The sequence below is a fragment of the Flavobacterium sp. 140616W15 genome (assembly GCF_003668995.1).
Taxonomy (GTDB): Bacteria; Bacteroidota; Bacteroidia; order Flavobacteriales; family Flavobacteriaceae; genus Flavobacterium.
Genome location: NZ_CP033068.1, coordinates 692,059 through 922,744, shown reverse-complemented (window position 1 = coordinate 922,744; position 230,686 = coordinate 692,059). Strand labels below are relative to the sequence as shown.

Here is a 230,686-nt window from a genome sequence, read left to right as displayed (position 1 = left end):
ACATCTTCAAAACTATCTTCGATTACAAAATTTCCTTTTCGGCATCGGCAATGATTTCGTTTAATACATCCACTAACGAATTGGTTTCATCTGCAGTTAAAAGCCCTATTTGACCCAACATTTTTGCATGTGCTATTGACCCCAATGCATCGTATTTAGCCAGAACCAAATCAAGCTCTCTATCATTCCCAACAGTAAATTGTTCGATTTGTTTATCAGTTGGTATTCCTTTTTCCCAAAGTTTCATAACTTAGATTTTTAGACTATTAGATTCTTAGACACTTAGACTATTTGATTTTTAGATCTTTTTAGTTTATGTTTTCTAATTTACAACTAATGCCATTGTTTGTACTGGTTGTGTTTCTAGCCCCGATAGCAGTGAAAATCCTTTTTCTGGCTTCTTTAGTCAGGAAAAGATTGAAACGAATAGCGGGAAAGAGCTCCTAATTATCCTTCGACTCCACTCTGGATGACAAAAAATAACAAGAAGATAATATTATAATTTAAAGAAATCAGTTAGTATTTTAATATACAATTCGATTCCTTCTTCAATTTCATTGATAAAAATAAATTCGTCTGCCGAGTGTGAACGCAATGTTTCTCCGGGTCCTAACTTTAATGACTGGCAGCTTAAAACGGATTGATCCGAAAGCGTTGGCGAACCATAAGTTGTTCTTCCTAAAGCAATTCCTGCTTGAACCAAAGCATGTGCTACTGGTATTGAGGATGCATTAAGATGCATAGAACGCGGTGTTACTTCAGCTTTTATATTGGCTTTTACCACTTCTAAAATCTCGGTATTTGAATAACAATCATTTACACGAATATCGACTACCAAATCACATTCTGATGGCACTACGTTATGCTGTTTTCCTGCATTTATTTGAGTTACAGTCATTTTTACTGGCCCTAAAACATCAGATATTTTATCGTATTTATAGTTTCTAAACCATTCCATTACCGGAATAGCATTATATAATGAATTATCTTCATTTTGATGTGCTGCATGGCTTGCTGTACCTTTTACCTTAACATCTAGCACTAATAATCCTTTTTCGGCTACAGCCAATTGCATCAATGTAGGCTCCCCTACAATTGCGCAATCCAACTCTGGTAAATGTTGTAAAACACTATTTAATCCATTTTTCCCACTGCTCTCTTCTTCTGCAGAAGCTACGATTACCAAATTATACGATAACTTTTCGTTGTTATAAAAATGTACAAACGTTGCCAATAGCGAAACCAAACAACCTCCTGCATCATTACTTCCTAATCCAAATAATTTGCCGTCTTTTACAATAGCTTTAAAAGGATCATTAGTATATGCTTGGTTTGGTTTTACTGTATCGTGATGTGAATTAAGTAAAAGAGTTGGTTTCTTTTCATCAAAATACTTGTTGAAAGCCCACACATTATTGTTTTCTCTCTTAAAAGGAATTCCGTTTTGATTGAACCAATTTTCGATTAAAAGTGCCGTTTGATCTTCCTCACTTGAAAAAGAAGGGGTTTCGATTAAACTTTTCAATAATGCTATTGCTTCTTGCTGGAGCGTTTCTATATTTTTCATTTTTAAATAGGTACTGAGGTACTAAGATTCTGTATTTCTAAGATTGCAAAAATCATGGTTTCTTAGAAACTTAGCAACTTTTTTCTTTTATAATTTAATCGTTGTGTGCAATATATTAGAATTTTGCAACATGCTATGGTGTCCAATTTTTATTGTTTGAACTCCTTTAGACAAGCTGTTAAAACAATTATCTAGCTTAGGAATCATCCCGGAATGAATCACCTTTTCGGCTTTTAACTGTGCATATAAAGCTTCGTTTATTTCTGTGATTACCGATGAATCATCTTCTGAATCTGACAAAACACCTTGTTTTTCAAAACAATATGTAAGTGTAACTTCAAAGACTTCAGATAAAGCAATCGCTAATTCACTTGCAATCGTGTCAGCATTTGTGTTTAGCAATTGTCCCTTTTTATCATGTGTAATTGCACAAAAAACTGGTACAATTTCATTTTCTAGTAATGTAGCTAGTAATTTTGTATTAACTTGCTTTACATCACCCACAAAACCATAATCGATTGTTGGATGATTTCTTTTTGTTGATTGGATTAAATTTCCATCAGCTCCCGAAAATCCAATTGCATTATTATTTTTAGACTGTAATTGCGCTACAATATTTTTATTAATCTGACCTGCGTAAATCATCACCACAACATCTAGCATTGCAGCATCTGTTATACGACGGCCATCAATCATTTGCGGAACCAAACCAATACTTTCTGCCATTTTAGTAGCCGATTTTCCTCCTCCATGAACTAATACTTTATGACCTTCTATTTTAGAAAAATCGGTTAAAAACTGTTCTAATTCTGATGGATTATCAATTATGTTCCCGCCTATTTTTATTACTGTAACTTTTTTCATGAGGTTCAAAGGTTCAAAGGAACAAAGAAACAAAGCTTAGATTCAGTTTGTAAAATCGCTGAACCTTTCCAACTTTGTGCCTTTGCACCTATAAAATTATAATTTCTTTAGAATCTTCTGCAACACTAATTGTGCTGAATATGTTCTGTTATTCGCTTGCTCGATTACGATTGAATTTTCGCCATCCAAAACTTCGTCACTCACAATTACATTACGACGAACTGGAAGACAATGCATAAATTTTCCGTTGTTTGTTAAAGCCATTTTTTCGGCAGTAACTGTCCACGTTGGATCTAAATTTGTTACTTTACCATAGTCATTAAAGTTACTCCAGTTTTTCACATATACAAAATCAGCATTTTCGAATGCTTTATCTTGATCATATTCAATTTTGCAGTCTTTTGTTATTTCTGGACTTAATTCATATCCTTCTGGATGCGTAATTACAAAGTCCATATTCTTTTGCATTTGCATCATTTCTACAAATGAATTTGCAACTGCCTGAGGTAAAGCCTTAGGATGTGGCGCCCAAGAAAGGACTACTTTTGGTCTATGTTTGGTTTTATACTCTTCCATTGTAATTGCATCTGCCAAAGATTGCATTGGATGACGAACTGCACTTTCCATATTTACAATAGGCACTGTTGCGTGTTTTATAAATCCTGAAATAACAGTTTCAGCATAATCCTTTTCTTTACTTTCTAAACCTGCAAAGGCACGAATCGCAATTATATCACAATACTGCGAAACTACTTCTGCAGCTTCTTTTATATGCTCTGAAGCACCAGAATTCATAATTGCTCCATCTTCAAACTCTAATGTCCAGCCTTCATTAGTAAAATTCATTACCATGACATTCATCCCTAAGTTTAAAGCTGCTTTTTGAGTACTCAAACGCGTTCTTAAACTCGGATTAAAAAATAACATCCCTAAGGTTTTGTTCTTCCCTAGGTGTTGATTTTTTAGTGGCTTTTTCTTGATTTTTAACGCCCCTTTAACCCATTTTGATAATGAGTTGATATCTTGAATTGAAATATAGTTCATAATATATTGTTTAATTGTTATTTGTTTAACTGTTTAACCGAATAGTCGATTAACCGAATCAACATTTTTAAGAATAGTATCTGTTTTTATTTGTGTCTTTACATTAGTAAATCCGCACTATCCGTGTTCTTCTTTTGACAATCATCATAATTTGAATTAAAAATATAGTTTATGTTTTCTTTTTATTCTCATTTCTAAAAACCTTTATCATCCGTGTTCTTATTCAATAATCATTATTCGAATTAACGATTAACCAAATCAACATCTTTACACAATCTTGGTAAAAGGAATTTCATTTTTTAATGCTTTTAAAATAAAATTATCATCTAATCCATTTACAATCCAGGTTTCAATATTTGCTGCTTTGGCAATTGCTGCGGCTTCAATTTTTGATTGCATTCCTCCTGTTCCGTGTGACGACTTAGATTCTCCAATTTCTTTTTCTAAAAGCTGTAGATCATTCACTAAAGCTATCGTTTCTGGTACTTCATTATGGATAGATGCTTTCGTATAAATTCCGCTTGTATTCGTAGCAATTATCAAAATATCTACATTTAATAAAACAGCCGTTAATGCAGCTAGTTTATCGTTATCTCCAAACTGAATTTCATCGGTTGCTACAGTATCATTTTCATTAATAATAGGAATGTAATTGTTCTCTACTAAAACATTTATTGTATTTACAATATTGATTTTGGATTGTTCTTTTTCAAAATCAGAATAGGACAACAAACATTGTGAGGTCAACAAACCTAAATCGCTAAAGTTCTCATGGAAAATCCGCATTAAATGAGGCTGACCAATCGATGCTAAAGCTTGTTTTACAATAATTTCCTTCCCTTTGCTCTCTAGTTTCACAAATTGTTTCGCTGCGGCAATAGCTCCAGAACTTACAATCACAAATTCGTACCTATCATTTAAAGCAGCAATTTGCATTCCAATATCCTCAATCTTTCCTCTCGAAATATGATTGGTTTCTTTGGTTAACGTATTACTTCCAATTTTTAATAAAATCCTTTTTTAGTCATTTTTTTTAAGTGGCTAAGGTTCTGAGTTTTTATATTGTAAATTTTCTTTTAACTGTATATTTTTTTAACCGCAATCCCGATAACTATTGGGAGTGCAAGATTTTTATTTTCTAAACCTTTATAAACGCTAAGTTCACAAAGCTATATCTATAACTAAATTTTAAAATCAAAAATCGTTAATCATCAATCTAAAATTCTAAGATAGCCTAACAATCTAAGAAGTCTAAATTACCTAATTTGCCCTTCTCCATAAATATACCACTTATTGGTAACTAGATGTTGCAATCCGATTGGTCCCCGTTGGTGCAGTTTATCTGTACTAATAGCTAATTCTCCACCTAAACCAAGTTGTCCTCCATCAGTAAATCGAGTTGATGTATTATGATAAACCGCTGCAGCATCAATCGAGTCCATAAATTCCTGGGCAACAGCTTTATTTCTTGTAATAATTGCAGCTGAATGCCCTCCACAATATTTATTAATTTTTGCAATAGCCTCCTCTTCTGAAGCGATTGCCCCTAATACAATTTTATAATCCAAAAATTCTTCATACCAAATATCTTCATTTTTCAAAACGCTTGTATTTGTAAAAGGTTCTAATATTTTATCTACAATGATCTCTACTTTTGATTCATCTAGCTCCTCTATTAGAATAGCCAAAAACCCTTCAAAATTTGGCAATCCAGAATCTATTAAAACCTTGTCTATTGCATTACAAGCTGAGATTTTAGATGTTTTTGCATTCAAAATTACTTTCAATGCAATGTCTGTATCTGCTTCTTTATGAACGTAAACAAAATTATTGCCACGGCCACTTACAATTACTGGACAAGTTGCATGCGCTTTTACAAATTCAATTAACTTCTCTCCACCACGTGGCACAATTAAATCTACTTTTTGTGTTGGTTTTTCTAAAAAAGCCTGTGTTTCTTGTCTATTAAAATTTAAATACTCAACCCACTCTGTCGAAACATTATTCTCTGTTAAAGCTTGATGCCATAAACTTACAATCTTTAGATTAGATTTTAATGCTTCTTTTCCTCCCTTAAGTAAAATTTTATTTCCTGATTTAAAGGCAATTCCACCAGCTTCAATTGTAACATCGGGTCTTGATTCATAAATAATTAATATCGTACCAAAAGCTGCCGTTTTATTACTGACTTTAATCCCATTTTCATGTATAAAATGAAACCTTTCTACACCAACAGGATCCTCCTGAGATGCTAACTGATTCAATGACAAAATCATTTCATCAATCTTCTTATTATCGACTTTTAAACGTTCTTCCATCGCTAAATCTGTGCCATTGTAAGCGGCTAGATCAGCTTGATTCGTCAGAATTATTTGGTTTCTTTCTTCTTCGACAAGCTTTGCCATCGAGAGTAGGACCAAATTTCGCTTTTCAATTGATAATTGGTGGTTCATAATTTTTATAGTTGGTTGTTTGGTAGTTGTTGTATGTAGTTAGCAATGAAAAACTAATGCCCTAATTCGGCTAAACTTTCTTTCAATGCAACAATAAATACATCTATATCTGATTTTTTTACTGTTAATGAAGGTAAAATTCTTAATAGATTTTTGTTGTTGGCGCTTCCTGTAAAAATATGTTTCTCTACAATTAATTTTTTACGAAGTGCTCCAATTTCAAAATCAAATTCTACACCAAGCATCAATCCTCTTCCTTTTACTTTTATAATTTGAGGTACTTGCTTGATTTGCTCAAAAAAGTAAGCAGAAACTTCATTTACATTATCCTGTAATTTTAATTTTTCCATTACATCCAAAACTGCAATTCCTGCTGCACAAGATAAATGACTTCCTCCAAAAGTAGTTCCTAACAATCCGAAACTAGCTTCAAATTCTGGAGAAATTAAAATCGCTCCAACCGGAAAACCATTCCCCATTCCTTTTGCCACCGAAATAATGTCGGCTTTGATATTATGATGTTGGTATGCAAAAAACTTTCCGCTTCTTCCATAACCTGATTGTACTTCATCTAAAATTAAAACTACACCATGTTTTTTACAAGCTTTTTCTAAAGCCTGAAAAAATTCAGTTGTCCCCTCATCCAAGCCACCTACTCCTTGAATTCCTTCAATAATTACACTCGAAACATCTCCTTTTTCAAGTTCTGCTTCTACTAATTCGATATTATTAAGAGGCAAGAAAGTAACTACTTGCTGTGCATTTATTGGAGCTACGATTTTTTTGTTATCTGTAACTGCAACTGCTGCTGAAGTTCTTCCATGGAAAGAATTATCAAAAGCAACTACTCTTGATTTTCCGTTATGAAAAGAAGCTAGTTTCAATGCATTTTCATTTGCTTCTGCTCCTGAACTACATAAAAACAATTCATAATCTTCTAATCCTGAAAGTTTCCCTAATTTCTCCGCTAATTCTACTTGTAAAGGATTCTGAATTGCATTAGAATAAAAACCTAAATTATCTAATTGATTTTTAAGTTTCGATACATAATCTGGCTGTGTATGACCAATAGAAATTACTCCATGACCACCATATAAATCTAAATACTCTACTCCGTTATCATCTGTAATTGTGCAATCTATTGCTTTTACAGGAGTTATGTCATAAAGTGGGTATACGTTAAATAAATTCATGTCTTCTTTTTGTTTATTTTGCTTCAGGTTTAAAGTTTCAAGTTATGTTTAGAACGTGAAACTTCAAACTCGAAACTAGTTTAAGTTTCAGTATTGGTATTTCAAGTTATGTACTGAACGCAGAACTTGAATCCTGAAACAAATTTTTCTAAAATCCGCTTGGTTTCAAATGTAAACCTGTCGTTTCTGGTAATCCAAACATTAAATTCATGTTTTGAATTGCTTGCCCAGAAGCTCCTTTGGTTAAGTTATCGATTATTGAAGTAATCAATATCCGGTTTCCTTTTTTAGTTAAACTAATAATACATTTGTTTGTTTGTACAACCTGTTTCATATTGATATTGGTTGTAGTTACTGTTACAAACGGTTCATTTTTATAAAAATCTTCATATTTTGCTACGATTTCATCTAAGCTCTCCTCTGCAGTAGTATATAATGTTGCAAAAATTCCTCTTGCAAAATCTCCTCTATTTGGAATAAAAAGTAACTCATTTGAATAAGTTGCCTGCAGTTGGTTTACACTTTGATTTATCTCTCCTAAATGCTGATGATCAAATGCTTTATAATGCGACATATTATTTGATCTCCAACTAAAATGTGTAGTTTCTGAAGGACTTACGCCTGCTCCAGTGCTTCCTGTTGTAGCGTTAATATGTATGTCATTTTCTAAAAGCTGATTTTTTGCCAAGGGCAACAATGCTAATTGAATTGCCGTAGCAAAACAACCTGGATTGGCAATATAATTTGCTTTTTTAATAGCCGTTTTATTCAATTCTGGTAATCCATAAACAAATTGTTTTCCATCAAAAATTGAATCTTTAGTCAATCTAAAATCATTTCCTAAATCAATAATTTTAGTATGACCTGCAAATTTATTTTCTTGTAAAAATGAAATAGACTTTCCATGACCTAAACATAAGAACAATACATTTACATCTGGGTTAATTGCATCGGTAAAATCCATTTCAATATCTCCTAATAAATCGTGATGTGCTACAGATAATGGCTTACCTGCATTAGTGGTACTGTACACAAAATCAATATTTACATTAGGGTGATACATTAATATTCTTATCAATTCCCCAGCTGTATAGCCTGAACCGCCTATTATTCCAACATTAATCATAGTCTAAGTGATTTACGGATGAAAATATATTTTGAGCATTTCCTAAAATCTTAATAAATCCTTTGGCATCATCAGATGTCCAAGCGTTGTTCATTTCTCCGTATTGACCAAATCCTGTATTCATTAAATCATTATCTGATTCAATTCCGTCAAGCGAAAAGTGATATGGTTTTAATGAAACAATTACAGTTCCATTTACAGTTTTTTGAGTATCCTCAAGGAAAGCTTCAATATTACGCATTACAGGATCCAAAAACTGACCTTCATGGAATAACATTCCGTACCAGTTTCCTAACTGTTCTTTCCAATATTGCTGCCATTTACCTAATGTATGTTTCTCTAATAAATGGTGTGCTTTTATAATTATTAATGGTGCTGCTGCTTCAAAACCTACTCTTCCTTTAATACCGATAATCGTATCTCCTACGTGAATATCTCTACCAATTGCATACGCATTAGCTAGTTTTTCTAAGATAACAATATTTTTTGTTGGTGTATTTTTAATGTTATTCACACCTACTAATTCTCCTTTTTCAAATTGTAAAGTTACCTTCTCTTCACCATCTTTTTCTAATTGCGATGGATATGCTTCACTTGGTAAAGCCTGATTAGAAGTTAAAGTTTCTTTTCCTCCTACACTCGTTCCCCAAAGTCCTTTATTGATCGAATATTGTGCTTTTTCCCAAGAATAATGAACTCCATTTTTTTGCAAATAGTCAACTTCTTCTTGTCTTGACAATTTTAAATCTCTAATTGGAGTAATGATTTCAATTTCGGGAGCGATAGTTTGAAAAATTAAATCAAATCTAATTTGATCATTTCCCGCTCCTGTACTTCCATGTGCAATTGCCTCTGCTCCAACTTTTTTAGCATATTTTATTGCTTCAATAGCTTGAAAAACACGTTCTGCACTTACAGATAATGGATAGGTATTATTTTTTAGTACATTTCCATAAATCAAATATTTTATAGCTTTATCATAGTATTTATCTACGATTGTAAGATTTGCATGTTGAGCACTTCCTAATTCGTAAGCTCTTTCTTCAATAGCATTTAGTTCTTCTTCATCGAAACCTCCTGTATTAATAAGTACAGTGTGGACTTCATATCCTTTTTCATTTTTTAAATATTTAAGGCAGTACGAAGTATCTAATCCTCCGCTATAAGCTAATACAACTTTTTCATAATTTTATTTTTTAAGAAAAGGGCTTGTTTAATTGATTTTAATCTATTGAGTACTTTTACGTTAAATGGATGTTTTGGCGGATCTTTTTGTTTTTCTTTTGGATCGTACAACATTCCTGTGCATAAGCACATTTTATTTTCTTTACTTTTTAATATTTCATAATTTGTACAAGTTTTACAACCTGCCCAAAAGCTTGGATCACTTGTAAGTTCTGAAAAGGGAACTGGCTTATATCCCAAATCTGAATTGATTTTCATAACAGCCAAACCAGTTGTTATACCAAATATTTTGGCATCAGGGTATTTTTCTAATGAGTAGTCAAAAACTTTTGATTTGATTTTTTTGGCTAAACCTAAATTTCTATAATCAGGATGTACTATTAATCCAGAATGAGCCACAAACTTGCCATGTTGCCAGCTTTCGATATAACAAAACCCTGCAAATTTACCATCAGCCAATGCGATCAATGCGTCTCTGTTCTCCATTTTTTTCTGAATGTACTCTGGAGTTCTTTTAGCAATTCCGGTACCTCTCAATAAGGCAGACGACTCTATGGTATCGCAAATTTCTTGCGCATATTTATAATGTTCTTCTTGTGTTACAACAATAGAGATCTTCATTTCAATAGTTGAAGTTAGGGTTAAAAAATAAAACATGATTTTTTTTCTGAAACCCAAGAGTTGCTTCAGCAAAGCTAAATAAAATATACGTAAAACCCTTAATATCAAAAAGATGATACTGAGAAATTTTTAAATAAAATGTACTTCTAGGATGTGTTTGTCCAAAGGACAACTTAGGTAATTTCAAGACAAAAAAATGAATATAAATAAATACAACGAAAAACTCTTTTGAATACTATATAGATAGTATCCGTACTTCGGGAGAAGTAGCAACTGAGTTTGTCCGTGACAAAGAAGTTATATGTAAACTTATTTTATTCATCGATGCAAATTTACATCTTTTTTTTAATTACAACACGTTAATCAAAAATTGTAACATTTTTTTAATAAAATGTTGTTTCTGCAGATTTATCGCATCATAACAGCTAATTTCTGAGTGAAAATTAAATTTTTAATAAAAAAATCGACTATTTGAGTCTAACTCAAACAGCCGATTTCATTAATTAAAACCTCATAAAGGTCTATAAAAAAGCTTATAAGCTCTATTTCATAATTAAATTTTTATTTACTCTTTTGTAAATTCCATTACTTGTGAGTTCTCTAAAATTGTCATTTTCAATCCTGTTTTACTAAATGCAAATTTTAATCCAGCTCGTTTTGATTCAAAAGTATCAACTGCATCAGCAACAGGCTGAAGTGAAAATTTAGGATAGTTTGGCAACTCTACTGTTAAAGCTCCATTTTTTTCTGTGAATATAATTTTTAGAGGTGAGATTTTACTAGAATATGTACCTAGATAAGAATCTAAAACAACATCTTTTTCAATTTTACCACTTCCGGCTGTCCATACATTATTACTTACATTGCTATCTGGAAAAACATGATCAGGATCAATTGAAACACTTTCAATTTCTTCTGTAGAATCAAATTTAAAAGACCATTCTACATTTCTCTGCCAGATTTCAACTGGTAATTTTACTCTAGAAACTTTACCACTTTTAGTTTTTACATCTATTATAACAGGCATTGCCATTTTTTCAAAGTTCTCAATAGTGATAATAATTCCATTTTTAGGATCATTTTTCACATATTTGATAGCGTTAATACCTTGATCAAAACGCCAGTTATTTACAAACCAACTTCTCCAGAACCAACTTAAATCTTCTCCAGCAACATTTTCCATTGTTCTGAAGAAGTCATCTGGTGTTGGATGTTTGTAAGCCCAACGCTCAATATAGGTACGGAATGCGATATCGAAACGCTCTTTTCCTAATACTTGTTCTCTTAAAATTACCAAAGCAGAACTTGGTTTATAGTAGCACAACAATCCAATGTTTGCTTCCTTCATATTATCTGGAGAACTCATAACAGTTTCTAGCTTTGGACTAGTAAACATCTCAGCCATTTTATGCATATCTCTTGGCGCTTCTTTGTACTCCCCTTTATTAAATTCAGCAGTACTTAATGAGTTGATAAAAGTATTGAATCCTTCATCCATCCACCCAAATAATCTTTCATTTGAACCTACAATCATTGGAAACCAAATATGTCCAAATTCGTGATCTGTAACTCCCCATAAATCTTCTCCTTTAGACTCCCAACTACAAAATACAATACCAGGATATTCCATTCCTCCTTCATTACCTGCTACGTTTGTTGCAACTGGATAAGGATATTCAAACCATTTATTAGAATAATTTTCGATTGCTCCTTTAGTATATTCTGTAGAACGACCCCAAGCAGCATCTCCTGCGCTTTCTACTGGATAAGCTGAAAGAGCTAATGACTTTTTACCACTAGGTAAATTAATCTTTGCACCATCTAAAATAAATGCTGCCGAAGATGCCCAAGAAACATCACGTGCATTTTTCATTTGATAATGCCATGTTTTTTCTCCATTTACTGGAGCAGCTACAGCAGATGCAACCTCTTCAGCAGAGCGAATCATAACAGTCTTATCACTTTGAGCGGCTTCTTTTAAACGTTTTTGTTGTTCGGCAGTATAAACCTCAGAAGCATTTACTAATTCACCTGAAGAAACTACAAAATGATTAGCAGGAACAGTTAATTTCAAGTCAAAATCACCATATTCCAAATAAAACTCTGATGCTCCTAAATATGGATGTGTGTTCCAGCCTCTTACATCATCATACACACACATACGTGGATACCACTGTGCTATAGTAAAAATTTTCCCATTTTTAGTTTCAAGAACTCCTGTTCTATCTGATCCTTCATTTGGAGCTATGTACGAGAACTCAATTTTAATTTTAACACTACTTCCTTTTGCTGCTAATTCTTCTGGAAGAAAAATCTGCATTCTTGTATCAGTAACAATATATTTTGCATCAGTTTCAACTGATTTTTTCTTATTAAAAACAGTTACTTTTACTGATTTAATTTTATTTCCACCATCAAAAACCTGACCTTGGGCTCCGTTACGACTTCCTGTTAAAGGTACTACAGCATTTCCTCGTGAATCTTCCTTAAATAAGTTTTGATCTAAATTAAGCCAAACAAAAGACATCTTATCTGGACTATTGTTGGTATAAGTGATTTCATCTGTACCAATAATTTCATTCGTAACTCCATTTAATCTTGCAGTAATCTTATAATCTGCCCTATTTTGCCAATATTCAGCACCCGGCTGGCCACTTGCTGAACGGGTTGTGGTTCCGTTTTTTGAATAGAACAATGGAGAGAATGCCTCATAATAATCGTATTTAGAAATAGGATTAGTATTTGCAGAAGGAACTTGTTGTGCCCATGTGGCCGAAATTCCAAACAATAAAGCCATAGACAATATGGCTCTCAAAGAGAGTTTTTTCATTTTTGTTGGTGTTTATCTAGCAAATTAATGAAAAAAAAGGTATTTATGAATTAAATCTAAATAGATTAATACTATTTAAACTAAATTTTATTAGAAAATATTTCACCCGCTTTTTTGTCTATAAATTAATTTTATAAATATATTTACAATACCTAATTTTTTAATCTCACAAAACCTAAATTTTGATTACAGTTATTTCAAATTCTAAACTTACTGCTTCAATTAAACATGCTGGAGCCGAATTATTTTCATTAAAAAACATACAAAACAAAGAATATATTTGGGAAGGAAATCCCGCTTTTTGGGGCAAACACTCTCCTATATTGTTTCCAATCGTAGGTACATTAAAAAACAACACCTACACTATTAACAACATTTCATATCACTTACCACGACATGGCTTCGCTAGAGATATGGAGTTTAGTCTTGTTTCAAAAACTGATGAAAGCGCAGTATTTTCTATTCAATCAAATGATGAAACACTAAAAATATATCCTTTTAAATTTGAGCTCCAAATAATTTACACCTTAATAGATTCACAACTGGATATCCAATATAAAGTGATCAATAAAACCAATTCTAAAATGCCTTTTTCTATTGGAGCTCATCCTGCTATAGCACTACCAGAAAATTTCAAAGATTATGCTTTAGAATTTGAAAAAAAAGAAATTCTAGAATATTCTTTACTTGAAAATGATTTGATTTCTAATAAAACCAAACAATTAGAAACAAAAGAAGGTCAAATTCATTTAGATTATTCACTATTTGAAAATGATGCATTAATATTTAAGTCATTAGAATCTAACTCACTCGCCATATCAGAAAACAATACACCATATGTAAAAGTTGATTTTTCAGATTTTCCTAGTTTAGGTATTTGGACAAAAGAAAATGCTCCTTTTATTTGTATTGAGCCTTGGTTTGGCTATTCAGATACTCCCGAGAATTCAGGAAATCTTTTCGAAAAAGAAGGAATCTTGACTTTAGAAGCAAATCAAACGTTTAATTCGAAATTTAGTATCGAAATTTTATAACTCAATCTTATTACATACCCTATGTTAAATTTTAATTTTTCTCCATTTCCTGTACTCGAAACTGAACGCTTACTCCTTAAAAGAATAACGAATGAGGATACTAGCGAAATCATAGCACTACGTTCTAATCCAGAAACTATGAAATACATTCCAAGACCACTCATAACAACTAATGAGCAAGCATTGGAACATATATCTCAACTTAACAGCATTATAGAAACAAATGAAGGAATCAATTGGGGAATTACTTTAAAAGACAGTCCTAAAATAATTGGATTTATTGGTTATTTTAGAGTTCAACCCGGAAACTTTCGTGCAGAAATAGGCTATATGTTATTACCTGAATTTCACGGAAAAGGAATTATTCCTGAGGCTGCAAAAAAAGTAATCGATTATGGATTTAATGAAATGAAACTACACTCTATCGAAGCTGTTATTGATCCTGATAATTTAGCTTCAGAAAGAGTTTTACAAAAAATGGACTTTGTAAAGGAAGGTCATTTTAAAGAATCGGAATATTATGAAGGACGTTTCTTAGACAATGTAATTTATTCATTATTGAACAAATAAAGCATTTAAATTATTAAAAGCAGTGAAGTATATAAAAGAATATAAAGTACAAACTACTCGCACAATTCAATAGTTTAATACTAAAGAGCAATACAACATTATTACAAGAGAAGCGTTTAAAATTTATATATTTCTGAATAACTTACAGAATTCCAATGTATTCTTGTTAAATTTTAAATTTACAACAATACAACATAATGCATTGCGTTATATTTGCACACTAAACTAGCAATCAAAACTAACTTATTGCTAGTAATTACTAGACTTTATGAAAAAATTATTTGCCTTAACCGTTCTTTTATTCACAATTCAATCTCATAGCCAAACTTACATAAAAGCAAATGCTATTACGGCTTTAGTAGCAATTCCTAATGTTGCTGTAGAAACAAGTATTAGCGAAAAACTCACTCTTAATGTTGACTTAATGGCCTCTTTTTGGGAATCATTTGACGGAAAAAGCCCGATGAAGTTTGTCACTTTTACTCCTGAAGTTCGCTACCATTTTAATGAGAAATACAATGGTTTGTATTTTGGTGGTCATATAGGAGGAGATATATATAAAATCCAAAAATGGAATTACTGGGATACAAACAAATATGAAGACGGACATGGATATAGGCTTGGCGCCACACTTGGGTATCAAAAGAAATTAAATGATAAATTTATGCTCGATTTTTTATTAGTGGAGGATGGCATCAAGGTTTTTATAAAGGCTTTTACAATGATGGGACACCAGGTCGTTATGAAAAAGCTCCTCATTTTAACAAAAGTGGTGAATGGCTTCCTTATGGAGGTGGCGTAATGATTTCATATAAATTAAATTAATCTATACTGGAAATTTAGGAATTGATTTAATATATAAATCCTCTACTTTTTTCCTAGCCCAATCTGTTTTTCTTAAGAAAGTTAAACTAGATTTTATACTAGGATTTGAAGTAAAACATTTAATCGGTATTAATTCACCTAAAGTATCAAACCCATAGTAACCAACTAATTTTTCGAGTATTGCTTGAAGTGTTATTCCGTGTAAAGGATTTTTATCTTGATTTTGCATTTTATATTTTTTTTTTAATAATAACAAAAAGACCGTACTACAAAAAGTACGGTCTTTCTTTTTTACAAAATTACTAAATTGAAATTAAAATAATCCTTCTATAATTTAGAATATGAATTTAAATCCAACAGCAAGTGGTGTTGTTAAGTTTGCACCACCAACAGCATAAGCTGAATCAACATTTGCCATATGCGCTAATCCAAAATTAGTTACAGTCGTTTTAGAACCATCTTTTGGATCTAAAGTTGTAGATGTGAAATTCGCTAAATTATAAGAAAACTCAACTGAGAAGTATTTTGTTACGAAGTAATCAAATCCACCTGATAGAGTTAAACCAAATTGATTTATTTTCAAATCGCTTTCTTTATCTTTCCCTGTAATAATTGGCGCTGCCAATTGACCGAAGAAATACAAAGAAGATCCCCCAATATTCCAATATTTTCTTGCTAATGGTTGAATAACTATCAAATCTGTTTTTGCAGCAGTGCCTGCATCAGACTCAGATTTCATATTAATGTATCCAAGCCCTGCTCCAACAGCTACAGATGGCGTGATAAAAGTACCTACAATCGGAATTACTGATAAATTTGTATGTTTTACATCATCAGTTTTAGTTTGTTGGTAGCCAAATTGTGATGTTACAAACCATGCTCCTTTTAAGCCTTGATCTACTTCTTGAGCCTTTACAGTTAACCCCATTAAAACAATACTAGCTAATGTTAAAATCTTTTTCATGTCTTTAAGTTTTTATTTTAAATTATTTAACAAACTTAGGCGTAAGTTTTTTCCTGAAAAATGATTAAAATCATAGTTTAAAAATTATCTTTAATTATCTTTGATTTCACTAAAGTTTTTCTTTTTTATTTTACATTTGTACCCTATGTTAAAAACAGTCAATATACTCAACAAAAGAGCCCGCTTCGATTACGAAATAATAGATACCTACACTGCTGGAATTGTTTTAACCGGAACTGAAATCAAATCAATACGCCTTGGTAAAGCAAACATTACCGAAAGCTTTTGCGAATTTAGTGGTGATGAACTTTTTGCTATTAATACCTATATTGAAGAATATACCTTTGGAAATCAATTCAATCATAAATCAAGAAGTGAGCGAAAATTACTTTTGAACAAAAAGAATTGAAAAACCTTCAAAAAAGTGTACAAGCAAAAGGATTAACAATTATTCCTTTAAAGCTGTTTACCAATGAAAAAGGACTCGCTAAATTACAAATAGGACTTTGTAAAGGGAAGAAAAACTACGATAAACGTGAATCTCTAAAAGAACAAGATACTAAGCGTGATCTTGATCGAATTAAAAAAGCGTTTTAATTTAGACTCTTTTTTAAAATAAAAATTCCAGAGTAATATCTCGATATTTATACTTATTTTTACTACAATAAACTCTAAATTTCTAGCTATGAAAAGAATATTTGTTTTATTAACTGTGATCTTACTATATGGATGTGGTACTAATTCTTCTATCATTACTAGTTGGAGAGATCCGCAAATAACAATTAGTTCAGAAAATTTCAAAAAAGTATTAGTTGTAGCTTTAATAAAAAATGAAGGGACACGAAGAGTTATTGAAAACAGAATTGCTGCAAGTAACCCTATTTTTCATGCTTCTTATCCGTTTTTGAATCAAATTAGTAATGGCCTTACAGATGACCAAAAACTAAAAATACTAAACGATGAAAATTTTGACGGTGTAGTTACTATGCGATTAGTAAGCAAAGAAAAACAAACCGAATATGTTCCTGGAATAGATAATAGCATCTATTACGGAGGCTATAATGGTTTATTATATGGAGGCCCGTTTGGTGGCTGGTACGGAATGTATGCAAACGATTTTTACACTCCAGGTTATTACGTAGAAAACACTTATTATATAGTAGAAACCAATGTTTTTTCTTTGAAAGAAAAAAATTAATCTGGACTGGCACAACAAAATCCTCTGATGTTACTGATATTGGCACAACAATAGATGATATCATGAGAACTATAATATACGAAATGAAGAAAGACGGAACGTTACCAAAGAAATAGCACTTATCACAAAAAAAATCACAAATAGCATTGAATTCATTTTTAATGCTATTTTTTTACCAATAAAATAATGACTAAATTTGTCTTGACAATTAAAACCATGCTTCTGAAATGAAAACGATACTTAAAAATGCCCGAGAACAAAAAGGTTTTAAAACTCGAGAAGTAGCACAATTACTTGAAATTGATCAAGCCTTAATCAGTAAATTTGAAAGTGGCACCCGAAAACCTACAAGAGAACAAATTGTAAAACTTGCTTCATTGCTCGAAATTGATTTTGAGAATCTATTAATACTTTGGTTAAAAGAAAAAATAATACATGAAATCGGACATGAAGAAATGGCACTTAAAGCATTACATCTCGCCGAAATCGAAATTCAAAACATTAAAAAGAGAGATACTTCGATTATCTTGTCAACATTGCAAAACGTTCTAAATGAAATTGAAGTCTTAAAAACAAAAATACAATCATTCCAACAATTTGATTTACATCGAATTTCTAAAATTTTAGAGCTCGAATATACATACGAAAGCAATAGAATTAATAACAACTCATTGACGTTACAAGAGACTAAAGCAGTAATTAATGAAGGATTAACAATTGGAGGCAAAACCATGCAGGAGCATTTAGAAGCGGTAAACCATCATGAAACTATTTCTTACATTAAAGATTTAACTCAAAAAAACAGTGCTGTCAATGAAAAAGAATTACTGAGTATTCACAATCAGATTTTAAGAGGAATAAAACCTGCTCATGCAGGAAAATATAAAAATGACGCATTGATTATTCGCGAAATTAGCTCTTTTTTCAGTTGGTATGAAACCAATAAAAACACACTTCACCCTATATTATTAGCTTGTGAAGCACATTTAAAGATCATAACAATTAGCCCTTTTGAGAGCGGGAATATTCAAATAGCTCTTTTATTAATGAACTGGATATTAATTCAAAACGGTTATGTTTTTGCAACTATTCAAGGTGATGACGAGCATAAGAATAAATATCTTTCGATTTTAGCAGAAAGTCAGAATCAAAATGACAAATCAATTTTTATAAATTATATCGCTCAAGTAGAAAAGGAAAATTTACAGCGTGCAATTGAATTAGTTACTCAATAAAAAAGCCCATCGAAATGGGCTTTTACTAATTTTTATCTTCTAATAAAGGAACGAATCTAAATTCTCCAAACTCATGTTTTTCAAATTGCGTTTCGTTTTTACGAATTAACAACGTCATAACCTGGACATCTTCTCCTAGCGGGATAACTAATCTTCCTCCTATCTTTAATTGTGCCATTAACGGCTGAGGAATAAATGGCGCTCCAGCAGTCACAATAATACTATCAAATGGCGCATAACCAGGTAATCCCTTATAACCATCTCCAAAAGAAAGATGCTTAGGTCGAATCCCTAATTTAGGAAACAAGATAGATGTTGTTTTAAATAACTCATTTTGTCTTTCAATACTATATACTTTAGCTCCCAACATATATAATACTGCGGTTTGATACCCAGACCCAGTACCAATTTCTAATACTTTATGGTCTTTTTTAACTTCTAACAGTTGCGATTGAAACGCAACAGTGTAAGGTTGAGAAATAGTTTGCCCAGCACCAATCGGGAAAGCTTTGTCCTGATAAGCATAATCTTCAAAGCTAGAGTTCAAAAAAAGATGTCTTGGAATTTTTTTAATCGCTTCCAAAACAGCCTTATCGGTAATTCCCTTTTGTTGCAAAGTGCTTACTAATTGATTCCGAAGTCCTTGATGTTTGGCAGTGTCTTTCAATGTTTGTTCTTTTTATTTTAGCAAAAATAAGAAAGTAAATAGGAATTCAAATATTGATTCTTAAATATTAAATTACTAAAACTTTAAAGCATTCACTTTCACTTTCAACAAATAAATTATATTTTTGTTAAAAATACATTCTCATGTTAAAAGTAGGAGTTTTAGGTGCTGGTCACTTAGGTAAAATACATTTACGTTTATTACAACAATCTGATAAATATGAATTAGTTGGTTTTTATGACCAAAATCAAGAAAACGCCGAGAAAATTTCTAAAGAATTCGGTTATAAAAATTTCAATACAATTGCAAAGCTAATTCATGCTGTTGATGTAATTGATATTGTAACTCCAACATTATCACACTACAAATGTGCTAAAGTTGCCATAAAATCAGGAAAACATATTTTTATCGAAAAACCAATTTCGAATACTGTTGAAGAAGCCGAAGAAATAATTGCTTTGGCAAAAGAATATAACGTAAAAGGTCAAGTTGGTCATGTTGAACGCTTTAACCCAGCATTCATAGCAACAAAAGACATGATTGAAAATCCGATGTTTATAGAAACACATCGTTTAGCCGAATTTAATCCTCGTGGTACTGACGTTCCTGTAGTTTTAGATTTGATGATTCATGATATTGATGCTATTTTAAGTGTAGTAAAATCAAAAGTAAAAAGTATCAATGCAAGTGGAGTTTCAGTAATTAGTGATACTCCAGACATTGCTAATGCTAGAATTGAATTTGAAAATGGTTGTGTTGCAAACTTAACAGCAAGCAGAATTTCGATGAAAAACATGCGTAAAACGCGTTTTTTCCAAAGGGATGCCTATATTTCAGTTGACTTTTTAGAAAAAAAATGTGAAGTTGTTCGTATGAAAGATGCACCCGAAATACCAGGTGATTTTGATATGATTCTGCAAAATGCAGAAGGAGTAAAAAAGCAAATCTATTTTACAAATCCAGATGTGGAGCAAAACAATGCAATTTTAGATGAGTTAGAATCTTTCGCAAATGCAATAAACACTGATACTGATCCAGTTGTAACTCTAGAACAAGCAACAGATGCATTAAAAGTGGCTTACCAAATTATTGATTGTTTCGATAAATAAAAATAACCTCAAAAAAGTTAGCCATAAATTCATGAATTAATTCGTGAATTTATGGCTAAAATTATAAAATATAGTACTTAAATAATATGAAAACAATAGCTGTAATCGGTGCTGGAACAATGGGTAACGGAATTGCTCATACATTTGCTCAAAGTGGTTTTGTAGTAAAACTAATTGATGTTTCTGAAAAATCTTTAGATAAAGGAATGGCAACCATTGCCGCTAACTTAGACAGAATGCTTGCAAAAGGAAGTATTACTGCAGAAGAAAAAGCCAAAACAATAACAAATATTATTACCTATACCGATATTAAAGATGGCGTTGTAGGTGTAGATTTAGTTGTAGAAGCCGCTACCGAGAACATTGATTTAAAGTTGAATATTTTCAAACAATTAAACGAAGCTTGTTCCCATAACACAATTCTAGCAACAAATACTTCTTCTATCTCTATAACACAAATCGGAGCTGTTGTAGCACATCCTGAACGTGTTATTGGGATGCACTTTATGAATCCAGTGCCAATCATGAAATTAGTAGAAATTATTCGCGGATACAACACCAGCGATGAAGTTACTAAAATCATCATGGACTTATCCGTAAAATTGGGTAAAACCCCTGTTGAAGTAAACGATTATCCAGGTTTTGTAGCAAACAGAATTTTAATGCCTATGCTAAATGAAGCTATCGAAACATTATACAACAAAGTAGCTGGTGTTTACGAAATAGATACGGTAATGAAACTAGGAATGGGACACCCAATGGGACCATTACAACTAGCAGATTTTATTGGACTTGATGTATGTTTAGCTATTTTAAATGTAATGTACGACGGTTTTAAAAATCCAAAATATGCACCATGTCCACTATTAGTAAATATGGTACGTGCTGGAAAATTAGGAGTGAAATCTGGCGAAGGATTCTATGATTATAGTGAAAGTAAAAAAGCGGAGAAAATCTCAAAGCAATTTATCATTTCATAAAAAAGAAAAACATGTCAATAGCATCAAATTTAACTACCATAAAAGCTTCCCTACCAGAACATGTAACATTAGTTGCGGTTTCTAAAACCAAACCCGTTACTGATTTAATGGAAGCCTATGAAGCTGGTCAGCGTATTTTTGGAGAAAACAAAATCCAGGAAATGACAGACAAATGGGAAGAAATGCCAAAAGACATTCAATGGCACATGATTGGTCACGTACAAACAAATAAAGTAAAATTTATGGCACCGTTTGTAAGTTTGATTCATGGAGTCGATAGTTTAAAACTACTACAGGAAATCAATAAACAAGCATTAAAAAACAACCGTGTTATTGATTGTCTGCTTCAAATACATATTGCCGAAGAAGAAACAAAATTTGGTCTTGACGAAAAAGAACTTGCATCACTCCTAGCCTCTGCTGATTTTGATAATTTAAAAAACATTCAAATTTTGGGTTTAATGGGAATGGCAACTTTTACCGAGAATCAAAACCAAATAAAGAAAGAATTCACCCATTTAAAATCAATCTTCGACTCTTTGCAAGCTACAGAAACTGTAAACTGTAAATTAAATACTGTTTCTATGGGAATGTCAGGAGACTACCAACTTGCAATAGAATGTGGCAGTACCATGGTTCGCATTGGAAGTAGTATATTTGGAGGAAGATAAATATAATTTTAAATTATAGATTAAAAATTTTAGGTTACTAAACAAAAAATGCACTGATTACTAAAAACTGACACTGAGAACTAAATTTGTATGCAATACTAGACATAGAAACAACTGGAGGACAGTTTAATGAAGAAGGAATTACCGAAATTGCTATCTATAGATTTGATGGCCATGAAGTAGTTGATCAATTTATTAGTTTGGTTAATCCTGAAATTCCAATTCAGCCGTTTGTTGTAAAACTTACTGGTATCAACAATGCTATGTTACGTTCAGCACCAAAATTTTTTGAAGTTGCCAAACGAATTATTGAAATCACCTCTGATTGTGTTATTGTAGCACACAATGCCTCTTTTGATTATAGAATCTTACGCACCGAATTTAGACGTTTAGGCTACGATTTTGAAGCTAAAACCCTTTGTACAGTCGAACTTGCCAAAAAATTAATTCCAGAACAACCTTCTTATAGCTTAGGCAAACTAGTTCGAGCACTTGGAATCCCAATGGCCGACAGACATCGTGCCAATGGTGACGCAATGGCAACTGTTAAGTTGTTTAAAATGCTTTTAGAAAAAGATACAGAAAAAACAATCATAAAGGATTTTATAAAACTTGAAATCGAAAAAGGTATTGCTCCAAAATTACTGGACATAATAGCGCAAGCACCAACAAAAACAGGTGTATATTACATACATAACCAAAATGGAACCATTATTTATATTGGTAAAAGTCGAAATATAAAAAAACGTATTAATCAGCATTTTACAGGAACTAATATCAAAAGCAAGAAAATTCAAGCTGAGGTATTCACGGTTACTTATGATGAAACAGGAAGTGAACTGATTGCACTTTTAAAAGAAAGTGATGAAATAAAAATCAACAAACCAAAATACAATCGCTCTAAGAAAAAAACAGCATTCCCACTATCTATATATATTGAAAAAGACAAAAATGGGTATCTAAACTTAAAACTTCAGAAAACTGACGGAAGAAAAAAAGAAATTACATCTTACGGAAGCCTACAAGAAGGAAAAAATGCTTTGTTTTTTTTTACTGATAAATACAAACTATGTCAAAAGCTTACTGGTTTATATGCTACTAAAAAAGAATGCTTTCAATATAAAATAAAGGAATGTGATGGAGCTTGTATCGGAGAAATTTCTCCTGAGGAGTATAACACAAGAGTTCAAAACTTTATTACAGATTACAGCTTCGAAAATAAAAATATGATTTTAATAGACCGTGGACGAACGATAAACGAACGTAGCGCCATATTGATAGAAGATGGTGTTTACAAAGGCTATGCATTTTACGATTTAAACTACCAGATTACCAACATCGAAATTCTCAAAAACATACTTATACCAATGCAAAACAATCGTGATGCTAAAAGTATAATTCAAAATTATATGAGAAAAAACAAATCATTGAAAGTAATTCATTTTTAATAATAGTAACATTCAGTATCTTCGTAGATATGAAAAGAATTAAATCAAAATACGAGCTTTTCAGACAAAAAACCCAAATCATCCTATATGGTACAAATACCTTTTTAGGACGTATGTTCGATTTGGTACTTTTGGGACTTATTTTATTGAGCGTACTTTTAGTAATGCTAGATACAGTAGAAGGTATCAATCATAAATACCACACACAGCTACTTATTTGCGAATGGGTAATAACATCATTTTTTACCATCGAATTTATCTTACGTATCATTTCGATACAGAAACCTGTAAGATATATATTTAGTTTTTACGGAATCATTGATTTAATGGCAATACTACCTATGTATTTGTCAATATTTTTCCCAGCCACAAATGTTTTAACCATTGTAAGAGTCTTACGTTTCTTCCGATTGTTCAAGATTTTGCATATTCCACAAATATCACAACAATCGATACAACTTCGTGAAGCAATGGAAGCTAGCAAAGAGAAAATCCTAGTTTTTATTTACTTTGTTATTATTAGTGCTGTAATTATTGGCTCATTAATGTATGTCGTCGAGGGTAAAGAAAGTGGTTTTACAAGTATCCCTGTTGGTATCTATTGGGCTATTGTAACCCTAACTACCGTAGGTTACGGCGATATTTCACCAGCATCACCATTAGGACAATTTTTAGCTTCATTGGTAATGATAATGGGATATGGAATCATTGCTGTCCCTACCGGAATTGTAACAGCCGAGTTTGCAAAAAGTAGCCTTAAAAGTAATGCTGTTAGTAGCAAAAAAACATGCACAAATTGCAACTCACAAGTTCATTTTGACAATGCAAAATACTGCTACGAATGTGGCAAAACATTAGCAGATAAATAATTTAAAAAGCCATTCCAGCTATACATTACAACTCCTCCTTATATTCGTAATTTTTTTAAGGTATAATAAGGAGCTTCATAAAGTCGCTCTTATATACCAAAAAAAATAAACAAATCTAAGTCTGGGGTTTACATTCCTATCTGGGCTAAAAAATATGAAATACTTAATCACAATAGTAGGACCAACAGCAATAGGCAAAACTGCCTTGAGTATCACATTGGCACAACATTTCAAGTGCGAAATAATCTCTTGCGATAGCCGTCAGTTTTTTAAAGAAATGACAATTGGTACAGCTGTACCTAATCCTAACGAATTACAAGCTGCTAAACACCATTTTATACAGAACATCTCTATTTTTGATAATTATACTGTAGGTGATTACGAAAAAGAAGCACTAAACAAGTTAGAAGAATTGTTTAAACATAATGATTATGCAATTCTCATAGGGGGTTCGGGTTTATATGTTGATGCAGTTTTAAAAGGATTCGATGAGTTTCCCGAAATAGATACTACAATACGAGAAAAAATAGCACAGGAATACGAACAAAAAGGAATTACGTATTTACAGGAGCAATTAAAAAAATTAGACAGTAGTTACTACAATAAACTTACTATCGAAAACCCGCAGACATTACAAAATCCACAACGAATGATGCGCTTTGTAGAAGTTTGTTTAGGCACCGAAAAGCCATATTCTTCATTTCTAAACCAAAAAAAGAATAATCGAAACTTCACCCCTATCCTTATAGGCTTAGAAACAGACAGAGCCGTAATTTACGATAGAATAAACCAACGTGTTGATATAATGCTAAACAACGGTTTACTTGAAGAAGCACAGCGTCTTCATCCTAATAAAGCGTTAAATGCCTTGCAAACGGTCGGATATCGAGAATTATTTAGTTATTTTGATGGCGAATTCACCTTGCCATTTGCAATCGAAGAAATCAAGAAAAACACACGCCGTTTTTCAAAACGTCAACTAACTTGGTTTAAGCGAAACGAAAATACAAAATGGTTTGATTATCTAACACCAAAAAGTGAGATAATAAACTTTATCGATAAAAATATAAAATAATTTACAATGCCCATATCACCAAATTTCACTTCTGTTTTAAGCAAAGACTGGGAGATCAATTTTACACAATGCACGCCAAGTGGCTATTTAAAATATACCGATATGTGTAATCTTTTGCAACTCACTGCAGCTGCCCATTCAGAAGTTGGAGGAATTAGCTTTACAGATATGCAGGAATTTGATCAAGCTTGGGTTTTAAGCCGAATGCGTGTAGAAATTACAGCTTTACCTAAGTGGCAAGATGTAGTAACTGTAAAAACATGGATTAACAGTTTAGAAAATTCTCGCTCAGTTCGTGCATTAGAAATGTATTTAAATGGTGAAAAAATAATTGGAAGTGAAACATTCTGGGCTGTTTTTAACACTAAAGCGCGACGTCCTGAAGGCTTGGCTTTACCATATGAACATTTCGAATTATTTCCAGATAAAAGGGCAACTACTGATGGTTTCTCTAAAATAAGTATCAATCCTGATAAAGAATCTGTTTTTGAAAAAACTGTTTATTTATCTGATTTAGACATTGTGAACCATGTAAATAATGTAAAATATCTTGAATGGTGCTTAGACCACGTAGACTCAAACAAAATATTGAATCAAGAAATAGATAGTTTCGAAATGAATTTCATGAAAGAACTATCCTTGAATGACAATGTTGTAATTCATGAAAGCGAAACTGATGCTAATAGCACTTTTAGCATTACTAAAGAAGATAAAACATGTTTTGCATTACAGCTTAATTGGAATAAATAGCAATCCTTTAAAAACAAATTATAAACTTATTGCTATCTAAGCCGATCAACTTCTTTGCTATTACACTGTCATTCCATTGAACAAGAAATTACAATATAATAGAAAAAAAGTCTGTAATTGACCTGAATCCAAAAACAAGTACCTAACCGTTTATTTAAACCTGTTAGGTACTTGTTGTTTTTTTATGACACCCCTTGTAACATAAAGTAGAATTAGTTACAAAAAAAAAAGCTCCGATTTCTCGAAGCTTCCTATTTATGCATTTTCTTTATTTTTAACAACTAGTCTAAAACCTTCACCGTGTATGTTAAGAATTTCAACATTTTCGTCTGGTTTAAGATACTTTCTAAGTTTGGCGATATATACGTCCATACTTCTTGAAGTAAAGTAATTATCATCTCTCCAGATTTTTGTTAAAGCCAATTCTCTTGGCATTAAGTCATTTTCGTGAAGGATTAACATTTTCAATAATTCGTTTTCTTTTGGAGATAACTTTATTGGCTCTTCATTTTCAAAAGTTAAAAATCTAAGTTTTGAATTTAAATGAAATTTACCAATGTTAAACTCAAATTGAACTTGCTCTGCTTTTGTATCAGAAGATTTTCTTTGAATAATTGCCTTAATTTTCATAAGCAATACTTCTGAATCAAACGGCTTGTTTAAATAATCATCTGCACCTGCTTTATACCCTTTTAACACATCCTCTTTCATTGATTTTGCAGTTAAAAAGATAATAGGCACTTCGCTATTTTTCTCTCTGATTTCTTTTGCTAATGTATATCCGTCCTTATATGGCATCATGACATCAAGAATACACAAATCGTATACGTCTTTCTTGAATTTCTCGAAGCCTTCCATACCATTTTTTGCTAATGTAACTTCAAAGTCATTTAACATTAAATAGTCTTTAAGAACTGCACCAAAATTAAGGTCATCTTCTACTAAAAGAATTCTTTTATTGATATTTTCCATATTTTAATTTATTAGTGGTATTTTAATTATGAAGGTACTACCTTTCCCTTTTTCACTTTCAACGTAGACTTGACCGTTATGATCCTCTACGATTCTCTTTACATAAGATAAGCCCAACCCATGACCTTTAACATTATGTAAATCTCCTGTATGTTCTCTGTAAAATTTCTCAAAAACTCTTTTCTGAGCCACTTTACTCATTCCTAAACCATTGTCTTTTACTTTTATAAGAATCATATCTTTAATGTTCTCTGTAAAAATTTCTATTTTAGGAATACCTGGTGAATACTTTATAGCATTCTCCAATATATTAACCAAGACATTAGTAAAATGTACTTCATTAATTAATGCTGTTGTTCTAGCAGCATTATAATGATTTGTAACTGTTCCACCTCTATCTTCAAGAATCAAACTTACGTGCTCTATTGCATCATCGATAATCCCATGGATTTCGGTTGGTTCTTTATTTATGTCTAATTCTCTTTTCTCTAATTTAGAGATTCGTAATACATTCTCAACTTGAGCATGCATTCTTTTATTCTCGTCACGTATCATTTGAAGGTACCTAAACACCTTCTCTTTATCTTCTATTATTTTAGGATTTTTTATGGCATCCAAAGCCAAATTTATTGTCGCAATTGGAGTTTTAAACTCATGTGTCATATTATTTATAAAATCTGTCTTGATTTCGGATATATGTTTCTGACGAATCAACTGATTTAAAGCACTTGTATATGCAATTATAATAATTAGCGTAAATATGATTGACAATATTGTTATACTTACCAATTCTGACAGTAAAAACTTCTTTTTATGAGGAAATGTTACTGATAATTCATACTTATTATTCCCTTCATTGTCTGCAAAAATTGGTATTGAATAAGTCGATTCCTTATCATATTTAAATCCATCCGATTTAATTTTGGTTGCAATACCGCTACTATAAATTCCAAACTCGAATTTCGTTTTTACACCATATTCTTCTAATTCCTTTTTTAAGAGTTTTTGCAACTTCTCTTTACTAATTCTTTCATTAATAGGCATTGCCGAAGCAATATCTTTAAAGAATATTTCAAATTGTGCATTATCTAAAATATCAAGATTTCCAGATTTTTCAATCTTTACATCTGGAATTATACTTTGTTGTAACGACGAATTATCTATATTGTTATTATTATAAATTTCGGTTGTACGCTTAGAATTAAAATTCTTAAATCTTTCGTTATTAAATTTCTTATCAAAGAACGATCCATTGATATTATAATCTTCTGATATAATACTATTTGAATATACAATCGTTTTATTCGTTCTAGGATTTTTCTGAACGTAATAAAATTCTAATAAATCATTTTTTTGTGGAACTTTACCCGTACTATCTTTATAATGATTGTATTTATCATAAAAACTATACGCTTCTTGTTGTTGTAGTTTATCGGCTACGTTCCCAATAACTTGCTTAACATGAAACTTAAACTGCTCATCATTATTTTTAAATGAAGAAGTAAACCAATACACTTGAACAAGAATTATCCCAATTAAGGACAAACTCATTAACAAAACAAGAATTCTAAAAAACATTTTATTCATCGAAACAAAATTAATATTTTAACAATATACTAAATAATACATTAACCAAATATTAACATTTAAGAGTGATTTTGTTTAATATTTAAAATTTTAAGAATTTTAACAACTTCCTGCTTTGCACTTTTAAGATTCAAATTATGAATAACGTAATTACTATTCGCTAAACGTTGCTCATCGTTCCATTGCATATCCATTCGTTTTAAAACATGTTCGCGAGTAGTTTTATCGCGATTCATTACTCTCTCAATTCTGGTTTCCTGAGGGGCAGTAACCGTAATTATAATATCACATTCTTTATAACGACCACTCTCAAATAAAATTGCAGCTTCGTATATTATATAGGGGTCATTTTTATGTTTTAGCAACCAATTCTCAAAATCTTTTTTTACAGCAGGATGAACAATCGCATTAAGCAATGCTAATTTATCTGCATTATTAAAAACAATATCTGCTAATTTGGCTCTATTTAATGTATTATCCTCAAAAACTTCAGTCCCAAATACCGCTTTTATAGCTTCAATTATTTCATTAGACTGCATTACTTTTTTGGCCTCATCATCGGCAATATAGACAGGGATCCCCATTGCTGCAAAAAAGCCTGCTATGGTTGTTTTACCACTTCCAATACCTCCTGTTAAGCCTATTATTTTTGTCATACTAAATCTTAAAAAATAATCCTGGGAATGCTTCTTGAGGTTTTTTCTTCAAAATAATTATCTTAACAAACGATTCTAAAAAACCAATTCCGTATCCATAAAACTGTTTCCAAACCGCAATAACAGACAAAAACCCAATTTTCAAATTCTTATTTTGAATCGATGCCACAATAAAAATCATAAAAAAGTAAATAAAATACAATTGCAGAAAGATGTCAATATTAAAAATTAGCAATATAACTGCAAAAATAAGCCCCAAAATAAAAAATGTTGGGAAGAAAAATGTAAGTTTATTATACTGCGGATACCAACTGTTAAGTATTGGTCTTGCTTTTCCAAATTTATTAACCTGAATCGAAAATTTATCCCAATCGATTCTTCGTTTATGATACACATATGCTTTAGAAAAAAGCCTCGTTTCGAAACCTAAATTCCATAAGCGTATAGACAAATCTGGATCTTCTCCTGGGTGAATGTTTCCAAATCCTTTTGATGCTTCAAATCCTTTACGAGATAACCCCATATTAAAGCTTCGTGGCTGAAACTTTCCTATTTTCTCTGACCCTCCTCTTATTCCTCCTGTAGTTAGAAATGATGTCATAGCAAAATTAATTGCCTTTTGAATATCCGAAAAGCTATCTAAGGCTTTGTCTGGACCTCCAAAACAATCTACATAATCCTCTTTTAAAGCTTTATCAACTTCTACCAAATAATTTGATGGAATTATACAATCTGAGTCAAAAATAATAAAATAATCACCCAACGCTTTTCGCATTCCAAAGTTCCTAGAGTCACCAGGACCAGAATTCTCTTTAAAGTAATAAGATATATTTAATTTTTCTTGATATTTTCGAACTATGTCATCACATGGTAATGTTGAACCGTCTTCTACAAGCACGACTTCAAAAGGCTCTTTATATTCAGATAACAGTAAGCTTTCTAATAGCTCATCAACTTCGTCAGGACGATTATACACAGGTATAATTAAAGAAAACACCATAATTAGGTATGCGGTATTAAGGTAGTATTTGTTTTAACTGTAAAATTTTAACAAAGATAAGTTATATCCATAAAAAAACCATCAACTTTGGGTTGATGGTTTTAAATAATTATATCTTTTTTGCTGGTTTAAGCTATACTTTCTATTCCAACTACTTCATTTGTGTCTGCCTTGTAATCTACTCCTTCAAATTCGAATCCGAATAAGTTTAAGAAATCGTTTCTATATCCAGCCAAATCACCAATTGCTGGCAATGTTTCTGTAGTTGCTTCCAACCATAATTTAGCTACTTTTTCTTGAACATCCTCACGCATTTCCCAATCATCTATACGGATTCTTCCTTTTTCATCTGTAGGAATTGGTTTTCCTGTATATAATCTATCTTGGAATAAACGCTGAATCTGTTCAATACACCCTTCATGAATACCTTCAGCTTTCATAATTTTATACAATAATGAAATATATAACGGAATAACCGGAATAGCTGAACTCGCTTGTGTAACTAGTGCTTTATTAACTGAAACATATGCTTTTCCGCCTAGATCTTTCAAACTATCTGTAATAGCAAATGCTGTAGCTTCTAAATCGTCTTTAGCACGACCAATTGTTCCTTTACGGTAAACTGCTTCTGTTAAAGATGGCCCTATATACGAATAAGCAACTGTTGTAGCCCCAGGAGCCAATAAGTTTTCTTTTTTCAATGCATCCATCCACATTGACCAATCTTCACCACCCATTACCGCAATAGTATTGGCAATTTCTTCTTCTGTACATGGCTCAATAGAAACTTCTGTTACATTTCCTGTATGAAAATCAACTGTTTTATTAGTAAACGTACTTCCAATTGGTTTCAAAACTGAACGATGCAATACTCCTGTTACAGGGTGCAAACGAACTGGAGAAGCTAAACTATAAATTACTAAATCAATCTGACCTAAATCAGCTTTAATTAAATCTATTGTTTGCTGTTTAATTTCATTAGAAAAAGCATCACCATTGATACTTTTAGCATACAAACCAGCTTTATGAGCTTCACTTTCAAAAGCTGCTGAATTATACCATCCTGGAGAAGCTGTTTTTCCTTCAACTGGTGGTTTTTCAAAAAATACTCCAATTGTAGCTGCATTAGATCCAAATGCACTTGTAATTCTAGAAGCCAATCCAAAACCTGTTGAAGCTCCAATTACTAATACTTTTTTAGCTCCTTCAATCGGCCCTTTAGATTTTATGTATTCTATTTGATTTTTTACATTTTGCTCGCATCCTTTTGGGTGAGATGTCAAACAAATAAATCCTCTCATTCTTGGTTCTATAATCATAATTTTGGAACTGTTTTTTATTTTTATTTTATATAAATGATAGCAGTTAACTACCTATTTCATTTCGTAAGACGGAATAATTTAATTCACAAATATAACTCATTTTTTTAGTTGAGCAAGGCTTTAGCATGATTTAAAGCCGAATCAGAAACCACTGACCCTGACAACATTTGAGCAATTTCTACAATACGTTCTTCCTGAGATAAAAGCTTCAATTCTGACTGTGTATCATCATCAATTGTGGACTTAAATACTTTAAAATGAGAATCTCCTTTAGCCGCGATCTGTGGTAAATGCGTTATTGCAAAAATTTGCATCTGCTTACTCATCTCTTTCATAATCTCTCCCATTCTAATAGCAATTTCTCCTGAAACTCCCGTATCAATTTCATCAAATATTAAAGTCGGTAGTTTTGAATATTGTGCTAAAATCGCTTTTACAGCAAGCATAATACGTGACATTTCACCTCCAGAAGCAACTTTTTTAAGTATTCCAAAATCTGTTCCTTTGTTTGCAGAGAATAAAAACTGAAGTTCATCTTTTCCATTTTGAAAATAAGTTTCTCCATAATTAATATCAATTTTAAAACGAACATTTGGCATTCCTAATGTTTCTAATATTGCAATTAGCTTATCTGACAATAATGGAACTGCAGTTATTCTATTTTCATGAATTTTATTAGCAAAAACATCTAATTCTGCTGTTTTTTGATCAATAGAAGTAGTCAGTTTTGCTATTTCTTCTTCAATATTCCCCAATTCAAGAACTGAATTTTCAAGTTTAGTCTGAATCTCAATTAAATCATCAACTGTAGCAACTTGATGCTTTTTTTGTAAATTATAAATAACCTGCAATTTCTGACTAATGAAATCTAGCCTTGCTGGATCATTTAATAATTTTTCTGATGCCTTTTGCAACTCATTCGATACATCATCAAATTCAATCGCCAAACTTGTCAATCGTTCAAACAATGTTTGATATCCTGGTGAGAAAGTAACAATTTTATGCAAAGATGCTTTAATCTCATTTAGATTTTGAATCACTCCAAATTGTTCTTCATTAGCTATAGCTAATGACCTATCTATCGATTCCTTGATAATCTCAACATTGTTAAGTTTTTCAAATTCTTCTTCTAATTCTTCTTGTTCCCCAGATTTTAATTGTGCCACAACCAATTCATTCAAAAGAAACGTATTATATTCCTGTTCTTTAGCTGATTCGTTTTGTTTTTTAAGAAGTGAATTCAGTTTTGTTTTATCCGATTTATACTTCTTTAAAACATTCTGATATTCACAAATAACACCAAGATTGTCTGCAATCGCATCAATAATTTGAAACTGAACACTTTCTTCCGACAACTCCTGAGTTTGTTGTTGCGAGTGAATATCTATTAAATACAAACTCAACTCTTGCAACTCCTGAAGATTTACTGGACTATCATTTATAAAAGCACGCGATTTACCTGAAGGCAAAATTTCTCGTCTTATTATAGTATCATCTTCATAATCTAAGTCATTAGCCTCAAAAAAAGCCTGAAGATTGTATTTCGAAATCTTAAAATGCGCTTCAATAATACATTTTTCTTCTTTATTTTTCAATGAAGTCAAATCAGCTCTTTTACCTAAAACTAAGCCTAACGCACCCAATATTATAGACTTTCCTGCTCCTGTTTCACCAGTAATTATAGAAAATCCTTTTGAAAAATCAATAGTTAATTTTTCAATTAGTGCATAATTTTTTATTGACAATGAAGTAATCATATCTCTTTTTTGTAATATTAAGTTTTGGAAATAAGCAATCTATACTTGAATGCTTAATATTTAATCTGTCCCCATTTAGTAGAGTTCATAGGCGAAACTCTGTTTAAATTCTCCACTAAATCTGTTATAGAAACACTAGGTCCTCCTGAAAATATAGATACAATCTCATCTGATTTAGCATCAAAAAATACTCTTGTTAAAAAAGCATTTGGCTTTATTGCATTTAATTTCCCTAAAAGCATTAACGAAGCTTTAATTTTTTCTTTAGCCGCTTTTAAATCTTGATTCATCACATCTAAACCTACATGATATCCATAAACACATTGTCTTAAATCACTGTATGTTGGCGCAAGCATATCATTAATCAAGAAATAACGATTTTGTACTCCATCTGCTTGACTCCATCCTTTAAAACCACCTTGTTGAGCAACATTTGCTATATTTTGAGCTGTTTCAAAAAATGGGGTCCCTAAGGCTGGCATAAAAGTATCTGCATCCATTCCTAAGATCATATAACTATAAAATGTCATTATAGATACTAGATTCGACTCAAAAACATTTGGATTGTACAATAAATTTTCAAATTCGGTATATCTAAAACTCAAATCTTTATCGTTAAAATTTAAAACTGGAGATGAGTAAGTCGAATTATAAATTAATCTCGAAGACTGTATTTGTATGGTGCCTGAAAACTGATCTGAAGTATTAGACGTAATAGTTAAATACATCGAACAGTTAATTTTTTCATTTTGTTTTAGTGAACTCCCTGTCCAATCAGTATTATTAACAAATTCACTCAACGCTGTCTGTAACGTTTTAAAAACTTGTTGATTTGCATTTGGAAGCATTTGTGAATTTACTGTTACAGTACAATTTAACTGTTGTGCCTGTATAAGACCAAAAGATAAAAACAACAAAAAGGTAAGTATTTTATTCATAAAAATGCTTTATCACTTTATTTAAAATATCAGTTGCAACTGCTTCTTTAGACTTTAATTCCATTGGTTCAATAGTAAAAAGCCTATCAATAAAGGTTACTTTATTAGTCTGCCCACCAAAACCAGCTCCTTTATCCTGTAAAGAATTTAGAACTATCAAATCTAAGTTTTTTTTCTGAATTTTCAGCTTTGCATTATCAATTTCATTTTCAGTCTCTAAAGCAAAACCAATTAAAAACTGTTTTTTCTTTATTTCACCCAACGAAAACAAGATGTCTTTTGTTTTCTCTAGCTCAATCGTGAAATTTTCTGGAGCTTTTTTTATTTTTTGAGACGCTACTGTTTTAGGCCTGTAATCTGCAACCGCGGCTGCTGCAATTGCCACATCAACATCTGAATAATACACATGACATGCATCATACATTTCTTGTGCCGATGTTACCGAAACTACTTTTACAGATGCGTTTGTTACTTTACAATTTGTAGGTCCAGCAACAAGTATTACCGAAGCTCCTAAGTTTGCAGCCTCTGAGGCAATATCAAATCCCATTTTACCAGAAGAATGATTCCCTATAAAACGAACAGGATCTATTGCTTCATAAGTAGGACCAGCTGTAATTAAAAACTTTTTACCCTTAAGTGGTAATTTACTTTCTAAATCAGCTTCTAAAAACGCAACGATATTTTCTGGTTCTGCCATACGACCTTCACCTGTCAACCCACTGGCTAACTCCCCACTCTCAGCAGGAATAATAGTATTACCAAACTGCTTTAACAACGAAAAACTCGATAAAGTAGAAGGATGTATATACATATCCAAATCCATTGCTGGTGCAAAGTAAACTGGACACTTAGCCGATAAATAAGTTGCAATCAATAGATTATCACAAGTACCATTTACCATTTTGGACATTGTATTTGCGGTAGCCGGAGCAATTACCATCAAATCGGCCCAAAGACCTAATTCGACATGATTGTTCCATTTTTCATTCTCATCTTCTTGATTAAAAAAAGTTGAATGTACAGGATTTTTTGACAAGGTCGATAACGTAAGTGGCGTTACAAAATCCTTAGAAGCAGGTGTCATGATTACTTGAATCTCGGCACCTGCTTTTATAAAGAGTCGTACTAATGATGCTGTTTTATAGGCTGCAATTCCACCAGAGACTCCTAGTAAAATTTTCTTACCGTTTAAAACTGACATGGTACTATATTATTTATTTGAATTTCTGTGGTATGTTTTACCGTCTAACCATTCTTGAACTGCTAAAGCGTGTGGCTTAGGCAATTTTTCGTAAAACTTAGAAACCTCAATTTGTTCTTTGTTTTCAAAAACCTCTTCAAGACTATCATTATACGTAGCAAATTCTTCTAACTTTTCAGTCAATTCCTTTTTAATTTCAGAATTAATTTGATTAGCTCTTTTTGCCATAATAGTTATCGCTTCATACACATTACCTGTAGGCTCTTCAATAGTAGTTTTATTGTAGGTAATTGTATTTACTGGAGCATTCGTCTTTTTTAAATCCATGACTTTATTTTATTTAGTAAAATTTTGTAACTCTTTCTCAACTCTCTCATTCATCTCGTCAGCTTTCACCTTGTAATGAGTATCACTTTTGTATTTCATTAAATTCATATAAGCAGTTTTAGCTACTTTTAAACGGTCTTCCATTTTTGCAGAAACACTATTTACTGCCAACTGATATGCAGAATCGAATTTATAATACAATGCATCTTCTTTGAATTCTGTTCCTGGATAATCTCCAATAAAGTTATCAAATGCTACTATTGCCGATTTAAAATCTGAAATAGTATTATATCCTTTTGCATTTTCATATGCTTTTTTCTCCAATTTATTAGTTAGCACCTTAAGACTTGCATTTGCCTCTGCTAAATATTCTGAATTTGGATAATTATCTATAAAAGCTTGTAATTTATCTATTGCTTTATTAGTATCTGTTTGATCTAAACTATAAACAGGCGACAACATCGAATAACTTTTTGCCCCCAAAAAAGCTGCCTCTTCTACTTTTTCACTTCTTGGATAACCAGAAGCAAAACTTTCAAATTGGTAGCCTGCCAAATAATACTGTTTTGTTTTATAATATGATTGTGAAAACATATAAAACAATTTCTCTGCCTGAGGTTTTCCTCTGTATGATGTTGCTAGTTGCTCAAACAAACGAATTGCTTTAGCATACTTTCCAGCTTCATACATTTTTGTTGCCACTTCGAATTTTGCTGCTACATCTTCATTTTTTAGTGCTTTTTGATAATCACTACATGAACAAAAAAGAACAACGACAAACAATACAGATATTATTTTTTTCATTTTTTTACTTTTATTATGATTCCCAGGATGCTTATGTCCAAGTAAAACCACACCGAAGTTTCGGTGGCAAATTTAGTTATTAATTTAGCTTCTACAAAATATTTTTTAGTATAATAAAATACCTTCCTTTTTATTTTTATTTAATGCTTTTTTTAACAAAATCATCAATACGATTTGCAAGCGACTCATCGGCTGGTACAAGCGGTAATCTTACTACATTCTCAGCAATACCAAGCGATTTGAATACCTGTTTTATTCCAGCTGGATTACCTTGTTCAAAAATCATATCAATACAATCTGATAAAAAGTATTGTGTTTTGAATGCTTCATTTACTTTTCTATTCAATCCCAAACGAATCATTTCAGAAAATTCTTTAGGAAAACCTTGTCCAATAACTGATATTACGCCTGAACCTCCAGCCAAAATTATAGGCAATGCAATCATATCATCTCCTGATATAACGAGAAAATCAGTTGGTTTATTTTTAAGCAACTGCATTGCTTGAACCAAATCACCTGCCGCTTCTTTTATAGCAACTACATTTGAAAAATCATTTGCCAAACGTATTACTGTTGCTGGTAACATATTACTTGATGTTCTTCCTGGAACATTATATAGAATTACTGGTATCGGAGAGGCTTCTGCAACAGCTTTAAAATGTTGATAAATCCCCTCTTGTGTAGGTCTATTATAATAAGGTGACACTGACAATATAGCCTCAAATGCTGATAAATCTCTTGTTTTTAATTCTTGCACAACTTGCATTGTGTTATTTCCTCCAACTCCCAACACTAAAGGTAATCTTCCTTTATTTGTAGTAACAACTGTCGAAATAACAAGCTCCTTTTCAGCTTCAGTTAATGTTGCATTCTCGGCAGTCGTTCCCATAACTACAAGATATTCAACTCCTCCATCTACAGAAAAATTAACTATTCTTTGCAACGCTTCTATATCAATTGAAAAATCTTCTTTAAAAGGAGTTACTAGTGCAACGCCTGTACCTATTAATGATTGCATATCAGATTATATTTGGTTTAATGTTTTTTAAATATTTAAATAATTCATTCACGAAAACTTTATGTTCCCGAAGATTGGTATTAATCATCACTCGATTTAACCTTTTATCAATTGATGCAAAACCAACTTTAAACTTGGCTTTAGAATTTTGTGTGATGAGCATCAACATTGCTTTTTCGATGTCATAATAACTTATTAGTAAATCGAATTCTTCTTTTATAAAGTCTTTCAATAAATCCTCAGTAATTTCTCCATTCCAATTAAGATGTTTTATCCCAAAAGTTGGACAAGTATACGCTTCTTTTTTATCGATTTTATCTTTATAAACAACAATCTTAATGTTCTTTTCAACAATTCCTTTTGACACCAAATCAGCTAGCAAAGCTTTTTTTTCTAAAAAATTACTCTCATCTATAAGCAAACCAACTGTTTGTATATCGGTAGTAAATGCACCGTTTTTTACATTATCAAGATTTTTATTTAATGATTTTTTTACAAAAAAAACCTTTATATAATTTAAAAACATAGTACTTTTACTTGATTACAAAATTAATTATTTAAGTCGCATTTAAGATGGTAAAACTAAAAAAGTATAACGGATTTTTAAAACTTTTTGTTATATTCTTAACATTTTTTATAGGAGTTTCTTGTAGCAAACAAACTTACCAAGTTTCTAAAATTGAAGGTAAGCTAATTCCTATTACAAGTACTGAAAATCAAACTCCTGAAATAGAGAATTTCATTAAACCTTACAGGGAGCACATTAACAAAAACCTGGATAGTGTTCTTTCTTATTGTCCTGAAACATTGGACAAAAGCTCTGGGAAATTACAAACAACTATTGGTAGCTTAATGGCTGACGCTTGTTTACAAAGAGGTAATTTAATTTTTAAAACCAGAGAGAAAAAAGATATTGACATTTGTTTCCTAAATCATGGTGGTATACGAGCAATACTTCCTAAAGGGGATGTCACTTCTAGAACTGCTTTTGAAATTATGCCTTTTGAAAATAGCCTTGTTGTTATGGCTTTAAAAGGAGAACAAATTTTAGAATTAGCTAATTATTTTATTGCTGAGAAAAAGCCACATCCTATTTCTGGAATGACTTTTACAATTACTAAAAATAACACTCCAGCAAACATTTTGATTCAGGGAAAACCAATCGAAAAAGATAAAATCTATTATGTTGCTACAAATGATTATTTAGCAAATGGTGGAGATAGTATGAACTTCTTTAAAAAAGGTGTTCAGAAATATGATTTAAATTATAAATTACGAGACATCCTTATTGATTATTTTAAATCTGTTAATCCAATTCCGGTACCTAGAGATATCCGAGTTACACAAGAATAAAATTACAATTAAAAATATTTAAGAACTTCGAGTTCAAGCGTTATACCGCAAAATAAATTAAAATGAAAAGAAGAGATTTTATTGAAAAAACCGCTGCCAGCACAGCATTATTGAGTTTGGGTTTATCTATGAGTAGCTTTACTTCTCCTGATGTTAAGCATATAACTATATTACACACCAATGATGTACATAGCCATATTGACCCTTTTCCTGCCGATGATCCTCGCAATGCTAATATGGGTGGAGTATCAAGACGTGCCGCTTTAATTGATTCAATCCGTAAAGAAAATCCAAATGTTCTTTTATTGGACGCTGGTGATATTTTTCAAGGAACTCCTTACTTTAACTATTATGGTGGAGAATTAGAGTTTAAACTGATGAGCATGATGAAATATGACGCTTCTACAATTGGTAATCATGATTTTGATAACGGTGTAGATGGTTTATATGCACAAATGCCTCATGCCAAATTTGAATTTATCTCTTCTAACTACGATTTTAAAAACACTGCAATGGACGGTCTTGTAAAACCGTACAAAATTTTCAACAAAGACGGTATTAAAATAGGTGTTTTTGGTCTTGGAATACAACTTGAAGGTTTAGTAGATAAACTTATGTATAAAGAAACTGTTTATAATGACCCTGTCGAAACTGCACACGACATGGTTAGAATCCTTAAAAAAGAACAGAAATGTGATTTAGTAATTTGCTTATCGCATTTGGGATACAAATACCGTGATGACGCTACTAGAATGTGTGATTTAAAATTGGCGGAGCAAACTCAAGATATTGATTTAATTATTGGTGGACACACACATACTTTTCTTGATAAACCAACTATTGTAAAAAATAAATCCGGTGAGGATGTTTTAGTTAATCAAGTTGGATGTTATGGAATTAACGTAGGTAGAATCGACTTTTACCTAGATAAGAATAAAACAAAATCATCACAAGGAAAATCAATTACAGTCTAAATTCTAACTCGAATGTTTTCTATTCTTTTTTGAATAAAATATCTTACCATAAAATAATAAGCTAACATTTGAGTTACATCTCTTATTAGTACTAACACTATTGAATGATCAAAAGATTGATTAAAAATAAAAAAAATATCAGAGAAGATAAAGCAGGCTGTCATTAACGTTAGTAAAAGAGTTAAAAAAGTCCCTTTAGATATATAACTAATAAATGAAATACATCCCAACATACTCAATACAACACCATATAGAGTATAAATAAAATGATTCTCATTTACTTTCTCATATTGTAAGCCTAAAACTGAAACTAATAAATATAAAATAAAAATAACGACTATTGCTACTGGCAATATGTCGTTTTTTCTTAGTTTTATTTTTCTATAATCATCAAAAATAAGCTTCAAAAACAACAAATAGACTAATAAGAAACAAAAAAGAGAACCTAACTCTGTTGCATCAACCTCCATTAAATTAAATACTTCTCCTGTAAAACATAAAGCAAAAATAAGTCCCTGAATTATATTTATCTTAAAATTAGTCGTTATAAGATAATATATAAATATCGAAGGTACCACAATTGCCTTTGCGTACATACTTATAAAATCTTCTTTTAAGAAATCAAAGATAATCGCAAATGTTAATGCAAGAAAGTAAAGAATTAATGACGGTGTATTAGTTTTCATTTAATTTTGTTATAAAATCATCTTCTGAAATTATAGGTATATTTAACTTATTTGCTTTCTCTAATTTAGCAGGCCCCATGTTTTCACCGGCAACAACAAAATCAGTTTTAGCAGAAATTGAACTACCTACTTTACCTCCATTATCCTCAATCGTTTTTTGATATCGTCTCTTGAGAATTTAGAAAACACTCCTGAAACGACAAAAGTCTTTCCTTCAAATTTAGTCGTTGCATTAGGATTTACTTTTTCTAGTATTTCAAATTGAACTCCATAACCTTTTAAGCGTTCAATAATTTTTTTATTCTCGTCATTCTCAAAAAATTCTATAACGCTTTTTGCAATACGTTCGCCTATTTCGTCTACTAGAACTAAATCCATTAAAGTAGCCTGACTCAATGCATCAATATTTTTGTAATGTTTCGCTAATTTTTTAGCTACAGTTTCACCCACAAATCGAATTCCAAGAGCAAACAAAACGCTCTCAAAAGGGATTTTTTTAGAATTCTCAACTCCTTTTACTAGATTTTCTGCCGACTTTTGCGCCATTCTTTCCAATGGCAAAATTTGCTCTACTGTTAACTCATATAAATCTGCATAATTATGAACCAGTCCATTATTAAAAAGCAAAGCAACCGTTTCTCCTCCAAGCCCTTCAATATCCATTGCTTTTCTTGAAATATAATGCTGGATTCTACCTATAATCTGTGGTGGGCATCCATAAAAATTAGGACAGTAATGATTTGCTTCTCCTTCTGATCTTACTAATTCAGTATTACATTCTGGGCAATGCGTAATGTATTTTGTAGGTGCTGCATCTGTTTGTCTTTGAGTTAAATCGACTGCGATTATTTTTGGAATAATTTCTCCTCCCTTTTCTACAAAAACAGTATCATTTATTCTAATATCTAATTTTTCTATTTGATCTGCATTATGCAAAGATGCTCTTTTTACAATAGTTCCTGCCAATTGTACGGGCTCTAAGTTTGCTACTGGTGTAATTGCTCCAGTCCTTCCCACTTGGTAAGAAATTGAATTTAATTTGGTAGAAACCCTCTCTGATTTAAATTTATATGCAATTGCCCAACGTGGTGATTTTGCTGTATAACCTAATTCTTCTTGATGTTGAATACTATTTACTTTTACAACTACCCCATCTGTTTCATAAGGTAGCTCATGACGATGGATGTCCCAATAATCTATAAAATCAAATACTTCTTGTAAATTGTTTGCCAATTTTGCTTCAACTGGTACTTTAAACCCCCATTTTCTTGCCAATTCTAAACCTTCAAATTGGGTTTTGAATGGCAAATTATTTCCTGTTACAAAATAGAGTAAACACTCTAATGGTCTTTTAGCTACCTCCGCGCTATCTTGCAATTTTAAACTTCCCGAGGCTGTATTTCTTGGATTCGAATAAGGAGTTTCTCCTATTTCTATTAAATCCTGATTCATTTTTTCGAATCCTGCAAAAGGCAAAATTATTTCTCCTCGAATTGCAAAAACGGGCGGATAATTTCCTTTTAATTGTAAAGGAATCGATTTTATTGTTTTGATATTATTTGTTACGTCATCCCCTTGAAATCCATCTCCTCGGGTAACTGCTCGTTTCAACTTTCCATCTTCGTATGTAATACTTATCGAAGCTCCATCATATTTTAATTCGCAGGTATATTGCAAATCAACATTACCTAAAACTTTTTGAATTCTGGTTTCCCAGTCGATCAAATCTTCTTTTGAATATGAATTATCTAAGGAATACATACGATATTCATGAGCAACCGTCTGAAAATTTTTTGTAATCATACCTCCTACACGCTGTGTTGGTGAATTTTCATCAAAAAACTCTGGATGCTGTTCCTCTAATTCCTGAAGTTGCTTTAATTTTATATCAAAATCATAATCTGATATTGTAGCATTATCAAGCACATAATAATTATAATTATGCGCATTTAATTCGTCCCTTAAAGCTTGTATAGAATCCTGAATATTCATATTTTTTGTAATTCGATTATCTTTTATTATCCTAAAAAATTTTGTCTAAAATAAGTAATCAAAAGTATAATTAAAAACAAAAAAAACACTCTTTTTAAAAGTGGTTTTCGCAAAATATTTTAAGTTTTATTTCTCTGTTACAATAAAATCTGAACGTCTATTGGCAAAATGCTCTTCTTCAGTACACTTAACTCCATTACTACATTTATTCACTAATCTTGTTTCTCCATAGCCTATAGCACTTACAATTCTTGAAGCTTCAATACCTTTTGAAAGGATATAATCTTGTGTCGACTTGGCTCTCTCATCTGATAGCTTCAAATTATATGCATCTTTACCTCTGGAATCAGTATGTGATTCAATTTTAATTTTAATCTTAGGGAATTTTTGCATCACAAATACAACTTTATCCAGTTCTGTTGCTGCTTGTGGATTAATATTGAACTTATCGTAGTCAAAGAAAATAGGATTGATATCAATTTTTTCTACACCTTCTTTTTTAACTACTAAATCATCATAATTACTAAGATAAAAATTAACGTCTTTTAATTCCGCATTATTTTCTTTTGTTGTTTCAACATATTTTTCATCTCCACTATAATTTGGTTTATTAGCTGTTATTTTTATCCTCTTACTGCATGGAACTTCTAATTTATAATTCCCATCTGCATCTGTTTTAGTTTCGGTTATAACTGCATCATATACATCATATGCCATAATAAATGTATCACTTATCCCAGTTTTAGTTTTTATATTTATTGCTTTTCCTGAAATGAGTTGATTACAAATAGGTTTTCCTTTAGTAAAATAATAAATATCATCATCTCCTTTTCCTTGTGCACGATTTGATGATATATAACCATAATTATCTTTTGAATCTATGATAAACGAGAAATCATCTTTATTGCTATTTATTGGAGCTCCTAAATTTCTAGGAACTGAAAAATTCAATCCTTCAAAAAGTTTACTTTCATATATATCTAAATCACCTAATCCATAATGTCCGTCTGAAGAAAAATAAAGTATTCCATTTCTATAAAAAGGAAAAACATCATTACCTATTGTATTTATTGTTGGTCCTAAATTTTGCGGTGAACTCATCGTACCATCATCAGCAATTCGTACTACGTACAAATCAGTCTCTCCGTAACCTCCTGGCATATCTGAAGCGAAAAACAGCATTTTTCCATCATCACTTAAACATGGATGCCCAACTGAATACTTATCACTATCAAAGAATACTTTTTCAGTTTTGACTAATTTGTTATCTTCTATAATTCCTTTTATAATTTGAAAATTATTTATTCTGGATTCATCTATTACCAATTTATTTTTATTTAGAATATTGGTTGTATAATACATTGTTTTCCAATCGGAACTAAATGTTACTGTGGCCTCATGATATTTGGTCATTATATTAGGTATAAAGATTGTTTCATTGAACAAATTACCATCAACTGCGTTCCTTTCGGCAACATATAAGCTCAAGAATGGCTGTTTGTTCCAATTATATAACTTTTTATCAAAATTAGTAGTATCTCTTGCTGATGTAAATACTACTTTATCATTATAAAAAGTAGCTCCAAAATCAGACTTATTCGTATTGATATTACTATTTGATATCGTATAAAGTGATTTAACTTTTGATAAACTATCTAATAATTTCTTTTGATAAACATACTTATCAATTTCCTTTTGGTCGCCTTTTTTATTTAAATATTCTTTGGTTATGTTATCAGCATTTTCATAATCCATAACTCCTTTCATTGACTGAATATACCTTAGATAATAAATATCAGGTAAATTATCTCCTTGTATATCATATAGTCTTTGATACCACTTTAAAGCATTTCGATTATCTGAAATAAAATAATAGGAGTCCGCAGCATTTTTTAGAGTTTGAACTGACGGCTTTTTAATTTTTTCTAAACACTCTTCATATGCTTTTGCTGCATCTACATAGGAATAGTTTCTAAATAAGGCATCTGCTTTTTTTAAATTTGTTTGCGCTAAAACAGATACAAAGCTGAATAGAAGACTAAGTATATAATATTTTTTCATATGTAAGGTATTTAAAAGAATCTAGGAGATTTAATTTTTCTTGGATCTTTATTAAATTGATATCGCAATATAAATTCATGCGAACCATCATTGTATTTATTCAATTTGGTTACTGTATAATCATATGAATATCCGATGTAAAAGCTTGGTGATATTTGAAATCCTGCCAATGCACTAACTGAATCATCAAAGCGGTAAGAGGCTCCTAGTACAACTTTTTCCTGAAGCATAAAATTAGCCGAAAGATCAACTGAAATTGGCGCTCCGTTTACTACTTTAGCTAAAACTGCTGGTTTGAACTTCAAGCTTCTATTTAAATCAAATACATAACCTCCCATGAAAAAATAATGCAATCTATCATAGTTTATTGATTCTTGTATGTCATTGTAATAATCACTTCTTATGAAGCTTGGAACCGATGCGCCTACATACCACCTATCTGTATAATAATATACCCCTGCTCCTATTGATGGTTTTACTACATTATTAATATTATTATTTAATAGTGCATCGTTAGCATCATAATATCGTCCTTTAGTCCAATCAATATTCATCATTCTCATTCCTGCTCTTAATCCAAATGCTAATCTTTTTTCATAACCTAAAGCCAATGAATATGAAAAATTACCATCTAAGTATAATTCATTTGATGGCCCTAACTTATCATTAACCACGCTTAAACCTAACCCTATTTTTTCATTTCTCAAGGGGGCTTGTACTGAGAGTGATTGTGTTTGTGGTGCACCATCTATTCCAACCCATTGTGATCGATGCAATAATACTGCTTCTAGATAACCTGTAGAACCAGCATAAGCTGGATTGATGACCATTGTGTTGTACATATACTGTGTATATTGCGGGTCTTGTTGTGCATTTGCAAAGAATGATGCAAACCCGCAAAATATCAAAAGATAGTTCTCTATAAATTTTACACTTAGTTTCATATTATAACTATTTAGTCAGTTAATTTAATTTGATGATTTATGGTTACAGGAGGTTATCTAATAATAGATAACCAACCTGTTTTAACTACTCCATCTGCACCAATATCCAGAACATAATAATATGTGCCCGCTGGTAATTTATCTCCTTTATTAATTGCGCCTGATACATTTGCTATCCCATCCCAATCATTATTATAATGATTTTGTTTATAAACTAACGCTCCGTATCTGTTATAAACATTTAAACTATTATTCGGATAATTTTCAATACAATCTATTTTGAAAACATCATTTGCACCATCATTGTTAGGAGTAAATTCATTATAAACTATCAAACATACAGGGCTTACAGAAGCTTCTCCATGATTATTTGTTGTATCCGAATCTATTGGATTTGAAACCACGATCGAAGCTACATTTAAATAATTTCCTGTTGGTAATACTTGAACCACTACAGTAAGCACTGCACTTTCATTGGCGTTTAATACTGGAATATTCCACGCTCCAGTTATATTGCTATATGTTCCAGTAGTAGTTTGTGCACTAACAAAATCATATCCTGTTGGCAAAATTTCACTAACTATTGTATCTATAAAGTTTCCTGATCCTACATTATTTACTGTTACAGTAAAAGTTACTTTATCATTAATATTAGGAGTTGGATTATCTACTGTCTTACTCATTGTTATATCTGAACAAGTTGCAACATCAAGCGTTAATAATTTACTATTTGTCTCATTACATAGATTAGTATAGGAAACATTTACACTTGCAGGCCCTATCGCTGGCCATGAAACTGTTACAAAATTATCGGTAGCAAGACCTCCTGCCGTAATAGTACCTCCTCCAGTAATTGTCCAATCATAATTTGACATTCCGCTTACAGTTGTATAAGTAATCTCATCAAAAACACACGGAACTGCTTTACTTGAGGCTATTGTTGGTAACTCGCTTCCTCTAAAAGTAATCGGAATGGCCAATCTTAATTTACTTTCACAACCTGTTATTAGATTTTTTAAAGAGCCATAATATGTTCCAGCTACTAGTAATGAACTTGGAGCTAATGCAATCCCTCCTGTTTCTACATTATACCAAACAACCCCAATTTCATTTACTTGTAAATCTGAAATTTTCGGCAGAGCTGTTAAACAAAAATCTTGCGTAGCTCTTGTTGTAGTTGGTATTGCACCGTCATTAATAATCACTTTAACTAATAATCTAACTGAACTTGCACAACCAGTTACTGGATCTAGGATTGCTCCGTAATAAGATCCGTTAGCTAAAACAGTCGTTGGATCTAAAGCTGTTCCTCCTGTTGCTGTTGTATACCAAACTACACCAGTCTCATTTACCTGAAGACTCGCCACTGTTGGTGCATTTACCAAACAGAAATCCTGCGTATCATCGTTTGTTGTTGGTTTAGCTGGATCTGTTACTGTTACCGTTACTACTAATCTTACTGAACTTACACAACCAGTTACTGGATCTAGGATTCCTCCGTAGTATTCTCCATTAGCCAAAGCTGTGGTTGGATCTAATGGCGTTACACTTACTAGTGAACTATACCAAACCACTCCGGTTTCATTTACCTGCAAGTTTGCAACTGTTGGGCTATTTGCTAAACAGAAAGCTTGCGTATCATCGTTCGTTGTTGGCTTAGCTGGATCTGTTACTGTTACCGTTACTAGTAATCTAACTGAACTTACACAACCAGTTACTGGATCTAGGATTGCTCCGTAGTATTCTCCATTTGCTAAAGCTGTGGTTGGATCTAATGGGGTAACACTTACTAATGAACTATACCAAACCACTCCTGTCTCGTTTACCTGAAGACTCGCTACTGTTGGATTATTTGCCAAACAGAAATCCTGCGTATCATCATTCGTTGTTGGTTTTGCTGGATTAGTTACTGTTACCGTTACTACTAATCGAACGGAACTCACACAACCTGTTACTGGATCTAAGATTGCTCCGTAATAAGGTCCATTTGCTAAAGCTGTGGTTGGATCTAATGGAGTAACACTTACTAATGAACTATACCAAACAACACCTGTTTCATTTACCTGAAGATTTGCAACTGTTGGATTATTGGCCAAACAGAAATCCTGAGTATCATCATTAGTTGTTGGAGTTAGTGGATCTGTTACCGTTACGGTTACTAGTAATCTAACTGAACTTACACAACCAGTTACTGGATCTAGGATCGCTCCGTAATATGGACCGTTGGCTAAAGCGGTTGTTGGATCTAATGGTGTTACACTTACTAGTGAACTGTACCAAACAACACCTGTTTCATTTACCTGAAGATTGGCAACTGTTGGATTATTTACCAAACAGAAATCCTGAGTATCATCATTAGTTGTTGGAGTTAGTGGATCTGTTACCGTTACGGTTACTAGTAGTCTAACTGAACTTACACAACCAGTTACTGGATCTAGGATCGCTCCATAATATGGACCGTTCGCTAAAGCTGTTGTTGGATCTAATGGCGTAACACTTACTAGTGAACTGTACCAAACAACGCCTGTTTCATTTACCTGAAGATTGGCAACTGTTGGATTATTTGCCAAACAGAAATCCTGAGTATCATCATTAGTTGTTGGAGTTAGTGGATCTGTTACCGTTACGGTTACTAGTAATCTAACTGAACTTACACAACCAGTTACTGGATCTAGGATCGCTCCATAATATGGACCGTTGGCTAAAGCTGTTGTTGGATCTAATGGCGTAACACTTACTAGTGAACTGTACCAAACAACACCTGTTTCATTTACCTGAAGATTGGCAACTGTTGGATTATTTGCCAAACAGAAATCCTGAGTATCATCATTAGTTGTTGGAGTTAGTGGATCTGTTACCGTTACGGTTACTAGTAATCTAACTGAACTTACACAACCAGTTACTGGATCTAGGATTGCTCCGTAATATGGACCGTTGGCTAAAGCTGTTGTTGGATCTAATGGTGTTACACTAACTAGTGAACTGTACCAAACAACACCTGTTTCATTTACCTGAAGATTTGCAACTGTTGGGTTATTTGCCAAACAGAAATCCTGAGTATCATCATTAGTTGTTGGAGTTAGTGGATCTGTTACCGTTACGGTTACTAGTAATCTAACTGAACTTACACAACCAGTTACTGGATCTAGGATTGCTCCGTAATATGGACCGTTGGCTAAAGCTGTTGTTGGATCTAATGGTGTTACACTAACTAGTGAACTGTACCAAACAACACCTGTTTCATTTACCTGAAGATTGGCAACTGTTGGGTTATTTGCCAAACAGAAATCCTGAGTGTCATCATTAGTTGTTGGAGTTAGTGGATCTGTTACCGTTACGGTTACTAGTAATCTAACTGAACTTACACAACCAGTTACTGGATCTAGGATCGCTCCGTAATATGGACCGTTCGCTAAAGCGGTTGTTGGATCTAATGGCGTAACACTAACTAGTGAACTGTACCAAACAACACCTGTTTCATTTACCTGAAGATTGGCAACTGTTGGGTTATTTGCCAAACAGAAATCCTGAGTATCATCATTAGTTGTTGGAGTTAGTGGATCTGTTACCGTTACGGTTACTAGTAATCTAACTGAACTTACACAACCAGTTAATGGATCTAGGATTGCTCCGTAATATGGACCGTTCGCTAAAGCTGTTGTTGGATCTAATGGCGTAACACTTACTAGTGAACTGTACCAAACAACACCTGTTTCATTTACCTGAAGATTTGCAACTGTTGGATTATTTGCCAAACAGAAATCCTGAGTATCATCATTAGTTGTTGGAGTTAGTGGATCTGTTACCCTTACGGTTACTAGTAATCTAACTGAACTTACACAACCAGTTACTGGATCTAGGATTGCTCCGTAATATGGACCGTTGGCTAAAGCGGTTGTTGGATCTAATGGTGTTACACTTACTAGTGAACTATACCAAACAACACCTGTTTCATTTACCTGAAGATTTGCAACTGTTGGATTATTGGCCAAACAGAAATCCTGAGTATCATCATTAGTTGTTGGAGTTAGTGGATCTGTTACCGTTACGGTTACTAGTAATCTAACTGAACTTACACAACCAGTTACTGGATCTAGGATCGCTCCGTAATATGGACCGTTGGCTAAAGCGGTTGTTGGATCTAATGGCGTAACACTTACTAGTGAACTGTACCAAACAACACCTGTTTCATTTACCTGAAGATTGGCAACTGTTGGGTTATTTGCCAAACAGAAATCCTGAGTGTCATCATTAGTTGTTGGAGTTAGTGGATCTGTTACCGTTACGGTTACTAGTAATCTAACTGAACTTACACAACCAGTTACTGGATCTAGGATCGCTCCGTAATATGGACCGTTGGCTAAAGCGGTTGTTGGATCTAATGGCGTAACACTTACTAGTGAACTATACCAAACAACACCTGTTTCATTTACCTGAAGATTTGCAACTGTTGGATTATTGGCCAAACAGAAATCCTGAGTATCATCATTAGTTGTTGGAGTTAGTGGATCTGTTACCGTTACGGTTACTAGTAATCTAACTGAACTTACACAACCAGTTACTGGATCTAGGATCGCTCCGTAATATGGACCGTTGGCTAAAGCGGTTGTTGGATCTAATGGCGTAACACTTACTAGTGAACTATACCAAACAACACCTGTTTCATTTACCTGAAGATTTGCAACTGTTGGATTATTGGCCAAACAGAAATCCTGAGTATCATCATTAGTTGTTGGAGTTAGTGGATCTGTTACCGTTACGGTTACTAGTAATCTAACTGAACTTACACAACCAGTTACTGGATCTAGGATCGCTCCGTAATATGGACCGTTGGCTAAAGCGGTTGTTGGATCTAATGGTGTTACACTTACTAGTGAACTATACCAAACAACACCTGTTTCATTTACCTGAAGATTTGCAACTGTTGGGTTATTTGCCAAACAGAAATCCTGAGTATCATCATTAGTTGTTGGAGTTAGTGGATCTGTTACCGTTACGGTTACTAGTAATCTAACTGAACTTACACAACCAGTTACTGGATCTAGGATCGCTCCGTAATATGGACCGTTGGCTAAAGCGGTTGTTGGATCTAATGGCGTAACACTTACTAGTGAACTATACCAAACAACACCTGTTTCATTTACCTGAAGATTTGCAACTGTTGGATTATTGGCCAAACAGAAATCCTGAGTATCATCATTAGTTGTTGGAGTTAGTGGATCTGTTACCGTTACGGTTACTAGTAATCTAACTGAACTTACACAACCAGTTACTGGATCTAGGATCGCTCCGTAATATGGACCGTTGGCTAAAGCGGTTGTTGGATCTAATGGTGTTACACTTACTAGTGAACTATACCAAACAACACCTGTTTCATTTACCTGAAGATTTGCAACTGTTGGGTTATTTGCCAAACAGAAATCCTGAGTATCATCATTAGTTGTTGGAGTTAGTGGATCTGTTACCGTTACGGTTACTAGTAATCTAACTGAACTTACACAACCAGTTACTGGATCTAGGATCGCTCCGTAATATGGACCGTTGGCTAAAGCGGTTGTTGGATCTAATGGCGTAACACTTACTAGTGAACTATACCAAACAACACCTGTTTCATTTACCTGAAGATTTGCAACTGTTGGGTTATTTGCCAAACAGAAATCCTGAGTATCATCATTAGTTGTTGGAGTTAGTGGATCTGTTACCGTTACGGTTACTAGTAATCGAACTGAACTTACACAACCAGTTACTGGATCTAGGATTGCTCCATAATATGGACCGTTGGCTAAAGCTGTTGTTGGATCTAATGGCGTAACACTTACTAGTGAACTGTACCAAACAACTCCTGTTTCGTTTACCTGAAGATTTGCAACTGTTGGGTTATTTGCCAAACAGAAATCCTGAGTATCATCATTAGTTGTTGGAGTTAGTGGATCTGTTACCGTTACGGTTACTAGTAGTCTAACTGAACTTACACAACCAGTTACTGGATCTAGGATCGCTCCGTAATATGGACCGTTGGCTAAAGCTGTTGTTGGATCTAATGGTGTTACACTTACTAGTGAACTGTACCAAACAACACCTGTTTCATTTACCTGAAGATTGGCAACTGTTGGATTATTTGCCAAACAGAAATCCTGAGTATCATCATTAGTTGTTGGAGTTAGTGGATCTGTTACCGTTACGGTTACTACTAATCGTACAGCACTTTCACAGTATACTTCTATTGGATTCGTTTTTATTGGAAGAGAAATAGCTCCATAATACACTTGACTTGTCAATGGAGTACTTGCTAATAAAGGCGTTGTACTTATAAGGGAATCATACCAAACAACGTTTGGTTCATTTACCTGAAGATTTGCAACTGTTGGGCTATTAGCTAGACAGAAGTCCTGGGTATCATCATTAGTTGTTGGAGTTGCTGGACTGCTTATTGTTACTGTGGCTGCTTTTAATTCTCCCTCTTTATTTTCGCATGTATTATCACTTGATACTGCAACATAATAAGTAACAGGACTCATAAGCGCTGTTAATCCTGAGACTGTTAAAACTCCTAGGTTGCTAGTTGTATAAGTAACACCCGCAATAGTAACAGGTCCTGGTCCATTTGGAATAGCCTGTGTTTTATTAGCGTCAAAATACCAAAAGAATTTAGGATTTGTCAAAGTACTCTCTGGTGTAAATACAGCATCTGTGTTATGACAAACTGAATCGTTATTTACTGTAATATCGGTTACTAGAGAATTTGGTAAAATTGTAAATGTAACTTGTTTTCTATCTCCAGGAGCAGTTTCGCAATATTCATCTGAACTAACTCCTAAATAATAAGTATAAGTACCTGCTGTTAATCCAGTTAAATTTAACACTGAAGCTGTTTCTCCTACAATTAAATTACTATTTGTACCATCAAAACTATACCAATGGTATACTATATTATTAAGTACAGGAGTAGCAGCTAAATCTGCTTCTAACTTAACTTTTCCATCTCCAGCACAAATAATAGTATCGCTTCCATCGTTAATTTTTACATTTAATATTGTACTTACTGGAGTTGTAGCTCTAACAACTACAGTCACTTCCCCTCTCGCAAGAGCTGCACAGCCATAGCGAATTGGTTGGATATAATATTTATAAGTACCTGCTGCTAATATTGCTGGAAGCGTATATGTCTGACCATCGGCAAGGAAATTTCCTCCAGTTGGAGAATCATACCATTTATAAGTCGAACAATTGGCAGGGGGCACTTCTAATGTTATAGTGCTACCGGGGCAGACCGTGATCATATTATTATCGTCTCCTCCAAGGACTTTAGTATTTGTTACACGGTCAATATTATGAACTCTAAGCTGATCTAATACACTTACAACACCTCCAAAAGATATTGTGACTCTATCATATGGCTGGGTTTGAGGAGCTAAAATTGTCATTGCCATTGTATCTCCCGAAAGTAATTTTAAGGTCAATAAACTACTATCGTTTAGGATAGGAGCACCAATAGCAGTATTTCCTAAATAAAGCTGAATATTAAATCCAGTAAGTAAATTAAGATTCAAGACAGTTCCTGGTTTAGAAATTATTATTCTAAGACTATCTCCAACCATAGATGGTGTTCTAAAAGTTGCTGTAAGCTGTGCCGCAGCAAGAACCCCCACTCCACTAAACATAGTAGCATAAGTTGCTACATCATTATCAGCTATGTTCCATGCATTCGAAACTCCAACAGTAGCTGTTAATGCTCCAACACCTATTTCTTTTACACCAAAGAAAACATCTTCGATATCTCCTTGTCCACAAGTTATCTGGGTAACGGTTTTATCATAATATGCATCATATACATTAATATTTTGTGCTACACCTAAGATTGATCCCATTTGTACTCGAATACCGTCATAAGCTTTAGGCCCTGAAATATCTGATGGAACAAATGTGTATTCAAATGAGTTTTGACCTGATAATAAATTTAATAATGATCCAGATACAGATTGTAAAGTTCCAATATCAATTGGGTTCCCTAGACCATCACGTTTAGTTCCTATCACTGTAACACCTTGTCCTAAAGCTACCCCACTATACTCTGCACCTAACTTAACTGTAACTGGAGTTCCTTTAGCAATAGTTGTAGGCCATTGTAAATTTTGCCATGTAGTTCCGATACCCAAAAGCCCTATACCAGTTGTTATTGTTGAATATGTTTTAGGGTTACCATCTGCCCCATTAGTTTCATTTGTAACGCCTCCAGTAATAATAGTTCCCCATTGCTGAGTCGTAGCATATTCTCTTTCTAATAATGGATCACAACTAGCAGGGTCTATAACAGTAATTGTAATAGTCTGACTATTTGTACAAGTTCCATTACTCGCAATTACTGTATAAGTAAAAACACCAACAGTATTTAGTGCACCTGTATTATTTGATGGTATAGGATTTCCTGATGGATCGTACCATGTAACTGTTCCATTTGAAGTTGCGGATAAAGGTACAGAAGCACCTAAATTCACAACCACCGAACTTGTTACTGCTGTTAAAGTAGGTAACTGATTAATTGTAACCGTTACTTTTTCTTTCACAGATGGACAATCAATACCAGTTGTTTGAGCTTGAATCCAGTAATCACCACCTATAGTAATATTTGCTGCAGCCTGGTCTGTTATTGGTGCATTTGCAGCATCAAAGAAAGTATATGTTGTATTTCCTGATGTATCAAAATTTGTGATAGCATCTTTTAAGTTTACTTTAGCACAACCAGCCAAAGTTGCAGTAACTGTCAAGTCTGAACCTGCTGGAAAATTTACTACAACTTCTTTTAAAGCACCGTCTATATTTTCGCAAATACCTCCATTAAGTACTGAAACATAATATTTATAAGGAGAGTTAGAAGCAATAAGTCCGCTAATGGTAAGCGCTCCAGTTGTAGCGTCTTTTAAATACGTTACTCCCGCTACTGTTCCTGATATAATTTCCTGAGTTTTACTTTGATCTGTATAATATTTAAATGTTGCTCCTGCAAATGTAGATGTTGGAGACAATACAGCACCTCCCGCACAAGTAGCGGTTAAAGGAGTTGTTATCGTAATATCACTTTCTATAGGAATAGGCAACACAGTTACTGTAATAGCCTGACGATTAGTATTCAAACACGGTGTAACTCCACGACTAGCTTCTAAATAAAATGTTTTAGTTCCTGTTAATGATCCCGTTGTATAAGTGTTTATATTAGTTGCTAAAGCAGTCCCACCAGTTGCTACATCATACCAAGTAAATGTTTGTGTACCTGTAGCTGTAGCTGTTAATGTAGTAGATTGCCCTGCACAAATTGGATCTACTGCTCCAGTTATTGTAGCATTTGGATATCTATAAGAAGCTTCATAAATATCTAATCCTGCTAACAAAAGAGCTAACCCTTCTAATTTAATATGAACACTTGTAAATGGACCTGCTGCTATGAAACTCGCTCTAAAACGGTTTCCTCCTAATAATTGAACATTTAAAAGTGAATTAATAGTGGTTAGATCAGCATTAGGGGATGCTAAATTAAAACTTTGCAAACTAACATTAGAAAGAGCACTTATATCAAGGAGCCCTACAGGAATCCCTAGCTCTACATCTATAATATCTCCTGCCTGACCAACTGTAGGGAAGGTTAATGCTTGTTGCATATAATCACCTAATAGACCAACAGGTATTGAAAGGTTGGCTGCAGTTGCATTATTTCCATCCACAGAAGCTCCGTTATTTGTTGAACCACATAATAAACAATTCGTTGTCCCTCCTCTGGAAGTTACTTGTGAATTAGCCAATAAACAAGAATTAATAGAATTACTTATAACAACATTAATAACAGCCCTTGTACCATTTGTACAATCTGTAGTTGTACTTCTCGCTGCAATATAAAAGCTCTTATTTGTTATTAAAGATGGAGATGGTGTATATGAGGTTGTACCAGATGATAGTAAGTTTCCATTAGTTGGAGCATCATACCAATCGTAAGCTACATCTGTTACAGGATTTGTAACCTGCAAAGTAACATTCTGTCCAGATTGTATAACTACTGTTGATAACGCTATAGTTGGTACTGCTGGTACAGGATTAACATTTACATGTACCGGAGTACGTGCAGGACTTGAACAACTTCCAATAACTGCTTCAACATGATAAGTTACAGAAGCAGTTAAACCTGGTGTCGTATAAGTCGTACCTGTAAATACTAAATTTCCACCCGCAGATTCATCATACCATTTATAGGTAGTTCCAGCAACAGGCGATTGAATTGTTAATGTTGACGATTGTCCGCTGCATAAATTTAAAGGAACAGCGACAACTGTTGTTGGAGCAACAGGATTATTAACTGTTACTGTAACAGGAAATCTTTCACTATTCACACAACCATTACGAGTAACTTCTATATAATAAGTAGTATTTACAGTTAATGGTAATGTTGTATAAGCATTGGTACTACTCAATAAATTACCTCCTGTTAAAGCATCATACCATTTAATCGTTTCATCTAAAGTTGCACTAGAAGTTAAGGTTGTTGTTTGTCCGCTACAAATCGTCGTATTACCAGTTATGGTTCTTGCCTTAAATTTATATGAAGCCCCGTAAATATTAAGACTGGATACTAAAGTGGCTAAGCCACCTAATCTAATCTCAACACGATCAAAGGCAGAACCTGCTATAAGACTTGCTTTAAAACGATTACCCGTTAATAATTGAATATTTAAAAGTGAACTGTTTACAGCTACCCTATCATTATTATATGTCGCACCATTATAAGTAGCTAATGAAATATAACTTAAGGCACTTATATCTAAAAGTCCCGTTGGAATTTCTAAATCTACCGTGATAACATCTCCAGCCTGACCTGAGTTATTAAACTGCAACGTTTGCTGAATCCAGCCAGTAACTAAACCAACAGGTACTGATAAGGTGGTGGCTGTATTAACATTTTCATCAACCGAATTATTAGGATTATTCGGAGAACATAATAAACAAAGTCCGTTTTGAGCTGTCTGTTGGCTATTAGCATCCTGACATCCTCCTAATGGATTAGTCGAAACAGTTATATTTATTGCGACTCTAGTTGCACTTACACACCCTCCTGTAGCACTAACTGCCTCAACATAATAGGTCTTATTTGCAGTTAAGATAGGAGTAGTATATGTAGGAGAATTTGCTAGTAACTTAGTTCCTCCCGTAGCTGCATCATACCAATCAAAAGTAACACTTGGATCCGTTGATGAAGCATTTAAAGTTGCATTTTGACCAGACAGTATAGATACACTTCGTGTTAATACTATTGGAACTGCAGGAACCTGAGTCGAAGTAACACTAACAGGAGTTCTTGTTGGTGTTTTGCAGGCTCCAATAGCTGCTTCTACAAAAAAATTAGAAACTCCAATAGGCACTGTCCTAGTCAAGGTATTACCAGAAGCAATGAAAGCACCTCCTGCACTATACCAAGTATAAATTGTTCCTGGTACTGGATTTATTACCGATAAAGTAGTCGATTGTGTAGGTCCAGTAGAACAAATTACTGTCCCACTACTATCTATATTTGGTAATATCGGATTTGTAATATTTATAGTTACAGGCACGCGTTCGTCACTCTCACAACCTACATTTCTTGAACTACTTACATAATAAGTTGTTGCAGTTGTTAAAGCTGGTGTGGTAAAAGTATTAATATTTGAAAGTGGTGTAGTCGATGTAGGGGAATCGTACCATGCTAGTGTAGTACCAGCCGCTGCGGTGGCAGTAAGTGTTATTGGCTGTCCAGAACATACCGCTTGTGTATTTCCTCCAACAATTGTAGGCTTAGCAAATTGTAAGCGAACTTCATATATTCTTAAACTTAAAAATGCGCTTAAAAGTCCTCCACTTTGAATTTGCACACTATTTGCATCTCCGGGTAATGTGTATTTTATGACCCCTATTTTGTTTACATCATCCAATATTTGGAGATTTAATATTCCACTGCTTAATGCTACTGCTGGTCCAACATTAGCTGCTCCATTTTTTGCCCGAATAGTTCCGTTCGTGAGCAAATCAGCTTCCAAAACACCATTTCCAGTATTAAAATAAACAACAATTTGGTCACCTGCTTTAGCTGTTTGATTAAAATGGAATGTCTCTTGTGCAAAACAAGCTAAACCTAAAACATTTGATATAGAAGCAAAAGTAGCCATGTTTCCATCAAATGCATCATCTGGAGTAGTTACACTCATACCCACACATAATACTCCTCCTACACTATTAGTCTGTGAGTCAGGTCTGCAAAAATTTTGTGAGAAAGAGCTCGAAAAGGGAATTAATATCAAAAACAACCACAAATAATTTTGCAGAAATGCCCCCTTTTTTATTGTTAAGAAAAATGTTTTCATATTCCTGAGAGATTAATAAAGTGATAAATAAATTCCAATATGGCAAATAAGTGATGCCATCTACAATCCCATATTTTAAGAAACAGAGATTATTAAATATAGCTGTACTAACAAACCATCAGATAAACATTCTAATGCTCTGAAAAATATCTTAATTTTAAAGACTATAAAAATTACTCCGAATTTGCTACAAACTCAATTTGCAAAGAAGTGTGTGATCCCATAATTCGACAAAAAATAAAAGTCAAATAGATCTTAAAAAAAGAAAGTTGTTTACTAGCGAAATCAATTAAAGTAGGTTTTAATTTCATAAAAATATTTTTTAAGAGATTAATGGTATTTATTCGGGATTCTACTTTCATTATTTTAGTTAACATTAGGCAATAATAACCTGTATGCGATGCATTTATGTGCATCCATAAAAAAATAAAAACTAGAAATTTTAATTCGACGATTTTAAGTACTTGAAAACTTTACACAATAATCATAAGAAATGAATCCTATAGAGATGTGAAAATTAAAATCTATTAAATGGAAAAATAGACTTATGACCAATACCAGAGTAGTCGAGTTGTGCTTCAGGGGATTGAAGACTCAATTAATAATACTATTATGTATTGTTATAGAATAAATGACATCGATAATTATTGCTACATTGATCAAACGGGTTATTTGTTTTAAAAACAAAAAGAACCAATTGATTTATAAAATTATCAAATAAGAAAAACTCTTTTTTACTTGTAGAAGCAAAAAATGATATGGCATTTAATTTTTGATTGAACGACTGTGAAACAAGAAATAAATATGAGAAGAATCTATTCCTTCTGAAAAAAGTAATTATATATTCCATAAGCATCCATATTAAATAATAATTGACAAAAACGTGCAAAAATTCTTCTTATTTAAAGACTCTTTTTAAAAGTCCTCATGCTACTATGTGGTATTATATTATTTTATGACAGAAAAACAAATTAGAATAATAATAAATAATCATTTTTTTATATATTGCTCCACATTTGACATTAGAATATCCCTGATTCTATATAAAATAACCTATTTATACTTAAATCAGAATTATATCTGAGTTTTGGCGTTATGCGATTTGAGCAATGATTTTAAATTTTTAAGATATTAACTTAAAAAATAAAGTAATTAATCTTTTTTCAACTATTTAATCGATAGTGTTAAGATTAATTAACAGTCGTTCAATGATTAATATTTCATAAATGTAAAAATCTTTTTTTGAATATGCAAGCGAAAAAATCACTAAATGCGAATTTAATCTTAAAAAGATTAAAAAAGGCATTACAAATAAATACTGATATTGATCTATCTAAACTACTGAATATCAAACCAAATACTATCTCTACATGGAAAAAAAGAGATACTTTAGATTATAGTGCAATAATCTCAATTTGCAATCTTCACGAAATCGACCTAAATAAAATACTCTCAGAAAAAAGCTACAACGAAAAAGTTAATAATATAATCGTAAACAATACTCCTTTAATAAAAAGAGAGCTTCAATTTGAATATTGTCTTGGAAATGAAGATTTATTAAGCAGTTTACCTCAATATCATTTTCCTTTTATACAAAGCAAAATCTCCAGGGCATTTGAGATAGTAAGCAATAACATGAACCCAACTATAAATGCAAATTCTTTTGTAGTATGTGAAATTACAGATATAAAATCTATTGAAGAAAATGCCATCGCAGTAATAATAAGCAAAACAAAAGGACTAATTATTAATAGAGTAATTAATAATAGTCCTTTGGAAAATAATTTTACTTTAAGCAACGATAATACTTTTTTCAGAAATACAACTATTGATTCTGATGACATTAAAGAAATATGGGCTGTAAAAAATATACTAATTAGAATATAAAATCAACCCTTAATTTATTGAATAAAGTAATGATCAATAATTACGATTCTATAATCGTATTTATTTGTTTAAACAATTGCCCATCGCTCAGGAATGCACCTTGTTGAATTAATTCAAAAATAGAAGCATTACGATCATCAGTAAAAACTTTTTTACCAACTTTCATCTCAATAGTTTCAGTAAACATATTATCGCTTAACCATTGTAAACCTTCTTTAGTTAAGAAATCCGTTTCTGGGACTAATGATTTCAAAACTATAGATTGAACATGTGTATCAAAACATTGAAACAGGAAAATATGATTTTTAGAAAAATGCTCTAAAAATTCAGCTCTAGAAAGAACTCCTTCCCAAATTAAATCCGAAAACACATCTAGCTCTTGCTCAGCTACCTCTGGCTTGTTTATTTTGATCGAATCCCACTCTGCCTTATCAATTGCCTGCGTTCCTAAAAAGCTTGCAAATTCAGCATTTAATTCATCAAATTGTTCTTTTGTTAATCTTGCGTATTTCATTTTTAAAACATTTATGGCTTTTATAATATAATTAAATATTTCAAGCCTGTTTAATATTCAAAAAAAAATCCCGATTTACATCGGGATTTCATATTATAAATTAAAACTATTACTTTTCAGCAACAATTTCGTATGGTAATTCAACTACAACATCTCTGTGTAATCTAATGCTTGCAGCATATTTACCAGTACGTTTTACGATACCGCTAGTAATAAATTTTCTTTCGATAGAGTTACCCGCTTTTTCCAAAGCTTCAGCAATATCTATGTTAGTGATAGAACCAAAAAGTTTCTCTCCACCAGCTTTTGCGAAAATTTTAATTTCAAGAGCTTTCAATGCTTCTGCTATTTTCTTAGCGTCATCAACAATCTTAGCCTCTTTGTGTGCTCTTTGTTTTAGGTTTTCAGCCAATACTTTTTTTGCAGAAGGAGTTGCTAAAGTAGCAAAACCTTGAGGAATTAAAAAGTTACGACCGTAACCCGCTTTTACAGATACTACATCATCTTTAAATCCTAGATTCTGTACGTCTTGTTTTAAAATAAGTTCCATGTTGTTGTCCTTATATTTGAGAAGTTAGGTTCGTTTGACGGAAACCAACAACTTTAGTTTAATATTATTTTAATAAATCGGCCACGTATGGCATTAAAGCTAAGTGACGAGCTCTCTTAACTGCTACAGACACTTTTCTTTGGTATTTTAAAGAAGTTCCTGTTAAACGACGAGGAAGAATTTTTCCTTGCTCATTAACGAATTTCAATAAGAAATCTGCATCTTTATAATCGATATATTTGATTCCTGATTTTTTGAAACGACAATACTTTTTAGTTTTGTTAGTTTCGATGTTTAAAGGCGTTAAATATCTGATATCTCCGTCTTTTTTTCCTTTTGCTGATTGCTCTATTGTAGACATAATAATTAAGCTTTTGTAGATTTTAATTTTGTTCTTCTTCTCTCAGCCCAAGAAATAGCGTGTTTATCTAAACTTACAGTTAAGAAACGCATAACTCTCTCGTCACGTCTAAATTCAGTTTCAAAAGCAATTAGAACTTCTCCTGCTACTTTGAACTCAAATAAGTGATAAAAACCACTTTTTTTGTTTTGGATTTCGTAAGCCATTTTCTTTAGGCCCCAATCCTCTTTTGATACCATTTCAGCTCCTCTACTAGTAAGAAATTCTTCAAATTTCGTTACTGTTTCCTTCACCTGAACCTCAGATAAAACGGGATTTAAAATGAAAACAGTTTCATAATGATTCATAAATCTAATATTTATTTGTTAAAATTGGGTGCAAAAGTAACCAATTATTTTATATATACAACACTTTTTTGCTTTTATTCGACGTATGGTAAAAAATAAGCCTAAAATCTAGGTTTAAAAGAAAAATAAATCTATATTTACTACTACATTCCCTAAATTTAAATGTTATGAAACTAAATTGTGTTGTAGTAGACGATAGTTCTATCCAAAGAACCATCATCTCAAAGTTAGTCAATAATCATACGAATTTACACTTGGTTGGAGATTTTTCTAATGCAATCGAAGCTCGAAGCTGTATCTCTTTAAATAATATTGATTTGATATTTTTAGATATCGAAATGCCTGTTATAAATGGTTTTGATTTTTTAGATGGCCTAAAAACAAAGCCCCAAATAATCTTTATTACCTCTAAGGCCGAATATGCTTTAAAGGCTTTTGATTACGATGCTACCGACTATCTCCAAAAACCAATAGCCATAGACCGCTTTAATGCTTCTGTTAAAAGAGCATTAGACTTATATGCCTTACGAACCGATGTAAAAGAAGATGAAGGCGAGCATATTTTTATCAAAAGCAACCTCAAAAAACTTAAAATTTTCACTGCAAAAATTAAGTGGATTGAAGCTTTTGGCGACTATGTAAGAGTAGTAACCGAAGACGATAGTAACTTAGTTCTTTCAACAATGAAATCTTTTGAAAATGATTTATCAAAAGAAAAATTCATTCGCGTACACAAGTCATATATTATAAATATTGACAAAGTAGAACGCTTTAATAGTAAGTTTGCCGAAATCGGTATTACAAAAATTCCATTAAGTCGAAATAAAAAAGAAGACTTAGTTCGCGCATTATCAATAACTCATTAAAGCATTAATAAAAGTCTACATTTATAATTACTTTTATCGCTCTATATTGCGCAACAGCCTCAAAACTATTCAGAATTTTCTGAATAGTTTTTTTTGTACCTCCCAAAGGCATTTCTTGTGGTATTTTGATTAAAATTGTTCGGATATACTCATTTCTAATTCGACTAATAGCAGGCTCCTCTGGTCCTAGCACTGGCATATTCAAATTCTGACTCAAAACTTGATACAACCACATAGAACCTTCTTTTAATCTATCAAAATCACGATGCTTAAGCGTTAACTTAATTATCCTAAAATAAGGTGGGTACCTATAAATTAATCTATCGTATAATTGCTCCCTATACATTCCTGCATAGTCATTATTAGTAACCTGCTGTATTGTGTTATGATTAGGATTATAAGTCTGAATCACAACTTTACCTTGTTTCTCTGAACGCCCTGCACGCCCAGAAACCTGCATCATCATTTGAAAACTACGCTCGAAAGCTCTAAAATCTGGATGAAACAACATATTATCGGCATTCATAATCCCTACCAAACTTACATTATCAAAATCCAATCCTTTAGCAAGCATTTGTGTTCCAACCAAAATATCTATCTCACGATTTTTAAAACTATCAATGATTTTCTCAAATCCAAACTTACCTCGTGTTGTATCTTGATCCATTCTACCTGTTTTGGCATTTGGAAAAAGTGCAAGCAACTCCTGCTCAATTTGTTCTGTACCAAATCCTTTGGTAGTTAAATCAATACTAGAACAACTATGACAGTTTGTTGGCTTTGCCATACTATATCCACAATAATGACAACGCAGTTGATTTTTATGTTTATGAAAAGTAAGACTCACATCGCACTGCTGGCATTGCGGCACATGCCCACAAGTGATACATTCTATAATAGGTGAATATCCTCGTCTGTTTTGAAACAATATAACTTGCTCACCTAAAGTTATCGCTTCTGAAATTGCTTCAGTTAAAACATCACTAAAATGCCCAGTCATGCGTTTTCTAAAATACTTATCTTTTAAATCAACCAACGTAATATCTGGCATTCGAACATTATTATAACGCTCAGTAACTGTTACCAATCCATATTTCTGTGATTGCGCATTAAAATAAGTCTCTAAACTTGGAGTTGCTGATCCCAAAAGCACCTTGGCTTTATGAAAATTCGCCAAAACAATTGCTGCATCGCGTGCATGGTAGCGTGGAGCCGGGTCTACTTGTTTAAAAGTCTGCTCATGCTCTTCATCAACAATAAGCAAACCCAAATTTGCAAATGGCAAAAACAAAGCCGACCTCGCCCCTATTATTATTTGAGCATTTTCTACATTCGACAAAGTCTGTTCCCAAACCTCAACTCGCTCATTATTGCTGTATTTAGAATGAAAAACAGCCACCTTATTCCCAAAATGAACTCGCAATCTAGTAACCAATTGTGTTGTTAGCGCAATTTCAGGCAACAAATATAAAATTTGCCTTCCTGTTGCTAAATACTCTTCTATAAGTTTAATATAAATCTCCGTTTTACCACTAGAAGTTACTCCATGAAGTAAACAAACCTCTTTTTCAATAAAGCTATTTTTAATTTCCTCGAAAGCAGTTTGCTGAACCGAACTTAATTGCAGTTCTTTTTCTGTGCTTTTACCTGTAAAATTAATTCGGTCTTGCTGTAAAAAATACTCTTCAAAAATCTCTTTCTCAATTAACGCTTTTACAACCGCCGATGATGATTGCGATGCTTCAACGAGTTTCTTAACCGTAATTGGTTTCTTCTCGACTGCACTCAGTTGAAAATATGCCAAAACAATTTCTTTTTGTTTCGCTGCATTTTTAAGCACCTCCAACAACTCATTTAACCCTTGATTTGAATCATATTTGCTATGTAACTTTACATAGCGAACTAGCTTTGGCTTATAACTTTCTTGTATTTCCTGTTCAAGAATAACAATATCTTTATCTATTAATTTTTGAAGAATAGGGAAAACATTTTTTTTATTTAAAACAGCAACAATATCCTGAACCTTGAGCGAACTCTGATGCTGTAATGCTTCATAAACTAAATATTCTTCATCGGTTAAAGTAGTTTCATCTACAAAAACACCTGCCTTATGTGTAATTACCGTTTCACTTTCTAATAATAAACCACTTGGGAATGCTCCTCGATATACATCACCAATGGCGCACATATAATAGGATGCAATCCAAAGCCAATGTTTTATTTGAATTTCGGTAGCAATTGGTCTTTCGTCAAGAATTTGGTGAATCTCTTTGGCCTCATACAACGTTGGTTCATTCTGATGTGTTTCGAGTACCAATGCTGTATACATTTTACTTTTACCAAAAGGCACAGCAACCCGCATTCCTTTCTTAATGAAATTAAACTCCACTTCAGAAATACGATACGTAAACGTTTTAGCTAATGAAAGTGGTAAAATGACTTGTACAAAATGCATTTTAAAGATATATATGTTTTAAAATAATAGCGTTTAGAATATTATTTTTCGTTTATAATTAGCGTAATTTTAAAGCAAATTTACTTTTTATCTAGCTTTTCCGAAGCTTTTGCAGTATTATATTCTTTAACCAATTTTAATGTATGATTAAGCGATTGAGTATTAGTCCAATCATCATGACCTGTAACAATATATATTGGGTTTTTAAATTTTGCCTGTACTTTTTTAATTGATCCCTCCCATTCTTTTACATTCGAATCACCTAAATATCCCAAATCTGTTGCAACTGTACTTTTTACAAAACATCCACCATAAAGAACCTTCTCTTTATTAAACCAAACTACAACATTATCTGACGCATGTCCTTTTCCTGGATAAAATACCTGAAAACGATGTTGGCCAACTGTAAATGTAGTATCATTTGGCATTATAAAATCAGCTCTCTTTTTTCCTTCTTTTTCAAGAATCTGATCTGTTAGTTTTATAGTATACGTTTTTATGCCTTTTTGCCCATAAAATCCTAAACCTCCAGCTCTGTCTTCGTGCGAATGCGTTGCAATATGTACAACAACATCTTTATGATGCTTAGCTTTTATACTATCCAGTAATGGCTGAAACTGTGTTTCATCCCAAGGCGCATCAAACAACACCACTCCTTTATCTGTAACCAAATACATAGAATTGGCAGAAATTAGAGTTCCTTTGTAATCATGAAAGGTTTTATAAACATAAAAGTCACCCGTAAGATGACTTATTTGTAATTTATTATTTTCTGTTTGCCCAAAAGATTTTGTGAATCCTATAAGCAGCAAGAGCAATATTAATTTATTTTGCATTTTTAAATTTCTTTAACCTTTAAATTCTTGACCAATATTGTGTTCTTCCCAGAAGAGAAATCCCAATAAATCCACGTAATTTTAGTTTATCTACACCATCTAATGTAATGTTACATTTATACGTTTTTCCTGTTGTTGGATCTAAAATAGTTCCTCCTTTGTACTCATCACCGTCTTTCTTTAAGCCATTAATGATTACCATTCCTAAAATCGGCTTGTTTTTATTCGCTCCCGGACACAAACTACACACATCATTGACATGCTCTTTACGAAGAATTCTAATAATTTTACCATAAATTTTTCCCGATTGTTCATACACTTCTACAATCGATTTTGCTTCGCCTGTTTCATCATCAATGGTTTTCCATTTTCCGATTACAGATTGACTTTGCACATTGCCTATTACCAAAAATAATAAGCCCATTGTTAAGATCCAGTTTTTCATGATGTTTGTTTTTTTTTAGCCCTGATTGTAGCGACATCCTTTATCCCGATTCTTTAAGGGATAAAGATAGAGCGGAAAGCAGGAATAGCTTCTAAATGTTATTATTTTTTTGTCTTAACTTTCTGATTGTGGCATTTAATTCAAATCCCAAAAGCAATATCATACAGTTTATCCAAATATAAAACATTAGTATTAATAATGTACCAATTGAACCGTAAAGTTCATTATATTTTGAAAATTTTATAACCCAAATCCCAAAAAAGTACGAAGATATCACAATTAAGATTGTTGTAAATACAGATCCAATACTTATAAATGGTACTTTATTATATTGTTTTGTTCCGTAACGCAACAATATAGAAGATGTTACCAAAATCATTAAGATTACAAATAAATAACGCCCCATAATAATAAGCGGAATACTATCATTTAACACATCTTGAATCATTGTTTTCTGAATAAGCACCTCAAAAACAACAATTGTAGCAACTGTTACTAGTAACAAAATAGACATTGTAATTGAGATTGCCAATGCCACAAGATATTGACTAAAAAAGCCCCGTTTATCCAGCACATGTCGAGATGATTCAAAACCTCCCAGAATTCCGTTAACTCCATTTGACATTAAAAAAACCGACAAAAAGAATCCTGAAGAAAGTAATCCTGAATGACTATTATTTAAGATATCACTAATAATTTTATAAATCGCATCGTAAGTATTTGGTGGAACTCCCTGTTGAACAAACTGTAGAAAATCCTGTTGAAATCCTTCGATTGGGATAAACGGAATTAAATTAAGTATAAACAGTGCAAACGGAAACAATGCCATAAAAAAGCTAAACGCAACTGCGCTTGCATGATATGAAAATGCTCCTTCAATAATACCTATAGTATATAATTCGAGTAAGTCATACAATGAAAAACCATCAAGCCAAGGCAGCTTTATACTTTTTAAGAAACGAACGAGATAACGTACTACTGGCACTCTATCTAGCCGGTTTTCTATTTCTACTGACATATACTTACTGGATTATTGTTTATAATTTTTAAAGTGCCTTTAGACTTAAATCCATATTATAAACCGAATGTGTTAATGCTCCCGAAGAAATATAATCGACTCCACATAATGCATATTCACGAATTGTTTTTTCGTTGATATTTCCTGAAGATTCTGTTTGGCATTTATCTCCAATTAATGCAACTGCTTTTTTGGTATCTTCATAATTGAAGTTATCTATTAAAATACGAAAAACACCATCACTTTGCAAAATTTCTCTAATCTCATCTAAGCTTCTAGCTTCGACTATAATTTTTAAATCTAGTTTGTTTTCTTTTAAATAAGCTTTTGTTTTGGCTATAGCCAGAGTAATTCCGCCTGCAAAATCAATATGGTTATCCTTAAGCATTACCATATCATAAAGTGCAAATCGGTGGTTTTCACCTCCTCCAATTTTTACTGCCCATTTTTCAGCAACACGAAAATTAGGTGTTGTTTTGCGAGTATCTAATATTTTAGTATTTGTACCTTTTAAAAGCTGTACATATTGATTTGTTTTAGTTGCAATTGCCGACATACGCTGCATAGAATTCAGTACCACGCGCTCCGATTTTAAAATCGATTGTGAACTTCCTGAAACATGAAACACAACATCTCCATATTTTACAGGGGTCCCATCTTCTATAAACGTTTCAACTTTTAAACTTGGATCAACATAATTAAATATCATTTTAGCAAATGCAACTCCTCCAATTATTCCATCTTCCTTTACCAACAATTTAGCTTTACCTTGCGCATCGGCAGGAATACAAGCTAAGGAGCTATAATCTCCTGTGCCTACATCTTCGCGAATTGCATTAAAAATAAGCAATTGTAACTCGTTCTGAAATTGTATTTCGTTAATCATTTTGTATGAATTTTAATAGAATGCTAAAGTAGCACATATTTTGTGGATTTGAAAATTTAGACGATTTGAAAATTTAAAAACAGCATAAATTCTATCATTTACCTCTAAAACCAAAATACGAATTTCATGAACTAATACTGACGCAAATCATTGTACTTCTTTTTGATTCTACCTAACTCTTTATTTCGTCTGTTCGACTTTCAGTCTTGAATCAAGAAAGTGTTTTTGTTAAAGGACTTTGACAAGCGAGATACCGAACTGATGATGTAAGTCTGTGACAAAAAAGCTAAGCTTTATCTTTTATTAATTTTAATGCCTTAATGGCTAAAAAAAAATCCTATTTATTACAAACATTAAATACCTTTGAACTTCAATATTATTATCAAATGGGATTAATTAAAGATATTTACTCGGTTGCTTTTTACGAAAATTTTACTAATTGCGTTGCCAAAGTCATTCCTGATTTTGATAAACAACAATTTATCACACAAATTTTTGATGCTGATTTTGCTAATAAAGAATGGAAAGAACGCATGCAGCATACTACGATTGTCTTGCATAATTTTATGCCTAATGACTTTGGAGAAGCCGTTTTAACCATTGAAAATATTATCGAAAATCTAAAGAATAATAATTTTACTGATGGAAATCTGGCTTTTATATTTTTTGCTGATTACGTAGAAAAATACGGTATTGATGATTTTAAAACAAGCGCAAAAGCTTTTGTAATGATTACGCAATTTATAAGTTGCGAGTTTGCCGTTCGTCCGTTTATTATTAAATATCCCGAGGACATGATTGATGAAATGACAAAATGGTCATTACATGAAAATCATCATGTAAGACGATTAGCTAGTGAGGGGTCACGCTCTCGATTACCTTGGGCAATGGCAATTCCTGCTTTAAAGAAAGACCCTACTCCTATTTTAGCTATTTTAGAAAATCTAAAAACTGATTCATCAGAATATGTTCGTCGTAGTGTTGCCAATAACCTCAACGATATCGTAAAAGACAATCCACAAGTTGTACTTGACATTGCTAACAAATGGCAAAACATCAGCCCCGAAACTGATGCTATTATCAAACATGGTTGCCGTACTTTATTAAAACAAGGTAATCCTGATATTTTAAAACATTATGGCTTAGAGAGTACTAATATCGAATTATCTAATTTTGAAATTATCACTCCTAAAGTAAAAATTGGAGAATACTTAGAATTCCAATTTTCACTGAACAATACTAATTCTGAGAATAAGACTGTTCGTTTAGAATATGCTATTTATTATCAAAAATCAAAAGGGCATTTGGCGAAAAAAGTATTCAAAATTAGTGAACGCATTTATCAGCCTAATCAGTTGGTTAAAATTAAAAGAAACCAATCCTTTAAAGTAATTACAACACGTGTATTTCATTTAGGAAAACATCAATTGTCTGTAATTATAAATGGAACAGAAAGCGAATTACTGGATTTTGAATTGATCTAATCGAGTTAACACATAAAAATCAAACAGCAGCAAAACATAATAAGTAAAATAAGTTTTTCTTAAATGAACTTACATAGCTTACATGGTTCGTTTTTTAATAGTTTTAGATAACTGAAAATAGAAGTTCCTTAAATGAGAACTCAATGTTGTATTTTAAAACTATGTTATTATTCTACTAAAAAATATAATTATTTTTTAAAACATCAGATTTTTATCCTTAATTTTACTGCCGTGAAATGGATTAACCTCATATTATCAATTTACTTAGTCGTTCTATCGTGCTTGCCTTGTGCAGATACGCTGGAAAACGAGACTATTGCGCATACAAGCGAAATAGTTAGTAAGAATAATCAATCTCACGAAAAAGGATTAGATCTTTGTGCTCCATTTTGCAGTTGCAATTGCTGTGCTGTTCAAGTTCTAAACTCAGCTCCTGCCGTTACTTGGATTTTTAATGTAGAAACTACTCTCATTAAAAAACCATTATCCTCTTACCATTCAATTCTTACTTCTAATTTCTACGGAAGTATTTGGCAACCGCCCCAAATAGTATAATGTAGCCCGAGTAATTTCGGGTATATGTGTTGTGGAATACCACAAAAAAAACAGGCGACCTCTCGTCCTGATTTCTCATTCATTATATCCAAAAAATGTTAGATAAGATTATACAATTTAGTATAAAGAACAAGTTCATTATACTATTACTTACCTTGGCTCTTATAGCTTGGGGAAGTTTTTCACTCAAAAATTTACCGCTAGATGCACTTCCTGACATCACTAATAATCAGGTTCAGATTATTACTACTGCTCCTACTCTTGCTAGTCAGGAAGTAGAACAATTGATTACCTATCCGATAGAGCAATCATTAAAAACAATTCCAAAAGTAATAGAACTTCGTAGTATTTCTCGTTTTGGTTTATCAGTAGTTACCGTTGTCTTTGAAGAGGATGCTGATACTTATTGGGCACGTGAGCAAGTGTTTCAAAGATTAAAACAAGCCGAAGAAAACATCCCTAAATATGCTGGAACGCCAGAATTGGCTCCAATTACAACAGGTCTTGGAGAAATTTACCAATACGATGTTTATGCAAAAAAAGGATACGAAAATAAATATAACGCAACCAGTTTAAGAACAATTCAAGATTGGATTATTGTACCTCAATTACAAGGTGTAAAAGGTGTTGCCGAGGTAAGCACTTGGGGAGGTAGCGTAAAACAATACGAAATTGCCGTTGATCCAAACCGATTAAATAGTGTTGGAGTTACTATAACTGAAATTTTTGATGCTCTCGAAAAAAACAATCAAAATACTGGTGGTGCCTACATCGAAAAAGATGAGTTTGCTTATTTCATTCGTGGTGTCGGAATGGCTTCTGGAATAAAAGACATAGGAAACATTGTTATTAAAAACAGAAATGCTACTCCTATTTTAGTCCGTGACGTAGCAACAGTACAATTAGGAAATGCTATTCGTTTTGGAGCTACTACCAAAGATGGAAAAGGCGAAATTGTAGGAGGCTTAACGCTAATGCTAAAAGGTGAAAACTCTAAAGCAGTTGTAGAGCGTGTGAAAGAAAAAATGGTTGAGATAAACAAAATGCTCCCCGAAGGTGTAGTTGCAGAAGCATTTATTGACCGAAGCAAATTAGTCGATAATGCCATCGGAACCGTTACCAAAAACTTACTTGAAGGAGCGTTAATTGTAATTTTTGTACTGATATTATTCTTAGGAAATCTCCGTGCAGGATTAATTGTTGCCTCAGTAATTCCATTGGCAATGTTATTTGCAGTAATCTTAATGAATGCATTTGGTGTGAGTGGAAATCTAATGAGCTTGGGAGCAATCGACTTTGGAATTATAGTTGATGGAGCAGTGATTATTGTCGAAGCTACGATGCATCATTTACAAAAACTCAAGAAAAAAAGAGAATTAACTCAATCTGAAATGGATACTGAAGTATATGCTTCAGCTTCTAAAATCAGAAATAGCGCCGCTTTTGGTGAAATAATTATCTTAATTGTATATCTGCCAATATTAGCATTGGTTGGTACCGAAGGAAAAATGTTTAAACCAATGGCAATGACGGTCGGCTTTGCAGTTATGGGAGCTTTTATATTATCGCTTACCTATGTTCCTATGATGAGCGCACTGTTTTTATCAAAAAACACTGAGCATAAGCCAAACTTTAGCGACCGAATGATGGCTTGGTTTGAAAAAATATATGCTCCTTTTTTAAACAAAGCATTACAATTCAAAAAAGCTGTTCTTGGTATTGCCGTTACCCTATTTGTTTTTGCACTTGTAATTTTTCAGAACATGGGAGGAGAGTTTATTCCAACTATCGAAGAAGGAGATCTAGCTATTAATGCTACTATTATGACAGGAAGTTCTTTAACTCAAATGATAAAGACAACAACCGAATATGAGAAAATGCTTAAAGCAAAATTCCCTGAAATTAAAACCATCGTAACCAAGATTGGAAGTGGAGAAATTCCAACTGACCCAATGCCCATAGAAAGTGGCGATTTGATCATTGTTTTAAAAGACAAAAAAGAATGGACCAGTGCCGACAACTGGCAAGATTTGGCCCACATGATGAAAGAAGAAATGGAAAAAATTCCTGGAGCCAATATCGAAGTTTCTCAGCCTATACAAATGCGTTTTAATGAATTAATGACTGGAAGTCGTAGTGATATTGCTATAAAAATATTTGGTGACAATCTTGATGTATTAGAAAGGAAAGCCAATGAATTGATTTCAAAAATTAATAAAATTGAAGGTATTGGAGACCTTAAAGCCGATAAAGTAAGTGGATTACCTCAAATTACCATTAAATACGATTATGATAAAATTGCATTGTATGGTTTAAACATAGAGGATTTAAATAAGATACTTCGTTCTTCTTTTGCAGGAGAAGCTGCTGGTAAAATTTACGAAGAAAATAGACGATTTGATATTGTTGTTCGAATGAACAAAGACAATCGTAATGACATTAACGATGTGAGTAATTTATTTATTCCGCTACCAAGTGGACAACAAGTGCCTTTATCGCAAGTCGCAACTGTAGATTATGAACAAGGTCCTGTACAAGTAATTCGTGAAGACGGAAAACGTAGAATAACAATAGGACTGAATGTTCGTGGACGTGATGTAAAAAGCGTTGTAGAAGAAATTCAACAAAAGCTTGATAAAAACTTCAAACTTCCGGCTGGATATTATGTCACTTACGGAGGACAGTTTGAAAACCTAATCGAAGCAAACAAGCGTCTTTCTGTTGCGCTACCTATTGCATTGAGTCTAATTTTAGTTTTACTTTATTTTACTTTCAAAAGCACCAAACAAGCGGCGTTAATCTTTACTGCAATTCCGCTTTCAGCAATTGGAGGAGTATTTGCATTATGGTTGCGTGGAATGCCTTTTAGTATTTCGGCTGGAATTGGTTTTATCGCTTTATTTGGAATTGCCGTTTTAAATGGAATTGTATTGATATCCTATTTTAATCAACTTAAAACCGAAGGAATTACCGATCCATTGCAACGTGTTTTAATTGGAACCAAAACAAGATTACGTCCTGTTTTAATGACTGCTGCTGTAGCTTCTTTAGGCTTCTTACCAATGGCTTTGTCTACAAGTGGAGGTGCCGAAGTACAAAAACCACTAGCAACAGTTGTAATAGGTGGCTTATTCTCGGCTACATTACTAACATTAATAGTTTTGCCAATACTTTACTTATTATCAGAAAGAGTAATCAAAAGAAAAACAACAATGACAAAATCTATAGTAACAGTACTTTTATTACTGGTTAGCAGTTTTTCTTTTGCACAAAACAGCAAACCTATCGGATTGGATAAGGCAATCGAAATGGCTAAAAATAATAGCATTAACTTAAAAATTGCTGATAAAGAAATAGAAAAACAAACAGTTCTTAAAAAAACAGCGTTTCAGCCCGACCCATTGCAAATAGAATATCAGGGCGGGCAATCTAATAGTAACGTGTACGACAGTAATATTTCGGTGCAACAATATTTCCCTATCGGAAAAATTACCAAAGCCAACCGACAATTGCAGGAAGAACTAGTAAAACTTGCCGAAAAGCAAAAGGCTTTGTCTGAATATGAAATTGAAAAAGCAGTAACATTAGCTTATTATCAGTACCTATATGGTCTTTCTGTACAAAAACTAAATACCGAATTATATAATGTATATGCTTTATTTTTAAAAAATGCTGAACTTCGTTTTAAAACTGGAGAAAGTGGAAATATAGAAGTAATTAGTGCAAAAGCTAAATCTAAAGAAATTGAAACTCAGAAAGTACAATTGGACTACGATTTGGCTATTTATCAGAAGCAATTACAGTTTTTTGTTCAAACAAAAGAAAACATTATACCTGATAGTAATACACCACTTCAATTTACTTCTCTTACCGAAGATAACAAATCGAAGGTAGAAGGTTTAATGAACGATTATTATCAGCAACAAATTTCGGTTTTCCAAAAAGAAGCCAATACGTTTAAAGCGCAACGAACACCTAAATTAGGTTTAGGCTATTTTGCTCAAACCATTGATGCTAAATCTTCATTTCAAGGATTTACTGCAGGTTTACAAATTCCGTTATTTGGAGGTGTAAATACAGCTAAAGCCAAAGCTGCTTCGATAAGTATTACACAATCGCAACTGGAATTAGAGAAAAATCAATTTTCCCTAGAATTACAAATGCAGGAATTGAAAAACGAATTTGAAAAACAGGAAAAAGGATTACATTATTACCAAATTGAAGGTTTACTTTATGCCGAACAAATTATTACAACAGCACAAAAAAGTTATGCTAACGGAGATATGAGTTATTGGACATATATCAGTTTTTTAAATCAAGCAATTGACATCAAAAAACAATATGCCGAAACTTTGAACACATACAATCAAAGCGCTATTCGATTACAATTTCCATCAATTTCCAATAACTAATATTCACTACAATGAAAAATATAAAAAATATAATAAGCCAAACTACTACTCTACTTCCAATTGCTTTTTTAATGTTGATTTTAACATCATGCAACGAGAAAAAAACCGAAGAAACTCATGATGAAGAAGAGAAAGCAGAAACTGAAGTAGCCTTAACTGAAGCACAATTTAAAACTGTTGGTATTCAGTTTGGTAAAGTAGAAAACCGCAACCTAAAAACCATTATTAAAGCCACTGGATATACAACTGTTCCTCCTCAAAATTCAGCTAAAATTGCTACATTACTTGGTGGTACAGTTAAAGACATCTTTGTTTTAGAAGGTACTTTTGTAAATAAAGGAAAAGTTCTTGCAACCATCCAAAATCTGGAAGTTGTAGGAATGCTTGAGGATTATAAATCGGCTACAGCTAATATCGAATATTTACAATTAGAATACAACCGTCAGAAAACATTGGCTGATGAAAATGTAAATCCTCGAAAAATATTTCAGGAGGTAAAAGCTAAACTAGCTGTAGAAAAAACGAGAGCTCAAGCCGCAAAAAGCAGATTACAGGCATTAAATGTAAGTCCATCTAGCAACAGCGCTTTAATTCCAATCATATCTCCTATAAGTGGCTATGTAGGTGAAATAAACATTGCCAAAGGGGCGTTTGCCGAAACTGGAATTACTTTATTTGAAGTTTCTGATAACAGCCAAATGCACTTGGATTTAAACGTATATGAAAAAGATTTAGGATCGATTTCGATTGGTCAGGAAGTCGATTTTATCTTAACCAATCAGTCTAATAAATCGATAAAAGGAAAAATATTTGGTATCAATAAATCATTCTCTAACGAAAGTAAAACAGTAGCTGTTCACGCAAAAATAAATCCAGATGACGCCAAAGATCTAATCTCTGGAATGTATGTTTCTGCCAACATCAACCTAGATAAAGCAACTGTTCCTGCTCTACCAAAAGGAGCTATTGTAAAAAATGGAGACAAATTTTTTATCTACATAAAAGAAAATGCACATCCTAAAAAAGACACAAAACACGATCATGAAAATGAATCTGAGGGAGCGCATGAAGAAGGACAAGGAGAAATACATTTTAAAGCAATAGAAGTTATTCCTGGTACTACCGATATGGGATATACCGAAATAAAATTTGTAACTTCAATCCCTGAAAATAGTCAAATTGTTACACAAGGTGCTTTCTACTTATTGGCAGCTCAAAAAGGTGGTGGAGAACACACGCATTAAAAAAATTAAAATGAATAATAAGCAACATTGGGAAAATGTATTCACAACCAAAACTCCAAATGAGGTAAGTTGGACTCAAGAATACCCTAAAACTGCAATAGATTATATAGAAAGTTTAAAACTATCAAAAACTGCCAATATCATTGATGTTGGTGGTGGCGATAGTAACTTAGTGGATGCTTTGCTAGAGAAAGGATATCTAAATATCTGGGTATTGGATATTTCGGGAACAGCATTAGAAAAAGTAAAAATGCGCTTAGGAGAAAAAGCAAATTCAGTACACTGGATTATTTCTGATATTACCGAATTTATTCCCGATGTAAAATTTGACTTTTGGCACGACAGAGCTGTTTTTCATTTTTTAACTGATAATGAAAATATCCAAAAATATACCTCTATTATAACTAATGCAGTCAATCCTAATGGGCATTTTTTATTAGGAGCTTTTTCAGAAAATGGACCATTAAAATGTAGCGGATTAGAAATAAAACAATATTCTGAAAAGGAAATGAAAAATACTTTTCAAAATAATTTTGAAGTATTAAAATGTTTTACCGAAAATCATATTACACCATTTAACACAACACAAAATTTTCAATTTTGTGGCTTTATAAAAAAATAAACATGGAACATCAACATAAACCCGACGAGAATAACAAGGAGGGAGTAGATTGTAAAACGCCCAACAAAAACTCTTCAAAAAAAGGGCACTCAGGATGCTGTTCACACGATGAGCCAGAAACTCATGATGATCATGACGGACACGACCATTCTGGAGGAGACCAAACAATTTTTCAGATGTTTGCTCCAGCCATAATTAGTTTTGTTTTATTGATTATTGCTATCGTTTTTGATAATTATTTACCGCAAAGCTGGTTTACAGGCTGGATACGTACAATTTGGTATATAATCGCTTATTTACCCGTTGGTTTCCCTGTACTTAAAGAAGCATTAGAAAGTGCCCGAAAGGGTTCTTTCTTTTCGGAGTTTTTACTCATGAGTATTGCTACAATTGGAGCTTTTGCTATTGGTGAATACCCCGAAGGAGTTGCAGTAATGTTGTTTTATGCTATTGGCGAAACTTTCCAAACATTGGCAGTTACCAGAGCAAAAGCAAATATTAAAACACTATTAGACCAACGTCCTGACGAAGTTACTATTTTAGAAAACAATCAGCCAAAAATCATCAAGGCAAAAAGTGTGCAAATCGGATCTATAATTCAGCTTAAACCTGGAGAAAAATTAGGTCTTGATGGCGAATTGCTTTCAGACACTGCTTCGTTTAATACAGCAGCTTTAACGGGTGAAAGCAAACCTGACACCAAAAGTAAAGGCGAAAGTGTTTTGGCAGGAATGATTAATCTAAATTCGGTTGCCCAAGTACGAGTTACAGCTTTATATACCGATAGCAAATTATCTAAGATTCTAGAAATGGTTCAGGATGCAACTGCAAAAAAAGCACCTACAGAACTATTCATTCGTAAATTTGCTAAAATCTATACTCCCATTGTAGTATATTCGGCTATCGTTATTTGTTTATTACCTTACTTATTTGTAGATGATTACATTTTTAGAGATTGGTTATACAGAGCCTTAGTATTCTTAGTTATTTCTTGTCCTTGTGCCTTAGTTATTTCTATTCCGCTGGGTTATTTTGGAGGAATTGGAGCAGCTAGTAAAAACGGAATCCTATTTAAAGGTTCTAGTTTTCTAGACATCATGGCTGCTATAGAAGTTGTTGTAATGGACAAAACAGGAACATTGACTAAAGGTGTTTTTAATGTTCAAAAAGTAGTTGCAATAGGCATTCCTGAAGCTGATTTAGTAAAATACACGGCAGCTCTCGAAACCAAATCAACACATCCTGTGGGAACTGCTATTATCGAATATGCAAAAGGTTCTGAAAAAAGCGTTTCAGTTACCGATGTAGAAGAAATTGCTGGTCATGGTTTAAAAGGAAAAGTTGATGGAAATGAAATCTTAGCTGGTAATGTCAAACTAATGAAAAAATTCAATATTAGCTATGACCCTGAGATTGATACTACTCCATTTACCATAATCGTTGTTGCCATCAACCAAAAATATGCAGGTTATTTTTTAATCGCCGATGAAATTAAGGAAGATGCTAAACAAGCAATTCAAAGTTTACATAGTATAAATGTAAAGACAGTTATGCTTTCGGGTGATAAAACTGCTGTTGTTAATGCTGTAGCAAAAGAACTGAATATCGATGAAGCTTACGGAGATTTATTACCAGAGAACAAAGTCGAGAAAGTAACAGCTCTAAAAGAAAAAAACCTAAAAATTGCTTTTGTTGGTGATGGTGTAAATGATGCTCCAGTTGTTGCATTGGCTCATGCAGGAATTGCAATGGGTGGTTTAGGAAGCGATGCTACAATTGAAACTGCTGATATTGTTATCCAAAACGATCAACCAACAAAAATTTATACCGCTATAAACATTGGTAAAAAAACCAAACAAATCGTTTGGCAAAACATCACTTTAGCATTTGTTGTAAAAGCCGTTGTATTGGTACTTGGTGCCGGAGGTTTAGCAACGATGTGGGAAGCCGTTTTTGCCGATGTTGGAGTTGCTTTACTTGCGATATTAAATGCTGTACGAATTCAAAGAATGAAATTTTAAACAGCTTATTCTATAGTAAAAGGGCGTTTATACGATTTTGTATAGACGCCCTTTTTTAATTTGAAAAATATAATTCCAAAATTAGTTCCTCTGCTTACGCAATCTTCCCGATCATTGACATAAACTATTTCTTATATTAGCTCAATATATAATAGGCTTGAGAGAGCCGAAAAAAAGTAATGTGAAATCAGGCAATTTTGGCAACAAAACAATAAACCTATTGAGATTTGGTCATTAAAAGTTTTCGAGCAAAAATTAAATTATATTCATAGTAATTCTATCTAAACAGGTTTTGTAAAAAAATCAATAGATTGCAAATTATAATTCAATATATCAAGGCAGTACACCTTCTTACAGCATTTTAATCGACATAAATAAATGGAAATAACATATACCAATCTATACGGAAAAACACTTACTGCACAACAAATTGAATCAAGTGACATTTTTATTAAAATATTTAAAGAAGATAATAGACTTAGAAAAAAAGAATTTTATGAAAACAATGTACTTTTTAATCAACTAAATTATATTGAATTAGGTAGTTCGCATCAAGATTTATTATTACAGAATACTGAGTTAATTGGAATAATTGAAATTGAAGATATTGATGCTAACTATACCAAATTTCATTGTTTTACTTATTTCAATAAAATACTTGAGAGTAAGGAATTAGAAATTGAATCAAATGGAGTAATAATAATATCACAAGACTTAAATATTCAAACAAATATTCCTATTTATAATAAAACATATAAATATTATGAAAATCAAGAAGAAGGTTATGAATTTGAATTTCAATATTATAGTTCAGGTGAACTAGCTTCTGTAATTGTATCAAACAGAGTAAAACAGTTCCTTGAGCAATATAGATTTAGCGAATTAAATCTAATTCCTAATTTTGAATGGTGGGATCAGTATTCTTCTTACTACTTGAATGCTGAGCCAGCAATACCTAATGGGATTGTTATTGCATAGGTCATTTATTATATATCTATCTCGACACCCGATTCACAAAGCGTTCGCAATTGCTGTGCATTCCATGATAAAAACTGCGTTCCCAATTTTTTAATATTAAACAAATTTATATGAATCAAAATATTATTAACCTGTACAAAATTGAATTTATAAATAAAATATCTCAATATGACCAAAAAATCACTAAAATACCTAATTTAAAAAATGATACTTTTAGCGCATTTTTGTTTGATTGGAATGCTGATGAAATCAATAAACTCCTTTTACCTGATATTGAAGAAGCTTTATCAAGTGCTACTAGCGAAATTGAAAATGGAAGCGAAACAATTAGCATAATATTATATCAAGACAAAGTTGATTTTTATGATGATAATGGATTCACTTATCAGATTACTACAAAAGATTTTAAAGAAATAGTAATAGGTTGGAGAGATTTTTTATTAACTCCACCATTAAATGGAAATAAAGTCTAATGGAAATACAATATAAAAACATTTCTGACAAATTAATCACTGTTCAACAGGCAGAATTAGAAGGGGCTCATTATAAAGAGTATCTCCAAAATGGAATAGTTAAAATAATAGAAGATAAACTTTACTCGAAAATTGAATCTGTCATTTATTATAAAGACCATGGAGAAACTGATGAAGAAATTTTCACCAAATATAAAGATATACTAACTATTACGGCATTATATATAAAAACTAGAGATAATCAAACACACCCTCCTTATATTATAGAAACTAAAGAAATTTTCTGGAAAGAAGGAGAAACATTTGTTAATCAGCAAGTAACAACAAAAGAACTAATAGATCCTTCAGGCCGAATAGGCGCATGGGAAGGATTTAATCATGAATTAGCCCCAACAGACTCAGAATATCGAGGAATAGGAAAAATATTTTATTTTGGAGCTAAGAACAATGACTATGCATATGAAATTCCTAATTTATCAACAGGATACCAAGGATATGGAAATTCTTTTGAAGTAGCTAGATTTGATCCTGGATTAAGTGATGATGATCAGGACATCGAGCTTTTTGATCGAAATGAGACTATATCATATTTAAGTAACTATTCTCAAAATATTGTAGATTGGCTCCTAAATGATGAATTTTTGCCTCCTATATCTTTTTAATGACTAAAAACAAAAAGTCTATTAAGTGAAGTCCAATTTAACTAGTTTAAAAAACTTTGCTCTTCTTTAAGTTCTAAATACAAACAACAATAACACAGAAAATCATTTTCTGTGTCCAAAAAGATTATTAAACAATGTCTGTTAAATAATCATTCCCTGCTGACGCAAACGTCTCACTCGTGAATATAAGAAAATTGGACAGAGGACATTTTTTTGATGATTGGTTGAAAAATAATGTTTTAGGATACAATAGAAATATTGTTGCAGAACCAGAAAATATAATAATAATAATAATAATAATGCAAACTTGTGCTGATTGCTTTTATATTACAGATTTAATAACGTTCATAAAATAATAAAATATGATAAGAATTAATTTTAATGATGATAGTATTGAAATAAAACATCCAGATGCAGGAGGAGGAAGTACTTACTTTTATCAAGGAGTTCCCTTTACAGGAATTATTGAAGAATTTCATAATAATGGAAACCTTATAGGTGAAATCGAAGTAAAAAACGGTTATACTGATGGCCGTATTGTACATTATTATGATAATGGTCAATTACAGGAAGAAAAATTTAAAAAATTCAATAGACTATATAATACTTATAAATACTGGGATGAGCAAGGTAATTTAATTCTGCATATTATTCATGATAATAATGGAGATGAGATTCAAAGAGTTATTGGATAATTATCTACATCCCGCTCCACAAAGTGTTCGCAATTGCTGTGTATTCCATGATAAAAACTGCATACGCGATATTTTAATATTAAGGAAAATCATATGAACCAAAATATAATAAATCAATATCAGATATCTTTTATTAATAAAATAATAGACTTTAAAGAATGGGGAAAAGAAATTAGTAAAGTTCCAAAAACTGATGACATTCATTTGACAAACTTTCTAATTAATTATAATCCTAGATGGATTAATGATGTTTTATTACCTGATGTAGAAACAGGCCTCTTAGATCCTAGTAGTGAAATAGAAAACGGCAGTGAGGGTGTTAATATTTCTTCTGCTAAAACTATTGTTACAACCTTACCTGATAAATTTACACAAGATCCGTCTCCTGCGGTATTTAATGGCGGATATAAAATAACTGAGAATGGGGAGTCTTTAATCGCTACAAAAAATAATTTCCAAAATTCAAAAATTTTTAGTGGACCAGGAGGTAATTACTTATCAAATTAAATTTTTTATCGTGTAGCTAAATTAAGAGAAGAATGGATAAAATCAAAATTACCAAATGTAGTAACTAAAGCTACTGGTCACTTTCATGTGGCAATGCTAGCTACAATAGTGTGAACGGAACAACTAAATCTTTTGTAAATTCGTCTACAAAAAATTTAATAGATAAAATTAAAACGGCAATTAATCAAGGGATAACTGGGATATGAAAAATACAGCAATATTATATTTTAGCTTTATATCATTTTTATTTTATAGCTGTAAACCTTTGTCGGTTCCAAAATCATATGATTATAATTATTATATTTTCAACACAGCTACAATTAAAAGCTTTGCTCCAATTGTATACAATAAAAATTTACTATTAAAAACAGATAAAGCAAAATACAATTTCGATCCATCTTTTTACAAAAAACAATTTGATTTTATAAAAAATAAGGATACAATGAATATATATTGTTTCTGCCTTGATGCAAACAATTATTATTTTAAAGATCTTGAGTTCAAAAAAGGTTCTTACTTCCTGAATATTCAAAAAAAATTGACAGAAATAAAAGGAGGCGACTTAATAGTTTCTAAAAAAATAAAATCTATAATATTCAAAGATTATTACAAAAATAATGACAATATACAACAGAAAGATCTTCTTTTAAATAATATGACTTTTAATGTTATTGACTTTTCAGACTCATTAAATATACAATTAGTTCCTATGAGTTTTGATGAGTTTAGGGATAATCGTTTTTTACCTAAAACTACAAATAGTGGGAACAATCAATAGCAAAACTATCATATGATTTTTTTCAACAAACTCCTTCACAAATCTTTAAATGCGGGAGTTAATATCTAATCGATAGACTTGTTCAGTAAATTAAATAAACATAATTAAAACACATATTATTTTCTATCTCTCAATGAATAAAATTTAAATAACATCTACTAATGAAGTAGAAAATTATAAACTAATGGATTCCACATATTACGAGATTAATAATCAAGAAGGAACTTACATTACAAGTTCCTCCTGGTTCTCCATTGCCCTTTTCTAACAATAAATATCAGGTTTCATTAATTACAAATCTTTTAAAATAAACCAGATAAAGCAAATAATGGAGCATCAAATACCCAAAAAAATAGGATACAAATAATAACATAAATAGTATTAAAGACTATGCCAACAACGTCAACGAATTATAAATACTATCCCGCTTTATCAGATTTGATAAAGCCAGAGGACTTACCCGATTTTTTAATTTTATTAAAGATGACCTTCAAGGAGTTTTTGACAAAATATACTATAAAGATTACGTAAGGCAAACATGAGTACTGCTAAAGTTGTTCTTGTAAAAATTTTGACGGATATGACTAAGTCAGGGATGCCTGACTCTGATTATTATCCTAATTTTATAGGTAAAAATAAAATAAAACGATTAAAAGACACCTTATTTCAATCATTTGTATATGTCGAAAATTTAGAAACAAGTAAATTTACATTAAACATGTCAGAGGTTCCTGGATTTCAAAAAAATGGTACTTATTATAAAAGAAAAAATAAATGATGTAGAAGTAGATATGGAATATATTCATAATCTTGACAAAAATGGAATGGTGCCAGGAATACAAGATGTTTTAATTGCTAAACTAAATAAAGAAGCACCTCAATTTAGAGATTATATAAAAGTGTTTATTTTGCCGTTAATAGACTAAATTCTGACAACAAACCATTAATGGGAAGGTCAAATGGCATAGGGTCCAAAGCATGTGTAATATACAAAAGACGCAATATACCAGTTCTTATACATGAATTCTTGCACACAATAGACTTATGTCACACACATATAGATGAAAATGGTCTAATAGAAAACCCTCATCAAAAATATGTTTATCCCAAATATAATGCTGATCCAGATAGTGGTCCTCTACATACTACAGATAATATTATGAGCTACAATTTTAATAAAATGAAGTCAACATGGAAAAGGCAGTGGAAAATACTTAAATCAATATGAAATAAAACAATATGAAAAAATTAATCCTTCTATTGATGGGCGTTTGTCTTTTACCAGTAAACTGTAAAAGTCAGGATCGTAACCATAATCCCGTAAATAAAAATAATATCACGAATAAAAAATTAGATGAAAAAATTATAAAGTCACTTCTCCCATTAATAGTAGGCAAAATTGTAAACGATACACTTTTCTTCTTAGGTCAAAACTCTGCAATTAATACTATGAATGATACGTATGTCTACATAACAAAGCCGATTAATAAAAATTTCAAAAAGATATTTGTTTATGACAAGAATACACTCATGCTTAAAAGCGAAGGAGAACTTTTTACTTCAATGCCTATTGGAATTTATAAATTTTATGATGAGAAAGGAAACCTTATCAAAAAAATTGATTACGAAAAAGGCTTTGAGAACTTTACTATAAATGATCTATTGCTTAAAGTAAAAAAAGAATTTAAAATTAACTTAAATGATCCGATAAATGAATTGTCGGTTAGCAGAGATATTGGAAAAAAAGATAAAATTCCAATATATGTAGTTAGAATTCCTGTCACAATTGATTCGTTAATAAAAATAAGATTTATTGGCATAAATGGAATTACTGGAGATATTGCTTATGATAGAGTTTTTAAAGATGTTCAATGGGGAGACGATTAATTAACCACGACTTCCAACGTACCTTTTTGTTTCTCTAATGAACCATCTAGTCTTCCATTATTTTTAATATAAAAATGATTTCACTACAATTTTATATTCTGAGTGAATTTTGTTAAAACAAGTTTCTTAAGCTCTAATTAAAAGTTCCTGCAAAGCGAAACATTTACATAGTAATAATAAGCAAATAATGAAATTGCTTTGCTCCTATTCCTAAACTTTCTCAAGTGAAAATTCACAAAAAAACGCTAGAAGAAAGTAGGATCCGTTAAAATCTAAGCTTACACAATTATTATAAAAACTTTCTACTAACAAGCAGAAAGTTTTTATAATAATCCCAGCAAATACAATTACCCTCGACAAGAAACTTGTACTACAAGTTTCCTTAGCTTTCAATTGGATTATTTGAAATCCAAAAATCAACTCATACTGGCTCTTTTCTAACTCTTCGTTTTTAATTAGACGCCAGTTATTTTTTTCGATAGCACAAAAATTAATAAACACTTTTAAAAAGCTACTTTACATAGTTGTAAAGCAAACGAACAGTTGTTTTTTTTCTACTCAAAAATCGATCAAATTTGCTAAGAACAAACCAATAGATAAGCTTAAAAAAATTGATCTAAGTAATAAAAATATGATAATTGATAGCGAAATTGAAGCTGTTTTTAAACAAGGAAATTATATGACTTTTAGTCATAGTAATGATGGATCTTTTAAAGCTTGGACTAACACTGAATTATTTATATATCAAAAATTGATATTAATTTCGAGCATGGTGGATATAATAAGGATGATATTACGTTTTTGGGTTCATTCCATCTCTATCAACAAATTTCATTTACAGGATTTGAAACTAATCTTGATTTAATGATTCCCAAATCGGCAACAGTACCCGCTTTTCTATTTCATTTTATTGAAGAATACGATCGCTTGGCAGATTTTGATGCTGGAATTTCATTAGCTATTGATTCAACAACTGATGCATTATTAATATACTTTACTGGAGGAGCTAGTGTATTGAGAGATTTACAGTATTTAAAACACACGGCAAAGATTGGCAGGGCTTTACAGAATGGTTTATCTGCAACTGAGGCTGTCGAAGTTTGGAGAGGATTTGAAGTGGGAAGTGAAATTATAACTATCACAGCTGGAGTTTTAGCACAAACAAATAGTTACTTAATAGCTAGTGAAAACAACTTAGAAAAAAGAAAAATTATTAAAAAATATCAAAAATTTATAATTACTACAATGTTTTTGGCTGGTGGAGCCTCAGTAACAGTGAAAGAGGTTTAAATTTACAGATTATATCTGTATTCAAAGAAGAACCGATGACTTAATTAAATATATTGATGAACCAAGTATTAAACCAATATTAACTTCGTTAAGTCATGAAAAAAAACTTAATTTTATTGATACCTTAGGTGATACAGCACTTGGTTTAAGTTTCAGGATAAAGCAAATTCAATATCTCCAGACAATTGGATGGGGTTAATTAATAGACAAAAAAAGATTCCGCCGATAATAACACCACAAGATGAAGAAATACTAGCAAAAGGACATTTTAAAGCAAAATAAAATTATGAAAACAATTGATTTAAGTACAATAAATCCCTACGGATTAACAGAAGCAATACTAATTGAAAAAAAAGTCACTAACGAAATTGTTTTTAAAGTAAAAATTTTTAATACAAGCTTCAATAAAATAGTTGATTGGGTACCATTACATTCAAATTCTAATGTAAATAGTTTAGTTTATCTTTTGAATACAGATTTATATTTTGCTTCAGAATTTACAAAGATTAATCAACTACAAGAGTTTTTTGATCAACTTTTATCTATTAATGAACATATTGATTCTACAATAATAGAAGAATATAATGCCATTAAGCAAATATGTGAATCAGCTCTACAAAATGGGAATTCTCTATTTTTAAAATTGGATGATTAATTATCAGAAATATCTCGCCCCACTAACGTATGAATCGTGTTTTTAATTTTATACCAAGCCAAATTCATTTGATTTTTTTGGTTGAAAAATGGAAATTCCCCACGCTGACATGAGTATCTTGCACATGAACTAAAATTGTTTCCTAATATTAGCTCAAAAAAAGAAATGAGTAGAAAACACAAATTTAGAGAAAAGACTCGTGTTTATTTTATCAGTTTTACTACTGTCTATTGTATAGATATACTTACAAGAGCAGAATACTTTGGAAATGTTATTGAGTCATTAGGTTATTATCGTAAGCATAACTCTTTGGATATTACATCATGCCTAATTCCATTTATTTTTTAAATTAGAAGATAAAATCTTTAGAGTTCTATTTCTGGACATGAGTAAGGTGCTCACACTAAAAGGCGTAAAGTTAGAATACATATAAAATCTACACAATAAAGTTACCCCAAAGCATAAAATAACTTTTACAAACCTAAAATTTAAGCCATCTAAAGGGACTTTTTTATAAAAGTTCCTCATTCATTTGCTACATATAAAGCTTCACAATTTGCGAAATTTACTTATGATCATTGGGCTACTGATAATATCATGGACTATTCAGATGTTCAATCAACTAATCCTTCTACCTTTACTGTAGGATTACCAACTATATCTCTTTATGATTGTCAAGGTAATATAGCTCATCAATATGTTAATCCTGAACCATAAAAAAGGATAAATTATGAAAAGTAAAATTATTGTGTTAATGCTAATAGCAATTGTATCATGTAGTGGTCAAGAAATAAAATACAACTTTAAACTTACTAAAATAAAAATATCACAACTAAATTCAGACTATAAAAAAGTTGACTTAACTCTATATAATCAATATAAAATTAAGCTCGAAAAATCAAATGAAAATGATTTAGCTATCTCAAATAAATCTAAGAGTAGCTTTAAAAATTATTTTTACAAATCCTATGATTCCTATCATCTAGACGAATATGATAAAAATAAAAAATTAAAAGAAACAAAAGTAAATTTTGACAATAGTGTAGATATCACTGAAAATATTGATGAATATTTTGATTATTATGAAACCTATTTTAGTAATGGAAATATTAAATCTAAATTAATCTCTTCATGGTTAGGATTTAGTGTTGGGAAATCATACAAATATGATGAGAATGGAAATATTCTAGAAGTTAAAGATTGGGATGAAGATTATAAATTTACTTTTAATAATGTTTTAGTCTTTTTGGATAAAATGTCTATCAAAATTCAAAAACCATCACCAATTCAGATTAGTAAAACTAATACTAATGGCATAAAAACATGGAGTATATTATTTCCCAACATTGTAATCAAAAAAAATATAACATATATATTAAGTGGTCTCGACGGCAGTGTTATAAATCAACATGAGGAAAGTTTACCTAGTTTTAAGCATAAAGATTTTTAAAAGAACTTATAAATTAATATATATTCTATTAGTTAGATATCTATCTCTTTAAGACAAAAAAAAGTAAATGTAAAATTACCCAAAAGCAACTTAATTATAACGTTTTCTAATATTTTATTGTCCAACGGAATACTTTAACTTAAAATGTAGTAATATAACTTAAGATAATAAATTAATAGCTATAAAACGTAGTTCACTGGTTTCTATCGTTATTAATTGTCTTTTTGCAAATCCTCGAATTATCGGTATCACCTTACTTTGCATTTCTCACTTCAAAAAAGCCTATAAAAGAACTGAATATCGATGAAGCTTACGGAGATTTAATATCAGAGAACAAAGTCGAGAAAGTAACAGCTCTAAAAGATAAAAACCTAAAAATTACTTTTTGTTGTTAAATTAGCACTAACAAGCTTTTATTCAATTGATTCAATGCAGTAATTTGATCTTGCTTTGTGTAAAAGCTTTTTTAACCAAAATTTAATCTACCTACTATGAAACACCTATCAATACTTTATTTTGCATTGTTATCATTTTACATCTCTGCTCAGGAAAAAACAACTCATGCAATAAAAATATATGTAGAAGATGCTGAGACTGGAAAAAATATTGATGATACTAAAATAACTCTTGAAGGCTTTGAGATCCCTGCGATTGTAGCTAAATATGATACAAAAAATAGCTATTATTACTTTAATGAAATTCCAACTGGTTATAATACCATTATGAGCTATCATAAAAAATATAATGAAAAAGGATTTCAAAATGTTGCAGGATTACCGAAGGAGTTGAAGTTACAATTACATACTCCTTTTAGAGTCAAAATCTCTGAAGATACCACTAATTTTTATAAAGAAGACGATTATCGTATTTACATATTATTTAATGATCCTATTTTAAATACATTAAAAAGCTGTCCAGATTTCGATTCGAAATCATTGTGTTTTGCTAAGGAATACATAACAGAATTCTACAAAAATCTCATTGTTAAAGATGAATTAAGTTTTGGGGCTTGGAGCTTAAAAGCTATAGCAGTAGAGAAAAAAAATAAAAAAAAGTTTAAACGATTTAATGATCCCGTAATTAAAAAAATAGCAACTGATAAAAATATTTTTGCAATTTATACCATCCTTCTGCTAACAAAAGATAAACAAAAAACATATTTCGATCAAGATGGAACTCCGAAATATATCCCAAAATATATTAAATATATTCACTGTGATAACCTGACAAATAATTATAAAAGCAATCCGTCTTCAGTAATCAAAGCTTCTGAAGTATCACAACAAGAAAAAAGAAATAATTCTTCTTCAAATATATATAGTGATTTTAAAGAAAAATTAAAAAATGGTCTGATAAAAAACAATATTTATAAACGTAACAAGAAAGAAATTGATCTTTTGTCCAATTCTGATGAAATAAGAATTAATAATGGAGAATTATTAGATAATTTTAATACTAGTGATACAATAGTAGTAAGCTGCCCAAAATTAAATACTATGACAAGCATACCTACTGGGCCAAATTATCTAAAACAATACATAGCCACTTCCGATGTTTTATCATACAATGAAATTACAAATCTTATTTATAAAAGCGGTAAATTTTCCTATCAGATTAATTATGATTTAGATGATATTCTTGAATACAAAAAAGAAAATTTTCTTATTGATCTAAAAGAAACAACAAATAGCGAAATACAAATTTATAAACTAAACAATAATATAGCATCTCCAACAGGTACAATGGATTTAATAGAATATTACAATTTATTAGGAATTAAAGCACTTCAAAAAATCGAAAAAAATATTAAAAAATAATTACAATAAATAACAAATTTTTTAATCCCCTCGCTTGTCCTAAAATAGGTTCCCCCTGCTGACGCGAACGTCTCACTCGTGGATATAAGAAAATTAGACAGGGGACATTTTTTTGATGATTGGTTGAAAAATAATGTTTTAGGATGCAATAGAAATATTGTTGCAGAACCAGAAAATATAATAATAATAATAATGCAAACTTGTACTGATTGCTTTTATATTACAGATTTAATAACGTTCATAAAATAATAAAATATGATACGAATTAATTTTAATGATGATAGTATTGAAATAAAACATCCAGATGCTGGTGGTGGAGCTTATTACTACTATCAAGAACAACCATTTACTGGTTTTTTTGAAGAATTTTATTCTAATGGTAATCTCATTGGAGAAATCACCGTTGTGAATGGCCACGTAGATGGCCGTCAAACCCAATATTATGAAAATGGGCAAATAAAAGAAGAATGTTTCGAAAAATTTAATACATTATATGATACTTATAAATATTGGGATGAACAAGGTAATTTAATTCTGCATATTATTCATGATAATAATGGAAATGAGATTCAAAGAGTTATTGGATAATTATCTACATCTCGATCCACAAAGCGTTCGCAATTGCTGTGCGAAGTTTCCCGAACCACTTTATATGAAGTTCTTTGCATTCCGATAACTTCAGAACTTAAAAAATTACTTAGTGTAAAACCTTTTTTAACCAAAATTTAATCTACCTACAATGAAACATCTATCAATACTTTGTTTTGCATTATTATCATTTTGCTGCTCAGCTCAGGAAAAAACAACCCATGCTATAAAAATATATGTAGAAGATGCTGAGACTGGAAAAAATATTGATGATGCTAAAGTAACTCTTGAAGGCTTTGAGATCCCTGCGATTGTAGCTAAATATGATACAAAAAACAGGTACTATTATTTTAAAAACAACGACCGCAACAACTACACAATTATATATGTAGATCATAAAAATAAAGAACCGCAAGTTATTAAAATAAAAAAAAATCCTGCTCAAATCAATTTAAAATTATTTAGAAAAGGAACAACTGTTGAAACAGAAACAGAATATATAAAAATTTGGAAAAAAGACAGTATTGATAATAGGCAGAGAGAGGATTCTGTAATCAATACTATACATAAAAGGGTATCGACATTAGACCATCATAAAATATTAATATTATTGAAAAATTCATCTAATTTATCTTACTCTGAAATTAGAGCTCAAATAGATTCTTTAGTAATGCCATATGGGCTAGAATATGTTGATGATCTCGTTCCTAAAATGTATTTTATAAAATTTTACGGATTAGAACATTGTTCATCTCCTGTTGGAGAAAATTCAATTATTTGCAATATTGACAAGAATAAATCTTTAAAGCAATTCTTTAAAGAAAACACAACTCGAATAAGTTTCCTAGGAACTACAATTTGTGGCAGTGAAGATACAATTACGGATTTTTTCAGCGAAAATGACCAACCATATAACAATCAATACGACTGGAAAAAAAACTGTTATATCCTACCTTATCGAAAAAAAAGTAAAAAAGTATTTAGAATAGAAAATGATCCAGTCTTAAATAAAATTATCAGAAATACAACTTACCTTGAATTTGGTAAACTTAAGTACAATGAATTTGAAATCTATGAGCGTAATCTGACCAGTAATAATCAATTGACAGAACAAATAAAAGATTTTGATAAAAAATTATCTTTAGAAGTTAAAGAATTAGATTCTAAAATAATGAATTATAAATTTTTAAGCAAATATGATAATGATTATTCTCGAGTATTGCTTATGGATTACAACATAAAAAACTTATATCTAGATAACTACAATTTAAATGAGCCAAGATATCTTGCTGCGCAAGTAAATCCTCAATTCAACTCCAGTTGGAAACATTCTTTTATACTTGATGAAGAATTATTCTACCCACAAAAACAAACAACAGACTTCCACAACAAAACATACTGTACCCTCCAAAGGTATATAGGTTACACCTTTTTATTTGAATAAAGTCAAGGTGTCTGACTGTTTCTTTATTACAAAAGATTTTAAAATGATAATGTCAAATTAATAAAAAAAGTTATGAGCTTAAAACAATCTGAAAAGTTAAGATTAGATGATACACAAGTGCAGTATGGCGGATGGGATGATGATGGCTATCGCAAAATATTATATAATGAAACTTTTTATACTGGATATTTGGTATTAGATAGAAACCTCAATGGTAGCGTAGCATTTGAAAAAGAATATAAAAATGGAAGCCATTTGGGCTGGGATAATGAATATAATCAAAATGAACAACTTATTAGGACAACTTTAACTGTTGGAGAAACTAGTTTAGCTTTTTATGAATATGATCTCAATGGTAATCAAATTGGAGGCGGGAAATTAACAGATGATGGGTATTACCAAAAAATGGTATCTAAATACAAATTAGACTAGAATGATTTTAGCAATAGATGTTCATTATAAAGAAAACATAGCAAAAATTGTAGCTATTTTGTTTAATTGGCAAGATGAAACTCCTCAAAACATAATTGTCGAGCAAATTGCTAGCATAGAGGAATATATTTCAGGTGAATTTTACAAAAGAGAATTACCTTGTATTGAGAGCATTCTTAAAAAGGTTAATTTAGATGAAATCAAAACCATTATAATTGATGGACATGTATATGTTGACAATAATAGGGAGTTCGGATTGGGTGGTTATACTTGGGAAAGCTTAAGTAAAGAAATCTCTGTTATCGGTGTTGCAAAATCTTCATTTTTTAGAAATAAAAATACCGTAAAAGAAGTGTTCAGAGGTGAAAGTAAAAAACCTCTTTATGTTTCATCAATAGGCATTAATTTAGATATTGCGGCTTCCTTTATAAAAAACATGCATGGTGCATTTAGAATTCCTACTCTTTTAAAAGAACTCGACAGAATTACAAAAGAATAAAATTCTAACCTATCATGTATCCCAACACAACAATAACACAGAAAATCCTTTTCCGTATCTACAAAGATTATTAAACAATGTCTATTAAATAATCTTTCCAACCCACAATTTAAGCCACAATAAAAGAACTTGTTTATACAAGTTCCTAGGCTTTCACTAAATGGTTTAAACTACAAATAAGCCATAATTATTAGCCAAAAAATATACATCCTGAAAACCAAAGTTAATTTAAAGGTGTTCTTATACTATTTAAAAATAATCCTTACTTTTATGGGAACAAATTATGATGTTAGTACAACAACAACATATCGTTCCATATTTTCTGATGGTACAAAAATTGAATTTATACACAGAAGTCATCAATTAGATCCTGTTACAGAAAGATTACAAACAGATCATTTATCTTTGATGACAATTGTTAAACAATATGCCCCTTAAAATACAAAGAGCATGAAAAAACAAGATGAATTAAATTTAAAATTTTATAAAAAAATAGGCCCCTTTAATGAAATCGGATATATTTTAGATTCAAGCAATGCACTTGGTGAATACAAAAAATTAAACTTTATTCAAGTATTGCCTAAAATTGTCATTATTGATTTAATAAACACAATTAATTTAATACAAAATAACCAACCATATGATTTAGATTTTCTTAATAGTGCAGAAGAATTTTCAGTATTTGATGTGGTTTTTTCTAGTCCTTATTTTTCAATTGATGGCTATCAAACAATCCATTTGAATGATTTTAAAATACTCTTACAAGAATGGTTATCATTTAGAAATTTATAATACCTCGACTATTTAGATATCCCAACACAACAATAACACAGAAAATCCTTTTCCGTGTCTACAAAGATTATTAAACAATGTCTATAAAATAATCTTTCCAACCCACAATTTAAGCCACAATAAAGGAACTTGTTGATACAAGTTAGGCTTTCCCTAAATGGTTTAAACTACAAATAAGCCATAATTACTAGCCAAAAAATATACATCCTGAAAACCAAAGTTAATTTAAGGGTGTTTTTATACTATTTAAAAATAATCCTTACTTTTATGGTAACTCACTTCTTAATCTACATTAAGTTACATTTTTCATAATGAGAGTAACTTTGTATAACAATTAAACAAAAGCATTATGAAAACTAAAAATATAGAAATAGTAGTAGCTCCAAGACAACCACATTTTGTTGGTGATGGATTTAGAGTACATAATTTTATTCCAAGTGTACCACAATTAAGTATGAAACGCATGAGTCCATTTATCATGCTCGATTATAATTCAAAGTTTTATTTCCCACCTACAAATACTCCAAAGGGAGTTGGCGTGCATCCGCATCGTGGTTTCGAAACGGTAACAATTGCCTACAAAGGCAAAGTAGCCCATCATGACAGTAGCGGAGGCGGTGGAGTAATTGGTGAAGGCGACGTACAATGGATGACAGCAGCTTCGGGAGTTTTGCACAAAGAATATCACGAAGAAAACTTCAGTAAAACTGGAGGTGATTTCCAAATGGTACAACTTTGGGTAAACTTACCTGCAAAAGATAAAATGTCGAAACCTAAATACCAAGGTATCACCAATGATGAAATTAGTAAATACGAACTTCCTGAAAATGGCGGTCATATCGAAGTAATCGCTGGAGAATACAAAGAGGTAAAAGGAACAGCATCTACCTTTACCCCTTTGCATTTGCTTAACGCAAGATTACTTAAAGGCGGAAAAGCAACATTTAATTTTCCTGCAACTTACAACACAGCTTTATTGGTTATAGAAGGAAGTATTACTGTAAATGATGATACAAATGTGCCAACTGATCATTTAGTTTTATTTAAAAATGAAGGTGAAGATTTTCATATCGAGGCACAAGAAAATAGTATCGTATTAATTTTAAGCGGTGAGCCAATTAACGAACCAATTGCTACTCACGGGCCTTTTGTAATGAACACACACGAAGAATTAATTCAGGCTGTGGATGACTACAATAATGGTAAATTTGGAACATTAGAAGATTAATTTTAAAAATATAACATGTCAAACGTAAATCTAATTATTGAAGAACGCGCTGCCAATATTGGTAATTTTATGGTTGGTAGATTATTGCCTTTCCGTGAGAAAAGAGCCGTTGGACCATTTGTATTTATCGATCATATGGGACCAGCACATTTAAGCGACCATGAAAACATGGATGTTCCGCCACATCCGCACATCGGGTTATCGACACTTACCTTTTTGTTTGAAGGGAGTATCATGCACAAAGACAGTTTAGGAACCGAAATGGAGATTAAGCCTGGAGCTGTAAACTGGATGACTGCAGGAAAAGGAATTGTACATTCTGAGAGAACACCCGAATATTTACGCAAAACAGACAAGATGCTTCATGGTTTACAAATTTGGGTAGCACTGCCTAAAGAATTGGAGCAAATGGATCCTAACTTTGTACATGTCGAAGCTGATGATATTCCAGCTTGGGAGAAAGATGGTGTCTCTTATAAACTAATAGCAGGAGAAGCTTTTGGAAAAAAATCGCCAGTACCAGTATATAGTCCGCTTTATTTTATTGAAATCAAAAGTACAACAGCTCAAAAAATAAACATCGGAAAGGATTTATTTGGCGAAAGCGGATTGTATATTTTAGAAGGAAGCATAAAAAGTGGCGAACATACTTACGATCCAAAACAAATCCTGATCGCTAACGACAGTACGTTATGCGAATTTGAAATCGCAGCCAATACTACCGTTTATATATTTGGAGGAACTCCTTTTCCTGAAGAACATTTTATTTTTTGGAATTTCGTTTCCTCAGACAAAGAGCTAATAGAAAAAGCAAAACGAGACTGGACAGCTCAGACTTTCCCTAAAGTTCCTGGCGAAACCGAATTTGTTCCTTTGCCACAACCACAAATACGATAAATTTATGAATACAATAACAGCAAGCATTGACACAAGAAAATATCGGACAGAAATAAAATCGGCAAGTGGTAATATTGTTATCGCCGATGAACCACAAGAAGTTGGAGGAAAAAATTTAGGCTTCTCCCCTTCCGAATTATTGGCATCTGCATTAGCCTCTTGCACCTTGATTACATTGCGTATGTACATCGACCGTAAACAATGGGATGTTACAGAAATTAATATTTCGGTAGATTTTGAGAAAAACACAGAACAAAACGTTTCCTTATTAAGTCGCAAAATAGAGATAATAGGAAATGTAGATGAATCTCAAAAAGAAAGACTTTTAAAAATTGCCAATAGTTGCCCGATTCACAAAACCCTAACAAACACGATACAAATACAAACCACTTTAGACTAAACATCATGGAAATAGAACAAATAAACGAAGGTAGAAAAGGATATTATAAAGCAGTAGAAGACGGAAAAGAAGGTGGAAGAATGACCTATACTTGGGCTGGAGACACTAAATTTATAATTGACCACACCGAAGTAAATCCCGATTTTAACGGTAAAGGTGTTGGGAAAAAATTAGTTATGGCAGCAGTAACATATGCTCGCGAAAACAATCTAAAAATCATTCCCCTTTGTCCATTTGCAAAAAGCGTATTTGATAAAACAGACGATATAAAGGACGTCTTATTTCACTAATTTTTTTTTAGGCGCAAAGGCTCTGAGGTGCAAAGATACAAAGGCTTTGGGCTTCAAGAATGTTGAATTTCTAAGTCACAATCTTGTCAGACTAAACGGAATCGTAGAGCAATGCTGAGTTCTAATTGCACATAATTTGGAACGTGGATGATACAGATTCGCCTTTGGCGAGAACACGGATAAAACGTTTTTTTTCTCATTGTCATTTTAAAAATCTGTTTTTATCTGCTTCTTTACTAAGTAAACCCGTTTCATCCGCCTTCTATTTTTTTAAAAAAGTTTCTGTAAAGACGCACAACAGTGCGTCTTTTTTTATAATATTATCATGAATTAAGTTACTTAAAATAATGATTCACAAACCAATTTACATCTATATTTTCAAATGTCCTCCTAATCAATTATATTTGCATGTAATTTAAACCTAGACTATGACAAGGATAATTACAATTTTCTGTTTTCTTATAGCTCAGATTAGCTTTTCTCAATCAACAGCAACTTATTTAGATAAAATTAGAAACAACGAAGCGGCACTAACTGCTTTCTTTTCTCAAATGCCAAAAGGCGGTGATTTACATCATCATTTCTCTGGTTCTATCTATGCAGAACCTTTACTAGAAAGAGCAATTTCACAAGATTTCTTTTTAAATTTAGAAACAATGCAAGTTTTAAAAACAAAACCTGCAAATGGAAATTGGGAAACTTTTTCTTCACTTAAAAACAAAGGAAAACTAGAATATTACAAGCAACAAATCATGCAAACTTGGTCTGTTAAAGACTATAATGGAATATCTGTTCCTTCTGATGATTTGTTTTTTGACTCTTTCGAAAAATTCTCTCCAACTATCGACGGTCATTTTGCTGAAGGTATGCTAGAGCTTAAAAACAGAGCAATTAAAGAGAATGTAAGCTATATCGAAACACAATTAAACACCATTCCTTGTGATATGAATGTGGATGATTTAGCTGATTTTAATACTAAACTAAGACAAGTAGCTGCTCAAAAAGATGAAAAAGCACTTTTCAAATCTTTAGATTTACTTTATAAATCATTACAAGACAAAAATGCTGTAAAATACGCTGAGGATTTCAATACTAATTTCATAGCAAAATTACATAAGGACCTTAAAATCGACGATGCTAATTTTACAATGCGTTATCAAAACTTCGTGTTGCGTTTTATGGAACCTGTCGATTTGTTCAAAAATCTTATGATTGCCTTTATCTCTGCTGACAAAAGTAAACTTGTAGCAGGTGTAAATATCGTTTCTCCAGAACATGGCGAAACTTCTATGAAAGATTATTGGTTACACATGGTAATGTTTAAATACTGCCATTCTCGTTTTCCTGATGTAAAATATACACTTCATGCTGGTGAACTTACATTAGGATTGGTTCAGCCAGAAGAGTTAACATGGCATATTACTGCAGCAATACATACTGCAGGAGCAAACAGAATTGGTCATGGTGTAGATATCGCTTACGAAGAAAACTCGTACGACTTATTGCGTTACATGGCAAAGAATAATATTCCGATTGAGATTAACTTAGTAAGTAATGAGTTTATTTTGAAAGTTAAAAATGCTCGTCATCCTTTTACATTGTACAAAGAATTTAATGTTCCAATTGTGATTAGTACTGACGATGCTGGAATTTTAAGAACAAACATGACGGAGCAATACGTTTTATTAGCAAGCAGATATCAGGATGTTTCTTATGCAACTATCAAACAATATGTTTACAATAGTATTAATTATAGTTTCATTCAGGATAATACAGTTAAAAAACAATTGCTAAAAGACCTTGATGCTAGATTTAAAACTTTTGAAGCTAAATTTTCAGAGAAATAAATATGATTCAAGAAGCGGCGATTTTATTTGTAAAAAAAGACCAAGAAAAGGATTTTGAGAATGATTTTGCTATAGCAAGTCAGTATATTAGTTCTATTGAAGGCTATTTAGGACACAGTCTTAAAAAATGCATAGAACAGACCAATAAGTATCTTTTATTGGTCGAATGGCGCAATCTCGAAGATCATACGATTGGTTTTCGAGAATCAACGGCATATCTTGAGTGGAAGAAGCTATTGCATCATTATTACGAACCGTTTCCTATTGTAGAACACTTTGAAACTGTTTTTGAGAATAAAATATAATTACCTTTTAACCATAAAGGTTTACGCCAAGATTTAAAATCAGTCTAATCTTTTTTATCCCAATAGCTATCGAGAGTGACAAAACTTAAAACTCAAAACAAAATATAATTCCTAAGGATGAATATCAAACTTATTGCCATTGGCAAAACCGACAATAAATCGCTTCAAACTTTAATTGACGATTATACCAAACGTTTGTCTTTTTACATCAAATTTGATTTGGAAATTATTCCTGACATCAAAAACGTAAAAAACTTATCTGAGAGTCAACAAAAAGAAAAAGAAGGGGAATTGATTTTGGCAAAATTAGCGCCAACAGATCAATTAATTTTATTGGATGAAAACGGAAAAAACTTCTCAAGCGTAGGTTTTTCAGAAGAATTACAAAAGAAAATGAACTCGGGTATTAAAACCTTAGTATTTGTAATTGGTGGACCTTACGGATTTTCGGATACTGTTTATAGCAAAGCACAAGGGAAAATTTCACTTTCATTAATGACATTTTCCCATCAAATGGTGCGTTTGTTTTTTATTGAACAGCTGTATCGTGGTTTTACAATTTTAAGAAACGAACCTTACCATCATCAATAATACGTTTCTGATTATCGACTACAATCACAGGTATTCAGTATTAATAAATAATATCTTCTTTATAATTTATAAACACTAATCCGGGTTGCTTCATTTCTAACTTATTGATAAGAATCTTACATCTAACATATTCTTCGTAAGTCATATTCTTATCATATGAAAATGTAATTTGAGCTTTTGGGTTTATAATCAAACTATCTAAAAAAGGCTTCAAGTTTTCCTTCGGAAAATCATAAGTCTTTTTTCCTTTATATTCAATTTTTCCGTTTTTCTTAAAATACAATTGACTTACATTCTTACTGGCTTCACCTAGTTTATAATATACATCTGTAAAAGGTAAAAATGCCATATTCTTACCAATTGTATCTGCGTATGTATAATAATTTTGAGCGTTTTCGTTTTTATGAGCAGAATCTGCTCGCTTTTTCTCTTGAAGTTTCATTACTTCAGGAATCACTATTCTCAAAGGCAAACGCTTATCGATGTTAAAAAGCCAATTGGTTGAAATAATACTGTTTTTTCTATTTACTTCTGCCAAAGTGTCTTTTCCTTCTGTTCTAAAAAAATATAAATAGGCGAATGATCCATTACCTCTTTTACAACTGATACATTTGCCTTTGGTAGTAAAACATCTTCCTTTTTTCCACAAGAGAAAAGAATAAAAGCGAAAATTAAACTTAAGTATTTCATATTTTGAATTCTATTTTATTATTGTTTAGCCAAAGATTAAAATAAATCAATCAATATTAAGTGGCTATCTTATTATACAAAGTAACACATTCCATCGCTTCTTTTACATCATGAACCCTTAGAATTTTTGCTCCTTTTGTTAATGAAATAGTATTTAGTATCGTTGTTCCGTTCAACGCTTCTTGCTGACTAGTATTTAATTCTTTGTATATCATTGACTTTCTAGAAAATCCAGCCAAAACGGGTAATTCTAATAAATTAAATAATTCCATTTTTTGCAAGACCTCATAATTTTGATCTAGCGTTTTAGAAAAACCAAAACCAGGATCTAATATAATATCGTTTATACCTAGATTTCTAGCTTGTGCAATTTTTTCAGAAAAATAAAAAAGCATCTCCTTTACAATATCATCATATTCAGTCAGGCTTTGCATCGTTTGTGGCGTACCTCGCATATGCATCAAGATATACGGAACATTGTATTTGGCAATTACCTCGAACATTTTATCATCTAGATTACCTCCCGAAATATCATTGATAATAGCAGCTCCATTTTCGATACAAGCTTTTGCTACTTCACTTCTAAAAGTATCTATAGAAAGGAATGCATCTGGATAATGTTTTAAAATCAATTTTACAACAGGAACAATTCGGTCTAATTCTTCTTCTTCCGAAACAAACTCGGCACTTGGCTTACTCGAATATGCTCCAAGATCGATAAATGTAGCCCCATCAGAAAGCATTTTTTCTACTTGAGAAAGTATCGCCTGATTGCTATTGTATTTTCCGCCATCAAAAAAAGAATTTGGCGTTACATTTAAAATTCCCATTACCTTAGGAACTGACAAATCAATGAGTTGCCCTTTGCAGTTAATCAACATAATTTTATTTTATTTTAGTCTAAAGCTTCAAGTTGCAAAACGTTTTCTAACAGATTTTAACCTGAAACAAACAAAACTTGAAACTTGAAACAAAACTTTTAAAAATTTTATCCTTATTTTTGAAGAAATTTAGACAAATATACATCAATAATGAAGAATACTCCTCAAGAATACGATAATGTAATTGCGATTTGTCGTTCGCTTTTTATCAATAAAATGAAAGACTATGGTAGTGCGTGGCGCATATTAAGGTTGCCTTCATTAACCGACCAGATTTTTATAAAAGCACAACGAATTAGAAGCTTACAAGAAAATGAAATTCGTAAAGTTGACGAAGATGAAAAAGGAGAATTCATAGGAATCATCAACTATTCAGTAATGGCATTAATTCAATTAGAATTAGGAGTTGCTGATCAGCCTGATTTAGATGTAGAAAAAGCAACTGAATTATACGATGCCAAAGTAAAAATCACTAAAGAATTAATGCTAGCAAAAAACCATGATTATGGTGAAGCATGGCGTGATATGCGTGTGAGCTCATTAACTGATATCATTCTTCAAAAATTACTTCGCGTTAAACAAATAGAAGATAATAAAGGTAAAACTTTGGTATCTGAAGGAATCGATGCTAATTATCAAGATATGATTAACTACGCTGTTTTTGCATTGATATTAGACCCTTTGGAAACAAAAAATAATTCCTATTTTGTAACCTTCAAAAAACTTAAACTTAAAACCTACATGAAAAATATAATTACACAATTCTCAAGAATATTTGTTGGAGTATTATTTATTATTTCTGGATTAATAAAACTAAATGACCCTGTTGGATTCTCTTATAAATTAGCAGAATACTTTAGCGAACCTGTTTTCAATATCCCTTTTTTAGAGCCATTATCACTAGGATTAGCCTTGTTTTTAGTAATTCTAGAAGTAATTTTGGGAGTAATGCTTCTTATTGGCTACAAATCTAAAATTACAATTTGGAGCTTATTAATCCTTATTATCCTTTTTACTTTCCTTACTTTTTATTCTGCATACTTTGATGTAGTAAAAGATTGTGGTTGTTTTGGTGATGCTTTGCATTTAACACCTTGGCAATCGTTCACGAAAGACATCGTTTTACTATTCTTCATTTTAATATTATTCATTAACAAAGAATTAGTTAAACCTTTATTCAGTAACAGCGTTCAAAATATTATTACCTATATAAGTATCTTTTTGTGCATTTTTATGGGAATTTGGGTGTTGAACCATTTACCAATAAAAGATTTCCGTCCATATAAAGTAGGTTCAAACATCGAAAAAGGAATGGAAATTCCTGAAGGAGCTCCACAGTCAGTAGTTGAAATGATTTTTATTTACAATGTAAATGGTGTAAACAAAGAATTTACTGAAAAAGATTTAATGTCTATCCCAGAAGGAGCAACGTTTGTTGACCGAAAAGACAAAGTGATCACAGAAGGTTACGTACCTCCTATTCATGATTTTTCTATGGAAAAAGATGGGGAAGATTATAAAGATCAATTCTTAAAAGAACCAAAACTTATGATTTTTGTTACTTACGATTTAACTCGTTCTGAACCAGCTGGTATGGAAAAATTAGAAAAATTAAATGAAGAAGCTAAAGCAAAAGGATATAAAGTAATTGCAATGACAGCTTCAGGACAAGATGAAATTGCTGCTGCAAAAAAACAATACAAACTAAATGTTGATTTTTACTTTTGTGATGCAATAACTCTTAAAACAATCGAAAGAGCGAATCCTAGTATCGTAATTTTAAATAATGGAACTGTTGCTCAAAAAGTACATTACAATGACATTAAAGATTTAAAATTGTAAAACTTTTTACCGTTTTAAGCAATAATTTTTTGCATCAATAAGCCTAAATAATGGTTTATTGATGCATTTTTTTTATGTACATTTGAAAGTATATCCTTAATATTAACATTATGAGTAAAACTCAAAACGTTGTGTGTTTTTTATTTTTTATCCTTTTAAGTACTCTTTGTTTTGGTCAACAAAAAGTAAAAGATACAACACAAGCCTATATCTTTTTTTTACACAATAAATTCCTTGAAGAAAACGATTTAAATACTGAACATCCTGAGTATGGAAGAGCAGAATACAATGAAATCATTAAATCGTTTAAAGATGATAATTTTATTGTTTTTAGTGAATTAAGAACTCCAGAAACCGATTTCAATAAATTCGTTAGAAAAACTGTAAAACAAATTAATAGCTTGATTAAAAAAGGCGTTAATCCTAATAAAATAACAGTAATAGGTACTTCTAAAGGAGGTTATATTGCTCAATACGTTTCTACTTATTTGGCAAATCCCAACGTTAATTTTGTATTTATAGGATGTTTTACTGATGCTGATATAAAACAAATCCCTGATTTAAATTATTGTGGAAACATCTTGACAATCTATGAAAAGTCAGATGTGTATGGTGTTTCGGCAATAAAACGAAAAGAAACTTCGAAGTTGAAAATTAATCATTTTAAAGAAATTGAATTAAATACAAATCTGAAACATGGCTTTTTATACAAAGCTTTAAATGATTGGATTGTACCTTGCAAGAAATGGGCAAATGGCAATTATCAATTAAAATAGATGCATCATGGACTTAGAGAGAATCAAAGCACTAAGAAATAAAATACCTATTCCCTTAAATACTGCTGTTGAGCTTTTAAGAAAATATGACAATGATATCCTTGTATGTGAAGAACAATTTCATAATGGTAACATCAAAGAAATTAGTAGAATAACAGAATGTGAAGAAGAAATAGTGAAACAAAATTATCTTTTTTGTAATTACGATAAAAATAAAACTATTGAGAAAATTAATTCAAGACAAATAATACTTACTACTCGAAAGAATAAAACTCCAAAAAATGAAATTGGCTTTATTATATGGCCAGAAAATACAAATGGAGAAAATTATAAAACAGTTAAAAGAAATGATGCTTTTATTCCAACAGCTTACTTTGAAGTTATTATAGAAAAATTTAAATCTGTTTTTCCTCTACAAAATCCTTGGAATAAAAATATAGAAGAAAGTTTTGATACTTGTGGGCATAATTATTTTGATAATAAAACTTGCATAACGATCGTAGAGAAAATTAGCCAAACAAAAACCGACGATCCAAATCTCAACTCATTTTTACAAGAAGCAATACAATGGTTTAATGACAAATTAAAATATGCTGATTATATTATAATTTATGGAAATTTATAATCTTAAAAATAAATCAATTACATTAAGAATAAACACTGATTTTAAGAAATAAGCATAGTTCAAATTTATTCCCTCTTTTTATATACTAACCAGACGTTTTTTTCCTTTTAGAATACTTTCAAGAACCAAAATAATATCTCTTTTTTAAGTTTATTTTAGCTCAACTCTTTTTTATTTATTCAAAAAACTAGTTTTCTCACCCAACTATTACGATTTCATTTTATTTTTTGTAACCAAAATTGTTCAATTTGTGACAAAATAAGTACGTCTTCAAATTTTGTTAATCTCTATTTCTGTTTCGATTTGTTTGTTTAACTTTGGTAAAAAATATACATCTATGAAACAAATAATTCTATTGCTTATTGCTTTTGCTACGTTTTCTTGTACAAATGCACAAAAAACTGCTTTTTCTAAAGAAGCACTATCAGAAAAATTATTATCGACAGATGATAGTCAAATTGCTTTCAAAGACATATTAAAAAAATACAAAGGAAAAACTTTAGTAATCGAAGTTTGGGCTTCATGGTGTGGCGATTGTATAAAAGCAATGCCAAAAGTAAAAGAATTACAAGCTAACAATCCTGATGTAGCTTACCTATTCCTTTCAGCTGATAAAACTGCCGATAAATGGAAAGCTGGAATTGAGAAACACGAAATAAAAGGAGATCATTTTATGATGATCGATGGTATGAAAGGTGTTTTTGGAAAAGCAATTGATTTAGATTGGATTCCAAGATATATTATTGTAGATAAAAAAGGTAAAATTGTTTTGTATCGTGCAATTGAAAAAGATTTCGATAAAATCAATCAAACATTACAAAGCTTAAAATAATAATAAATTTCAAAAAAAATAAAAAACAAACTGAGATGAGAAAGAAAATTGTTGCAGGAAACTGGAAAATGCATAAAAACGCAGAACAAACTGAAGATTTATTAAATGAGTTAATTGCTAAATTACCAACTGTAAGTGAGGCTCAAGTAATTGTTGCTCCTACTTTTGTAAACTTAGCTTCTGCGGTTGCACATTTAGAGTTTACAACTATTGAGGTTGCTGCACAAAACGTACATCAAGCTGAAAGTGGAGCCTTTACAGGTGAAGTTTCTGCGGATATGCTAAAAAGCGTTGGTGTAAACTACGTTATTCTTGGACACTCTGAGCGTAGAGCTATTTTTAAAGAAACGGATGCGCTAATTGCTAATAAAGTTGATACTGCATTGAAACATGAATTAACAGTTATCTTCTGTTTTGGTGAAGAATTAAAAGACCGTCAAACAGGAAATCACTTTAATGTTGTTGAAAACCAATTAACTGATGGTTTATTTCAAATAGAAAAAGAATCTTGGGCTAATGTTATCCTTGCTTACGAGCCAGTTTGGGCTATCGGAACAGGTGAAACTGCTTCGCCAGAACAAGCACAAGAAATGCACGAATTTATTAGAGAAACAGTTCGTAAAGCTTTTGGAAAAGAGATTGCCGAAGAAGTTTCTATCTTATACGGTGGAAGTGTAAAACCTGATAATGCAAAAGAAATTTTCTCTAAACCAGATGTAGACGGTGGTCTTATCGGTGGAGCTGCATTAAAAGCAGATGATTTTGTTGCTATTGTAACAGCTATCTAATATTTCCCATTATATCATATAAAATGGTTTGAGAGTGCAAAACTTTCAAACCATTTTTTTATTCAATCAATTTATAATCATCTGAATAACAACAACAAATGATAACCTTAAGTAAACATTTAAGGTCATGATTTAATCATTCCTTGTTTTTATAATAATCTTATTATAACAGTTTTAAGTGATTTTTGTAGCCTACCATTAAACTACAAACTATGAAAAAACTTTACTTAAAAACGTTATTTTACTTTTCCTTATTTTTCACCTCTTCTTTCTCATCGGGACAAACATTAATTAATTACTGGTCTTTTAATAATCCTACATCTGTAGCAACTATGACCACTCCAAATGTTGCACTAATTACCGGAACTACTATAACTGCGATTGCGGGCGGAACTAGTTTTATAGAATTTAATGGCGGAACTGGACAAAATTTCGACCTTTTGAATCTAAACTCTCGTAATAGTGAAGTTTCAGGTACACACTTACGCTTTAGTAATCCTATAGGGGGTGCGTTAGTATTTGCTTTACCAACCACAGGTTATAAAGATATAATTGTAAAATTTGCTACACGTCGCTCTGCACAAGGAGCAGGAACTCAAAATTGGTTCTACTCTCTTGATGGGAATTCTTATACTTCATTTACCCCTGTTACTCCAAACAATGGAGATCCTGGATTAGCTACTTTAAATTTCACTGCAATTACAGGCGCAAATAACAATTCTAATTTTAAAATAAAGGTCGAATTTGATCAAGGTCCTGGCGGAACTGGTGGAAACAATCGTTTTGATAATTTTACAACCGAAGGAACTCCTAATGGCGGTGGAGACACAACTGCTCCTGTAGCAACTTTTTTGCCTGCAAACACAAGTACAACCATTAGTACTACAGTTAATCCTACCATTATTTTTAACGAAAGTATCCGTTTAATTAATGATAACAGTATAGACAACACTAATGTCGCCGCTTTACTAGAATTACGTTTAAACAATGCAACTGGCTCTTTGGTTCCTTTTGCTGCAACAGTAATTGATAAAATCATCACAATTATACCAGCACAAGCATTGTCAAATAATCAAACGTATTATCTGGCATTATTACCAAATACTATCGAAGATTTAAATAACAATGCAATTACTACAACACAATCGTCAACTTTTACAACAGCTAGTCCAACTGTTTCATTTGCTTCTAACTTTGTTACTGTAAACGAAAACGCAGGAAATTTAAATTTTGTAATCAATTTAGGAAGTCCAATAATAGGTTCTGTAGACTTAGTTGTAAAAGGAGCCCCTTTTAGCACTGCTGACGCTAATGATTTTACTTTAAGTACACAAACCTTGCATTTTACCAATTCAAGTGCTTTAACGCAAACTATTACAATTCCTATTATCGATGATAATCTAGAAGAACAACAAGCAGAATATTTTGTACTGAGTTTAGAGAATCCTGTTGGTTTTACAATTACAGGAACTCCTACAGCTACAATTTACATTAAAGATAATGACCGTTTAGCTCCAGTTCCTAATAAAGAAATCGAACTAAATTACATCGGCAGTTTTGATCCATCTGGAAGCAATACCAGCACCTGCGAGATTGTTGTTCATGATAAAGATTCTCAACGCTTATTTACTACAAGTGCCGTTGCAGGATTTCTAGATGTAATAAACTTTAGTGATCCTACTGCCCCAAAGGTGATAAAATCTATAGATATGAATGTATATGGCGGCGTAACGAGTGTTGCTGTAAAAAACGGAATCGTAGCTGTTGCTTCGCCAAATACAAATGAAGCCCTTAATGGTTCTGTAGTATTTTTTGATACCAATGGTATTTTCCAAAAACAAGTAATTGTAGGTGCTTTGCCTGATATGATTACATTTTCACCCGATGGAAAAAAGGTTATGACTGCCAATGAAGGACAACCAAACCTTGATTATACTGTTGATCCAGAAGGATCAGTAAGTATAATTGATATTTCTGGTGGAATTGCCACTTTAAGTCAATCGAATGTTACAACATTACTTTTTACTGCTTATAATGCTCAGGAAACTACATTAATTGCATCGGGTGTTCGAAAACTAAAACTAACCAGTACACTATCTCAGGATTTGGAACCAGAATATATTACTATAAATTCTGACTCTAAAAAAGCATGGGTAACTTTACAAGAAAACAATGCCATTGCCGAGATTGATTTGACTAATAATACAATAACCGATATTTGGGCATTAGGAACAAAAGATATCAGTATTCCTGGAAATGGATTTGATGTATCTGATAACAATGGCGAAGTATTAATTGCCAATTGGCCTATGAAAGCCTTTTATCTTCCAGATGGCGTTGCCAATTATACTATTGGAACAAATACATACTTGGTTACTGCAAATGAAGGCGACGAAAAAGAATACACTGGTTTTGTAGAAAGAACAACTGTAGGTGCAACAAATCTAGATGCAGGTATTTTTCCTAATGCAGCCGTTTTAAAACAAACTTATAATTTAGGTCGTTTTAGAACAACCAACCTAAATGGAAATTTAGATGGCGATGCCGATTTTGAAGAGATTAATTGCCTTGGAGGACGTTCTTTTTCTATTTTTAATGCAACTACCAAACAAATCGTTTTTGATAGTGGAGACGACTTCGAAATGTACACCGCAGCAAATTTGCCATCATTATTTAATGCTGATCACGAAAGTAATGCTACCAAAGCAAGAAGCCGTGCCAAAGGCCCAGAACCTGAAGGAATAACAACTGCGAAAATCGGAAGCGAAACCTTTGCGTTTATATCACTAGAACGTGTTGGTGGTGTTATGGTATACAATGTCACTGACCCCAATAATGTAAAATTTGTAGAATATAAAAATAGCCGCAGCACATCGGCATATGCAGGAGATCACGGACCTGAAGGTATTACCTATATTGCTCCTGAAAATAGCCCTACAGGGAAAGGCTATATACTTGTGGCTAACGAAATAAGTGGTACAATTACCATCTTTGAAGTAAATGCCAAAAGCTTATCAGCTCCCGATTTTGTTTCGGACAGCACTCCTACTTTTGCATTATTCCCAAATCCATCCCAAAAAGGAATTGTATATTTTAACAGAACTGCCGATGTTCAAGTATTCGATATAAATGGTAAAACTATTTTAACTACCAAAAATGCACAAACCATCAATACTTCTCAACTTGAAACAGGAATTTATTTTGTTAAAACCTCCGAAGGAATTGTCAAAAAAATGATTGTAAAATAGTTGAAGAATACTGTTGTACTCCCCAATACAATAAAATAAAAAAGAGTGGTAATTAATTTTATCACTCTTTTTATTTACACAAAAGTAAAATTAGCATTTAAAACCTAGATGAAATTTGATTATATTTGAGATACAATTATTTGAAATTCAAAACAATAAAAAACAACTATCTGCTTCTTGCCATTATTATTCCCTCCTTAAATTCAAAAAAATGAAATAAACTGCTCTTTATTAATCCCCATCATAAAACCTACAAATATGATCAAATCAATCACTTTTCTTTATGGAGTATTTGCTTACCTCCTATTTCTCATTGCTTTTCTTTATGCAATAGGATTTGTTGGCAATTTTATCGTTCCCAAATCAATCGACACAGGAACCGAAACAACTTTTGTACAAGCATTACTCGTTAATGTCCTTTTGTTAAGTCTGTTTGCCCTACAGCATAGCATAATGGCTAGACCAGCATTCAAAAAATGGTGGACGAGTATTATTAGTCCCGTAATTGAGCGTAGTACCTATGTCTTACTCTCCAGTTCGGCATTACTATTAATGTACTGGCAATGGCAGCCTATGCGATTCATAATCTGGGAAATTGAGAATAAAACCGCTACTATGATTATAAATGGTATTTATTTCTTAGGATGGATTATTGTATTACTCTCTACGTTTATAATTAATCATTTTGAATTATTTGGGCTGAAACAGATTATTCAAAACATGAAAAATAAAGCCACACAACCCGAATGCACCACCTTTAAAATAAGCTACTTATACAAAATAGTAAGACACCCTATTATGCTGGGGTTTTTAATTGCATTTTGGGCAACACCTCTAATGACACTGGGTCATTTAGTCTTTACATTAACTACAACCGCTTATATTTTTATTGCAGTAAAATTTTTAGAAGAAAAAGATCTTCAGAAGTTTTATGGAGAAGAATATAAGAATTATCAAAAAAAAGTTCCAATGCTGCTTCCGTTTATCCAAAAGGGAAACTAATCTGTTTTTTTAATCATTTTAAATTCAGTAAAATACACAAAAATCAATTAATTTAGTTACTACAATTTTTACTAAACCCATTAAATTCAAAAAGATGAAATTTACTAGAAAAGCACATGCCAACTGGAAAGGTACCGGAATGGAAGGAAAAGGAACTATTAGTACTCAGAGTACCACACTAGATAATGCCCAACTATCATTCAAGACTCGTTTTGAAAATGGCGTCGGGACCAATCCTGAAGAATTGATCGCTGCAGCTCATTCTGGCTGTTTTACGATGCAATTAAGTTTCTTACTATCCGAAGCTGGATATACTCCAGAAGATTTGCATACAGAAGCCACAGTTACGTTTGAAGACGGAACAATAACCCAGATTAATTTAGATCTAAAAGGAAAGGTTCCAAATATCTCCGAAGATGAGTTTTCTAAAACAGCTTTAAAAGCCAAAGAAATTTGTCCGATATCTAAATTATTGAAAACGAATATTACTTTATCAGTAAGTTTACTTTAAGAGAAGAAGTTCCGAAAAGCAAGGATCAAAACGCAATCCATACGCATGTTTTACATAAAGATTTCGCTTTGTACTTTGTCTCTTAGTCCTTTGGACGTTTGTATCTCTGAACCTATAAATAAAGTCCCATAGTAATATGGGACTTTATTTTTATCTCTTATTTTAAAACAGCAACACTTGAAAACAAAACCAACTTATTTATCAATCATATTCAAAATTTATTATATTTATGACAACTAAATAACAAAAAAGTCTAAATTAACTCAGCTCTAATTTATCTAAAAAATACAAGCCATGGAAATCTATAAAAAAGACAAGAAAGTAAGAAGTAAAAAATTAAAAGCACGTGTAGATTTAACCGCCATGGTAAGTGTTTCCTTTTTATTAATTATATTTTTTATGGTTACGACTGAATTGGGCAAACCTAAAGCGATAGATTTAGGCTTACCTGAAAAATATCCTGGTTGGAGTGGTTGTGGTAAAGGTATTGAGGATCGCGTCCTAACAGTTTTACTTGATGATAATGATAGAATAGTATTTTATAGCGGATTCCTAGAATGGTCAATGGATACTCCTAAAGAATTAAAATATGGTAAAGATGGAATTCGTAAAGAATTGTACAACAAAAACAAATCTATTCTAGAATATTCAGCTAACATTGGAAGACCTAATAGAGGTGCAATTGTAATTATAAAACCAAGCAAAAAATCCAATTATAAAAATTTAGTGGACATTTTGGACGAAATGGCAATTGCTAAAATTGAAACGTATACAATTGTAAATGATTTTACACCTGAGGAATCAAAATTATTGGCCGCGAGATAAAATAGAATCCATAGTATCTGCGTTCAATATCAACCACTCGTCTAGCCCTGTCCCGATAACTATCGGGAGTAACGACATCCTTTTTATTTTTTCTTTAAAAATAAAAAGATATAGTGGATAGCAAGAAATAGCTCCTGAAAAATTAAATTCAAATTGGTAGGTACTATCTCAGTATGCTCAAATTAACAGCATTAATTCCCAATAGAAAAGCGCTTCGACTTCGCTCAGCCTGACAATATAAAACTTGAAACAAAGAAAAACCTGAAAGCTTAAATAAAAATATAAAGCATAAAAAAGTCCCACATTGCTGTGGGACTTTTGTTTTAGAGTAAACTAAGCCTTATTTTTTAATGAACTTCGTACTTGAACTCCCTTTATCTGATTTTACTTTTATAAAGTAATTACCTGTTTTAAGATTTGCAACATCTATATTAGAAACTGATTTTGCATTTGGAACTGCAATTACTAATTGCCCTAAAACATCATAAATAGCAATCGATTGTACTTCAATATCTTTTCTGCTTGTTATATTTAAAACTTCATTTGCAGGAACCGGAAATAAAGCAAAATAATTAGAGAACTCAAAATCAGGAGTTCCTAATGTTGTTTGAAATGTAGAAGTTGCTTTATTGGTTAAAATTGGGAAATTATAATCAAAATAAATATTCGCATCGTTAGTAAACGAATCTCCTACTTTTAATGTTGACTTAGTTTTAATTTTAAATGCTATATATCCATCATTATTGGCATCATCAAAAGGAAGATTGATGTTTTCAAAGATAAACTCTACTTTATTTCCCTCAGTAATGTTAGTTACAAAAGGATGACTTGAACTTGTAGGAGCCAAAGTCGCAATATCAAATTTAGCTAAATCAATCATGTCTTTAACTACAATATTCTGTGCCTGATAAGTACCTGTATTCTCAAAACGAATCATATAATGTACATACTCACCAATTAAGTTTGGAGTAATAACTGATCCTTCTAAACACGTTTTATCATTCGGATCATAAGAACCTACTACAATTTGATTTAGAGTAAATGTATTATCATTTGGCGTATCATCAGTACTTAGAGTCTGTATCGTTGCCACAAACGACAAAATATCGCCATTATTAACTGCTGGAGTTGCAGTTGGCGCATTTACTTTTACAGTAAATATAATTTCTTTAGATTCAAATGGTCTTAGGTTTGTAAAATTCCAAAACAAATTATTCGATGCCTGATTTGATACAACTGGATTTGCTGAAACAAAGTCTAAAACTGAATCATTAAAATTCAGATTAACTGAACCTGATTGCACATTATTCCCTTTGTTTTTGTAGACTATTTTATATTGAGCCTCAAAACCAGGTCTCGCTACATTTATCGGTAATAAAGTAACCTCTAAATCAGAGTGCGTACCCTTAGCAGTAATGCAAAAGTTTTGAGTTACTGGACTTGATTGCGCTGGAAAAGTAGCATTAATAGAAGTAGGCCAAATAGAGAAATATTCAGGATTTTCTAAAACTGGAGTTATACTATGTGTTCCAGTTGGCAAAGAAATAGAATAGCTACCAGTAGCATTTGCTATTATACTTCCTGTATTTGTACCGTCTGATAAGTTAAATTTTAAATTTGGGAAACCCAAATCCTGAGCATCACAACCATTTTTATCGCTATCAATTTTACTATTTCCTTGAACTGTAAAATAGGTACCAACAGGTTTAAAAGAACAGTAAGCATTTACATTACAATTGGTATATCCGTATGTTGTTACCAGAGCTTTAACCTGCTCTAACTGATTCTCATCTGCACAAACGTATTGCAGGTTTGGATTTGCAGAGAAATTTAAAAAACCTGCCTCTTTGCTACCGTTTCTTATCAATAGAGAAGTAAGTTGGTTTTGAGAGCAATCAAGTCGTGCTAAACTTTTTAAATCACTTAAATCTAATGTTTTTATCTGGTTATTAAAACACTGTAGATTTTCTAAATTTATTAATCCATTTAAGTCTAGTGACGTTATTTCATTATTACTACAGCTCACTCCTTTAAGTTGCGTTAAGTCCCTTACATTTAAATCAGTAAACCTATTATTGCTACAATTCAACCACTGCAGTTTCCTTGAAGCACCCAGTTTTAATGAAGAAATATTATTCCCGTCACAATATAATTCTTCCAAATTATACATATTACTTACATGCAAATCTATTATTTCATTCGAAGAACAATTTAAATAGACTAAGTCCCATAAAAAATCTGTATTTAATTTTACCAATTGATTATTCTGACATGACAAATACTTAAGCTTCACTAAATCAGCAACGTTAAACTCGGTAGATTTTAGCCGATTATCTTCACAACTTAAACTCTCCAGTTTTGTTAAACTACTCATATCTAATGCTGCCAATTGATTACTTGAGCATCTTAACTTCTTAAGTTGTACTACTCCTAACAAATTTAACGTCGTTAATTTATTGTTGGTAGCCACAATTTCAGTCAGGTTTGCAGCGCCATTTAGACTCAATGTTGTGAGCTTAGGATTACCTGTACATTGAACGAATTTTAAGTTTGTCAATCCATCTGCCAATATCGTAGTTAATTCAGGTAAATTTTCAATTTGTAAATATTCTTTACTTTGAATGTTTGAATACCTTAAATGCACCAGTTTCTTTAATTTATTAAAATCAATATCCCTCAAGAGCGGGTTATTACTACAATCTAAAAATTCAAGATTAGTAAAGCTATCTAGCCCCTCCAAAGAAGTAATATTGGAGTTACTCAGATCTAAAAAAGTAATCTTTAAGGCTTCACTAATTTCAATTTCAGAATTTGAATTTATGTCAACATTCAATGATATCAACTTCATCTTAAGATTAAAGTCTGGAATAATAATATTCTGAGCATATAAACCATTAAAAAAGCATAAAGTCAGAACTAAAAAGTAGATTTTCTTCATATAGTAATTTTTTAAACAAAAATAACTTTTTAATACAATAACACAATTTTTTTTGTTAATATTAAGCGATAAAACTCTTATTTACCATAAAACAAAAGACTCCAATAATCTCACTCCCCTACATTATCAAAATTAAAGAAATTCCGATTCAAGCATCAAACAGGAATTCTCCACTATTACTTTAGATACTTTTCCATCTAGATAATACTCTTCTAAAAATGACTCTCCTAGCCCTATCGGGAGTAACGACATCCTTTTTATTTTATCTTTAAAAATAAAAAGATATAGTGGATAGAAGGAAATAGCTCCTGAAAAATGAAATTCCAATTGTTAGGTATTATCTAATTGACAGTATTAATTCCCAATAGAAAAAGCGCTTCCACTTCGCCCAGCGAGACAATCTAAAACTTTAAACAAAGAAAACCATGAAACCTGAAACAAAAATTAGACATAAAAAAAGTCCCACATTGCTGTGGGACTTTCTATATTAAGAAAAACTAAGAATTATTTTTTCTCTGTTTTTTCCATTTTAGCTTTCAATGCTGCTAATACATCATTACTATCTCCTAAAGTTGCAGCTGGTGCATTTGTAGAAGAGTTAGATGAAGTATTTTCAGTAGCTGTTTTCACATTTTTCTCTTCTTCTTCACGGAAGATAGCAGTGTGAGATGCAACAACTCTTTTGAATTCTTTGTTAAATTCGATTACTTTGAAATCAGCAGATTCTCCTTTTTTCAATTTCTTTCCGTCTTCTTTTTCAAGGTGACGAGTAGGAATGAAAGCAACGATATCATCTCCGAATTCTACAGTAGCTCCTTTGTCAACGATTTCAGAAATTTCACCATTGTGGATAGTTCCTACAGCGAAAGAATCTTCGTATTGATCCCAAGGATTAGCAGTAGTTTGTTTGTGACCTAAAGATAATTTACGTCCTTCAACATCTAATTCTAATACAACTACATCAAGTTTCTCACCAACATTTACAAATTCAGATGGGTGTTTGATTTTCTTAGTCCAAGAAAGGTCAGAAATGTAGATTAATCCATCAATTCCTTCTTCTAATTCTACGAAAATACCAAAGTTTGTAAAGTTTCTAACGATACCTGTATGTTTAGAACCTACTGGGTATTTAGAAGTAATGTCAGTCCATGGATCTTGAGTCAATTGTTTGATACCTAATGACATTTTACGGTCATCTCTATCTAAAGTTAAGATAACAGCCTCAACAACATCTCCAACTTTTACGAAATCTTGAGCAGAACGTAAATGAGTTGACCATGACATTTCAGAAACGTGGATTAAACCTTCAACACCTTCAGCAACTTCGATAAATGCACCGTAATCAGCGATTACAACTACTTTACCTTTTACTTTATCACCAATAGTTAAATTAGCATCTAAAGCATCCCATGGGTGAGCGTTTAATTGTTTCAATCCTAATTGAATTCTTGTTTTCTCATCATCGAAATCAAGGATTACAACGTTTAATTTTTGGTCTAATTCAAGAACTTCACTTGGGTGGTTGATTCTACTCCAAGAAAGGTCAGTAATGTGAATTAATCCATCAACACCACCTAAGTCAATAAACACACCATAAGAAGTAATATTTTTAACAACACCTTCTAATACTTGTCCTTTTTGTAATTGACCGATGATCTCTTTTTTCTGTACTTCGATATCAGCTTCGATAAGCGCTTTATGAGATACAACAACGTTTTTGAATTCGTGGTTAATTTTTACCACTTTGAATTCCATCATTTTGTTTACATATACATCGTAATCTCTAATTGGCTTAACGTCAATTTGAGATCCTGGTAAGAATGCTTCAATTCCGAAAACGTCAACGATCATACCACCTTTAGTTCTGCATTTTACAAAACCATTAACGATTTCTCCTGTTTCGTTTGCAGCAATAACTCTATCCCATGATTTGATAGTACGTGCTTTTCTGTGAGATAATACTAATTGACCTGTTTTGTCCTCACGGATGTCGATTAATACTTCTACTTTGTCACCTACTTTTAAGTTCGGGTTGTAACGGAATTCGTTTAAAGAAATAACACCTTCCGATTTTGCGTTGATATCAACGATAACGTCTCTATCTGTAATTCTAACAACTACACCTTCTACTACCTCTTCTTGATCTGTAGCGATGAAAGTTTTTGATACTAAGTCTTCGAATTCTTGTAAGTTTTTCTCATCTACTGCATCGATACCTTCTTCGAAGTTATGCCAGTTAAAATTTGCTAAAAACTCTTCTTGTGATTTTAATTGTTCAGACATGCTGATAAAAATTTGTATTCTGTTTCTCTCGAGTTTCTTAAAGCGATAGAAAAAACAGAAGTTGTTTTACATAAATAGTTGATACCTAATGGAAACTCTTCTCCACCAAAAGGTTTGCAAAATTAATACATTTATTTGTAATAGCAAAACAATTCTATATGATTATCAGCGTATTGTTTAGGAGCAACAAATTTAAGGGTTTTTAAGGCCTCAAGTCCCGCTATCCGCTTCAATCTTTTGTGCCGAACCCCAGCACAAAAGGATTTTCACTTCTATCGGGGTTAGATTAGAAGTTTAGTCCTTTTTAAGTGCTTATTCAGATTTACTAAACATACCTAATCCACCTTTGTCAAAGTTTAAAAGCTTGACAAAGGTTTATTTTTCTTATTTTTATACTATGGCCATGACACTCGAAGAAATAAAACTAAAAATCGATACTTTCCATAAAAATGGACAGGTCATCAATGCCATTTACTGGCTTTTAAAGAAATATAATCTCAAGAATTCCAACTTAAAAGGATTTGAGTTTAGAGAAAAAGCCAAACCTAGTTTTATCCTAATGACTACCGAAGGCGACTTTGGAAAACCACAAACCATCAGAATTCCAGAAAACACATTTGAATTTCCGCTAGAATTAATGCTAATGTTAATTGCTCATGAAATGGTTCATGTCAATCAAAAGGCTACAAAACCATATGTTCTGGATAAAAACGAACGAGAATGGCAAGCTTATTACGAAATGAATTTTAATATTCTATTTCCACATATACCCGAAATCTCCAACTTTCATAAAAAGTTCTTTGCCAACAAAGGCCTCGAATACTACAACCGAATGGGAGAAGGCTCTAAACTGCAACAAAAATATGCTAAACAAAAAAAGCAGGTAGAAAACTTGATTGCTTCGTTGGGCTAAATTTATCCCACTATTTATTAATCTTTTATTTCAAGTATTTCTTTCAAATCTTCTATAGCTTGATTACATTCCTCTTTATAATTTATCACCCCAAATATCAAGAACAAAATCATAAACAATGCACATACTAATTCCTGAATATCTAGATGCGAAAAGAGATTTTTAATTATAATAAAGATAGCCAAGAACGAAAACACATAAAATAGTATCGTAGGAAATAATTCAGATCTAACATCAATATAAACGACTACTTTAGAATCTTCGTTTTCAATAAATCCATTGATTTCAGGCAATAAGGGATTTCTATAATTCAATATACGTTGAACTGTAAACTGATCATCGGTAAGATCTCCTTCAAACTTTTGTTTCCTAACTTTAGCAAAAAAACCGTACTTAAAAGTTGAATCATCAACAAAATCAATATTCTTATCTAAATTATTAAAAACCTCTTCAAAAGTCAAATTAGGCCTTAATACATATTCCTTAGGTGAAAATAATATCATTTTATGAAATGAAAAAGCCATTTTTAGATAGTTTTAGATATAAAAACAAATATATAAGCATTTAACTATAATAATCTAAATTGGTTTAGTTTTATAAAACAACATGCCATTTTAGGAATAAAAAAAACCGTTTTCAATAATTCAGAAAACGGTTTTTTATATAATTAAAGAGTTTTAATGACTCAAATTTTCAATCTCTTTTGGATCATGTTTGTGCTTAAACAAAATAGCGAAAGCAATCGCAATAACCAATGCGTAAACTGCAAATGACAACCAGATGTTGTGCCAATCTTTCATTAATATCTCACTTCCAAAAACGCCATCAGCAGAAACTGTATTTCCATGACTATTTACAAACTCTAACATCTTAGAATTTGTAGGTTCTGTTTCTAAAAATCCAGCCAGTTCAGTTGTATTACTAAATGACTTTGTAAAGAATCTATCAATTGCCCATCCTGAAGTTAAACTTCCTAAAACAGCACCAACACCATTAGTCATCATCATAAATAATCCTTGCGCCGAAGAACGTATTTTAGAATCGGTATTACTTTCTACAAATAATGAACCTGAGATATTAAAGAAATCAAATGCCATTCCGTAAACAATACACGACATAATAATCATCCATAAACCATTTACAGGATCTCCAAAGGCAAATAATCCAAAACGCAATACCCAAGCAAGCATACTAATAAGCATAACCTGTTTAATACCAAAACGCTTTAAGAAAAACGGAATTGCCAAGATAAATAAGGTTTCTGAAACCTGAGAAATCGACATTATAATTGTTGAATACTGAATTACAAATGAATCAGCATATTTTGGAAAATGCTTGAATTCATCTAGAAAAACATCTCCATAAGCATTCGTAAGTTGCAAAGCACCTCCTAAAAACATAGAAAACACAAAGAACAACGCCATTTTATAATTCCCAAATAACTTGAAAGCCTCTAATCCTAATGTTTCAACCAACGAAGCATCTTCTTTAGTTAAACACTGTGGTTTACATTTTGGCAATGTAAAAGCATAAATCCCTAGAATCAACGCTCCAATTCCTCCAATATAAAACTGGTATTCATTTGATTTACTTCCGCTTAGATTAGTAATCCACATCGCCACAATAAAACCTATTGTTCCCCATACACGAATGGGTGGAAAATCCTTTACTATATTTTTATTATTTAATTTTAGCGAAGTGTATGAAATTGAATTACTCAACGCAATTGTGGGCATATAGCAACACATTGCTATAAACATCACATATATAAAGTTATCTGGAGTTGTTACTTGTGCTATTCCGAATAATACTAATGCATATACTATATGTAAAGCACCGTATAATTTTTCGGCATTAATCCATCTGTCAGCGATAATCCCTGTAAGAGTTGGCATAAATAAAGAAGCAATTCCCATGGTTCCGAAAACTAAACCAAATTGAGTTCCCTCCCAATTTTTTGTTCCAAACCAATAATTCCCGATTGTAATAAGCCACGCTCCCCAAACAAAAAACTGAAGAAAGCTCATTATAATCAATCTGTTTTTAATTCCCATAACGATGAATTGTCTTTAAAATAAAATTAGGCGGTAAAACTACTATTTAAAATGAAATCTGCAAAGGATTAAACTGTTTTTACAACATCATTCACTAATTCCATAACTGCTGTAAATTGTTCTTCCTTATTTAAGTAAGAATTATCAATTTCTATAGCATCATCGGCAATTATAAGTGGAGAGTCTTCGCGATGTGAGTCTATGTAGTCTCTTTCTACCACATTTTTCAAAACCTCCTCGTATGATACATTATCTCCTTTTTCTTGTAGTTCATCAAAACGCCTTTGTGCGCGGGTTTCTGCGCTGGCAGTCATAAATATTTTAAGTTCGGCATCAGGAAAAACTACTGTTCCTATATCTCTGCCATCCATAACAATTCCTTTATTTTTTCCCATTTCTTGTTGTTGCTCTACCAACTTAGAACGTACCTGAGAAACTTCGGCAACTTTACTTACAAAACTAGAAACCTCAATAGTCCTGATTTCTTTCTCTACATTTTCGCCATTCAAAAACATTTCTCCAAAACCTAATTCGGCATTGTATTTAAAAACCAATTGAATTGAAGGTAAACTAGCAATAAGCTTTTCTTTATCAAAAGAAGTTGCGTTTATATATTCATTTTGCATTGCATAAAGCGCAACCGCTCTATACATAGCTCCTGTATCTACATATACATATTGTAATTCTTTTGCTAATTCTTTTGCCAAAGTACTCTTGCCAGTCGATGAAAATCCATCGATTGCTATTGTTATTTTTTTCAAAATAGTGTTTTATTATTTTTTATTATTTTATGTTTTTCTAGTAGTAAATATCCATAATGATATTTGATTTAGAAGTATCGATTATTCTTTCGATTCTATTAAAAAACTCTTCATTAACCATTGGACAACCCTGGCTATTTGAGATATAATAGTCCTGTTCTTCACACGGAACAGCCGAATAGTGGTGTAAAACTATTGCTCTTTTTAACGCATTATTATTTGTTTGATCTAAACCTAATAGTTTATATGCTTTCCCGAAAATTCCTTTATATGCTTTTTCTACTGAGTACCTCCCTAGCGAAGTCGCTCTTGAATTAGGTACATTACTAAATTTCAAATCTCCCTTAATTCCAGTTTCCGAACCTGATCCGTGAGCCACGAGTCCCTCGTCTAAAATTCTATTATTCACCAAATCATAAACAAAAAAGCGGTTTTTACCTGACTTTATTTTCATATCTAACAGAAAAGCAATTTTAGTATTGTACTTAGGATTACTACTAATCATTGCTCTTAATTCTTTAACCTGCTCATTAAGCCTAACAACCTCATCATCATTAGCACTTTCTTGTTGAAAAGTATTTTGTGAATGGGTAAACAAACCCAAACAAAAAAATACAATTAAATAAAATATTTTCATAAACTTAATCTTGGAAATTAATCGTCAGTCCAAAAAGATTTGTATTTGCTCCCAAACTATATCTGGAGTAAGAATAATTAAACTTTAGTTTATTTAATTTTAATCCAAAACCCAGTGACATTCCCGAAAAATTACGTTGCTCTAAAATTCGCAATTCTTCACCTCTTCTAAAATTATAACCTACACGAAAATTAAATGCTCTTTTAGGAAAAAGCTCTACTCCCACAATTACGTGCCGTAATGCATTATTAAAAAAAGATACTTTTTCATCGGTAGTAGTACCGTCCATATTTGTCGTGCCTCGCTCAGGATTTGAGAAAGCAAGATTCCATTGTTGTAAATTCTCCAATGTAAGATGCCATCTAATAGGCACATTTTCTAGTTCCTGCGAAACTCCTGCCAATATCTCTAATGGCAATTTTTCATGAATTCCTGAATAGGTACTAAATTGAGTTCCTATATTCCGAATTACCAATGCCCAATTTATATCATTTTTCTCATCGATATAAAGCATTCCTAAATCTAGTGCTCCCCCAAAAGAGTGATAACTCTCTAAAGTCGAAGAAATTAATTTAGCATTTGCTCCAATATGTATATCTGTGTATGGAATATTGTAGGCATAACCAAAAGAAAGTGCTGCTTCACTTCCTGTAAAATCCGAAGTTGCCTGTCCATTTTCGTCATATCCATCAAAACTTCCATAATTCACATAAGTAACCCCTGCCTGAAAAGTTTGCAAATGCTGATCGTATGTATAAGCATAAGAACCACTTCCGTAGGTTACCTCTCCATAATAACTCCCATAATTTAAAGCAAGACGATTACTCATATCCTGATTTAAAGTTGCCGGATTAAACAAAACCTGATTCACATCATCATCATAAATGGTGATTGTCTTACCTCCTAAAGCTGCTTGCCTTGGCGAAGGCATTAAATTTAAAAACTGATAAGTATATTTACCTCCTATTTGTCCGTAAGAAACGGTACAAAAAGTAAATAAATAAAAAAATCCCAGTTTTTTCAGCATACTTATATATCGCTTTTCTCTTTTACTAAAACGCAACTACGAAGATAAAATTATAATATGACAAATAACAAATTGTCGTTTTCAAAATTAAAATAAAAATTCCAAATCCTAAAACTAAATACAATCAGTTTAAGAATTTGGAATTCTATAATTAATATTGATCAATATTGTAAATCAAAACAAGATTCATTATTTCAATTCTTTAGCATTTTTAACTTTCTGATCTGTTAAAGCCAGCGTTAGAACTTCTCCCATCTCTTTTACGTAATGAAAAGTTAACCCTTCTAAGTATTCTGGCTTGATCTCATCAATATCACTTTTGTTTTCATGACATAAAATAATCTCCTTAATATTAGCTCTTTTAGCTGCTAGTATTTTTTCTTTAATTCCACCCACTGGTAATACTTTTCCGCGCAAAGTAATTTCACCTGTCATTGCAATATTTTTCTTTACTTTGGTTTGCGTCAATAAAGACACTAACGAAGTTAACATAGCGATACCTGCACTCGGACCATCTTTAGGAGTTGCCCCTTCTGGTACGTGAATATGGATATTATATTTCTGGAACAATTCTGGATTCAAACCTAATTTCTTAGCGTTTGCTTTGATATATTCCAATGCAATTGTAGCAGATTCTTTCATTACAGTTCCTAAATTCCCTGTAATAGTCAAAGCTCCTTTTCCTTCTGATATTAATGATTCTATAAAAAGAATGTCTCCACCAACACTTGTCCAAGCAAGTCCTGTAACTACACCTGCTACATCATTAGTTTCGTATTTATCACGTTCTAACCTTGGCACACCTAATATCTTAACAATATCTTCGTCGGTTACTTTTTTATTGTACTCTTCCTCCATTGCTACTGATTTGGCAGCATTACGAATTACTTGTGCAATTTTATTTTCAAGATTACGCACACCTGATTCTCTAGTGTATCCTTCAACAACTTTTTCTAATTGTTTTTTACCAATAGTTAAGTCTTTGGCAGTTAAACCGTGAGCTAAAAGTTGTTTTGGAAACAAGTGCTTACGTGCTATTTCAACTTTTTCTTCTATTGTATATCCAGACATTTTAATTACTTCCATTCTGTCTTTTAATGCTGGCTGAATAGCCGACATATTATTAGAAGTAGCAATAAACATTACTTTCGATAAGTCATACCCCATTTCTAGGAAGTTATCATAAAAAGCACTGTTTTGTTCTGGATCTAAAACCTCTAATAAAGCTGATGATGGATCACCACTATTACTATTTGATAGTTTATCGATTTCATCTAAGACAAATACTGGATTAGAAGTTCCTGCTTTTTTCAAGCTTTGAATTATTCTACCTGGCATTGCTCCAATATACGTTTTTCTGTGTCCACGAATCTCTGCTTCGTCACGTAAACCACCAAGTGAAATACGCACATATTCTCTACCCAGAGCTTCGGCAACAGATCTTCCTATCGAAGTTTTACCAACTCCCGGAGGTCCTGTCAAACATAGAATTGGTGATTTCATATCATTTCGCAATTTTAAAACTGCCAAATGCTCTATCATTCTTTTCTTCACTTCTTCTAAACCAAAATGATCTCTATCAAGAACTTTTTGAGCCTGTTTTAAATCAAAATTATCTTTAGAGAAGGTTCCCCAAGGCAATTCTAAAAACAACTCTAAGTAGTTTCTTTGAATACCAAAATCTGGTGATTGTGGATTCATTCTGCGCATTTTTGACAGTTCTTTTTCGAAATGTTTTTGCGTTTTTTCATCCCAAACTTTCTCTTTGGCTTTTTGGCTCATTTCGTCCATTTCTTCCTCCTGCGAAACGCCTCCCAATTCTTCTTGAATGGTTTTCATTTGCTGATGCAAGAAATATTCACGTTGTTGCTGATCTAAATCAAATCGAACTTTCGACTGAATGTCGTTTTTCAATTCTAATTTTTGCAACTCAACATTCATGTAACGCAATGTTTCAAGCGCACGATCTTTTAAGCCATTTATCGATAATAAATCTTGTTTCTCTTTTACCGACAAATTCATATTCGATGAAACAAAATTGATTAAAAACGATTGGCTTTCAATATTTTTAATTGCAAATGTTGCTTCCGAAGGAATACTAGGACTTTCTTTAATGATTTGAATTGCTAATTCTTTTATCGAATCTACAATAGCATTAAACTCCGTATCGTTTTTCTCTGGACGCGTTTCCTCAACATCTTTTACATTTGCAGTGATATAAGGCTCTTCTGAAATTACTTCAGCAATTTCGAAACGCTTTTTACCCTGCAAAATAACTGTGATATTTCCGTCAGGCATTTTTAGTACTCGAAGAATTCTCGCAACCGTTCCTACCTTATTGATATCATCTTTAGATGGATCTTCATCTTCTTCATTTATCTGAGAAACGACACCAATGATTTTATCTCCAGCATTTGCATCGTTTATAAGCTTTATAGATTTATCTCTACCGGCAGAAATCGGAATAACAACTCCTGGAAATAAAACAGTGTTGCGTAAAGGCAAAATTGGTAACGAAAAGGGCAACTCTTCGTTATTCATTTCTTCCTCATCTTCGGGAGTTAATAATGGTATTAAATCGGCTTCAGAATCAAATTCCTGAAGTGACAAATTGTCAATAGTAAGTATTTTATGATTTGACATAGTATAATATAAGTCGTTTTGTCATTAAAAAATAAATTCATATTACAAATTATGGGATAAGCCCGTTAGGTTTTAAGTAAAACCTCTACAAGCACCCTATTTATTTGCACAACAATAAAAATAGACAATCATTGTGCCAAAACAGATATAAACAAGAATTTTGATTTATAAACTAATCTTAATCATTGTCAGATTATGCAATTTTAAATTAATTTATAGTTCTGAAAAAATTGAAGATACTTTTTTGTTTTTATTTTCAGATATAATAATTATTTCAAACTATAAGTAAGCAACTCTGTAGTACTGTCTTTGGTTGCCATTTTTATAATACCTATATTTTTTGAAACCCAATAATCTACATACGATGTATAAGCTGAGGCTTCTCCTATTTCTACCACTACCTCAATAGTTTGCTGTACAACTCTAAATTTAATCACATCCTTATATTTTACTCCTTTAACTGCTAAGGAAATTCCTTTTTCAAGAATCGTACCTGTATAATCCACTGAAGTATCTACAGTTGGATTTTGTGATGAATTGTATGTTGTTTTATAAGTAAAACGCCCAGTCCACGATTTATTTATATCTAAATAGTCTTTTAAGAAAAGAAACTCATATGGGGTTATTTCTCCTTTAATGTCTCCTTGTTCAAAATGAAGTTTATCCATTTTAATATAATACTCTCCATTCTCTTTTCGTAAAGAATAAGAAGCTGTACTCATAATTCCTTCGCCTACCCCTACAAATTCATTAAATTTATAATAAGTCTGACCGTTTACACTTTCAGAAGAAATAATTTTCATGGCAGATTCATTTCCATTAAAACTCGATATCCATTGATTTCCTATAGCGGTTGGCCAATAATCTCCTGCAAAACTCTTACTATCAGCATCCTCTACAGAATCGCTTTGACAAGAAGTAACAAGAAAAACTGAAATAAAGAACGGCAGAGTAAAAACATTTTTTAAATCTTTCATAAATAGTAATTCATTTATATCCAGCTTCAAAAATAACATGAAAAATTCTATTTTTAAACTATTTTTTAATCAACTTTTTCTTAATGTCATTTTTAACTTAAATCTTTGTAACCAATATTCAATAATCGTTACTAATATAACTATGAAGCACTTAAATGTTTTTTTTTGAAATAGAAATAATTAATGATTATATTTTTTAAATAAAAAAATCAAAAAGTGTAACAAACCAAAATAAACAAAGTCATTACTAAAAACCATTAGACGCTACTTGAATATAACTAACCAAAATATCGAAGAATTAATAACATTGTGCAAACAAAAGAATCAAAAAGCACAATTTGAAGTATACAACAGGTACTGTAAGGCTATGTATAATGTTGCCTATCGTATTGTAAAAGACGAACACTATGCTCAAGATGTTATGCAAGAAGGTTTTCTTAAAGCATTTACCAAAATTGATGACTATAAGCAGGAGGTCGCTTTTGGTGCTTGGCTCAAGAAAATCGTAGTAAATTATAGTATAGATTTTTACAAAAAGAATAATAAATTTCAAGTAGAAGATCTTAGCAAAACACTATACAAAATTGAAGAAAATGATAGTTTCTTTCTTGAAAATATAGATTTAGATTCCCTTAAAGTGAAACAAGTCATGGATGCTATTCTGGATTTAAAAGATAACTATCGGATGGTTTTAACCTTATTTTATATTGAAGGGTACGATCAAGAAGAAATAAGTAAAATACTTACTATTAGCTATGCCAATTGCCGGACCACATTGAACAGGGCTAAAAATAGTTTACGGAAAAAGTTAGAAGATAATGAAATTACCTCTAAGAAAAACCTTGTGTAAACAAACATTAACAAATACAAAGAAAGAGACACTAGAAATCTCCTCTAGAAAATAAAATTCAGATACATGAAAAAGGAAAATGACGAATTAGGCCAATTATTTGAAAAATTTGAAAACCAGTGGGATATTCAAGAAATGAAACCCCAGCATGAGGCAGATTTTTTAAGTAAGTTGAATAAAACAAAACCTAAAAAGAATTACACGATTACATATGCTATTGCTGCTTCAATAGTACTTATGCTAGGAGTTTCTGTTTTTTTTAATTTAAATGATAAGCCAAAAGAATTAAAATTTGCATCGCAAGAAACCAAAAGAACAGATTCTATTTTTAGGGTTTTAATTGCTGATGAACTTGAAAAACTTCATGATAAGAAATCTCCCGAAAATGAACAAATCATCGGGGATGCTCTTAAACAAATGAAAACAATGGATAATGATTATGCAAAAATCATTACCGAATTACAAAAAAACGGAGAAAACAAACAGATTATTTATGCTATGATTAGCAATTTACAAACCCGTATTTCATTCTTGCAAAATGTATTGACACGTATTGAAGAAAATGAAAAATTTAAAAACAGCACCCATGAAAAAACACTATAACATACTTATTTTATTACTGATAATTCCTTTTTAGGATTTGCAAACGACGATAGTTATTCGACAAAACAAAAAACTATTAAGAAAACCTATATCGTTAATTCTGATGCTGGTATAAACATAGACAATAAATACGGAAATATCTCTGTATCAACATGGGATGAAGATCAGATTGACCTTGAAGTGATCATAAAAGTTTCTGGTAGCAATGAAAAATGGGTAAACGAAAAATTAAACAACATTAATATCGACATTACAGCATTAAAATCAATGGTTACCGCTAGTACCAACATTGGAAAATCAACATACAAAAGCACGGGAAGTAGCAACAATTTTGAGATTAATTACACTCTAAAAATACCAAAAAATGGAACTGTAAAACTGAATAACAAATATGGTAATATTACAATGGGTGATTTAGCGTCAACTGCAAATATCTTTTGTAAATATGGCAAAATAAACCTTGGAAAACTAAACGGAAATACTAATACAGTCGAAATACAATATTGCCAAAACTCTACTATTAGTTATATCAAGAACGGAGATATCAAAGCTAAATATTCTGGATTAAAAATCAATGATGCTCCAAAGATAAACCTTGAGACTAGTTATACTGATGTTACTATTGGTGGCAGTCAAGTTATCAAATATAATAGTAGGTATGGAACATTTAAATTCCAGAAAATGGGCACAGTTACCGGTTCAGGAAACTATTTAACGGTTAATATTGGTGAAATTTTAAATACATTAAGTGTTGATCTTAATTACGGAAGTCTGTCTGTAGGTATCATAAACGAAAAAGCTAATAATATAAATGTTACCTCTGGCTATTCGGACGTGTCATTAGGATATGATAGTAACTATGCATTTGATTTTGATATTTCGACAAGATATTCTGGCATAAAAACAGATTCTTCAATGCAAATTTCTAATAATGAAGAAAAAAGCAACTCCAAAAAAGTTAGTGGCTTTTATAAGAAAAAAAATCAGAACAAAGTAGTTCTTAGCTCAAACTATGGAAACATCACATTAGTTAAAAAACAATAACCATAAAATCAATCAAAAAATGAAAAAATCAATTCAATTACTCGTTTGTAGCGCATTCTTTTTAACAACAATAGCCCATGCACAATGGTCTAATGAGCGCATAAAAGGAAATGGAAAAGTTGTAACTAGCACTCGATCAACTACTAATTATGATGAAATTAAAGTTATGGGATCTTTTGATGTCGATTTAGTTTCTGGAAAAGAAGGTGCAATTGTAGTAAAAGCCGAAGAAAATTTACACCCTTATATTAAAATTGAAGTTGATGGCAATGTACTAAAAGTGTACACTGAAAAAAATAAAAACATCAATGCAAGCATTGGTAAAAAAATTCAGATTACCATTCCTTTCGAGAAAATATCTAATGTTTCCCTTTCTGGTTCAGGCGATGTAACTTCTAAGAATACTATAAAATCTGATGTTTTCTCTGCGTCACTATCTGGTTCTGGCGACTTAAATCTAGACGTTGATTTAGATACTTTTAATCTTGTTATAAGTGGTTCTGGAGATGCTGTTGTAAAAGGAAATACAGGAAATTTCAAAAGCAAATTATCAGGCTCTGGTGATATTGATGCCTCTTCATTAAAAGCTAAAAATGTAGACTTTACAATATCTGGATCTGGTGATAGCAAAATCTTTTGTAGTGAAAACCTAAAAGCAAGGGTATCTGGTTCTGGAGACATAAAATACAAAGGTGACCCTAAAACAAAAGACACCAAAGTAAGTGGATCAGGAAGTATTTCAAAAGCTTAAATATAAAACTAGTAAAAAATCAATAATATATTTTAATAATTATTGCTTTTTTATTAAACATCACTTTTTATCCACAACGCTACTAAAAATTTCGTACCCATAAAATAAAGAGCTAGTAATCGTTTTCTCCAAAAACATTCAAACTAGATTCATTAAGCAAATTAGCCAAGAAATGCTAAAAAGGAATTTTGAATAACTATTTTTTACTTCGCCATGCATAAAAAAATCATGGCGAAGTAATTTTTAAGTAATGATTTATTTATCTAAAGTTACTGTTTTAGGTATTCTTCTCAATAAGAATATTGCTACTATAAAAAATAGCCCTAAAATTACAATTGCCGCACGCGGACTTCCTGTCATTTGATCAATAATACCATACACACACATTCCGATTACAATACCTATTTTTTCAGCAACATCATAAAAACTAAAAAATGAAGTTGTATCTTCTGTTACTGGCAATAATTTTGAATAAGTAGAACGTGATAGAGCTTGAATTCCGCCCATAACAAGTCCTGCCACCGTTGCCATTGCGTAAAAATGTATTGGCAAAGTAACAAAGTAGGCTCCAACGCAACAAAGTATTGCCCAAACAATATTAATAACAATTAAAGTCGGGATATTACCAAATTTAGCCGATGCTCTTGAAGTTATAACTGCCCCAATAACCGCTACTAATTGTATTAATAAAATACAAATAATTAAACCAATTGTCCCCTCTTCTTTCGTTGGCCATTGCACTTCCTGCGCTCCAAAATAAGTAGCTACAAGCATTACTGTCTGCACAGCCATACTCGAAACGAAAAAACCTCCTAAATAGCGTTTTAATGGAATATTCACACTCAATAAAGCCCAAACCTTCTTTAGTTCTTTAAATCCATTAAACAGTATCTGTTTAGATAATTTCTGACTAGTTTCTCTGCTTCCCTTTGGTAAATAGTAATACGTATATTGGCTGAATAATATCCACCAAACTCCTACCATTAAAAATGAATAGCGCATTGCTTTCATTGCTGCTTCACCATCTGTACCTGTGATTCCAAAAAGCTTTGGCTTCATAATCATAGCCAAATTGATTACCAACAAAATTACACTTCCAATATATCCTAAAGAATATCCTTTAGCGCTAATTTTATCTTGCTGTTCTACAAAAGCAATATCTGGCAAATAGGAATTATAAAAAACTAAACTTCCCCAATAACCCAATAGTCCTAAAAAATAAAATGCCAATCCAACATATATATTTCCCAGATTAAACCAATATAATCCCATACAAGATAAGGCTCCTAAATAACAGAAAAACTTCATGAAAGATTTTTTATTTCCCACATAATCTGCAATTCCTGATAATAAAGGCGAAATAAAAGAAACAACTAAAAAAGCCATTGCAGTCACAAAACTAATCAAAGCCGAATTTTTAAGATCCATTCCAAAAACATGAATATAATGTTCCCCTTCAGAAAATAAAGCTTCGTAAAATATTGGAAATACTGCCGATGCAATAGTAAGAGTATAAACTGAATTTGCCCAATCATAAAATGCCCATGCATTTAGCAGTTTCTTATCCCCTTTTGGTAAGTTTTTCATAGAAATAGTATCGTTAATAGGCTACGAATTTATCTAAATTTTATTATAATCGAATAAATTTTTAAGAAATCAATATATTAAGAAATCATCAATCAACTTAATCAACTGAACAATAGCCTCCTAAAAAACAAAGCTATCTTAAGAAAGATAGCTTGATTGAAAATTAATGATTTTAGAAATCAAAAAATATATTCTCATTATTTGATTATACCTACTTTAAGCGCCGTTGCTTTTGCTTGAGGAATTAATGTACTTAAATTAGCAACTCTGGTTGCATCAGACGGGTGTGTACTCAAAAACTCTGGTGTTTTCCCAGATGATTGAGCTGCCATTCTTTTCCAAAAAGCAATAGATTCATCTGGATTGTATCCTGCAATTGCCATAAGAGTTAATCCAATTTTATCAGCTTCACTTTCGTTATTTCTGCTAAATGGCAACATCACTCCTACTTGCGATCCTATTCCATAATATTTCTGCCACATTTGTTGTGTCTCTGCACTTTGATTGCCTGTTACTGCTGCAACACCAACGGCACCTAATTGTTGCAACTGGGCCGCACTCATACGTTGTGCTCCGTGATTTGCCAATGCATGTGAAACTTCGTGCCCTAAAACGGTTGCTAAACCTGCATCGTCTTTGGTTACTGGTAGAATTCCTGAATAAACAACAATTTTACCTCCTGGCATACACCAAGCATTTACTTCTTTATTATCAACTAGTTTATATTCCCAGCGGTAATCCTTAAGATATTGTGATTGACCTAAATAGGCTAAATATTTTTCGGCTGCCGCTTTTATTTTCATACCAACATTTTCAACTCTTTTGGCATCGGCAGTACCTGTAATGACTTTATTTTCTTTAAGAAAGGTATTGTACTGCTGAAACGAAGATGGAAACAGCTCGCTATTAGAAACAAAATTAAGACTCTTTTTTCCTGTAACAGGATTAACTGCACATGAATACACCGTAGCTATAGTGAAAATTCCCAATAATAATTTATTTCTCATGACTTTTAGATTTAATAACAAACAAAAATACAATTATTCTAAATTCATTTTTTATACAATTCGTTTAAAAAATATCATAATTAAAATTATTCGCTATCGTTACTGTCTTAACTAGCCAGGTACAATTCGTAAAAACAGTTCTTAACACATAAGGTTATCTGTATAGCACTGACAATCAAAGGTTATTAAAGATTTATTTTTTGCATAGCCTTATGTGATTTATTTTAAGTGAAACGCCTTTTTAAGCATTATTAAACTATGTCTCTATGTGTTAAAATAATTATACCCAACAGATTGTCTAAATAAACTCTAACTTACCAATACATTTTATTAATTGTCTTACTTTTATATTTTTAAATCCAACTATTCTAAAAGCGCTATAAAACTTATTATAATGTCAAAAAAAACATCTAATCCCACAGAATCACTAAAAATTCCTCGATTTATAATAACAACAGGTAAATTCCTTTCTTTTATTTCGCCTAAACTAGCCACTTCATATGCTACAAAACTTTTTATAACTCCAATAAAGCATAAGGTTCCTAAAAGAGAATTGGAAATGGACCGCAAAAGCATCCAGAATACTATAAAAGTACCCGCAATAAATAGCGAAATTGTTGTCTATAAATATGGAAAAAGCGACAAGAGAGTACTTTTAGTTCACGGTTGGTCTGGTCGTGGCACACAATTATTTAAGATTGCCGACGAACTCCTTAAACATGGTTACCAAACTATTAGTTTTGATGCGCCTGCTCATGGAAAATCTCCTGATAAAACCACACATATGGTCGACTTTATTGCTTCAATTTTAGAAATTGAAAAACAATATGGCCCATTTGAAGCCGCCGTTGGACATTCATTAGGAGGCATGTCTGTTTTAAATGCTATAAAACAAGGGTTAAATGTGAATCGTGCAGTTATTATTGGCAGTGGCGACATCGTTCAGGACATTATTGATGATTTTGTCGCTAAACTAGAATTAAAACCAGATATCAGTACTCGCCTACGAAACTATTTTGAAAATAAATACAACATAAAAATGAATGATTTTTCAGCATATGTAGCAGCGGCATCTATAAATATTCCTGTTTTAGTTATTCATGATAAAGATGATCCAGAAGTTGCTGTAAAAGCTGGAATTCATATAAATGAACATTTAAAAAACAGCACATTGCTATTAACCGAGGGATTAGGACATCGTAAAATTTTAGGCAATTCGAATGTTATTAATAAAACAGTACAATTTATTGAACATAAGTAACTAATTTTGTTAGTCTTACTTTTTGACAAAAAAATAAAAAACAATGAAATATCCAATCGAAAAAACAGAACAGGAATGGAGAGAGCAACTTGGCAATGACCGTTACCATGTACTCCGCCAAAAAGGAACCGAACGCCCACATACTGGAGAATATAACCTTCATTTTGAAAATGGAGTTTATTGTTGTGGAGCTTGTAATGAACCATTGTTTGAGAGTAATTCGAAATTTGATGCACACTGCGGATGGCCTTCATTTGACGAATCGATACCTGGTAAAGTCGAATATATTTCGGATGTAAGCCACGGAATGAAACGTACTGAAATTTTATGTGCAAATTGCGGAAGTCACTTAGGACATGTATTCGATGACGGTCCAACCAAAACTGGACAACGCTATTGTGTAAACTCTTTATCGATAGATTTTAAAGACAAATAGTCATGGATTTATTTGGCGAAACTCCAGATTGGAAAGTAATTCTAGAACCTATTCTAACAAAATACAAAGGCAGAAAACACCCTTTAGATTATCAGAATACCTATCAATTACTTGTAATGGTAGTATTATCAGCTCAAGATTCTGATGCCAACATCAATTCAATTGCTCCTACTTTCTTTGCAAAATATCCAAACATGGAAAGCCTTGCTAAAACAAATACAGAAGAACTATTTTCTTATATTAGTAAAGTTAGAAACTACAGAACTAAGGCCGAATGGTTAATAGAAATTGCCAATACTGTTCAAAAGGATGAAAATATCCCGATGACAATGAAAGATTTGGTAGCATTAAAAGGTATTGGTCGAAAATCTGCTAATGTGATTCTAAAAGAGTCAAATAAGCCTGCTGAAGGAATTATTGCAGATTTACATGTTATTCGTGTAGCACCAAGAATTGGACTAACAAAAGAATCTAAAGACGGTAATAAAGTAGAAAAAGAATTGATGCAACTTTTACCAAAAGACATTTGGGGAGAAATAGGAATGGCTATTTCATTTTTAGGAAGAGAGACCTGTCGTCCAAAGCCAAAATGCAACGAATGCCTAATTAACCCGCATTGCAATTATTACCTTAGCCTAGAATAATTACTTTTTATAAATAACAAAGAAGATGCACTACGGTGTGTCTCTACAGTACGCTACTATAAAGCATAAAAAAACCGAGATGTATATCTCGGTTTTTTTATGCTTAGCAAAATGATCTTACATTTTTGCTTTCAATGCTTTGTATTCAGCAGTCATTTCAAGTGCGCTGTAAACATTTAAAAGTGTTTTAGAAACATCCTCGTTTTTAGGATCTAACTCAACTGCTTTTTTAAGGTATGGAATTGTGCTTTTGAAAAGGTTGTTTCTCTTAACTTTCAATTCATCATAACGCTTCATGTCTTTAGCTGAATTCCCAAGCTTATTCATTTCGTCAATTATAGCTTTTTCGTTCTCTAATTTTAATGCTGCTAGGTTAATATATGCATTAATATAATCAGGTTTGATTTCGATTACTTTAGTATAATATTTTTCAGCGTCTGCAGAATTTTTAGCATTTCCGCTTAATACTCCTAAGTTAAAAAGCAAATCAGCATCGTTTGGATTGTTTTTCAAAACCTCACCGATTAGTTTTTTATAAGTATCATAATCTTTAGTTTCCAAATATAAATTTGCCTCTGTTAAAATCAAAGATTTATCTTCTGGATTAGCTGTTCTAGCTTCAGCGACAGCTTTTTTAGCTTCTTCAATTTTACCATTTTGAACTAAGATAAGAGAGATGTTTTTGAAAATCTCACCTCTTTTAGAAGGAGAAACTTCTGTTTTTGGATTCTCATGAGTTCCAATCTTAACAGCAAGATCTCTTTCATTTGCAGTAGCAAAAGCATTATCTTCTCCAGTACCTTTATTTGTAGCCAAGTACGTTGTACCTTTTCCTGAATAGTTTAATCTTTTCAACTCTTCATAAAGTGGTAAAGCTGCAGTATAATCTCCAGCATTTACATAAGTTGAAGCTGCATAATACAAGTTAACTGTATCTTTTTTGTCTAATAAATAAGCATCATAGATTTTCTTTGCTCCATCTGCATGTTTATTTACTTTAGAATCAGCGATAGCACCATTAATCAATCTTCCTTTGATATCAGTAATTGAAGCAGCTGCTTGAGTTGAATATTTAGTTTTCCCTGATTGCTTCTCAGTTTCAATTAATTTCTTGTATGATTCTGCAGCAAGCAAAAGGTTTTTTCCTTCATCTACTCCTTTTTTAGCTTCTTCTAAGTAAGCATTTCCTTTTACAAAATAATATTGAGCTTGCTCAGTATCTTTTGCATTTGTAATCAGGTAATCTGCTGCGTCTAGAATAGAGATAGCCGATTTAGTATCTCCGCTTTTCAATGCTTTTTCAGCACTCTTAATTTGATCTTTTTGAGCAAAAGTAGCTACTGATATCAATAAAGCTGACGCTAGTATTACATATTTACTTTTCATAGTGTTCAATTTTATATATTTAAATTTGTTTGTTGGGTTCTATTAATTATTCTTCAGATTCTTCTTCTTCCGAGTCGTCTTCTGCATCATCTTCCTCAACGTCTTCGTCATCATCTTCGTCTTCGTCTTCAACAACACCTTCGTCTTCTAGAACTTCTAAGTCTGGTTTTACTCTTTCGATAACACTTTCGATAACATTTCCGTCCTCATCAACAACAACTTCTGCAACATCATCTTTCATTACTTTAGTTACAGCTGCAATAGAATCTTTACCTTTTAAATTAATCAATCGAACTCCCTGAGTAGCACGACCCATTACACGTAAATCTTCAATAGCCATTCTAATTGTTAATCCAGATTTATTGATAATCATCAAATCATCAGCATCTGTTACTGCATTAATCGAAATAAGTTTTCCGGTTTTTTCAGTAATATTAAGAGTTTTAACTCCTTTACCTCCACGATTTGTAATTCTGTAAACATCTTCACCATCGTCATCAACTAATTTGGTACGTTTTCCGTATCCATTTTCAGTTACAACTAAAATTTGAGAATCGTTAACATCATCTTTATCAACTGTAACCATACCAATTACTTCATCGGTATCATCTTTTAAAGTAATTCCACGAACTCCTGAAGCTGTTCTTCCCATCGGACGGGTTTTAGTTTCTTCAAAACGAACTAATTTACCAGATTTAACAGCCAAAATAATCTGACTTTCTCCATTGGTTAATTTAGCTTCTAATAATTCGTCTCCTTCTTTAATAGTAATTGCAGCAACTCCATTTACTCTAGGTTTAGAATATTTCTCTAAAGAAGTTTTCTTAACCTGTCCTTTTTTCGTTACCATAACTAAGTTATGACTATTGATGTAATCTTTGTCTTTTAAGTCTTGAGTACAGATAAACGCTTTAACTTTATCATCGCTTTCTATATTCACCAAGTTTTGGATCGCTCTACCTTTGGCAGTTTTACTTCCTTCTGGAATTTCATACACACGCATCCAGAAACACTTCCCTTTTTGGGTAAAGAACATCATATATTGATGATTGGTTGCAACAAACATATGCTCAAGGAAATCTTGATCTCTTGTTCCAGCACTTTTTTGTCCAACTCCTCCTCTATTTTGTGTTTTGTACTCCGTAAGATTTGTACGTTTGATATAACCAGCATGCGAAATTGTAATTACTACATTCTCATCTGCAATTAAATCTTCAATACTAACATCTCCACCAGAATATTCAATTTTAGAACGACGCTCATCTCCGTATTTATCACGGATCTCGATTAGTTCTTCCTTAATTAAATTAGTTCTCAAATCAACATCAGCTAATAATGCTTTCAAGTGATCAATTAATTTCATTAATTCTTCGTATTCAGCTCTTAACTTATCTTGTTCCAGACCTGTTAATTGACGCAAACGCATCTCTACGATAGCACGTGCTTGAATATCTGATAAATTGAATCTTTCGATTAATTTCTCACGAGCTTCTTCCGTATTTTTCGAACCTCTTATTAAAGCAATTACTTCATCAATATTGTCTGATGCAATAATTAAACCTTCTAAGATGTGCGCTCTTTCTTCGGCTTTACGTAATTCAAATCTAGTTCTACGAACTACAACATCATGACGGTGCTCAATAAAATAGTGAATCATATCTTTTAGATTCAACATTTGTGGGCGACCTTTTACTAATGCAATATTATTTACACTAAATGAAGATTGTAATGACGTATATTTATATAAGGTATTTAAAACAACGTTTGGAGTTGCATCACGCTTAAGGATATAAACGATACGCATACCGTTTCTATCAGACTCATCACGGATATTTGCAATTCCATCGATTTTTTTATCATTTACCAAATCAGCAGTACGCTTGATCATTTCTGCCTTATTGACTTGGTATGGAATTTCGGTTACAATGATACATTCTCTACCATCTACTTCTTCAAAACCAACTTTGGCACGCATTACAATACGTCCTCTACCTGTTTTAAATGCTTCACGAACTCCTTCGTAACCATATATTATACCTCCTGTTGGAAAATCAGGTGCTTTAATATGCGTGATTAATTCGTCTATTTCAATATCGTTATTTTCAAGGTAAGCTAATGTACCGTTGATAACTTCTGTAAGGTTGTGAGGTGGCATATTAGTTGCCATACCTACTGCAATACCAGTTGCTCCGTTTATTAATAAAGTAGGAACTCTAGTTGGCATTACTTTAGGCTCATATAACGTATCATCAAAGTTCAATTGAAAATCAACTGTTTCTTTTTCGATATCAGCCATTATTTCTTCTGAAATCTTACGCATTCTAGCCTCCGTATAACGCATTGCTGCCGGGCTATCTCCATCTACAGAACCAAAGTTACCTTGGCCATCCACTAATAAATAACGCAAACTCCATTCTTGAGCCATACGTACCATGGCGTCGTAAACTGAAGTATCTCCGTGTGGGTGATACTTTCCTAAAACTTCACCGACAATTCTGGCGGATTTTTTATGGGCAGATTTTGAAGTTACACCTAAATCATACATTCCGTATAGAACTCTTCGATGCACTGGTTTCAAGCCATCTCTAACATCAGGAAGCGCTCTCGATACAATTACTGACATCGAATAATCGATGTAAGCTGATTTCATTTCATCCTCTATGTTAATAGGAATTAACTTTTCTCCTTCAGACATAAGTTGTTATATTAAAAAATTATATTAGTTTCAAAACGTGCCAATATACGCATTTTTGAAATTTTTGAAGGTATTTTACACTACTTATTTCAATGATTTATTAACAACTTTATTTTACACATTAGTTAATAATTTAAATCATATTTAACTCATTTATTATTATTTTTTCGTCCCTTAGCTGACATGACATTTCTAATGGGTATGGTTTTTGTTTTTAACACACTAATTCACTAAATTTACAATACTAATTATATATTATGGATGATAATTTTTCACCAAGAGTAAAAGATGTTATTACCTACAGTAAAGAAGAAGCCTTAAGATTGGGACACGACTTTATTGGTACTGAACATTTGATGCTAGGCATTTTAAGGGATGGAAACGGAAAAGCCATTCATATATTAAATAACCTAGAAGTTGATTTAGAGCATTTACGTAGGAAAGTTGAAATACTGAGTCCTGCCAATCCTAGTGCCGAAATCAATGTAGAAAAAAAGAATCTCCATCTTACACGTCAAGCGGAGAGAGCATTAAAGACTACATTTCTAGAGGCCAAAGTATTCCAGAGTTCATCTATTAGTACAGCGCACTTACTTTTATGCATCTTACGAAACGAAAACGATCCAACAACCAAGCTATTGAATAAGCTAAAAATAGATTATGACGTAGCTAAAGAACAATACTTAAATATGACTCCAAGCGAAGAAGAATTTTTAGAAAACTTGCCAAGAAACGAATCATATAATGATGATTCAGGACAAGATGACAGTCTTAAAGAAGGAAGTTTTAATAATCCAGCCAATAAGTCCAATAAAAAATCTAAAACACCTGTTTTGGATAATTTTGGGAGAGATTTAACAGAAATGGCCGAGGAAGGAAAACTTGATCCTGTTGTAGGACGTGAGAAAGAAATTGAACGCGTTTCGCAAATTTTAAGCCGTAGAAAAAAGAACAACCCTTTATTAATTGGTGAACCTGGAGTAGGAAAATCTGCTATCGCAGAAGGTCTTGCCTTACGTATTGTTCAGAAAAAAGTATCTCGTATCTTATTTCACAAACGTGTGGTAACCTTAGATTTAGCAAGCCTTGTAGCAGGAACAAAATATCGTGGTCAGTTTGAAGAACGCATGAAAGCAGTAATGAATGAATTAGAAAAAAATGATGACATCATCCTTTTTATCGATGAAATTCATACCATTGTTGGTGCTGGAGGTGCAACTGGATCTCTAGATGCTTCTAATATGTTTAAACCTGCCTTATCAAGAGGAGAAATCCAATGTATTGGAGCCACTACACTTGATGAGTACAGACAATATATAGAAAAAGATGGTGCGCTAGAAAGACGTTTCCAGAAAGTAATTGTAGAACCAACTTCTATTGAAGAAACAATTGAAATTTTAAATAACATTAAAGACAAATACGAAGATCACCACAACGTGACTTATACACCCGAAGCAATCGAAGCTTGTGTAAAATTAACAAGCCGATATATGTCGGAACGTTTCTTGCCAGACAAAGCTATTGATGCTCTTGATGAGGCTGGATCTCGTGTACATATCACTAATATTGATGTTCCAAAACAAATTTTAGATTTAGAACGTCAACTGGAAGAAGTGCGTGAAAACAAAAATGTAGTTGTCAAAAAACAAAAATATGAGGAAGCAGCTAAACTTCGCGATGATGAAAAACGCATCGAAAAAGAATTAGCCGTAGCTCAGGAACAATGGGAAGAAGATTCTAAAAATAACCGAATCCTTGTAACCGAAGATAATGTTGCCGATGTAGTATCTATGATGACAGGAATTCCTGTAAATAGAATTGCACAAACAGAAAGCAACAAATTGGCTAAATTACCTGAATTAATTCAAGATAAAGTAATTGGTCAGAACGAAGCTGTTTTAAAAATCGCTCGTTCTATTCAACGTAACAGAGCTGGTCTTAAAGACCCAAACAGACCTATTGGATCATTCATTTTCTTAGGACAAACTGGTGTTGGTAAAACACAACTAGCAAAGGTTCTGGCAAAAGAATTATTCGATTCTGAAGATGCTTTGGTTCGTATTGACATGAGCGAATACATGGAGAAATTTGCTATTTCTCGTTTAGTTGGAGCGCCTCCGGGGTACGTTGGTTACGAAGAAGGTGGACAATTAACTGAAAAAGTTCGTAGAAAACCTTACTGTGTTGTACTTTTAGATGAGATCGAAAAAGCACATCCAGATGTATTCAATATGATGCTTCAGGTGCTTGATGATGGATATTTAACAGATAGTTTAGGTCGAAAAATTGACTTTAAAAACACTATAATTATCATGACTTCAAATGTTGGAGCAAGACAATTAAAAGATTTTGGTCAAGGAGTTGGATTTGGAACTGCTGCTAAAATTGCTCAAGCCGATGATAATTCGAAAAGCATTATCGAAAACGCATTGAAGAAAACATTTGCACCAGAATTCTTAAACAGAATTGATGATGTTATTGTATTCAACAGCTTAGAGAAAAGCGATATCGATTTGATTATCGAAATTGAACTTAAGAAACTATACGCACGTGTAGAAGAATTAGGATACAAACTAAACCTTACTGATAAAGCAAAAGCATTTATCGCAGATAAAGGGTTCGATAAGCAATTTGGAGCAAGACCTCTAAAAAGAGCGATTCAAAAATACGTTGAAGATATATTGGCAGAAGAGATCATTACTTCTAAAATTGCTTCGGGCGATGAAATCTTGATTGATTTAAATGAAGAATCACAAGAACTTACTGTTGATGTTCATAAAGCCGAAGAGCCAACTAATCAATAAAGTAATTTATTTTTTATAACAAAATCTAAACCCGTTACGTTTTTTATAACATAACGGGTTTATTCTTTATATTAAATCGGTAAATTATTAAAAACAAATTTCTATTTTTGATAAGTCAAACAAATCAAATTATGCTTCAAAATAAAGTCATCTTAGGTAGCGAAGAATGGTGCTCTTTTCCTGAATTAGGTATCCCAACAATTAAAGCACGTGTAGATTCAGGTGCAAAAACCTCGGCGATGCACGCCATAAACATAGCTCCTTTTATAAAAAATGATGCTAGTTGGGTTAAATTTGATATTAATCCAATACAAAACAATACAAAAACAATAATACACTGCGAAGCTCCCCTAGTAGATAAAAGGGTAGTAAAAAGCTCTAGTGGGTTTAGAGAACAACGCTATGTTATACAAACAAACCTAAAAATTGGCGATTCTAAATGGCCTATAGAAATGACTCTGACCAATCGTGATTCTATGGGTTTCAGAATGCTTTTAGGTCGTGAAGCCATGAGTGGCAGAGTACTTGTTGATCCTGAAGAAAAATACCTTTTAGGTCAACCTACTTCTGACGCGTTAAAAGAATTATATCAAAACTCCGAAAAAGCAACTTCGGGGCTACGAATCGGACTTTTGGCAAGTAATCCTGAATTATACAGCAATAAACGAATCATGGAGGCTGGCGAAATGCGAGGTCATGACATGCAGTTTTTGAATATCAAAGAATGCTACATGAAACTCGATGCCAAAACTCCCGAAATTCACTACCGTGGTGGTAAAATATTGAATCAATTTGACGCTATTATCCCGCGTATTCGTCCTAGTATTACGTTTTACGGCTGTGCACTAACACGTCAGTTTGAAGCTTTGAAAGTTTTTTGCTTAAACTCAGCTTCTGCAATAACCCAATCACGTGACAAATTATACTCGTTACAATTGTTACTCAACAGCGGAATCGACATTCCGACAACTGGTTTTGCTAATTCTCCATTAGATACCGATGATTTAATAAAAATGGTTGGAGGTTCTCCTCTAATCGTAAAACTATTAGAAGGTACTCAAGGTAAAGGCGTTGTATTAGCAGAGACAAAAAAGGCTGCAGAAAGTGTTATCAATGCTTTTAAAAGCCTAAATGCCAACATTCTGGTACAAGAGTTCATTAAAGAAGCAAACGGTAAAGACATTCGTTGTTTTGTAATCGACGGAAAAGTAGTTGCTGCTATTCAGCGTGAAGCTATGCCGGGCGAATTTAGAGCAAACATTCATTTAGGTGGAACTGCATCGATATTAAAAATTACAAGCGAAGAAAAAAGAATCGCCATAAAAGCCGCCAAAGCAATGGATTTAAAAGTTGCTGGTGTTGATATTATCCGTTCATCCAAAGGTCCTTTATTGCTAGAAGTAAACTCATCTCCTGGATTAGAAGGAATTGAAGGTGCAACCAATAAAGATGTAGCAGGTGAAATGATAAAAGCTATTGAGAAGAATTTTAAACTTAAATAGCCTGCTAGATGCAATTATTTTAACACATAGAAGCATCGATTTACAAAACTTAGAAAAGACGTTTCACTTAAAATAAATCACATAAGACTATGTGAAAAAAATATATTTTTCTTGAATCACCTTTGATTATCAATTTTATCTCGATACCTATCGCGACTATGTTTCTATGTGTTGAATACCATTTTTACAAGCCAAACGAAGCAAACAGACGCAGTAATAGCAATTAACGAGTTAAAATAATGCTCTATTAATCGTATATTCGATTAAATCATTAAACTAGAAAATATGAATCCATATCTTGATATTGTTATCAGAAGTGCTTCGGTTTACTTTTTTATGGTGATTGCATTACGCGTTTTTGGTAAAAAAGAATTATCACAGCTTAATACTGCCGATGTAATCCTGATTTTATTAATTAGTAATGCTGTTCAGAACGCAATGGTTGGCAGTGACACAAGCCTCTTGGGGGCATTGCAGCTGCTGCCGTATTGTTTATCATTAATTACACTTTTAAAAAGCTTACTTATAAATCTAAATTCCTGCACAACCTTTTGCTCGAAAAACCAGAAGTTCTGATTCATAATGGACATATCGATTTTAAATCGTTAAGCAAATTAAACATCACATCTGATGAACTTGAGGAAGCCATGCGCGAACATGGCGTAGCGCATTACAAAGAGGTAAAATTAGCCATGCTGGAGATAGATGGTACAATTAGTATTATTTCGCAAAATAACGAGCATTTAAAGCAAACGATTTACAAACGAAAACACAATCATAAAAATTTCCAGAAGTAGTTTTAGGCAAGTCGAAAGTTTAAAAGCCTAACTGGATATTTCAATATCAACTAATTAGAAAAAATATATTTAAGGCTATACTAAATAAATCTCTCGCCAAGTCGCCAAGCCACAGTTTTAAAAAGTTGTTTTCTTAGCTCCTTTGCGACTTTGCGTAAAAAATTTTAGTCATAATTGACTTAGAAAACTTTGCCCCATAGCTATTGTGATAATTTACATTTAAATATAAAACATGGTATTTGTAACGAGGTACAAAACATACAAAAACTACATTTTACAAAGTAGATTCAATTTTATACAAGTATTTTGCTACCTTTAACTCATTAGATTATATTAATTTTGAAACCATGACGCACACAAATAGCAATCAAAAAATACACCAAGGCAGAAATATAAAACGTTTCCGTGAAATGTTAGGAATAAAGCAAGAAGTACTTGCATTTGAACTTGGCGAAGACTGGAACCAAAAGAAAATATCTCTACTAGAACAAAAAGAAGCTATAGAAACTAGCATATTACAACAAGTATCTCAAATACTTAAAATACCTGTAGAAGCTATTGAAAACTTTGACGAAGAACAAGCCATAAATATTATAGCTAGTAATTTTCATGGTGATGCAGTTGCATATGCAGAAAACTACAAATGTACAATCAATCCAATCGAAAAAATCATCGAACTTCATGAAGAGAAAATCGTCCTTTATGAGCGTATGCTTAAAGAAAAAGACGAAATGATGTTGAGGTTAGAGAAGTTGATTCAAAACAAATAGACAACATTACAAATAGTATATAAAAGCTTAACCTTTGGTTAGGCTTTTTTTATGGGCTAGAAAGTCATTATTAATACCAAGGCGTTAAAAATTATTTATAACGATTCTTTTTATGTTAATAAATAACAATATTTCCCTATAATTTTGATTTATTTACGGAATTCCGTATTTACATTAACAAAGTTTTCAATATGTTTGTAAAACTAATTTTACGAAATATAACTATTGTAGCTTTTCATTTAATAGTACTGTGAAAAGTTTTGAAAAGGAGAAGTTTTATACAATTTTAGAAACCAGAAATAGAAAAAATACTATGAGATTAAATATGCAGATTAGAAAAATAAAATCAATCGAAAGTCTTGATATAGATTTATCCATAGAAAAAGGACTTTATGCAATTACTGGACAAAATGGTTCTGGAAAAAGCACAGTGGTAACTTCTGCATCAAGTGTTTTTTTTAACCTACCAATGCACGACTATTTTGGCAAAACAGATGAAGATGCAAGCATTTCTTTTGCTCTAAATGGAGCAACAAGAGCTTGGACAAAAAAAGATGGAAAATGGCTTCAAGAAAGAAATGGTTTTATGGACATAAAAGGATTCTATGAAGGTAGTATAATTTTTGGAAATAGATTTAGAAACACCAACTTTGAATTACTTTCAAAATTAGACCAAATAAATGACAGCATTCTAGAAAATGGATCTGATTTTATTAGAGAAAATCTAGGAATCATTCTTCACAATAATAAAAATTTCTATGATAAACTTCTTAAATTAAATGGATTTAAAGTTAAGCAAACTGTAAAGGTAAATGGCGACATTTTTTATTATCAGAAAGGAATAAAGAGGGTAAGTCAATTTCATATGTCAACAGGTGAAAATTTATTAATTAGTGTTTTAAATTCAATTAATATACGTAACTCTGACAGAGCAAATCTTAGAAAGCCGTGTATTTTATTTCTTGATGAAATTGAATTAGCTCTACATCCATCATCATTAAAACGATTAGTGTTTTTCTTAAAAGAAATGTCAAATCAATATAATTATGCAATTTATTTTTCAACCCATTCAATTGAACTAATTAGTGCGATTGAACCTGAAAACATTTTCTTTTTAGATAGACATTCAGACAATTCTTTAGAGGTCTTAAATCCCTGTTATCCAGCATACGCAACAAGGATCTTATACGATCATTCGGGTTACGATTATATTATTTTAGTTGAGGATGATTTAGCAAAAGAAATTGTAAATAGAATTCTAAGAAAATATTCCTTGTTATCAAATAAACTGGTTCACGTATTACCTTGTGGTGGCTATTCTAATGTAATAGAATTAGCAAAAGAAGTGATAAGTAGTAATTTAGTTGGTAAAACTTCAAGTATTTCAATTATTCTTGATGGTGATGTAAAAACAGACGCAGAAAATTATATTACAAAAAATGAAATTAATAATAATATACCTTTAAATTATTTACCAATTGAAAGCCTTGAAAAATACTTAAAGAAAAATCTATGCGATAATGTTGATCATAAACTCTTTAGAACATTAAATGATTTCATTTTCCATCAAGTTAGTTTAACTTCAATAATTGAAAACTACACAAATACAATACAAACCGGAAGTGATAATAATGGGAAAAAACTTTATAAATTAATTGACAATGAATTAAAAGCTAGAAATAAAAGCAGGAACGAAATAATAGAAATGATAGTTGACTATTTAATAGCAAATAAACCTACAGAAATTGACAAAATTATTGAATTCTTAAGAAAACAATTTGAATGAAAATCATACCTAGGAGCCGTTTGAAGAGATTTAGTGGATATATTAAATTTAAAGACCATCTGAACTTTTGAAATTTATATATAACAGATCTTTCTCCCTCCAAAACCTCTCTCAAAACCTCAAAACTGTTATCTAAAATCATACCTACAAAAAGTACTAAAAACCACCAAAAATAGTATGCCAGCAATTTTAATAGAAGTTAGAAAAGACTATAACGAAGAAGAAGGCACTAGAATTATCGATGCAGTTCATTCAGCAATGGTAACCGCTTTTCAAATCCCACCCGAAGATAAAACCGTTCGGCTTTTGGTTCATCCGCCGCATCGTTTTGCAGTTTCACCAACTAAAACGCAACCTGAATTATACACTTTAATCAGTATTGATGCCTTTTCGGGGCGTTCAATTGATGCGAAAAGGAAATTATTTAGTGAAATCGCTAAAAATTTATCTGAATTAGGCATCCCTAAAGACCATATTTTAATTGTTGTTAGAGATAGCAAAAAAGAAAGTTGGGGTGTTCAAGAAGGTCAATCAGGACATGATGTTGATTTAGGATTTAAGGTTGAAGTTTAAAATAACAGAACAACTACACACAAACATATTTAAAGAATTGAAATGGGTGTATATTTGGCTTTTATTTTAGTAAAAGAAGTTAACCTCAAATCTAAACAACAACAATAATGACAGAACAAACGGCAGAATTGACATTTATAAAATCAAGTAGAAAAAGGCGAATTGTAGCTTTCCTAATCGACCATTCCGTAATGTCATTTTTAATAGTTTCAATTGTATTTACTGCACTTGGATCAAATTTCATGGACGAAAACAATCCAGTAAAAATGGTAACAACAATGTTCTTTGTGATGGTACCTGGTTTGATTTTATATTTTGCAAAAGACAGCTTTAAAGGAATTAGTCCTGGTAAATGGATCATGGGAATTATGGTTCGTGATGACAACAATCAAAACGAAATTCCTTCATTTGGTCGTTTATATTTACGAAACTTATTCCTTATCATCTGGCCAGTTGAATTTATTGTTTTAGCGACAAGTGACCAGAAAAAAAGACTTGGCGATAAAGTAACTAAAACAATTGTTGTAAAAAACCCAAATAAACCCAAACAACTTCCTCGAATTTTAGCTTTAGTTACTCTTGGAGTTATATTTTTTGTGTTTGTATTTTTATTCGCAGGAAATGCAATGAAAAACTCAGATGCGTATAAAGTTTCAATAAATGAAATAGAAAAAATGAAGAAATTATAACTGAAACTGGCGGTATTAAAGGCTACGGAATGATGCCAACTGGAAATGTGAGTATTTCTAACGGAAAAGGACAAGCACAATTTGAAATTAAAGTTTTAGGAAACACAAAAGACTTAAACATAAACCTCTATTTAGAAAAAGAACCAAACGGACAATGGAGGCTAATAGAAATGCAAAAATAAATCGACAGCTTACAGGAAAATACAAAACAAAAGAGAGAGGATAATTTCGATGAAATTATCCTCTCTCTTTTTATAAAATCACTTTAAATATCTAGAACCAAATCTTTAATCGTTGTATTTGATAATCCAAACGGTTTAAGTCTGTGATTTAAATTCACCAGAATATAATCTTCTTCTACAGGAAATCGTTCTGCAATGCTTTTGTAATGTTTCAACAGTCTTTTATCTTCTACTCCATCTAAGGCTTGCAGCGCTGTATGAACAACTCTATTTGCACTATCATTCAAGCCAACAATAAAAGCATCCAGATAGCTGTTTTTATTACTTAATTGCCCAAGCATATAATATGCAGTAACTCGTATGCTCTGATCCTTATTTTGAGTAAAAGGAACTACAAGATATCCATAATCGATATTCATTTCTTTTAGTAGATACACACAAAAACTAAAAGTTTCGTCATCATTTATCCTGTCTATATTCGACTCAATAATGCCCAACCAATCTGCGCTATTCTTTTTTGCGTACCAAAATACGAATTGAAAAACATGCAATAAACTCTCATCTGCAAAATCTACTAAATAAGGATATGCCCGCTCATAATCAAATTTTGTAAGTAGCTGAAGTAATTCTTTTTGAATCTCGTTATTACTGTTTTTATATTCTTCTTCAATTATATCTAATGTCTCAGCATCTAATTTTTGTTTGATTAAAATTCCTGTCAAACAATCGCTTTTAACCTCATCGTCATCAGTCGAGAAGTACGTTTTTAAAATATCCTGCGTGGCACCACCTATTCGATACCCAAACCATCCTGCGTTTTCCTGCATTAAATCACCAGAAATTACTTCGTCAAGCCATCTTTCATACCAATCTAAAAAATTCAACTCAAAAGTAAATTGAGGTTTGTATCTTTCGCTATTAATATTTACCACTCTTCCTTTAAACTCTCCGTTTAAAACTAGTGCATGATAACTTGAGCAGCCTTGTGTACCAATTGGCAATATCCCTCCATATATTTTACCTAATTCCTTTTCGTAATCCGCATCAGAAATTGTGTCCTCTTCAATCTTTTCAGTAAGGTTTTCCCAGTGTTCTTCTGACATTTTGGGATACAATACACAATCTCCTTTTAAGTATTCCTTAGTATTTTCATAGATTAATTCATTTACATTTTCGCCCAACGGATATATTCCGTAAAAAGGTCCTGCTGCCGAAGATGAGAATGATATTCCCCCATTTCCAATATTCATTAAAAATACTTTATAACAATTAGGGAGTTGTACGTCATATTCACTTTCAAATTTTAAAATAGCTTCGCTACTTGCAACTTCTCCCAGAACATACTCGTGACCAGATGCGCCAAATACTTTTAAATCTTTATCTGTAGCTTTAGCTTCAACTAGCTTGCTTTTAATCCTTTCTATTTGTTCTGCTGCGAACTTATTATTCGATTCTTCCATTTTAATCCTTATTCTTTCTTGCTTTTTTAGAATAGAATAAATGTACTCTATTTTAGTTTCAAAGCAAATTCATTACAACAAACAAAAAAGCTAGTTTCAATAAAGAAACTAGCTTTTTATATGATTTTAAAATGCGATTTTAAATCTCACATTTTATAAATGTCCTTTTACTTTTATATAAAAATACTAAGCGTATAATATATTATTGCAGCCAAAAGAGCCGAAACTGGTATTGTTAATACCCAAGCCCAAAGTAAACTTACGGTTACTCCCCAACGAACTGCAGATACACGTTTTGTTAATCCAACTCCGATGATAGAACCTGTAATTGTATGTGTTGTACTTACTGGCACTTTAAAATGCTCTGTAAAATATAGCGTTAATGCTCCTGCAGTTTCTGCAGCTACACCTTCAAATGAAGTTACTTTAGTGATTTTAGATCCCATTGTTTTCACAATTTTCCAACCTCCGCTTAATGTTCCTGCAGCAATTGCAGAATAACAAGCTAAAGGAATCCAAGCTGGCATTTTGAACGCTCCATCATCTGACGGAAGTACCACATCTAACCATTCATCCATATGAATACCTGGATTTGAATGAATATAAACCGCAACTGCTGCTGCAATAATACCCATTACTTTTTGTGAATCGTTACCACCGTGACCTAAACTAAAAGCAGCAGAAGATAGTAATTGCATTTTTTTCAAAGCACTATCTGCCTGATGTAGGTTTAAGCTACTAAATATCAAAGCAAATGCCGAAACTGAATAGATAATAAAACCTACCAAAAACCATTTTATATTGTGCGATTCAAATACTACACTCCAAAAATGAGATGATTCAAAACGAGGTTTCCCACCGTTTGCTATAATTGTTTCATAAGGAATCATTTGATAATAAATGAAAATACCTGTAAAGATCATTAAAGCAATTGTAAACAATTTTGGTAAAATACTTTTCTTAGAAGAGTTTAATAACCAAATAGAGATAAGATACGAAGCTAATGCTCCTAATAGCGGCGCCAAAACAATAAAAGCAACAATGATAAGGACTCCCGAGGGCATCCCTCCATCTTTTCCTGCTTTGTACCAACTGACTATATCGTACCAATATTGTGTTGTACCGTCTTCACCAACATAACCTGAGAAACCATGTACAGCAATTGCATGAGCAATAGCAGCACCTGCAAAACCTCCAATTAATGTATGCGATGAACTTGAAGGAATTCCGAACCACCAAGTTAATAAGTTCCAACAAATAGCAGCAATAACCCCTGCTAAGATAACAACTAGATCGATTTGCATGGTATTTGCGGTTTTAGCAACAGTATCTGCTACTCCAAAACCGAAAACCCAATATGCCAAAAAATTAAAAAAGGCTGCCCAAACAACGGCCTGAAAAGGCGTCAATACTTTTGTGGCAACAACTGTAGCAATAGCATTTGCTGCATCATGAAAACCATTGATGTAATCAAAAATTAAAGCTAATACTATAATAATTATAAGTAGCGTCATAAAATTATAACTTCAGAATGAAATTGAATTGAAATTAAGAATGTTTTACAGAAATAGATTCTAGTATGTTTGCAACACTCTTACATTTATCTGTAGCAGATTCTAAAACAGATAACACTTCTTTATATTTAATAATATTTTTAGCGTCTGTTTCGTTTTCAAAAATTTCAAAAACTGCTTTGTTATAAACATTATCCGACTTGTTCTCTAGTTTGTTAATTCTAGCACATGCGTCTTTAATGACTTTAAAATTTTCTAAATTTCTCAATTCTTTTACTGCACTATCAATATTTTGACAAGCCTCAAGATTGATTTCGGTCATTTTTCTGATTGATTTTGTAATCTTATCAACTTGGTACAATCTCATTCTACTTGCTGCACCATGTAAATAATCAGCTACATTATCAATAGAAGTAATCAAAGTATGAATATCTTCTCTATCGAATGGAGTAATGAAGTTTCTGCTTAACTCCAAATTTGTCTGACGGGTAATATCCTCGCCTTTTTGTTCCAATTCATCTATCTTTTGAAAAAGTACTTCTCTTTCTTTTAAAGGAAGATTTACTGCTTCGTGTAAATTAGAAGCTAATTCAATTAGATTACTTGATGCTTCTTCAAAAAGTGGAAAGAATTTCTTGTCTTTCGGCACTAAAAATTGGAAAATACTGTTTATTGACATTTTTACGTTTTTAATACTGCAAAATTACTTCATTATTCTTTCGTTATGTTAAGCCATTGTTAACAAATCGTTTTCAATTTGAAAACTATTCAAGAATGAAATTGTTTTTTCGATATCATAATGTAAGATTCTATCCTCAGTAACCAATGGCACTACCTCGCGGTAGCTACTTAAAAACATCTCTATAAAATCGCTAGATTTCATTGGTTTTCTATAAGCAATTGCCTGTGAAGCATTCAGTAATTCGATAGCCAAAATACGCTCTAAATTATCCATAACACGCAATGCTTTTGTAGCTCCATTTGCTCCCATACTCACGTGATCTTCTTGTCCATTACTTGAAACAATACTATCTACACTTGCTGGAGTTGCCAATTGCTTGTTTTGACTTGCAATACTTGCTGCGGTATATTGTGGAATCATCAATCCTGAATTTAATCCTGGATTATCTACTAAAAATGCTGGAAGATTACGCAATCCCGAAATTAACTGATAGGTTCTTCTTTCAGAGATACTTCCTAATTCAGCCAAAGCAATTGCCATAAAATCTAAGGCTAATGCCAAAGGCTGTCCGTGGAAATTACCTCCTGAAATAATCTGATCACTTTCTATAAATATATTAGGATTATCGGTAACTGAATTTATCTCTATTTTAAAAACCTTGCTTACATAATCAATTGCATCTTTTGAAGCCCCATGAACTTGTGGCATACAACGGAATGAATATGGATCCTGAACATGTGTTTTTACTTGTTCAATAATTTCACTTCCTTCTAAAAGTTCTTTGATGCGCTGTGCAGTAACAATTTGTCCTTTATGAGGGCGAATAAAGTGAATTAATTCGTTAAAAGGTTCAATTCTTCCATCAAAACCTTCTAGAGAAATAGCTCCAATTAAATCGGCTAAATAAGAAAACTTATAAGCTTTCATTAATATATGCGCTCCGTAAGCACTCATAAACTGGGTTCCGTTTAATAATGCCAATCCTTCCTTAGATTTTAAGATAATTGGCTCCCAATTAAAATGCTTTAAGATTTCGCTTGAATGCACTTTCTTTCCTTCAAAATATACTTCACCTTCACCTAATAATGGCAATGATAAATGCGCTAATGGCGCTAAATCTCCAGATGCTCCTAGTGACCCTTGTGTATATACAACTGGTAAAACATTATTGTTGTAAAATGATACTAAACGCTCTAATGTTACCAATTGAATCGCCGAATGTCCGTAACTTAAAGATTGTATTTTAAGCAACAACATCAGTTTTACAATTTCTTGTGGTACCTCATCACCTGTTCCGCAAGCGTGCGATTTTACAAGGTTCTCTTGTAGTTTAGATAAATTCTCATTGGATATTTTTACATTACAAAGCGATCCAAATCCTGTATTGATTCCATAAATAGGATCTGAATGCGAAGCCATTTTTTTATCTAAGTAATCTCTACATTTCTGAACATTAACTTTAGCCTCTTCAGACAGTTCTAATGTTTTTTGCTCTACAATAATTTCTTGTAATTGTTCTAAATTCAGTAACTCTGTACTGATATAATGGATATTGCTCATATTACTTTGTATTTGAATGTCAAAATTCAGCAAATCAATATTAAAAAGCAACCTTTTTTGCTAATAATTAAAAATACTATATCGATACATCAATAGCAAGAAATCTCTTTTATCTTACAAAAACCTGTATTCATCAATCATTAGACAGATTACAAGTGCAACGTCCAAAGTATTTATAAAAAAAAAGCATAGAACATAATCTCAATATTTTTTACTGTTTTATCTAAAGTTTGTACAAAAATTATGTTTTACAACAAACTGAATACATTTTTTGTCTAATTATTTTAAATCCGCTCTCCATTTCAGAAAAATAACATTCTTAATCTCAGGTAAATATATGAATCTTCTATTTTGAAGCATTAAATTTTACCAAATAATCAGAATTAGAATATTGTCCTACCTATTATTAAAATATTCGTAAAAATCCGATTAAATTTTTTGCTCACTATAAAAACCTGTACATTTGGAAAATCAAAAATGAAAGATAACAGTATAAAATATCACTCTTCGATAACAACTCAAAACTGGGTTGCAATTACTGCTACAACAACTTCTACAATTACTACTACCCCTTAGGGGTATACATTTTTACATATAATCCAGGCTATCCATACTTTTTTTCTTGAAAGAAAAAAGGCATTGAATACGTATAAACACTTGCATTTATAAAATAACACACACACAATGAAAATATTAAAATTTGGTGGAACTTCAGTCGCCAATGCAGAAAATATAAAACGAGTTTTAGAAATTGTAAACCAAAAATCAGAACAAGATCAATTAATAGTTGTCGTTTCTGCTTTAAGCAAAGTAACTGATTTACTTCAGACTGCCGCCGCAAAAGCTGCTTCTAATGACGAAAGTTATAAAGATATAGTTGCCGAAATTGAAAAAAAACATTTAGACACTTTAAAAGCGCTGATTCCTGTTAGCGAACAAAGTAGCTTATTAAGCCACGTAAAAAGAATTATAAACCACCTTGAAACATTACTTGATGGCTGTTTCTTATTAGGTGAGCTATCTAATAGAACTGCCGATACTATCCTTAGTTTTGGTGAATTGCTTTCGTCTTATATTATTGCCGAGGCTTTAAAACAAACGAATAAAAATAGCGGTTATAAAGACAGCCGTGAACTTATTAAAACCAACAACCACTTTGGAAAAGCTGCTGTAAATTTTGAAGTTACAAATCAATTAATACGCGATTACTTTTCTGAAAACAAAGCTCAAGTTGTTATCATGCCCGGTTTTATTGCTTCCTCTCTTGATGGGATCATTACTACATTAGGACGTGGTGGATCGGACTATTCTGCAGCAATTTTGGCTGGAGCTCTTAATGCCAAAGTTTTAGAAATATGGACTGATGTAAACGGAATGTACACTGCCAATCCTAAAATAGTTAAACAAGCACAACCAATTGTAACAATCTCTTATCAGGAAGCGATGGAGTTATCACACTTTGGTGCTAAAGTTTTGTATCCACCTACAATTCAGCCTGTTCTAAGAAAAAATATTCCTATTGTAATCAAGAATACTTTTGAACCTGAATCTGAGGGAACTTATATTTCAAATCAAATTTCATCAAAAGATACTATTGTAAAAGGAATTAGCCATATCGATAATATTTCATTAATAACTCTTGAAGGTCCGGGAATGATTGGAGTTTCTGGCTCTTCAAAGCGCCTTTTTGAAGTTCTGTCTAACGAGAGTATCAATGTTATTTTTATAACTCAAGCTTCATCTGAGCATTCTATTTGTATTGGAATTTTAAATGCTGATGCTGAAAATGCTGAACAAGCAATAAATGGTGCTTTTGAAGTAGAAATTATTCAAAATAAAGTTGATCCTTGCATCGTAGAGAAAAACCTTTGCATTATTGCTTTGGTTGGCGAAAACATGAAAAACCATCAAGGTCTAAGCGGAAGAATGTTTAGTACTTTAGGGAAAAACAATGTAAATATTCGTGCTATTGCTCAAGGTGCATCCGAAAGAAATATCTCGGTTGTAATTAACGAACGTGATGTAAAAAAAGCGTTGAATACTCTACACGAGAACTTCTTTGAAGAAAACACCAAACAACTCAACCTGTTTGTAATGGGAGTTGGAAATGTGGGTGAAAAATTCATTGAACAGATTCATAGTCAAAGAAAGTTTTTAAAAGAAAACCTAAAAATAAATGTTCGCGTTATTGCCTTGTCTAATTCGAGAAAAATGATTTTTGATGAAGATAGCATTTCTCTTAAAGAGTGGCAATCGGCTCTTGAAAATGGAGAAACTGCCAACAAGGAGGCTTTTATTGCACGTGCTAAAGATTTGAATTTACGTAACAGTATTTTTGTTGACATTACTGCAAATGCAAGTGTTTCTGAGACTTACGAAGAGTTCTTGAAACAAAGTATTGCTGTAGTTACTTGTAATAAAATTGCTTGTTCATCTGAATATGACAATTACAAGAAACTGAAAAATTTATCACGTCAGTTTAACGCTCCATTTTTATTCGAAACTAATGTAGGTGCTGGATTGCCAATTATAGATACTGTAAAAAACTTAATCGCTTCTGGTGACAAAGTACACAAAATTCAAGCTGTTTTATCTGGAAGCTTAAATTTTATCTTTAATAATTTTGATGAGAACAACTCTTTTCATGATGTTGTAAAAGAAGCGGGAGTACAAGGTTTCACAGAACCTGATCCAAAAATTGACTTAAGCGGAATTGATGTAGCTCGAAAAATCCTGATTCTAATTCGCGAAAGCGGTTACGAAATGGATATTGATGCTATTGCGAATGAATCTTTTATGCCTGCTGAATCTCTTGCTACAACTAACAATGAAGACTTTTTTGCATCTCTAACAAAACATGCTCCACATTTTAAAGCTATCTATGACGAAGCGCTAAGTAAAGATTCTAGGTTAAAATATGTAGCGCAATTCGAAAACGGAAAAGCTAGTGTTGGATTACAATTTATACCTAAAGATCATCCGTTCTATAATCTGGAAGGAAAAGATAATATCGTATTGTTTTACACTGATCGTTATGTTGATCAGCCTTTGCTTATAAAAGGTGCTGGTGCCGGAGCTGCAGTTACTGCTTCGGGGATTTTTGCAGATGTAATTCGAATTGGAAATGTGTAAAATTTTGTTTCAAGTTTCAAGTTTCAAGTTGTTGTAGCGCACCCTATAAAACCTGAAACCTGAAACCTGAAACTAGAAATAAAAAACAATGATTGGCAAAACCTTTGAACCTCTGAGCCTTTGCCTCTCTGAACCTTAAAAGAAAATGAAAGAAATAAAACTATTTTGTCCGGCAACAATTGCCAATCTCTCGTGTGGATTTGATGTTCTCGGACTTTGTTTAGAAACTGCGGGCGATGAAATGATTGTTCGTGAATCTGTCCAGAAAGGGGTTCGTATCACAAAAATTGTTGGTGCCGATTTGCCTTTGGAAACAGAAAAAAATGTCTCAGGTGTTGCTGCTTTAGCTATGCTTGAAGCATATGAAAGAGATTTTAGTCCAATAACGATAGGATTTGAAATTGAGATTTATAAGAACATCAAAGCCGGAAGCGGTATCGGAAGCAGTGCTGCCAGTTCTGCCGGAGCTGTTTTGGGAATCAATGAGTTATTAGGAAACCCATATTCTAGAAAAGATTTGGTTCAATTTGCCATGCAAGGTGAGAAATTAGCCAGCGGAAACGCTCATGCCGATAATGTTGCCCCTGCCCTTTTGGGTGGTTTTACTTTGGTAAGAAGCTACAATCCGCTTGATATTATAAAAATTGACAGCCCTGAAGAATTATACGCTACTGTTGTACATCCTCAAATTGAGTTAAAAACATCAGATGCCCGTTCGGTATTAAAACAAAATGTTTCTCTAAAAAGCGCCATCATGCAATGGGGAAATGTAGGTGGCTTAATCGCTGGATTATATACTAAAGATTACGATTTAATCGGAAGATCTCTTCATGACGAAATTGTAGAACCTCTGCGAAGTGTCTTGATTCCGGGTTTTGATTTAATCAAACAAGCGGCTCTCGAAAATGGTGCGTTAGGCTCTGGAATTTCTGGTTCTGGCCCTTCTATTTTTGCTTTAAGCAGAGGAAAAGAAACTGCTGTAAAAATAGCCAAAGCCATGAGCGAAGTTTATGATAACATCAATTTACCATACGAAATTCATATTTCACAGATTAATCCTGAGGGAGTAAGAATTATATAACACTAATTTCACGAATTTACACAAATTGGTTTGTGCAATAATTTAAGCATACAAAATTAGTGACAATCGGTGAAATTCGTGTTCAAAATAAAAGACCAATGAAATACTATAGTTTAAACCATAATGCCCCAAAAGTTTCTTTTCAGGAAGCTGTAATACAAGGATTAGCAAGTGATAAAGGATTATATTTTCCAGAAATAATCACGCCATTAAACGCTTCTTTTTTTGAGTCAATCGAAAATCTAAGCAACGAAGAAATTGCTTTTGAAGCCATCAAACAATTTGTTGGGGATGAAATTCCAGAAACCGTTTTAAAAGAAATCATTGCAGAAACGTTATGTTTTGATTTCCCTGTTGTTGAAGTAGAAAAAGGAATTTATTCATTAGAATTATTCCATGGCCCTACAATGGCTTTTAAAGATGTTGGCGCGCGATTTATGTCACGCTGTCTGGCTTATTTTAATAAAGACAAAGCAGAAAGTAAAAATACGGTTCTTGTAGCAACATCGGGTGATACCGGTGGTGCTGTTGCAAGCGGTTTTCTTGGTGTTGACGGAGTAGATGTTGTGATTTTATATCCATCAGGAAAAGTAAGTGACATTCAGGAAAAACAACTGACAACTTTAGGTCAAAATATCAAAGCACTAGAAGTCGATGGTGTTTTTGATGATTGTCAGGATATGGTAAAAAAAGCCTTTTTAGACGAAACTCTAGCGCATAAAAACCTTACCTCAGCAAATTCTATTAATATTGCACGCTGGTTACCGCAAATGTTCTATTTCTTTTTGCTTACAAAACCTTGAAAAGTCAAAACAAACCCTTGATTTTTTCTTGTCCTAGTGGAAATTTTGGAAATATATGTGCCGGAATCATGGCAAAGAAATTAGGTTTACCTATTGAACATTTTGTAGCTTCTACTAATGTAAACGATACTGTACCAAGATTCTTAGAAAACGGAAAATACGATCCAAAACCATCTAAAGCGACTATCTCAAACGCTATGGATGTTGGGAATCCTAGTAATTTTATTCGTATTCAGGAAATGTACCAAAATGATTTAAAAGCGTTCGAAAAAGACTTCTCTTCTTATAGTTATACTGATGAAGAAACACTCGAAGCAATGAAACAGATTTATAAAGCTAACGGTTATATTGCTGAACCTCACGGCGCTGTTGGTTACTTAGGTTTGAAAAAAGAATTACAAAAACATGACAATGCAATTGGAATTTTCTTAGAAACGGCTCATCCTATTAAATTCCTTGATGTTGTTGAACCTGCTTTAGGAATTACACTTCCGATTCCTGCTCAAATTGAAAGTGTTATTAATGAGGAAAAAGTGAGTGTGAAGATTAAGAGCTATGAGGAGTTGAAGAGTTTCTTGGGGTAATAAACATATAAAAATTAATCAAAGCGAGTAAAAAAAATACTCGCTTTTTTTATTGCACTACCATTAATTATTTTGGATTAATATATAAAAATATCTAGTACGGAAATCCGTAAAAATTGGCAATAAAAAAATCATATATTTGAAAAGCAAGAAAACGAAATAAAGCTTCACTTATCTATCCTAATTTTAGGTGTATATGCGAAAATTTGTTTCGCATATACATGAGTTACCTGCTATAATACCACGAAATCAACAAACTAACAACATATTATGCAATTCTTTAATTGGTTAATTAGAAATATATCAAATATTTTTAGTGTTATTGGAATTTTTCTAACAATTTACTTGGGCTTTTTCTACGCCCCATCATGGATGGAAGAAATGAAAAATGAAAAACTTCGAAATGCTGAAAGTGAAATTCAAAAATCAGTAAAAGAATTGGTTTATAGCGATTCAGCATTTAAAATAAGTGAAATAAAAGCTTTAGTCAAAGCCAAAGAGCTTACACTAAACATCAAATATCCTTATTCAATTAATGATATTTTAAGTCAAACTCAAGAGTCTTTTATGGAAGATAAATTTCTACCATTAGATAAAAGAAAAGAATTATTGACTGAAATTGAAAAAGCTAAAATCCCCTTGCCTATAACTGCTAAAATTCAAAAAGCAGAAGAAGATAAATCCTGGTTGGATTTATCAAAACTTTTAATGATGATAATTTCCGTGATTTTATCTGGTCTGGGAATTGCTGGCTCATTCTTAAAATTTAAATCTGAAAAAGATAAACAAGATGAAATTGATAACAGTATTCAGGATATTACAATAGAATACAATTATAATGGAAGTGGATATGAATTTGAAAAAGGGATAATCGAAATTTTGTCTAAAGATAAATCTATAAATAATCTTATTCAAACCGAAAATAGTTATGGAGTTGATGTTATTTTTGAGGCAAATAATAAAAAATATTACGTTGAAATAAAATATTTGAATCGAAGTAAAGTCGGATTAAATACGATTCATCGTATAATAAACTCAATAAAAGACAAAGAAGGTATCGTTTGGCTGATTTATAATACTCAACTTACTGGTTTAGTAGCTAGCGAAATAGTAAAATTTAACAGAGAAAGTAAGATCAAAATAAAACCAATAAAAGTTATAAGCCCTGAAGAATTAAAAAACAGATTACCAGAATTACTTAAAGCATAACAATTAAAGCAGGTAACAGCAGTTATACGAGATTTAGACATTTCACTTGATTTAAAGATGGTTTTGTACTTGGAAAATTTGTGCATAATGGAAAAAACTCGCATCTTTAATCCCAAACCTCGTGTAGCCCTAGAACGTTATACCTTAGTTTACAGAAACCGAAACACTGAAGAAAATGAAAAATAGGATTAACAGAAGAAATAAAAATAGAAATTGATTTTATGCTGAGCGAATTACTTAAAGGCAATTCGTGTTCTGACAATAAGCAAAATACAGAATTACAGAATACATCAATCCGAATTTGCAAATCTTTGAATTTAATTAAATTATCACTTTCTGGAAAAAAATATGAATTAACAGAAAGTGGAATTTTAGTATTTAGTGATGGTGGTATTGAAAAATACCTTTTTAATATCAGAACAGAAAAAGATTTAGATTCCGATATAAAACAACTAACTCTTAAAAAACTAAAGCTTGAACAATTTCCTGCTAGATTTTGGTGGCTAATTATCATCATCACTTCTATTATTTCTGTTTTAACAACTTTGGTAAATAATCAAATAGAAAAATCAATAAATCAGCAAGAACAACCAAAAAAAGAAATAATTTTATCGAAGTAGGTAGTCTTGAAATATATTATTTTTAAAATACTTCCCCCGCTAGCGCGAGCGTCTCGCCCGTGAACGCTAAGTTGCTACGAGCAAGAGACTTCCGTTAGTATTTGAATAAAATTAAAATTCTATGAAACGAATTAAACCAGAAGAATTAACAGAGAGTTTAAGTGATGAACAATTAGAAGTTTTAGCCGAAATGCTGGGTGAAACACCAACATCCACAGAATGGCGTGAGTGTTACAAGAAATTGACCGATTCACAATTATTTCAAGTACATATGAAACTAGGAGAATTAATCGATCGAAAAGAACAGGAACGATTAAACGCTATGACAAAAGAAGAAAGGGAACAAGAGGACGAAAAATGGAGAATATGGTACGAAAATTTAAGTCCTCATGATTTTCATGGCAACATGGGAGAACCTGCCACGGTAGAAGAATTCAAAAGCCGGTATGGCGTTTATCCTTCTGGATACGATGAAAATGGAAATAAAATTTAACATTCCCCCGCTAGCGCGAGCGGGACGCTCGTGAACGCAAAGAAATTCAAAAACCAATTGGAACGGGCACGAGCGGGACGCTCGCGCTAGCAATTGAAATAAATAAAAAAGAGATCTTATTAAGATCTCTTTTTAGAATAAATATATATTTAAACGTTATTTCCCGTTTAGTAATTTCTCTAAATACTCAACTTTATCTTTTTCAGCTTGCACCAAACGTTCGTAAAGCTCAACAACTTTATCAAGAGGATTAAAACTGCAATTATAATTAAGACCGGCATTTACAATACCATTATCGTGATAAGTATTACCAATAATATTTAAAACCGCTTCTTCCGAAAAGTTTTTAATCGCTTCAACAGAAACTCCCAGAGCTTTTGCTATCTCAATTAGTTTTTGTTCGTCAACAGTTTCGCTGTTTTCAATAGCCGAAATTGCCTGCTGATTTGTTCCTATAGCCTGTGCCAGTGCTTCCTGTTTCATATCTTTAAGCTCTCTGATACGGCTTATATTTCTGCCGATATGTTTTGGTTTTATTGCTGTATTCATAATTCAAAGATATTTAAAATTCTTAAACGAAAATAGATTTCCGTAAAAAACAAGCCTATTTCTGTAAGATACTCTTTCCATAATCGAGATAAATTGACAAATTCGGCTTTAGCCAAAAATACAAAAGATTAGACTAAATATTTATTATTTACCGAAAACAGATTAACAAAGATTCTATTACTTTTACATTTTATCTCTTACCATAAAACACAAAAGTAATTTTCTTAAAAAATGAAGAACAAGCTACGTTTTCTCCCTATTGCCCTACTTGTATTTTTTGTATCAAATCAAACAATTTTGGCTCAAGCCAAAGACAATTACAGCACTCGGATTGATAGTTTGATTCAAACTACTTCTGTTCGTCCATTTAATGGTAATGTGCTAATAACTCAGAATGGAAAAACTAAGTATTCAAAAGCTTACGGTTATTCTGATTATGCAAAAAAAACTCCTCTTAAATTAAGTGATCATTTTGTTATTCTATCCAATAGCAAGCAAATAACTGCTGTTTTGATTCTTCAGGAAGTCGAAAAGGGTAAAATCATTTTAAATACTCCTATAAAAAAATATCTGCCAAACTTAAAACAGCCTTGGGCAAGCACCGTAACTGTAGAGAATTTACTAAATCATACTTCGGGTATTGTCGATTTTGAGAAATCAACAGCTTTTCCTGTCGGAACTCAATTTAAATATACCGATTTGAATTATATTTTACTAGGTCAAATTATAGAAAGAGTAACTAATAAAACCTATGAAACTGTCGTAAACGAATTGTTCAAGAAAAACAAAATGAAAGATAGTTTCTTCCCAAATGCATCTAACCAAAAAGAGATTATAAACGGCCGACAATATTTCAAAGACAATACAACCAAAGAAATACATGGCATTGTTATTCCAAAAGAAAGAATTCCTGCCTCAGGACTTGTAAGTACTGTTACAGATTTGGCACTTTGGAATGATTTACTTCATAATGGTAAACTTTTGAATGAAGCTACCTATAGTCGAATGACCACTTATACTATTACCAACCAACACCCTGTTTTTGGCGATACAGCAATTGGATATGGATATGGTATTCGTGTAAACGATAAAACTAAAATTAAAGAATTTGGCCATACCGGAATTGTACCCGATCAAGGATTTACATCGGTTAACTTATATTATCCTGAAACTAAAACTAGCATCATTGTTCTGGAAAACCAAACATTTGAAAATTTTGATATTACTTATTATTTTGAAGCCAAAATTAGAGAGATTGTGTTGAAAAGCACATTGCTAAAATAATATGCTTTGGAGATTAAATTTGAATAAGAAAAAGAAATAAAACTAAACCAAAAACTACAATGCTAAAAAAAATCGTCCTTTTTTCACTAATACTTTTAACTTCTTGTGGAGAAAAAGAAACAAATAATGAAAATTCAAATAATGGAACTCCAGAAGCATTACAAGAAAGCGGAAGTGTCAATTTGAAAAGATATAGCCGAAGCAGTAGCAACTTAACAGAAGAATTGTATCAAGAACTTGTAAATAATTCTCCCGAATTGAAAAGTTTAGAAACTGAATTAGAAGCATTCAATCCAAATGATACTTTGAATAAATTTTACAGATATGACAATAAGTCAAGTGACTATTATATTTCTGCAAAAAACCAAGCAAGCAATATCAAAGACAGTATTACAAGAAATAAGATTCTTCATTTAATTAAGAAAAGTAATGATGCATATTTAGGAAAAACAACTGAATTAAACGCATTATTAAAAACCATTCATCAGAATCAAATCTCTATGAATGATTATCATAATGTATTGAAAATAGTTCTAACCATCCCAATTATCGAAAAATATCAAGATAAGAATCTACCTAAGAAATCACCATTTGAAAAGGTGATAGAAACCGAAAATCAATTAATCGAAAAGACAAAAAAGAATATTCCTAAATTTTAAAGTTTTTTCTGTTTTACACTTATTCAAGTATTTTTTTATTGCGAGCTTCTTTCTGAAAAAATAAAAAAACCTAATCTTAAAAATTTATCTATGGATTCGTTTCTTTGTATTGGTATTATATTATTGATTATGTCTTTTTTCAGTATTAAGTGGTTAGTCTCTGAATACAATAAGAGAAAATTTTAATCATTTTCTCTAACTATCATTAATAACCGAATTCGTTGTTTTCAAATCTAAATCATAATCACATAAAATTTAAAAACAGCAAATATCATAACTAAAACCATTTACCAATATTATAATTTTGCTCTTCTAGATAAAGCTAAAAAACTAATTTAAAGAATATAACATCGATTATGATTACTGAAGCAACATTACAGGATATCCCAGCATTAAATACATTAATAAATTCAGCTTACCGCGGTGAATCTTCAAAAAAAGGCTGGACTACCGAAGCTTATCTATTAGAAGGAAAAAGAACAACCGAAGAGGAATTAACAGCAATCTTTTTAGATCCTAAAAATACATTTCTGAAATATACAGAGAATGACAAAATTATTGGTTCTGTTTTGTTAGTAGAAAAAGATCATCAATTGTATGTAGGAATGCTAACGGTTTCTCCTGAATTACAAAATAGCGGTATCGGAAAAAAGATGTTAGCAGAAGCAGAAGTTCATGCCAAAACTTTAGGATTGTCAACTCTTAGTATGACAGTTGTTTCAGTTCGTTCGGAACTTATTGCGTGGTACAATCGTCACGGTTATGTAGATACTGGCGAAAGAGAACCTTTTCCTTCAAGCGATATTCATATTAACGTTTCTGATAAACCTTTGGAATTTATTCATTTAGAGAAAAAGATTTAATTATTTAACCACAAGTTTGTAAGACACCCAGAAAAATTAACCGCAAAGAGATACGCGAAGTTCCCTAAGATATTGGTGTTATCTCGCTAAAAAAAGCTTTGCTTCTTTGAACCTTAGAAAATCACATTTGATTTCTTATCAAAAACAATAAAAATGAATATAAGCCTTTTTCCTAAAAAAGATAGTGCAGTCTCTATTTGGAGTGGTGGATTGACTTATGAATATATGATATATCCGAAAACAGCAAATTATGCTGAAAGAGATTTTATATTCAGAATAAGCAGTGCTACAATAGAACAAGAACCCTCAATTTTTACAAGATTTAAAGGTTATCACCGATACTTGGTAATGCTGGATAACAGCCTGCATGTTGAGGTTAACAAAGATAAAAAATTGTATGAGAAGTATGAAATCATGGAATTTAATTCGGATGATGAGGTAACTTCTTATACAAAAGGTATCGATTTTAATTGGATGGTTTCTGAAAAAGTATCCCATCACAAACTAAAAATAACGAGCAGTAATCAGAATTCTAATGCTCCAGTAGTTATTTTATTTTCTTTACATGCAACCGTTATTAAAATTAATGAGAAGCCATACGATCTAAATCCTTATGATTTGTTAGTCATAGAAAATGAAAAAAGGGAAGATATACTACTTCATTTTTCTAATGAATGCCTCTTTGGGATATTGGATTTTTAACCGCGAAGTCCCCCCGATAGCTATCGGGATACGCTAAGTTCGCTAAAGTATTATCTCGCTAAGATGTAAAGAAAAAACCTTTGAACCTTTGTTCCGATAGCTATCGGAACTCTGCGCCTTTGAACCTTTGAACCACTCAAAAATCTAAACATTCCTTTTGATCTTCGATAAGAATTCATGAGAAACTCCAAGGTATGAGGATAGATTTTTGTTATTTATTTTCTGTGTTTTATCAGGATGAATTTTTATAAATTCGAGATACCTTTGTTTCGATGTTTTATTTAAAACGTCTAAAAGCCTTTCTTGTATGAGTACATTGGCTCTTTCTATCATTGCAATATGAAATTGAATTAGTTTTGGTATTTCTTTAAACAATAATGTTTTATTTGATTTATTGATAACCAATATCTCACTATCTTCTATCGCTTTAATATTGTATTTGGTAGGTTTCTGATGATAGAAACTTTCAATATCACACATCCAATCATTTTCGAAAGCAAAAAAGAGAACTGTCTCACTTCCACTTTCGTTTAAGATATATATTTTAAATGCTCCCTTCAAAATGAATCCTTCGTAAACACTATTAGAATTTTGAATCTGTAGAAACTCATTTTTCTTTAATTTAACGAATTCTGTTTTTTCAATAATTATATTCCATTCCGTATCTGTAAGGGCAATTTTGTGCTCAATATTATCCCTTAATAGTTTATACATATGGTTATTTTTCATTTTTAACAAAAACATTATAACTATTTAATTTACACTATATTTATAGATAATAAAAAATAAATGTAATCGATTACTAAATTAATAAAAAAGATAGAACTAGTTCAATTTTTTTAAAATATTTTATAAAGACTTTTGGTGTATTAATTAACCCCAAAATATCTATTATGAAGATTAAATCAACTTTATCAGCGTTATTACTAACTCTGATTTTAGGCTTTGCAAGTTGCAATAGCGAAGAAATTACTGCTACGCAAAATAGTGATAGCAACGCAAGTACTGTTTTATCAACAAGTCAAAATCTTACTGCCAAAGTTGGCAATTGTGCCGAGGTTCCGGGATGGGCATCTCAGAACGGAGGAACTACTGGTGGTGGCAATGCTGCCGAAACGGTTGTTACCACCTACGCTCAATTAAAAGCTGCTATCGAAAATAGTGCTGTAAAAGTGGTAAAAGTTACTGGTACTATTACTATTACGACAAGATTATCTTTTCAGGACCAATCTGGCAAAACAATTTATGGTGCTAGCGGTGCAAAATTGGTTTCTACGGATCAAACTAAAGCAAACTCTGGTATCATCAATATTAAAAGATGTACCAATATTATCATCCGAAATTTAATTTTTGAAGGTCCTGGTGCTTATGACACTGATGGTTGGGATAATGCTATTATAGACGACTGTCGAAATGTATGGGTTGATCATTGTGAGTTTAGAGATGGTGTAGATGGTAATCTTGATATCAAAAACAAGTCAAATTACATTACTGTTTCTTATACAAAATTTGCCTACTTAAAACCTCCTAAAGCAGGTGGCTCTGGTGGAACTGATGATCACAGATTTTCTAACCTAATTGGTTCTAGCGATAGTGCTACGGCTGATCGTGGAAATTTAAAAATTACTTTTGCTCGTTGCTGGTGGGCTCCTGGCTGTAAAGAAAGAATGCCAAGAGTACGTTTTGGTCAAGTACATATTATAAATAGCTATTTTAATAGTACTGTTAGCAACAAATGTATTGCTGCTGGTTTTGAAGCTAATATCCGTGTAGAAAACAATGTTTTCGAGGGTGTAAAAACTCCTATTGATTTAATGACTGGTTATACTGCTGTAACTGCTATTGGAAATGTGTTTACTAGCACAACTGGAAATACTGCCGGAAGCAATACCGCTTTTACTCCTCCGTATGCTATTGTGACTCTTGCTGCATCAGCGGTTAAAGCTGATGTTACTGCTGGAGCTGGAGCTACATTTACTGGTAATACTTGCGGATCGTTTTAATTACTTTTTTTCACTACCATTTTACCGTAAAGGTTTACGCGAAGGTTATTATTTCTTTTAACACTGTAGCAAAATAGTCTCGCAAAGATGCGAAGACGCAAAGTTTTAATTTTCTTTGTGTCTCAGCGACTTTGCGAGATTTTTTCAGGAATGTTAGACACACTGCGGTGCGTCTCTACAGAAAACCTTTGAACCTTTGTTCCGATAGCTATCGGAACTCTGCACCTTTGAACCTTTGTCCCTTAAATTTATAGAACCAATTCCTCAAACAATCTCTGAATTGTTTTATCCAAATCCTGACATAAACCCGGATGTGGTCTTGAGGTTTGAATTGCCGAACTACGTATAGCTGTTAGCCATCTAAATCGCTCAGGAATTTCCATTTGTCCAATGGGCCCGCCATCTTTGGCTCCATTGGCTATTTTTTCTAATGAGGTTAAATTACAATGCAATTGTTCGACATCAAAATCAGCTGAAAGAGCTTGGATTCTAGCATCGTTTATATGGTATAATACTTTTATAAATTTGGCTCTTTTACAAAATAATATAACACCTATATTTAGGAATTCTTCGCGCTCTACTCTTGGTACAACACGAATTACGGCATATTCATATAAGTGACTATCTTGCATTTTCGGCTTGTTTTACAAAAATTTCAGAATGGTCTAATCGTGTTTGCAAGAATTGTAAATATACATTTCGCAATCCTTCGGGTGTTTCATCGGTATCTTCCCAATGAAGCCATTCGTCAGGAATAAGGGCTACGATTTCCTGTAATAATTCGGGAGTTAAAACTGCTTTATATTCTGAATCAACTTCTTTTAAAAGTGATGCCTGTGGCAACAATACATGATCTTTTATTAATGCAAATGGACTTTTAGCATGTTGTTCCCAATTGTTCCATGAATGATGAAAATACAAACAAGCACCGTGATCTATTAACCATAGTTCTTTATGCCATATTAGCATATTTGTATTTCTGAATGTACGATCTACATTGGTAATAAAAGCATCTAACCAAACGATCTGCGAAGCTAATTTAGGCTCAACCACAGTTACAACTGGATCAAAAGTAATTGCTCCTGATAAAAAATGCAAAGCCAAATTAAGTCCTTGGCTTCCTTGTAGCAAATCCTGAATTTCCTCATCGCCTTCGGTTCTGCCAAAAGCTTCGTCGAGATTGGCAAATACCAATTCAGGAATCTGAAGTTTTAATACATTAGCAATTGCCCCACCTACCAATTCGGCAATTAGTGCTTTTACACCATGTCCGGCTCCTTTAAATTTTAGGACATATTTAAAATCATCATCTGCTTCGGCCAAAGCGGGTAACGAACCGCCTTCGCGTAACGGACTTATATATCGCGTTACGTTTACCGTTCTTAGATCGAGTTTGTTTTTCATAGTCTGCTTTACTAGAATACAAACTTACTAATTTAGATTTGTTAGTCTTCTGTGATTAGTTAGATTTTTAGAATTCTTAGATTATATAGAGAAAAGAGTATAGAACATAGAGTAAAGAGAATAGAATATAGAAGAAAGACTTAAAGAAGTTGTTTGCTATGTTTTTAAAAATCTAGACGCATCCATTATTAAACCATGTCGGTAAAGACTCATCGCAATGCGCCTTTTACAATATGATTCAGCGTTGCGCTTAATTTATTTCACGCAGATTTTGCAGATTCAGCAGATTTTTTTCTCTACATTGGTTTTAGGATTTTGTTTGTGGAATTCATAGATTATTATAGAAAAAAAAGTATAGAATATAGAAGAAAGACTTAAAGAAGTTGTTTGCTATGTTTTTAAAAATCTAGACGCATTCATTATTAAACCATGTCGGTAAAGACTCATCTCAATGCGCCTTTTACAATATGATTCAGCGTTGCGCTTAATTTGGTTCACGCAGATTTTGCAGATTCAGCAGATTTTTTCTCTGTATTGGTTTTAGGATTTTGTTTGTGGAATTTATTATGGTCCTTCGACTCCGCTCAGGAGGACAATCTGAGTAATCTAAAAAAACATCTTTAAATCTTATTTCATCAGTACGTTAATTTTGGTTCACGCAGATTTTGCAGATTCGGCAGATTTTTTTCTCTGTATTGGTTTTAGGATTTTGTTTGTGGAATTTATTGTGCTCCTTCGACTCCTCTCAGGAAGACAATCTGAGTAATCTAAAAAAACATCATTAAATCTTCTTTTTAAAATCTTAAATCTATACTCTTGCTTCTATATTCTATTCTCTATATTCTTTACTCTATACTCTTTTCCTCTAACTAATCTAATGATAAAAACGCTTTACCGAGATTAGCAATAATATCGGATGCTATAAATGACTGGTATCCTGTTTCGGGTAGAGCTATAGTAGCGGTTAAACCATGTAGATATACTCCTATTTGTGCGGCTTGAATAGGCAGATATCCTTGAGCTAATAAACTAGTGATTATTCCCGTTAGCACATCGCCACTCCCTGCGGTTGCCAATGCTGCATTTCCTGTTGTATTTTGGTAGATGTCTTCTCCATTTACAATTTGTGTTGGCGCGCCTTTCATAACTATGATTATCCCGTATTGCTTAGAAAATTCTATCGCTCTTACATGTTTTTCAATTTCAGAATTCCAACTTCCTATTAAGCGTTCTAGTTCTTTGGGATGTGGTGTGAGTATTGTATCCTGTCGTAGTAAATTAAACCATGATTTATTTTGTGATAGGATATTTAGTGCATCGGCATCGATAACTAGGGGTATTTTGTTTGTTTTTAAAAACTCATAAAACGCTCTTTGTGTATCGGGCTCCTGCCCTATTCCTGGGCCTATTCCTATGGCTTGAGGTTGGATATCGAATATGATTTCGGATATGTATTTTTCATGTGTTGTGGTTACAACCATTACTTCGGGAATTGTAGATTGGAGGATTTCGTAACCACATTTTGGAATGTAAGTAGTTACGAGTCCACAGCCTGATTTTATACAGGCTTTGGATGCTAAAACGGCTGCACCTATCTTTCCATAACTTCCTGCAATTATTGTTGCATGCCCTTGAATTCCTTTGTGTGCTTTAGGATTTATTGGTTTATAAATCTGTTGAATCTCGGCTTGGCTTATTAGAATGGGTATTTTCATGAAAAAGGTATTTTTATTAAAATTACAAAAAAACATGATTCTAAAATCACATCTATTTCCTGATATGCTTTAGCCCTGATTACTTGACTAATATTTTTATTTTAATAAGTGTTCAGTGAACTGCGTTTGCAGTGGCATCCTTTATGTTTTTCCTTTAAAAACATAAAGATATAGCGAATAGCAGGAAACAGCTCCTAATTTTTGCGATTTTTATAATTCTGAGTACTTGTTTACAACATTTTTTGAATAAATTTGCGATTAACTTTTATAAACACACACAATGAAAAATACTGCGCTAACGCACATACATGAGGGTTTGGGAGCGAAAATGCTGCCTTTTGCTGGTTATAATATGCCTATTTTATACGAAGGTGTAAATGCTGAACACGAAACTGTTCGTACTGGTGTGGGCGTTTTTGACGTTTCGCATATGGGGGAATTTTTATTAACTGGTCCAAATGCTTTGGCTTTAATTCAGAAAGTTACTTCTAATGATGCATCGACGCTAACTATTGGTAGAGCTCAATATTCTTGCTTACCTAATAATGATGGCGGAATTGTAGATGATTTGATTATTTATAAAATGAAAGAGGAAGAGTATTTACTTGTTGTAAATGCTTCGAATATTGATAAAGATTGGAATTGGATTTCTTCTCACAATGATGTAGGTGCTGAAATGAAAAATCTTTCGGACGATTACTCTTTGTTAGCAATTCAAGGGCCTAAAGCTGTTGAAGCAATGCAAAGTTTAACTGCTGTAGATTTATCTGCTATTCCATATTACCATTTTGAAGTTGGTTCTTTTGCTGGAGTTGAGAATGTAATTATTTCGGCTACTGGTTATACCGGTTCTGGTGGTTTTGAAATTTATTGTAAAAATGATGAGGTTGAACACATCTGGAATAAAGTATTTGAAGCTGGTGCCTCTTTTGGTATTAAACCAATTGGATTGGCAGCTCGTGATACTTTGCGTCTAGAAATGGGCTTCTGTTTATACGGAAATGATATTGATGATACCACTTCTCCACTTGAGGCTGGACTGGGTTGGATTACAAAATTTACGAAAGATTTTACTAACTCTGAAAATCTGAAAAAACAAAAAGAAGCTGGTGTTACTAAAAAGCTTGTTGGTTTTGAGATGCAGGAACGTGCTGTACCAAGACAAGGGTATGAAATTGTAGATGCATCTGGAAATGTAATTGGAATTGTAACTTCGGGAACGATGTCTCCTTCTATGGGGATTGGTATTGGTCTAGGATACGTTACTATTGCAAACAGCGCTGTAGATAGTGCTATCTTTATTAGAATTAGAAAAAATGATGTTCCTGCGAAAGTGGTAAAATTACCTTTCTATAAAAAATAATTTATTTTAAAGTCCAATACTGAAATACTGCTTATATAGCACAGCTTAAAATGATTAGCTTAGTTTTATCTTTAAAATAGGTCAAATTTGTAGCTGTATCCTATTTCGACATCAACATTTTGGTGAGATTATACTCGTTTTATCAAAAAAATTAGTGTAATTTTAGTTTAAATGTTGATACTCGATTTATGAAAAATTTCTCATTGGTACTTCTGCTTCTTAGTTTTTCTCTGTTTGGTCAAAATAGTGATTCTACATGTGAAATTTTAACTAAAATAAATACGCTTATTCAAAGCGAACATATACAACCTAAACCGGTAGATGATAGTCTATCGGTTTTTGTTTTTGACAACTTGATTGATGATCTTGATCCTTCTAGAAACATCTTTCTGAAATCAGAATATGATATTCTTGTCAAAAAATATCGTTTGAATATTGACAATCTAATTCTTAATAAAGATTGTTCTTTCTTGAATGATATCGTTTCTAAGTATAAAAATGGGCTTATAAGAAATAAAGTTGCATTAGAGAAAATTTTAATTGAACCTATTGACTATTCTGCAAAGGATACAATTCGGTTTTATAAAAAATCTTTTCCTGTATATATGAAGGAAAATGACGTCGAGAAAGTATGGCGCAAGAAAATGCGCTATGAAATCTTAGATCAAATAGCTGAGGTAAGTCCCAACCTTGATTCGCTTAAAACAAATTTTAAATCTCTTGAAGCCACTTATAAGAAGTCTATACTTGATAATGAAATATGTCGAATTAACACACTCTTGCAAACGGAAAAAAAACCTCAAGAAAAACTGTACAATTACTTCTGTACTTACTTTGACCCTCATACTGCCTATTTTAGTGATGATTCAAAATCTAGTTTTGTTGCTTCTTTATCTAAAGAACACTTATCATTGGGATTAAGTGTTAATCTGAATGAAAAAAACGAAATTATTGTTGCCGAATTGGACCCAAATGGACCCGCATTTCAAACAGGTCAAATAAAAAAAGGAGACCAAATCATCTCTATATCTAACCAAAAAGAAACCTTAAAAGTTTCGTGCGCCACTCTTGAATCTATTTCGACTATGATCTTATCTGAATCGAACAAAAGTATCACATTTACTCTTAAAAGAAATTCTGGAAAAAGTTTTGATGTTTATATCGAAAAACAAATCATGAAAGATGAAGAAAACTCTGTTTTTAGTTTTATAATAGGCAAAGAAAGTAAGATTGGTTACATAAAAATCCCTAGTTTTTATGCCGATTTAGAGGGTAATAGTGGAAAAGGTTGTGCTGATGATACTGTCAAAGAAATTCTGAAATTGCAAAAAGATAATATTAAAGGTCTTGTCATTGATTTAATTGATAATGGTGGTGGGTCTATGGAAGAGGCTATAAAATTAGCCGGAATGTTTATTGATAATGGCCCTATATCAATTGTTGTAGATAATAAAAATGAACAATCTGTTATTAATGATCCTTATAAAGGAATGCTTTATAAAGGTATTGTTGTTGTTCTTGTTAATGGTAATACAGCATCAGCAAGTGAGTTTTTTGCATCGATTATGCAGGATTACAATCGTGCCCTGTTATTAGGAAGTACTACATTAGGAAAAGCAACTATGCAAACGATACAGTCACTAGATGAGAAGAAAAACACAGATTTTTTGAAAATAACAATTAATAAGTTCTATCGAATAACAGGCAAAAGTCACCAATACATAGGTATAACTCCTGATGTTGTTCTGCCTGAATTTTATGAAAACATTATTGCTAAAGAAAAAAACTTTCCTACAGCTATCAAAAATGATTCTATTGTCCCTATTTTAAAATTTAGACCCTACGTAAAAAGAAGTTTAATAAATAAACTCGCCGATGATAGTAGTATCAGAGTAGCTGCTAGTGATTATTTTAATAATATAATCACAATAAACAAAAAAATAGACCAACTGGTTAATACACCTCGAACTGAAATTTCGATGACTTTAGATGCTGTCTTTGAACAGAAAAAGACTCGAACTAGCTTATGGGAGGAAATAACCTCTTTTAATACTAAGAATGATCCTCTAGATGTATATAACTCGACAGTAAACAGATTCCTTTTAGGGATTCATCCTACTGAAAAAATTATGAATCAATATCAAATTGATAATCTTAAAACTAATCCTTACTTAAACGAAGCTGTAAATATTATTAATGATTTTAATGCAGCTAGGTAATGGTTAGTCACTTCTGAACTATAAACGGGTGCTAGATACTGAGTCTGTAAACTATTTGCCATATAGTATATAATCTCAATTTACAGTTTACAGTCACCTGCTTACATTTCACCAAAAAAAATATAGTGTTTGTTTTTATAAAATAACTAATAACTGTATTTTTGCAACTCAAAATAAAAAATCAGCAATGGGAAGAGCGTTTGAATTTAGAAAAGGTAGAAAAATGAAGCGTTGGTCAGCAATGGCCAAAACATTTACCCGAATTGGTAAAGATATTGTAATGGCCGTTAAAGAAGGTGGTCCTAATCCAGACGCCAATTCTAGACTTAGAGCTGTTATACAAAATGCAAAAGCTGCCAACATGCCGAAAGACAACGTTGAGCGCGCAATAAAAAATGCCAGCAATAAAGATACTGCCAACTATAAAGAAATTTTATTTGAAGGTTATGCTCCTCACGGAATTGCTATATTAATAGAAACTGCATCGGATAATAATAATCGTACGGTAGCCAACATTCGTAGTTATTTTAATAAATGCAACGGAACTATGGGTACACAAGGTTCTGTTGAATTTATGTTTGACCATACTTGTAATTTCCGAATCCCTAAAGGTGATCTTGATCCTGAGGAATTAGAATTGGAATTAATTGATTTTGGTGCTGAAGAGGTTTTTGAAGACGAAGACGGTATTTTAATCTACGCGCCTTTTGGAAGCTTTGGAGCACTACAAAAAGAACTTGAGAACAGAGGTATTGAAATTTTATCTTCTGGTTTTGAGCGCATTCCACAAATCACTAAAGAACTTACTGAGGCTCAAATTGCAGACGTAGAAAAACTTATAGAAAAAATCGAAGAGGATGATGACGTTATGAACGTATATCATACGATGAAAGAAGAATAATTTTTTTCTCTATATTAATAAACTAAACTCCAGGGCAATCTGGAGTTTTTTTGTTATAATAATGAATTTAAAAAACTACAGTAGAGCTTCTTATAGAATAACTTCTCAAATTCATACCTAGAAAAAGGGATTTTCTTATAATCAGTTTATTACGTTTATTTTTAGTAATCTTAATTTTAGAATAAAAAAAGTTACAAAAAAATCACACAAATAGCATTTAAAATAAGAAAATTATTATATTTTTGAATAAATTAATAAATTACAATTCTATGAAAAAAATTTTATTCTTATTTAGTGCTATCAGTTTAGTACTAGCCTCTTGTTCAAGCTCTGACGATAACAATGACAATAATGACAAACCAACCGTTGACGATACAGTTTTAATTTTACCTCAAACTGAGAAATATACTTCTGCATCTCATCCAGAAGAGAATAATATTACCACTTATACTTACAATGGAAATAAAATTGTAAGTGTTGATTATAGTGAGGGTAATAAAACAACATTTACTTACACAGGAAATGTAATTACGAAATCTGAATATTTCGAAAACAACATCCTAATGGAAACTACAACTTTAACATATGAAAACAATAAATTAAAATCATATCTAAAAGTACCAACAACAGCTTCTTCATCAAGAGTAAGGACAGATTATACATACAACACCGATGGAACAATTACATCCCTTAGAATTTTAATTGATCCTATAACACAAGTAGAAACAATAGATCTAACAAGTGTACTTACTTTAGATACCAGAGGGAATATTATTAAAATAGTATTCGATGATTATGTAGATGTAGCTGAGTACGACACAAAAAATAATCCTTTTAAAAATATTTTAGGATATACTTTGTTACTAGATGCAGAAATTTTTGACCAAGATGTCAATTCAGGTAACAATCTTACTAAAACAACAGGAGAAAAAAACGGAATTACCGTAGAAATAGCCACTTATGAAAACTCTTACAACAACAATGACTTTTTAACAAAGCAAGTAAGCAATGGCGAAACCTTTGAATACACTTATTAGCCCAAAAGCTATTTAAGCACATTTTTTAAAAAAGAGGATGCCATTTTTTTAAAATGCAACCTCTTTTTTATTTAAGCTTTTCTAAATAAATTGTTCAAAATCTCTAAACATTTTTCAATTTAAAAACTTAATTTACACACTCTTAACTCCTAAAATATTCGTAATTACGGTACTTATCTACTCTAAACACTTCAATTAATGTTTTTTTTATTAATCCTTTTTTTCTTACTATTAAAGGCTTATTGTGATACTTTTATATTTTATTATTACTTTAAAATCGATAAAAAAAGAGTCAGTTTACATAAATTTAAAAAATGCTTGTCGTAGTATATAATAAAATTTACTAATATGATCTTAAAAACCAGATTTTAATACACTAACCTACAATTCACTAAAAATAAATATTGTTGCATATAAAAAAATTATATAGTTTATTTTATACAAATAAATTCAATTTATTGAAGCTTTAGTACCAAAAAGTTAATTCAATAATTGACTTTACTAAAAAAAATCTCCCTCCTCTAAAAGCTGTAAAACCCTTTATTTAGGGAGTTTTTAATGTAAAAATAGTATTAATTAAATATTAAAAAGCTAGTTTTGTAGCTTTTAAAATTATTCCATAGAATGTTGAAGATAAAATTACTTTTCTTACTAATTATTACGTGTTCATTAGGTTACAGTCAAAGCAAAGGCGCAAAAGTTATGGTCAATGCTAGGGCTCAAAAAGATAAGATTTTGATTCGTTGGGCTATTAATTCTCCAATAGAATGGCAAAAAGCAAATAAAAAAGGATTTGTAATTACCAGAACTACAATACTTCGAGATGGGAATGTTTTGCCTAAACCCGAAAAAATAGTACTTACACCAAAACCACTTCTTCCAGAACCTCTGGATTCATGGCTTAACTTAGCACAAAAAGATAATAATGCGGCTATAATTGCACAGTCTATCTACGGAGAAAGTTTTGAAATAACTGGTGCCAAAGAAGGCGAACTTGCTAAAATAGTGAGTATGGCTGATGAGCTGGATCAACGGTATACTTTTGCTTTATATGCAGCCGATATGAGTTTTACTGGTGCAGTAAAAGCGGGTTGGGGATTTGTAGATACCAACGTTAAAGTCAATGAAGTGTATGCTTATCAGGTAAGTGTTTTCGAAAGCCCAAAGGTTAAAGAATCTTCTTATATGATCGGTTTAAAAGACTTTAGTGTTTTACCCGCACCAACAGATTTTATTGCGATTCCGGATGATAAAAAAGTACTACTTTCCTGGGATTACGAAACATTCAAAAGAATATACACTTCTTTTATGGTCGAAAAATCTTCTGATGGGATCAACTATACCCCAATAGCAACTACACCTTTAGTTAACCTGAATGATAAAGACGAACATCCATCTAAAACCATGTATTATATTGATACGCTTAGTGTAAACGATAAAATGTATCAATATAGATTATACGGTATAACTTCATTTGGAGAAAAGGGTGAAGTAACAAAACCAATTGCTGCAACTGGAGTGGCTGCTATCGTTACCGCTGCAAGGCTTATCGATTATAATATTGTGAACTCTAACGAAGTTAATTTGGAATGGGAATATCCTGTAGCCTCCGAAGGTTTTATTCAGGGTTATGAAATTAACCTAGCAGATAATGACAAAGGTCCCTATAAAGTGGTTACTAAAATGATTCCTCCATCGGAGAGAAAACTCAATTATAAAGAAAATTTATTTCCATCTAATTATTTTACCATATCTGTTGTGGGTAAGAACAACCAACGCTTAACCTCGCAGAGTATGTTGATTCAGCCTGTAGATTCTATACCACCAGCAAAACCAATCGGGCTTGAAGGTGTAATTGATAGTCTTGGAGTGGTTCGCTTGAAATGGAAACCAAATCAGGAAAAAGATTTACGAGGATACCGAATTTTAAAAGCCAATAATGCTGGTGAAGAATTTGTAGATATTTATCATAAATCCTATGTAGGCAATGATTACAAAGACAGTGTGAGCCTTAAAATGATAAATAGCAAAGTGTATTATAGAATTGCTGCAGAGGACATGAGGTTTAATATTTCAGAACCATCTGATATTTTAATTTTAGATAAACCCGATAAAATTCCCCCTGCTGCACCCATTTTTAAAGACTATGAAAATAAAGATGGTAAAGTACATTTAAAATGGATACGCAGTTATAGTGAAGATGTAGTAGGACACAGTCTAAGAAGGAGAGAAAAAGGGCAGGAAAAATGGCTAGAGATTAAACAAATAAACGATACCATTCAGGAATATACAGATGACAGGATAGAGAACAAAAAAACATATCAATACGCTATTCTAGCTAGGGACAAAAGTAATCTGTGGTCATCATTAGATCATTCTATAATAACGGTACAAGTTTTGGATTTTACACCTGTAAAAATAATTACATTTTTGCAAGGACTGCCTGATCGAGAGAATAAAAAAATAGTCCTGACATGGAATTATAATAAAAGTAAGGACAAAGTAATCAGTTTGAGTATTTATAAAAATGTAAAAGGTACGCCGCCAACATTATGGAAAGAATTAAATGATACTGTTTTTACTATAGAAGATAAAAATTTAAATATAAACTCGGAATATGAATATCATTTAATTCCTAATTTAGAAAATGATAGCCCTTCAAAAGTCGAAACCCTAACAGTTATATATTAAGCCTATGAAGAATTTTTACTTATTGATAATTTTATTGGTTTCGGGTTTTGGATTTGCTCAAAATGCTAGGATTGGGGAGTATGAGGTAAAAACTGTATTAAACATAAAAGCCGGCTCTGGAAGTTATAGTAGTAGTTGCCGAAATGATGTTAAGGTTGACTTAATTTATAATGACGGTACTATAACGATTATTAATGAAAACATAGGTGGAATACCCTCTGATCGATATACACTATATGAAAAAACAATTAATGTATTGGCAACCAGAAAACCCGTTAAAGTACAGGTTTATTCTTCTAGAAACTGGAAAAGAAAAGTTGGTGGTTGTGGAGGTAAGGGTTCTTTTAATGGCGATAAAAGAGAAAGTACACAATTTTTTTCATGTCTAAATAATTATACTGATATTGTAAGATGGTGGGATGATAAATTGTCTATAACAAACAATCCAATACTTACAATTATAAATCCTAAAGACGATTCCTTTCCGACAGACAGTAATATTACAATAGCATCACATACTGGATTTTTACCATCCGAATACAATTGGCAATATTCGCTTAATCCAGATCCTGATGAAGACCTTAACTCTCGAAGTTGGACAAATTTACCTCAATATAATACCCAATCAAGTATATCTACTAATGCAAAAGCCATTTTAGGCGCAAATGCAGCTAATTTCCATGGAAATAAAATTTATTTCAGACAAAAAGCATGCAATATTGTGTCTAAACCTGTTATGTATATAATTCGTCAATCTGCACCTTTTATCATTTCTCATAACGAGAAAGAAACTACTTGTTTTAATAGTGAAGATGGTAAATTAGTTCTCAAATTCAGCAGACCTCTAATTAGTGCTGAGCAACTTAATTATTCTATAGTAGATTATGATGATGAAAAACAAACTTGGAAAGAAGTTATGTGTTCAACACAAGATAATGGAGGGATTATTGTTGATGCATCTAATAGTTTCCAAATTCCCTGTGATTTCGCTAAAGGCAGATACAAGTTATATTTTATAGGATCGATTAATGGGGTAAATACCAATCCATCAACAAACTTCGATAATCCATTTTTTTTTGAAATCAAGTCTCCAGCTCCCGTAGATTTCTCCATTACATCCAAAACAAATATCCTTTGTTATGGTGTGAATGATGGCGCAATCGAAATTACTGCTACTGGAGGTACTGCCAATGGTATTTATCAATATTCAACAAATGATGATTCTACCTGGAAATCTTTTACCAATGGAAATAAACATACCATCACTAATTTACAAAAAGGAGATTGTACTATAAAAGTCCGAAAGATAAAAGACGCAAGCGATACTATTGGGTGTATTGCTAAACTATCTGGTACAGAAAATGACAAAATTCTTACTGAGAACATCTCAGAACCATTAGTACCTTTAATTCTAAATTACACATTCAAAAAAGACCCCACTTTTTACGGAGCGGCCAACGGAAAATTAGTTGCCGCCATATCTGGTGGGACTATTAATGATGATAAATCCTATGGTTTTGAATGGAAAAATAGTATTGGTATTGTTATGCCTGCAACAGCTCAGTATAATTCTGCCGATAAAACATATAATATCACATTAGAAAATGCTCCTGAGGGAGAATACAAACTAACTGTAAAAGATAAAAATTACAATAACGCCACAAATAAAGAAGGCTGCTCTATTATCGAGTCCTCTCAAATATTAACGCAGCCCGAAAAAATTAAAATCACATTACAAGAAATACAACCTATTTCTTGTAACACTGAAAATGGAGAGTCGGATATAAATAAATTCTCTGACGGAATTTTAAAAGCAACAGTAAGCGGTGGTATTCCATTTACAGGAACAGCAAATAATGGTTTACCCTACTCCTTTATTTGGTCAAAATATAATACTATAACAGGGTTATGGGAGGAATTGTCAGAATATAAAACAGCAACTGCTGAGAATCTTTCGCAAGGAAACTATTCATTAAATATTATTGATGCTAACGGCATAGTACAGGGAACGTATAATACTACAGATTTAGTAACAGCTATTCCAACAACAAAAGAAATGGTAGAGCCTGCTAAACTAGAACTAACATTTGATTCTGGAAATGTTTCTTGTCACGCAGGCAATAATGGCTGGGCTCAAGCGAATGTTACAGGAGGATCCAGTCCTTATACCTATACTTGGTACAATACAGGTGAAGGAATTATTGACGTTAATAAAATTTCTCATTTAACTGCAGGTACCTATACTGTTGAAGTTATTGATGCAAAAGGCTGTTTTACAAAAGGGAGTATTGCAATAAGTGAACCTGAATTTCCTGTCGCAATTGAGTATACAGAAATTTTTACTCCTACTTTTTCAGGAGCCACCAATGGAAGAATTGTAGCTAAGATAACAGGAGGAACACCAAATGATGATAAATCATATCAATATGAATGGAAAAACTCTGTAGGAGTGCTACAAACTACATCTACAGAATTAAAAGATGGATTTTATACTATTACTCTAAATGGTGTTCCTGCCGATACTTATTTTTTAACAATTAAGGATAAAAATTATAACGAAGGAACAACTCAAATCATTAATTGTTCCGTATTAGAGTCAAAAGTCGCATTGACCGAACCTGATCCACTTGTAGTTACCTTCGAAATTAAACAAACCATTTCTTGTAATACTAGTAACGAATTTGGAAATGATAAAGATACAACTCCAAAAGATGGTCAGCGTGACGAGTCGCAAGATGGTATTTTAATAGCCCATGTAACTGGAGGAACTCCACTGGCGTCTTCTGCAAATAATGGATTGCCTTATTATTTTTACTGGAAAAAACAACAGGCAGATGGTTCTTGGACGGTTTTAGCTAACATTACAAGCGAAACAGCCTCAAACCTCTCTCATGGAAATTATGCTTTAAATATAAAAGACAGAAACGGGATCATGTTAGGGACTTATGTTAACAATGTGCTCACACAGGAAATTGATGTGACACAATTGATGCAGGAACCTCCAAAATTAGCTGTAACGATAACCAAAGGCGACGTTTTTTGTAATGGCGGAAATGACGGTTGGGCTACAGCAAATGTTGTGGGAGGAACGCCTCCTTATGATTATAGATGGTCTAATGAAGTAGATATTGATGAAAATACGATTCTAAAAGCAGGCGAATACTGGGTGTTTATTACAGATGCTAAAGGATGTACAACACAGGAAAGTGTTACTATCTTACAACCTGCAACACCTTTGTCTATAAAATATACAGAAGTTCTTGACCCCAGTTTTTACAAAGCTACCAATGGAAAAATTGTTGTAGAAGTTACAGGTGGAACAATTTTTCCAGACAACTCCTATTGGTTTGAATGGAAAAATAGTAAAGAAATAATACAAACTACAACCACAACGAGCTTTAGCAATGGTGTTTATACGATCTCTCTAAGCGGGATTCCTGAGGAAACCTATAGCCTAACAGTTCGTGATGCTAATTATAAAGCAGCAACAAATAAAATAAGTTGTACGGTGGCAAATTCAATTACAACTTTGGATGATCCGGATCCGCTTGAAGTTACTTTTGAGATAGTTCGTACTATTTCGTGTAATGTAAGTAATGAATTTGGAAACGAGACCGACGCGAATCCACAAGACAACCAAAGAGACGAATCGCAGGACGGAATTTTAGTAGCTCATGTCAAGGGAGGAATTCAGTTAAAGGCAGATAAAAATAACGCACTACCCTATTTTTATACCTGGAAGAAACAGCAAAAAGATGGTTCATGGATTATTTGGAACGATCAGGATGAAACTGCCGAAAACGTATCTGATGGAACGTATGCCTTAAATATTGAAGATGCCAACGGAATAAAACTCGGAACGTATGTCAATAATGTTTTAGTAAAAGAAGTAGATGTTACCCAATATATGTCGGAACCAGCAAAACTAAATCTGGCTTTTACGAAAGGGAATGCCAGTTGTAACAATGGAGATGATGGTTGGGCAGAAGCACACGTTTCTGGCGGAACTCCGCCTTATACATATGAGTGGACAAATGGTGAAACAACGGCAAGAATTGAAAACATAACGACAAACAACTACTTTGTAATTGCAACCGACGCAAAAGGCTGTGTTGTTCAGGGGAGCATTTTTGTAGGGGATCCGAAAGGGATATTTACTACCGAAACAGTAAAAAATCCAACTTGTTATAGTGGTAATGATGGTTCAATAGAACTAAATGTTACTGGCGGAAATTTACCGTATCGTTTTTTATGGAACACAGGAGCTACTACTAAAGATCTAAACAATCTGGTAGCTGGAAATTATGAAGTAACTATTTCCTGCACGGATTGTTGTGTGTACAAAAAGAAGTTTATTTTAAAAGATCCAAACCCAATTGTGGTTGATTTAGGAAAAGACAGCACTTTATGCAACGATCAGGTATTAGATCTAGATGCTACAATCTCAGATGATAAAGCACAATACAGTTGGAGTGCTACAAATGGATTTACATCAAATCAGGCTAAAGTAAGTTTGACCAAAGCTGGAACTTATACTGTAAAAGTAACTTCAGCTTTGGGCTGTGTTGGAGAAGACGAAATTATAATAAAAACAAATCAGGTGGCAATCAGTTCTGAGTTTTTACTTAGTTCTCAGGCTTACTCAGATGAAGAAGTCATTTTGATAAATACTAGTAATCCTTTTGGAGAAAGTACCCAGTGGATACTACCTAAGGGGGTTAGCATTGTAGAGCAAAAAGAAAAATACATTACACTTAAATTTGATGCTACTGGTATTTATACAATAGGTTTGCAACAAACACAAGGAGATTGTTTTGCAACCTACAATAAAAACATTACAGTAGAAAAACGAAGTACATTACCAAATGTAGGTACAATGTCAAAATTTATTACAGATTTTATAGTAACACCAAATCCAAGCAACGGTAATTTTAAAGCTATTATTAATTTAGAGAATAATAGTACAGTCAATTTACGACTGTTTTCTACTACAGGAGAATTTGCTACGCAGAAAAAAGATTCAGGAAAGAAAAAGTACGAAGTCGATTTTAACACTTCATTGCCCTCTGGAATGTATATTTTAGTACTCGAAACAGAGCAACAAACGCTTGTTAAAAAAATTATCATCTATTAAAAAATGAAAAACTTTTTCAAAAACATAATATTATTTGCTCTTTTTTGTTCCGTTTTGGGGGGCTGGGGAGCTCATGCCCAATTATTTCCTGTCCAATTAACACCTGTTTTTAATAGCCCATACAGTGTCAAATTATCCGATTACGCTACCAGTATGGATACTAAAATGCGGCTGTTAGTCAATCCTACCGATATTTCGATATCGCAACGACAAGTACGCTTAAAATTACACATACAAGGTAACGGACTCCATATACAAACCAGCGATTATATGGTGGGGCAACGCCCTATTTTTATCAATGGAGGCGAATTACAGACCTTAACCAATACTGATATTGGAGCCTTGTTTCGATTAGAAAACCTGCAGGGAATTACAGCTTTACAATATGCCAACGGATTACCAGAAGGCATGTATAGTTTTTGTTTCGAAATGTTTGATTATATGACTAATCAAAGAATTTCGCAAAAAAGCTGTGCGAGTTTATATTTGATTTTAAACGACCCTCCACTTTTAAATACACCGCAGAAAAATGAGCAAATAGCTTCAAGCGATTTCCCCAATATTATGTTTACCTGGACTCCGCGCCAGATGAATGCGACTAATATCTCCTATAAGTTCGAGTTAAAACGCCTTATTGATCCTACACTAGACCCACAGTTTGCCTTCCAGATGTCGCCCTTATTATATGAGGAAACTCTTTTTGGAACTGCACTGTTGTATAATTTAAGTATGCCAATCCTAACGCCGGGTATGCGTTATGCGTGGAGAGTAAAGGCTATATCTACAACAGGACTTTCCGAAAACGCCGTATTTAAAAATGATGGCTATAGTGAAATTTATTCGTTTAAATATACTGCTTCTTGCCCTGCTCCTACCTTTTTGTTAAGCGAATCTCAAAGTTCTAAAAGTGTAAAAATTACTTGGGAAGGAATACCAGAACACACCCGTTATCAGGTACAATATAAAAAACAAAATGTTCGTAATGCGCAATGGTTTTCGACAAATAGTTTAAACACACAAAGTTTAATCACCAATTTAGAGCCAGGTTTAACCTATCAATTCAGAGTAGGTTCAAGTTGTGATCCTGCAACTGATGGCGTTCAGTCGTTTACCTATTCCGGAATCAGCACATTTACAACACCTACTGAAACTAGTGGTGTTCCTGCTTATAATTGCGGTATCATACCCCAGATTAATATTCAGAATCAAAAACCGCTTACCAATTTAATACAAAGTGAAACATTTAAAGCTGGAGATTTTCCAGTAACTATTCTTGAACTCAAAGGCGAGAATAGTCCTTACTCCGGGAGAGGTTATATTATTGTACCTTATCTAAAAGACGCCAAAATTGCTGTTGAGTTTAACAATATTGTAGTAAATACCGATTATCAATTGATTAGTGGTATCGTTGAAACAAGTTATAATCCGGAATGGAAAAACGTTACCGATGTAGAAGATTTCACAGGCGAAGGTCAGGGTGGGCAAATTGAAGAAACTGTTCCGTTTGAGATAAAAGACATTGTTATTAATCCCAATGGAGATATTGTTGTAAATGGTAACGATGGACAACAAGTAACCATTCCGGGAGGAAAAGATACTGTCATTACTGATAGTAAAGGAAATACGTATACTGTAGACAAAGATGGAAATGGAAGTAATGAACCTACAGAGCCCGCAACAGGAGGAAAACCATCTCCCGAAAATACCGATGGTGTAGATAAAAGTGGTCAGGCCATTGCATTTACTGCCAAAGGAATCTCAATTGCTTTTTCAGGAAACGGAAGTAAATATGCTTTTGATGTAATGCCAAATAACGCAGCTACAGCTTTACAAAAGTTATACAAAAAAGTAGGTGATGTTGCTTTGCCTTATAAAGCAGTTTTAAATGGTGATACGGATACTCTATTGGCTACAGTAAATAGTACTGATGCGAATGTAAAAGCGGATAGTATTGTTTTTAAAACCCAAAATGGTGCCAAAATCAACTTTACAAGAAATGATAATGTCTTTGTACTAACGGTAAAAGGAAACCTGAGTTATGCCGAAGAACAAATACTAGCCACCATTAAACAAGGTAATAAATGGAAGGTTATTGGGGCTTTTATGCTCGTACATATTTCTCCTAAAGAAGTAAATGTGGCGCTGGTACCTACAGATAATATTTCAAAAAAAAGGCTTGATGAAGTGATTGCTAATACTCAGGCGATTTATAACAAAGTTGGAGTAAAGATTAATTTCAAGAAAGAGGAAGTATTAAACATAGACAGCCTAGTTTCTGGAAATACAATTCAGACGGAGAAAAATACGCTTACCTCAACTTATAGTACAGACCAGCAAAAGATAAATGGTTTATATCAAAGTACAGAATCAAGTTATGTGCTTTTTGTAACAGATAAGGCTTCAAGTACCGGACAGCAAGGATATATGCGACTGAACGGACAGTTTGGGTATGTATTTAAATCTGGATTAGCAAAAACTCCTGCGCACGAATTAGGTCACGGAATCTTTAAATTAGAACACCCTTTTGAGCGGTACAAGACTTCAGAATCTGGTACCGATTTCTTAATGGACTATAGCTCAGGAACGGTTTTAAATCACCTAGATTGGAAACAAATCAATGATCCTGCGTTTAAGTTGTATGCGTTTCAGAGTCAAGCTAGTGGTCAGTTTGCATTAGCTCAATTAACCCCTAATTGGGAACCATTCACTTATGAAGACTCAAATACTTATGTGACTTTCAATAGGAATACCCCTTCATTGAATGGTACTGTACAGGGGATATCTGTAAATGATGTTGTGTATAAATGGAATTCAACCCAAAATAATTATTTTAGAGAAGGTTCGCTTGAACCATTAAAAATTAAAGTAATTGATAAGCCAAAACCTGATCTAGTTGTACAATTATTTTGGATGAGAGATAAATGTGGATATGATGAAAGATACAGTTCTAAGTGGAGCTATCTTTCTGATAAAAAAGGTTTTAATATAGATGATGTCAAAGAAAAGGGCTTTGTGACCTTTAATGACAGAATACCATGTCAAGTGGAGGGTGTAAATCAAGGAAGTGATTCTGTAGATACGAATTGTGATGGTAAAGATATTGCTGTTTTAAATAAACAGAAAGAAGATGTTGTTACTCTTATAAAAACTGTTGACATTAATGTACTAACTAAGAAAATAAATGAAGTTGATATTTGTGCCATTAGAAAACTCACATATGAACAAATTGAGAGCTTAGTCACTAAGATTTCATCTTTAAAAGACATTGATGATGAACACGAAAAAGCCTTATTGAGGCTAATGAATAGTGTAAAAGAAGAAAAATATCGCTCTTTATATGATTTATTAGAAAATGGCAACAACAAATTAATAAAGCATTACATTAATGAGTTCAATGACCATTCTATAAATCCTTTCGATGGTAATAATTATACATCATTAAACATGATGTTATTAAAGATGTATCAGTCTAATCCTAAAGCATGGATTGACAGAATACCAGTTAGTGATTTACCAGAATATTTTGTAGACAAATATTTTACAAAACCAACGGTAAAAATACTTTCTCTGAATGATTTGATTTCAGGTACTTCTGAAATATATGAGCAAGGTTTTCAATACAATCCAGATAATGGAAAAATAAGAATAATACACACCGCCACAGCAATTCAAGCAGTTATAGGTAATGCAACTGGTGCATATTATGCTCCGGTAGGAATGCCACGAATAATCAGTACGATAGAAGTGGATCCGCTTACTCCTGTAATGATTGATTTTAATGATGATTTACAGGTGATAGAAATCGCTTTGAACAATGCAGGCTATCAAAAGGGTCAGGAGATTGTGATACCAGCCTTGTTTTTAAAATTTGGTTTAGATAAACTGAAGAGCAATACTATTGAAAAATCTTCTTTACTTGCATTAAATGGATTGACGATAGTAACGGGTGCACCTGCAATTATTCAAGGCGCAACTCTAGCCAAGCGTTTATGGGCACTTGCAGAAGTAGCTGGAGCAGCTGGAGATATAGCTGTAAATACAGAATATGTTCAAAAAAATCATCCTAAATTAACTACTGCTACTAATATTTTTAATGGTAGCATGGGAGTTGTTGGATTAAAAAATTTAATAACAAATACAGGAATTCGAAGTTTTGTGAAAAATTTACCACCTCAGGTAAAACAAGCTTTTAAGGATAGTAAAGAAATAAAATCCATACTCGCAGCTAAATACATAAATTGGAAAATTGCCGTTTCCGAGATTAAAGATATTAGCACAGCAGAACAACAATTAATCTCCAAGCAAGAAGATGTCTGGAAAGCTTTTGGAATGACTGAGAAAGTGATAGAAGCGGAAAGTTCTATTAACAAAATTCTGAAAAATGCTGATTTCAAAAATATCTATGACGATTTATTGAGTGGAGCTACACCTAGGAGATTTGCTAAAGAATTATCTCTAGAAGAAGAAGCTATTTATAAATTTTACACTAATGTATCTTATTATAAATTTAATCAATCATTGATTGAAGGAAGTAAAGCTGAGGATGTTATAGAAATAGAAAAATTATTAAATAGGTCTTTAGATAAAATAAAATCATCTCCCTCAACTTACTATCGTGGCATAGGTAAGGTAGAAATGGATAAATTAGATAATTTTAAAGAAGGAGATAAAATCTCTTATGAAAACTTTTTATCTAGTACCGACGATCAATTAATAGCGGTTAAATTTATAGAAAATAATATCCGAAAAACGGGAGAAGGAGCTTTAGTTATTATAGAATCAAAAAATGCTAAAAATATCAAAATGTTTTCTGATGCATCCAAAGAAAATGAATTTTTACATAAAAGTAATTCCAAATTTATTTTAAAAGAAGTCTTAAGGAATAAAGTGATAAATTCTTTGGAAGTTGCTATAGATGGTGCAGCTCCACAATATGGAACAATTTATAAAATACAAGAATTATGAGAAAATTAGAAGAACTTACAAAATTATACGATAGTAGCGCTGAACTTTTTACAGAAAAAGGTTTTTTAGATGCAGTCATATATATTAAAGAATGGAGTAGTCTTACAGATATTGAAAAAATTAAAAAAAGAAAGAATCGCTTAAAATATAACGAAATTCATTTTAATGAAACTATTCAAGAAAAAAAGAAGTATGATTATGAAAAAAGTGTCATAAAAACATCAGAATTGATAATGCTTTTCATGGAAAAAACAGATATATTCCTAGATATAGAAATGAAAAATATTAGTAATAATTATTTATTTCGAATTAGTAATTTATTATACTGTGAAAAGTTTTTAATCAACAATCATTTATCATATAAAATGATTAATCATGTACCATATGAAATTTTTGAACCATTAATCGAAAAAATTAATAAATCCCAAGAGTATAAAGAATACGGATTAGAAGGATTATTTAAAGAATATAAAAAAATGACCAAGCTTTATAACGAAGAACCATATGAATAATCAGGTAAATTTAAATGCTGTACTACTAAATGTTTATGTTAGATATAAAAAAATTTCCTAAAAAAGAATTATCTGAAATGGAATTAATCTTATTAGCTCAAATGGCTGAAGAAGTATTATTAAACTCTGAGAAACTTAAACAAGTATCCGAACCAATACCGGTTATTGAGAATGGTGTACACAAAACTATGGACGGGATGAAAGTATATTATGTTGACTTTATAGAAATATTGTAAAATGAAACGAATAACAATTAATGAGCTTCCTGAAATTATTACAGAAGATGTATTTAATATTTTAGTTAAAATGGCACTAGAGTCTCCACAGTCATCAGAATGGGGCGACATTTATTTTTATCTTGTAGATAATAATTATTCTTTATTAAGGAGAATCTTAGATAAGTTTGATGAAAATCAAAGAGCCATCGAACAAGCTAAAGAAGACTCTAAAAGTGAGGAGCAAAGAAAGAAAGAAAAAGAAGACTGGTATGAGTTTGTAAAAAATGCTGATCCTGCCGAATTCTACGGCAATATGGGAGAACCTGAAACACCACAACAGTATAAGGATAAATATGGAGTTTGGCCTCCAGGATACGATGAAAGTGGTAATAAAATATAATATTAATATTTTTATTTAATTAGAAAATACAACATTTTATGTGCAATACAAATTACAAGATTTAAGAGATACATATAAAAATGTTTCTGATTTGTATAAAAAAGATCCGTATAAAAAACATTAGCACTGATTATTAAATGTTTATGTTAGATATAAAAAAATTTCCTAAAAAAGAAATTATCTTATTAGCTCAAATGGCTGAAGACGATTCCAATTTGATTAATTGGATAGAATTCTCTAATACATTAACTGGAGAACAAAAATTAGAAGTTCATAATAAACATATTGAATTATCAAGGAAAATCGAAAAGGATAAGTTTGAATCAATGACTTCTGAAGAAAAAAAGGCAGAAAATGAAAAATTAAATAAAAGTATAAATACCAATCATTTCACAGGAAATATGGGAGAATTAAAAGGAGAACATGGAAACGATGAAAACGGAAAAAGCCTTAAAAATGGTCGAGATATTATGAAAGGAGAATTATGAAATTAGATAGTCAACACTTATACAAAGCTTTAAAAAGTAATACTGAAATTCTTGCTACAGAATTAGAGGAACTTAATTATGGGAGAATGTTTTGGAAATTCGATTTTATTGTTGATAACCAAAAAGTCAATAATCCATTATTAAAATGTGAATTTGAAGGGCTTTTTGTAGACCTTAACCTTTTTAAAATGGAATCAGAAAACGGAAAATATATTTATATTCCAAAATACAATCCTGTAATATACAATACCCAATCAAAAGAATTTAAAGAGTATAAATCACCTATCGAACCACAAAACAATGATTTTGTGAGAAACTATTTCTTTGATAACAATTTGATTATTCTTCATGAAAGAAGTGTTTATAAAATTAATTTAGAAAGCGGAACTATTACAAATACTTCTTTTGAATTTGGGAGTGTTATATTAAATGATATTTATTTATCCGATGGACGATTCCTACTGGCATTTAAAAATCTAAAAAACTATGAAGATGAAGAACAAGAAATTAAACTGTAGTACTATGAAAAGGATAATAACCCTATTTCTTGTATTCTATTCGTTGGTTTCTTTTGCACAATGTCCTCTTAATGTATTGGCAGATGACTTGTCAAAAACCAATAAAGAATTTAAAGAATTCGTTAATGAAAGCTCTGGTTTTAAAGCTTGGCAAATATTAGAAAAAGAGGCTCCAACACTACGTACAGAAATTAGTGAGTTAAGCTTGGTTTCCAAAAATCTAGATGCTATTGAAAAAGCAGGAGGATATACGAAATGGAAAGCATTAGGAGATGTTGGGAAGGTTCCAACAAGACTTGTAATAGATGGAAAAATATTAAGAGGGTCTTCACAAGAATATTCACTTGCAAAAAAATAGTTAATGAGTATATACAAGGAGAAATTTATAAAATTAAAAAATCTGGTTTACCTGAAATTGAACAAAAAAGGCAATTGCAAATTTGCAAAAACAAAATAAAGCCTATTTAGAAGGCAAAATTGATAATTTGATATTTGATAAAAGTGAGATTAGAAAAAGTGGTGACATTTTCGATAAAGAACAGATTTTCAACGCATATAAGGTTGATAAAGATGGAGGAGTAAATACGAATGATGCTTGGTTAAGAAACCAAGATACTGAGTATGTAATGCTTTCAGAAATTGCTCACTCATTAGGTGCAAAAAAAGGAGAAATTTATAATAATATCACAGGGGAATTAAAAATTGTTTCGGAATTGACATACTGCACTTCTTGTCAGGGTGTGATTCAAGATTTCAGTAAGATGTTTCCGAATGTAGATATTGTATTGATCGATAATTTAAAATACTAAAAAAATGAAAGTTACACAGGTAATGTATGCGCCAATTGCAGCACGACAATATACATACAGATTTAATAAAGAAAATAACACCAATATTGATGTTACAGATGAAATTATTGACGGTTCTCCATTTGTTTATATTGATTTTAAAGATACTTCTGCTCAATTAATACACAAGTATTCATACGAATTAGGACAAATTCAATATTATTTGGCGAAAAGTAAAGAAAGTTGGTTACCAATAGCTGACTACCCTTTTCCTCCTACAGAAAAATAAATATTATGCATAATTTAAAAAGTATTCTTGAAATTTATAAAAAAGAAAATATAAGTCTAGATGAAATCATGTTTATCGAAATGATTGATAAACATAAAAGTTGGCAATTAATGACTGATGAAGAAAAGTTTCAGGATAAAAAGCAATCTTATTTAATAAATATTAAATTCGATGGGGCTTCTTTAGAAATTGAATATGAAAAACAAATTATTGTTTTTTTAGAAAAAGTATTGTTTTTTATTAGAACAATTAATGAACAGGAAATTTTTAGTGAATATTTATCTCTTAATAAAGAGGATAAAATACTATTTCGTATGTATTATTTGTTGTATAGTGAAAAAGAATTATTACTACATACGAGAAGTTCAAGAGGAACAAAAGTTCATATTCCATTTGAAACTTTTGAGGATTTAATAAATCAAATAAATTTTACTGCATTATATGAAGAATATAAACTAAAACAACTTTTTGAAGATTATAGTTTGTTGTTGAAACTATTTTCGGAAAAACCTTAAAATTAAAGTAAAAAGTAAATATTTGATGAAAATACAATGAGTTACGTTTTTTAGTTTCCTAGCTAAGATTATCCCTAGCTCGCGCGAGTATTTTGCTCGTGAATGAATATGCAAAGAAAAAATACAGATTAAATTAAGGAATAAACCATACCTTTTTGAATGAAGGCTACCAAATAACAAATAAATTAATGGAAACTAAAAAATTACACATGAAAAAAAATATTTTAACCCTAATAATTGTGCTAATAAGCATTAGCAGTTTTGCACAAAAGCTAAAGATCGATAAAGGAGAAATCAAATTAGATGATAAAACAATTGGTTATATAGAGGGTAAAAAACCTGTTTTTAAAATCTACAGTTTAGATAAAAGCTATGTTATTACTGCAGAATTAAAGGATGCTCCAAATGCACCATCTATGACGCTACCATGGATAGAAATTAAAGATGAGGCAACAGGAAAGTCGAATGAATTAGAATTTAAGAATAAGAGTAGAAAATTTAGTGCCTTTAATTATGATAGAAGCATTGTTTACGAGCTCATGGATAGAAATCTAGTAACTGCTGAAGGTTTAAATAAAGAAACTACGGAAAGTTTTATTAACGGAGAATCAGCAGGTATTGCTAAAAAACGTTTGGGAGATCAAAGTGTGATAAACAATGCAAGTGCTATCGCAGATACTCATCAATTAGCTATTGATGACGCAGGAACTATTTACAGCATAAAAGCGCAAAACCCTGATCCTTTAGATAAAAGAATAGGCTATATCAGGATGACATCCCCATCAACAAATGGAGAGTTAATGTATGAAATTATGGATTTAGATAATTATAAAATTGCTACTTGGTATGCAAAAGCTGCTATGGTTTCAGGCTATGATAAATTTTTAAATCAAGAACTTATTACGTTTGATAATAAGGTTTTTAAAGCCACTTTTGACAATAGAGGTAATCCGATTGGATATAGAATGAGCAAAGATATAACTGCAATGAATATTGTGAGAGTACTTGTTGGTAACGGATACACTTTAGGGAGTCAATATTTAGAAAACAGAAAATAATTAAGTTAACAGAAATTAAATAAAGATGAAAAAGAGATTTTTAGTAGTGGTAGCATTACAACTTTTTATGTTATTGGGCAGTTGTAGCTCAGATTCAGACAATAATGATAATTCAGGAAAAGCAGAAGAGTTACAAAAAGGAGAAATTAAAGCAGACTTTATTGTACATAGTGTTGACGATTTTGTGATAAACAATGATGATACTGCTTTCTTTGTAGGACAAACACCTAATGATAATGATTATCCTGTTAAATTTCAAAAAATTGATAAGAATGGAAATTTAACATTACTAAAAGGAATAAATAATTATAATTTTTTATCAAGTAAGTTAGCAGTTACACCTACGGGAGATTTTTTGATAATAACATCCGATGATGATAAAATATTTCGTTTCGAGAATAACTACAAAGAAATAAATCTATTTTATACAATGAAACCAATCAGCTCTCCGTTTGCCAACAAAATTAGGCTTAGAGCAATTACTGAAAACAATGATAACACATATTTTGTATTTGATCAGGACAATAGCCAAATAAAAAGATTTCTCCCGGAATTAAATACCGACGTTTTTGTTGCAGGTTCAGGTAAAAAAGAGATTGTCGATGGAGCAGGTTTAGATGCCGGGTTCGGAAGCGTATCTAAAATAATTTCTCATAATAATACTTTATATCTCATAGACAATTTATATACTGGGAATACTTTAATCAGCTCCAATATTCGAAAATTGGAATATATTAATAATCAATGGAAAGTCTCAACTTTACTTTCAACAACAGATGATGATAATTCTTTTCGAGATATTGTTTTTGATTCAAAAAATGATTTGCTAGTATTAAAAGGAAAAGGAATTTATAAATTGAACCTTGTGGATAATACTTGGTCACTTTTTAAAGATGGAGAACTAAAAGTGGCTGCATTTGGTAAAAATTCTTCAATTAAATTAACAGTTGATTTTAGTTCTCTTAAAAGTTTTAAGATTAAAAACAATGATTTGTATTTGGTGACAAATTCTGATTTTATCAAAATTTCAGATTTCCAAACAAAATTTGCAACAGCAGAAAAATAAAAACAGATTAAAAAAACATTACAGCCCTAAAAAGCTGTACTGTTTTAAAATAAATGGAATGAAAAAAACTTTACTCTTACTATTATTTATTGTTATTACTTCGTGTTATCAGGAAACTTCTATAGCCTTAGAAGGTGATTTTACGACTTCGTATGTAAATGAGGATGAATCAATTCCTGTTATTATCAAAATAGACAATAAAGTCACTGGAGCAGATACGTATGAATGGACATTTGAAGGAGGCAATCCAAGTAGTTCATCTTTAAAAAATCCTGGAGAGATATTGTATGATAAACAAGGAACGTTTACCATAAAACTCAAAGCATCAAATGTAGATGGAGAGCATAAAGAATTTAGTAAAACCGTTGTTATAAAAGACGGAATCAACATTCAGTTTACCCATGAAATTACTAAGAGTAATTATTCTCCGGTTGAAGTTGTTCTAAAGAATACTACCCCTGGGGAAGGATTAACTTTTCAGTGGGACTTTCAAGACGGAATCCCTACAAGTTTTACAGGAAAAACACCTCCAAATGCTGTATTTACAACTCCTGGTGAACACACAATAACGCTAACAGTTTCTAATGGTTTTGAATCACAAAAACAAACTAAAACAATCACTGTGGCTCCCTATTTAGTGAGTTTGTTCACCTACGAACCAAAATTTGATGATGATGATTACCAGGCTCCAGTTACAATACATTTTGCTAATAAATCTACTAGTGCGACAAACTACAAATGGACTTTTGCAGGCGGAAATCCAGCGACATCAACAGAAGAAAATCCTACGGTTGTCTTCGCAAGTGCAGGTAGTCATGAAGTTACATTAGAAGCTATTAATGATAAGGCAAGTCATATTTTTAAATCCACTATTACAGTTTTGCCTAATACGAATCTGCGTATTTTGACCAATGTTAAATTGGGAATTAATTCAGCTCATAATAACAATACTATTGGAGCAATGTTTTCAACAATAACCAGACAGGTATACAAGGCAAATGAAATCAACGATCAAAATAGCAATTTAATTGATATTGTTTTTCAGGGCTTGAACAACAATTTTACCTACAACAGATTTATATCGCCGGATCAAGTGAACAATTATGGTTTTTTAACACTCCAAAATGCACAAAGCACCATTTTTATAAACTCCCAAAATTTGTGTAATTGTGGTTTAAATTTCACCGAAACCCAATTTGACGCGATGGTAAATGATACCCCGATAAAATCTTTAAATATAAATTATAACGCAGCTGGCGAACAGCAATTTGGCTTTACTTATCCAAAAATCATTCTGTTTAAAACACAAGACGGACGAAAAGGAGCCATCAAAATTAAAGATATGGTAAAGAACGGAACTGGTTCTTATATTTTATGCGATATCAAAGTACAAAAACAATAACCAATAAATGAAGAGAGAGAATAAAAATATCTTGTTTTGGTTATGTATCGTTTTTGCCTGTTGTATTTGCAGCAAAGGATATACCCAAGATGTGGATTTAGAGAGTTTTTATAAGCCCAATTTTAATGTTACAGGTACTATTAATGCCAATATGATGTATTATAATTCTAATATGCCAAATACACGTGAGCCTTTTACTTATCTGCTTTCAGGGAGTTTAAATATTAGTGCTTTTAATTTTAATGTTCCATTATTTTATAGTATTACCAATCAAGGAAATAATTTAGGTTATACAGCCCCGTTTGATTTTAATCGATTAAGTATTATGCCCAAATACAAATGGGTAAAAGCCTATATCGGTAATGTAAGTATGACCTTTTCTCCTTATACCTTAAGTGGTTTTCCGTTTAAAGGAGTTGGTTTGGAACTTACTCCAAGAAGCCCTTTTAAAGTCACTTTAATGGGAGGACAATTACTTAAAGCCGTTTCTGAAGAAAATGCAATGGGAGGAATTCCAGTGTATCAGCGTTTTGGTTACGGAGCAAAAATAGGTTTTGAGCAACCACAATATAAAATTGGCTGGATTGGTTTTTATGCCAAAGACAATGTTAATTCTCTAAACATGATGAGTGATAAGGGAGTGACACCAAAAGAAAACTTTGTAAATAGTTTGACCTTTAGTACCTCTTTATTAAAAAATTTAAACTTTAATGTTGAGTATGCTTTGTCTGTTTTAACGGATGATACTCGAAGTAAAAATCTTTCAGGTGGAAGTTTTAGGGACAAGTTGTTTTCTGCCAAAGAAAGTACAAGTTATATGAACGCCTTTAATGTTAATTTTGATTATAACATCCAAAAGAGTGTCATAGGATTAACGTACGAGCGTATTGATCCTAACTATAATACATTGGGCGCGCTATATTTTAATAATGATTTAGAAAACATTGCTTTACGTTTTTTACGTCCTTTTTATCAGGATAAAATTACAGTTTCTACCAGTTTAGGATTTCAAAGAGATGATCTAGCAAAAGCTAAAAAACAGGATACTAAGCGGGTTGTAGCTTCCATTAATATGAATTACACAGTAACAGATCAACTTACTATTTCGGGTAGTTATTCGAATTTCTCTACTTACACAAATAAAAAATTAGATCAGTTTGAGCTTATAAATAATCCAAATGTAGTACAGTCTGATACTTTAGATTATAGACAATTATCCCAAAATGCTAATGTAAATATGTCCTATGCTTTTGGGGAAAAGAGAAATCAAAATTTCAATTTCAATTATAGTATTGCTGGTCAGGCAAATGAACAGGGAGGTATTATAAGAAAAGGACAAGCCAGTACTGTGCAGAATTATAATTTGTCCCATTCCGTAAATTTTATCGGAACTAAAGTAGCATTAAACAGCTCTCTTAATTACACCAATAATGAGGTAGGTCAAAATAGTAATTCTTCGATTGGAGGTTCCGTTGGAGCCTCTAAGAAGTTGTTCAAAGATAAGCTAAATACAAATTTTGGAGTGCTTTACAATAATTCTCAGTCAAATATGAATTCGAGTTCTGTATTTGGAGTTAAGTTTAACAATAGTTATATGTTACTCGAAAAACACAACTTGAATATGAGTATTATTTCAATGTTCAGGAGTAGTTCTAATGCGAAGAAATTTAATGATTTAACTGCTACATTAAATTATTCTTATTCACTGGATAAAATAAAACTACCAGCCAAAAAAGAGCCTAAAGAAGAAGTCAAAATTGTTTCAGATCCTATTTTAGAAATAAAGCACAAAGACAAGACTTATAAAGGAACTAGAAATGAAATCATAAAACAGTTAGAAGAACTTCAACTTGCATTACGACCGATTCCAAAGGAAGATTCGGATGAACTGCAACATTTGTTAACACTTACGACTCTAACTCCAGAAGATGGAAGTTTTAAAGAAAAAGCGTTGATTTATCTGAAAAAGTATGATTTAAATAATGACATCTTAGACCAATACAACAAATATATTCTTGAAACGGTACAGAGTTTAGATCAAGAAATGATTCGCAAAGACGCAGGGTTTGAAAATGATTATGTTATGGCATTAGGAAGAGTTAATAAACATAAGATGCATGGGGTCAGTGAACAAGATGCAACCGATAAAATTAGCTATAAATCTTATTTAAAATTAGTCGAAAGAAAAAATAAAAAGCTACAACCTTTATTAATTCATCGATGGATGCTTAGTGAGATTTCAATACTTGCCAATACTTCTGCAGATGATATTCATAAAAACGAAAATCTTTCCAGTTTTAATAAACAAGAATTAAATCACTTCTTTAAAATGATGAAAGAGAATAAAACAGATCCAGAAATAATAGAAGAGTTAAAAATAAAACTAATTCCGTTTTACCATGATTTAGCAACGAAAAAGGTTAAAGACGATGAGGTTGATTTTAAACATCTAAAGAATAATTAAGAATCAGAAGAGTATGCCTCTTTTTAATATAAGCCAAAGGGATACAGATTGTTTCAAAAAGAAGTTTGGCTACAATATTAAAGAAGTTACTATGCTTTATTTTACAAAAAAACAGGATTATTTACTTATGAAAAAGTTTTACAGAATACATTTATCGGTATTATTTATCATCCTTTCGGTTGTTTTTTCTTATGGGCAGAATGCTACACCACCAAAAGAATTAGGAGCAGCTTCGAGCGCTATCGAAAAGATTGAAGCCTCTGAGCGTTGGGTAGATAAATTTTCAAATCAGGATTTGGTAGAATTACCAATAGGGATTCGTAATACCGTAAATAATGTTCAATATTCTATTGGAATTACAAAAGCTGTTTTTTTACCAGAGTATACCACTTTGACAGTTTTTTGTAGAGTAGATATTCCACAAAAGGGACCAGACGGGCAACCAATGCAATTATTTTTTGGTGCTGATAATGTAAAATTATCGCATCAAGGAGGTATAATTGGGGAGGCCAAATTAGTATTATTAGGTAATGTTGATATTCCGTTTAGTGATAATAAATGGCAGGTTTCATTATATGGTGGTTTTGATATGGCAACTGGAAGTGTTGAGGATTTGACCTATGTAACAATTGATTGTGATGGTTTTAAAGAAATGAAAATTTCTGGAGCCGTGGAGTTTTCAAGGAATTTGATACTACCAATTGATCCAATAACAAAAAAAGTTGATGAAGCAAAAACGACGATTCCTAAAACCTATTATAACGGGAAAACAGTTCAGATACCAAACAGAGTTAGAGGTGATTTTAGCTTTATGGCAAGTAGCTGGAATGATATTTTGGTCAATGTAAGTTTAGAGCCTTTTACACTAAAAGACAAAAGAAACGGAAAAGATTTTGATGGTAATTTTGAGTTTTGGGTAAGTAATGCGGTATTAGACTTAAGCGATTTAAAAAATGATGCCACAGTTGTATTTCCAGAATATTATGCGAAAAATGCACTTTTAGTACCAAGTCCAGAAGCTTGGAAAGGAGTTTTTATTCAGGCTTTTGAGGTCGGTTTGCCTAAAGAATTTCAGACTACAGATACGGCATCAAGTAAAGAGAGGCTTCGTGTAGGTGCTCAAAATCTTATTATTGATAAATATGGAGTATCTGGAACTTTTTATGCTGATAATGTGTTCCCACTGGATCGAGGCATTACCAGTCAGGAAAAATCATGGGCTTATTCCTTAGATCATATTGATGTAACTATTGCAGCAAATACTTTTGTAAAAGCAAATTTAAGCGGTCAGATTCTTTTACCAATAACTAAAGCACCAACAGAAAAAAAAGAAACTTCAGCTCCCGCAACACCAAGTACTGGAACAACTCCTGCTAAACCAGTACAAACCAATAGAGCTGGCTTGGCATATAATGGGTTTATATCCATGAATGAACAGCAGCTGATTGTGGTTACAAAAGATTCAATAGCTTTTGATATTTGGAAAGCAAAAGCGTTACTGCTGCCTAATAGTTCAGTTGAACTAAAATTAGTTAATGGACGGTTTTTACCCAAGGCAAATTTAAACGGAACAGTTTCTTTTGGTACCAATAAAGGAGCGACAGATGATAAAGACGTAGAGGGAAAACCTACGGTTGATTTTAAAGGAATTTCTTTTGAAAATCTACAATTGCAGACCGTCTCCCCTATTATTTCTGTTCGAAATATGGGCTATAAAGGTACAGTTGCCTTTGGTAATTTTCCTGTTTCCATTGGTAATATAAATGTTGCCATTAACGGAAATGATTCCCGAATTGATTTTGATTTAGGAATTAATTTGATGGATGCCGTTGGTGCAGGTGCCACAGCCCGAATCGGAATACTAGGAAAAATGTATGATGATGGTTATAGGCAACGAAGCCGATATGCCGGTCTTGATTTATCAGCCATAAATATTGATTGTGAATTTAGTTCATTAAAAATAAAAGGGAATCTTATCTTAATGGAAAAAGACCCCGTCTATGGAGATGGTTTTAATGCTGATTTAGAAGTGGATGTGGCAAAAATTGTCAACGTAAAGGCTAAAGCTATTTTTGGACGTAGTACTTTCAGGTATTGGTATTTTGACGCCGCAGTAAAATTCCCTCCAGCTGAAGGTTCCCCGTTTATGATTACTGGTTTTGGTGGAGGTGCCTATTATAAAATGCATAGAAATCAAGATATAGCCATTGGAGATTTCTCCCCATCAGGATTGAGTTATACCCCAGATGAAAAAGTAAATTTAGGAATTAAAGCTTTAATTTATTTTAGTATTGGTTCACAAAGTATCTGTGATGGTGAAGCTGGATTTGAAATGGCTTTTAACTCAAAAGGTGGAGTCAATAGATTAGCCATTTTTGGGAAAGCTAATGTTCTGGCTACTATACCAGGACTCAAAGATGTTACTGACTTAATGGAAAAAGTAGCTTCTGATGTTACTTCAAAGAAAAGTTTTTTAGGCATAACTGAAAATGATCTTAAAGGTTCTTTCGCTAGTAAATATATTCCAGAGGCAAAAGCAGCAATTCCAGGAGATTTATCAGCTGCAGTAGGTATAAAAATGGCAGCAGCAATAGAATTTGATTTTCAAAATAATTCGATGCATGCCACAACAGATGTATATATTAATACACCAGGGAATTTTCTTTCAGGAACGGGACCAGGTGGAAGAGCTGTTTGGGGAGTTTTTCATAAAGACTCTAAAGATTGGTATATGTACATGGGAACTCCAGATGACAGATGTGGTATAAAGATTGGAGTTGCTGGTTTATACCTTAAAACAACCAGTTATTTTATGGCAGGTACATTATTGCCAGCAAGCCCACCCCCACCCCCTGTTGTAGCTCAGATTCTGGGTGTCGATGCCAAACAATTAGATTATATGCGTGACGAAAATGCATTGGCAAATGGAGGGGGTATGGCCTTTGGTGCGAGTTTAGATTTTGACACGGGAGATTTAAGTTTCTTACTTTTTTATGCCCGTTTCCAAGCAGGAATGGGATTTGATATCATGCTAAAAGATTATCAAGAAGCAAGATGTTCTAATACAGGAAAAACTGTAGGTATAAATGGTTGGTATGCTAACGGACAATCGTATGCTTACTTGCAAGGAGAATTGGGAATTAGAATCAAATTATCATTCTTGAGATTAAAGATTCCAATTGTTTCAGGAGGGGCTGCGGTTTTATTACAGGCAAAATTACCAAATCCAGTTTGGATGAGAGGGTATGTAGGTGGAAATATGAATGTTTTAGGAGGATTAATTAAAGGTAAATTCCGCTTTAAATTAGAAATAGGGGAAGAATGTAAGTTTGAGAATGGATCTCCGCTAGGTGGACTTAAACTGATAACAGATGTGACTCCAAAACAAAGTTCTACCGATGTAGATGTTTTTGCTGTACCTCAAGCCGCTTTTTCAATGAAGGTAAATGAAGCTTTTGTGATTCCGGAAGATGAAGGTGATGTTACCTATAAGGTGATACTAGAAAAATTTAAGGTCCTTGATGGTACAAAAGAAATTCAGGGAATCTTAGAATGGGGGTCTTCTAAAGACAAAGCTAATTTTGTTTCTACAGATATTTTACCCCCGAACAAGGAATTAAAAGTTCAGGTAGAGGTTAGTTTTCAAAAGATGATAAATGGTGTATTTCAGCCTATAAAAATAGACGGAAAAGTGGCAACAGAATATGAAGAGAGACTATTTACAACCGGAGGAGCTCCCGATCATATTCCACTTACCAATATAAAATATTCCTATCCTATTGTAGATCAGAAATATTTCCTTGAAGAAGAATATCCAAAAGGATACATTCAGCTTAAACGTGGTCAGGATTATTTGTTTGAAGATGGGAAATGGGAAACTAGTATAAAAGTAAATGAAGATGGAGTTTCTAATGCAAAAGCTACGACTTTTAATTATAATACTAGTTCTAATGAAGTCTATTATGATCTTCCTAATATTAATCAGGACAAGAAATATAACTTTTCGATAGTGAGTAATTTAAAACAAACTCCGTCTAGAAATTCAGTAACTACGACAAAAACAAATACTATTAGTGATGCAGGTAATGACATACAAGTAAGAGAAAACCAAGCTGATGCATTATCTAAAACAGAGGGAAGTATTGATCGTTTATCTTACTCATTTACGACAAGTAAATACAAAACTTTTACTTCTAAAATGAATGCGATAAACACTCAAAATTATAATTTTGGAGTATTGTATTCAGATGTTATTTATTTAACCAACACAATTTCAAGTCAGGAAGCATTTGATATGGTTGAATTGCAAGGAGTAACATATAGCGATAATAAGCCTATTATAACAGCCCAATCTAAACTAAATGATGCGTATTATACAACAGATATCTTTCCATATCTCTATAAAGATTATCCTTTAAATGGTAAATATGCCATAAGTGACAGAGATACTAGTGAATTAGGAGTGATTCCTGCAAAAGCGATACCGCTCAATGCTTATTATATGACTAGTATTGAGAATAATGTAAACCAATCCTGGACAAAAGGCAATTTCCCATTTAAGTATAATATGCCATTGCTTTACAAACAGGATTGGGTTGATTTAAACAATCAGATTGCTAATGATTATGTAAACGGCTTAGTGAGTAGTACATCCGTTGCAAACCGTTTTCTAAATAGTAATTTCTTGTTTATGCGCTATGGTAATTATGAAATAGTAATGAAATACAATTTGCCAGGAGATAAGAAATCGACAGAGTTTACGTATAAGTATAAAAACAATAATAATTTTAGATAATGACACAATTTAGATAAGTTTAATATTAGAAATGATGTTTTAATTTCAAAAATTTAAAGAATAAAAAAGCTACACCTCAAAAAGATGTAGCTTTTATAATTTATCCAAACCACTTTTATTTATTTTCGAAAATATATTGACCCCATAAAGCCCTCTTACTGATTTATCTGCAAAAATCATTCCTATCTACGCTTGTTTCTGCTTAATATTCCTTTTTTATATTTCAAAAGAACTTTTAGCACCTTTAATTAATCTATCACTGTAATAAATTAAAAACAACTATTCTAATACATCGTTATAAAAACAAAAAAACTCCAGAGATATCTGGAGTTTTTAATATATAAGTGTATTTTATCTACTTTACAAATTCAATTTTTTGAACTTCTTCTTCATTGACACTGTCAAAGAAACCTTGTTCATTCATCCAATCATCGCTAAACACTTTACTCATGTAACGTGACCCATGATCAGGAAATATTGCTATTATATTGCTGTCTTTAGTAAACTCACCTTCCTCTGCATATTGTTTAATCGCTTGCATTACTGCTCCAGATGTATACCCTACAAATAAGCCCTCTTTTCTTGTAATTTCTCTAGCAGCATGAGCACTTTCTTCATCAGTTACTTTTATAAACTTATCGATGATGTCAAAATCTGTGGCTGATGGAATTAGATTTTTCCCTAAACCTTCTATACGGTATGGATAAATCTCTTTACTATCAAATTCTCTTGTCTCGTGGTATTTTTTTAATACCGATCCAAAAGCATCAACTCCTAGAATTCTGACATTAGGATTTTGCTCTTTCAAGAATTTTGCAGTCCCTGAAATTGTTCCTCCAGTTCCACTACAAGCAATAAGATGCGTTATCTGACCTTTTGTTTGTTCCCAAATTTCTGGTCCAGTAGTGTTATAATGTGCATCAACATTTAATTGATTAAAATATTGATTAATATAAACCGAACCTTTGGTTTCTTCATGCAATCTTTTGGCAACATTATAATAAGAGCGTTCATCATCTGCAGAAACGTGTGCTGGGCAAACATATACTTTGGCTCCTAGACTACGCAGCATGTCAATTTTATCTTTGGATGATTTTGAACTAACAGCTAGAATGCAATTATAACCTTTTATAATGCTAACCATTGCTAAGCTAAAACCTGTATTACCGGAAGTAGTTTCAATAATTGTATCCCCTGGAGATAAAATCCCTCTCTTTTCGGCCTCTTCAATAATATATAATGCAATTCTATCTTTTGAGGAATGTCCTGGATTAAAAGCTTCTACCTTTGCATAGAAATTACCTTCTAACCCTTCTGTGATTTTATTTAGTTTAATAAGCGGTGTATTGCCTATTAATTCTAAAACGTTGTTGTAAGCAGTTATTTCTTCTTTCATAAAAAAATAGTTAATCGAGGGTATTTTTAAATTAACCTCGACAGGATGCAAATTTAACAAAAAAAATCTAATTACATTTTAATTTTCTCTAAATCTAATAAAAAACTAAACTCTTTAGCTAGTTCCTTTAGGGCTTCAAAACGCCCGGAAGCTCCGCCATGCCCCGCATCCATGTTTGTATTTAGGAATAATAAATTATTATTAGTTTTTTTATTTCTTAATTTAGCCACCCACTTGGCTGGCTCCCAATATTGCACCTGAGAATCATGTAACCCAGTAGAAATGTACATATTAGGGTATTTTTGAGCACTTACGTTGTCATATGGCGAATAAGACAACATATAGTCATAAAATTTCTTTGTATTCGGATTTCCCCACTCATCATACTCTCCTGTAGTTAACGGAATACTACTATCTAACATTGTGGTCATAACATCTACAAAAGGTACTTGAGCTATTACTCCATTATATAATTCTGGAGCCCAATTTACAATAACTCCCATTAAAAGCCCTCCCGCAGAGCCTCCTTCGGCATATAAATGTTCAGGAGAAGTGTATTTTTCTTCAATTACATATTTAGAACAATCTATAAAATCTGTAAAAGTATTCTTCTTTTTTAATAATTTACCATCTTCATACCATTGTCTTCCTAGATCTTCTCCTCCACGAATATGTGCTATTGCAAAAATAAAACCTCTATCTAGTAATGATAATCGGGTAGATGAGAAATAAGTATCCATTGTAATTCCATAAGAACCATATGCATAAAGCAATAATGGATTCTTACCATTTTTCTCTAATCCTTTACGATAAACCATCGAAATAGGCACTTTTACACCATCTGTAGCAGTAGCCCAAATACGTTCTTCGATATAATTGTCTTTATCAAATTCACCTCCCAAAACTTGTTGTTCCTTTAGGATTACTTTAGTTTTCGTTTTCATATTAAAATCGATAACCGAAGATGGCGTTGCTAAAGATTGATAACTATAACGTAAAATATCTGTATCAAAATCAACATTAGTAGTGGTAAAAGCGCTGTATGTTTCGCTTCCAAAAGGCAAATAATAATCTGGTTCGTCATTCCAAGGCATGATTCGGATGTGGTTTAAACCATTCGAACGCTCCTCAACAACCAAATAATTCTTAAAAATCTCAATGTCTTCTAATAAAACATCTTCTCTATGCGGAATAAGATCTTTCCAGTTTTTCTTCCCAGTAGCATTTTCAGGCGTTTTCATCAACTTAAAGTTAGTCGCCTTATCTTTATTGGTCAGAATGTAAAAATGATCTTCAAAATGCGAAATACTGTATTCTAAACCACGAACACGAGGTTGAAAAACAACAAACTCACCATCCGGATCATCCGAGTTTAATGTTCTATACTCAGTAGTTAAAGTACTCCCTGAACTTATTACAATATATTTTCGTGATTTTTCTTTACCAACAGAAACATTAAAAGTATCGTCTGTTTCTTCAAAGATTAAAACATCATTAGCTGAGTCAGTATTTAATTTGTGTTTAAAAACTTTATCAGAACGCAAGGTAACCTCATCTTGCTTGGTGTAAAAAATAGTTTTATTATCATTTGCCCAAACTGAGCCTCCTGTTGTGTTTTCGATTTTATCTGAAAGAACCTCACCTGTTTCCAAGTTTTTAATCTGAATTGTATAGATTCTTCTTCCAACTACATCTTGTGCAAAAGATACAAATTTATTATCTGGACTTATGCTCAAGCCTCCTAATTTAAAATAGTTATGCCCTACTGATAATTCATTGCAATTGAATAAAATTTCTTCGTCGGCAGTTAAACTTTCTTTTTTTCGGGAATAAATTGGGTAATCTTTGCCCGTTTCAAAACGAGTAATATAGAAATATCCATTATAAAAATAAGGAACCGATTCATCATCTTCCTTAATTCTAGCTTTCATTTCCTCGTACAATGCTTTCTGCAAATCTTTAGTATGCTCTGTCATACTTTCGTAGTAAGCATTTTCTTGATTTAGATAGTCAATGACTTCAGGGTTTTCTCTATCATTCAGCCAAAAATAATTATCAATTCTAACTTCTTTATGTTTTTTTAATGACTTAGGAATTTCTTTAGCTATTGGAGCAGCAATTTTATTTGGCATTTTCTGAATTTTAATTTTAAAATGAATGTACAAAAATAACATAAACGAACACGCAACTAAATTCTTTTTTATGTAAATTAACACTTGATTTTAAAATTGAATTAGTAATTTCGTTCCATAATTTAAAACAACCGAAAAATGGATTTAATGGGAATGATGGGAAAACTTAAAGAAACCCAACAAAAAATAGAGGATACAAAGAAACGATTAGACACGGTTTTAATAGATGAACAAAGCGCTGACGGATTATTAAAAGTTACTTTGACAGCTAACCGAAAAATAAAATCAATAACAATTGCCGATTCCTTACTTGAAGATAAAGAACAATTAGAAGATTATTTAATTGTAACATTAAATAAAGCTATAGAAAAAGCTACAGATGTTAACCAAACAGAGCTTGATGCTGTTGCAAAAATGGATATGCCAATGATTCCTGGAATGGACAATCTGTTTAAATAAGATCCAAAAGTCAAAGAAAAAAACAAAGGTTCAAAAGTTTTACGACATCGTAAACTTTGAACCTTTTTTATTTAAATAAGATTTTTAAAATTTTATGCTATTTTAAAATAGATAATCTTTTAAATAATATAGAATTCAAAGCCTCAAATATTTCACACTAATTAGTAGGCTTTCAACCTCTGAACGTTTGTTTCTCTACACCTTTTCTAAACCTCTGAATCTTTTTTATAATTTCTGTAAGGTTTCTAAAACATAAGTATGCATTACTTGTCTATAATCAAGATGAGTCACAATTCTGAGTTTACCGTGTCCCATTGAACTTATCGAAATATTTTTCTGCTTTAATTTTTCTATCAAAAGTTGCTCGCTAAAATTGGGTTGCAAAGAAAAAATCAAAATATTAGTTTCTACAGGCTCTATCGAAGCTACCCAATGTTTTGTGCTTAAAACAGCAGCGATTTCTTTAGCTCTACGATGATCCTCAGCTAATCTTTCTAAATTATTTTCTAGTGCAAATATTGCAGCAGCAGCCAAATAACCAACTTGACGCATTCCGCCACCTAACATTTTTCGGATTCGCAGTGCTCTTTTAATATCCGCTTTAGTTCCTAATAACATCGAACCAATAGGTGCACCCAATCCTTTAGAGAAACAAACAGAAATAGTATCGAATATTTGTCCAAATTCTTTAGGATCTTGTCTTTTAGCAACTAAAGCATTCCAAATTCGGGCTCCGTCTAAGTGAAATTTCAAATTATTCGCATCACAAACTTTCTTTATTTTCTTTAAATCTTCAAGTTCATAACATGCTCCTCCTCCTTTATTAGTAGTATTCTCAACACATACTAAACTTGTAAGTGGGCTATGGTAAAATTCAGGATCATTAATTGCTCCTGCAACCTGCTCAGCGGTTATCATGCCACGGTTTCCGTCTAGCAAACAGCAAGAAACACCGCTATTAAACGAAACTCCTCCTCCTTCATAATGAAAAACGTGTGCATATTTATCAGCAATTAATTGCTCTCCTGGTTGTGTATGTAATTTTATTGCAGTTTGATTTGCCATGGTTCCTGATGGAAAAAATAACCCAGCTTCCATACCAAACATTGTTGCTACTCCAGCTTCAAGTTCAATAACCGTCGGGTCTTGCTTGTAAACATCATCTCCTACTTTTGCATTGAACATGTATTGCAACATTTCAATACTAGGTTTGGTGATTGTATCACTAATTAAATTTATTTCCATATTCTAAAAACTATATCTTATTTTTGTCCAACAAAATTACGTATTTCGTGTTTTCTAATTCAATGAAGTTATATAAATTTTAACCCATTACAAAACTGTTAAGCACTAAAACGAGTTATTTATAAAAATCTTATTAAAACTACTAATAATTTATGACAACTACCGAACAAATAAAAGGTATTGTAGAGCGCCTTGGTGCGTTGAGGAGGTATCTTTGACGTTGATGCCAAATTAATTGAAATCGCTAACGAAGAAGAAAAGACTTTTGCTCCCGATTTCTGGAACAATGCAAAAGAAGCCGAAGCCATTGTAAAGAATCTGAGAAATAAGAAAAAATGGATCGAAGATTACAACAAAGCTATCGAACTTACTGATGAGCTACAAATTGCCTACGATTTCTATAAAGAAGGAGCTATTTCTGCTGAAGAGTTAGATGAGCACTATAAAGCTGTAGAATCGCATATTGAAAACATTGAGTTCAAAAATATGCTTTCAGATGAAGGAGATAGTTTAAGTGCCGTAGTTCAAATTACTGCTGGCGCTGGCGGAACTGAGAGTTGCGATTGGGCAGGAATGCTTATGCGTATGTATATGATGTGGGGTGAAAACTATGGATACAAAATAAAAGAGCTTAACTTTCAGGCTGGCGAGGTTGCAGGTATAAAAACTGTTACGCTTGAGTTTGAAGGAGATTACTCATTTGGTTATTTAAAGGGAGAAAACGGAGTACATCGCTTAGTTAGAATCTCCCCTTTTGATAGCAATGCCAAACGTCATACCTCTTTTGCATCCGTTTATGTTTATCCGCTTGTGGATGATAGTATTGAAATTGATATTAATCCTGCTGATATTGAAATTACAACTTCGCGCTCTAGTGGTGCAGGAGGACAAAATGTTAATAAAGTAGAAACAAAAGTGCAATTGGTACACAAACCAACTGGAATTCAAATTCAATGTTCCGAAACAAGGTCGCAGCAAGACAATAGACAGCGGGCTATGCAAATGTTACGATCTCAATTATATGAAATCGAATTAAAAAAACAACAAGCGCAACGTGCCGATATAGAAGCAGGGAAAATGAAAATCGAATGGGGATCACAGATTCGAAATTATGTGATGCAACCCTATAAATTAGTCAAAGATGTTCGTACTGGTTATGAAACTAGCGATGTCGATGGAGTAATGAACGGTGAAATCGACCCTTTCCTAAAAGCATTTTTAATGATGATGGGACAAAAAGAAGAATAATCTTAATTATTAAACCCAGCTGGTGCTGGGTTTTTTATTATTCTAAAGTGGTCCAATTAAAGAAACACCTACTCCTATCGTTGTTTGCAAATGATTATAATCAATCAAAGTTTCTCCATAACCATGCGTTGCTAAAAGAAATCCTTTTAGATTTCCAGCAATTGGATACGACCATGAAAGTGCTGCATTCCCCCTGTTATTATTAAAACTTAAATTATTACTTCCTGTAAATGTAAATATGCTTTTATTTTTAGTGTAAATTATATTTATATCTCCACGTCCTATATATTGAGCAATATCTGGATTATCATCTTTTGTTGCGCGAAGTCTTAGCCACGGTCTTACATAGACACTCCAATTATCACGATCAAATCCTAGATGAAAAATAATTCTATTCCAACTTCTAGAAAAAGGCAACCCTTTTCCATTTGATTCATGATTGAATGCAACACCAGCCATTCGCATATTAAAGCCTAAAAATTTAAAATTAAGAGGGTAATTAAAGATAACTTCTGGCTCATAGTTGATTTCTCTGAATGGCCTTGATAAACTTTCATTGTAAATCTGCCATTGCGACTTCTGTGTATAGGCAACCCATAAATCTCCTTTCCCAAAAAGAGCATTGTGAAAAATTTTTGTTTTAAAACTAAGCTGAAACTTTGTTTCAAGATTATTATAGTTGGTTCCTGGAGGCGTAACATACTCTGGCTTACCGTTCCCTGAATAAGGCTGTTCATTTGGTGAACTATACCAATTAAGAGGTAAGACATAAATAGGTTTATATGGGGTTATCAAAAATGTTCCATTTGATGATTCTGGAGTTAATTCCCACCTTTCAGATATTGTATGAAGCTTAGTGGGCTTACTAAACAAATCTTTTACTTGAGAATAAGTAAACACAGAATTAAATAATAGGAAAAGAAGTATTTTATTATTCAAAAATAATTTCATAAACTTTTTGTTGTTTTTTGTGATAAAAATACGCCATAAAGAATGAATTCAGGTTATATATTTACATTAAAATATTATATCTCACACAACCTCATCAACTTACTAATCTACGTATATCTCTAAATAATTTAATAAAAAACACTTATTAACAGCAAATTAAAAACTATCAACAATTTAATAGATTTAATAACGTTTTTATAATAATCAGATTGTTATTTTATCTTTTTATTAAAATCCATCAAAATATAATTAGGTAATTAAATACTAATTGATTTTATTTGGCAAAAAATACCGCAAAACCCTAAAACTAATTCATAATAAATGAAATCCTATTCTATCCAAGAGATTAACGAAGTAATTAATGGTGTTATTTATGGTGATACTTCACAAAATATTACTGCTACAGAACAATTAGACAAAGCCACCAATACCGAAATTTCGTTCATTGGAAACAAAAAATATGAAAAACATTGGCAAGATTCCAAAGCTAGTGTAGCTATTGTTAATGAAGATATTTCGATAGAACCAGGAGAAAATCGAGCTTTTATAAAAGTAAAGAATGCCGATTTAGCAATGTCGCAAATATTAGCACTTTTTGCACCACCTACACCTATCTTCCATAACAACATACACGTTAGAGCAGTTGTAGATGAATCTGCAATTATTGGTGAAGGTGTTCGAATTGGAGCTGGATGTTATATTGGCCCTAAAGTTAAATTAGCCGATAATGTAACTATCTATCCAAACGTAACTATCCTTGATGAATGCACTATTGGTAAAAACACCACTATTTGGCCAGGAGCAGTAATCCGCGAGCGTTGTCATATTGGTAACGATTGTATCATTCATCCTAATGCAACTATTGGAGCGGATGGTTTTGGATTTCGCCCATGCAATGAAAAAGGATTGGTTAAAATTCCACAAATCGGAAATGTAATTATAGGAAACGGGGTTGAAATTGGAGCAAATTCATGTGTTGATCGTGGAAAATTCAGTTCAACTATTCTTGGTGATGGATGTAAAATTGACAATTTAGTTCAGATAGGCCACAATAGTAAACTAGGTAAATTTTGTATCATGGCTGGAAATAGCGGTTTAGCTGGTTCTGTAACGCTAGGTAACGGAGTTATCATTGGCGGAAGCGCTTCTATTAAAGACCATACAACTATAGGAGATGGTGCTATTGTAGGTGCAGGATCAGGAGTTACTGGTGATATTCCTGCTGGTAAAACAATGCTAGGATATCCAGCCGTAGAAGCTCGTGATGCTTTAAAACAGTGGGCAATCTTAAAACGATTAGTTTGCGATTCTAAAAAATAAAAAAATATTTCAATAGATATTTAAAACAGAAGTTCGCTTCTGTTTTTTTTTATTTCTATTTGTAAACAAACACTTTACGACTTACATCATTAAAGTAATTGTATCATATCAATTTATTTCGATCGATTTCGTAAATTAGCACACACTATTTTATAAAAACACTATTTTATTATGGATTTAAACTTCAATAAAAACGAAGATCACAATAAACTCTTACTTTCTGAACTAAAACAAAAATTTGCTAAAGTAAAATTAGGCGGTGGCGAAAAACGCATAGAAAAACTTCATTCAGAAGGTAAAATGACAGCAAGAGAGCGAATTGATTATTTGCTTGATGAAAATTCAAAATATATAGAAATTGGTGGTTTTGTTGGAGACGGAATGTATGCAGAGCATGGCGGATGTCCATCTGGCGGTGTTGTTGTAAAAATAGGATATGTAAGAGGAAAACAATGTGTTGTTGTTGCCAATGACGCCACTGTAAAAGCAGGTGCTTGGTTTCCTATTACTGCTAAAAAAAATCTACGCGCTCAAGAAATAGCAATGGAAAACAGATTACCTATAATTTATCTTGTAGATAGTGCTGGAGTTTATTTGCCATTACAAGATGAGATTTTTCCAGACAAAGAACATTTTGGGCGTATTTTTAGAAATAATGCTCAAATGAGTAGCATGGGAATTACCCAAATAGCTGCTGTAATGGGTAGCTGTGTAGCTGGCGGTGCCTATTTACCTATTATGAGCGATGAAGCTCTAATTGTAGATAAAACAGGGAGTATTTTTCTTGCTGGAAGCTATTTAGTAAAAGCTGCTATCGGAGAAACAATAGATAACGAAACTTTAGGTGGTGCAACTACTCATTGCGAAATTTCGGGTGTTACCGACTATAAAGCTAAAGATGATAAAGATGCATTAGACAAAATAAAAAATATTGTAGATAAAATTGGTGATTACGACAAAGCTGGATACAGCCGTATTAAAGCCCAAAAACCCGCCTTAGATCCAACAGAAATTTATGGCATTCTACCAAAAGCACGAAATGAGCAATACGATATGATGGAAATCATTAAGCGTATGGTTGATAATTCTGAATTTGAAGCCTATAAAGACGGTTATGGACAATCATTAATAACAGGTTATGCTAGAATTGATGGCTGGGCAGTAGGAATTATAGCCAATCAAAGAAAAGTAGTGAAAACTGCCAAAGGCGAAATGCAATTTGGAGGAGTTATTTACTCTGATAGTGCCGATAAAGCAACTCGTTTTATTGCTAATTGCAATCAGAAAAAAATACCACTAGTATTTGTACAAGATGTTACAGGTTTTATGGTAGGTTCTAAATCCGAACATGGCGGAATCATAAAAGACGGTGCAAAAATGGTAAATGCAGTAAGTAATTCAGTAGTACCAAAATTTACCGTTATCGTTGGAAATTCATACGGGGCAGGAAATTATGCCATGTGTGGTAAGGCCTACGATCCTAGATTAATCTTTGCTTGGCCTAGTGCAGAACTCGCTGTTATGGGAGGAACACAAGCGGCGAAAGTATTGGCTCAAATAGAAGCATCTTCTTTAAAATCAAAAGGAGAAATTGTAGATGAGGCAAAAGAGGCCGAATTATTTGCAAAAATTAAAGCTCGTTATGATGAACAAGTTTCCCCATACTATGCAGCTTCTCGATTATGGACTGATGCTATCATAGACCCGTTAGACACTCGTAAATGGATTTCTATGGGAATAGAAGCGGCTAACCACGCTCCTATTACAAAACCATTTAATCTTGGGGTTATTCAAGTATAATTTTTAAAGTAAATAAAATTACAGAAGGCATTTTTTACACCTCAAAAAAAACAACTATATTGTTAAAAATTAGTAACTTAGCGTTATTATTTCAAATAACTATAGTATCATGGAAAATGTAAAAAATTTAAATAAATGGGCAAATGCGCACACTTATTTACCAGTAGATTTATTACGTATTGCTTTGGGGGTATTTTTATTTATGAAAGGAGTCTTCTTCATTACTAATATCCAGTATTTACATGATTTAATATCTCCAATTGACAAATTTGGTGGTGGAATGTTTCTTATACATTACATTGCACCTGCCCATATGATTGGAGGTATTATGATTGTTTTTGGATTGCTAACCCGATGGGCGATTGGTGCACAATTGCCAATCTTATTAGGAGCAATATTGGTTAATTTTATGGGCGAAATGCATTCACAAAATTTACTATTGGCTATTTGTGTTTTTATGGTATGCCTATTTTTCTTTTTTTATGGTAGCGGAAAACATTCAGCCGATTATTATTTTAAAATGCAACAATAACAAATCTAAAAAAACATTTAGAGACCAACAATTGTCTTATTATTATGCTATTTTTTTCATAAAAAGTACCTAAATTACATTTTATAGATTAGATTTGTAGCATGACTTGGATTCGAAAAGTAATCATCTTTGTTGGGCTCTTAATGCTCTTTTTATCTGCTTATAATGCAGACAAAGTTGTTATTGATGTAATTCAACCTCAGAAAACAGAATCAAATTTCACTTCCGATAGCATTAAATCTTCGGCTTTTATTCAGCCTCAAGCAAGTTTTCATGTTATTGCTGATTTAAAAACAAATTACCCTTCTTTATCTAAATGGTTTGATACTTTTTTAATTGTAATCCCCGATTACAACATTAAAAAAAGCATATTCAATTTTGCAGATCAAATCATAAATCAGAGAAAAAAAATCTCAATATTACTTTATCCTTTCCATTATTTCTGGTAATTAAATCTCATGATTTTAGCAATTGAAGATTAATATCTTCTCAAATAAATAGTTTGCCCATCGCATTCTGTTTATTATTTCATGTTATATAATTAAATTTTAAATAAAAACAATAATGGATAACTCCGTAACTATCATAGGTATCGCACTTGCCGTAATATCACTTTTACCTCTTTATTTCTCTTACCGTTCTAATTCTCTTAACAAAGCTAGAATCCAAGCTATAAAAGAAAAATATAGCCAAAATGGAAAATTCAACTTTGATTTAACCGAATCACAAAACAAAAAAATTCTAGCTATAGATAAAACAAACAAAGGTTTTATATCAATGAATTTCAATAAAGGAAAAAATGAAAGTTCATTCATAGATTTAAATCTTGTTAAATCTTGTCGATTAGTACCAACAACAGATGCAAACTCAGATAGTATCATAAAAGTTGATTTTGAGTTTCAAGATAAAACAACAGGACAAAAAATTGTAATTCCATTTTACAATATTGAAGATGATCAAATAAATCAAGTTTGTTTGCATGAAGATCAACAATTAGGTAAAAAATGGGTACAAATCATCCAAGATTGCATTTCAGATTAATTCTTAATTCAAAAAAAAGAGGCTCCAGATGAGCCTCTTTTTTTTGAATTACATTATGATAATTATCATTTTAATCACTTATGTTTCTGATTAATTTTGATTTCCATTAAATTTCTTATTATGAAAAATTCGTTGATACAAAAATATAATGTTCCGGGACCAAGATACACTAGCTATCCTACTGTTCCTTACTGGAATGAAAATGATTTCACCTATCAACTTTGGATTGATTCTTTGCAAAAATCATTCGCCGAAAGCAATCAAAAAGACGGAATTAGTCTATATATCCATTTACCTTTTTGCGAAAGCATGTGTACTTTTTGTGGTTGCAACAAACGAATTACAAAAAACCATGATGTAGAAAATCCATATATAGAAGCAGTAATAAAAGAATGGAGCCTGTATTGTAAACTTCTTAATGAAAAACCCATAATAAAAGAGATTCACTTAGGGGGGGGAACACCTACTTTCTTCTCCCCTAAAAATCTTGAAGATTTAATTAATGGTATTTTTTCTTATGCTGAAAAAGCTAAAGAACATGAATTTAGTTTTGAAGGGCATCCTAATAATACAACTTACGAACATTTACAAAAACTATATAATTTAGGATTTCGAAGAGTGAGTTACGGAGTTCAAGATTACTCTCAAAAAGTACAAAAAGCAATTCATCGTGAACAATCTTTCCATAATGTGGCTAAAGTTACGTTTTGGGCCAAAGAAATTGGTTATACATCTATAAGCCATGATTTAATTTTTGGCTTGCCTTTTCAGGGAGTTGAAGATATTATCGACACCATAGAGAAAACAAATTCACTACAACCTGATCGTTTGGCTTTTTATAGCTACGCACATGTGCCCTGGATTAAAGGGAACGGACAAAGAGGTTTTAGTGATGAGAACGTCCCTAAAGATGCCGAAAAACGAAAATTATACGAAATTGGAAAAGAACTATTATATAAAAATGAGTATTATGAAATTGGAATGGATCATTTTGCTTTAAAATCTGACCATTTATACACTGCTTTTAAAGAAGGGAAATTGCATCGTAATTTCATGGGATATAGCGCTTCCAAAACCCAATTAATGATTGGACTTGGCGTTTCATCAATTAGTGACAGTTGGTATAGTTTTGCTCAAAATGTAAAAAGTATTGAAGACTACTACCAATTATTAGAGTGGGATAAACTTCCTGTTGTAAAAGGGCATATACTAACTGAAGAGGATCTTATTATTAGAAAACACATCTTAAACTTAATGTGTAATTTTGAGACTACATGGAGTAAAGAAAGTGACTATTTTAAAGAGATACCAGAAATCCTAGTTCAGCTAAAAGAAATGGAGAATGATGGATTACTTATTATCGAGAATCAAAAAATAAACGTTACAGAAGCAGGAAAACCTTTTGTACGTAATATCTGTATGGCTTTTGATTTACATTTAAAGAGAAAAGCACCAGAGACAAGTTTGTTTTCGATGACTATTTAAACTCCTAATTAATGACAATTAGGTGTCTCCTGAACAAATAAGCTCATATTTGATGGAGATAAATACGGAATTCCAAGACCCAAGCCTCTCAGAATAAACAAAACTCCAATAATAACAGCAACATAAGGAATTGCTTTTTGAAATTTATTGCGAGTGGATTGTGAAATAAACGAATTAAAATATACTACACTGGTCATTAAAGGAACCGTTCCTAAGCCAAACAAGATCATATACAAAACACCCAATTCGGCACTTTGCATAGCAATAGCTCCAAACAATGCTACATATACCATTCCGCATGGCAAAAATCCATTAAGTACTCCAATAATAAAAAGTGACTTATAACTTTTACTTCTAAAATGCTTACCTAGATTGGTTTTTATTTTTGAAATGAGCTTATAAACTGGTTTTGAAAAGTTGTATTGTGCAAATATTCTCTCTGGAGTTAGAACTACAATTATCATAATTACTCCAATGACAATGGATATTTTTTGCTGAATTCCAGCAAGAAAAAAACCTTTTCCTAGTAATCCAAAAACCAATCCAATTGTCCCATACGCAAACAATCTACCTAAGTGGTAGACTGTAACTTGTGTTGCTTTTTTTACCCCAATTTGCTTATCTACAGGCAACATCATAGCAATAGGGCCACACATACCTATACAGTGAAAACTACTGATTAAACCGAATATAAAAGCTGAATAAAGCATTGTTATTTATATTAGTATCTATTCTCGATACATTGTTTATGACAATCTAAAAGAGATATTTTTATCTAAATAGATTACATCAGACGTGCGACTATAAACTAAATTCTTTTGCATTTAGTATCCTTTTGCCTATTACATTCAATAAACTACTTGATACTGTTAATACCATTTTAATTAATGTAAACAACTTCTTTAGTTAAATACTGTTTACCATCGTATTGCCATTCCATATTAACATCCCAACGTCCTTTTATTAATTTCTTTTGAGGAATCAATAATTCAGAATTTGTTAAAGTAATTGCTGTATTAAAATCTAGTTTTTTATTTGATGGACGGTACATTAGCACCTCACCTTTTATATTTTTACTTTCAAAAGTATTTGGGAAAATAATTTTAACTCCATCTTTCATAGCAATAATTGTAGGTCTTGATTTCAAATCATGAGCATTTTGAACACGATCCATTTCTTCTCCAAAATGGGAATCATGTTTATAATATTCTTCAACAACCAAATCATTGCTATACTTACTATCGGATTGTACTTTAAAAACAAAGTATAAAATGAATGTCATAAACAATCCAAATGCAATTACTATTGCTGTTCCCCAGTTAATTTTCATGATATTATTTTTTTAATTAAAACTTCTCGGTCCTAAAAAGTTTGTTGATGTCTTTTCGATTAATTTATCACCGTTAAAAACACCTATTTCTACCTTAGTTTTATCACTTTCTAAAAGCGCCTGATCTATTTCTATGAACAATGTTCCTTGTGAAATTCCTTGTTTTGGAACTTTAAACTTTTGTGTACCAACATTTTTTATAGTACCTTTTTGATCAATCAATTCAAAATGAATGTCATTAAAATCATTTATTGTTTTATTGACAATCTTGTACGTATAAATATTACTAATTTTATCTCCTTTGTGTTGGAAAAGCTGTCCAGGTAAACGTAAAACTACAGCTTGAACATCATTTCTTAAGAAAAGCATTCCAACAAAAATACCCAGCAAGATAATCAATACTGCTGTATATCCTTTCATTCTAGCAGTAAATCGGAAAGGTTCTTTTTTCTCGATTTCATCTTCAGAAGCGTACCTAATAAGTCCTTTTGGTAAACCTATATTTTCCATGATAGTATCACATTCGTCAATACAAGCTGTACAATTTGTACATTCTAATTGAGTTCCGTTTCTAATATCAATTCCCATCGGGCAAACATGCACACATTGCTTACAGTCAATACAATCTCCTTTTCCTGATGCTGCTCTATCTTCTTGTTTATTATATTTAGCTCTACCTAGTTCTTTTTCTCCTCTAACAAAGTCATAAGCTACATTAATAGATTTATTATCCAAAAGCACACCTTGTAATCTTCCGTATGGACAGGCTATAATGCAAACTTGCTCACGGAACCAAACAAATATAAAGTAGAAAACTCCAGTAAATAATAATAAGGCTATAAAGTTATTTGATTGTTTGATTGGCCCTTCTTCAATCATTAAAAACAATTGATCACTTCCTACTAGATAAGCTAAGAAAACGTTACCAATCAAAAACGAGATAAGAAAAAAGATAAACCATTTCGTTAGTCTTTTTCTAATTTTCTCTCCATTCCATTCTTGTCTGGCTAATCGAGATTGTGCTCCTCTATCTCCATCAATCCAATATTCTATTCGGCGAAAAACTAGTTCTAAAAATATAGTTTGCGGACAAATCCATCCACAAAAAATACGCCCATACACTACTGTAAATAAGATTATAAATACAATACCAACGAGCATTGATATTACAAAAAGATAAAAATCCTGAGGCCAAAAAGGGAATCCAAATATATTAAAACGGCGTTCTAAAATATTGAACATCATAAATTGATTTCCATTTACTTTTATAAACGGATTTGCAACTAAAATGGCTAATAAAACATAACTAACCAGTTTCCTGTATTCATAAAATTTACCAGACGGTTTCTTAGGGAAAATAAATTTTCTATTACCCCCTTCATCTATTGTTCCGATGGTATCTCTAAAAGCTTCGTCTGGTAAATTTGACATTGTATTATTTTTTAACTTGTGTAGAATCTGTTTGTGTGGTTACTCCTCCTGCATCAGTTTTTGATGCATCTTTATCAACCCAAATTTCTCCTTCTGGTTCTTTTGGGTCTTTAGGGTTACTTCCTTGTAGAGACAAAATATAACTAGCTACCTTTTGTATCTCTTTAGGTTTTAATGTCCCTTTCCATGCTATCATTCCTTTTCCGTCTCGTCCTCCATTGGTTATGGTGTGGAATATTTCTTTTATTCCCCCACCTAAAATCCAGTGGTTATCTGTTAAATTTGGACCAATTTGCCCTCCTCCATCAGCTCGGTGACAGGCAGCACAATCTGTTGTGAAAATTTCTTTTCCGGCAGCAAGATCAGCTGGATCTGTTAACAGGGTAACTGTTTTCTCATCCATCAAATCTGGAGCTGTTTTAAGATATTCTTCAACATCTATCTTAGCTTGTGCCATCTCTTTTTTCAACTCCATCTCTTGGTCTTCCCCACCTAATACATCATAATGTACTACATAAGCTACAGCGAAGACGATAGTGATATAGAATAAATAAATCCACCATGGTGGTAAGTTATTATCTAACTCTTTAATGCCATCATAATCATGATCTAATAACAAACTTGCTTCTGTTTCCATCGGCTCCGTTTTTGTTAATTTTTGCATTAAATTTTTATACCAAGCTCTTTCTTTTAAACTCAAATTACTATCAATTTCAAGTTTCGCTTTCTGTTCATCTGTTAACAGATTATAAGTAATTCGGTCTATTGCACTTACTGTAATTTCTATTGCTATTAAAAGGAAAAGAAATACGAATAAAAAGACAGAAACCATTGGGTATTTTATAAATGCAGGCTTATCACCTGAGTCTATAAAATATTCCATTGCACCAAAAACGATGAAGAAAATTAGTGGCAATCGTATATATACTGGAATTAATTTTTTCATTTTATATATTATTTTTTAATTCTACAATTTAATTTTCGTCCAACGGAATTTGACTCATTTCATCAATTTTTTCTTTTCCGTATGAGAATACCCAGATCCCTAGGCAGACAAAAAAAAGGAAAAAAATTAGCAAGGAAAGTATCGGGAATATCTCTACTCCCGCAATAGTCTCTAAGTTGTGTTTTACTTGTTCAAACATAATTTCTCTATTTTGAAGTCTCTTTTACTTTGATATCTGTTCCTAATCTTTGCATGTAAGCAATAAGCGCTACAATTTCTCTTTCATTCATCGGAATGAATTTCTCTCCTTTAGCTTCTGCTTTTTTCTTACTATCAGCATAACTAGCAACATAATCAGGGTCGTTCTCTAAGTTCTTTTCAATTTTAAGTGCTTGTGCTCTCAATAATTTTTGAGCATTAGCTACTTCTTCAGGTGAATATGGAACTCCTAATTGAACCATTACTTCCATTTTCTTTTGAGTCAATGAAATATCCATTGGTTTATTATCGAATAACCATTTGTATCCTGGCATGATTGAACCTGCTGATATACTTTGTGGATTCCAGAAGTGATTAAAGTGCCAGTTATCATTGTACTTACCTCCTACTCTTAATAAATCTGGTCCTGTACGTTTTGACCCCCATAAGAATGGATGATCGTATACGAACTCTCCTGCTTTTGATTGTGGTCCATAACGCTCAACCTCACTTCTAAATGGTCTTACTGATTGAGAGTGACATCCAACACAACCTTCACGAATATATAAATCACGTCCTTCAAGTTCTAATGGTGTATATGGCTTAACACTTGTTATTGTAGGTATATTTGATTTTACCATAATTGTAGGAACAATTTGAATAATTCCTCCAATTAAAATAGCAATTGTTGCCAAAATAGTTAACTGAATAGGTTTTCTTTCTAACCATGAGTGGAATTTTTCTCCACGAACTCTACTGCTACTAATTTTTTCTAATGCTGGAGCTTCTGCCAATTCATCTTCAATTGGGCTACCAACTCGTAATGTTTGAATTATATTATAAACCAAAACTAACATTCCTACAAGGTAAAAAGTACCACCAATAGCTCTCATCCAATACAATGGCATAATTGCTGTAACTGTTTCTAGGAAGTTTCCATAAGTTAAAGTTCCATCTGGATTAAACTGTTTCCACATCGAAGCCTGCTGAAAACCAGCAACGTACATTGGTATTGTATATAATATAATTCCTAAAGTACCAATCCAGAAATGGAAATTCGCTAATTTTTTAGAGAATAAAGTAGTTTTCGTCATTCTTGGTATTAACCAATAAATCATACCAAAAGTCATAAACCCATTCCATGCTAGTGCACCTACGTGTACGTGAGCAACGATCCAGTCTGTATAATGCGCAATAGCATTTACATTTTTAAAAGAAAGCATTGGCCCTTCAAAAGTTGCCATACCATAACCTGTAATTGCAACAACGAAGAATTTTAAAACTGGTTCTTCACGAACTTTATCCCATGCACCTCTTAGTGTTAAAAGTCCGTTTATCATACCTCCCCAAGATGGAGCAAGCAACATAACTGAGAAAGCTACTCCTAAATTTTGTGCCCAGTTTGGTAATGCTGAATACAATAAGTGGTGAGGACCAGCCCAGATGTATATAAAAATTAATGACCAGAAATGTATAATCGATAAACGATAAGAATATACTGGACGGTTTGCAACTTTAGGAACAAAATAATACATCATTCCTAAAAATGGAGTAGTCAAGAAAAAAGCGACTGCATTGTGTCCGTACCACCATTGTACTAAAGCATCCTGAACTCCTGCGTAAACAGAATAACTTTTCATTGCTGAAACAGGTATTTCTATATTATTAAAAATATGTAATACTGCAACAGTAACAAATGTGGCCAAGTAGAACCAAATAGCCACATACAAGTGACGTTCTCTACGTTTTAAAATTGTACCAATCATATTGATACCCATTACAACCCAAATTAAAGCAATAGCGATATCAATAGGCCATTCTAATTCGGCATATTCTTTTGATGAAGTATAACCTAAAGGTAATGTAATAGCCGCAGCAACGATAATTAATTGCCATCCCCAAAAATGTAGACCACTTAAAAAGTCACTAAACATTCTTGCTTTTAAGAGTCGTTGCAAAGAATAGTACATCCCTGCAAAGAATGCGTTTCCTACAAAGGCAAAAATAACTGCATTGGTATGTAAAGGTCTTAATCGTCCGTAGCTTAACCATGAGATCCCGTCGGTAATATTAGGAAAGAGGTACATAACGGCCAATGTAAGGCCGACCAGCATTCCTACTACACCAAAAAGAATGGTCGCATAGATGAATTTCTTTACAATTTTGTTGTCGTAATAAAATTGTTGCATTTCCATAATCTAGATTTGTTTTTCTGTGGTTATTTTTATTTTATTGTTGGGAGTTTTTATTCTACCGCTGGGATTTTTTTTGATTTCGTCATCAAAAAGCATTCTAACTGAGGGGGTATAATCATCGTCGTATTGCCCTTTTTTGACTGCTACCACAAATGCTATAAAAAAGCCAATTGCAATGAAAATACTAACGGAGATTAATAAGTAAATTACACTCATATCCTTAAAATTAAGTTATACAAAATTACTTTTAAGCATTCTTTTAAAATATGACATTTATCATGCTCAGTCAGTATATGTTAAAATTATGAAAAAATAACAGTTGAATTATTTATAATCATTTTAAACTACTTCTGCTGAAATAGTTAGATGCTAAAGTCACAAAACTCACTATCGTAATTGTACTCAAAGGCATTATAATAGCCGCAACTAAAGGAAGTAAATTTCCAGTAACCGCAAAAGACAATCCTACAACATTGTATAGTAACGATAAAACAAAGCTCATTTTAATAATCTTAATCGAATTTTTTGATAGTTTCAAAAAATAACTCAAACGTTTAAATTCAGTTGCATCCAAAATAGCATCACAAGCAGGTGAAAAAACATTGACATTCTCTGAAATAGAAACTCCAACATTACTTTGCGCCAAGGCACCTGCATCATTTAATCCATCGCCAATCATCATAACATTATGTCCCTGATCTTGTAGATTTTTAATAAACGCCAACTTTTGTTCTGGTTTTTGATTAAAAACAAGTTCTGTCTCTTTGGGTAAAAGTTTTTCTAAGGTCTCTCGTTCTCCATCATTATCACCAGAGAGAACTTTAATCTTATAGTTCAAACTCAATTCTTGAAACAAATCCTCTAATCCTTCTCGATATTGATTATTAAATATATATTTTCCATAATAAGCCCCATCGATTTTAATATGAAGCGACGTTTGCTTAATTAAATTCTCTTGTTGACCTCCTACAAAAGAGAAAGACCCTATTTGAAACTGGTGATTTTGGATTACTGCCATAATTCCTTTCCCTGTTATTTCTTCAAAATCATCTAATTTTATTCGGTCAGACTCTGGTAATGATTCATATAACATACGGCTCAAAGGATGATTTGAAGCTCGAAGTACATTTTTTAACATGATTCGATTTTCATCAGAAAGCGGTTCTCCCTCATATGCAATGTTCGATTTTTTATTGGTTGTAATGGTTCCTGTTTTATCAAAAACCAACGTATCAACTTTGGCGAGTTGCTCAATAACCAGGGCATTTTTTAAATAAAACTTTTGTTTCCCTAAAATTCTTAAAATATTTCCAAATGTAAATGGCGCTGTTAGTGCTAAGGCACACGGACATGCTACAATAAGTACTGCTGTAAAAACATTAAAAGCGGTATTGGCATCAATAAATATCCAATAACCAAAGCCAGCAAAAGCAATTAATAATAAAATTGGTGTAAAATAACGACTTATCGCGTCAGTTATCGTTTTATGTTTTTGTTGAACATCTTTCTGAAAAATATCATTTCCCCACAACTGCGTTAAATAACTCTGAGATACAGTATGAAGCACTTCCATCTCAATTACTTTTCCAATTTGCTTCCCTCCTGCAAAAACTTTATCTCCTGATTTTTTAGTAATAGGAACTGCCTCGCCAGTTACAAAGCTATAATCAATTTCAGCTTGTTCACTAATCAAAATTCCATCAACAGGTATTAACTCTTGATTTCTAATCAATAACCGGTCTCCTTTATCAATGTCATAAATAGGAATACTTTCTTCTGGAGTATTGGGATTTATTCTAGTTACTGCAATTGGAAAATAAGACTTAAAATCTCTTTCGAAACTTAAAAAACTATAGGTTTTAATTTGAAACATCTTCCCTAATAACATAAAGAAAATTAATCCTGTCAAGCTGTCAAAAAAGCCTGGACCATAATCCATGACAATATCAAAAGTACTTCGTATAAACATAACGATGATCCCTAAAGCAATAGGAATATCTATATTTAGCATTTTGCTTTTTATACTTTTATAAGCTGAAACATAGTAAATACTTGCTGAATACAAGAAACTCGGCATAGCCAAAATTAATATCAGCCAGCGAAAAAAAGGTTTATAGTTATCTAACCAAAATTCTTTTACTTCAAAATATTCAGGAAAAGAAAGTAACATAATATTTCCAAAACAAAAGAAAGCTACTCCTAATCTATAGGTTAAACTTCTATCGACATTATTCTTACCTGCCTCATAATTTTCCAAACTTATATAAGGTTCATACCCTATCGAACTTAATAAATAAGCAATTTCTTTAAGAGTAATCTTTTCTGAATTGTAGGTAATCCTAACTTTTTTTTCTGGAAAATTAACCTGTGAAGCACTAATTCCTGGTTTAAGACGACTTAAGTTTTCCAAAATCCAAATACAAGAGCTACAATGAATATGCGGAATATTCAACGAAACTATTGCTGTGGTATCTTCCTGAAATTCTAATAATTTAAGCTGAATACTCTCATTATCCAGAAAATCATATTTACCTTGAATATCTTGAGGCGTTGCCCCTGGAGACTTCTCGAAATCATAATAACAAGTTAGGTCATTTAGACTAAAAATCTCATAAACTGTTTTACATCCACTGCAACAAAACTCTTTTTCATCAAAAACAATTAATTCATTTTTTGGGATAATTAAACCACAATGAAAACAATTTTGGACACTCATAATTTAACCACTTTTAAGCTTGTACAAAGGTCTTGAACCAACTAACCAAAAAATATGACATTTATCATAGCTCTTAAAATACATTTTTAAATTTAATAAAATAAATTGGGAATAAACCTATAGAAATTACATTTCTATCATTATTATAAAAATTTAGGCGTATAAAATCATAATAATACCTAATTTTGCAGGCAAATAACCTTCCTATGAATAAATGTGATCAATGTATCGTAAGACAACTTACCTCGTTAAAAGCTTTAAACAAAGATGAAGTTATTAAACTAGCAAATAGTAAAACCACATACACCATTAAAAAAGGCGATCCTATCTTTGAAGAAGGTGAAGTTACTAATGGAGTTTTTTGTGTAAAAGATGGCGTTGGTAAACTTTCTAAACTAAGTGCCAATGGTAAAGATCAAATTGTAAAGCTTGTAAAGTCTGGAGAACTTTTAGGGCAACGATCAATGATTAGCAATGAACCTGCCAATTTAAGTGCAAAAGCTTTAGATGATATGGAGGTATGTTTCATTCCAAAATCAGAGATTATTACTTTCTTTAATCAAAACAATCAGTTTTCTATGAATGTCATGAAAACTATTTGTGAAGACTTAAAAGACTCTGATAACCACACAGTTTCTTTAGCTCAAAAGACTGTTAAATCACGTTTGGCTGAAACCTTATTATACTTATATGATACTTTTGGCGAAAACAAAGACAAAACACTTAAAATACAACTCTCTAGGGATGAGCTGGCAAGTATGATTGGTACTGCTACTGAAAGTTGTATCCGATTATTATCTGATTTTAAAAAACTAGAAGTTATCGATTTAATTGGTAAAAAAATTGTTTTGAAAAATTTTAGTGCATTAAAAAAAATGGCTGAATAATTATAACTTTTTTGCTTCGTTCCAAAAAACATCCATTTCGGCCAAAGTCATATCCATTAACGGCTTTCCTAATTCACTTGCTTTGCTCTCAAGATATTGAAAGCGTTTTATAAATTTTTTATTAGTGCGCTCCAAAGCATCTTCAGCATTTACATTTAAAAATCGAGCGTAATTAATCATCGAGAATAAAACATCTCCAAACTCTGCTTCTATTTTATCCTGATCACCAGCGTCTACTTCTACCTGTAGTTCTTGTAGTTCTTCTTGTACTTTATCCCAAATCTGATGTGGTTCTTCCCAATCAAAACCTACTCCTTTTACCTTATCTTGTATTCTACTTGCTTTAACCAATGCTGGTAAACTTCTTGGAACTCCCTCTAAAACAGACTTCTTTCCCTCTTTTAATTTCAGTTTTTCCCAGTTTTGTTTTACTTCTTCTTCATCTTTTACAACTGTATCGCTGTAAATATGTGGATGACGATGAATCAATTTATCACAAATTTCATTGCATACATCTGCAATATCAAAATCATTTGTTTCACTACCTATTTTTGCATAAAAAACAATATGTAACAACACATCTCCTAATTCTTTTTTTACTTCATTAAGATCATTATCCAAAATTGCATCACCCAATTCATAGGTTTCTTCAATTGTCAGATGGCGCAAACTTTGTATGGTTTGTTTCATGTCCCAAGGGCACTTTTCACGCAAATCATCCATTATATTTAATAATCTTTCGAAAGCCTGTAATTGCAATTCTTTACTCATTTTGAAGTCTTTTTAAGTTGGGCAAGCAGTTAATGTAAATGTAAAAAATCCTGTTAAGAAATCATCTCAACAGGATTAAATATCGTTCATTAAAATGGAACTATTTTTTTCAGCAGTAGCTTTAGCTTTTTTTGCTGGTGCTTTTTTTGTCTCTTCCAAAACCGGAGTTTCTTCTTTAGATTCTGCAGCTGCAGGCGCTAAATCTGTAACTAATCCTTTTGCTTGAAGCATGTTGTACCAGTTTAATACTTTTTTAATATCAGAAGGATATACTCTTTCTTCATCATATTGCGGTAAAACTTCTTTAAAATAAGCTGTTAAAGTAGCATTATCTTCTTTGTGAGAAATTGCTGGTCCTTTGTCTTCTTTTATTGCAATTAATTGCATTACTTCTGATAAAGGTTTTTCTCCTTCGTAAGTATAAATTGAAATTTCTGACAGCAAACTTACATTACTCTTTAAGCTAACAGTGATCTTTTTCCCATCAATTAATGATTCAGCTACAAATCCTGTACGCGTTTGTACTTTTAATGCGTATAAACCTGGTTTCCCAGAAATAGCTAATATTTTTTCTAAATTCATGTTTATTATAATTAGTATTAAGAATTCGGTTATTTTATTTTTTCACAAAAAGACAATCAAAACTATCTCCCTTTTTTGGCGGCTGCAAATTTCATTCTGTATTCTTGAAATGTTTTGCCTTCGGTAATATTTTTTAATTTCTTTTGAATTAAACGTTTCTTTAATGATGAGATTTTATCTGTAAACAAAATTCCTTCGATGTGATCATATTCATGCTGAATTACTCTCGCAATTAAACCATCAAATACTTCCGTTTTTACAACAAAATCTTCTTCACAATATTCAATTGTAATTCTTTCATGTCTGTAAACATCTTCACGAACATCAGGAATACTCAAGCAACCTTCATTAAAACTCCACTCTTCACCATCTTCTTTTAGAATTTTGGCATTAATAAAAGTTCTTTTAAATCCTTTTAATTCTTTTTGCTCATCAGCTGGCAAATCCTCGTCATCACTAAAAGGAGTTGTGTCAATTACAAATAAACGCAAAGCCAAACCAACTTGTGGCGCAGCAAGACCTACTCCATAAGCATTGTACATTGTTTCGTACATGTTAGCTATTGTTTCTTTCAAGTTTGGGTATTCTGGCGTAACTGTCTCTCCAACTTTTCTTAAAACAGGATCACCATATCCTATAATTGGTAAAATCATTCTTGTTGTATTATGTATTAACGACTATTAATCTAGAATTTCATTATTCTGAATTAGGTTGGCAAAAATAGTAAAAAATAGTCAATGAATAATTCTATAAACTAGATTATATGCTTTTTGGTTTCTATTTAAATCTAAGCTACTATTAATTGGCAACTAATTCATACAATTCTTATCTTTGCTAGTAAACCTAATTATATGTTCGATCGCATCGTTAAATTCACAAACAGTACTTCCTTCATCAACGCTTCAAAAGTTACACTTGCATCTGTTGTTCCTGTCCTGTTTTTTAACTTTTTAGGTTATTTCGAAATTGGCTTCACTATTGCTCTTGGTGCTTTTTATACTTATCCGAGTGATATCCCTAGTAATCTTAAACACAAGATAAAAGGGATTGTAGTTACGGCTCTAATTGTTTCATGCGTTAACCTATTGGTTAATCTCGTTTATCCATTTCCTTGGTTGTTTTATCCATTTTTAGGAATATTACTCTTCCTATCGTCTATGATTTCTGTGTATGGACAAAGAGCAACTATGGCATCATTCTCAGCTTTACTTTCTATTTCACTATCGTTTGCTCACTTACACGAAGGCTGGGAAGCTGTATTGCATTCTAGCTATATATTTGCAGGAGGGTTATTTTATTTAATTGTTTCACTTATTTTTCATTACGTTAAACCGCATCGTTATGTCGAATTGCAAATTGCCGATGGAATTCGATTAACTGCAAAATACTTAAAACTTAGAGGAGATTTATGGAATCCCGACGCCGACAGAAAAAAGATCATTGAAAAACAATTACATCTTCAGGTTGAATTAAACCAAATTCATGAAAATTTAAGACAAGTACTTATTGGCAATAGAGCCACATCTGGAGACTCAAGTCAAAATCGAAAGATGCTTATTGTATTTATAACACTAGTCGAAATTCAGGAGCTAGCACTATCTACATCATTTGACCATAATAAATTACACAAAAAGTTCAATGACCATCCTGAAGCGCTACGTTCTTATCAGAATCTAGCTTATAAACTCGCTTCGACTTTAAAAAAACTATCCAAAAGTGTCCATAAGGCTTCTAAATATATCTCTGTAAACGATCTAAAGAAAGAACTCGATGGATTAGAATCTGCAATTGATGCATATAAAAACAATCTAGGCAAAATTGAAGCTTCTGAAGGAGTTTGGATGCTTACCAATATGCTGAAATATGCTCAGAAGCAGGTCGAAAAAATAAAAATCGTGGAATTAGCTTTTTCATCGGCTATTCATTCTTTTGATTTTAAAGAAAAAAACAAGGAACTTGAAAAATTCTTAACTCCACAATATTATCCGATACGTACATTAATTGAAAATTTTAGCTTCTCATCTACTTTTTTCAGACATTCGCTACGACTTACCATAACCATTATGGTAGGTTTTATAATTGGAAAATTACTTCCATTTCAAAACGTATACTGGATTTTATTAACAATTGTAGTAATTATGCGTCCTGGTTATGGATTAACCAAAGAACGTTCTTATAATCGTGTTTTCGGCACCATCTTAGGAGGATTAATTGCTTTTGGAATTGTATCCTTAGTACACAATCACATTGCGATAAGCATATTTGCTATTGTATGTATGTTAATTGGTATTTCTTTTACACAAAGCAATTACAAAGTCAGTACTACACTTGTTACTATGTATGTAGTGTTTGTTTACGGAATTTTAACTCCTAATATCCTTGAAGTAATTCAGTTTAGAATATTAGATTCTCTCGTTGGTGCTACATTGGCCTTTTTAGCAAATTATTATTTATGGCCAGCTTGGGAGTTTTTGAATGCTGCCTCGTTTTTAGAAAAAGCTATTGAAGCCAATAAAAATTATTTACGAGAAATAGCGGAATATTACAATAAAAAAGGAACATTACCAACATCTTATCGTTTGGCTAGAAAAAATGCTTTTATTGAAATTGGAAATCTTATGACCTCTTTCCAGAGAATGATACAAGAACCAAAATCAAAGCAAAAACAACTTCCGCAAATAAACAAGCTTGCGGTTCTTAATCATTCCCTGCTTTCGTCTTCAGCTTCTTTAGGAACCTATATTCAGTCTCATAAAACGACTTCGGCATCCGAATCTTTTAATTTTGTAATTGACATTGTCATTTCTAATTTAAATCACTCAATTGCCATTTTAAGACATGGAAAAACATCTTTATACAAGAATAAAGACATTAATAAAGAAAAATTGACTTTCCATTTTGAAGAATTAAAAAGAAAAAATTTCAGTAGATTAGAAAATGACAATGAGCTTGACGAAAACGCTAGAGAATCCAAAATGCAAGAAGCACAACTAGTAATCGAACAATTAATATGGATGACTGATCTATCTGATAAAATACTAACAATTACAAAAGAGTTTATAGCAAAAAATCCAGATTAAAATTAATCTGGATTTTTTATTTAAATCATATTTTCAGCGCTAGTTAATTATTTAACTTTAAAGCAGCAGCAGTATTTTTTCTTATTTCAGCTAATAATTCTGGTTTATCATTTAAAGTCTGACCATAAGACGGAATCATTGCCTTGAACTTTTCATTCCATTCTGGCGTTTTAACTTTATCTTTAAAACACTTATTAATCAACCCGACCATGATTGAAACTGCTGTTGAAGCTCCTGGAGAAGCTCCTAATAAAACTGCTAATGTTCCATCTTCGGTATTAATAACCTCTGTTCCAAATTCTAGAATCCCGCCTTCTTTTTCATCTTTTTTAATAACCTGAACACGCTGTCCTGCTCTTTCTAATTTCCAATCTTTAGATTTTGCATTTGGCAAATATTCACGTAAAGCATTCATTCTATCTTTAGGAGATTGTCTTACTTGCTCAATTAGATATTTCGTAAGCGGAATATTATGATAACCTGCAGCCAACATTGGCATTATATTATCTGTTTTTATCGACATAGGTAAATCCATATAAGATCCATTCTTTAAAAATCGAGTAGAAAAACCTGCAAATGGACCAAAAAGCAAAGCTCTTTCACCATCAATCATTCTTGTATCGATATGAGGAACCGACATAGGTGGCGCACCAACACTTGCTTTCCCGTAAACTTTAGCTTGATGCTGAAGAATAACTTCTGGATTAGTACATTTTAACCATTGCCCGCTCACAGGAAACCCTCCAAAACCTTTTCCTTCAACAACATTTGCTTTTTCTAACAAAGGCAAAGAACCTCCACCGGCACCAATAAATACAAATTTAGTATATACTTTTCTAGTTTGACCTGTTGCTAAATCTGTGATTTTAATTCTCCATGATTTATCTTCACGTTGCTTAAGTTTTTTCACTTCGTGATTGAAA

General features: G+C 32.1%; 190 protein-coding genes and 7 pseudogenes (2 of these 197 running past the window's edge). 117 read left to right on the top strand and 80 right to left on the bottom strand.

All coding sequences use genetic code 11. The annotated features are described in order from the left end of the window. The 11 genes and pseudogenes from argH to EAG11_RS03990 form a co-directional block, all read right to left on the bottom strand. Positions 1 to 247, bottom strand: a pseudogene (gene argH, locus EAG11_RS04040) (argininosuccinate lyase); it reaches 1,033 nt to the left of the window's first position. Between the two features lie 249 nt (positions 248 to 496). Beyond that, positions 497 to 1,567, bottom strand: coding sequence for a M20 family metallo-hydrolase (locus tag EAG11_RS04035; RefSeq protein ID WP_129538018.1), 1,071 nt, complete (start codon positions 1,565 to 1,567; stop codon positions 497 to 499). Between the two features lie 87 nt (positions 1,568 to 1,654). Next, positions 1,655 to 2,431 carry an acetylglutamate kinase gene (argB, locus tag EAG11_RS04030; RefSeq protein ID WP_129538017.1) on the bottom strand — a complete coding sequence of 259 codons (777 nt, stop codon included), beginning with the start codon at positions 2,429 to 2,431 and terminating at the stop codon, positions 1,655 to 1,657. A 96-nt stretch (positions 2,432 to 2,527) separates the two neighbouring features. Then, on the bottom strand, positions 2,528 to 3,475 hold the full coding sequence (locus tag EAG11_RS04025) for an N-acetylornithine carbamoyltransferase (RefSeq protein WP_129538016.1): 948 nt from the start codon (positions 3,473 to 3,475) through the stop codon (positions 2,528 to 2,530). A gap of 267 nt (positions 3,476 to 3,742) precedes the next feature. Next, the gene (proB, locus tag EAG11_RS04020; protein ID WP_129538015.1) at positions 3,743 to 4,489 is read right to left on the bottom strand and encodes a glutamate 5-kinase; all 747 of its coding nucleotides are present in this window, start codon (positions 4,487 to 4,489) and stop codon (positions 3,743 to 3,745) included. Positions 4,490 to 4,731: 242 nt separating this feature from the next. Beyond that, a complete protein-coding gene (locus tag EAG11_RS04015; RefSeq protein WP_129538014.1) occupies positions 4,732 to 5,928 on the bottom strand; it encodes a glutamate-5-semialdehyde dehydrogenase in 1,197 nt (398 codons plus the stop codon). A 53-nt stretch (positions 5,929 to 5,981) separates the two neighbouring features. Next, a complete protein-coding gene (locus tag EAG11_RS04010; RefSeq protein WP_129538013.1) occupies positions 5,982 to 7,121 on the bottom strand; it encodes an aspartate aminotransferase family protein in 1,140 nt (379 codons plus the stop codon). 148 nt (positions 7,122 to 7,269) lie between these two features. Then, on the bottom strand, positions 7,270 to 8,247 hold the full coding sequence (argC, locus tag EAG11_RS04005; RefSeq protein ID WP_129538012.1) for an N-acetyl-gamma-glutamyl-phosphate reductase: 978 nt from the start codon (positions 8,245 to 8,247) through the stop codon (positions 7,270 to 7,272). Beyond that, a pseudogene (locus EAG11_RS04000) lies at positions 8,240 to 9,430 on the bottom strand (argininosuccinate synthase); the annotation flags it as partial. The pseudogene EAG11_RS04000 and the gene argC, both read right to left, overlap by 8 nt. Next, positions 9,415 to 10,053 carry a GNAT family N-acetyltransferase gene (locus EAG11_RS03995; RefSeq protein ID WP_129541019.1) on the bottom strand — a complete coding sequence of 213 codons (639 nt, stop codon included), beginning with the start codon at positions 10,051 to 10,053 and terminating at the stop codon, positions 9,415 to 9,417. The pseudogene EAG11_RS04000 and the gene EAG11_RS03995, both read right to left, overlap by 16 nt. 565 nt (positions 10,054 to 10,618) lie before the next feature. Then, entirely contained in the window at positions 10,619 to 12,883 is a 2,265-nt protein-coding gene (locus tag EAG11_RS03990) for a M1 family metallopeptidase (protein ID WP_129538011.1), read from the bottom strand. Positions 12,884 to 13,065: 182 nt separating this feature from the next. Here EAG11_RS03990 and EAG11_RS03985 point away from each other — a divergent pair, with 182 nt between their 5' ends. The 3 genes from EAG11_RS03985 (at position 13,066) to EAG11_RS03975 (ending at position 15,289) form a co-directional block, all read left to right on the top strand. Next, positions 13,066 to 13,917 (top strand): aldose 1-epimerase family protein, encoded by an 852-nt coding sequence (locus EAG11_RS03985; RefSeq protein WP_129538010.1) that lies wholly within the window; start codon positions 13,066 to 13,068, stop codon positions 13,915 to 13,917. A 21-nt stretch (positions 13,918 to 13,938) separates the two neighbouring features. After that, entirely contained in the window at positions 13,939 to 14,487 is a 549-nt protein-coding gene (locus tag EAG11_RS03980; RefSeq protein WP_129538009.1) for a GNAT family N-acetyltransferase, read from the top strand. A 268-nt stretch (positions 14,488 to 14,755) separates the two neighbouring features. Beyond that, a complete protein-coding gene (locus EAG11_RS03975) occupies positions 14,756 to 15,289 on the top strand; it encodes a DUF3575 domain-containing protein (RefSeq protein ID WP_371414621.1) in 534 nt (177 codons plus the stop codon). A 24-nt stretch (positions 15,290 to 15,313) separates the two neighbouring features. Here the strand turns inward: EAG11_RS03975 and EAG11_RS03970 are convergent, their stop codons facing one another. After that, the gene (locus EAG11_RS03970; protein ID WP_129538008.1) at positions 15,314 to 15,541 is read right to left on the bottom strand and encodes a VF530 family DNA-binding protein; all 228 of its coding nucleotides are present in this window, start codon (positions 15,539 to 15,541) and stop codon (positions 15,314 to 15,316) included. Positions 15,542 to 15,646: 105 nt separating this feature from the next. Further along, positions 15,647 to 16,276: an outer membrane beta-barrel protein gene (locus tag EAG11_RS03965; RefSeq protein WP_129538007.1), complete on the bottom strand. Its 630-nt coding sequence runs from the start codon at positions 16,274 to 16,276 to the stop codon at positions 15,647 to 15,649. 145 nt (positions 16,277 to 16,421) lie between these two features. Between EAG11_RS03965 and smpB the strand changes: the two are divergent. The 3 genes and pseudogenes from smpB to EAG11_RS03950 all read left to right on the top strand — a co-directional run bounded on the left by smpB (position 16,422) and on the right by EAG11_RS03950 (position 18,709). Then, positions 16,422 to 16,873: pseudogene (gene smpB, locus EAG11_RS03960) on the top strand (SsrA-binding protein SmpB). Positions 16,874 to 16,961: 88 nt separating this feature from the next. Next, on the top strand, positions 16,962 to 17,474 hold the full coding sequence (locus tag EAG11_RS03955; RefSeq protein ID WP_242499258.1) for a hypothetical protein: 513 nt from the start codon (positions 16,962 to 16,964) through the stop codon (positions 17,472 to 17,474). 227 nt (positions 17,475 to 17,701) lie between these two features. Further along, positions 17,702 to 18,709, top strand: a complete 1,008-nt coding sequence (locus EAG11_RS03950) for a helix-turn-helix domain-containing protein (RefSeq protein ID WP_129538006.1) — start codon at positions 17,702 to 17,704, stop codon at positions 18,707 to 18,709. A gap of 25 nt (positions 18,710 to 18,734) precedes the next feature. Here EAG11_RS03950 and EAG11_RS03945 read toward each other — a convergent pair whose 3' ends face one another. Beyond that, positions 18,735 to 19,376: a protein-L-isoaspartate(D-aspartate) O-methyltransferase gene (locus EAG11_RS03945; protein ID WP_129538005.1), complete on the bottom strand. Its 642-nt coding sequence runs from the start codon at positions 19,374 to 19,376 to the stop codon at positions 18,735 to 18,737. Between the two features lie 143 nt (positions 19,377 to 19,519). Between EAG11_RS03945 and EAG11_RS03940 the strand changes: the two genes are divergently transcribed. The 7 genes from EAG11_RS03940 to EAG11_RS03910 all read left to right on the top strand — a co-directional run bounded on the left by EAG11_RS03940 (position 19,520) and on the right by EAG11_RS03910 (position 26,278). Then, complete coding sequence (locus EAG11_RS03940; protein WP_129538004.1) at positions 19,520 to 20,485, top strand: Gfo/Idh/MocA family protein; 966 nt, start codon at positions 19,520 to 19,522, stop codon at positions 20,483 to 20,485. Positions 20,486 to 20,571: 86 nt separating this feature from the next. Beyond that, positions 20,572 to 21,465, top strand: a complete 894-nt coding sequence (locus EAG11_RS03935; RefSeq protein ID WP_129538003.1) for a 3-hydroxyacyl-CoA dehydrogenase family protein — start codon at positions 20,572 to 20,574, stop codon at positions 21,463 to 21,465. 11 nt (positions 21,466 to 21,476) lie between these two features. Further along, a complete protein-coding gene (locus EAG11_RS03930) occupies positions 21,477 to 22,136 on the top strand; it encodes a YggS family pyridoxal phosphate-dependent enzyme (RefSeq protein ID WP_129538002.1) in 660 nt (219 codons plus the stop codon). An 86-nt stretch (positions 22,137 to 22,222) separates the two neighbouring features. Next, on the top strand, positions 22,223 to 23,584 hold the full coding sequence (locus EAG11_RS03925; protein WP_129538001.1) for an exonuclease domain-containing protein: 1,362 nt from the start codon (positions 22,223 to 22,225) through the stop codon (positions 23,582 to 23,584). A 29-nt stretch (positions 23,585 to 23,613) separates the two neighbouring features. After that, entirely contained in the window at positions 23,614 to 24,453 is an 840-nt protein-coding gene (locus EAG11_RS03920) for an ion transporter (protein WP_129538000.1), read from the top strand. 154 nt (positions 24,454 to 24,607) lie between these two features. Then, the gene (miaA, locus tag EAG11_RS03915; RefSeq protein ID WP_129537999.1) at positions 24,608 to 25,528 is read left to right on the top strand and encodes a tRNA (adenosine(37)-N6)-dimethylallyltransferase MiaA; all 921 of its coding nucleotides are present in this window, start codon (positions 24,608 to 24,610) and stop codon (positions 25,526 to 25,528) included. 6 nt (positions 25,529 to 25,534) lie between these two features. Beyond that, a complete protein-coding gene (locus EAG11_RS03910) occupies positions 25,535 to 26,278 on the top strand; it encodes an acyl-[acyl-carrier-protein] thioesterase (RefSeq protein ID WP_129537998.1) in 744 nt (247 codons plus the stop codon). 255 nt (positions 26,279 to 26,533) lie between these two features. Here EAG11_RS03910 and EAG11_RS03905 read toward each other — a convergent pair whose 3' ends face one another. The 12 genes from EAG11_RS03905 to EAG11_RS03850 form a co-directional block, all read right to left on the bottom strand. Next, positions 26,534 to 27,250: a response regulator transcription factor gene (locus tag EAG11_RS03905; protein WP_129537997.1), complete on the bottom strand. Its 717-nt coding sequence runs from the start codon at positions 27,248 to 27,250 to the stop codon at positions 26,534 to 26,536. Positions 27,251 to 27,253: 3 nt separating this feature from the next. Continuing rightward, positions 27,254 to 28,837, bottom strand: coding sequence for a sensor histidine kinase KdpD (locus EAG11_RS03900; protein WP_129537996.1), 1,584 nt, complete (start codon positions 28,835 to 28,837; stop codon positions 27,254 to 27,256). Between the two features lie 59 nt (positions 28,838 to 28,896). After that, a complete protein-coding gene (gene coaE / locus EAG11_RS03895; protein WP_129537995.1) occupies positions 28,897 to 29,493 on the bottom strand; it encodes a dephospho-CoA kinase in 597 nt (198 codons plus the stop codon). Between the two features lies 1 nt (position 29,494). Then, complete coding sequence (locus tag EAG11_RS03890; protein ID WP_129537994.1) at positions 29,495 to 30,493, bottom strand: glycosyltransferase family 2 protein; 999 nt, start codon at positions 30,491 to 30,493, stop codon at positions 29,495 to 29,497. A 128-nt stretch (positions 30,494 to 30,621) separates the two neighbouring features. Next, a complete protein-coding gene (gene fabV, locus EAG11_RS03885; protein WP_129537993.1) occupies positions 30,622 to 31,812 on the bottom strand; it encodes an enoyl-ACP reductase FabV in 1,191 nt (396 codons plus the stop codon). A gap of 107 nt (positions 31,813 to 31,919) precedes the next feature. Continuing rightward, positions 31,920 to 33,572 carry a DNA repair protein RecN gene (recN, locus tag EAG11_RS03880; RefSeq protein WP_129537992.1) on the bottom strand — a complete coding sequence of 551 codons (1,653 nt, stop codon included), beginning with the start codon at positions 33,570 to 33,572 and terminating at the stop codon, positions 31,920 to 31,922. A gap of 53 nt (positions 33,573 to 33,625) precedes the next feature. After that, a complete protein-coding gene (locus EAG11_RS03875; protein ID WP_129537991.1) occupies positions 33,626 to 34,510 on the bottom strand; it encodes a DUF4835 family protein in 885 nt (294 codons plus the stop codon). Continuing rightward, positions 34,503 to 35,714: a bifunctional phosphopantothenoylcysteine decarboxylase/phosphopantothenate--cysteine ligase CoaBC gene (coaBC, locus tag EAG11_RS03870; protein WP_129537990.1), complete on the bottom strand. Its 1,212-nt coding sequence runs from the start codon at positions 35,712 to 35,714 to the stop codon at positions 34,503 to 34,505. Before coaBC ends, EAG11_RS03875 begins: the two co-directional genes overlap by 8 nt. Positions 35,715 to 35,723: 9 nt before the next feature. Next, complete coding sequence (locus tag EAG11_RS03865) at positions 35,724 to 36,041, bottom strand: DNA-directed RNA polymerase subunit omega (RefSeq protein ID WP_129537989.1); 318 nt, start codon at positions 36,039 to 36,041, stop codon at positions 35,724 to 35,726. Positions 36,042 to 36,050: 9 nt separating this feature from the next. Beyond that, positions 36,051 to 36,845, bottom strand: coding sequence for an outer membrane protein assembly factor BamD (locus EAG11_RS03860; RefSeq protein WP_129537988.1), 795 nt, complete (start codon positions 36,843 to 36,845; stop codon positions 36,051 to 36,053). Between the two features lie 136 nt (positions 36,846 to 36,981). Beyond that, complete coding sequence (dapA, locus tag EAG11_RS03855; protein ID WP_129537987.1) at positions 36,982 to 37,863, bottom strand: 4-hydroxy-tetrahydrodipicolinate synthase; 882 nt, start codon at positions 37,861 to 37,863, stop codon at positions 36,982 to 36,984. A gap of 1 nt (position 37,864) precedes the next feature. Continuing rightward, on the bottom strand, positions 37,865 to 38,389 hold the full coding sequence (locus EAG11_RS03850) for a hypothetical protein (protein ID WP_129537986.1): 525 nt from the start codon (positions 38,387 to 38,389) through the stop codon (positions 37,865 to 37,867). 47 nt (positions 38,390 to 38,436) lie between these two features. On the opposite strand from EAG11_RS03850, the gene EAG11_RS03845 reads away from it, so the two are divergent. After that, the gene (locus EAG11_RS03845) at positions 38,437 to 39,216 is read left to right on the top strand and encodes a 5'-nucleotidase C-terminal domain-containing protein (protein ID WP_129537985.1); all 780 of its coding nucleotides are present in this window, start codon (positions 38,437 to 38,439) and stop codon (positions 39,214 to 39,216) included. Between the two features lie 62 nt (positions 39,217 to 39,278). Further along, the gene (locus tag EAG11_RS03840) at positions 39,279 to 40,190 is read left to right on the top strand and encodes a bifunctional UDP-sugar hydrolase/5'-nucleotidase (RefSeq protein ID WP_129537984.1); all 912 of its coding nucleotides are present in this window, start codon (positions 39,279 to 39,281) and stop codon (positions 40,188 to 40,190) included. Here EAG11_RS03840 and EAG11_RS03835 read toward each other — a convergent pair. The 5 genes and pseudogenes from EAG11_RS03835 to EAG11_RS03815 all read right to left on the bottom strand — a co-directional run bounded on the left by EAG11_RS03835 (position 40,187) and on the right by EAG11_RS03815 (position 58,250). Further along, complete coding sequence (locus tag EAG11_RS03835) at positions 40,187 to 40,876, bottom strand: lysoplasmalogenase family protein (protein WP_129537983.1); 690 nt, start codon at positions 40,874 to 40,876, stop codon at positions 40,187 to 40,189. The genes EAG11_RS03840 and EAG11_RS03835 overlap by 4 nt on opposite strands. Further along, positions 40,866 to 42,868 (bottom strand): annotated as a pseudogene (gene ligA / locus EAG11_RS03830) (NAD-dependent DNA ligase LigA). Before ligA ends, EAG11_RS03835 begins: the two are co-directional and overlap by 11 nt. A 126-nt stretch (positions 42,869 to 42,994) precedes the next feature. Beyond that, positions 42,995 to 44,929: an OmpA family protein gene (locus EAG11_RS03825; protein WP_129537982.1), complete on the bottom strand. Its 1,935-nt coding sequence runs from the start codon at positions 44,927 to 44,929 to the stop codon at positions 42,995 to 42,997. A gap of 11 nt (positions 44,930 to 44,940) precedes the next feature. Next, complete coding sequence (locus EAG11_RS03820) at positions 44,941 to 45,873, bottom strand: type IX secretion system membrane protein PorP/SprF (protein WP_129537981.1); 933 nt, start codon at positions 45,871 to 45,873, stop codon at positions 44,941 to 44,943. Positions 45,874 to 45,926: 53 nt separating this feature from the next. Next, entirely contained in the window at positions 45,927 to 58,250 is a 12,324-nt protein-coding gene (locus EAG11_RS03815; RefSeq protein ID WP_129537980.1) for a gliding motility-associated C-terminal domain-containing protein, read from the bottom strand. A gap of 1,248 nt (positions 58,251 to 59,498) precedes the next feature. On the opposite strand from EAG11_RS03815, the gene EAG11_RS03810 reads away from it, so the two are divergent. Continuing rightward, a complete protein-coding gene (locus tag EAG11_RS03810; RefSeq protein ID WP_164998654.1) occupies positions 59,499 to 60,137 on the top strand; it encodes a helix-turn-helix domain-containing protein in 639 nt (212 codons plus the stop codon). Between the two features lie 40 nt (positions 60,138 to 60,177). On the opposite strand, the gene EAG11_RS03805 is transcribed toward EAG11_RS03810, so the two are convergent. The 4 genes from EAG11_RS03805 to rpsF form a co-directional block, all read right to left on the bottom strand. Beyond that, a complete protein-coding gene (locus tag EAG11_RS03805) occupies positions 60,178 to 60,651 on the bottom strand; it encodes a DUF6495 family protein (RefSeq protein WP_129537978.1) in 474 nt (157 codons plus the stop codon). 109 nt (positions 60,652 to 60,760) lie between these two features. Further along, positions 60,761 to 61,201, bottom strand: coding sequence for a 50S ribosomal protein L9 (gene rplI, locus EAG11_RS03800; RefSeq protein ID WP_035628732.1), 441 nt, complete (start codon positions 61,199 to 61,201; stop codon positions 60,761 to 60,763). A 64-nt stretch (positions 61,202 to 61,265) separates the two neighbouring features. Then, positions 61,266 to 61,562, bottom strand: coding sequence for a 30S ribosomal protein S18 (rpsR, locus tag EAG11_RS03795; RefSeq protein WP_002987043.1), 297 nt, complete (start codon positions 61,560 to 61,562; stop codon positions 61,266 to 61,268). Between the two features lie 5 nt (positions 61,563 to 61,567). Continuing rightward, entirely contained in the window at positions 61,568 to 61,909 is a 342-nt protein-coding gene (gene rpsF, locus EAG11_RS03790) for a 30S ribosomal protein S6 (RefSeq protein WP_035628733.1), read from the bottom strand. 167 nt (positions 61,910 to 62,076) lie between these two features. On the opposite strand from rpsF, the gene EAG11_RS03785 reads away from it, so the two are divergent. Beyond that, positions 62,077 to 62,775: a LytTR family DNA-binding domain-containing protein gene (locus EAG11_RS03785; protein WP_129537977.1), complete on the top strand. Its 699-nt coding sequence runs from the start codon at positions 62,077 to 62,079 to the stop codon at positions 62,773 to 62,775. 4 nt (positions 62,776 to 62,779) lie between these two features. On the opposite strand, the gene priA is transcribed toward EAG11_RS03785, so the two are convergent. The 5 genes from priA to nadC all read right to left on the bottom strand — a co-directional run bounded on the left by priA (position 62,780) and on the right by nadC (position 68,415). Further along, entirely contained in the window at positions 62,780 to 65,230 is a 2,451-nt protein-coding gene (gene priA, locus EAG11_RS03780; RefSeq protein ID WP_129537976.1) for a primosomal protein N', read from the bottom strand. Positions 65,231 to 65,310: 80 nt separating this feature from the next. After that, complete coding sequence (bla-B1-FLAV, locus tag EAG11_RS03775) at positions 65,311 to 66,066, bottom strand: subclass B1 metallo-beta-lactamase (protein WP_129537975.1); 756 nt, start codon at positions 66,064 to 66,066, stop codon at positions 65,311 to 65,313. Between the two features lie 19 nt (positions 66,067 to 66,085). Continuing rightward, entirely contained in the window at positions 66,086 to 66,511 is a 426-nt protein-coding gene (locus EAG11_RS03770; RefSeq protein ID WP_129537974.1) for a DUF2147 domain-containing protein, read from the bottom strand. Between the two features lie 91 nt (positions 66,512 to 66,602). After that, a complete protein-coding gene (locus EAG11_RS03765) occupies positions 66,603 to 67,529 on the bottom strand; it encodes a YihY/virulence factor BrkB family protein (RefSeq protein WP_129537973.1) in 927 nt (308 codons plus the stop codon). Positions 67,530 to 67,557: 28 nt separating this feature from the next. Next, complete coding sequence (gene nadC, locus EAG11_RS03760; RefSeq protein ID WP_129537972.1) at positions 67,558 to 68,415, bottom strand: carboxylating nicotinate-nucleotide diphosphorylase; 858 nt, start codon at positions 68,413 to 68,415, stop codon at positions 67,558 to 67,560. A gap of 320 nt (positions 68,416 to 68,735) precedes the next feature. Here nadC and EAG11_RS03755 point away from each other — a divergent pair, with 320 nt between their 5' ends. The 32 genes from EAG11_RS03755 (at position 68,736) to rlmH (ending at position 99,258) form a co-directional block, all read left to right on the top strand. Further along, the gene (locus tag EAG11_RS03755; RefSeq protein ID WP_242499257.1) at positions 68,736 to 69,899 is read left to right on the top strand and encodes a DNA alkylation repair protein; all 1,164 of its coding nucleotides are present in this window, start codon (positions 68,736 to 68,738) and stop codon (positions 69,897 to 69,899) included. 231 nt (positions 69,900 to 70,130) lie between these two features. Continuing rightward, complete coding sequence (locus tag EAG11_RS03750) at positions 70,131 to 70,454, top strand: DUF6660 family protein (protein ID WP_129537971.1); 324 nt, start codon at positions 70,131 to 70,133, stop codon at positions 70,452 to 70,454. 95 nt (positions 70,455 to 70,549) lie between these two features. Then, on the top strand, positions 70,550 to 74,866 hold the full coding sequence (locus EAG11_RS03745; protein WP_129537970.1) for a CusA/CzcA family heavy metal efflux RND transporter: 4,317 nt from the start codon (positions 70,550 to 70,552) through the stop codon (positions 74,864 to 74,866). 11 nt (positions 74,867 to 74,877) lie between these two features. Continuing rightward, positions 74,878 to 76,110, top strand: coding sequence for an efflux RND transporter periplasmic adaptor subunit (locus EAG11_RS03740; protein ID WP_129537969.1), 1,233 nt, complete (start codon positions 74,878 to 74,880; stop codon positions 76,108 to 76,110). A 10-nt stretch (positions 76,111 to 76,120) separates the two neighbouring features. Then, positions 76,121 to 76,732 (top strand): class I SAM-dependent methyltransferase, encoded by a 612-nt coding sequence (locus tag EAG11_RS03735; RefSeq protein WP_129537968.1) that lies wholly within the window; start codon positions 76,121 to 76,123, stop codon positions 76,730 to 76,732. Between the two features lie 2 nt (positions 76,733 to 76,734). Continuing rightward, positions 76,735 to 78,753 carry a heavy metal translocating P-type ATPase gene (locus tag EAG11_RS03730; protein ID WP_129537967.1) on the top strand — a complete coding sequence of 673 codons (2,019 nt, stop codon included), beginning with the start codon at positions 76,735 to 76,737 and terminating at the stop codon, positions 78,751 to 78,753. A gap of 378 nt (positions 78,754 to 79,131) precedes the next feature. Next, the gene (locus tag EAG11_RS03720; protein ID WP_129537966.1) at positions 79,132 to 79,731 is read left to right on the top strand and encodes a hypothetical protein; all 600 of its coding nucleotides are present in this window, start codon (positions 79,132 to 79,134) and stop codon (positions 79,729 to 79,731) included. A 110-nt stretch (positions 79,732 to 79,841) separates the two neighbouring features. Further along, entirely contained in the window at positions 79,842 to 80,204 is a 363-nt protein-coding gene (locus EAG11_RS03715; protein WP_129537965.1) for a hypothetical protein, read from the top strand. After that, entirely contained in the window at positions 80,204 to 80,866 is a 663-nt protein-coding gene (locus EAG11_RS03710; RefSeq protein ID WP_129537964.1) for a hypothetical protein, read from the top strand. Before EAG11_RS03715 ends, EAG11_RS03710 begins: the two co-directional genes overlap by 1 nt. 362 nt (positions 80,867 to 81,228) lie before the next feature. Then, complete coding sequence (locus EAG11_RS03705) at positions 81,229 to 81,561, top strand: toxin-antitoxin system YwqK family antitoxin (RefSeq protein WP_129537963.1); 333 nt, start codon at positions 81,229 to 81,231, stop codon at positions 81,559 to 81,561. Between the two features lie 93 nt (positions 81,562 to 81,654). After that, complete coding sequence (locus tag EAG11_RS03700; RefSeq protein ID WP_129537962.1) at positions 81,655 to 82,068, top strand: hypothetical protein; 414 nt, start codon at positions 81,655 to 81,657, stop codon at positions 82,066 to 82,068. Positions 82,069 to 82,270: 202 nt separating this feature from the next. After that, positions 82,271 to 82,846 carry a hypothetical protein gene (locus EAG11_RS03695; RefSeq protein ID WP_129537961.1) on the top strand — a complete coding sequence of 192 codons (576 nt, stop codon included), beginning with the start codon at positions 82,271 to 82,273 and terminating at the stop codon, positions 82,844 to 82,846. Between the two features lie 746 nt (positions 82,847 to 83,592). Then, positions 83,593 to 83,772 carry a hypothetical protein gene (locus EAG11_RS03685; protein WP_129537959.1) on the top strand — a complete coding sequence of 60 codons (180 nt, stop codon included), beginning with the start codon at positions 83,593 to 83,595 and terminating at the stop codon, positions 83,770 to 83,772. Between the two features lie 313 nt (positions 83,773 to 84,085). Then, complete coding sequence (locus tag EAG11_RS03680; protein ID WP_129537958.1) at positions 84,086 to 84,733, top strand: hypothetical protein; 648 nt, start codon at positions 84,086 to 84,088, stop codon at positions 84,731 to 84,733. An 801-nt stretch (positions 84,734 to 85,534) separates the two neighbouring features. Continuing rightward, on the top strand, positions 85,535 to 86,023 hold the full coding sequence (locus EAG11_RS03675; protein WP_129537957.1) for a hypothetical protein: 489 nt from the start codon (positions 85,535 to 85,537) through the stop codon (positions 86,021 to 86,023). Positions 86,024 to 86,309: 286 nt separating this feature from the next. After that, the gene (locus tag EAG11_RS03670; protein WP_129537956.1) at positions 86,310 to 86,678 is read left to right on the top strand and encodes a hypothetical protein; all 369 of its coding nucleotides are present in this window, start codon (positions 86,310 to 86,312) and stop codon (positions 86,676 to 86,678) included. 730 nt (positions 86,679 to 87,408) lie between these two features. Continuing rightward, positions 87,409 to 88,128: a hypothetical protein gene (locus EAG11_RS03665; protein ID WP_129537955.1), complete on the top strand. Its 720-nt coding sequence runs from the start codon at positions 87,409 to 87,411 to the stop codon at positions 88,126 to 88,128. Between the two features lie 224 nt (positions 88,129 to 88,352). Beyond that, on the top strand, positions 88,353 to 88,523 hold the full coding sequence (locus EAG11_RS21635; protein ID WP_164998653.1) for a hypothetical protein: 171 nt from the start codon (positions 88,353 to 88,355) through the stop codon (positions 88,521 to 88,523). A gap of 96 nt (positions 88,524 to 88,619) precedes the next feature. Next, a complete protein-coding gene (locus EAG11_RS03660; protein ID WP_129537954.1) occupies positions 88,620 to 89,945 on the top strand; it encodes a hypothetical protein in 1,326 nt (441 codons plus the stop codon). 255 nt (positions 89,946 to 90,200) lie between these two features. Further along, entirely contained in the window at positions 90,201 to 90,533 is a 333-nt protein-coding gene (locus EAG11_RS03655) for a toxin-antitoxin system YwqK family antitoxin (RefSeq protein WP_129537953.1), read from the top strand. Positions 90,534 to 90,684: 151 nt separating this feature from the next. Continuing rightward, complete coding sequence (locus tag EAG11_RS03650; RefSeq protein WP_129537952.1) at positions 90,685 to 91,977, top strand: hypothetical protein; 1,293 nt, start codon at positions 90,685 to 90,687, stop codon at positions 91,975 to 91,977. Positions 91,978 to 92,049: 72 nt separating this feature from the next. Continuing rightward, positions 92,050 to 92,409 (top strand): hypothetical protein, encoded by a 360-nt coding sequence (locus EAG11_RS03645; protein ID WP_129537951.1) that lies wholly within the window; start codon positions 92,050 to 92,052, stop codon positions 92,407 to 92,409. A gap of 1 nt (position 92,410) precedes the next feature. Further along, positions 92,411 to 92,908 (top strand): endonuclease V, encoded by a 498-nt coding sequence (locus EAG11_RS03640; protein WP_129537950.1) that lies wholly within the window; start codon positions 92,411 to 92,413, stop codon positions 92,906 to 92,908. A 270-nt stretch (positions 92,909 to 93,178) separates the two neighbouring features. Further along, on the top strand, positions 93,179 to 93,346 hold the full coding sequence (locus EAG11_RS21630; protein ID WP_164998652.1) for a hypothetical protein: 168 nt from the start codon (positions 93,179 to 93,181) through the stop codon (positions 93,344 to 93,346). A gap of 12 nt (positions 93,347 to 93,358) precedes the next feature. Next, positions 93,359 to 93,700, top strand: coding sequence for a hypothetical protein (locus EAG11_RS03635; protein WP_129537949.1), 342 nt, complete (start codon positions 93,359 to 93,361; stop codon positions 93,698 to 93,700). A gap of 349 nt (positions 93,701 to 94,049) precedes the next feature. Beyond that, a complete protein-coding gene (locus EAG11_RS03630; protein ID WP_129537948.1) occupies positions 94,050 to 94,928 on the top strand; it encodes a pirin family protein in 879 nt (292 codons plus the stop codon). 15 nt (positions 94,929 to 94,943) lie between these two features. Continuing rightward, a complete protein-coding gene (locus EAG11_RS03625) occupies positions 94,944 to 95,825 on the top strand; it encodes a pirin family protein (RefSeq protein WP_129537947.1) in 882 nt (293 codons plus the stop codon). Positions 95,826 to 95,829: 4 nt separating this feature from the next. Continuing rightward, entirely contained in the window at positions 95,830 to 96,225 is a 396-nt protein-coding gene (locus EAG11_RS03620) for an OsmC family protein (protein WP_129537946.1), read from the top strand. Positions 96,226 to 96,230: 5 nt separating this feature from the next. Next, positions 96,231 to 96,515 (top strand): GNAT family N-acetyltransferase, encoded by a 285-nt coding sequence (locus tag EAG11_RS03615; protein ID WP_035628749.1) that lies wholly within the window; start codon positions 96,231 to 96,233, stop codon positions 96,513 to 96,515. Between the two features lie 428 nt (positions 96,516 to 96,943). After that, the gene (locus EAG11_RS03610; protein WP_129537945.1) at positions 96,944 to 98,362 is read left to right on the top strand and encodes an adenosine deaminase; all 1,419 of its coding nucleotides are present in this window, start codon (positions 96,944 to 96,946) and stop codon (positions 98,360 to 98,362) included. A 2-nt stretch (positions 98,363 to 98,364) separates the two neighbouring features. After that, on the top strand, positions 98,365 to 98,667 hold the full coding sequence (locus tag EAG11_RS03605; RefSeq protein ID WP_129537944.1) for an antibiotic biosynthesis monooxygenase: 303 nt from the start codon (positions 98,365 to 98,367) through the stop codon (positions 98,665 to 98,667). A 117-nt stretch (positions 98,668 to 98,784) separates the two neighbouring features. Continuing rightward, positions 98,785 to 99,258 (top strand): 23S rRNA (pseudouridine(1915)-N(3))-methyltransferase RlmH, encoded by a 474-nt coding sequence (gene rlmH / locus EAG11_RS03600; RefSeq protein WP_129537943.1) that lies wholly within the window; start codon positions 98,785 to 98,787, stop codon positions 99,256 to 99,258. 40 nt (positions 99,259 to 99,298) lie between these two features. Here the strand turns inward: rlmH and EAG11_RS03595 are convergent, their stop codons facing one another. Next, the gene (locus EAG11_RS03595; protein ID WP_242499256.1) at positions 99,299 to 99,907 is read right to left on the bottom strand and encodes a hypothetical protein; all 609 of its coding nucleotides are present in this window, start codon (positions 99,905 to 99,907) and stop codon (positions 99,299 to 99,301) included. A 97-nt stretch (positions 99,908 to 100,004) separates the two neighbouring features. Continuing rightward, on the bottom strand, positions 100,005 to 100,829 hold the full coding sequence (gene folP / locus EAG11_RS03590) for a dihydropteroate synthase (RefSeq protein ID WP_129537942.1): 825 nt from the start codon (positions 100,827 to 100,829) through the stop codon (positions 100,005 to 100,007). 150 nt (positions 100,830 to 100,979) lie between these two features. Here folP and EAG11_RS03585 point away from each other — a divergent pair. From EAG11_RS03585 to EAG11_RS03540, 10 genes and pseudogenes are all read left to right on the top strand, one after another. Beyond that, positions 100,980 to 101,441: pseudogene (locus EAG11_RS03585) on the top strand (DUF1599 domain-containing protein); the annotation flags it as partial. A gap of 129 nt (positions 101,442 to 101,570) precedes the next feature. Beyond that, complete coding sequence (locus EAG11_RS03580; RefSeq protein WP_129541017.1) at positions 101,571 to 102,671, top strand: BT_3928 family protein; 1,101 nt, start codon at positions 101,571 to 101,573, stop codon at positions 102,669 to 102,671. Between the two features lie 110 nt (positions 102,672 to 102,781). Further along, the gene (locus EAG11_RS03575) at positions 102,782 to 103,447 is read left to right on the top strand and encodes a YqiA/YcfP family alpha/beta fold hydrolase (protein ID WP_129537941.1); all 666 of its coding nucleotides are present in this window, start codon (positions 102,782 to 102,784) and stop codon (positions 103,445 to 103,447) included. 7 nt (positions 103,448 to 103,454) lie between these two features. Beyond that, positions 103,455 to 104,072: a hypothetical protein gene (locus EAG11_RS03570; protein ID WP_129537940.1), complete on the top strand. Its 618-nt coding sequence runs from the start codon at positions 103,455 to 103,457 to the stop codon at positions 104,070 to 104,072. 337 nt (positions 104,073 to 104,409) lie between these two features. After that, positions 104,410 to 104,904 carry a TlpA disulfide reductase family protein gene (locus tag EAG11_RS03565; protein ID WP_129537939.1) on the top strand — a complete coding sequence of 165 codons (495 nt, stop codon included), beginning with the start codon at positions 104,410 to 104,412 and terminating at the stop codon, positions 104,902 to 104,904. A 35-nt stretch (positions 104,905 to 104,939) separates the two neighbouring features. After that, positions 104,940 to 105,692: a triose-phosphate isomerase gene (tpiA, locus tag EAG11_RS03560; protein ID WP_129537938.1), complete on the top strand. Its 753-nt coding sequence runs from the start codon at positions 104,940 to 104,942 to the stop codon at positions 105,690 to 105,692. 212 nt (positions 105,693 to 105,904) lie between these two features. Next, complete coding sequence (locus EAG11_RS03555) at positions 105,905 to 108,940, top strand: choice-of-anchor I family protein (protein WP_129537937.1); 3,036 nt, start codon at positions 105,905 to 105,907, stop codon at positions 108,938 to 108,940. A 258-nt stretch (positions 108,941 to 109,198) separates the two neighbouring features. Further along, entirely contained in the window at positions 109,199 to 109,942 is a 744-nt protein-coding gene (gene mddA, locus EAG11_RS03550) for a methanethiol S-methyltransferase (protein ID WP_129537936.1), read from the top strand. 94 nt (positions 109,943 to 110,036) lie between these two features. Next, complete coding sequence (locus EAG11_RS03545; protein ID WP_129537935.1) at positions 110,037 to 110,453, top strand: OsmC family protein; 417 nt, start codon at positions 110,037 to 110,039, stop codon at positions 110,451 to 110,453. A gap of 294 nt (positions 110,454 to 110,747) precedes the next feature. Then, on the top strand, positions 110,748 to 111,278 hold the full coding sequence (locus EAG11_RS03540) for a biopolymer transporter ExbD (RefSeq protein WP_129537934.1): 531 nt from the start codon (positions 110,748 to 110,750) through the stop codon (positions 111,276 to 111,278). A gap of 340 nt (positions 111,279 to 111,618) precedes the next feature. On the opposite strand, the gene EAG11_RS03535 is transcribed toward EAG11_RS03540, so the two are convergent. Continuing rightward, complete coding sequence (locus EAG11_RS03535) at positions 111,619 to 114,216, bottom strand: leucine-rich repeat domain-containing protein (protein WP_129537933.1); 2,598 nt, start codon at positions 114,214 to 114,216, stop codon at positions 111,619 to 111,621. Between the two features lie 504 nt (positions 114,217 to 114,720). Further along, positions 114,721 to 116,499, bottom strand: a complete 1,779-nt coding sequence (rpsA, locus tag EAG11_RS03530) for a 30S ribosomal protein S1 (RefSeq protein WP_129537932.1) — start codon at positions 116,497 to 116,499, stop codon at positions 114,721 to 114,723. 364 nt (positions 116,500 to 116,863) lie between these two features. On the opposite strand from rpsA, the gene EAG11_RS03525 reads away from it, so the two are divergent. Further along, a complete protein-coding gene (locus tag EAG11_RS03525; protein WP_371414620.1) occupies positions 116,864 to 117,412 on the top strand; it encodes a hypothetical protein in 549 nt (182 codons plus the stop codon). 17 nt (positions 117,413 to 117,429) lie between these two features. On the opposite strand, the gene EAG11_RS03520 is transcribed toward EAG11_RS03525, so the two are convergent. From EAG11_RS03520 to EAG11_RS03490, 7 genes are all read right to left on the bottom strand, one after another. Continuing rightward, positions 117,430 to 117,936, bottom strand: coding sequence for a hypothetical protein (locus tag EAG11_RS03520; RefSeq protein ID WP_129537930.1), 507 nt, complete (start codon positions 117,934 to 117,936; stop codon positions 117,430 to 117,432). Positions 117,937 to 118,089: 153 nt separating this feature from the next. After that, a complete protein-coding gene (locus EAG11_RS03515; protein WP_129537929.1) occupies positions 118,090 to 119,466 on the bottom strand; it encodes a nucleoside permease in 1,377 nt (458 codons plus the stop codon). A gap of 68 nt (positions 119,467 to 119,534) precedes the next feature. Next, complete coding sequence (cmk, locus tag EAG11_RS03510) at positions 119,535 to 120,227, bottom strand: (d)CMP kinase (RefSeq protein WP_129537928.1); 693 nt, start codon at positions 120,225 to 120,227, stop codon at positions 119,535 to 119,537. 37 nt (positions 120,228 to 120,264) lie between these two features. Beyond that, the gene (locus EAG11_RS03505) at positions 120,265 to 120,864 is read right to left on the bottom strand and encodes a murein L,D-transpeptidase catalytic domain-containing protein (protein WP_129537927.1); all 600 of its coding nucleotides are present in this window, start codon (positions 120,862 to 120,864) and stop codon (positions 120,265 to 120,267) included. Positions 120,865 to 120,868: 4 nt separating this feature from the next. Then, positions 120,869 to 121,891: a type IX secretion system protein PorQ gene (gene porQ / locus EAG11_RS03500; RefSeq protein WP_129537926.1), complete on the bottom strand. Its 1,023-nt coding sequence runs from the start codon at positions 121,889 to 121,891 to the stop codon at positions 120,869 to 120,871. Positions 121,892 to 122,080: 189 nt separating this feature from the next. Then, entirely contained in the window at positions 122,081 to 124,534 is a 2,454-nt protein-coding gene (gene lon, locus EAG11_RS03495; RefSeq protein ID WP_129537925.1) for an endopeptidase La, read from the bottom strand. A gap of 269 nt (positions 124,535 to 124,803) precedes the next feature. Beyond that, on the bottom strand, positions 124,804 to 125,511 hold the full coding sequence (locus EAG11_RS03490; protein ID WP_129537924.1) for a hypothetical protein: 708 nt from the start codon (positions 125,509 to 125,511) through the stop codon (positions 124,804 to 124,806). Positions 125,512 to 125,779: 268 nt separating this feature from the next. Here EAG11_RS03490 and EAG11_RS03485 point away from each other — a divergent pair, with 268 nt between their 5' ends. The 4 genes from EAG11_RS03485 (at position 125,780) to EAG11_RS03470 (ending at position 128,759) form a co-directional block, all read left to right on the top strand. Continuing rightward, complete coding sequence (locus EAG11_RS03485; protein ID WP_129537923.1) at positions 125,780 to 126,361, top strand: RNA polymerase sigma factor; 582 nt, start codon at positions 125,780 to 125,782, stop codon at positions 126,359 to 126,361. A gap of 66 nt (positions 126,362 to 126,427) precedes the next feature. Further along, on the top strand, positions 126,428 to 126,964 hold the full coding sequence (locus EAG11_RS03480) for an anti-sigma factor (protein WP_129537922.1): 537 nt from the start codon (positions 126,428 to 126,430) through the stop codon (positions 126,962 to 126,964). A gap of 180 nt (positions 126,965 to 127,144) precedes the next feature. After that, positions 127,145 to 128,008 carry a hypothetical protein gene (locus EAG11_RS03475; RefSeq protein WP_242499255.1) on the top strand — a complete coding sequence of 288 codons (864 nt, stop codon included), beginning with the start codon at positions 127,145 to 127,147 and terminating at the stop codon, positions 128,006 to 128,008. 19 nt (positions 128,009 to 128,027) lie between these two features. Next, entirely contained in the window at positions 128,028 to 128,759 is a 732-nt protein-coding gene (locus tag EAG11_RS03470) for a head GIN domain-containing protein (RefSeq protein ID WP_129537921.1), read from the top strand. Between the two features lie 255 nt (positions 128,760 to 129,014). On the opposite strand, the gene EAG11_RS03465 is transcribed toward EAG11_RS03470, so the two are convergent. Both EAG11_RS03465 and EAG11_RS03460 read right to left on the bottom strand, forming a co-directional pair. Then, the gene (locus EAG11_RS03465; RefSeq protein ID WP_129537920.1) at positions 129,015 to 130,346 is read right to left on the bottom strand and encodes an MFS transporter; all 1,332 of its coding nucleotides are present in this window, start codon (positions 130,344 to 130,346) and stop codon (positions 129,015 to 129,017) included. Between the two features lie 197 nt (positions 130,347 to 130,543). Continuing rightward, a complete protein-coding gene (locus EAG11_RS03460) occupies positions 130,544 to 131,353 on the bottom strand; it encodes a M48 family metallopeptidase (protein WP_129537919.1) in 810 nt (269 codons plus the stop codon). 394 nt (positions 131,354 to 131,747) lie between these two features. Between EAG11_RS03460 and EAG11_RS03455 the strand changes: the two genes are divergently transcribed. Genes EAG11_RS03455 through nth form a run of 3 tightly spaced genes read left to right on the top strand, consistent with a single transcriptional unit; the run spans position 131,748 to position 133,694 of the window. After that, positions 131,748 to 132,614 (top strand): alpha/beta fold hydrolase, encoded by an 867-nt coding sequence (locus tag EAG11_RS03455; protein WP_129537918.1) that lies wholly within the window; start codon positions 131,748 to 131,750, stop codon positions 132,612 to 132,614. Positions 132,615 to 132,657: 43 nt separating this feature from the next. After that, a complete protein-coding gene (gene msrB / locus EAG11_RS03450; protein WP_129537917.1) occupies positions 132,658 to 133,050 on the top strand; it encodes a peptide-methionine (R)-S-oxide reductase MsrB in 393 nt (130 codons plus the stop codon). A gap of 2 nt (positions 133,051 to 133,052) precedes the next feature. Further along, complete coding sequence (nth, locus tag EAG11_RS03445) at positions 133,053 to 133,694, top strand: endonuclease III (RefSeq protein WP_129537916.1); 642 nt, start codon at positions 133,053 to 133,055, stop codon at positions 133,692 to 133,694. Positions 133,695 to 133,811: 117 nt separating this feature from the next. Here the strand turns inward: nth and EAG11_RS03440 are convergent, their stop codons facing one another. Both EAG11_RS03440 and gyrA read right to left on the bottom strand, forming a co-directional pair. Continuing rightward, positions 133,812 to 135,080 (bottom strand): tetratricopeptide repeat protein, encoded by a 1,269-nt coding sequence (locus tag EAG11_RS03440; protein WP_129537915.1) that lies wholly within the window; start codon positions 135,078 to 135,080, stop codon positions 133,812 to 133,814. Positions 135,081 to 135,126: 46 nt separating this feature from the next. Next, positions 135,127 to 137,775: a DNA gyrase subunit A gene (gene gyrA, locus EAG11_RS03435; protein ID WP_129537914.1), complete on the bottom strand. Its 2,649-nt coding sequence runs from the start codon at positions 137,773 to 137,775 to the stop codon at positions 135,127 to 135,129. A 257-nt stretch (positions 137,776 to 138,032) separates the two neighbouring features. Between gyrA and EAG11_RS03430 the strand changes: the two genes are divergently transcribed. The 8 genes and pseudogenes from EAG11_RS03430 to EAG11_RS22075 all read left to right on the top strand — a co-directional run bounded on the left by EAG11_RS03430 (position 138,033) and on the right by EAG11_RS22075 (position 146,878). Beyond that, positions 138,033 to 140,579 (top strand): ATP-dependent Clp protease ATP-binding subunit, encoded by a 2,547-nt coding sequence (locus EAG11_RS03430; RefSeq protein WP_129537913.1) that lies wholly within the window; start codon positions 138,033 to 138,035, stop codon positions 140,577 to 140,579. Between the two features lie 131 nt (positions 140,580 to 140,710). After that, the gene (gene rimK / locus EAG11_RS03425; protein ID WP_129537912.1) at positions 140,711 to 142,081 is read left to right on the top strand and encodes a 30S ribosomal protein S6--L-glutamate ligase; all 1,371 of its coding nucleotides are present in this window, start codon (positions 140,711 to 140,713) and stop codon (positions 142,079 to 142,081) included. Between the two features lie 285 nt (positions 142,082 to 142,366). Further along, a pseudogene (locus tag EAG11_RS03420) lies at positions 142,367 to 142,878 on the top strand (DUF421 domain-containing protein). A 347-nt stretch (positions 142,879 to 143,225) separates the two neighbouring features. After that, positions 143,226 to 143,648 (top strand): helix-turn-helix domain-containing protein, encoded by a 423-nt coding sequence (locus EAG11_RS03415; RefSeq protein ID WP_129537911.1) that lies wholly within the window; start codon positions 143,226 to 143,228, stop codon positions 143,646 to 143,648. Between the two features lie 250 nt (positions 143,649 to 143,898). After that, a complete protein-coding gene (locus EAG11_RS03410; RefSeq protein ID WP_207209619.1) occupies positions 143,899 to 145,434 on the top strand; it encodes an ATP-dependent endonuclease in 1,536 nt (511 codons plus the stop codon). A gap of 177 nt (positions 145,435 to 145,611) precedes the next feature. Next, positions 145,612 to 146,007, top strand: a complete 396-nt coding sequence (locus EAG11_RS03405; RefSeq protein ID WP_129537910.1) for a tautomerase family protein — start codon at positions 145,612 to 145,614, stop codon at positions 146,005 to 146,007. A 107-nt stretch (positions 146,008 to 146,114) separates the two neighbouring features. Then, positions 146,115 to 146,696 (top strand): RDD family protein, encoded by a 582-nt coding sequence (locus EAG11_RS03400; protein WP_242499254.1) that lies wholly within the window; start codon positions 146,115 to 146,117, stop codon positions 146,694 to 146,696. A gap of 29 nt (positions 146,697 to 146,725) precedes the next feature. Then, a complete protein-coding gene (locus EAG11_RS22075) occupies positions 146,726 to 146,878 on the top strand; it encodes a hypothetical protein (RefSeq protein WP_242499253.1) in 153 nt (50 codons plus the stop codon). Positions 146,879 to 146,961: 83 nt separating this feature from the next. On the opposite strand, the gene EAG11_RS03395 is transcribed toward EAG11_RS22075, so the two are convergent. From EAG11_RS03395 to hutH, 4 genes are all read right to left on the bottom strand, one after another. Further along, entirely contained in the window at positions 146,962 to 148,338 is a 1,377-nt protein-coding gene (locus EAG11_RS03395) for an SMI1/KNR4 family protein (RefSeq protein WP_129537909.1), read from the bottom strand. Between the two features lie 173 nt (positions 148,339 to 148,511). Next, positions 148,512 to 149,852, bottom strand: a complete 1,341-nt coding sequence (locus EAG11_RS03390; protein WP_129537908.1) for an inorganic phosphate transporter — start codon at positions 149,850 to 149,852, stop codon at positions 148,512 to 148,514. A 34-nt stretch (positions 149,853 to 149,886) separates the two neighbouring features. Next, positions 149,887 to 150,531, bottom strand: coding sequence for a DUF47 domain-containing protein (locus EAG11_RS03385; RefSeq protein WP_129537907.1), 645 nt, complete (start codon positions 150,529 to 150,531; stop codon positions 149,887 to 149,889). A 48-nt stretch (positions 150,532 to 150,579) separates the two neighbouring features. Beyond that, a complete protein-coding gene (hutH, locus tag EAG11_RS03380; protein ID WP_129537906.1) occupies positions 150,580 to 152,094 on the bottom strand; it encodes a histidine ammonia-lyase in 1,515 nt (504 codons plus the stop codon). 684 nt (positions 152,095 to 152,778) lie between these two features. On the opposite strand from hutH, the gene thrA reads away from it, so the two are divergent. The 6 genes and pseudogenes from thrA to EAG11_RS03350 all read left to right on the top strand — a co-directional run bounded on the left by thrA (position 152,779) and on the right by EAG11_RS03350 (position 160,016). Then, positions 152,779 to 155,226 (top strand): bifunctional aspartate kinase/homoserine dehydrogenase I, encoded by a 2,448-nt coding sequence (gene thrA, locus EAG11_RS03375; protein WP_129537905.1) that lies wholly within the window; start codon positions 152,779 to 152,781, stop codon positions 155,224 to 155,226. Between the two features lie 145 nt (positions 155,227 to 155,371). Beyond that, positions 155,372 to 156,307, top strand: a complete 936-nt coding sequence (locus EAG11_RS03370) for a homoserine kinase (RefSeq protein ID WP_129537904.1) — start codon at positions 155,372 to 155,374, stop codon at positions 156,305 to 156,307. A gap of 98 nt (positions 156,308 to 156,405) precedes the next feature. After that, a pseudogene (thrC, locus tag EAG11_RS03365) lies at positions 156,406 to 157,694 on the top strand (threonine synthase). A gap of 381 nt (positions 157,695 to 158,075) precedes the next feature. Further along, positions 158,076 to 158,903, top strand: a complete 828-nt coding sequence (locus tag EAG11_RS03360) for a restriction endonuclease (RefSeq protein ID WP_129537903.1) — start codon at positions 158,076 to 158,078, stop codon at positions 158,901 to 158,903. A 221-nt stretch (positions 158,904 to 159,124) separates the two neighbouring features. Next, the gene (locus EAG11_RS03355) at positions 159,125 to 159,523 is read left to right on the top strand and encodes a hypothetical protein (protein ID WP_129537902.1); all 399 of its coding nucleotides are present in this window, start codon (positions 159,125 to 159,127) and stop codon (positions 159,521 to 159,523) included. Positions 159,524 to 159,644: 121 nt separating this feature from the next. Further along, the gene (locus tag EAG11_RS03350; protein WP_129537901.1) at positions 159,645 to 160,016 is read left to right on the top strand and encodes a hypothetical protein; all 372 of its coding nucleotides are present in this window, start codon (positions 159,645 to 159,647) and stop codon (positions 160,014 to 160,016) included. 156 nt (positions 160,017 to 160,172) lie between these two features. Here EAG11_RS03350 and EAG11_RS03345 read toward each other — a convergent pair whose 3' ends face one another. Continuing rightward, positions 160,173 to 160,565 (bottom strand): helix-turn-helix domain-containing protein, encoded by a 393-nt coding sequence (locus EAG11_RS03345; protein ID WP_129537900.1) that lies wholly within the window; start codon positions 160,563 to 160,565, stop codon positions 160,173 to 160,175. A 231-nt stretch (positions 160,566 to 160,796) separates the two neighbouring features. Between EAG11_RS03345 and EAG11_RS03340 the strand changes: the two genes are divergently transcribed. The 4 genes from EAG11_RS03340 to EAG11_RS03325 all read left to right on the top strand — a co-directional run bounded on the left by EAG11_RS03340 (position 160,797) and on the right by EAG11_RS03325 (position 164,073). After that, complete coding sequence (locus EAG11_RS03340) at positions 160,797 to 161,849, top strand: serine hydrolase (RefSeq protein WP_129537899.1); 1,053 nt, start codon at positions 160,797 to 160,799, stop codon at positions 161,847 to 161,849. A gap of 59 nt (positions 161,850 to 161,908) precedes the next feature. Beyond that, on the top strand, positions 161,909 to 162,508 hold the full coding sequence (locus EAG11_RS03335) for a hypothetical protein (protein WP_129537898.1): 600 nt from the start codon (positions 161,909 to 161,911) through the stop codon (positions 162,506 to 162,508). Positions 162,509 to 162,864: 356 nt separating this feature from the next. Beyond that, positions 162,865 to 163,371: a GNAT family N-acetyltransferase gene (locus tag EAG11_RS03330; protein ID WP_129537897.1), complete on the top strand. Its 507-nt coding sequence runs from the start codon at positions 162,865 to 162,867 to the stop codon at positions 163,369 to 163,371. Positions 163,372 to 163,524: 153 nt separating this feature from the next. Continuing rightward, on the top strand, positions 163,525 to 164,073 hold the full coding sequence (locus EAG11_RS03325; RefSeq protein WP_129537896.1) for a HutD family protein: 549 nt from the start codon (positions 163,525 to 163,527) through the stop codon (positions 164,071 to 164,073). A gap of 144 nt (positions 164,074 to 164,217) precedes the next feature. Here EAG11_RS03325 and EAG11_RS03320 read toward each other — a convergent pair whose 3' ends face one another. Continuing rightward, a complete protein-coding gene (locus EAG11_RS03320; RefSeq protein ID WP_242499252.1) occupies positions 164,218 to 164,802 on the bottom strand; it encodes a Crp/Fnr family transcriptional regulator in 585 nt (194 codons plus the stop codon). A 164-nt stretch (positions 164,803 to 164,966) separates the two neighbouring features. Between EAG11_RS03320 and EAG11_RS03315 the strand changes: the two genes are divergently transcribed. Continuing rightward, the gene (locus tag EAG11_RS03315) at positions 164,967 to 166,076 is read left to right on the top strand and encodes a polysaccharide lyase family 1 protein (RefSeq protein ID WP_129537895.1); all 1,110 of its coding nucleotides are present in this window, start codon (positions 164,967 to 164,969) and stop codon (positions 166,074 to 166,076) included. 248 nt (positions 166,077 to 166,324) lie between these two features. On the opposite strand, the gene EAG11_RS03310 is transcribed toward EAG11_RS03315, so the two are convergent. The 3 genes from EAG11_RS03310 to EAG11_RS03300 form a co-directional block, all read right to left on the bottom strand. After that, positions 166,325 to 166,708, bottom strand: coding sequence for a DUF3037 domain-containing protein (locus EAG11_RS03310; RefSeq protein ID WP_129537894.1), 384 nt, complete (start codon positions 166,706 to 166,708; stop codon positions 166,325 to 166,327). Further along, on the bottom strand, positions 166,698 to 167,480 hold the full coding sequence (locus tag EAG11_RS03305) for a HipA family kinase (protein ID WP_129537893.1): 783 nt from the start codon (positions 167,478 to 167,480) through the stop codon (positions 166,698 to 166,700). The genes EAG11_RS03310 and EAG11_RS03305 overlap by 11 nt, the downstream gene beginning before the upstream one ends. A gap of 869 nt (positions 167,481 to 168,349) precedes the next feature. Continuing rightward, positions 168,350 to 169,195 carry an NAD(P)H-hydrate dehydratase gene (locus EAG11_RS03300; RefSeq protein ID WP_129537892.1) on the bottom strand — a complete coding sequence of 282 codons (846 nt, stop codon included), beginning with the start codon at positions 169,193 to 169,195 and terminating at the stop codon, positions 168,350 to 168,352. A 280-nt stretch (positions 169,196 to 169,475) separates the two neighbouring features. Between EAG11_RS03300 and gcvT the strand changes: the two genes are divergently transcribed. The 21 genes from gcvT (at position 169,476) to EAG11_RS03200 (ending at position 202,018) form a co-directional block, all read left to right on the top strand. Next, complete coding sequence (gene gcvT / locus EAG11_RS03295; RefSeq protein WP_129537891.1) at positions 169,476 to 170,558, top strand: glycine cleavage system aminomethyltransferase GcvT; 1,083 nt, start codon at positions 169,476 to 169,478, stop codon at positions 170,556 to 170,558. A 188-nt stretch (positions 170,559 to 170,746) separates the two neighbouring features. After that, entirely contained in the window at positions 170,747 to 172,777 is a 2,031-nt protein-coding gene (locus tag EAG11_RS03290) for a S41 family peptidase (RefSeq protein WP_129537890.1), read from the top strand. A gap of 187 nt (positions 172,778 to 172,964) precedes the next feature. After that, positions 172,965 to 173,678 carry a YebC/PmpR family DNA-binding transcriptional regulator gene (locus EAG11_RS03285; RefSeq protein WP_129537889.1) on the top strand — a complete coding sequence of 238 codons (714 nt, stop codon included), beginning with the start codon at positions 172,965 to 172,967 and terminating at the stop codon, positions 173,676 to 173,678. Positions 173,679 to 173,947: 269 nt separating this feature from the next. Further along, positions 173,948 to 174,715 (top strand): hypothetical protein, encoded by a 768-nt coding sequence (locus EAG11_RS03280; protein ID WP_129537888.1) that lies wholly within the window; start codon positions 173,948 to 173,950, stop codon positions 174,713 to 174,715. A 624-nt stretch (positions 174,716 to 175,339) separates the two neighbouring features. Beyond that, positions 175,340 to 177,406, top strand: a complete 2,067-nt coding sequence (locus tag EAG11_RS03275; RefSeq protein WP_129537887.1) for a fibronectin type III domain-containing protein — start codon at positions 175,340 to 175,342, stop codon at positions 177,404 to 177,406. Positions 177,407 to 177,410: 4 nt separating this feature from the next. Continuing rightward, positions 177,411 to 182,540: a T9SS type A sorting domain-containing protein gene (locus EAG11_RS03270; RefSeq protein WP_129537886.1), complete on the top strand. Its 5,130-nt coding sequence runs from the start codon at positions 177,411 to 177,413 to the stop codon at positions 182,538 to 182,540. Positions 182,541 to 182,543: 3 nt separating this feature from the next. Further along, positions 182,544 to 187,505, top strand: coding sequence for a fibronectin type III domain-containing protein (locus EAG11_RS03265; protein WP_129537885.1), 4,962 nt, complete (start codon positions 182,544 to 182,546; stop codon positions 187,503 to 187,505). Beyond that, complete coding sequence (locus EAG11_RS03260) at positions 187,502 to 188,017, top strand: hypothetical protein (protein WP_129537884.1); 516 nt, start codon at positions 187,502 to 187,504, stop codon at positions 188,015 to 188,017. The genes EAG11_RS03265 and EAG11_RS03260 overlap by 4 nt, the downstream gene beginning before the upstream one ends. 29 nt (positions 188,018 to 188,046) lie before the next feature. Then, positions 188,047 to 188,253, top strand: a complete 207-nt coding sequence (locus EAG11_RS21625; RefSeq protein ID WP_164998651.1) for a hypothetical protein — start codon at positions 188,047 to 188,049, stop codon at positions 188,251 to 188,253. A gap of 1 nt (position 188,254) precedes the next feature. Further along, positions 188,255 to 188,635 (top strand): hypothetical protein, encoded by a 381-nt coding sequence (locus EAG11_RS03255; RefSeq protein ID WP_129537883.1) that lies wholly within the window; start codon positions 188,255 to 188,257, stop codon positions 188,633 to 188,635. A gap of 143 nt (positions 188,636 to 188,778) precedes the next feature. After that, positions 188,779 to 189,123 carry a hypothetical protein gene (locus EAG11_RS03250; RefSeq protein ID WP_129537882.1) on the top strand — a complete coding sequence of 115 codons (345 nt, stop codon included), beginning with the start codon at positions 188,779 to 188,781 and terminating at the stop codon, positions 189,121 to 189,123. Beyond that, positions 189,120 to 189,641 carry a hypothetical protein gene (locus tag EAG11_RS03245; RefSeq protein ID WP_129537881.1) on the top strand — a complete coding sequence of 174 codons (522 nt, stop codon included), beginning with the start codon at positions 189,120 to 189,122 and terminating at the stop codon, positions 189,639 to 189,641. Before EAG11_RS03250 ends, EAG11_RS03245 begins: the two co-directional genes overlap by 4 nt. A 4-nt stretch (positions 189,642 to 189,645) precedes the next feature. Next, positions 189,646 to 189,999 (top strand): hypothetical protein, encoded by a 354-nt coding sequence (locus EAG11_RS03240; RefSeq protein WP_129537880.1) that lies wholly within the window; start codon positions 189,646 to 189,648, stop codon positions 189,997 to 189,999. Between the two features lie 82 nt (positions 190,000 to 190,081). Beyond that, positions 190,082 to 190,450: a deaminase domain-containing protein gene (locus tag EAG11_RS03235; RefSeq protein WP_242499251.1), complete on the top strand. Its 369-nt coding sequence runs from the start codon at positions 190,082 to 190,084 to the stop codon at positions 190,448 to 190,450. A gap of 4 nt (positions 190,451 to 190,454) precedes the next feature. Then, positions 190,455 to 190,718 carry a hypothetical protein gene (locus EAG11_RS03230; RefSeq protein WP_129537879.1) on the top strand — a complete coding sequence of 88 codons (264 nt, stop codon included), beginning with the start codon at positions 190,455 to 190,457 and terminating at the stop codon, positions 190,716 to 190,718. 5 nt (positions 190,719 to 190,723) lie between these two features. Then, positions 190,724 to 191,233 carry a hypothetical protein gene (locus EAG11_RS03225; protein ID WP_129537878.1) on the top strand — a complete coding sequence of 170 codons (510 nt, stop codon included), beginning with the start codon at positions 190,724 to 190,726 and terminating at the stop codon, positions 191,231 to 191,233. A gap of 209 nt (positions 191,234 to 191,442) precedes the next feature. Then, positions 191,443 to 192,291 carry a hypothetical protein gene (locus EAG11_RS03220; RefSeq protein ID WP_129537877.1) on the top strand — a complete coding sequence of 283 codons (849 nt, stop codon included), beginning with the start codon at positions 191,443 to 191,445 and terminating at the stop codon, positions 192,289 to 192,291. 25 nt (positions 192,292 to 192,316) lie between these two features. After that, entirely contained in the window at positions 192,317 to 193,357 is a 1,041-nt protein-coding gene (locus tag EAG11_RS03215; protein ID WP_129537876.1) for a hypothetical protein, read from the top strand. Between the two features lie 58 nt (positions 193,358 to 193,415). After that, complete coding sequence (locus EAG11_RS03210) at positions 193,416 to 194,759, top strand: PKD domain-containing protein (RefSeq protein WP_129537875.1); 1,344 nt, start codon at positions 193,416 to 193,418, stop codon at positions 194,757 to 194,759. A gap of 7 nt (positions 194,760 to 194,766) precedes the next feature. Beyond that, entirely contained in the window at positions 194,767 to 197,223 is a 2,457-nt protein-coding gene (locus EAG11_RS03205) for a hypothetical protein (protein WP_207209618.1), read from the top strand. 127 nt (positions 197,224 to 197,350) lie between these two features. Continuing rightward, positions 197,351 to 202,018, top strand: coding sequence for a hypothetical protein (locus EAG11_RS03200; RefSeq protein ID WP_129537874.1), 4,668 nt, complete (start codon positions 197,351 to 197,353; stop codon positions 202,016 to 202,018). 355 nt (positions 202,019 to 202,373) lie between these two features. Here EAG11_RS03200 and EAG11_RS03195 read toward each other — a convergent pair whose 3' ends face one another. Then, positions 202,374 to 203,414: a PLP-dependent cysteine synthase family protein gene (locus EAG11_RS03195; protein WP_129537873.1), complete on the bottom strand. Its 1,041-nt coding sequence runs from the start codon at positions 203,412 to 203,414 to the stop codon at positions 202,374 to 202,376. 71 nt (positions 203,415 to 203,485) lie between these two features. Beyond that, positions 203,486 to 205,546: a S9 family peptidase gene (locus tag EAG11_RS03190; protein WP_129537872.1), complete on the bottom strand. Its 2,061-nt coding sequence runs from the start codon at positions 205,544 to 205,546 to the stop codon at positions 203,486 to 203,488. A 138-nt stretch (positions 205,547 to 205,684) separates the two neighbouring features. Here EAG11_RS03190 and EAG11_RS03185 point away from each other — a divergent pair, with 138 nt between their 5' ends. Beyond that, positions 205,685 to 206,005 carry a YbaB/EbfC family nucleoid-associated protein gene (locus tag EAG11_RS03185; RefSeq protein WP_129537871.1) on the top strand — a complete coding sequence of 107 codons (321 nt, stop codon included), beginning with the start codon at positions 205,685 to 205,687 and terminating at the stop codon, positions 206,003 to 206,005. A 225-nt stretch (positions 206,006 to 206,230) separates the two neighbouring features. Here EAG11_RS03185 and EAG11_RS03180 read toward each other — a convergent pair whose 3' ends face one another. Then, a complete protein-coding gene (locus tag EAG11_RS03180; protein ID WP_129537870.1) occupies positions 206,231 to 207,250 on the bottom strand; it encodes a low specificity L-threonine aldolase in 1,020 nt (339 codons plus the stop codon). Between the two features lie 152 nt (positions 207,251 to 207,402). On the opposite strand from EAG11_RS03180, the gene prfB reads away from it, so the two are divergent. Further along, a protein-coding gene (gene prfB, locus EAG11_RS03175; RefSeq protein WP_129537869.1) for a peptide chain release factor 2 occupies positions 207,403 to 208,498 on the top strand; the annotation gives its coding sequence in 2 pieces (ribosomal slippage) (positions 207,403 to 207,465 and positions 207,467 to 208,498; 1,095 coding nt in all). A 42-nt stretch (positions 208,499 to 208,540) separates the two neighbouring features. On the opposite strand, the gene EAG11_RS03170 is transcribed toward prfB, so the two are convergent. Further along, the gene (locus EAG11_RS03170; protein WP_129537868.1) at positions 208,541 to 209,449 is read right to left on the bottom strand and encodes a phospholipase A; all 909 of its coding nucleotides are present in this window, start codon (positions 209,447 to 209,449) and stop codon (positions 208,541 to 208,543) included. 321 nt (positions 209,450 to 209,770) lie between these two features. On the opposite strand from EAG11_RS03170, the gene lpxD reads away from it, so the two are divergent. The 6 genes from lpxD (at position 209,771) to hemN (ending at position 215,627) form a co-directional block, all read left to right on the top strand. Next, on the top strand, positions 209,771 to 210,769 hold the full coding sequence (lpxD, locus tag EAG11_RS03165; RefSeq protein ID WP_129537867.1) for a UDP-3-O-(3-hydroxymyristoyl)glucosamine N-acyltransferase: 999 nt from the start codon (positions 209,771 to 209,773) through the stop codon (positions 210,767 to 210,769). A 171-nt stretch (positions 210,770 to 210,940) separates the two neighbouring features. Next, positions 210,941 to 212,569 carry an acyl-CoA carboxylase subunit beta gene (locus EAG11_RS03160; RefSeq protein ID WP_129537866.1) on the top strand — a complete coding sequence of 543 codons (1,629 nt, stop codon included), beginning with the start codon at positions 210,941 to 210,943 and terminating at the stop codon, positions 212,567 to 212,569. Positions 212,570 to 212,678: 109 nt separating this feature from the next. Further along, positions 212,679 to 213,101, top strand: coding sequence for a DoxX family protein (locus tag EAG11_RS03155; RefSeq protein WP_129537865.1), 423 nt, complete (start codon positions 212,679 to 212,681; stop codon positions 213,099 to 213,101). A 101-nt stretch (positions 213,102 to 213,202) separates the two neighbouring features. Next, positions 213,203 to 213,550, top strand: coding sequence for a hypothetical protein (locus EAG11_RS03150; RefSeq protein WP_129537864.1), 348 nt, complete (start codon positions 213,203 to 213,205; stop codon positions 213,548 to 213,550). 115 nt (positions 213,551 to 213,665) lie between these two features. Beyond that, on the top strand, positions 213,666 to 214,142 hold the full coding sequence (locus EAG11_RS03145; protein WP_129537863.1) for a hypothetical protein: 477 nt from the start codon (positions 213,666 to 213,668) through the stop codon (positions 214,140 to 214,142). Between the two features lie 120 nt (positions 214,143 to 214,262). Then, complete coding sequence (gene hemN, locus EAG11_RS03140; protein WP_129537862.1) at positions 214,263 to 215,627, top strand: oxygen-independent coproporphyrinogen III oxidase; 1,365 nt, start codon at positions 214,263 to 214,265, stop codon at positions 215,625 to 215,627. An 8-nt stretch (positions 215,628 to 215,635) separates the two neighbouring features. On the opposite strand, the gene EAG11_RS03135 is transcribed toward hemN, so the two are convergent. From EAG11_RS03135 to EAG11_RS03100, 8 genes are all read right to left on the bottom strand, one after another. Further along, entirely contained in the window at positions 215,636 to 216,337 is a 702-nt protein-coding gene (locus EAG11_RS03135; protein WP_129537861.1) for a sulfite exporter TauE/SafE family protein, read from the bottom strand. 170 nt (positions 216,338 to 216,507) lie between these two features. Then, the gene (locus tag EAG11_RS03130) at positions 216,508 to 216,957 is read right to left on the bottom strand and encodes a FixH family protein (RefSeq protein ID WP_129537860.1); all 450 of its coding nucleotides are present in this window, start codon (positions 216,955 to 216,957) and stop codon (positions 216,508 to 216,510) included. A gap of 12 nt (positions 216,958 to 216,969) precedes the next feature. Beyond that, positions 216,970 to 218,388 (bottom strand): cytochrome c oxidase accessory protein CcoG, encoded by a 1,419-nt coding sequence (gene ccoG / locus EAG11_RS03125; protein ID WP_129537859.1) that lies wholly within the window; start codon positions 218,386 to 218,388, stop codon positions 216,970 to 216,972. A 4-nt stretch (positions 218,389 to 218,392) separates the two neighbouring features. Beyond that, complete coding sequence (locus tag EAG11_RS03120) at positions 218,393 to 219,334, bottom strand: cbb3-type cytochrome c oxidase N-terminal domain-containing protein (RefSeq protein WP_129537858.1); 942 nt, start codon at positions 219,332 to 219,334, stop codon at positions 218,393 to 218,395. 28 nt (positions 219,335 to 219,362) lie between these two features. Continuing rightward, a complete protein-coding gene (locus EAG11_RS03115) occupies positions 219,363 to 219,533 on the bottom strand; it encodes a CcoQ/FixQ family Cbb3-type cytochrome c oxidase assembly chaperone (protein WP_129537857.1) in 171 nt (56 codons plus the stop codon). A 7-nt stretch (positions 219,534 to 219,540) separates the two neighbouring features. Next, on the bottom strand, positions 219,541 to 221,727 hold the full coding sequence (gene ccoN, locus EAG11_RS03110; RefSeq protein ID WP_129537856.1) for a cytochrome-c oxidase, cbb3-type subunit I: 2,187 nt from the start codon (positions 221,725 to 221,727) through the stop codon (positions 219,541 to 219,543). A gap of 3 nt (positions 221,728 to 221,730) precedes the next feature. Further along, positions 221,731 to 221,943, bottom strand: coding sequence for a cbb3-type cytochrome oxidase assembly protein CcoS (ccoS, locus tag EAG11_RS03105; protein WP_129537855.1), 213 nt, complete (start codon positions 221,941 to 221,943; stop codon positions 221,731 to 221,733). 118 nt (positions 221,944 to 222,061) lie between these two features. After that, positions 222,062 to 224,443, bottom strand: a complete 2,382-nt coding sequence (locus tag EAG11_RS03100; protein WP_129537854.1) for a heavy metal translocating P-type ATPase metal-binding domain-containing protein — start codon at positions 224,441 to 224,443, stop codon at positions 222,062 to 222,064. Between the two features lie 206 nt (positions 224,444 to 224,649). Between EAG11_RS03100 and EAG11_RS03095 the strand changes: the two genes are divergently transcribed. Next, entirely contained in the window at positions 224,650 to 225,330 is a 681-nt protein-coding gene (locus EAG11_RS03095; RefSeq protein ID WP_129537853.1) for a Crp/Fnr family transcriptional regulator, read from the top strand. Here the strand turns inward: EAG11_RS03095 and mazG are convergent, their stop codons facing one another. The 3 genes from mazG to def form a co-directional block, all read right to left on the bottom strand. Beyond that, positions 225,331 to 226,101, bottom strand: coding sequence for a nucleoside triphosphate pyrophosphohydrolase (gene mazG, locus EAG11_RS03090; RefSeq protein ID WP_129537852.1), 771 nt, complete (start codon positions 226,099 to 226,101; stop codon positions 225,331 to 225,333). A 75-nt stretch (positions 226,102 to 226,176) separates the two neighbouring features. Further along, positions 226,177 to 226,683, bottom strand: a complete 507-nt coding sequence (locus tag EAG11_RS03085) for a DUF5606 domain-containing protein (RefSeq protein WP_129537851.1) — start codon at positions 226,681 to 226,683, stop codon at positions 226,177 to 226,179. 62 nt (positions 226,684 to 226,745) lie between these two features. Further along, entirely contained in the window at positions 226,746 to 227,336 is a 591-nt protein-coding gene (gene def, locus EAG11_RS03080) for a peptide deformylase (protein WP_129537850.1), read from the bottom strand. 198 nt (positions 227,337 to 227,534) lie between these two features. Between def and EAG11_RS03075 the strand changes: the two genes are divergently transcribed. After that, positions 227,535 to 229,763 carry an FUSC family membrane protein gene (locus tag EAG11_RS03075; RefSeq protein WP_129537849.1) on the top strand — a complete coding sequence of 743 codons (2,229 nt, stop codon included), beginning with the start codon at positions 227,535 to 227,537 and terminating at the stop codon, positions 229,761 to 229,763. 43 nt (positions 229,764 to 229,806) lie between these two features. On the opposite strand, the gene EAG11_RS03070 is transcribed toward EAG11_RS03075, so the two are convergent. Further along, positions 229,807 to 230,686, bottom strand: partial view of a malate:quinone oxidoreductase gene (locus tag EAG11_RS03070; protein ID WP_129537848.1) — the 3' portion only. Its footprint extends 614 nt past the window's final position; the window shows 880 of its 1,494 coding nt (coding positions 615-1,494); its start codon lies beyond the right edge, outside the window; its stop codon occupies positions 229,807 to 229,809.

What these genes read in the sequence shown, in the direction of transcription:
- hemN (WP_129537862.1), top strand. Translation starts at nt 214,263, where the DNA reads ATGAAAAATTCGTTGATACAAAAATATAATGTTCCGGGACCAAGATAC.
- EAG11_RS03350 (WP_129537901.1), top strand. Translation starts at nt 159,645, where the DNA reads ATGAAACGAATTAAACCAGAAGAATTAACAGAGAGTTTAAGTGATGAA.
- EAG11_RS03385 (WP_129537907.1), bottom strand. Translation starts at nt 150,531, where the DNA reads ATGTCAATAAACAGTATTTTCCAATTTTTAGTGCCGAAAGACAAGAAA.
- EAG11_RS03920 (WP_129538000.1), top strand. Translation starts at nt 23,614, where the DNA reads ATGAAAAGAATTAAATCAAAATACGAGCTTTTCAGACAAAAAACCCAA.
- EAG11_RS03370 (WP_129537904.1), top strand. Translation starts at nt 155,372, where the DNA reads ATGAAAGAAATAAAACTATTTTGTCCGGCAACAATTGCCAATCTCTCG.
- EAG11_RS03480 (WP_129537922.1), top strand. Translation starts at nt 126,428, where the DNA reads ATGAAAAAGGAAAATGACGAATTAGGCCAATTATTTGAAAAATTTGAA.
- EAG11_RS03465 (WP_129537920.1), bottom strand. Translation starts at nt 130,346, where the DNA reads ATGAAAAACTTACCAAAAGGGGATAAGAAACTGCTAAATGCATGGGCA.
- EAG11_RS03995 (WP_129541019.1), bottom strand. Translation starts at nt 10,053, where the DNA reads ATGAAGATCTCTATTGTTGTAACACAAGAAGAACATTATAAATATGCG.
- tpiA (WP_129537938.1), top strand. Translation starts at nt 104,940, where the DNA reads ATGAGAAAGAAAATTGTTGCAGGAAACTGGAAAATGCATAAAAACGCA.
- EAG11_RS03460 (WP_129537919.1), bottom strand. Translation starts at nt 131,353, where the DNA reads ATGAGAAATAAATTATTATTGGGAATTTTCACTATAGCTACGGTGTAT.
- EAG11_RS03630 (WP_129537948.1), top strand. Translation starts at nt 94,050, where the DNA reads ATGAAAACTAAAAATATAGAAATAGTAGTAGCTCCAAGACAACCACAT.
- EAG11_RS03395 (WP_129537909.1), bottom strand. Translation starts at nt 148,338, where the DNA reads ATGGAAGAATCGAATAATAAGTTCGCAGCAGAACAAATAGAAAGGATT.
- ccoG (WP_129537859.1), bottom strand. Translation starts at nt 218,388, where the DNA reads ATGTCAAATTTACCAGACGAAGCTTTTAGAGATACCATCGGAACAATA.
- EAG11_RS03645 (WP_129537951.1), top strand. Translation starts at nt 92,050, where the DNA reads ATGAGCTTAAAACAATCTGAAAAGTTAAGATTAGATGATACACAAGTG.
- EAG11_RS03185 (WP_129537871.1), top strand. Translation starts at nt 205,685, where the DNA reads ATGGATTTAATGGGAATGATGGGAAAACTTAAAGAAACCCAACAAAAA.
- EAG11_RS03360 (WP_129537903.1), top strand. Translation starts at nt 158,076, where the DNA reads ATGAAAAATGAAAAACTTCGAAATGCTGAAAGTGAAATTCAAAAATCA.
- EAG11_RS04035 (WP_129538018.1), bottom strand. Translation starts at nt 1,567, where the DNA reads ATGAAAAATATAGAAACGCTCCAGCAAGAAGCAATAGCATTATTGAAA.
- dapA (WP_129537987.1), bottom strand. Translation starts at nt 37,863, where the DNA reads ATGCAATCATTAATAGGTACAGGCGTTGCACTAGTAACTCCTTTTAAA.
- lon (WP_129537925.1), bottom strand. Translation starts at nt 124,534, where the DNA reads ATGTCAAATCATAAAATACTTACTATTGACAATTTGTCACTTCAGGAA.
- EAG11_RS03310 (WP_129537894.1), bottom strand. Translation starts at nt 166,708, where the DNA reads ATGCAAGATAGTCACTTATATGAATATGCCGTAATTCGTGTTGTACCA.
- EAG11_RS03120 (WP_129537858.1), bottom strand. Translation starts at nt 219,334, where the DNA reads ATGAAAAAATTAATTCCAGTATATATACGATTGCCACTAATTTTCTTC.
- rpsA (WP_129537932.1), bottom strand. Translation starts at nt 116,499, where the DNA reads ATGTCTGAACAATTAAAATCACAAGAAGAGTTTTTAGCAAATTTTAAC.
- EAG11_RS03325 (WP_129537896.1), top strand. Translation starts at nt 163,525, where the DNA reads ATGAATATAAGCCTTTTTCCTAAAAAAGATAGTGCAGTCTCTATTTGG.
- EAG11_RS03940 (WP_129538004.1), top strand. Translation starts at nt 19,520, where the DNA reads ATGTTAAAAGTAGGAGTTTTAGGTGCTGGTCACTTAGGTAAAATACAT.
- EAG11_RS03890 (WP_129537994.1), bottom strand. Translation starts at nt 30,493, where the DNA reads ATGGTGTTTTCTTTAATTATACCTGTGTATAATCGTCCTGACGAAGTT.
- EAG11_RS03730 (WP_129537967.1), top strand. Translation starts at nt 76,735, where the DNA reads ATGGAACATCAACATAAACCCGACGAGAATAACAAGGAGGGAGTAGAT.
- EAG11_RS03820 (WP_129537981.1), bottom strand. Translation starts at nt 45,873, where the DNA reads ATGAAACTAAGTGTAAAATTTATAGAGAACTATCTTTTGATATTTTGC.
- EAG11_RS03610 (WP_129537945.1), top strand. Translation starts at nt 96,944, where the DNA reads ATGACAAGGATAATTACAATTTTCTGTTTTCTTATAGCTCAGATTAGC.
- EAG11_RS03190 (WP_129537872.1), bottom strand. Translation starts at nt 205,546, where the DNA reads ATGCCAAATAAAATTGCTGCTCCAATAGCTAAAGAAATTCCTAAGTCA.
- EAG11_RS03575 (WP_129537941.1), top strand. Translation starts at nt 102,782, where the DNA reads ATGAGTAAAACTCAAAACGTTGTGTGTTTTTTATTTTTTATCCTTTTA.
- EAG11_RS03670 (WP_129537956.1), top strand. Translation starts at nt 86,310, where the DNA reads ATGAAAACAATTGATTTAAGTACAATAAATCCCTACGGATTAACAGAA.
- EAG11_RS21625 (WP_164998651.1), top strand. Translation starts at nt 188,047, where the DNA reads ATGTTTATGTTAGATATAAAAAAATTTCCTAAAAAAGAATTATCTGAA.
- rpsF (WP_035628733.1), bottom strand. Translation starts at nt 61,909, where the DNA reads ATGAATCATTATGAAACTGTTTTCATTTTAAATCCCGTTTTATCTGAG.
- EAG11_RS03935 (WP_129538003.1), top strand. Translation starts at nt 20,572, where the DNA reads ATGAAAACAATAGCTGTAATCGGTGCTGGAACAATGGGTAACGGAATT.
- EAG11_RS03255 (WP_129537883.1), top strand. Translation starts at nt 188,255, where the DNA reads ATGAAACGAATAACAATTAATGAGCTTCCTGAAATTATTACAGAAGAT.
- gcvT (WP_129537891.1), top strand. Translation starts at nt 169,476, where the DNA reads ATGAAAAATACTGCGCTAACGCACATACATGAGGGTTTGGGAGCGAAA.
- EAG11_RS03660 (WP_129537954.1), top strand. Translation starts at nt 88,620, where the DNA reads ATGAAACACCTATCAATACTTTATTTTGCATTGTTATCATTTTACATC.
- EAG11_RS03635 (WP_129537949.1), top strand. Translation starts at nt 93,359, where the DNA reads ATGAAAAAACAAGATGAATTAAATTTAAAATTTTATAAAAAAATAGGC.
- EAG11_RS03685 (WP_129537959.1), top strand. Translation starts at nt 83,593, where the DNA reads ATGGTACTTATTATAAAAGAAAAAATAAATGATGTAGAAGTAGATATG.
- EAG11_RS03305 (WP_129537893.1), bottom strand. Translation starts at nt 167,480, where the DNA reads ATGAAAAACAAACTCGATCTAAGAACGGTAAACGTAACGCGATATATA.
- rimK (WP_129537912.1), top strand. Translation starts at nt 140,711, where the DNA reads ATGCTTCAAAATAAAGTCATCTTAGGTAGCGAAGAATGGTGCTCTTTT.
- EAG11_RS03315 (WP_129537895.1), top strand. Translation starts at nt 164,967, where the DNA reads ATGAAGATTAAATCAACTTTATCAGCGTTATTACTAACTCTGATTTTA.
- EAG11_RS03230 (WP_129537879.1), top strand. Translation starts at nt 190,455, where the DNA reads ATGAAAGTTACACAGGTAATGTATGCGCCAATTGCAGCACGACAATAT.
- EAG11_RS03100 (WP_129537854.1), bottom strand. Translation starts at nt 224,443, where the DNA reads ATGAGTGTCCAAAATTGTTTTCATTGTGGTTTAATTATCCCAAAAAAT.
- EAG11_RS03210 (WP_129537875.1), top strand. Translation starts at nt 193,416, where the DNA reads ATGAAAAAAACTTTACTCTTACTATTATTTATTGTTATTACTTCGTGT.
- EAG11_RS03720 (WP_129537966.1), top strand. Translation starts at nt 79,132, where the DNA reads ATGGAAATAACATATACCAATCTATACGGAAAAACACTTACTGCACAA.
- EAG11_RS03130 (WP_129537860.1), bottom strand. Translation starts at nt 216,957, where the DNA reads ATGAAAATTAACTGGGGAACAGCAATAGTAATTGCATTTGGATTGTTT.
- mddA (WP_129537936.1), top strand. Translation starts at nt 109,199, where the DNA reads ATGATCAAATCAATCACTTTTCTTTATGGAGTATTTGCTTACCTCCTA.
- argC (WP_129538012.1), bottom strand. Translation starts at nt 8,247, where the DNA reads ATGATTAATGTTGGAATAATAGGCGGTTCAGGCTATACAGCTGGGGAA.
- EAG11_RS03250 (WP_129537882.1), top strand. Translation starts at nt 188,779, where the DNA reads ATGTTAGATATAAAAAAATTTCCTAAAAAAGAAATTATCTTATTAGCT.
- EAG11_RS21630 (WP_164998652.1), top strand. Translation starts at nt 93,179, where the DNA reads ATGGGAACAAATTATGATGTTAGTACAACAACAACATATCGTTCCATA.
- EAG11_RS03115 (WP_129537857.1), bottom strand. Translation starts at nt 219,533, where the DNA reads ATGTTTGAACAAGTAAAACACAACTTAGAGACTATTGCGGGAGTAGAG.
- EAG11_RS03965 (WP_129538007.1), bottom strand. Translation starts at nt 16,276, where the DNA reads ATGAAAAAGATTTTAACATTAGCTAGTATTGTTTTAATGGGGTTAACT.
- EAG11_RS03970 (WP_129538008.1), bottom strand. Translation starts at nt 15,541, where the DNA reads ATGCAAAATCAAGATAAAAATCCTTTACACGGAATAACACTTCAAGCA.
- EAG11_RS03345 (WP_129537900.1), bottom strand. Translation starts at nt 160,565, where the DNA reads ATGAATACAGCAATAAAACCAAAACATATCGGCAGAAATATAAGCCGT.
- EAG11_RS03260 (WP_129537884.1), top strand. Translation starts at nt 187,502, where the DNA reads ATGAGAAAATTAGAAGAACTTACAAAATTATACGATAGTAGCGCTGAA.
- EAG11_RS03535 (WP_129537933.1), bottom strand. Translation starts at nt 114,216, where the DNA reads ATGAAGAAAATCTACTTTTTAGTTCTGACTTTATGCTTTTTTAATGGT.
- EAG11_RS03625 (WP_129537947.1), top strand. Translation starts at nt 94,944, where the DNA reads ATGTCAAACGTAAATCTAATTATTGAAGAACGCGCTGCCAATATTGGT.
- coaE (WP_129537995.1), bottom strand. Translation starts at nt 29,493, where the DNA reads ATGACAAAAATAATAGGCTTAACAGGAGGTATTGGAAGTGGTAAAACA.
- def (WP_129537850.1), bottom strand. Translation starts at nt 227,336, where the DNA reads ATGATTTTACCAATTATAGGATATGGTGATCCTGTTTTAAGAAAAGTT.
- EAG11_RS03220 (WP_129537877.1), top strand. Translation starts at nt 191,443, where the DNA reads ATGAAAAAAAATATTTTAACCCTAATAATTGTGCTAATAAGCATTAGC.
- EAG11_RS03615 (WP_035628749.1), top strand. Translation starts at nt 96,231, where the DNA reads ATGGAAATAGAACAAATAAACGAAGGTAGAAAAGGATATTATAAAGCA.
- EAG11_RS03570 (WP_129537940.1), top strand. Translation starts at nt 103,455, where the DNA reads ATGGACTTAGAGAGAATCAAAGCACTAAGAAATAAAATACCTATTCCC.
- EAG11_RS03415 (WP_129537911.1), top strand. Translation starts at nt 143,226, where the DNA reads ATGACGCACACAAATAGCAATCAAAAAATACACCAAGGCAGAAATATA.
- EAG11_RS03990 (WP_129538011.1), bottom strand. Translation starts at nt 12,883, where the DNA reads ATGAAAAAACTCTCTTTGAGAGCCATATTGTCTATGGCTTTATTGTTT.
- rplI (WP_035628732.1), bottom strand. Translation starts at nt 61,201, where the DNA reads ATGGAACTTATTTTAAAACAAGACGTACAGAATCTAGGATTTAAAGAT.
- nadC (WP_129537972.1), bottom strand. Translation starts at nt 68,415, where the DNA reads ATGATTAACGAAATACAATTTCAGAACGAGTTACAATTGCTTATTTTT.
- EAG11_RS03810 (WP_164998654.1), top strand. Translation starts at nt 59,499, where the DNA reads ATGCAAGCGAAAAAATCACTAAATGCGAATTTAATCTTAAAAAGATTA.
- EAG11_RS03135 (WP_129537861.1), bottom strand. Translation starts at nt 216,337, where the DNA reads ATGCTTTATTCAGCTTTTATATTCGGTTTAATCAGTAGTTTTCACTGT.
- EAG11_RS03245 (WP_129537881.1), top strand. Translation starts at nt 189,120, where the DNA reads ATGAAATTAGATAGTCAACACTTATACAAAGCTTTAAAAAGTAATACT.
- EAG11_RS03290 (WP_129537890.1), top strand. Translation starts at nt 170,747, where the DNA reads ATGAAAAATTTCTCATTGGTACTTCTGCTTCTTAGTTTTTCTCTGTTT.
- EAG11_RS03910 (WP_129537998.1), top strand. Translation starts at nt 25,535, where the DNA reads ATGCCCATATCACCAAATTTCACTTCTGTTTTAAGCAAAGACTGGGAG.
- EAG11_RS03270 (WP_129537886.1), top strand. Translation starts at nt 177,411, where the DNA reads ATGAAGAATTTTTACTTATTGATAATTTTATTGGTTTCGGGTTTTGGA.
- EAG11_RS03715 (WP_129537965.1), top strand. Translation starts at nt 79,842, where the DNA reads ATGAATCAAAATATTATTAACCTGTACAAAATTGAATTTATAAATAAA.
- EAG11_RS03840 (WP_129537984.1), top strand. Translation starts at nt 39,279, where the DNA reads ATGAAAAGAAGAGATTTTATTGAAAAAACCGCTGCCAGCACAGCATTA.
- gyrA (WP_129537914.1), bottom strand. Translation starts at nt 137,775, where the DNA reads ATGTCTGAAGGAGAAAAGTTAATTCCTATTAACATAGAGGATGAAATG.
- rlmH (WP_129537943.1), top strand. Translation starts at nt 98,785, where the DNA reads ATGAATATCAAACTTATTGCCATTGGCAAAACCGACAATAAATCGCTT.
- EAG11_RS03160 (WP_129537866.1), top strand. Translation starts at nt 210,941, where the DNA reads ATGGATTTAAACTTCAATAAAAACGAAGATCACAATAAACTCTTACTT.
- EAG11_RS03155 (WP_129537865.1), top strand. Translation starts at nt 212,679, where the DNA reads ATGGAAAATGTAAAAAATTTAAATAAATGGGCAAATGCGCACACTTAT.
- EAG11_RS03390 (WP_129537908.1), bottom strand. Translation starts at nt 149,852, where the DNA reads ATGACGCTACTTATAATTATTATAGTATTAGCTTTAATTTTTGATTAC.
- EAG11_RS03355 (WP_129537902.1), top strand. Translation starts at nt 159,125, where the DNA reads ATGCTGAGCGAATTACTTAAAGGCAATTCGTGTTCTGACAATAAGCAA.
- EAG11_RS03285 (WP_129537889.1), top strand. Translation starts at nt 172,965, where the DNA reads ATGGGAAGAGCGTTTGAATTTAGAAAAGGTAGAAAAATGAAGCGTTGG.
- EAG11_RS03805 (WP_129537978.1), bottom strand. Translation starts at nt 60,651, where the DNA reads ATGAAATACGCAAGATTAACAAAAGAACAATTTGATGAATTAAATGCT.
- EAG11_RS03555 (WP_129537937.1), top strand. Translation starts at nt 105,905, where the DNA reads ATGAAAAAACTTTACTTAAAAACGTTATTTTACTTTTCCTTATTTTTC.
- coaBC (WP_129537990.1), bottom strand. Translation starts at nt 35,714, where the DNA reads ATGTCAGTTTTAAACGGTAAGAAAATTTTACTAGGAGTCTCTGGTGGA.
- EAG11_RS03650 (WP_129537952.1), top strand. Translation starts at nt 90,685, where the DNA reads ATGAAACATCTATCAATACTTTGTTTTGCATTATTATCATTTTGCTGC.
- EAG11_RS03145 (WP_129537863.1), top strand. Translation starts at nt 213,666, where the DNA reads ATGGATAACTCCGTAACTATCATAGGTATCGCACTTGCCGTAATATCA.
- ccoS (WP_129537855.1), bottom strand. Translation starts at nt 221,943, where the DNA reads ATGAGTGTAATTTACTTATTAATCTCCGTTAGTATTTTCATTGCAATT.
- EAG11_RS03150 (WP_129537864.1), top strand. Translation starts at nt 213,203, where the DNA reads ATGACTTGGATTCGAAAAGTAATCATCTTTGTTGGGCTCTTAATGCTC.
- miaA (WP_129537999.1), top strand. Translation starts at nt 24,608, where the DNA reads ATGAAATACTTAATCACAATAGTAGGACCAACAGCAATAGGCAAAACT.
- EAG11_RS22075 (WP_242499253.1), top strand. Translation starts at nt 146,726, where the DNA reads ATGATGCCAACTGGAAATGTGAGTATTTCTAACGGAAAAGGACAAGCA.
- EAG11_RS03580 (WP_129541017.1), top strand. Translation starts at nt 101,571, where the DNA reads ATGAAAAATATAATTACACAATTCTCAAGAATATTTGTTGGAGTATTA.
- EAG11_RS03700 (WP_129537962.1), top strand. Translation starts at nt 81,655, where the DNA reads ATGAACCAAAATATAATAAATCAATATCAGATATCTTTTATTAATAAA.
- EAG11_RS03665 (WP_129537955.1), top strand. Translation starts at nt 87,409, where the DNA reads ATGAAAAGTAAAATTATTGTGTTAATGCTAATAGCAATTGTATCATGT.
- EAG11_RS03765 (WP_129537973.1), bottom strand. Translation starts at nt 67,529, where the DNA reads ATGTCAGTAGAAATAGAAAACCGGCTAGATAGAGTGCCAGTAGTACGT.
- EAG11_RS03695 (WP_129537961.1), top strand. Translation starts at nt 82,271, where the DNA reads ATGAAAAATACAGCAATATTATATTTTAGCTTTATATCATTTTTATTT.
- EAG11_RS03825 (WP_129537982.1), bottom strand. Translation starts at nt 44,929, where the DNA reads ATGAAAAAATATTATATACTTAGTCTTCTATTCAGCTTTGTATCTGTT.
- bla-B1-FLAV (WP_129537975.1), bottom strand. Translation starts at nt 66,066, where the DNA reads ATGCAAAATAAATTAATATTGCTCTTGCTGCTTATAGGATTCACAAAA.
- mazG (WP_129537852.1), bottom strand. Translation starts at nt 226,101, where the DNA reads ATGAGTAAAGAATTGCAATTACAGGCTTTCGAAAGATTATTAAATATA.
- EAG11_RS04010 (WP_129538013.1), bottom strand. Translation starts at nt 7,121, where the DNA reads ATGAATTTATTTAACGTATACCCACTTTATGACATAACTCCTGTAAAA.
- EAG11_RS03655 (WP_129537953.1), top strand. Translation starts at nt 90,201, where the DNA reads ATGATACGAATTAATTTTAATGATGATAGTATTGAAATAAAACATCCA.
- EAG11_RS03430 (WP_129537913.1), top strand. Translation starts at nt 138,033, where the DNA reads ATGGATGATAATTTTTCACCAAGAGTAAAAGATGTTATTACCTACAGT.
- EAG11_RS03275 (WP_129537887.1), top strand. Translation starts at nt 175,340, where the DNA reads ATGTTGAAGATAAAATTACTTTTCTTACTAATTATTACGTGTTCATTA.
- EAG11_RS03680 (WP_129537958.1), top strand. Translation starts at nt 84,086, where the DNA reads ATGAAAAAATTAATCCTTCTATTGATGGGCGTTTGTCTTTTACCAGTA.
- EAG11_RS03180 (WP_129537870.1), bottom strand. Translation starts at nt 207,250, where the DNA reads ATGGAAATAAATTTAATTAGTGATACAATCACCAAACCTAGTATTGAA.
- EAG11_RS03640 (WP_129537950.1), top strand. Translation starts at nt 92,411, where the DNA reads ATGATTTTAGCAATAGATGTTCATTATAAAGAAAACATAGCAAAAATT.
- EAG11_RS03515 (WP_129537929.1), bottom strand. Translation starts at nt 119,466, where the DNA reads ATGGGAATTAAAAACAGATTGATTATAATGAGCTTTCTTCAGTTTTTT.
- EAG11_RS03240 (WP_129537880.1), top strand. Translation starts at nt 189,646, where the DNA reads ATGAAAAGGATAATAACCCTATTTCTTGTATTCTATTCGTTGGTTTCT.
- EAG11_RS03340 (WP_129537899.1), top strand. Translation starts at nt 160,797, where the DNA reads ATGAAGAACAAGCTACGTTTTCTCCCTATTGCCCTACTTGTATTTTTT.
- EAG11_RS03770 (WP_129537974.1), bottom strand. Translation starts at nt 66,511, where the DNA reads ATGAAAAACTGGATCTTAACAATGGGCTTATTATTTTTGGTAATAGGC.
- recN (WP_129537992.1), bottom strand. Translation starts at nt 33,572, where the DNA reads ATGATTACTTCATTGTCAATAAAAAATTATGCACTAATTGAAAAATTA.
- EAG11_RS03865 (WP_129537989.1), bottom strand. Translation starts at nt 36,041, where the DNA reads ATGGATTTAAAAAAGACGAATGCTCCAGTAAATACAATTACCTACAAT.
- thrA (WP_129537905.1), top strand. Translation starts at nt 152,779, where the DNA reads ATGAAAATATTAAAATTTGGTGGAACTTCAGTCGCCAATGCAGAAAAT.
- EAG11_RS03505 (WP_129537927.1), bottom strand. Translation starts at nt 120,864, where the DNA reads ATGAAAATATTTTATTTAATTGTATTTTTTTGTTTGGGTTTGTTTACC.
- EAG11_RS03440 (WP_129537915.1), bottom strand. Translation starts at nt 135,080, where the DNA reads ATGAAAAGTAAATATGTAATACTAGCGTCAGCTTTATTGATATCAGTA.
- EAG11_RS03265 (WP_129537885.1), top strand. Translation starts at nt 182,544, where the DNA reads ATGAAAAACTTTTTCAAAAACATAATATTATTTGCTCTTTTTTGTTCC.
- EAG11_RS03980 (WP_129538009.1), top strand. Translation starts at nt 13,939, where the DNA reads ATGTTAAATTTTAATTTTTCTCCATTTCCTGTACTCGAAACTGAACGC.
- EAG11_RS03200 (WP_129537874.1), top strand. Translation starts at nt 197,351, where the DNA reads ATGAAAAAGTTTTACAGAATACATTTATCGGTATTATTTATCATCCTT.
- EAG11_RS03335 (WP_129537898.1), top strand. Translation starts at nt 161,909, where the DNA reads ATGCTAAAAAAAATCGTCCTTTTTTCACTAATACTTTTAACTTCTTGT.
- folP (WP_129537942.1), bottom strand. Translation starts at nt 100,829, where the DNA reads ATGTTGATTAACTGCAAAGGGCAACTCATTGATTTGTCAGTTCCTAAG.
- priA (WP_129537976.1), bottom strand. Translation starts at nt 65,230, where the DNA reads ATGCATTTTGTACAAGTCATTTTACCACTTTCATTAGCTAAAACGTTT.
- EAG11_RS03950 (WP_129538006.1), top strand. Translation starts at nt 17,702, where the DNA reads ATGAAAACGATACTTAAAAATGCCCGAGAACAAAAAGGTTTTAAAACT.
- EAG11_RS03085 (WP_129537851.1), bottom strand. Translation starts at nt 226,683, where the DNA reads ATGAATTTAGAAAAAATATTAGCTATTTCTGGGAAACCAGGTTTATAC.
- EAG11_RS03490 (WP_129537924.1), bottom strand. Translation starts at nt 125,511, where the DNA reads ATGAAAGATTTAAAAAATGTTTTTACTCTGCCGTTCTTTATTTCAGTT.
- EAG11_RS03455 (WP_129537918.1), top strand. Translation starts at nt 131,748, where the DNA reads ATGTCAAAAAAAACATCTAATCCCACAGAATCACTAAAAATTCCTCGA.
- EAG11_RS03470 (WP_129537921.1), top strand. Translation starts at nt 128,028, where the DNA reads ATGAAAAAATCAATTCAATTACTCGTTTGTAGCGCATTCTTTTTAACA.
- EAG11_RS03860 (WP_129537988.1), bottom strand. Translation starts at nt 36,845, where the DNA reads ATGAAAAAAATAATATCTGTATTGTTTGTCGTTGTTCTTTTTTGTTCA.
- EAG11_RS04015 (WP_129538014.1), bottom strand. Translation starts at nt 5,928, where the DNA reads ATGAACCACCAATTATCAATTGAAAAGCGAAATTTGGTCCTACTCTCG.
- EAG11_RS03815 (WP_129537980.1), bottom strand. Translation starts at nt 58,250, where the DNA reads ATGAAAACATTTTTCTTAACAATAAAAAAGGGGGCATTTCTGCAAAAT.
- EAG11_RS03195 (WP_129537873.1), bottom strand. Translation starts at nt 203,414, where the DNA reads ATGAAAGAAGAAATAACTGCTTACAACAACGTTTTAGAATTAATAGGC.
- nth (WP_129537916.1), top strand. Translation starts at nt 133,053, where the DNA reads ATGGATTTATTTGGCGAAACTCCAGATTGGAAAGTAATTCTAGAACCT.
- EAG11_RS03755 (WP_242499257.1), top strand. Translation starts at nt 68,736, where the DNA reads ATGGCTAAAAAAAAATCCTATTTATTACAAACATTAAATACCTTTGAA.
- EAG11_RS03740 (WP_129537969.1), top strand. Translation starts at nt 74,878, where the DNA reads ATGAAAAATATAAAAAATATAATAAGCCAAACTACTACTCTACTTCCA.
- EAG11_RS03605 (WP_129537944.1), top strand. Translation starts at nt 98,365, where the DNA reads ATGATTCAAGAAGCGGCGATTTTATTTGTAAAAAAAGACCAAGAAAAG.
- rpsR (WP_002987043.1), bottom strand. Translation starts at nt 61,562, where the DNA reads ATGTCTACAATAGAGCAATCAGCAAAAGGAAAAAAAGACGGAGATATC.
- EAG11_RS03400 (WP_242499254.1), top strand. Translation starts at nt 146,115, where the DNA reads ATGACAGAACAAACGGCAGAATTGACATTTATAAAATCAAGTAGAAAA.
- EAG11_RS03845 (WP_129537985.1), top strand. Translation starts at nt 38,437, where the DNA reads ATGGTAAAACTAAAAAAGTATAACGGATTTTTAAAACTTTTTGTTATA.
- EAG11_RS03225 (WP_129537878.1), top strand. Translation starts at nt 190,724, where the DNA reads ATGCATAATTTAAAAAGTATTCTTGAAATTTATAAAAAAGAAAATATA.
- EAG11_RS03850 (WP_129537986.1), bottom strand. Translation starts at nt 38,389, where the DNA reads ATGTTTTTAAATTATATAAAGGTTTTTTTTGTAAAAAAATCATTAAAT.
- EAG11_RS03900 (WP_129537996.1), bottom strand. Translation starts at nt 28,837, where the DNA reads ATGAATAAAATGTTTTTTAGAATTCTTGTTTTGTTAATGAGTTTGTCC.
- EAG11_RS03095 (WP_129537853.1), top strand. Translation starts at nt 224,650, where the DNA reads ATGAATAAATGTGATCAATGTATCGTAAGACAACTTACCTCGTTAAAA.
- EAG11_RS03405 (WP_129537910.1), top strand. Translation starts at nt 145,612, where the DNA reads ATGCCAGCAATTTTAATAGAAGTTAGAAAAGACTATAACGAAGAAGAA.
- EAG11_RS03875 (WP_129537991.1), bottom strand. Translation starts at nt 34,510, where the DNA reads ATGAATAAAATACTTACCTTTTTGTTGTTTTTATCTTTTGGTCTTATA.
- EAG11_RS03955 (WP_242499258.1), top strand. Translation starts at nt 16,962, where the DNA reads ATGAAAAGAATATTTGTTTTATTAACTGTGATCTTACTATATGGATGT.
- porQ (WP_129537926.1), bottom strand. Translation starts at nt 121,891, where the DNA reads ATGCTGAAAAAACTGGGATTTTTTTATTTATTTACTTTTTGTACCGTT.
- lpxD (WP_129537867.1), top strand. Translation starts at nt 209,771, where the DNA reads ATGAAATCCTATTCTATCCAAGAGATTAACGAAGTAATTAATGGTGTT.
- EAG11_RS03785 (WP_129537977.1), top strand. Translation starts at nt 62,077, where the DNA reads ATGAAACTAAATTGTGTTGTAGTAGACGATAGTTCTATCCAAAGAACC.
- argB (WP_129538017.1), bottom strand. Translation starts at nt 2,431, where the DNA reads ATGAAAAAAGTTACAGTAATAAAAATAGGCGGGAACATAATTGATAAT.
- EAG11_RS03835 (WP_129537983.1), bottom strand. Translation starts at nt 40,876, where the DNA reads ATGAAAACTAATACACCGTCATTAATTCTTTACTTTCTTGCATTAACA.
- EAG11_RS03565 (WP_129537939.1), top strand. Translation starts at nt 104,410, where the DNA reads ATGAAACAAATAATTCTATTGCTTATTGCTTTTGCTACGTTTTCTTGT.
- EAG11_RS03905 (WP_129537997.1), bottom strand. Translation starts at nt 27,250, where the DNA reads ATGGAAAATATCAATAAAAGAATTCTTTTAGTAGAAGATGACCTTAAT.
- EAG11_RS03320 (WP_242499252.1), bottom strand. Translation starts at nt 164,802, where the DNA reads ATGAAAAATAACCATATGTATAAACTATTAAGGGATAATATTGAGCAC.
- EAG11_RS03170 (WP_129537868.1), bottom strand. Translation starts at nt 209,449, where the DNA reads ATGAAATTATTTTTGAATAATAAAATACTTCTTTTCCTATTATTTAAT.
- EAG11_RS03330 (WP_129537897.1), top strand. Translation starts at nt 162,865, where the DNA reads ATGATTACTGAAGCAACATTACAGGATATCCCAGCATTAAATACATTA.
- EAG11_RS03205 (WP_207209618.1), top strand. Translation starts at nt 194,767, where the DNA reads ATGAAGAGAGAGAATAAAAATATCTTGTTTTGGTTATGTATCGTTTTT.
- EAG11_RS03280 (WP_129537888.1), top strand. Translation starts at nt 173,948, where the DNA reads ATGAAAAAAATTTTATTCTTATTTAGTGCTATCAGTTTAGTACTAGCC.
- msrB (WP_129537917.1), top strand. Translation starts at nt 132,658, where the DNA reads ATGAAATATCCAATCGAAAAAACAGAACAGGAATGGAGAGAGCAACTT.
- EAG11_RS03705 (WP_129537963.1), top strand. Translation starts at nt 81,229, where the DNA reads ATGATAAGAATTAATTTTAATGATGATAGTATTGAAATAAAACATCCA.
- EAG11_RS03545 (WP_129537935.1), top strand. Translation starts at nt 110,037, where the DNA reads ATGAAATTTACTAGAAAAGCACATGCCAACTGGAAAGGTACCGGAATG.
- EAG11_RS03300 (WP_129537892.1), bottom strand. Translation starts at nt 169,195, where the DNA reads ATGAAAATACCCATTCTAATAAGCCAAGCCGAGATTCAACAGATTTAT.
- EAG11_RS03075 (WP_129537849.1), top strand. Translation starts at nt 227,535, where the DNA reads ATGTTCGATCGCATCGTTAAATTCACAAACAGTACTTCCTTCATCAAC.
- ccoN (WP_129537856.1), bottom strand. Translation starts at nt 221,727, where the DNA reads ATGGAAATGCAACAATTTTATTACGACAACAAAATTGTAAAGAAATTC.
- EAG11_RS03930 (WP_129538002.1), top strand. Translation starts at nt 21,477, where the DNA reads ATGTCAATAGCATCAAATTTAACTACCATAAAAGCTTCCCTACCAGAA.
- EAG11_RS03745 (WP_129537970.1), top strand. Translation starts at nt 70,550, where the DNA reads ATGTTAGATAAGATTATACAATTTAGTATAAAGAACAAGTTCATTATA.
- EAG11_RS03735 (WP_129537968.1), top strand. Translation starts at nt 76,121, where the DNA reads ATGAATAATAAGCAACATTGGGAAAATGTATTCACAACCAAAACTCCA.
- EAG11_RS03540 (WP_129537934.1), top strand. Translation starts at nt 110,748, where the DNA reads ATGGAAATCTATAAAAAAGACAAGAAAGTAAGAAGTAAAAAATTAAAA.
- EAG11_RS03215 (WP_129537876.1), top strand. Translation starts at nt 192,317, where the DNA reads ATGAAAAAGAGATTTTTAGTAGTGGTAGCATTACAACTTTTTATGTTA.
- EAG11_RS04025 (WP_129538016.1), bottom strand. Translation starts at nt 3,475, where the DNA reads ATGAACTATATTTCAATTCAAGATATCAACTCATTATCAAAATGGGTT.
- hutH (WP_129537906.1), bottom strand. Translation starts at nt 152,094, where the DNA reads ATGAGCAATATCCATTATATCAGTACAGAGTTACTGAATTTAGAACAA.
- EAG11_RS03975 (WP_371414621.1), top strand. Translation starts at nt 14,756, where the DNA reads ATGAAAAAATTATTTGCCTTAACCGTTCTTTTATTCACAATTCAATCT.
- fabV (WP_129537993.1), bottom strand. Translation starts at nt 31,812, where the DNA reads ATGATTATAGAACCAAGAATGAGAGGATTTATTTGTTTGACATCTCAC.
- EAG11_RS03710 (WP_129537964.1), top strand. Translation starts at nt 80,204, where the DNA reads ATGGAAATACAATATAAAAACATTTCTGACAAATTAATCACTGTTCAA.
- EAG11_RS03620 (WP_129537946.1), top strand. Translation starts at nt 95,830, where the DNA reads ATGAATACAATAACAGCAAGCATTGACACAAGAAAATATCGGACAGAA.
- EAG11_RS03520 (WP_129537930.1), bottom strand. Translation starts at nt 117,936, where the DNA reads ATGGCTTTTTCATTTCATAAAATGATATTATTTTCACCTAAGGAATAT.